We start from the raw sequence: 230686 nt of genomic DNA on the forward strand, positions 1-230686 counted from the left end.
CGTGTGCTGCCGGGTCGGCTCAGACGACCTGGTGGAGCCAGCGGACGGGGGCGCCCTCGCCCGCGTAGCGGAAGGGCTCCAGCTCGTCGTCCCACGGCTTGCCCAGCAGCTTCGCCAGCTCGGCCTCGAGTTCCGTCTCGCCCTTGTGGGCGCGGGCCAGGGCGGCGCGCAGCCGGTCCTCGGGGATCATGATGTCGCCGTGGATGCCGGTGACGGCGTGGAAGATGCCCAGGCCGGGCGTGCAGCTGTACCGCTCGCCCTCGGCTCCGGCGCACGGCTCCGAGGTCACCTCGAACCGCAGCATCTGCCAGCCGCGCAGCGCGGAGGCCAGCTTGGAGGCCGTGCCGGCCTTGCCCTGCCAGGACAGCTCGGAGCGCCAGGTGCCGGGCGCGGCGGGCTGCCGGATCCAGTCCAGGTTCACGCGGGCGCCGAGCACTCCGGCGACCGCCCACTCGACGTGCGGGCACAGCGCGCGTGGAGCGGAGTGCACGTACAGAACCCCACGTGTCGTCACCGAGAGGACCTCCCCAGAGCGGCGCGCTTGCCACGGACGGAACGGACGGATGCGGCTCCTGAGTTCCCGGGCAGCGGTCTGACGGCGTGTCGGGGGAGCCACGGAGCGAGGCTACCGTGCCGGAAGGCGCGGAGTGTGACGTACCGTCGGTCCCACGGCGGCGAAACGCCGCCATTCACCCGGTGGGACGCTTGTACGGGTCGGCAAGGTCACAACGGGGCGGCGACGGGAACTCCCGCACGTTCTCATGTCGAGGGGCACATCGGCACCTGTGCCCCCGTTCGCGCCGACCATGGGTACCGGCCCGTGACCTTCCGAAGGAGTGCTGGGCATGCCGACCTCCCGCCGTCCCCGGCCGCGGCGCGCCGTCGTCGTGGCCGCGCTCTGCGCCGCCCTGGCGGCGGTGTCCGGCTGCGGCGGCCAGGACGGCGCCGCGCCGCCTCCGTCGGCGGCGCCCCCGCCGTCCGCCTGGGACCGCTCGCCCGACTCGGTGGCCGCGGTCGGCGACTCGATCACCACGGGGTTCGACTCCTGCCAGGTCCTCTCGGACTGCCCCAGCGTGTCCTGGTCGACGGGGGACTCCCCCGAGGTGGACAGCCTGGCGTCCCGGCTGCTGGGCCGCTCGCGGACGGCCACGCGGACCTGGAACTACGCCGAGACCGGCGCCCGGGTGTCCGACCTGGAGGCCCAGATGCGGCAGGCGGCGGTCCGCCGGCCCGAGCTGGTGACGGTCCTGGTCGGCGCCAACGACGCCTGCCGCGGGTCGGTGCGGTCGATGACGCCGGTCGGCACGTTCCGCGAGGAGTTCGAGGCGGCGCTGCGGACGCTGCGTCAGCGGTCGCCCGATTCGCAGGTGTACGTGGCGTCGGTGCCCGACCTGAAGCGGTTGTGGGAGGTCGGCCAGGAGACGCCGATGGGCCGCGAAATCTGGAAACTGGGCATCTGCCCGACGATGCTGGGGGAAGCTGGGGCCATGGACCGCAAGGCCGTGGAGCGCCGGAAGAAGGTCAGGGACCGCGTGGAGGAGTACAACGAGGCGATGGCCGAGGTGTGCGCGGCGGACCGGCGGTGCCGGACGGACGGCGGGGCGGTGTACGCGTACCGGTTCGGTGTGCCGCAGCTCAGCCGGTGGGACCTGTTCCATCCCAGTGTGGACGGCCAGACGAAGCTGGCCGACATCGCCTACCGCGCGGTCACGGCCTAGGGTGGCGATCATGAGAAGCGAACTCTTCGGCGCCCTTCCCGACGGCGCCTCGGTACACCGGTGGACCCTGGAACGGGCCGGGGTGCGGGCGCGGGTCCTGTCGTACGGCGGCATCGTCCAGTCCGTGGAGACGCCGGACCGTGACGGGCGTACGGCCGACGTGGTGCTGGGCTTCGACGAGCTCGACGGGTACCTGAAGTTCACCGGCCCGTTCTACGGCGCGCTGATCGGCCGGTACGCCAACCGGATCGGCGGCGCCCGCTTCACCCTGGACGGCGTCGCGTACGAACTGCCCCGCAACGACGGGCGGAACTGCCTGCACGGCGGGGACGAGGGCTACGACAAGCGGATCTGGCAGGTCGAGCCGGACGGCGACCACGCGCTGCGGCTGTCGCGGGTGAGCCCGGCCGGTGAGGGGAACTTCCCGGGCCGCCTGGAGCTGTCCGCGGTGTACGCGCTGGAGGAGGACGGCTCGCTGTCGCTGACGTACGAGGCGGTGACGGACGCGCCGACGGTGGTGAACCTGACCAACCACAGCTACTGGAACCTGGCGGGCGCCGGTTCGGGCACGGCGCGGGGGCACCGGCTGCGGCTGGAGTCCTCCCGGTACACGCCGGTGGACGACGCCAACATCCCCGTCGGCGCTCCCGCGGAGGTCGCGGGCACCCGGTTCGACTTCCGGGACGAGGACGGGCGGCCCACCGGCGAGGGGTACGACCACAACTTCGTCCTCGACAAGGGCGTCACCGCTCAGGCCGTGCGGGTGGGCGAGATGTGGGAGGAGTCCACGGGGCGGGTCCTGACGGTGGCGACGACGGAGCCGGGGATCCAGGTGTACACCGGGGACTTCCTCCAGGGCCCGTTCGCCCCCGGGGACGGGGTCGCCCTGGAGACCCAGCACTACCCCGACTCCCCCAACCGCCCCGACTTCCCCTCCACGGTGCTGCGCCCTGGCGAGACGTTCCGCTCCCGCACGGTGTACGGCTTCGCCACGCGGTAGCCCTCCACCGCCCGGTCGGGCGGGGGACGCGCTCCTCGGGTGAGGGGCGCGCTCCGTCGGGCGGGGCACGCTCCTCGTCGGGCGGGGGACGCTCCTCGTCGGGTGGACGGCGCCCCCGTGGGGCGCGCCCTGTCAGGCGGTGGCGCGGTCCGTTCCCGTGGCCGTGCCGGCGCCCGTGGCCGTGTCCGTGGCCGTGTCCTCGTTGCCCCGCGTCTCCTCGCCGAGGAGGTCGCGGGCCAGCAGCGTCGCCCCGGCCACGACCCCCGGCATCAGCAGCACCGCCACGACCGGCACCAGGAACGCCACCGCCAGCGGCGTCCCGAACCCCCACACCAGCAGCTTCCGCGAGCGCAGCAGCTCCAGCCGCTTGCGCAGCTCGACGCCGCGCCGCTGCAGGGCGACCGCCGTCAGCTCCTCGGTGAGGAAGAACCCGGTGACGAAGAACCCGATCACCGGCACCACCGTCTGCCCCACCACGGGGATGAGCCCGAGGAGGAACAGCAGCAGGCCCCACAGGGCCGCCCGTATCACCACCCGCAGGCTGTCCCGGCCGGAGATCCACAGCTCGCGCAGCAGCGGCAGGTCGGAGACGGCCGCCGTGCCGTCGGGCGACACGTCGCGGTCGACCCGCTCGGAGAGGGCCTCGTAGAACGGCTGCCCTATCAGCAGGGTCATCGCCGTGAAGGTGAGCACCATCGCCAGCAGCGACAGCGCGTAGAGCAGCACGGTGAACACCGCGCGTACCGTGCTCGCCCAGCCGTCCGACCAGTCGTCGGCGAACGGGGTGGCCCAGGTGACCAGCTCGGGCCCCCAGACGAAGAGCGCGACGAGCACGCCCAGGTAGAGCACCAGGGTGATCAACCCGGGTATGAGGCCGAAGCCGTACTGCCTTCCGTGCCGGGCCACCCAGCGCTGACCCTTGAACAAGTAACCGAATCCGACCCCGAGATCACGCATGCCGGGAACTCTAGCGGTGCGTCCCGGCCGCCGAGCGGGCACCATGGAACCCATGCCCCACACACATGAACTTCCTGCGCAGAGCCGCGCCTGGCACCTGAGGAGCCGTCCGGTCGGCGAGCCGAAGCCCGACGACTTCGCCCTGGTCACCAGTGAGCTGCCCGAGCTGAAGGACGGCCGCGTCCTCGTCCGCAACCACTACTTCTCGGTCGATCCGTACATGAGGGGCAGGATGTCGGACGCCAAGTCCTACGTCGCCCCGTTCGAGCTGGACAAGCCCATGCAGGGCCATGCCGTGGGCGAGGTCGTCGCTTCGAACTCCCCCGATCTCCAGGTCGGCGACCACGTCGTGCACATGCTCGGCTGGCGCGACTACGCCTCGCTGGACGCGCGGCACGCCGTCAAGGTGGACCCCGACGCGGTGCCGCTCTCCGCCTACCTGGGCGTGCTGGGCATGCCCGGGCTGACCGCCTACGCGGGCCTGTTCCGGGTGGCGGCCTTCAAGGAGGGGGACTCCGTCTTCGTCTCGGGCGCCGCCGGCGCGGTCGGCTCCCAGGTGGGGCAGATGGCGAAGCTGAAGGGGGCCTCCCGGGTGATCGGCTCGGCCGGTTCCGCGGAGAAGGTCCGTCTGCTCACCGAGGAGTACGGCTTCGACGCGGCCTTCAACTACAAGGACGGCCCGGTGAGCAAGCAGCTCCGCGAGGCCGCGCCGGACGGCGTCGACGTGTACTTCGACAACGTGGGCGCCGACCACCTGGAGGCGGCGATCGGCTCGCTCAACCTGGGCGGCCGGATCGCGGTCTGCGGCATGATCGCCGTCTACAACGCGACCGAGCCGGTCCCGGGCCCGCGCAACCTGCCCCGGCTGATCCAGACCCGCGGCCGGATCGAGGGCTTCCTCGTCGGCGACCACGAGGACCTGCGCCCGGCGTTCACCGAGGAGGCCGGCGCGTGGATCCGCTCCGGTGACCTCAAGTACCGCGAGACGGTGACCGAGGGCATCGAGAACGGCGTGGACGCCTTCCTCGGCATGCTGCTGCGCGGTGACAACGTCGGCAAGGCGGTCGTCAAGGTCTGACGCCGCCCCGCCCGGCCACCTCCGCGGACGCCCGCTCCCGCCGGTCGCCCCGGTGCGGTGGCCTCCGGCAGGTCGCCGTCGCCGGGCGGTCGTCGCCTCCGGCCGGTCTCCGGTCAGGCGCACCACCACAGCACCCGCTTGCACGTCGGTGACGGCGTGGGGGTGGGTCCGGGCGAGGCGGAGGTGGCGGTGGGGACCGGCCGCGGCCGGTCCGGGCCGCGGGTGGAGGCGCTCGGCGGCTTCGCCGGGTCCTCGGCGGCCGGTGGCCCCTCCGGGGACGACGACGGTGACGGCGACGGGCTCTCCGTCGCCGTCGGGGAGGCCGACGCCGACGCGGACGCGGAGGCCGACGCCGTGCCCTCCCCGGGTGTGCCGCTCCGTTCCTCCAGCTCCGGCAGCGGGACGCGCTCGACCTCCGCCGACGGATCCCGGGCGGCCTCCGCCGCCGTCGGCGCGGAGGCGTCCTGGCCGCCGACGGCGGCCACGCCGAGGCCGAGGGCGCCGAGCAGGCAGGCCGCGATCAGGATCGCGCGCCCCGGCCCCCGGCGGCCGCCCCGGCGTGCCGAGGACCGGGAGGCGGCCGGTTGCCGCCCCCGCGGTGAGCGGAGTCCGGCACGGCGGCCCCCGGGGCTCCTGACATCCCCTCCGCGCCTGGTGTCCCCGGTGCCGGTCGGCCCCGCGCCGGACTCCTCCACCGCGGCCGTGACGTCCTCCGCCCCACCGGCCGGCACCTCACCGGCCGGCACCTCACCGGCGGGCATCTCACCGGCGACCGGCCCGGCGGGCTCGGCAGGATCGGCGGAAGCCTCCACGGCTTCGGCGTACTTGTGGAGTTCCCAGGCCGGCGTTCCGCAACCGGGGCAGTTGAACTGCAGGTTGAGATGCCGCCGGCACCGCGCGCAATAGTCCATGAGGACGGAAGGGTAGGTGCCGGACCGGTGACTTTCCGGGGGGCCGAAGTGAAGATCGTGTGCGGTGTCGGGGGTCGTCGGCGCGGCACGCGCGCCCGGCCGACAGCGCGCTACCGGCCGACTGCGCTGCGTGCGGACGCGCGCGGCGCGGGCCCGTCGGCCGGGGTCGTCGGGCGGCCCGCCGGCCGGGCCGCCGGCCGGAGGGTCAGGCCAACCAGCCGCGGGCGCGGGTGAGTTCGAGGACGCAGCCGCGGACCTGCCGGAGCTGCGCCGCCGTCAGCGTCGGCACCGCCTCGATCAGCGCCTCGGTGAGCTCCGCCCGGAACTCGCCCGCCGCCGTCCGCGACCCCGGGCCCGCCCCCAGGCCAGCCACCGGGCCCGCGCTCCGCGGAGCCGGCGCGAGCAGGCGGATCTCCGACCCCTTGGGTCCCTTCTCCCCCATCTCGAGCACGAACTCGACCTGGCATCCCTCCGCGTACAGGTACTTGTCGTCGAGCAGGTCGTTGGCGTGCATGAACACGTCCTCCCCGCCCTCGTCGGGCGCGATGAACCCGTACCCGCGCACCTCGTCGAAACGCAGCACCCTGCCCGTCACCAGCACCCCGGACCCACCCACCCCTTCATCGGTCGCCACAGCCGAGCGGTGCCCGAAGTTACCGGTGCGACGGGCGGTGCAGGGCCGCTTTCCCCGGGTCGCCCGCGAGACGGACGCCACATGCCCGCGACACCCCCCGCCATAACCCGCCATTCCATGACGAACCGGGCGCTAGGGGCACCCACCGGCCCACCCCGGACGCGGCCCCTGTGGAGAATGGGGCCCGCGCGTCGACGTGGCGCGGGAGTCGGCGGAGGTTCTGTTGGTGTTCACCAGGCGTACGTTCAGTGCTCTGGCCGGCACGGCCGTTCTGGGGCTGGCGCTGGCGGGCAGCGGCACGGCGGCCGCGCCGACGTCGTCCGCGTCGCGGAACGTGCCCACCGGCCGTCCGCCCGCCCCGCCGCGCGCGGACCGGCGCCCGCACTCGGTGCGCCACGACCGGTACTCGCTGATCGTCGACGGGCAGCGTCTGGTGCTGTGGTCCGGGGAGTTCCACGCGTTCCGGCTGCCCAGCCCCTCGCTGTGGCGGGACGCCCTGCAGAAGATCCGCGCCTCGGGGCACAACGCGGTGACCGTGCCGGTGGCGTGGAGCCACCACTCCCCCGCGCCGGGCCGCCACGACTTCACCGGCGTGCGCGACCTGGACCTGCTGCTGCGCACGGCCGCAGAGGAGCAGCTGTACGTGGTGCTGCGCCCCGGCCCGTTCCTCGGCGCCGACCTGGACGCGGGCGGGCTGCCGGGGTGGCTGGCCGGGACCGGGGGCGCGCCCCGCGCCGACGATCCGGCCTACCTGGAGCACGTCGACGCCTGGCTCACCGCCGTCGACCGGATCGCCCGCCGCCACCAGTACACCGAGGGCCGCGGCACGGTGCTGCTGTACCAGTTCACCGACGTCAGCGGCGCCGCCTCCGCCGCCTACCGGGAACACCTGTACGCCAAGGTGCGCGGGGACGGGATCGACGTGCCGGTGTTCCACCGGGAGCTGGCCCCCGCCTCCGAGCCGGACGACGCGGACCCGGCGGCCGTCCCGCCGGACCGCGGACTGTACTTCGGGTCGGCCGCCGCCGAGCGGTCGCGTCCGCGCACCGCCGAGGTGCTCGCCGAGTTCGCCACCGGGCAGCCGGTGCCGTGGGGCGGCGGCCGTTTCGGGCCGCGGGGCTTCGAGGCGGTCCGCCGCGAGTTCGACGCCGCCCACGTGCGCCGCACCTGCCTGACCGACATCGCCAACGGCCTCACCGTCCACAACACCCGGCTCGCGTTCGGCGGCACCAACTGGGGCTGGCAGGGCGGCCCTTCGACCATCACCTCCTACGACCTCGCCGCCGGGCACGACGAGGCCCGCAACCCCACCGCGAAGCTGGCCGCGACCCAGCAGATCGGGCACATGCTGCGCACCGTCCCCGACCTGGCGAAACTGAACCGCGCGGCGGACGTGCGGGCCGACGACGACCGCGTGCGGGTGTACCACCTCACCAACCCGGACACCGGCTCGCACACGTACGTGCTGCGCAACGACTCGGACGTCCGGGTGTCCACCGCGCTGCGGGTGGCCGGTTCCGACCTGCCGGTCAAGGTCACGCTGGAGCCGCGCGACGCCCGGCTGATCATGTCGCGGCTGCGGCTCGGCGAGCGGCTGCTGCGCCACTCCACGGCGCAGCCGATGCTCTTCCTCCCGGTGGGTTCCATGGACGTCGCCGTGTTCACCGGCACCCGTGAGGAGCTGGCCGAGGTGGTCCTGGAGTGCCCGGTGGGTCCGGTGACCACCCGGCTGGACCCGGAGCCGGCCTGGGCCCTCGACCGGGGCCTGCTGCGGGTGACCGCGCCGCTGGGCAGGGGCGGCCTGAGCCGGGTGCTGGTGGAGGGCGGCGGCAGCAGCCGCCCGCTGCTGCTGGTCTTCGCCGACGAGGACGACGCGGCGCGGCTGTGGCCGGTGGAGACCCGCAAGGGGAACTTCCTCGTCTACGGCCCGTCGCTGGTGCGCACCCTCACGCCGCACGAGGACGGCGTGGACCTCACCGGCGACGTGCGGGGGCTCACCGGCCTGGAGATCTGGGCGCCCGGCGGGATCGGCTCCGCCACCTGGAACGGCACCCGGGTGCGGACCACCGTCTCCCGGGCCAACGCCCTGGTGGCGACGGACCGGTTGAAGCCGCCGCCGGCCGTGGAACTGCCCGCGCTGACCGGCTGGACCAGCCGGGCCGGGGACCCGGAGGCCGACCCCCGGTTCGACGACGGCCGCTGGCGTTCCGCCGACCTGGAGGCCTCGTCCGGGACGACGCCGGTGCCCGAGGGGCAGCCGGTGCTCTTCGCGGACGACTACGGCTTCCACTACGGCGACCTGTGGTACCGGGGCAGGTTCGGCGACGCGCGCGGAGCGGTCTCGGTGCGGCTCTCCTACCGGGCGGGGCCGCAGGGCCTGGTGATGGCCTGGCTGGACGGCGAGCCGCTGGGCGTCCACCGGCGCCCCGACGACGCCGCCCCGGCCGGCACCGGCACCGGCCCGGACGGGGACACGGCGGGCACCGCCACCGCGGAGTTCGAGGTGCCCGAGCGGCTGCGCACCCGGGGCGCCCACGTGCTGTCGGTGCTGGTGCGGCCGATGGCCCGTGACGTCGGCAGCGGCTCGGCCGGCGCCTACAAGGCGGCGCGCGGACTGACCTCGGTGACCTTCGAGGGGGCGCGGCCCGAGGTGCGGTGGCGGCTCCAGGGCGCCAGGGCCGCGGACCCGGTGCGCGGGCCCCTCAACAACGGCGGCCTCCACGGCGAGCGGAAGGGCTGGCACCTGCCGGGCCCGGTGGACGGCAAGGGCTGGGAGCCCGCCGCGCTCCCCGAAACGGACGACCGGGCGGAGGACCGTGCGGAGGGCCTGCCGGACGCGCCGGAGCGGGCGCGGCAGGGCGTCACCTGGTACCGCACCGCCTTCTCCCTGGACGTGCCCGCCTCGGTGGACGCCTCGGTGGGGCTGGTGCTGGAGGACGACCCGGGGCGGGCCTACCGGACGCAGATCTTCCTCAACGGCTGGAACATGGGCCTGTATGTCAACGACACAGGGCCGCAGCACGTCTTCCCGCTGCCGAACGGGGTGCTGCGCACACGGGGTGAGAACACACTGGCGCTGGCCGTCCTGTCGGACGGCACCACACCGGCGGGCCTGGGCAAGGTGAGTCTGCGACTGCTGGGAGCGGCCGCGGGCGGCACCCCGGTGGACGACGTCGAGTCGCCGGGCCGGTGAACGCCGTGCCGCCCGCGAACGGCTCCGCCCCGGCCGGGCCCTTCACCCGGCTGCACTTCCAGCTGGTGCTGCTGCGCCGCATGGCCGACTTCAACCCGGAGCTGGTCGAGGAGGCCCGGCGGCGGCTGGGCGCCTCGGCCGCGGAGATGCGGGAGGCCAACCGGCGCTGGCAGGCCATGGTCCGCACGCCGCGCGGCCGGGGCGCGGCCGCCCGCTACGGCTCGGTGCTGGGCGTGCCGGAGCTGACCCGGCGGCGGGTGATCGGCGACCTGGAGTGCGAGGCGCGGCTGTGGCCGGTGCCGCTCTGGCCGGACCTGCGGTTCGAGATCCTGGTGGCTCCCACGGGCGCGGTCTGGAACGAGTGGCTGGTGCGCGCACCGGGCGACCCGGGCCCCGGACCGCGCACCTTGGACGACCTCACGCCCTGGTCCTGCACGGTCGACCAGGCGGCCCGCGCCTTCCCCGGGGCCCGGCCGCTGGAGGGCACCGCCCCGACCCGCTGGGGCCTCGCGCTGACCCTCCCGGACACGGACGGCGTCCGCGTCGAGTGCGTCGCCGAGTTCACCTGGGGGCTGCTCCAGCGCGTCGTGGTGACGGGGGCCTCCGCCGGGTAGGTTCCGGGGCGCCGCTGTCCCGTCCGCGCGAAGGAGCGCCCATGTCCGCCTCACCGCAGTCCCCGCCGCCACAGCCGACCCCGCTGCCGCAGTCGTCACCGCCGAAGTCCTCCGCCGCCTCCCGGACCCCGCTGCCGTTGTTCCCCCTCCTCCACGACCCCGCCCTGGCCCACCGCCCCGCGCTGGCCTTCGGCGGCGACGCGCTGACGTACGGGGACCTGGCGGGCGCGGCCGGAACGGTGGCCGCCCAGCTCCGCGGTCTGCCGGACCGGGGTGCGGGGCGCCGGGTGGCGGTGTGGGCGACGTCCGAGCTGGAGACCGCGGTGGCCGTTGTGGGGGCGCTGGCGGCGGGCGTGTGCGTGGTGCCGCTGAACCCGCGGTCGGGTGAGCGGGAGCTGGAGCACATCCTGTCCGACAGCGCCCCGGACGCGGTGCTGGCCGCCCCCCGGACCCGTCTCCCCGAGGCGACGGCGGGCCTGGAGCGTCTGGACGTCGACCCCTGGACCCGCACCGCCCTCGCGCCGGACACCGCCGGCCCCCTCGACGCGGCGCTGGTCGTCTACACCTCCGGCACGACCGGACCGCCCAAGGGCGCGGTGATCCCCCGCCGGGCGGTCGCCGCCACCCTGGACGCGGTGGCCGACGCCTGGGCCTGGACGGGCGACGACCTGCTGGTGCACGCCCTCCCGCTCTTCCATGTGCACGGCCTGGTGCTGGGGACGCTCGGTCCGCTGCGACGCGGCGGCTCGCTGCGTCACCTGGGCCGGTTCGACACGGTGGGGGTGGGCCGGGAACTGAACGCGGGCGCCACCATGCTGTTCGGGGTGCCGACGATGTACCACCGCATCGCCGAGGCCCTGCCCGCGGAACCGGAGCTGGCGAAGGGGCTGGCCGCCGCCCGGCTGCTGGTGTCGGGTTCGGCCGCCCTGCCGGTCCACGACCACGAGCGGATCCTGGCCGCCACCGGCCGCCGGGTGATCGAGCGGTACGGGATGACCGAGACGCTGATGAACACCAGCGTCCGCGCCGACGCCAGGTCCGGCCCGGCGGCCGCCGGGACGGTGGGGGTCCCGCTGCCCGGCGTGGAGCTGAGGCTGGTGGACGACGACGGCGCCGCGCTCCCGGCGCCGGACGGCGAGAGCGTCGGGGAGATCCAGGTCCGCGGCCCGAACCTCTTCACCGAGTACCTGAACCGCCCGGACGCCACCGCCGCCGCCTTCACCGCCGACGGCTGGTTCCGCACCGGCGACATGGCGGTGCGCGAGCCCGACGGATCGGTGCGGATCGTGGGCCGGCGGGCCACCGACCTGATCAAGAGCGGTGGCTACAAGATCGGCGCGGGCGAGATCGAGAACGCCCTGCTGGAACATCCCGCGGTGGCCGAGGCCGCCGTCACCGGGGCGCCCGACGAGGATCTGGGCGAACGGATCGTCGCCTGGATCGTCCCCGCCGACCCGCAGTCGCCACCGGCCTTCGAGGAGCTGACCGGCCATGTGGCGGACCGCCTGGCGCCCCACAAGCGCCCGCGGGAGGTCCGGCTGATCGACGCCCTGCCCCGCAACGACATGGGAAAGGTGATGAAGCGCGCGCTGGACGGAAGCGTGCACTGGACACCTGTTCTGCCGCTCCCTTGATCAGGTGATCCACGTTCATACGCCCGCGCGAACCACTTGTCGGAAGAAATGCTCACGGTGTGCCGACGGCGGGCTGCAGACCGGAGGTCGGCGCGTGTCCCGAACAAGCAATCATGTCCCGAGGAGTAGTACCCCATGAACGTCATCACCGACGCGCTCGCCTGCATCGCCCACTTCCTGGGCTGGCTGATCTGACGCCGTCCCGGCGAGGCGCCGGAAGCTGAACGCGCAGCGGCGCCGTCTCCCCGTCCCAGGGAGGCGGCGCCGCCGTCGTTCACGCGGGGTCCGTCCGGGTCACCTCACGCCGACGGCGCGGATGATCTCCTGGCGGACCGACCCCTCCTTGTCGTCGCGGACCTCGGCGCGCAGCGAGACGTGGTCCGTGCCGCGCGGCGCGGAGAGGGTGCCGCGCCAGGTGCCGCCGTCGCGGCGCAGGTCCACCTTCCGCCAGGTGGCGCCGTCGTCGTAGGAGACCTCCAGCTCACCGGACCTCAGCTTTCCGGTCCCGCTCGCGCCGCCGACGTACTCGCCGCTGATGGAGACCGGCACCCGCTGCCCCGCCCGGATGTCGCCGGACAGGTCGGTGGTGACGTGGAAGCCCAGGTTGAGCAGCGGCATCGTGACCTGTCCGTCCGTCGTCCCGGAACGGAAGGTCCACTCGCCGTGGCCCCGGGTGGACAGGTCCCACTTCTCCGGGTCGAGGGTGGTGTCGGTGACCAGCTTGAAGGTCTGCTCCTCGGCGGGGGCCTCCCACACGTTGAGGCCGCTGCCCTGGACGCGGCCCAGCAGGGTGCCGTCCTCGGCGTACGCCTCGGTCACCTGCGTCATGCCGGAGGCGTCGTTCCAGACGTCGCCGAATCCGGTGTGGTCGGGGCCGGAGTCGCCCCAGCCGGGGACGTTGAAGGCCATCGAGTCGCCCTCGCGGGTCTGGCCCCAGCCGAGGCCCTCGCCCATCCAGGGGTGCCAGACGGGGCGGAACCAGTTCCGCTCGTGCCGGTCGCCCGCCCGGTAGGTGACCAGACCGGAACGCTGCTCCAGCGCATCGTTGTTCATCATGGTCACCTCGTGCCAGGTCAGGCCCTTCTCGACGGTGACGTGGTCGGTGCGCCGGTGCGGGTAGGAGACCCGCTCGCGGAAGCCGACACCGACCGGGAAGGTGTCGGTGATCGAGTAGCGGAACTCGCTGCCTGCGTCGCTCGGCCGCGTCGCGTGGAACGCCACGTCCACCCGGCCGAGGTCGTCGCGGTCGGGGGCGTACACCAGGCTGCGGTCCGGGATCGCGCCCGGGTGGCCCTGGGTCAGGTCGTAGACGTACGGGGTGTTCGGCGTGCCCTCGGCCTTGACGGTGCCGCTCCTACGGAGCCGTTCGGCGTCGGCGGCGTTCAGGGAGGCGACGGGCAGCGGGGCCTCGGCGCCGGTGACGAGGTCGCCGGCCCACATGCTGAGCCGGCCGCGCCGGTCGTCGGTGACGAAGAGGATCTTCGCGCCGGCCTCGTGCGCGGCACGGGCGAGGGCGGGCAGGTCGGTGTCGTCGCCGATCGTGGCGAGGGCGGCCTTGCCCTTGACGGCCGCGGTGACCGGGCCGGTGCCGATGTCGGCCAGCCGCAGGCGCAGGTCTCCGTCGACGAGGGGCGCTCCGGCCTGGGGAACCGTCTCGCCGACGCCGCGCACCTGCAGCGCGGGCTCACCGAGCCGCCACCGGGTGCGGTACTCGAACGTCCCCTCGGTGACCTGGCGGGTCGGGGCGGCGTAGACGGTGTCGTAGCGGATCGGGATCTGGAGGGCCGCGACCGCCGAGAGGCCGTTGGCCTCACGGGCGAACTCCATGATCAGCTGCCGGGTCTCGGTGCGGTCGTCGACCTTCGCCTCGATCTCGCGCAGCTCGGTGCCGTCGAGGGTGATCTCCCGGTCACGGTCGAGGTCGATCTCGGGTGCGGCGAGCAGGCCGAGGCCCAGCGAGTCCGGGCCGTGCGCGCCGGTGACGTCGAGGAAGGTGTCGACGCTGTAGGTGCCCGGGGGCAGCCGCAGTTCGACCGTGCCGTCGTCGCCCGTGAAGGCGGGTTCGGCCCAGTTTCCGGCGGCCAGCTTCTGCACCGACAGGCCGGCGGCGGCCGGCTTGCCCTCGCGGTCCTTGACGTGGACGGTCAAGGAGTAGCGCTCCTCCTCCTTGACCAGGCCGAAGGCGGTGTGGGCGACGGGCTCACCGGCCGCGGAGGCCACGATCCGCCCGCTGGTGCTGCCCACCGGCGCGTCGGTGCCGTCGCCGGTCACCGTGGTGGAGGCGGTGCCGTGCGCGGGCACCGTCAGCCGGGTGTCGGCGAGGGTGGCGACGCCCGGGCCGCCCTCCACCGCGAGGTCGAGTTCGACATCGCGGTCGCCGGAGTTGGTGTAGGTGACGGTCTTCGTCGTCGGGGTGTTCTCCTCGTAGGGCCAGCTGTGGAAGCCGAGGTCCACGCTGCCGGTCGCGGTCACCGACGCGGCCACCACCGCCGGCACGTCGACCCGGCCGGCGCCGAGGGTGTAGGCGGAGGTGTCCAGCCGCTTCGAGGTGGACATCAGGGCGTTCTTGAGCTGTTCGCCCGTCCAGTCCGGGTTGCGCTGGGCCAGCAGCGCGGCCACCCCGGCGATGTGCGGGGTCGCCATCGAGGTGCCGCTGAGGGCGACGTAGTCGCCGGAGCCCTCGGAGAGGGTGGAGCGGGCCGCGAGGATGTCGACGCCGGGCGCCGCCAGGTCGGGCTTGAGCGCGTTGTCGCCGGACCGGGGGCCCGCGCTGGTGAAGTAGGCGGGCGCGTCCTCGTGGTCGACGGCGGCGACGGTCAGCGCGGCGTCGGCGGCGCCGGGCGAGCCTATGGACGAGGGGGTGCCGGTGTTCCCGGCGGCGATCACGAAGAGCGCCCCGGTCTCGCGGGAGAGGGTGTTGACGGCCTGTGCCATGGGGTCGGTGCCGTCGCTGGGCTCCTGGGACCCCAGGCTCATGGACACGATCTTCGCGCCGACGTCGCGTGCCGCCCACTCCATGCCGGCGATGATCTGCGACTCGCTGCCGGAGCCGGAGTCGTCGAGGACCTTGCCGACGGCCAGCGTGGCGTCGGGGGCGACGCCCTTCTCCTTGCCGTCGGAGGCGGCGCCGCTGCCGCCGACGGTGGAGGTCACATGGGTGCCGTGACCGTCGCGGTCGGCGACCTCCTGGCCCTCGATGAAGCTGCGGGACTGCGCGATTCGGCCCGTCAGGTCGGGGTGGGAGACGTCGACACCGGTGTCCAGCACGGCGACCGTGACGCCCTCGCCGGTCAGCCCGGCGTCCCAGGCGGCCCCCGTGCCGATCTGCGCGTTGCTCTCGGCCATCGTGGCCTCGACCCGCCCGTCCAGCCAGACACCGTCCACGCCCGCCTGGCGGGTGACGGCCTTCCAGAAGTCGCGGCCCTTTTCGGCGGTGACGGCCGCGCCCCGGACGCTGGGCAGCGACCGCTCGCGGTCGGCGCCCTCGGGGGTGGTGGTCCGGGCGCCCTTGCCGTACGTGACGATCAAGGGGAGTTCACCGGTCCTGGCGTCGGTGAGGCCCTGCTCGATCAGGCCGGTGACGTCGAAGAGCCGCCGGTCCAGGGTGCCGTCCCGCAGACGGGACTCGGCCTCCTCGGGGACGACCAGGACGTTGCCGTCCACCACGTCGGTGCGCACGGCGCCGGTGGCGCCCTCGGGGGCCTGCACCTCGACGGTCCTGCGCCCGCCGCCGAGTTCGGTGACGGTGACCTGGTGGCCCGTCACCAGGGTGACGGTGTGGGCGGCGGCGGACGCGGCGCGGGCCGCCGTGGGGGAACCGCCCGCGGGGAGCGGGGCGGCTCCGGCGGGCGTGACCGGTGCCAGCAGCGCGCAGGCGAGGCAGGCGGAGACCAGGCCGACGGTTCTGCGGGGGGAACGGGGACGTGCGAAATGGGGGCTCATCTACCCTCTCTTCGTCCAGCGTCCGCCGGGAGGTGACGGGCGCTTCCCGAAGATTCTTGGCAGGCTTATGTCACCGTCAGGTCAAGACCGGCGGGCGGGATTGCGCCGTGACGGGAACCCGCCTTCCGCGTGATGCCGCGTGATGCCGCGTGATGCCGCGTGGGCCGCCACCCGCGCACGACACGCCGTGCGCGGGTGGCCGGCCACCCGTTAGGACCGCACACGGCCGGGCGGTCCCAGCGGGCGCCGCGTGCCGCGGGCTCGCAGGATGCCTCAGAGGGGCGCCGGCCGGGCGTCGCCCACCGCATCCGGGAGGTTCCCCAAGTGACCGCCAACCTCGACCAGTTGCGCCGCTGCCACTTCGCCGTGGACCTCGGCGCCGCACGCACCCGCGTCTACGTCAAGGGGGCCGGTCTGGTCGTCGACCAGCCCTCGGTCGCCGCCGTGAACACCCGGACGGGCGCGCTGATCGCGGTCGGCGAGCTCGCGGAGCAGATGACCGGCCGCACGCCGTCCTACATCAAGACGGTCCGCCCCGTCTCCGGCGGCACGGTGATCGACATCGAGATGGCGCAGCGGATGCTGCGTCATCTGATCGGCGAGAAGACCCGGCGCGTCCTGCGCCGCAAGCCGCGGCTGCGGGCGGCGGCCTGCACCCCGCACGACGCGGGCCCGCTGGCCCGCCGCGCCACCGTGGAGACGCTGGTGGGGCTCGGCGCCCGCCGGGTGGAGCTGGTGGACACGCTGATCGCGGCCGCCGTGGGCTGCGGTCTGCCGGTGGAGCGCGCCGAGGCCACCATGATCATGGTGTGCGGGGCGGCGGCCACCCAGGTGGCGGTGCTGTCGCTGGGGTCGATCGTGACGGCGGAGCGGGTCGCTGTCGGCGGTGAGGCGGTGGACAACGCGATCGTCCAGCACCTGCGCCACCAGCACGAGCTGGTGCTGCCCAGCCAGTCGGTGCGCCCCCTCCAGCTCGCCCTGTCCGGCAACGGGCTCACCCCGCACGGCCCGGCCACCACCGAGATCCACGGCCGTGACGTGGCCACCGGTCTGGCCCGGTCGGTCCAGGTGGACACGGCGGCGGTGCGCAACGCGATCCAGACGCCGCTGACGGCGGTCCTGGACGGCATCGGCAAGGTGCTCCGCGACTGCCCGCCGGATCTGGTGGCCGACCTCGCCGACCGCGGCATCATGATGGTCGGCGGCACCGCCCTGCTGCCCGGCTTCGACCAGATGCTGCGCCAGGCGACGGGCATGCCGGTGCACATCGCGGAGCGGCCCGACGTCTGCGCCGTGCAGGGCATGGGCGCCATGCTGAACGGCAAGGTCGAGCCGATGGTCCTCAACCCGCTGGCCGGCTGACCCCGCCGGCCGGGCGGCCGGTCGGGCGGGCCACGGGGCCGGCAGCGGTCGAAGCCCCGGCCGCGGGCCGCCGGGTCCGGGCCACAGAACCGGCAGCGGTCCCCAGCCGGGCGGACCACAGAACCGGCAGCGATCCGGAGAACCGGCGCGGGCCGTCAGCCGGCCGCGGGCCGTCAGCCGGGCCACAGGACCGGAAGCGGTCCCCGGCCGGGCGGACCACAGAACCGGCAGCGATCCGGAGAACCGGTCGCGGGCCTCGAGCCGACCGCGGGCCGCCGGGTCCGGGCCACAGAACGGGAAGCGGTCCCCGGCCGGCCGGGCGGACCACAGGACCGGCAGCGGTCGGAGAACCGGCGCGGGCCGTCAAGCCGGCCGCAGGCCGTCAGCCGGGCCACAGGACCGGAAGCGGTCCCCGGCCGGCCGGGCAGGCCACAGGACCGGCAGCGGTCGGAGAACCGGTCGCGGGCCTCGAGCCGACCGCGGGCCGGCGGGTCCGGGCCACAGAGCCGGCGGCGGCCGGAGGGCCGGTCGCGGGCCGTCGGTCAGAGGGCCAGGTACACCCGGATCGTGGTGCCGTACCCGCCGGTGTGCGTGCGCACCAGGTCCGCCAGCAGGTTGACGGTGAGCAGGCCTCGTCCGCCGATCTGGTCACGCCCGGCGGGGCGGCGGCCGGCCAGCGGGTCGGTCAGGTGTCCGGCGTCGCGGACCTCGCAGACCAGCCGGCCCTCCTCGGACCACAGCCGTACGGTTCCCCGGCCCCCGCCGTGGACCACGCTGTTGGTGGTGAGCTCGGCCACGATCAGCGCGAAGTCGTCCAGCCGCTCCCCGGCCAGCCCCAGCTGGGCGGCCTCGGCGACGCTGCGGTGCCGGGCGGTGGGGAGGGTCCCGGCGTCGTAGTCGTACGCCAGGCGGATCCCGCCGGGAGCGGCCGGCAGGGGCTGGTTGTAGCGGGCGACCAGGCCGTCCGGGTCGTAGGCCGGGCTGTCGCTGTGCCGCCCGGCGCCGTCGATCACCACGGGGTGGGTGACGTAGGCGTCCGCGAGGGACCGCTCGTCGAGCCGTCCGGTGTCGTACGGGCAGAGGATGCTGACCGCGCGCCCGGTGAAGGCGTGGTTGATGAGCGCCTCGTGCTGGGCGCACGCCGGGTACTCGGTCTCCGAGCGGCCCGACCAGATCGGCTCGCCGATCAGGCGGACCCGCCCGGCGTCCGGGTGGGAGTCGGCGAAGGCGCGCAGCACGCCGGGGATGATGCGGCCGGGGTTGCGGCCGGCCTGCTGCATGTCGAGGAAACGTACCCGCGCGGCGTCCTCGCCCAGCCCGGCCTCGATCAGCTCCAGGTTGTACGACGGCACGGCGACGGCCACCGGCTCGCCCCGTTCCAGTCCCTCACGGACGAACGGGACGCAGCCGGCCAGGTACTCGTCGGTGTTCGCGTAGAACAGGGCCGGGTGCACGAACGGTTCGGTCACGGTACTCACGGCGTCGGCACCTCGATCCCCGGCAGGCCGGGCCAGTACATCTCCAGGACCCGGCTGAGGGTCCTCGGCGGGTCGTGCAGGACGATCCGGCGGCCGGTCTCCAGGCGGCGCGCGGCGGCGGCGAGCGCCTCGGCCCCCGCCACGTCCACGAAGGCGACCTCGGACAGCTCGAGCACGTACGCGCTCCGGCCGCCCTCGACCGCTTCGGCCAGGACGTCCGTCCACACGGCACGCGTGGCCAGGCCGACCTCGCCGGCCAGCGTCACCCCGCGCCCCTCGGGCAGGGGACGGACCGCGAGGTGCGGCGCCGCCGTCGCGGACGCCGGGGCCGGGGCCCCCGCCGCGGTCCTCTCCGGGCTCTGCACACCGCCTCCTGTTCGCCTGGTCCGGTGCGCCGTCCAGTATGCCTGGCCTGCGACGGCGTGCGCCGCGTGCCGGTGCCCGCCCGGCGAGACCTCCGCCACGCGTCAGGCGCCGCGACCACGGGTACCCGCCGGCTGAGACCCACAGGCGGTGGGCCACGTCACCACATGCCCTGATCACTCGAGGAGATCCCGATGAGCGAGATCAGCGACCAGTCGATCCCCATGTCCTCCCAGGCGGAGGGCGAACGCGAGCCCGAGCCCGGCGAGGCGGCGCCGGAGGTGCACCGCAACCCTCCGCACACCACGCCGTCGCAGGCCGAGGGCGAGGCCGACGACGAGTCCGACCGCCGGGGCTGACCCGGCCGTGGCGGGACGTGCGCGGATCCGCATCGCGAACAGCACCACCAGGACGTACGAGAAAGCCCCTGGACCGTTCCGGGGGCTTCGCCTCGCGGGGAGGACCGGCCGGCCAGGCCCTCGGACGCCGGCCGGCCAAGCCCTCAGACGCCGTCCGGCACCGGGGCGGCGGCCCGGAGCAGCCGCGCCTCGGTGACGGCACTGCGGGCGCCGACCGCCAGCCGCAGGACCAGCGCGCGGACCACGGCCGAGGCGCGGTGGGTCGGCATGAACCACTGCTGCTTCAGCCGCGCCAGGCGCTGGTGCCTGGTGACGAAGGGGCGCAGGCGGCCCTCCCACGCGGTCAGCGCGGCCGCCAGGTCGCCGGGGTGCTCCGCGAGGACTCGGCCGAGTTCCGCCCCGCCCGCCAGGGCGGCGGTGGTGCCCATGCCCGAGAACAGGTTCAGGCACCACGCCGCGTCGCCGGCGAGCACGACCCGTCCGGTGTGCCACCGGTCCATCCTCACCTGGTGCACCGAGTCGAACAGGCAGTCCGTCGTGCCGGCCAGCGCGTCCAGGACGTGGCGGACGGCGGGGTGGTCCATGTCGTCGAACACGGCACGCAGCCGCTCGGTGCGGTCCCCGGTGAACTGGGCGTCGATGTCCTTGGCGCGGTAGGTCAGCAGCGCGGTGGGCGCCCTGTCCGCCAGACCGAACACCCACACCGCCCGCCCGGCGCGGGCACTGATGACACTGTCCTGCGCACCGAACGACGGGGCCTGCCCGGGCAGCGGAAAAGCGCAGATCATCGCGTTCCACGTGGTCATGAAACGCTCGTCGGGGCCGAACGCGAGGCGCCGTACCGTGGAGCGCAGTCCGTCCGCGCCGACGACCAGGTCGAAGGACTCGCGGTGGCGGCGGCCGGCGGAGGCGTCCTCCAGCACCACCTCCACCGAGGTGTCGCCTTCGGCGATCTCCACCGGCGCGGTGGCGAAGCGGACCTCGACACCGTCCCCGCCGTCCGGCCGGATCCGCTGCCAGAGCGCGGCCTCGACGTCGCCCCGGACCATCGCGGTGGGGCGGCCCGGCAGGTCGAGCCAGCCCACCGCGGGCCTGCGGTGGCCCCTGCGGTTCAGTGCCCAGGTCGTTCCGCGCTCGGGGTCACGGGTGTGCAGGGTGTCCAGGCCGAGGTCCCGGGCCGCCCGCATGCCCTCGGGCATCAGGTTGACGAAGTAGCCGCCGGTGCGGCGCCCGGGCGCCCGTTCGACGATCACCGGTGTCCACCCGGCCCGCCGCAGCCCGATGGCCGCGGACATGCCCGCAATACCGAGGCCGACGATCAACGCCCGCTTCTGCATGACGCACTCCTTCGGTTCGCCCCGCCGCCCGCCGCCCGGAGGACGGGGGACAGCCGTGACAGGTGAGGGGGGAAGGCCGGGCCCAGGGCTCTCACGGCACGAGGACCAGGCGTTCGCCGGTCGTCTCGGACCACGCCCGCGTGACCCGGGCCAGCGGCACGGCACGGGCCCGGACGTCGATGGCGCCCTCGGTCACCGCCTTCGCCAGCTCGGGCAGTTCCTCGATGAAGTCACGCGGCGGGACCGAGCCGATGCCGCTGCCCACGATCCGCAGCCGGGCGGCGCGCAGCACCGCGGAGGGGACCGGGGCGGCCTCGCCCGCCATGGAGCCGATCTGGATCCAGGTCAGCGGGGCGGAGCGGTCGGCACGGGCGGTGAGCAGGGCGAGCATGGCGTCGGCGGCGGGAGCACCCCACACGAAGTCGAGGACGACGTCGACGTCGGCCGCGGCGGCGATCTCGTCGAAGGTGAGCGCGCGGTCCGCCCCGAGGCCGGGCAGCGTGCCGAGGCGGACGGTGTCGCGGCCGGCGGCGAGGACCTGCGCGGCGCCGAACCGCCTGGCGATCTGGACGGCCATGCGTCCGGCGTTGCCCGTGGCGCCGAGGACGAGGACGCGCTGCCCCTCGCGGAAGGTGACGCGGCGGCGCAGGGCGACCCAGGAGGACATGCCCGGGTTCATCGCGGCGGCGATCCGGACGGGGTCCACGTCGTCGGGCAGGACGACGCTGCGGCGCACGTCGATGACGGTGCGCTCGGCGAAGGTGCCGTGACGCGTGTCGTCCAGGACGGCGTAGCGCAGGTGACCGGAGGGGTCGCGCACCACGCCGTCGGCACCGGGCACCAGCGGGAGGACGCCGGCGGCGGAGTAGTGGCTGCCGTCCGCCTTGGCCCGGGTCAGGTGGTGCAGGCCCGCCGCGAGGACGTCCACGACCATCTCGTGCTCGCCCCGGGCGACGGGTTCGGGGTGCTCGGCGTAGACGGGCGGCGTTTCGTGAGCCGTGATGACAGCGGCATGCATGAGGGACCCCCACAGGTTGGTTGGTTTGCATTCCCAATCACTTATAGAGTTGTTGGGATTACAAACAATGTCAAGTAGGGTGGCGCGCATGGTTCCCGACGACTCCACGGACGTCCTGATCGACGGCCTGGTCCGCAGCGCCTACCAGGTCATGGGCGTGCTCACCCGGATCGGCGCCGAGCACGACCTGTCCCTCACCCAGCTGCGCGTGCTCGGCATCCTGCGCGACCGGCGCCCCCGCGTCAGCGACCTCGCGGCCTTCCTCGGCCTGGACAAGTCCACCCTGTCCGGCCTGATCAGCCGCGCCGAACAGCGCGGGCTGCTGACACGCGGCACCAGCCCGGAGGACAGGCGCGCCGTCGTCGTCGAGATCACCGACGCCGGCCGGGAGCTGACCCGGCTCATGTACGAGAAGGCGCAGGAGGCCCTCGAGCCGGCCACCGGCCGGCTCGAACCGGAGCAGCGCCTGCGGCTCGCGGAGCTGCTCGAGCCGCTCCTCACCCCTCCCCTGCCGGCGACCCCGCGCCCCGCCCGCCCGGCCCGCGGCACCTCCTGAGCGTCCGGGCTCCGCGGGCGCGGGGCGGCCGGGGCCTACCGGTGCCGCTCCCGGCACCACGCCGGGCGACCGGCCGGCAGGGCGGTCCCCTGGCGGACGGGGGGGCTGCCGGCATCGACGGCCAGGAGGGTGCGCCCGCGCCGGATCCCGACGGCTCGCCCGAGCCACTGCGCCCCCGCCCTCGAGGAGAGCGGGGCGCTTTCGCGGCAACCTGTCCCTGCGAGGCGAGGACTTCGCCGCGCTGCGTAACGGCGCCTACGTCGCGACCGTTACCAGCAGCGAGGACGAGCTGGACCTGGCGGGCCTGGACGACGTGTACCAGCGCACCCCCTCCGGAGAACACGTCACCCGCTACTCGACCACGGGGCACTACTGGTACCTGCTCAACCGGGGCAACGCCGTCAACTTCCTGCACGGAGCCTCGGTCGGCCCGTTCATCTTCCTCGTGCAGGCCGAGATCCTGGCGGGCCTCCGCATGCTCGCCCGCAGCGACCTGGCACCCGGCATGCACGAGGTGACCGCCGCCGGCCGCGGGCAGATCGCCGGCACCTGGCTCAACTACTTCAACCGATAGGAGCGACACCCATGCCGATCACGGCACAGCACGTGCAGCGCACCCTCGACGCCTACCTCGCGGCCCACCCGGACGACAAGGCCGGCCTCGCCGACCTCGCCAGCACGCTCGAGCAGGCCGGCGACGCCATCGCCTCCCGCGCCGAGTGGCGCGGGCACGTGACGGCCGGCGCGGTCCTGCTGCGCGAGGACGGCCGGGTCCTGCAGATCGAACACCGGGCGCTGCACCGCTGGCTCCTGCCCGGGGGGCACCTCGAGGACGAGGACGGCATCCTGATGGACGCCGCGCTGCGGGAACTCACGGAGGAGACCGGTATCCCCGCGGCGGACGTCACCCCCGGCTCGGCGGTGCCGGTCCACGTCGACGCCCACCCGATCCCCGAGAACCCCGGCAAGGGGGAGCCCGCGCACCAGCACTTCGACTTCCGGTTCCTGTTCCACCTGGAGACGGACGACGCCGTGGTGCTGCAGGAGGAGGAGGTCACCGGATACGCGTGGCGGACGCCGGACGACCTGCCGGAGCCCCTGCGCAGCCGCGTGATGGCGGCCGTCCCGGCCTGACCGCCACCGCCGGCGCCCCTCGCCCTCGCGGGCGAGGGTGGGCGTTCTGCTGTGCGGGGGCGCACGGACCGGGTTGCGGAGAGCCGTGCGCCCTGATCGCCGGCACTTCGGCCGAGCCTCGGCGGGCCGGCGGTCCCCGGAGACGGCGAAGGCCCCTCGACGATCGAGAGGCCTGTTCGCTTGCGCAGGGCGGAACGCGCCTGCGACGGTGGTGCTCCGTGGTGGGGCGGGTGGGACTCGAACCCACGGCCGGCGGATTATGAGTCCGCTGCTCTAACCGGCTGAGCTACCGCCCCTTCACGGCGCGTCGCGCACATATGTGCGCGCCGTCTGCCGCAGCATAGCCGCTCATACGATCTCCTGCCTCAGGTAGGTCCCCTGCATGACCATGACCAGCGATGGAGGGCCTGTCCGGAGGCGGCGGGACATGAAAAAGGACCCCGACGGGGCCCTCGTTCAGCATGCTCCCCCGACTGGACTCGAACCAGTAACCTGCCGGTTAACAGCCGGCTGCTCTGCCAATTGAGCTACGGAGGACCGAAGCTCCCCCGACTGGACTCGAACCAGTAACCTGCCGGTTAACAGCCGGCTGCTCTGCCAATTGAGCTACGGAGGAATGCCTCGCTGCATCGAACGCATCCGCCTGGGTATTCGCCAGAGGGCGCGCGCTCGCTGCGAGACATACATTAGCGCAAGCAGGGGGGTGCTCCGCCAATCGGTATCCCCTGCGACCGTTGCCGAAGCCGAAGGAAGGGTGGCCGACCATGCGTTACCGGCTCACATTCATGTCCGGAGTGGCCCTGGGTTACGTGCTCGGCGCGAAAGCCGGGCGGGAGCGATACGAACAGATCGTCGCCAGGGCCCGTCAGGTCACGCAGAACCCCGCGGTGCGCAACACCGCGGAGACGGCGGCCCAGCAGGGCCGGCAGGTGGCGGGCAAGGCCTACCACACGGTGAGCGACAAGATGCCGGACTCGGTGTCGCAGCGGGTGAAGTCCGTCCGCGGCAGCCGGGCCGGTTCGAACGGCGGCGGCACGGACGACTGGGGCACCGGCTCCGCCTGAGCCAGCCGCCCCACGACCTGATCGGCGACCCTCTCCACGGCCTGCTCGGCGACCCGCTCCGCGGCCTGCTCGGCGACCTGCTCCACGACCTCCTCGGTGACGGCGGTCCGCCGCCGCGGACCCGGACCGGGATCCGCGGGCGGACCGTCGGCACGGGCCCGCGCCGACGTGCGCGGGCCCGTGCCGTGTGCCGTCCCGCCGACGCCAGGGCCGCGGGCTTCACGGGTGGTGCACAATCACCCTCATGGGGATAGTCGCCGGCCTGGACAGTTCGTCCGATTCCACTCGCATCGTCGTCTGTGACGCGGAGACCGGTGCCGTGCTGAGGCAGGGCTACGCCCCGCATCCGCTCGAGCCGGCGCAGGGCGGGGGGCGTCCGTCGGACGTCGACCCGCAGGCCTGGCTGCGGTCCCTGGGCGAGGCGGCCGGCGGGGGCCTGCTGGAGGGCGTGCAGGCCATCGGCGTCTCCGCCCAGCGCAACGCCCTGGTGCCGCTGGACGGGCACGGGCAGGTCGTGCGGCCCGCGATGACCGGGGGCGACCGGCGGGCCCAGACCTCGGCCGCCGACCTGATCGACTCGTTCGGCGGCCGCGAGGCGTGGGCGCAGGCCGTCGGCCTGGTCCCGCAGGCCGCGCAGCCGGTGAGCAAGCTGCGCTGGCTGCGCCGCGGCGAGCCGGAGAACGCGGACCGCACGGCCTTCCTGATGCAGGCGCACGACTGGCTGGTCTGGCAGCTGCTGGGCCGCCCCGCCCGGCGCACCACCGACCGCGGCGGCGCCTCGGGCACCGGCTACTGGTCGGCCGCCACCGGTTCCTGGCGCCCGGACCTGGTCGAGCTGGCGCTCGGGCGGGGAGCGGCGCTGCCGGAGGTGATCGCCCCCTGGGAGGCGGCCGGCACCACCCCCGAGGGGCTGCTGATCTCGGCCGGCACCGGGGAGACCCAGGCCGCGGCGTTCGGTCTGGGCGTCGGCGTGGGCGACGCGGTCGTCTCGCTGGGCGTCTCCGGCTCGGTGATGGCCGTGCACCACGAGGCGGTGCGGGACGCGGGCGGCTCGGTGACGGCGCTGGCCGACGCGACCGGGATGCACCTGCCGGTGGTCTCCACGACCAACGCGGTGCGGGTGCTGCGGGCCACCGCGCGGATGCTGGACGTGGACGGCCCCGAGGCGCTGTCGGAGCTGGCGCTGAAGTCGACACCGGGGGCGCACGGGCTGGTGCTGCTGCCGTACCTGGAGGGCGAGCGGACCCCGCACCTGCCGCACACCGCGGGCACCCTGAGCGGGCTGCGGACGGAGTCCATGCGCCCGGAGCACCTGGCGCGGGCGGCGTTCGAGGGGATGCTGTGCTCGCTGGCGGACGCGCTGGACGTGCTGCGCGGGCGGGGGGTCGCCGTGCGGCGGGTGTTCCTGCTGGGGCAGGCGGCGGAGCTGCCGGCGGTGCGGGCGATCGCGCCCGCGCTGTTCGGGGCGCGGGTGGTGGTGCCGCAGCCGGCCGACTACGCGGCGTTCGGAGCGGCGCGGCAGGCCGCCTGGGCGCTCGGGGCGGCCCACGGCACGCTCGGCCCCCAGCGGCCGCCGGCCTGGCAGGGCGCGGTGGGCCAAATCCTCGAGCCGGGCGACGACCTCCCGGTCGGCAAGGCAGTGCGCCAGCAGTACGGCACGGTCCGCGAGCAGACCCATCCGGGCGCCTTCCCGGCCTGACGGGCCCGCGGGCACGCACCGCAGGCACGCGCCGCGCGCACGCCCCCGGGGCGGCGCCCCGCACCCCCACGGCTGAACCCTGACCCGGTTTTGGCCCGCGCTTGGCTCAATCGACTTGAGGTAACACCACCGGAGTGTCCGACGATAGGCGGCGTGGGGTCCGCACAGGCGGTCCCCTTCTCGTCGGCCTCTCGAAAGTATCGGCGTGCTCATACGACTTCTCAGGGCCCACCTGCGGCCCTACCGCACACATATCGCCGTCGTCGTGGTGCTGCAGTTGCTGCAGACCTGCGCGACCCTCTACCTGCCCACTCTCAACGCCGACATCATCGACGACGGCGTGGTGAAGGGCGACACGGGCTACATCCTGACGTTCGGCGCCCTGATGCTGGGGATCTCCCTGGCCCAGGTCCTCTGCAACATCGGCGCCGTCCACTTCGGCGCGCGGACCGCCGCCGCGCTGGGCCGTGACATGCGGGCCGCCGTGTTCGACCGGGTGCAGTCGTTCTCGGCCCGCGAGCTGGGCCGGTTCGGCGCGCCCTCGCTGATCACCCGGACCACCAACGACGTCCAGCAGATCCAGATGCTGGCGCTGATGACGTTCACCCTGATGGTGTCCGCGCCGATCATGGGCGTGGGCGGCGTGATCATGTCCCTGGGCCTGGACGTGCCGCTGTCCGGCGTGCTGCTGGCGGTGCTGCCAGTGATGGGGGTGGCGCTGGCCCTGATGATCCGCCTGCTGCGGCCGCTGTTCAGGACCATGCAGGAGCGGCTGGACTCGGTGAACCGGGTGCTGCGGGAACAGATCACCGGCAACCGGGTGATCCGCGCGTTCGTGCGGGACGAGTACGAACAGCGGCGGTTCCGCAAGGCCAACGAGGACCTGACCGAGGTCGCCCTCGGGACGGGCAACCTGATGGCGCTGATGTTCCCCGTCGTGATGACGGTGGTGAACCTGGCGTCGATCGCGGTGATCTGGTTCGGCGCGCACCGGATCGACTCGGGCTCCATGGGCATCGGCGACCTGACGGCGTTCCTGGCCTACCTGATGCAGACCGTCATGTCGGTGATGATGGCCACCTTCATGTTCATGATGGTCCCGCGCGCGGAGGTCTGCGCCGAGCGCATCCAGGAGGTCCTGGACACGGAGTCGAGCGTGGTGCCCCCGACGGCCGGGGTGAGCGAGCTGCGCGCGAGCGGCACGCTGGAGCTGCGCGGGGCCGGCTTCCGGTACCCGGGCGCCGAGGAGCCGGTGCTGAAGGGCATCGACCTGCTGGCCCGGCCGGGGGAGATCACGGCGGTGATCGGCTCGACCGGATCCGGCAAGTCGACGCTGCTGGGCCTGGTGCCCCGGCTGTTCGACACCACCGAGGGCGAGGTCCTGGTCGACGGGGTGGACGTCCGGGAGATCGACCCCCGGGTGCTGGCCCGCACGGTGTCCCTGGTCCCGCAGAAGCCGTACCTGTTCGCCGGGACGGTGGCGTCCAACCTGCGTTACGGCAACCCGGACGCCACCGACGAGGAGCTGTGGCACGCGCTGGAGGTGGCGCAGGCCGAGGAGTTCGTCCGGACCCTGGAGGGCGGCCTCGACGCCCCCGTCGCGCAGGGCGGCTCCAACGTCTCGGGCGGTCAGCGGCAGCGGCTGGCGATCGCGCGGACCCTGGTGCAGCGGCCGGAGATCTACCTCTTCGACGACTCCTTCTCGGCGCTGGACTACGCCACCGACGCCGCGCTGCGGGCGGCGCTCACGCGGGAGACCGCCGGGGCGACCGTGGTGATCGTGGCCCAGCGGGTCTCCACGATCAGGGACGCGGACCGCATCGTGGTGCTGGACGAGGGCCGGGTGGTCGGCGTGGGCCGGCACGCGGAACTGATGGCGGACAACGAGACCTACCGGGAGATCGTGCTCTCCCAGCTGACGGAAGCGGAGGCAGCCTGATGGCCGGGCCTGCGGGGCGGATGATGGCCGGGACCGGCCCGGACAACCGGTCGATGGACTTCAAGGGGTCGACCAAACGGCTGCTGGCGCAGTTCAAGCCCGAGCGGGCGGGCCTGTGGGTGATGCTCGCCTCGGTCGTGGTGAGCGTGGCGCTGACGGTGACCGGTCCGAAGATCCTGGGGCACGCGACCGACCTGGTCTTCTCGGGGATCGTCGGCCGCCGGATGCCGGCGGGCGCCTCCAAGGAGCAGGTGCTCGAGGCCATGCGGGCGCGCGGCGAGGACGGCGTCGCGGACATGCTGGGCGGGGTGGACTTCACGCCGGGCGAGGGCATCGACTTCGCGGCGGTGGGCCAGGTGCTGCTGCTGGCCCTCGGCATGTTCGTGGCGGCCGGTCTGCTGATGGCGGTGGCCACCCGGATGGTCAACCGCGCGGTGAACCGGACGATGTTCCGGATGCGCGAGGACGTGCAGACGAAGCTGTCGCGGCTGCCGCTGTCGTACTTCGACAAGCGGCAGCGCGGCGAGGTGCTGAGCCGGGCGACCAACGACATCGACAACCTGGGGCAGACGCTGCAGCAGTCGATGGGGCAGCTGGTCAACGCGATCCTGTCCATCGTGGGCGTGCTGGTGATGATGTTCTGGGTGTCCTGGCTGCTGGCGCTGGTGGCGCTGGTGACGGTGCCGCTGTCGTTCGTGGTGGCGACCAGGGTCGGCAAGCGGTCCCAGCCGCACTTCGTGGCGCAGTGGCGCACCACCGGGCAGCTCAACGCGCACATCGAGGAGATGTACACCGGGCACTCGCTGGTGAAGGTGTTCGGCCGGCAGGACGAGTCGGCGCGCACGTTCGCCGAGCACAACGAGGAGCTGTACCAGGCCGGCTTCAAGGCGCAGTTCATGAGCGGTGTCATGCAGCCGCTGATGATGTTCGTCTCCAACCTGAACTACGTCCTGGTGGCCGTGGTCGGCGGTCTGCGGGTGGCGTCGGGCTCGCTGTCGATCGGTGACGTGCAGGCGTTCATCCAGTACTCGCGGCAGTTCTCGATGCCGCTGACGCAGGTGGCGTCCATGGCCAACCTGGTGCAGTCGGGCGTCGCCTCCGCGGAGCGTGTGTTCGAGCTGCTGGACGCCGAGGAGCAGGAGGCGGACCCGATCCCGGGCGTGCGCCCGGAGGAGCTGCGCGGCCGGGTCGGGTTCGAGCGGGTGTCGTTCCGCTACGCCCCGGACAAGCCGCTGATCGAGGACCTGTCGCTGACGGTGGAACCGGGGCACACGGTGGCGATCGTCGGCCCGACCGGCGCCGGCAAGACCACGCTGGTGAACCTGCTGATGCGCTTCTACGAGGTCACCGGCGGCCGGATCACGCTGGATGGCGTGGACGTCGCCACCATGTCGCGCGACGAGCTGCGGTCCGCGATCGGCATGGTGCTCCAGGACACCTGGCTGTTCGGCGGGACCATCGCGGAGAACATCGCGTACGGCGCGCCCGGTGAGGTGACCCGCGGCGACGTGGAGGAGGCGGCGCGGGCCGCCCACGCGGACCGGTTCGTCAGGACCCTGCCGGACGGCTACGACACGGTGATCGACGGCGAGGGCGCGGGGGTGAGCGCGGGCGAGAAGCAGCTGATCACGATCGCCCGGGCCTTCCTCTCCGACCCGGTGATCCTGGTGCTGGACGAGGCGACCAGTTCCGTCGACACCCGCACCGAGGTGCTGATCCAGAAGGCGATGGCGAAGCTGGCGCACGGCCGGACCTCGTTCGTGATCGCCCACCGGCTCTCGACGATCCGGGACGCGGACACCATCCTGGTGATGGAGGACGGCGCGATCGTCGAACAGGGCCGCCACGCGCAGCTGCTGGCTGCGGACGGGGCCTACGCCCGCCTCTACCAGGCGCAGTTCGCCCAGGCGGTCGCCGAGGTGGAGTGACCCCGGCAACGGTTCGGCCCCACCCGCCTGGCGGGTGGGGCCGAACCGTTCGTCTCGAGTGGGCCGGAGGAGAACGCACCTCCCGCCACTTCTAAGGTATAGCGCAAGGGGGGCCTTGCGGCAAGGCCCCCCTCGTGCCACACAATCGCTGCTCCGCGCCGGTGTCCACGGGCGCGCGACCGCCACCTGCCACGGAGTCCCATGGTGAACCCCCCTGCCCTGCCCACCCGCGTCTTCGACCTGCCCGAGCGGCTGGCGGCCAAGGCCGACCCCCGGCTGATCGCCGGCGACGAGCGGCACTTCGCCGAGGTCGCGGCCACCCTGGAACGGGCGATCGCCGAGCTGTCCGGCCGGCTCGACGCCGAGCGGCGGGCGCCCGGCGGCGTGGGCCGGGAGGCGATGGAGCGGGACCTGGAGATCCACCGGCTCTCCGCCCGGCTGCGGGCGCTGCGCCGCTTCGGGCTCGACCTGTGCCTGGGCCGGATGGTGCCGGCCGGCGAGGAGGAGCCCGTCTACATCGGACGGCTGGGCCTCACCGACCCTTCGGGCCGCCGGCTGCTGATCGACTGGCGCTCCCCCGCCGCCGAGCCGTTCTTCGCGGCGACGCACGCCAGCCCGATGGGTCTGGCCGGCCGCCGCCGGTACCGGTGGTCCCGGGGCAGGATCAGCGACTACTGGGACGAGGTGTTCACCGCCGACGGCCTGGCGGAGCAGCACGCGGCGCTGGACGACCAGTCCGCCTTCATCGCCAGTCTCGGCGCCAACCGGTCCTCGCGGATGCGGGACGTGCTCGCCACCATCCAGGCCGACCAGGACGCCGTGATCCGCGCGGGGTCCCGGGGCGCGCTGGTGGTCGACGGCGGGCCGGGCACCGGCAAGACCGTCGTCGCCCTGCACCGGTCCGCGTACCTGCTGTACTCCGACCCGCGGCTCGGGCACCGCCGGGGCGGGGTGCTGTTCGTGGGCCCGCACCAGCCGTACCTGAACTACGTCGCCGACGTGCTGCCCAGCCTCGGTGAGGAGGGCGTGCGCACCTGCACCCTGCGCGACCTGGTCGCCGAGGGGGCGCGGGCGGTGCCCGAGCCGGACCCGGAGGCCGCCCGGCTGAAGTCGTCGGTGGAGATGGTGCGGGCGATCGAGAAGGCGGTGCGGTTCTACGAGTCGCCGCCCACCGAGGCGATGACGGTGACCACGCCCTGGGGCGAGGTGCCGCTGAGCGCCGCCGACTGGGCGGAGGCGTTCTCGGCGGCCGAGCCCGGCACCCCGCACAACGAGGCCCGCGAGCAGATCTGGGACGAGCTGGTCGCGATGCTCCAGGGCAGGATCAGGGCCGAGATCCCCGCCGTCCTGTTCCGCCGGGCGCTCGCGAACGACGCCGAGCTGACCGGGGCGCTGAGCGCGGCGTGGCCGATGATCGAGGCGGCCGACCTGGTCGGCGACCTGTGGACGGTCCCCGCCTACCTGCGGCTGTGCGCGCCCTGGCTGGGTCCTGACGAGGTGCGTCTGCTGCAGCGGAGGACGCCGGACGCGTGGACGGTCTGCGACCTGCCGCTGCTGGACGCCGCGCGCCAGCGGCTGGGCGATCCGCGTACCGCTGTGCGCAAGCGCCGCCACAAGGCCTCCGTCGCGGCCGAGCGGGAGCGGATGGCGGGGGTCATCGACAGCGTGGTGGCGGCCGACCCGGACGGCGAGGGCGCGGTGACCATGCTGGCCGGGGAGGACCTCAGGGAGAGCCTGGTCGACGACTCGGCGCTGCCGTCCCACGCCGGCGACCCGCTGGCCGGCCCGTTCGCCCACGTGGTGGTGGACGAGGCGCAGGAGCTGACCGACGCGGAGTGGCAGATGCTGCTGCTGCGCTGCCCGTCCCGCAGCTTCACCGTCGTAGGCGACCGTGCCCAGGCCCGGCACGGCTTCACCGAGTCCTGGCGGGAGCGGCTGCGGCGCGTCGGGCTGGACCGGGCGGAGATGGCGTCGCTGAGCATCAACTACCGCACGCCCGAGGAGGTCATGACGGAGGCGGAGCCGGTGATCCGGGCCGCGATCCCGGACGCCAACGTGCCCACGTCGGTCCGTGCCTCCGGCGTCCCGGTCCGGTACGGGCGGGTGGCGGAGCTGCGGGACGTCCTCGAGGAGTGGCTCACCGCGAACGAGGACGGGACCGCCTGCGTCATCGGGGACCCCGCCTTCCGGGAGACGCCCCGGGTCCGGTCGCTCACTCCCGAACTGGCGAAGGGGCTGGAGTTCGACCTGGTGGTGCTCGTCGAACCGGAGCGGTTCGGCGAGGGCGTCGCGGGCGCGGTGGACCGCTATGTCGCCATGACGCGGGCCACCCAGCGACTCGTCGTGCTGACGGGCCGGCCCGGCGGGCCGGCCGCGGGTCAGTCGAGGTAGCCGCGCAGCTGCTCGGCGAAGGTGTGGTCGCGCAGCTTGCTCAGCGTCTTGGACTCGATCTGCCGGATCCGCTCCCGGGTGACGCCGAAGAGCCGGCCGATCTCCTCGAGGGTGCGGGGCCGGCCGTCGACCAGCCCGTAGCGGAGCTGGACCACCCTGCGCTCCCGCTCGTTGAGGGTGGACAGCACCGCCTCCAGGTGCTGCCGCAGCAGGATGAACGACGCCGTCTCGACCGGGGAGACGGCGTCGCCGTCCTCGATGAGGTCGCCCAGGGCGACGTCCTCCTCCTCGCCGACCGGGGCGTGCAGGGAGACCGGTTCCTGCGCGAGCCGCAGCACCTCCCGGACCCGCTCGCCGGTCAGGTCGAGGTGGACGGCGACCTCCTCCGCGGTGGGTTCGCAGCCGCGCTCCTGGAGCATCCGGCGCTGCACCCGCACCACGCGGTTGATCAGTTCGACCACGTGGACCGGGACCCGGATGGTGCGGGCCTGGTCGGCGAGGGCGCGGGACATGGCCTGGCGGATCCACCAGGTGGCGTAGGTGGAGAACTTGTAGCCGCGGGCGTAGTCGAACTTCTCCACCGCGCGGATCAGGCCGAGGTTGCCCTCCTGGACCAGGTCCAGCATGGTCAGCCCGCGGCCGACGTACCGCTTGGCGACCGACACGACCAGCCGGAGGTTGGCCTCGATCAGGCGGCGCTTGGCGAGGCGGCCCATCACCACCAGCCGGTCCAGGTCGTGGGCGAGCCGGCTGTCCAGGTCCGGGGTGCGGCTCAGCTTCTCCTCCGCGAACAACCCCGCCTCCACCCGGCGGGCCAGCTCGACCTCCTCCGCGGCGCTGAGCAGCGGGATGCGGCCGATCTCACGGAGGTACTGCCGGAACAGGTCGGCCGAGGGCCCCGCCGCCTGCGCCCGGCGCCGCGCCGCGCCCGGCTCCTCCAGCTCGGCCGGCTCCACGGGCTCCACGGGCTCCAGCGCCTCCACCGGTTCCCCCGGCCCGACGGGCTCCGCGGGCTCCAGGGCCTCCACCGGTTCCACGGGTTCCGCGGCTTCCACCGGCCCCGCCGGCTCGTCGAACGGGGGGACCTGCGCGTCGGGGTGGTGTGCGGCACGGTCCTGCGGGGGCACCGCCGGCAGGACCGGCGCGCCGGTGTCGCCGAGGCCGCGCGAAGGTCCGGTGGTGTGGGTGAGGGTCTGGGTCTGCACGCGTGCGACCTCCAGGGGGAATCGCTGCTGGGCGGTGCGGCAGCGCTTGCGTCTGTGGGCGACTGCGGGGGCTGACGCCGGGCGGCTCGGCCGCGCCGTGGGTGCGGGCCGGGCGTGCTCCGGGTACTCGGCGCCGGACCCAGTGTGGCGTAGGACACACTCCCCTCACGAGGGTCGTGCGCCGACTTTCTGGGACCGGTGCGTGACGGCTTGATTACCCGCTGGGCGCAAAACTCATGTGCGCCCTAGGAAATCCCTCTGTAATGATCAGCTGATGTCCCGTTCTTCCTACGAAGCGCATCTGACCGTCCGGTGCGCGGGCGGCGCCGCACTGGACCGACTGCGTCGCTGGTCGACGGCGCGCGGCCTCAAGCTGACCCACGTCGTGCTGGCGCGCGGGCGTACGCCGTCCCAGCCGATGCTGACCCTGCGTGACGCCTCCTCCTTCGGCACCCAGTTGACGCGGGCGCGGGAGGTGGCCGCGGCACTGGAGGCGGACGGCTTCCCCGTGGTCCGGGTGAAGGTCGAGTCGGACCCCTGGGCACCGGAGGTACCGCGCGGATCCTGCGGCGGCGAGCGGCACTTCGAGCACCACGTGAAGCTGCGCCTGCCCGCCGGCGCCGACCTGCCGGAACTCGCCGCCCGCATCGCACCGCACGGCGCCCACCTCTCCTGGAACGCCCGCCGGGTCACCGGCGCCGGCCACCACGAGCGCTTCGTCACCCAGCGCTGCCGGGACGTGGACGCGGACGGCGCGGGGCGGGCGCTCGACGCGCTGCTGGGAACCCTGACAGGGCACGAAGTGCTGGATGTGGAGCGGGAGTTCGTGCTGTACGACAGCGACGCGTCGGTGGACGCGGGATGGCTCGATGACATCGGAGAGGGAGCCCCGGAATGAGCGCACCAGGCAATCCGTGGAAGAACCCGCGGTACCACGACCTGCCGAACACCCTGAGCTGGGTGGACGCGGACGGGGTGAGCCAGCAGCCGGTCTTCGACCCGGCGATGAAGCACCGCACCGACGCCTACCGGGCCTCCGAGCCCCGCTTCGAGCACGCCCGGCAGGGCGTGCGGTGGCGTGCCGCGCGGCGGCGGGCGCTGGACCTGGTGCTGGAGGCGGTGGCCGGGTCCGCGTGGTCCGAGGCGCTGGTGCTGCGCGGCAGCGCGCTGATGGCGCTCCGGTTCGGCGAGGAGGCCCGTGAGCCGGGTGACCTGGACTTCGTCGTGACGCCGCACACCCGGCGGATGGAGGACCCCGGCACGCCCCGGATGCTCGAGGAGATCGCCCGGGCCGCGCGGTCCCTGTCCGGATGGGAGGCCGCCTGCCCGGAGATCCACGCCCAGGGCGCGGTGACGGAGGACATCTGGACCTACGAGCGGGTACCGGGCCGCCGCATGGTGCTCCCGTGGTCGGCGCCCGAGGCGTCCGGCCTGCCCGGCGGCACGGTGCAACTGGACTTCGTCTTCAACGAGGAACTGCTCCAGGAGCCGGAGGCGGTGCCGCTGCCCAGCGGTGCCTCGGCACGGGCGGCGACGCTCGAACTGTCCCTGGCCTGGAAGGTGCTCTGGCTGCTCTCCGACCGCTACCCGCAGGGCAAGGACCTCTACGACGCCGTACTGCTGGCCGAACGCGTCCCGCTGTCACGGGAGTTGCTGCGGCCGGTGCTGGAGCGGTGCGAGGACTGGCCGTACCTGAGGAGCCTGGGACGGCTGACGCGCGCGCACCTGGCCGCGCAGCTGGCGGACGTCCAGTGGGCGGAGTTCGTCGTCGACCATCCGCGGTTCGAGGGCCGGCGGCAGGAGTACACGGACCGGCTGCTCGACGCGCTGGAGCCCACCCTGGGCCTGGAGTTGGCCTGAGGGGCGCCGGCAGCCCCCGGAGGGCGCGGCCGGGCCCTGCCTAGAGCGCGGCCGCGCCGCGCTCCCGCAGGGCCTGACCGTACTGCTGGAGGACCCACAACTCGTTCTGCACGGCGGCCAGTTGGGCAGGGTCACCCTGGTGGCCGAGGCGGGCCAGGCTGCTCTGGATCTCACTGATGCGGCGGTCCACCGCGCGGCGGCGGACCGCGACCAGCTGCTCCCCGGCATAGTTCTCGTCCACCGGGCGGCGGACCATGATCGCCTCGACGGCCAGCTCGGTGACCATGGACCGCACGGTGTCGTCGGGGGCGGCGTCGCGGACCCGGATCAGGTACTCCTGCGGATCCCGCGCGCCGGCCTCGGCGCCGCCCGCGTCCAGGACGGCCTGGCGGACCGCCGCGTAGGGCGGGGCGGTGAACTCGTCGACGCCGTACGCGTCGAACGCCGGGGCGACCAGCTCGGGCCGCTGCAGGGCGAGCTTGATCAGCTCGCGCTCGGTGGCGTGCACCGGGTTGCGGAGGTTGAGCGGGGCGCCGGAGGCCGCACGCGAGCCGGGGGCCGCGGGGGCGGCGCCCTGGTGGGCGGCGCCGGGGCCCTCCTGCGGGCGGCGCGGGGCGTTCTCCGGGCCCCGGCCGCCGCGGTCGCGGGCCCAGCGGGCGATCTGGGCGACCCGGCGCACCACGAACTGGGTGTCCAGGATGCCGAGCATGCCGGCGAGCTGCACCGCGACCTCGTGCTGTGCGCCCACGTTCTTGATCTTGGCGACGACCGGGGCGGCCTCGTCCAGCGCGGCGGCCCGCCCGGCGGGGGTGTCCAGGTCGTAGCGGGCGACGATCTGCCGCAGCGCGAACTCGAAGAGCGGGGTGCGGGGCTGGGCCAGCTCGGCGACGGCGTCGTCGCCCTTGGCCAGGCGCAGCTCGCAGGGGTCCATGCCGTCGGGCGCGATGGCGATGTAGGTCTCCGCAGCGAACTTCTGGTCGTCCTCGAAGGCGCGCAGGGCGGCCTTCTGGCCGGCCGAGTCGCCGTCGAAGGTGAAGATCACCCGGGAGGTGCCGTTGTCCATCAGCAGCCGGCGGAGGATCTTGATGTGGTCGCCGCCGAAGGCGGTGCCGCAGGTGGCTATGGCGGTGGTCACTCCGGCGAGGTGGCAGGCCATGACGTCGGTGTAGCCCTCGACGACCACGGCCCGGCTGCTCTTGGCGATGTCCTTCTTGGCGAGGTCGATGCCGTAGAGCACCTGCGACTTGCGGTAGACCGGGGTGTCGGGGGTGTTGAGGTACTTGGGCCCGTTGTCCGACTCGTAGAGCTTGCGGGCGCCGAAGCCGACCACCTCGCCGCCGATGTCGCGGATCGGCCACATCAGGCGGCCGCGGAACCGGTCGATGGGGCCGCGGCGGCCCTCCTGGGCGAGGCCGGAAGTGAGGATCTCCTTGTCGGTGAACCCCTTGCCGCGCAGGTAGCGGGTGAGGTGGTCCCAGCCCTGGGGGCTGTAGCCGACGTTGAAGTGCTCGGCGGCGGCCTGGTCGAAGCCGCGCTCGGCGAGGAAGGCGCGGCCGGTGTCCGCCTCCGGGGCGGTGGCCAGCTGCTCGGCGTAGAACTGGGCGGCGATGCGGTGCGCCTCGATCAGGCGGATGCGTTCGCCGCGCTGGTGGGAGGGGTTGTAGCCGCCCTCCTCGTAGCGGAGGGTGATCCCCGCCTGCGCGGCGAGGCGCTCGACGGCCTCGGAGAAGGTGAGGTGGTCGACCTTCATCACGAACGTGATGGTGTCGCCGCCCTCCTGGCAGCCGAAGCAGTGGAAGAGGCCCTTGGCCGGGCTGACCTGGAACGACGGGGACTTCTCGTCGTGGAACGGGCAGAGGCCCTTGAGGTTGCCGCCGCCGGCGTTCTTGAGCTGCAGGTACTCCGAGACGACGGAGTCGATCGGGACCGCGTCCCGTACCGCCTTCACGTCCTCGTCGTTGATCCTGCCGCCGCCTGCCACGTGCAAATTGTACGGGGGCGATCCGACGCCGCGGTTCCGCCGCCGCGGGGAGGGGACGCGCGCGGCGCCCCCTCCCCCGCGTCAGGCCAGCAGGGATTCCAGGGCGACCCGGGGGTCGGAGAGGGCCTCGGCGTCCACCGGGGCGGCGGCGCGGATGAGGTTCTGGATCGCCGGCGTGACGTCCCACACGTTGACGTTCATCCCGGCCAGCACCCGCCCGTCCTTCAGCCAGAAGGCGACGAACTCCCGCTTGCCCGCGTCGCCCCGGATCACGACCTCGTCGTAGGCGCCCGGCGGGGCCCACCCGGAGTACTCCATGCCCAGGTCGTACTGGTCGGAGAAGAAGTACGGCACCCGGTCGTAGACCACCTCGCGCCCCAGCATCGCGCGCGCCGCCGCCGGGCCGCCGTTGAGGGCGTTGGCCCAGTGCTCGACCCGCAGCCGCGTCCCGAACAGCGGGTGCGGGAACGCCGCCACGTCGCCGGCCGCGAAGACGTGCGGGTCGGAGGTCCGCAGGGAGGCGTCGACCGCGATGCCGCCGCCCTGCTCGCGCGGCACCAGCTCCAGCCCCGCCGCCTCGGCCAGCGCGGTCCGCGGGGCGGCCCCGATCGCGGCGAGCACCGCGTGCGCCGGGTGCTCCTCGCCGTCCTCGGTCCGCGCCGCCAGGACCAGGCCGTCCTGCCCGACGATCCCGGTGAGCCGCGCCCCGAACTGGAACCGCACCCCGTGCTCCCGGTGCAGCTCCGCGAAGACGTTGCCCAGCTCGGGCCCGAGCACGCCGTGCAGCGGCGTGGGGGCGGGCTCGACGACGGTGACCTCCGCCCCGTAGTGCCGCCCCGCCGCGGCGACCTCGAGGCCGATCCAGCCCGCGCCGGCGATCAGCAGGTGCCCGTTGTCCCGGCCGAGCGCGGCCAGCACGCCCTTCAGCCGCTCGGCGTGCGCGAACCGCCGCAGGTGGTGGACGCCCGTCAGGTCGGTCCCCGGCACGTCCAGGCGGCGCGGCTCGGCACCGGTGGCCAGCAGCAGCTTGTCGTAGTGGACGAAGGCGCCGTCGTCGCCGAGCCGCACGGTCCGCGCCGCGGTGTCGATCGCGTCCACGGTCTGCCCGAGGTGGAGCTCGACGTCGTGGGCGGCGTACCAGGCGGGTTCGTGGACGAGCGCGCTGTCGCGGTCCGCCGAGCCGAGCAGGTAGCCCTTGGACAGCGGGGGCCGCTCGTACGGGTGGTCGCGTTCGTCACTGATCACTATCACCCGCCCGCTGAAGCCCTCGGCGCGCAGCGTCTCCGCCGCCTTGGCGCCGGCCAGGCCTCCTCCGACGATGACGAACGTCTGGTCCGCGTCGACCACGGTGTGCCTCCTTCTCCGGGGGTGCCGGATGAGCGTCCCGCACGGAGGCTAGTGCGGAAAGAGAGCCTGCCGAAGAGGCCACGCGGTCCTTCGCCCGGCGGCGGGCGGACCTTTCGGCGGGGTGCGGCGGGCCGGACGGCCCTACACCTGCATGGTGAGCCGGGTGTGCAGCGCCCGGGCCGAGGCGTCGGTGAGGGAGGCGATCTGGTCGACGATCACCCGCTTGCGGGCCCGGTCGTCGCCGGCCGCGTCGAAGAGCGCCGCGAACTGCGGGTCCAGTCCCTCCGGCGCCCGCGCCGTGAGCGCCTCCGCGAGTTCCGCGACGACCACCCGCTGATCGGCCCGCAGCCGCTCCTGCTCCGCCCGCTGCATCACGTACAGGTCGGCGACCGCCTTGAGGACGGCGCACTCCATCCGGGTGGTCCGCGGCACCACGAGCTGCGCCTTGTACCGGGTCAGCCGCCCGTCGCCGTAGGCCGCGCGGGTCGCCGTCTCGGCCGCGGTGCAGAACCGTCCGATGAGCTGGCTGGTGGCGTCCTTCAGCCGCGCCTGGTCGACGGCGGTGCCGTCGTAGCCGTGCGGCCACCAGTCCTGTGCCTGGAGCCGGTCGAGCGCGGCGCCCAGCTCCTCCGGGTCGGTGTCGGCGGGCACGTACCGGGCGTCCAGGACCGCCACGGTGAAGATCTCCCGCCGGTCGGTGGCACTGTGCAGCCGGGAGGGCTGGATGTGGCCGGCGTGCAGCCCGTCCTCGACGTCGTGGACGGAGTAGGCGACGTCGTCGGCCCAGTCCATCACCTGCGCCTCGAAACAGACCCGGTCGCGGGCGGGGGCGTCGGCGCGCACCCAGTCGAAGATCCGCCGGTCCTCGTCGTAGACGCCGAACTTGCGGAAGGCGGGCCCGGCCGGGTGCCCGCCGCGCGCCCACGGGTACTTGGCGGCGGCGTCCAGCGCGGCCCGGCTGAGGTTGAGGCCGACGCTGGTCATCTCGCCGGTGGTGCGGTCGGTGACGAACCGCTTGGGCTCCAGGCGGGTGAGCAGCCGCAGCGACTGGGCGTTGCCCTCGAAACCGCCGCAGTCGGCGGCGAACTCGTCCAGCGCCTGCTCCCCGTTGTGCCCGAACGGGGGATGCCCGAGGTCGTGGGAGAGGCACGCGGCCTCCACCAGGTCGGGGTCGCAGCCGAGGGCGGCGCCCAGTTCCCGGCCGACCTGCGCGCACTCCAGCGAGTGGGTGAGCCGGGTGCGCGGGCTGGCGTCCCACACACGGACGGTGCCGGGGGTGACGACCTGGGTCTTCCCGGCGAGCCTGCGCAGCGCGGCGGAATGCAGCACCCGGGCGCGGTCGCGCTGGAAGGCCGTGCGTCCGGGGCGCTTGTCGGGTTCCGGGGCCCAGCGCTCGACGGCGGACTCGTCGTATCCGGCGGTCGGTTCGTTGCCTGCCATGCAACCGACAGTAAGGGGTGTCGGTGACCGCCGCCGCCCCGTGTGCCTACCCCGTGTGCCTACGCCGGGACCAGGGCGGGGCGCGCGGCGGGATCCGGGAGGCCGGCGGGTCCGGCCGCGGCCCCGTCGTAGCGGTGCAGGACGAGGCGGGCCATGTCGGGGTGGGCGCCGAGCGGGGCGGCGGCGATCCACGGGGCGGCCTCGGCGGTCTCGGTGTGGAAGCGGCCGGGGGCGGTGAAGTAGGAGGCGACGGCCACCTCGGTGCGGCCCCGGGCGGCCAGGGACCGAACGGCCTCGGCGACGGTGGGCGCGGCGGAGGCGTAGGCGGGGACCACGGGCACGCCGAGCCGGGCGGCCAGCGCCGCGGCGGTGCGGCGGATGTCGACGGCGCCGTCGGGGTCGCGGGAGCCGGAGGCGGCGAGCACCACGGCGCGCCGGGCCGACGGCTCGGCGGAGGCGGCGGCGGTCCCGGCGGGGGCCGCAGGCGCGGCGGGCGCCGCAGGCGCACCGGTCCCGGCGGGCGCGGCGGGCCAGCCGGCCTCGGTGAGCCGTTCGTGCAGGGCGCGCACCAGCAGCGGGTGCGGGCCCAGCGGGGGCGCGATCCGGATCCGGGGCGCGCCCACGGCGGCCACGGTGGCCGGGATGTCGTGCTTGACGTGGTACCCGCGGCTGAGCAGCAGCGGCACCAGGACGGCGGGCCGGCCGCCGAGGTCCCGCAGGGTGTCCGCCAGCAACGGCTCGTTCAGTTCCACGTGCCCGAGCCGCACGTCCAGGCCGGGCCGCCGGGAGCGCACCAGGCGGGCGAGCGCCCGCGCGGTCTCCAGGGCGCGGGGGTCGCGGCTGCCGTGCGGCACGAGCACGAGGGCGGGGTGCGAGGTCTCGGACATGGAACCGATCCTCCCCGAAGCAGGTTGCCGCCCGGTTGCGGGCCGGGATCCGCGATGTTTTCCCTCCCATCACAGCGGCCGCCGGACGGATGTGAGCGGCAAGCGGGAACCGGCCCCCGCCCTCCCCGCGTTGGAGGTGGCGTGGGGACATGGTGGGGAAACACGCCGCGCCTGCCGAGGCCGGCGCGACCGCCGCGTCTGCCGCGGACGACGGCGGGCCGCAGGCGGCTGGTGCGTGCGGTGGTGGCGCTCTGCGCGCTGGGGCTGCTGCCGTACGCCTGGGTGTACACGACGGCGGAGGGGCGGCTGCGGACGCCCGGCGAGGTGCCGGAGACCGGCGTGGCGGTGGTGTTCGGGGCCGGGCTGTGGGGCGGCGAGCCCTCCCCGTACCTGGCGCACCGGCTGGACACGGCGGCGGGGCTCTACGCGGACGGCCGGATACGGGCCGTGCTGGTCACCGGGGACAACAGCCGGGAGGAGTACGACGAGCCGGACGCGATGCGCGCCTATCTGGTGGAGCGGGGCGTGCCCGACGCCCGGATCGTCAGCGACTACGCGGGCTTCGACACCTGGGACTCGTGCGCGCGGGCGAAACGGATCTTCGGGGTGGACGAGGCGGTGCTGATCACCCAGGGCTTCCACGTGCGGCGGGCGGTGGCGCTGTGCGAGGAGGCGGGCATCACGTCGTACGGCGTGGCGGCGGCGGGCGACCGGCGCGACGGCGTCTGGTACTACGGCGCGGTGCGGGAGACCCTCGCGGCGGGCAAGGCGGCGCTCGACGCGCTGGTCGAACCGGACCCGATGTTCCTCGGGCCGCGGGAACCGGGCGTCGAGCAGGCCCTCACAGGGCCGTGAGGCGGTCCGGGAGGTCACCGTCCCGGCCGCGTAACCAGGCGCGATCGGCCGCGTAACACGCGCCGCTCACGCTGAGGCGTATGCAGAACACCGCCGCGCCCACGCCCACCCACTGCCCCTACTGCGCCCTGCAGTGCGGCATGAACCTGGCACCCGCCGAGGGGGGCGGCGTGGAGGTGCTGGAACGCGCCGACTTCCCGGTCAACCGGGGCGCCCTGTGCGGCAAGGGCCGCACGGCCCCGGCGGTGCTGGCCCGTGGCGCCCGGCTGACCGGGCCCCTGGTGCGCGGCGCCGACGGGGAGCTGGCCCCGGCGAGCTGGGAGGACGCCCTGGACCGGGTCGCCTCCGCCCTGGCCGGCACCCGCGCGCGGCACGGCGCGGACGCGGTGGGCGTCTTCGGCGGCGGCGGCCTCACCAACGAGAAGGCGTACACGCTGGGCAAGTTCGCCCGGGTGGCGCTCGGCACCTCGCAGATCGACTACAACGGGCGGTTCTGCATGTCGTCCGCGGCGGCCGCCGGCACCAGGGCGTTCGGGCTGGACCGGGGGCTGCCGTTCCCGCTGGAGGACATCCCGCGCACCGGGTGCGTGATCCTGGTCGGCTCCAACCCGGCCGAGACCATGCCGCCGTCGCTGCGCTACTTCACCGAACTCCGCGACAACGGCGGCACGCTGATCGTCATCGACCCGCGCCGCACCCGCACCGCCGAGCAGGCCGACCTGCACATCGCGCCCCGCCCGGGCACCGATCTCGCCCTGGCGCTGGGCCTGCTGCACCTGGTCGTCGCCGAGGGGCGGACCGACGAGGAGTACATCGCCGGGCGGACCACCGGCTGGGAGGAGGCCCGGGCCGCGGCGATGGCGCACTGGCCGGAGTACGTGGAGCGGATCACCGGTGTGCCGGTGCCCCAGCTCCGCGAGGCGGTGCGGATGTTCTGCGAGCCCGAGGCGGCGATGGTGCTCACCGCGCGCGGCCCCGAGCAGCAGTCCAAGGGGACCGACACGGTCGGCGCGTGGATCAACCTCTGCCTGGCCACCGGCCGCCCCGGCCGCCCGTACTCCGGCTACGGCTGCCTCACCGGCCAGGGCAACGGTCAGGGCGGGCGCGAGCACGGTCAGAAGGCGGACCAGCTGCCCGGCTACCGCAAGCTCGACGACCCGGAGGCGCGCCGCCACGTCGCCGAGGTGTGGGGCGTCGACCCGGACTCGCTGCCCGGCCCCGGCCGCAGCGCCTACGAACTCCTGGACGCCCTCGGCACCGACATCCGCGCGCTGCTGCTGATGGGGTCCAACCCGGTGGTCTCCGCGCCGCGCGCCGCGCACGTCGAGGACCGGATCCGCTCGCTGGACTTCCTCGCCGTGGCCGACGTGGTGCTCTCCGAGACGGCGGCGCTGGCCGACGTGGTGCTCCCGGTCACCCAGTGGGCCGAGGAGACCGGCACCACGACCAGCCTGGAGGGCCGGGTGCTGCTCCGGCGGCAGGCCCTCACCCCGCCCGAGGGGGTCCGCGGCGACCTGCACGTGATGCGTGAGCTGGCCGCCCGGCTCGGCGTCGAGAAGGGGTTCTCCGAGGACCCCGAGGAGGTCTTCGAGGAGCTGCGCCGGGCCAGCGCCGGCGGCCTCGCGGACTACTCCGGGATCACCTACCGGCGGCTGGCCGCGGAGAACGGCGTGTTCTGGCCCGCCCCGGAACCCGAGGAGGCGGGCGCCGCGCCGCACCCCGGCACGCCCCGGCTGTTCCTCGACCGGTTCGCCCACCCGGACGGCCGGGCCCGCTTCGTGCCGGTCGCCCACCGGGCGTCGGCGGAGGAGCCGGACGAGGAGTTCCCGCTGCTGCTCACCACCGGGCGGGTGGTCTCCCAGTACCAGTCCGGTGCGCAGACCCGCCGGGTCGCCGAGCTGAACGCGGCGGCGCCCGGGCCGTTCGTGGAGCTCCACCCGCGGCTGGCGGAGCGGCTCGGGGTGGCGGAGGGGGACCGGCTCGCGGTCGTGTCGCGGCGGGGGCGGGCGTACGCCCCGGCCCGCGTCACCGGCACGATCCGGCCGGACACCGTCTTCATGCCGTTCCACTGGTACGGCGAGGGCCGGGTCAACACCCTGACCAACCCGGCGCTGGACCCGGTCTCCCGGATGCCGGAGTTCAAGACCTGCGCGGTCCGCGTGGAACGCGCCGTGGACGAGGTCAGCGGGCGAACCAGTCCCCGCTCGTGACGATCCGTGCCTCGGCCCGCAGCCGGGCCGCCAGGCGCGGGGCGGCGAGGTAGACCCAGGCGGCGACCGGCGCCCCGTCGGCGGTGCGGGTGACCTCGCGGACGGCGCGGACGTAGAGGCTGGACGGGTCGCCCGGACGGTGGTCCTCGAGCTGGTCCAGCGCCGCCAGCACCTGTTCGTAGCCGTCCTCCCGCAGGGTCATCAGCTCGCCCCGCACGACGGTGGTCGCGGCGTCCGCGGCCGGGTCCTCGAGCGCGTACGGGTAGCCGGGTCCCTCGTGCAGGACCGCGCCCCGCAGGGTGGCGGGCTCCTCGGCGGTGGTGCGGCCCAGGAGGAAGTCGGGGTGGTAGAGCCCGCCGGGGCGCAGCGTGCCGTAGACGAAGACCGGGAGCCGCTCGGCCCGCCCGGTGCGCCCGGTCACCGCGCCGCTCCCGGGCCGGCGTGCCGCGTCCCCGGCCCCTCATCCGAGTCCTGCGCCTGCCCCCGCACCGGCGGCTGCGCCACGTCCCCCTGCGCGTCCGGCGCCGTCTCCTCCTCGATCCACCGCAGGTACGCCGCATCGCCCCTCACGAGGGGCGTGGCGATGATCTCGGGCGTCTCGTAGTCGTGCGCGGCGCGCAGACACGCTTCCAGGGCGTCGTACCGGGCGGCGGCAGTCTTGAACAGCACCTGCCACTCGGAAGCAGTCTCCACCTTTCCCTTCCAGCGGTACACCGAGGTCACCGGCCCGGTGATCTGCGCGCAGGCGGCGAGCCGTGCCTCCACGGCGCCGCTCGCCAGCGCCTGTGCCGTCTCCAGGGAGCCGGTGGTGGTGAGCACGGTGAGCCAGTCGGTCATGGTCGTCGTCCCTCCGCGTGGGTCCGCCGTGGGGACCGCCGTCGGGCCCCTCGTGGGGAGCGTCGTGCGTCCGGTGTCGTCACGCCGGTCGGGCCCATTGTCCGTCACCCGTTCGCCCGCCCGCCGCGGGCGCCCTCCCGGGTCCGAGGCCGCGGCCGTGAGCTGGGCGAACACCTCGGAGCGCGGGCGCGGAGCGTGCCTCCCCGGCGGCCGTTCGGCAAGCGCTCCGGGACGCCTGCCGGTTACCTCGTCAGTGCAGGGGCGCGGGAGTGGGCGGCACTCCCGCATCGCCGGGCGAGAGCGACGGGACTGCCGGACAACTCCGCTGTCCGTCGCCGGCCACCGCGCGCCCCTCCCCCTCCGGGGCGCGACGCCCCTCACTCCCCGGAGGGGCCGCCCGCCTCCCGCTCCCGGCGGGCGCGGCGGCCGGCGCCACCGGGACACCCCGTCGGCCGCGGCGGCCGGCGCCACCGGGGTGTCCGGGGCCGTCACGCCGTGGAAGACTCCGTGGACCAGCACCTTCCGCGGTCGGTCGCGGGCGAGGAACGGAGCGCAGCGGATGAGCGGGCGAGAGTTCGACCTGGTCCTGTTCGGCGCCACCGGCTTCGTGGGGGCGCTCACCGCCGAGTACCTGGCCCGGGCCGCCCCCGCAGGCACCCGTATCGCGGTGGCGGGCCGCTCGCCGGAGAAGCTGGACGTCCTCCTGCGGAGACTCGGCCACGGCGCCGCCGGATGGCGGACGATCGTCGTGGACGCGGGCAGTCCCGCCGCCCTGGCGGCGATGGCGGGGCGGACCACGGTCGTCGTCACCACGGTCGGCCCCTACGCCCGTTACGGCCTGCCCCTGGTGGAGGCCTGCGCCCGGGCCGGGACCCACTACGCCGACCTCACCGGGGAGCCGCTGTTCGTCCGCGACTGCGTCGACCGGTTCGACCGGATCGCCGCCGACTCCGGCGCGAGGATCGTCAACTCCTGCGGGTTCGACTCGGTCCCCTCCGACCTGAACGCCTACCTGCTCCACCGCAGGCTGGCCGAGGACGGAGCCGGCCGGATGACCGACACCACGCTCGTGGCGGCCCTCAAGGGCGGCATGAGCGGTGGCACCGTCGACTCCGGCATCACCCAGATGGCGGCCGTCGCCGCCGACCCTGCCCTGGCGCGGGTCGTCGCCGACCCCTACGCCCTCAGCCCCGACCGGGACCGCGAACCCGATCTCGGCGCTCAGCCGGACCACGCGCTGCGCCGGGCCGGCACCGTCGACCCCGGCCTGTCCGGTTGGGTGACCACCTTCATCATGGCGTCGCACAACACGAAGATCGTGCGCCGCAGCGCGGCCCTGCTCGACTGGGCCTACGGCCGCGACTTCCGCTACCGGGAGGTCATGTACGCCGGGAGGTCCCCGGTGGCGCCGGCCGTGGCGGCGGGGGTCGCCGGGGCGCTGGCGGCGTTGCAGGCGTGGGGGCCCGTCATCGCCCGCGGCCCGGGCCTGCGGATGCTGCGCCGCCTCGCCCCCGCGCCCGGGACCGGGCCGGACGAGAAGGCCCGCGCGAGCGGCCACTTCACGATGACCACCTTCACCCGCAGCACCACGGGGGCCCGCTACCGCGCCGTGTTCGCCGCACAGGGCGACCCCGGTTACCGGTCCACGGCGGTGATGCTCGGCGAGAGCGGGCTCGCGCTCGCCCTCGACGGAAAGCGGCTCCCCGGCGCCGCCGGCGTCCTCACCCCTGCCACCGCCATGGCCGACGCCCTCGGCGAGCGGCTCCGCGCGGCCGGTTTCACCCTCACCACCGCGCCGGCCGGCGCCTGAGTCCTGCGGCGGCCGGCGTCCGCCTCCCTCCGGCGGTCAGGCCAGCCACTGGTCGTAGGCCATCTTGACGACCAGCGCGAAGACCACGGTGAGCAGCACGCCGCGGACGAAGCCGCTGCCGCGCTTGAGGGCGGTGCGGGCGCCGAGGGTGCCGCCGATCAGGTTGAAGACGGCCATCACCGCGGCCAGCTGCCAGAAGACGGTGCCCTTCCACGCGAACATCGCCAGCGCGCCGGCGTTGGTGCAGCAGTTGACGATCTTCGCGGTGGCGGAGGCGCGGACCAGGTCCAGATGGAGGATCGCGGTGAGCGCGAGCACCAGGAAGGTGCCGGTGCCGGGCCCTATCAGGCCGTCGTAGAACCCGATGCCGACTCCGGCGAGACCGATGGCGGCCAGCACCCGCCGCCGGGAGACCGGCGCGGTGGAGGGCGCCTGGCCGAAGGCCGGCCGCAGGATCACGAACGCGCCGACGGCCAGCAGCACCACCATCACTATCGGCTTCAGCACCTCGGTACTGAGTCCGGCCGCCACCAGCGCGCCGCCGCTCGACCCGGCGAGGGCGGCGAGCCCGATCTTCACGGCGGTGCCGACGTCCACCGGGGTACGGCGCGCGTAGGTGATCGCGGCGCCGGTGGTCCCGACGATGGCGACGGCCTTGTTGGTCCCCAGCGCGTACTGCGCGGCGTGCGCCCCGCCGGCCGGGAGGCCGAGCAGCAGCGCGGGCAGCAGCAGGAGCCCGCCGCCTCCGACCACGGCGTCTATCCAGCCGGCGGCGAGGGCGGCGACGCAGAGCACGACGAGGACGGACAGCGGTATCTCGGGCATGATCGTCACCCTACGAAGGCGTCAGGTGTACCGTCCACGAACTTGAGTGGCTTCTGAGCTTGTGTCTTCTCCCGGTCCGGCCCGCCGCCGGCGTGGCAGCATGACGGGCGTGACGACCGCGGGGTGGATCGGGCCGGCGCACCACGAGGCCGAGGTGACGGCGCGCCGTGAGGCCGGGGTGGTGCTGCGGCGGCGGGCCGACGCCGATCTGCCCGGCTGCGTGCAGGTGCTGCGCGCGGTGCACGACCAGGACGGCTACCCGTCGAACTGGCCCGCGGACCCGGCGGCCTGGCTGACCCCGCCGTCCCCGCGGGCAGCCTGGGTGGCGGAGCGCGACGGCCTGATCGTGGGACACGTGGCCCTCGCACGTCCCGGCGAGGACGACGAGGCACCCGGCCGGTGGGGCGACACCGCCGGGGCCGGGGTGGTCAACCGCCTGTTCGTCTCCCCCGCCGCCCGGGGCCTCGGCCTGGGCGCGGCCCTGCTGGACCGCCTGACCGCGGAGGCCGCCGCCGCCGGGCTGCACCCGGTCCTCGACGTCCTCGCCACCGACACCGCCGCCGTCGCCCTCTACGAGCGCCTCGGCTGGCGGCACCTGGGCGACGCCACCCCGCGGTGGGCGGACCGGGCGGTGACCGTGCGCTGTTACGCGGCCCCGTCGTAGCCCGCGGCCCCGGGGCCGGGTCACCCCTCACCGTTCCGCCCCTTCCCGGTCAGCACGTCCGTGGCCGGGGTGAGGGTGGTGTGCGCGATGCCGCCCTCACCCGCGCGAGGTCTCGCGCCGCCGGGGCATCATGTCTCCATGTCGAACGCCCCGAGCCCCGCATGGGTACTGGTCGCCGCCCACCGGAACGTCAGCGGCGCGCCCCGTCCGCCGGCCGCCCTCCGGGCTTGACTGCGCGAGCGCGGCATCGACTGGATGCCGTTCGCCGGTGAGGAGATCCGCCTGGACCTCCTCCAGTGCGCCGGTCCAGACGGCGGCCGGCAGTGCGTGGTGGCGATCCGCGTCCACCCCGACGCCCTGCGCCGGCTGGGACTGCACCCCGAGCAGCCGACGGCCCGCGTCACCGGCCCCACCCCTCCGGCCTGGTGGCACGCGGAGGCGGAACGGCTCGCCTCGCGGCGGGAGATCTGAGGGGCGAACCACCGCCGTCCGCCCCATTGACGCGGTCATGCCTCCCCCGCATCATCGTGGGAGCGCTCCCACCCCTCGTGTCACACCACCGACCAGACACCGGGCGCCGTGCCGATGCCGCACGCGCCCGAGGAGGACACGTCATGCCGCTCGCACACCGCCTCGCCGACGCCCGGTTACGCCCGCCCCGGCCCTCCGGCGGCGGCCGCAGACGCCCGGCCGCCGCCCTGGCCTGCGCCCTGGCCACCGTGGCCGCGCTGGCCGCCGTCCCCCCGGCCCCGGCGGCCGCCGACCAGGCCGCCGAGGCGGCGACCGTCGAGGTCTCCGTCAACGCTGGCGCGGGCCTCGGCACGATCGACAAGGCGGCGTTCGGCGTGAACACCGCGATCTGGGACTCGCACATGAACGACCCCGAGGTGGCCGACCTCATGAGCGCGGCGGGCGTCGGGGTGATGCGCTACCCCGGCGGCTCCTACGGCGACATCTACCACTGGAAGGACCACACCGCCCCCGGCGGCTACGTGGCCCCGGGCACCAGCTTCGACGAGTTCATGGGCACCGTCCGCGCCACCGGCTCCCAGCCGATGATCATCGCGAACTACGGCACCGGCACCCCGCAGGAGGCCGCCGACTGGGTCCGCTACGCCAACGTCACCCGCGGTTACGGCGCCAAGTACTGGGAGATCGGCAACGAGATCTACGGCAACGGCCACTACGGCAGCGGCTGGGAGGCCGACGACCACCCGGACAAGAGCCCCCGGGAGTACGCGCGCAACGTCCTCGCCTACGCCGAGGCCATGAAGGCCGTCGACCCGACGATCAAGATCGGCGCCGTGCTGACCACCCCGGGCGACTGGCCCGACGGCATCACCGGCGAGGGTGACGCGGCCGACTGGAACCACACCGTGCTCTCCGCCGTCGCCGGCACCGTCGACTTCGCCGTCGTGCACTCCTACCCCGGCGGGGCCACCGCCGACGAGGCCCTGGACCGGGCCAACCGGCTGCCGGGGCAGCTGCGCGAGGTCCGCCGCCAGATCGACCGCTACGCCGGGGCGCGCTCCTCGAAGATCGGCATCGCCCTCACCGAGGTCAACTCCAACGTCCAGATGAACAGCCGCCCCAACGGCCTGTTCGCCGCGGACACCTACATGACGGCGCTGGAGAACGGCGTCTTCAACGTCGACTGGTGGAACACCCACAACGGCCCGGACAAGGTCCAGACGGTGGACGGCGACACCGACTTCAACGACTACGGCCTGCTCTCCAGCGGCGGCTGCGTCGGTGACGTCTGCCAGCCGGCCGTCAACACGCCGTTCCACCCCTACTTCGGCCTGAAGTCCCTCACCAAGCTCGGGCGTCCGGGCGACACCATGGTCGCCTCCTCGACCAGCGACGACCAGGTCTCCTCGCACGCCGTGCACCGCGCCGACGGCACCCTGAGCGTGATGCTGATCAACAAGGACCCGGACGCCACCCACACGGCGCGGATCGACTACGCCGGGTTCACCCCGACCACCCAGGCGCCGGTCGTCCACCGCTACGGCCGCGGCGACACCGACGTCACCCGGGTCACCGCGACCACCGGCGGCGTGCAGGAACTGCCGCCCTACTCGATCACCACGGTGACCGTCTCCCCGCACTCGGCGGCCGCCTCGGTCGGCGCGCCCGGCGCCCCGAAGGTCACCTCCGTGGACAGCTCCACCGCGACCGTGAGCTGGACCGCCCCCGCGAACGGCAAGGCGGTGCGCTACGAGGTCTACGAACGCCTGGGCACCAACGCCCAGTTGCTCGGCAGCTCGACCTCCACCTCGGCCACGCTGCACAACCTCCCGCCGGGCTCCGAGCACACCGTCAACGTCCTCGCCCGGGACGCCGACGGCCGGCTCTCCCGCCCGTCGGAGCCGCTGACCTTCGCCACCACCGCGCCGCGGGACAGCAGCTGCCTGGTCAACTACCGCGTGGACACCGGCTGGGGCAACGGCTTCGTCGCCACCGTCACGGTGTCCAACCTGGCCGACACCGCGATCAACGGCTGGACGCTGGACTTCGCCTGGCCCTCCTCCGGCCAGTCGGTCCAGAGCTCCTGGAACGCCAATGTGACCGGCTCGGGTACGCGCGTCCACGTGACCGACAACGGCCAGAACGCGCTGCTGGCCCCGAAGGGCGGCTCCACCGCCACGTTCGGGTTCGTCGGCGCCAACGACGGGGCCAACCCGACGCCGACGACGTTCACCCTCAACGGCACGGTCTGCCGCACCTCCTGACCGGCCTGCCCCGCCCCGGCGGGCCACGTCCGCCGGACCCCGCCCCCGGGCCGGGTCCGGCGGACGCCGCGCACCCGCCCGCGGTACCGGCGCCCCCGGCACCGCCGGTGTTCCGGCGAGGCTCTACGATCGGCGTCCGCCGGGGAAAGGGGCGGTCCGGGTCCGGGCCGATGATCAACGACGAGTGCGACGTCGACGCCGCCGCCCTGGAGGTCTTCGCCAACGCCCTTCCGGACCACCACCGGCGGACGATCCACGCGATCCGCGCCATTCTCTGCGAAGGTTTCGTCGCCACCGCCCTGGCGCCGGCCGAACGGGCCGGGGCCGCGCTGCGGTGGGAGGCACCGCGGGACGAGCGGGCACGGCTGCGGGCACAACTGCCCGCCGACTCCGCCGAGGTCGTCGCCTCTGCGGAGGACGAGGGACTGCGCGCGATGCGGGAAGCGGTCCGGTGGCTCGACGGACGGATGGGCCCGGTGACCGGCCGGTACGACGACTGACGCCCGACTCCCGCGCCGCCGGACGGACTTCGGCACGGACACCCATTGCCCTCGCCCCCGCTCTCGGCTTGGCTACCTCCTGAGGATGTCCGACGAACAGAGGGAACCGTGGACGCGACGGTAGTGGCTGTCAGCCGCAACGAGGAGTACAGCTTCACCAAGCCCAACCAGGAGAGCGTCACGCTGCTCGCCGGGCTCGGGGTGGAGGGGGACGTCCACGCGGGGGTGACCGTGAAGCACCGGTCACGCGTCGCCGCGGACCCCACCCAGCCGAACCTGCGGCAGGTGCACCTGATCCACTCCGAGCTCTTCGACGAGCTCGCGTCCGCCGGGTACATGGTGGCCCCCGGCGAACTCGGGGAGAACATCACCACCCAGGGCATCGACCTGCTCGGGCTGCCGACGGGCACCCTGCTGCGGCTCGGTGAGGAGGCGGTCGTCGAGGTGACCGGGCTGCGCAACCCCTGTCTGCAGATCGACGGCTTCCAGCGCGGGCTGCTGAGGCAGGTCGTGGGCCGCGACGAGGCGGGCGACGTGATCCGCAAGGCGGGCGTCATGAGCGTCGTCCGCACCGGCGGCGTCGTCCGCCCCGGGGACACCGTCACGGTCACCCTCCCGGCGGAACCCCACCGCCCGCTCGAGAAGGTCTGAGCCCGCTCCCGCCCGGCGGGGGGCCGGCGTGCGCCCGGGAGCTCCCGGGCGCACGCCGGCCGCGAGCTCAGTTGCGGTACCGGTAGAGGATCCGGCCCCGGGTCAGGTCGTACGCGCTGAGTTCCACGAGCACGCGGTCGAACGGGAGGATCCTGATGCGGTTCTTCCGGATCTTCCCGCTGATGTGCGCGAGCACGTGGTGCCCGTTCTGCAGTTCCACCCTGAAGGTGGCGTTGCGCAGGCACTCGGTGACGGTGCCCTCCATCTCCAGGCCGTTCGCTTGTCTCGCCAAGATGTCCCGCTTCCGGAATCGATGGGTCCCACGGGCCCGGTCGGCCCGTGTCCGTGCGTGGTCGGGGGCGGCCGCGCTCAGCGGCGCACCGGCTCCAGGCAGCCGGTCGCCCGGCGTGCTCCGGCGCTCCGGGCCGGCGCGCGGGCCGGTGCGTCGGAGTCGTCCACCTCGGCCCAGGCGTACGCGATCCCGTCCCGGTGCGGCCGTTCCGGCGCGTGGGCCGGCAGCGCCCGCCCGACGCCCTGCCGCCGCCGGTCCGGCCGGACGGCGTTCAGCCCCACCCCTGCCCGACGCCTTACCCGCGCTGCCCGGACCAGTCCGACGTACGCGCCGTCATCCTCCCGGACCGCCACCGCGTACGCCGACGGGTCCCCCAGCGTGTCGCCGGGCGGCCCGGCCGGCGGCCCGGGGGTGTGCGGGCCCATGGTGGCTCCGGCCTCGTCACGGATCGCGCGGTCCGGCGCCGCCCGCGGTATACCTTCGTCCGCCGCGCCGGCGGGCAGGACCTTCACCCCCGCCGGGGGCCGCGCCGAGCCGAGCCCGCTCACGCGGGGGTCGGTGGGGAGGTCGTACGCCCCCTCGCGGCGCCCGGCGGTGAAGCCGAACCGCTCCCGGCGCGCCGCCGTGTCGGGGTCGTCCTCGCCGACCAGGGGGTGCAGGTGGTCGTCCTCGCCGACCAGGGTGTGCAGCGGGGCGGGCAGGTCCGCCGGCATCGCGGCGGCGAGGGAGTCGAAGGCGGCGTCCGCCACCGCCTCCCACCGCGCCTGCGCGACCCGCGTGATCGTCACCGTTTCCTCCATGGTGTTCGCCTCTCAGAAGTGCCTGGTGGAAGAGGCGCTCCCGACGACACACCTGGGTCAGTCGCACACCGTGACGGAAGGAGGGAGCACCCACCTCGGAACAACGTTCACGGGTCTCACCTCCTCCGGCTACGTCACGGCCGGCCACAAGCCAACAGCGCGCCCGTCGCCCCGTCCACCGTATTTCCCTGAGCACGAGCGCCTACTCCCGGCCGAGTACGCCGACGGGTTGTCCGCCGCGCGCCGCGGCGCGAGGGTGTCCCCATGCGCCGACTCCTCCTGCTCGCCCCGCTGTTGCTGCTGACCGCCGGTTGCGGGCTGTTGGTGCCGTCCGCCGAGGACGAGGCGGCCGGCGCCGCGCGGGAGGCGGCCAGGGCGGCGGCCCTGCGGCTCGACAGCCAACGCCCGCGCACGGCGGAGGAGGTCGGGCGCTCCGCCTCCGGCATCGACGGGGTCGAGGTCCTGCGCCTGACCGGCACCTCCACCCACGACGGCGACGGCGTCGGCGTGGTCGTCCGCACGTCCGGTTCGGCAATGGAGGCGGGGCTCGCCCCCGAGGAGGTCACCGTGCTGCGCTGCTTCGCGCTGCGGGTGTCGCCCCGCGCCGGATGGGGCGCGGGAACCGAGGACCCTGAGGACGTGGACTGCCCGGACGGCCCTCCGCTCGCCTTCGCCCCGCCGCCCGAACCGCCCCGGCTGCCGTACGAGGAACTCCGCGCGGAGCTTCCCCGGGTGCCGGAGGGCGGCCGGGCGGACGAGGCCGAGGTGCGGCGGGCGCTCACCGCCCTGGATCTCGATCCGGCGATCCGCACGGAGGTGAAGGCGGACGGCGGCCGGGTCGGCGTCCTGCTGGCGGTGGAGGGCAACGGCTTCGACGCGCAGGACTGCCTCCTGGCCCGGGTGGCCCCCGGTGCCACCGAGGTGTGGTCACCGCCCCGGATGCAGCGGATGCCCGGTGAGGGTGGCTGCAGTGTCGGCTTCGCCCTGGACCCGCTCCCGGCACCGCACTGACGGCCGCCGACGGTGACGGGACCGCCGGGCCGGTCACCGACGCGGCCGGCCCCCGGCGGAAGGGACGGCCCCGCCCCGACGCGGCAGGCCCCCGGCGGAAGGGACGGTCCCACCCCGACGGCCCGCTGCCCGCGGTCAGTCGCCCAGGACCCGCACCGGTTCTCCCGCGAGCCACGCCTCGATGTCCTCGACCGCCTCGCGGTAGTACGTGCGGTAGTTGGCGCGCGACACGTACCCGAGGTGCGGGGTGGCCAGCAGACGCGGCGCGGTGCGCATCGGATGGTCGGCGGGGAGGGGCTCGGCGTCGAAGACGTCCACGGCGGCGCCGGCGATCCGACCCTCCCGCAGCGCGGCCAGCAGGGCGTCCTGGTCGACCAGTCCGGCGCGCGAGGTGTTCACCAGGTACGCGTCCGGCTTCAGCAGCGCCAGCTCGGCCGCGCCCACGATGTTCCGGGTGGTCTCCACCAGCACCAGGTGGAGGGTGACGAAGTCGGAGGTGCGCAGGAGTTCCTCCTTGGCGGGCACGAAGCCCACGCCCGCCGCCGCGGCCCGGTCCGCCGTCAGGTGCGGGCTCCAGGCGACGACGTCCATGCCGAACGCCTGCCCCACCGCCGCCACCTGCGTGCCGAGCTTGCCCAGGCCGACGACGCCCAGCCGCCTCCCGTGCAGGTCGGCGCCGACGGTGGACTGCCAGGGGCCGCCGGTGCGCAGCGCCTCGTTCTCCGTGACGAGGCCCCGCGCGAGCCCCAGCAGCAGCGCCCAGGTCAGCTCGACCGGTGGGTGGGACAGGCTGCCGGTGCCGCAGACCGTCACGCCTGCGCGCGCCGCGGCGGCGTGGTCGATCACGGAGTTGCGCATCCCGGAGGCGATCAGCAGCCGCAGCCGGGGCAGCCGGTCCAGGAGCGAGGCCGGGAACGCCACCCGTTCCCGCAGGGTGACCACGATGTCGAAGTCGGCGACGGCGGAGGCTAGTTCGTCCTCCGAGCCGAAGTGCTCGTGGAAGGGGACCACCTCGACCCGGTCCGCCAGGCGCTCCCAGTCGGCGGAGCCGAGGGCCGCGTCCTGGAAGTCGTCGAGCACCGCGCAGCGCAACCGCATGCCGTCGTCTCCCGGCTCTCTCATGGTCAGGTCCCCTCAGTCCCGCGCCGCCTCGCCGCCGTCCCCGTGTGCGGGACCGCCTGCCGTGTCCGAAGCCGCGTCCGCCGCCGATCCTGCCTCACCCGGCCGGCGGAGGGGGCGCAGCACGGCCATCCCCTCCTCGAGGGCGACCGCCATCGCGAAGTCGAACCGGTCCACCTCCAGGCACAGCCTCACGTCGTCGGGGTGGTTGCCCTCGCGCCGCCCGGCGCGCAGGTCGTCCGCGGCCGGGGAGGTCCGCGCGCGGTCCAGGTAGGGGCGGGGGTCGGCCCGGTCGCCGGCCAAGAGCCGTCGCAGGTACGCGGCGCAGGCCAGGTCCTCGGCGGCGCGGCCGTCCTCGCCGGTGGCCACGAAGGTCACCGGGCCGGCGCCGGCGTCCGCGAGGGCCCGGGCCGTCGCGCCGGCCACGGCGAAACTCGCGCACAGCGCGAGGTCCGCCTCGGCGACCGCCAGCGCACCGACGGTTCCCGCCGTGGTCTTCTGCACCACGGTGCGGCCGGTCAGCTCGGCCTCCCGGAGCAGGCCGGGCGAGTTGACCAGGTCGAACCCGCGGGCCGGCGCCCCGTCCTTGAGCGCGAGCCAGCCGGGGTGCCCCGCCTTGAGCTCGAGGGCCTCGTCCGCGTCGGCGGCGAGGACGATCCTGTCGGCGCCTCGGTGGAACGCCCACGCGGCGGTGGTGAACGCCCGCATCACGTCGATCACCACGGCCACCTTCTCGGTGCCGTCCACCCCGGGTATGCCGACCACACGTGAGTCCATGCCGGGATGCTCTCATCCCGCCGCACCGGTCGCCACGGTCCCTCACACCGCCCGCCCTCCCCCGCTGAGGGCAGCGTTCCCCGCGGGAAACGGGAGGGATGCGGTCGGGAAACACCCGCCCCGCACTCTTCCGGGTATGACGTCGCAACAGCGTGTGGTGGTGATCGGGGCCGGTCCCGCGGGGGTTCGCCTCGCCCGCCGGCTCGGGGAGCTGGGCGTGCCGGCGGTCCTGGTCGGCGAGGAGGGGCACCGGCCGTACAACAGGGTGCTGCTCGCCGAGGTGCTGGCCGGGCGGTACGCGCCGGAGGTCATCGAGCTGCCCGCCCCGGCCGGTCTGGTCCGGGCCCGGGTGGTGAAGATCGACCGGGACGCGCGGCGTCTGTACTGCGACGACGGCCAGGAGCTGACCTACGGCACCCTGGTGCTGGCCACCGGCTCCAACCCGGTGCTGCCGCCGCTGCGCGGACTGTTCGCCGTCGGCGACCACCGGCTGCCCCGCGGGGTGCACGCGTTCCGCACCATGGACGACTGCCTGGAGCTGTCGGCGGCGGTCCGCCCCGGCACCCGCGCGGTGGTGGTGGGCGGCGGGCTGCTCGGCGTGTCGGCGGCCCGGGCGCTGGCCGAGCGGGGCGCGCAGGTGGTGCTGGCGCAGCAGTCGGAGCGGCTGATGGAGCGGCAGCTCGACCCGGCCGCCTCCGCGCTGGTGCGCCGGCACCTGGAGGACCTGGGCGTCGAGGTCCACACCGAGCTGCGGGTGCGCGACGTCCGGGTGGTCGAGGGCAAGGTCCGGTCGGTCGAGATGGCCGACGGCTACGCCCTGGACGCCGACGTGGTGGTGCTGGCCTGCGGGGTCCGCCCCCGCACGGGCCTCGCGCAGGGCGCCGGACTCGACGTCCGCAAGGGTGTCGTCGTCGACGACGAGCTGCGCACCTCCGACCCGCACATCCGGGCCCTCGGCGACTGCGCCGAGCACGACGGCCAGGTCTACGGGCTGGCCACCCCCGCCCTGGAACAGGCGGAGGTCCTCGCCCTGTCCCTCGCGGGGGACGGCACCGCCCGCTACACCGGCACCCGGGCCCTCACCCGGCTGACGCTCTTCTCCGACCGCCCGTTCGACCTGGCGGCGTTCGGCGAGCTCACCCCGCTCCCGGGGGACGACGTGGTCCAGCTCGCCGACGCCACCCGCGGCACCTACCGCAAGGTCGTGGTCCGCGAGGACCGGCTGGTCGGCGGCGTCCTGGTCGGCGAACTGGGGACCGTCGGCGCGCTGGCGCGCGCCTGGGAGGGAGCAGAGCCGCTTCCCTCGGCCGGGTCCCCCCTGCTCCACCTGCTCACCAACGACGGAGGCTCCTGATGCCCATGCCCACCACGGACTCTTCCACGGTCTCTCCCTCGGTCACGGTCTCTCCCACGATCGTGCTCGTCGGCCACGGCATGGTCGGCCAGCGCTTCCTGGAGGCCCTGGCCGAGCGCGGGCTGACCTCCACGCACCGCGTCGTCGTACTCTGCGAGGAGCCCCGCCCGGCCTACGACCGGGTGCACCTCACCTCGTACTTCTCCGGCACCAGCGCCGACGAACTCTCCATGACAGACATGGAGTTCATCGAGAAGCACGGCATCGAGCTGCGCCTGGGCGACCCGGCCGAGTCCGTCGACCGCGAGGCCCGTACCGTCACCGCCCGCTCGGGGCTGACGGTCTCCTACGACACCCTCGTCCTGGCCACCGGCTCCTACCCGTTCGTCCCGCCGGTGCCCGGCAAGGACGCGGACGGCTGCTTCGTCTACCGGACCATCGAGGACCTGCTCGCCATCGAGGAGTGGGCGAAGGCCCGCGCCACCACCGGCGCGGTGGTCGGCGGCGGCCTGCTCGGCCTGGAGGCGGCGGGCGCCCTCAAGGGGCTCGGACTGGACGCCCACATCGTGGAGTTCGCGCCCCGGCTGATGCCGGTGCAGGTCGACGACGGCGGTGGCGCGGCCCTGCTGCGCACCATCGAGGAGATGGGCCTGACCGTGCACACCGGCGCGGGCACCCAGGAGGTGCTGACCGGCGAGGACGGCGCGGTCACCGGCATGAAGCTGTCCAACGGCTCCGAACTCGCCGTCGACATGGTGGTGTTCTCCGCCGGTGTCCGCCCCCGCGACCAGCTGGCCCGCGACTGCGGCCTGGAGGTCGGCGAGCGCGGCGGCATCGCGGTCGACGCGAGCTGCCGCACCGTCTCCGACGACCGGGTCTTCGCGATCGGCGAGTGCGCGCTCGCCGTCGACGGCCGGGTCTACGGCCTGGTCGCCCCCGGCTACGAGATGGCGCAGACCGCCGCGGCCACCATCGCCCGCGAGGAGGCGGAGTTCACCGGCGCGGACCTGTCCACCAAGCTGAAGCTGCTCGGCGTGGACGTGGCCTCCTTCGGCGACGCGCACGGCACGGCGGACGGGTGCCTGGACGTCGTCTACTCCGACTCCCGGGCCGGCCTGTACAAGAAGCTGGTCGTCGGCCGCGACGGCACCCTGCTGGGCGGCATCCTGGTCGGCGACGCCGAGGCGTACGGCACGCTGCGCGCCCTCACCGGGTCCGTCCCGCCCGTCTCGCCGGAGAGCCTGGTGCTGCCTGCGGGCGCGGCGGGCGGCGGCGCGCAGCTCGGTCCGTCCGCGCTGCCGGACGAGGCGATCATCTGTTCCTGCCACAACGTCACCAAGGGCGCGATCCGCGGCGCGGTCACCGACCACCAGTGCGTGACGGTGCCCGAGGTCAAGAAGTGCACCAAGGCCGGCACCGGCTGCGGTTCCTGCGTGAAGGTGCTGGGCCAGCTCGTCGAGGCGGAGCTGGAGGCGAGCGGCGTCGAGGTCGACAAGGGCCTGTGCGGCTGCTTCGGCCAGACCCGCGAGGAGCTGTACGAGATCGTCCTGGCGCTGCGGGTCACCTCCTACCGGGAGCTGCTGGACCGCCACGGCCGCGAGGAGGCCCGCGGCGGCGACGGCTGCGAGATCTGCAAGCCGTCCGTCGCCAACATGCTGGCCACCCTCGCCCCGGCGATCGGCGCGGACGCCCACGTCCTGGACGGCGAGCAGTCGTCCCTCCAGGACACCAACGACCACTTCCTCGCCAACCTCCAGAAGAACGGCTCCTACTCGGTCGTCCCGCGCATCCCCGGCGGTGAGATCGCCCCGGAGAAGCTGATCGTGATCGGCGAGATCGCCCGCGACTTCGGCCTCTACACGAAGATCACCGGCGGCCAGCGGATCGACATGTTCGGCGCCCGCGTCGAGCAGCTGCCGCGCATCTGGGCGCGGTTGGTGGACGCCGGCTTCGAGTCGGGCCACGCCTACGGCAAGTCGCTGCGGACCGTGAAGTCGTGCGTCGGCTCCACCTGGTGCCGCTACGGCGTGCAGGACTCGGTCCGCATGGCCATCGATCTGGAGCTGCGCTACCGGGGCCTGCGTTCGCCGCACAAGCTGAAGTCGGCGGTCTCCGGCTGCGCGCGGGAGTGCGCGGAGGCCCAGTCCAAGGACTTCGGCGTGATCGCCACCGCCAACGGCTGGAACCTCTACGTCGGCGGCAACGGCGGCGCCACCCCGCGCCACGCGGACCTGCTGGCGCAGGACCTCTCCGACGCTGAGCTGGTCCGCCTGATCGACCGGTTCCTGATGTTCTACATCCGCACCGCGGACCGTCTGGAGCGCACCTCGGTGTGGCTGGACCGGATCCCCGGCGGACTCGACCACGTCCGCGACGTCGTCGTCCACGACTCGCTGGGCATCTGCGACGACCTGGAGCGGCTGATGGCCGCGCACGTGGCCCACTACCGCGACGAGTGGGCGGCGGTGCTGGAGGACCCGGAGAAGCTGGAGCGCTTCGTCTCCTTCGTCAACGCCCCCGAGACCCCCGACCCGACGGTGGCGTTCGTTCCCGAACGCGGCCAGATCAAGCCGAACCTGCCGCTGCTCCAGATCGGCATCCGAGAGATGGAAGGGACCGCGACCCGATGACCACTGCCGTCGCCACCGCCGCCGCATCCACCCTGGTCGGCACGTTCGTCCAGCTGAGGGCCGGCGAGGACTGGCTGCCCGTCTGCCACCTGGACCGCCTGGTCCCCGGCCGCGGTGTGGCCGCCCTCCTCCCCGGCGGCCACCAGGTCGCCGTCTTCCTCGACCGCGCGGGCCGTCTCCACGCCGTCGACAACCGCGACCCGTTCACCGGCGCCGCCGTCCTCTCCCGCGGCCTCCTCGGCAGCCACCAGGGGCGGCCCTTCGTCGCCTCCCCCCTGCTGAAGCAGCGCTTCGACCTCGCCACCGGGCAGTGCCTGGACGACGAGACGGTCCGGCTCACCACGTACGAGGTCCGCGCCGCCTGACCGTCCACCGCTGAACGAGGCGGGCGCGTGCCCCAGGGACAGCCGCGCGCCCGCCTTCAGGTCAGATGGAGTGGAGCAGTCCTTCGCCGCCGAGCCCGGTGAGGGATTCCTGGGGGAAGCCGACGGCCGGGGCGGTGATCATCGTGCTGCCCTGGGCGGTGGGACCGTCGGCGGCCCCGGGGAGGACCCACACCGCTCCGGTGGAGTTGTTCTCCGATCCGGCGCTGACGAACAGTTCCGGCCTGCCGTCCTTGTCGATGTCGCCGACGGCCACGGTGGTGCCGAACATGTCGTCCGTCTCGCCGCCCCCGGGGACACCGGCGGTGTCCTGGTGGAAGGCGTAGGCGCCGCCGCCCAGGGCTCCGCCGCTGCGGCCGGGGATCACCGTGACCATTCCCGCGCGCGGGACGCCCGTGTCCTCGTACGGCGCGCCGACCACGATGTCCGCCATACCGTCGCCGTTCAGGTCGTCGACCGCGAGGGCGCCGCCGAAGGCGTCTCCCGTCTCGCTCGCCCCGGGCACGCCGGCGGTGTTCTGGGTCAGTTCCACCGGCTGGGCGTCCCTGGCGATGCCCGCGGGCGAGCCGTACCAGAGCAGTACCCGGCCGCCGGGCGCACCGTCGCCCGGGCCGTGGTCCGGCTCGTCCGGGTCTCCGACCACGAGATCGGCGAACCCGTCGCCGTCGACGTCCCCGGTGGCCGCGATCAGACCGTTGCCCGTCCGCTGTGCGCCGCCGATGACCGGGTCCGTGTACACCTCGCCGCCGCTGATGTCGTGCATCCGGACGGTGACGGCCACCTCGGACAGATGGCCGCTGTGGGCGAAGTCGCCCAGCGCGACGCTCCCGACCGAAGGGGTGTCGCGGTTCTCGTGGGCCGAGCCGTAGGTGCCCGTGCGGCTGAACGGCCCCCGGAAGCTCATCATCCCCCCGTACCCCGCGACCACCACCTCGGTCCTCTCACCGGGGCCGGTGCCGGCCGCCGCCAGGTCGAGGCCGTAGTAACCGGCCGTGGTCGCCGGCAGGTCGGTTCCGGACGTCAGGCCCGACGCGCCGCCCCACAGCACCGTCACCAGGCCGGCGTCCTCGCCCCGGGTGGTGTCCTCGTACGGCGCGGACACCACCAGGTCGGCGTAGCCGTCGCGGTTCAGGTCCGCCGTCGCGGTGGCGCTGCCGAAGCCGTCGTTGAACTCCGCCGCGCCCGGGACGCCCGCGGAGTTCTGCGTGACGGTCGCCCGCCGGGACGTCGACAGCCCCGCCGCCGCTCCGTAGAGGACGACCACGGCACCGGCGCCCTCCTCGCCGGCCACGGTCGCCCCCGGCGCGGGCAGTACGGCGTCCGCGTAACCGTCACCGTTGAAGTCGCCGGGCACCGCGCCGTGGACAGCCGCGGCAGGTGTCACCGACAGCAGCGAGGCACCCAGGACGGCGGCGCCCAGGAGCGCCCCCGTCCGCCGGCCTCCGCGCGGGCGGCTCGTGTTGCTCATGAATCGGATCCCCTCCCCCTGGACGCACCTGGCGTGCGTCACGGCCGGTGCATCGTACGAGGACGTCCGGACGGCAGGACCTGGCGCCCCCGGGGAGCGACCGGCTCAGGGCGTGAGCGCGTCGTACCGCACGCCCGTCAGGCGTTCGGACTCCGTCCACAGGCGGGCCGAGGTGCGGTCGTCGCGGGTCCAGGGGGCGCGCCAGGACGGGGCGGGGGCGCCCCACATGAGGAGGGACGGGCCGGTGAAGGAGTCGGGGCGCACGCCGGGGGCGGTGGCGGCGTGGAGGGTGGGGAGGGCACCCGCCTCGGCGGACTGGGCGACGGCGCGGTCGGCGAGCCGCAGCAGCCGCCCGAGGGTGTGCCGCCCCTCCATGGCGGGGCCGGCGGCGGTGAGGTTGGTGGCGGAGTAGCCGGGGTGCGCGGCGGCTGCGGTCACGTCGGCGCCGGCCGCGGCGAGGCGGCGGGCCAGCTCGTGCGTGAAGAGCAGGTTGGCGGTCTTGGAGCGGGCGTAGGCGGTCCAGCGGTGGTAGCCGCGCTCGGCGTTGAGATCGCGGGCGTCGATGTTGGCCAGCGCGTGGAGGAAGCTGGAGACGGTGACCACGCGGGCCCCGGGGGTGGCGAGGAGCCGGGGCAGCAGCAGGCCGGTGAGGGCGAAGTGGCCGAGGTGGTTGACGCCGAACTGCGTCTCGAAGCCGTCGGCGGTGGTGCGGTGCGGCAGCGCCATCACGCCGGCGTTGTTGACCAGGAGGTCGAGCCGCTCGTGCGGAAGATCTTCGGCGAACGCGCGCACCGAGGCGAGGTCCGCCAGGTCCAGCCGGGCCACGCCGACGCGCGCGGCGGGGACCACGGCCTCGATCCCGTCGGCCGCCTCGCGCCCCTTGGCCACGTCGCGGCAGGCCAGCACCACCTCGGCGCCACGGCGTGCCAGCTCCAGGGCGGTGACCAGTCCCAGCCCGCCGTTGGCTCCGGTGACGACGGCGACACGGCCGGTCTGGTCGGGGATCTGCGACGCGGTCCAGCGGGCCATCGGGGGGCGCCTCTCTTCAGGGGTGGTTCCGGGCGCCCACCGTAAGCGCTGCGCGCCCCGCACAGCTGGTCGGCACCCGCAACCTGGCTACCAGTACCGAGCACTGCACGCCCAAGGTCCGCCGGTCGGCTGCCTCTCCCGATCTTCGACCAGCATGGACGATTCCCACACCGGTTCCGCCAGCGCACCCGGAGTAGGAACCCCTTGACGTGATCACCAATCCCTGCGCTGCATCGGCGACGGTCCGCCTCGGTGTCGTCCGCACTCATACTGGAAACAGTGCGTAGAGGGGCAGCGACCGCGCCTCTTGAGGTCGACCGGGGCGTCATCCTGCGCACAGGCTTGTGCTTCACATACTCATGCCCGGCTGCGCGGGACGTAGGCGACTCTGTCCGAGGTGGCGGACGTGGTTGCACCACCTTGCTTCCGAGGGTCTCCAGGCTTTCTCCGTGCTCACCGCGGACCGGGGCCAATGGGCCGCCGTGGCTCATCCACGGTGGTCCTCCTCTCCTCGAACCACCCAACAGTCTCCCCCTCGTCATGGGCCTCCCAGGCGGCACAGCGTTTCTTCGGTTTGACTGCCACGAGTGCATCCCCTTGCACCAGAACCCAATTCCGCCGCGGAACTCGGTGGACGGTACAAGGGAGAGCTACCATGTCGCCGGGGCGGGCCCTCGGAATCGCACTGTGATCACTTGCGTGCGCCCCGACGGGATGACTCTTCAACCTCGGACAGCAAAAGCCGAGGCGAGCGTGGTACGACCAACCTCGCTCAGGGTCAGGGGGGAAGAATCTGTGGAATACGACCTTGCACCGCCGAAAGCGGTCGGCATGGTGGCGTCGCTGAGCTCGCTCGGCTATTCGCTGCCGGACGCCGTGGCCGACCTGGTGGACAACAGCGTGTCAGCCGACGCCGGCACCATCGACGTGGAGTTCACCTGGGAGGGATCCGACTCCTGGGTGGCCATCGTCGACGACGGTAGGGGTATGTCCGAAACCGGGCTCGTGACAGCCATGACCGTGGCGGCACGCTGGTCGGCGACGGACCGGAGCAGAACCGATTTGGGCCGCTACGGCGTGGGGCTCAAGTCGGCATCCTTCTCCCAGTGCCGATTGCTGACCGTCTGCACCGCCGAGGGCGGAGGCCGCTGGCACACCCGGACCTGGGACTTGGACGTGGTCGAGCAGACCGGCGAGTGGCGGCTCCTGCACGAGCCGTCGGCCGAGGCCAAGGGCATCCTGGAGCGCCTCACGGCCAACCGTCTGCACGGCACCGTCGTGCTGTGGCAGCGGCTGAACGGATACCGCGAGGTCTTCGCCGCGGACGGCAAAACCCAACAGGGCTTCTACGAGGAAATCCCGAAGGTCAGCAACCACCTGGGGCTCGTGTTCGCCCGCTTCCTCACAGGCTCCACCGCTGTGCACCTGCGTGTGGCCGGTGACCCGGTGCAGCCCTGGGATCCATTCCTGTCCGCCCATCCCTCGGTCCGGCGCCTGCCCGACGAAAAGCTTCCTCTGGACGGCCACTGGGTGCGGGTGCGACCGTATGTGCTGCCCGGCCTTCAACGGCTCACCCCGCAGGAGGCCGATGTCGCAGGTGGACCCAAGGGCTGGCTGCGGCAGCAGGGTTTCTACGTGTACCGCCGGGACCGGCTCATTCTCTCGGGCAGTTGGCTCAGCATTCGCGGGCTGCGGCGCGAGGAGAAGTACAACCTCGCCCGGATTGCGATCGACATCCCCGCGGAGACGGACAGCCAATGGCAGGTCGACGTGCGCAAGGCGACCGTCGTACCGCCGGTCTCGCTGCGCCGACACCTCGCCCGCATCGCGCGCTCCGCGCGGACCGAGGCCGCCACGACGGTGAAACACAAGGGGCGCATCACGGCACGTCGGCGGTCGGGCGACCTGCAGTTCGCGTGGCATGTCAGCCGCGAGGACGACACGGTGAACTGCCGGATCAACCGCAACCATCCTTTGGTGCAGGGAGTCCTCCAGTCGGGAGGGGGTGAACCGGCCGACGTGCGGGCGCTGCTTCGACTGCTGGAGGAGACGGTTCCTGTCTCGGCACTTCGGGTGCTGCACGAGCCGGACACGGCGGACGACCCTGAGCCCTTCGGCGGAGCTGTGAAGGCGACCACAGAAGCTGTCGAGGTGGCTGAGCGCATGCTCCAGGTTCTGCTCTCCCAAGGGCGATCCAGACTTGACGCCTTGCGGCTCATCCGCTCCACTCAGCCCTTCGACCAACTCGAAGGCTTCTGGACGGACTGAATTTGTCGGTATTCAACCTGCCGACCTTGGACCGGACTTCATCATTGGAGACATCTGTGGACACCGGCGTTCGCGATGACATGGCCTACGCGCTGAAGGTCGCGGTCTCTCTGCTTCCGGAGGACCGCCAGGCCACCTCGGACGAGGTGGCCACCGCCGTCACGACAGCAGTCATGATCGCTGCGGTCAACAAGGTGACCGTCGAGGCCGACGACTTGCGCAAGCTCCTTGAGGCTCGGACGAACGTCTTTCAGGAAGCCTCTGCCGCCATCGAGGACAATGCCGGTCACATCCCGTGGCTCCCCGACGCGAAGAACGACCGCCCTTGGAAGTTCTGGCAGCGGTACGAGCGCTACCTGACCTGGGTCCGCAACATGCCCGTGCAGGTCGTGCGCAGCATCGACCGCACGACCGACGAAGTCCTCGGAGCGCTCGAGGACCCGCACCGCCTGGGGAAGTGGCGGCGCACCGGGCTGGTGATCGGACAGGTCCAATCCGGCAAGACCGGTCAGTTCATCGGGCTCGCCGCCAAGGCGGCCGACGCCGGCTACCGCCTCGTCGTCGTCTTCGCCGGTATCCACAACGACCTCCGGGCGCAGACGCAGCTCCGGATGGACGAAGGACTTCTGGGCTTCGACACGCAATTCCAGTTGCGGTCCGACCAGGAAGGCGCCAACCGCTACATCGGTGTGGGCACCCTCTCGGGCGAGGAGCGGCTCCCGGTCGCCTCCCTGACCAGCAGCGATGAGAAGGGGGATTTCGACCGGAAGACAGCCTCCAAGGCGAACCTTCCGATCGGTCACTTCCCCATCGTCCTCGTTGTCAAGAAGCACCCGAAGATCATTGATCACCTGCGGAAGTGGGTCACCGAGAACCACGGTGTCGAGGACCCGCAAACCGGCCGGAAGGTGGTCCGGGACATTCCGCTCTTCGTCATCGACGACGAGGCGGACAACGCATCGATCAACACGGCCGAGATCGACGCCGATCCGACGAAGATCAACGCCTGTATCCGGGAGCTGTTGAACAGCTTCGATCGCTCCGCATACGTGGGCTACACAGCGACGCCGTACGCCAACATCTACATAGATCCTGATGCGGACGGCGGTGCCCTCGGCAACGACCTGTTCCCTGAAAGCTTCATCCGGGCGCTGCCCTCCCCCTCCAATTACCTCGGGCCCGAGCGAGTGTTCGGCCTGACGGCCTACCGCGAGGAGGAGAAGGACATCGAGCCGCTGCCGCTGGTGCGGTACGCGGAGGACACCGCGGCGTGGATCCCTACCCGGCACAGGTCCGACTTCGTGCCGACCGCGAACCTCCCGGAAACATTGATCACCGCCGTGCGGTCCTTCGTGCTCACCTGCGCCGCCCGCCGGGCTCGCGGGCAGCTCACGGACCACAACTCGATGCTGGTCCACGTCACCCGTTTCACCGCCGTACAGCACCATGTGCAGAACCAGATCGACGACTACGTGCGGATGATGCGGCACTGCCTGCAGGACCGCTACGGATCGTCGTCGGCACAGCTCAGAAAGGAACTCCAGGCTCTCTGGGAGGACGACTACGTCTCAACGACGCAGGCCTTCCCAGCCGACGAAGCACCCCGGGTTTCCTGGGACGCGGTCGAGGCACAACTCCTGCCCTCCCTGCAGAAGATCCAGGTCAAGGCCATCAACGGGGTCGCCAAGGACGCTCTCGACTACTACACGAGCCGTAGAACCGGCCTGTATGTCATCGCTGTCGGCGGCCAGAAGCTGTCACGGGGTCTGACGCTCGAGGGTCTTTCGATCAGCTACTACCTGCGGTTCGCGCGTACGTACGACACCCTGCTGCAGATGGGCCGGTGGTTCGGCTACCGCCCGGGCTACGAGGACCTGTGCCGCCTCTACACGACGACCGATCTTCAGTTGGCCTACCAAGAGATCACCGCCGCCACGGACGAATTGCGGCGTGAGATCGAGGAGATGTCCGTCCTCGGCCTCACTCCCCGACAGTTCGGTCTGAAGGTCCGCACGTCCTCCCTCGGCCTCACCATCACCGCGGCCAACAAGATGCGGCAGGGCACCCGGGTCCGGCTCAGCTACTCCGGAGAACTCTCCGAGACAACCACTTTCCCGCTGCTCGGAGGCATCCCGGAAAGCAACTTCCGAACGCTGCAGAAATTCACGGATGCCCTGCTCCAGCATTCACAGCCCGAGAACGACAACGGAAGTCTCGTCTGGTCGGACGTCCCTCCGGAGACCGTGGCGGCCGGCTTCTTCGACGCCTACAAGGCGGACCGGAACGTGCACCGGATTCGTCCGGACGCACTGGCCGGGTACATCCGCCACCATGCCCAGTTCGGAGAGTTGAGCAGGTGGACGGTCCGGGTGGTGTCCGCACGGACCGAGTCGTCACCAGTTGAGATCGCGGGACGCGCGGTCAGTCCGGTGGTACGCAACGCCCCCGATGGTGCATCACAGACCGCCGAGCGGCACGTGATCAAGCGTGTCCTGAACCCGAGGGATGAGGGACTCGATCTGGACGGTGACCAGTGGGACACAGCTCTCGAGCGGACCCGGGCTCTCGCCGAACAGAGGAACGAGACCAAACGCAACGGGGAGCCGCGCAACCCCGCGCTGCCCTCCAGCTGGCAGATCCGGAGGGTGCGCCGCCTCGACCAGCCCCTCCTCCTGCTGTACACCATCCGGCCTCCGGAGAACGCGGAGCTGGGTGTTCCGCTGGTCGGCTTCGCCGCCAGCTTCCCCCATTCCGACATCGACAGCGCCAAGGAATATGTGGTCAACCCGACCTGGTTCGATCAGGTCGACTTCGACGAGACGGACGAGGGGGACGAGTGATCGACGAAGACCTCTGGCAGAAGCTGGAGATCCCTCCACAGGGCAAGGGCCGGTCCACAAGACGCCTGCACCCGGAGTCGCCCCATGACATCCACGTCGGGGTGACGCACCCGGGACGCCAGCGGATGCTGCTGGTGCGCGCCGGCGCGCGGGCGGCCGACCGGGCACGTCGTCTGCTCACCGACCTGAGGGAGACGCGCGGGCTTGCCCTGTCGTGCAGCTCGGTGTCGGACCGCGAGTTCGAGCTGCAGATCTCCCTCACCGCGGGTGATCTTCGTGAGGTGTTTACTCCGCTCGCCGAGGACATTGCGGCCACGGCCGCGGACGCCACGGCCGAGACCGTCCTCGAGAGGACGGTCAGCCGCTTCGCTCGCTGGCAGGAACTGATGCGCAGCGTTGCGGCCACGGGCATGGGAAAGGAGGCCCGGCTGGGACTCTACGGCGAACTCCACTTCCTCCGCCATCACCTGCTGCAGGCAATACCCGCCGATGACGCGGTCCTCTCGTGGACCGGGCCGGAGGGCACGAACCAAGACTTCCAGCTCCCGGCCGAGGTTGCTGTCGAGGTCAAAGCGACGGCGGCGAAGAACCCCACCACGGTGCGCATCACCAACGAGCGTCAGCTGGACGACCGCGGGACGCGACGCCTCGTCCTGGCAAGGCTGGCTCTGGACGAGCGCCGCGGAGGCTTCGGAGCAAGCCTCAACGCCGTGGTCGACGACATTCGCGCGGCGCTGAACATCTCTTCCGTAGCCGCCAAGTTCGAGACGCGACTGGCCTGGGTGGGCTATCTCCCGCATCAGCGAGACCTGTACGACGAACCGCGGTACACCGTGCGCCGCATGGACCTGTGGAAGGTCGGGGACGGGTTCCCCCGCATTGTGGAGACCGGTCTGCCAGAAGGGGTCGGCAACTGCTCCTACGAGATCAGCGTCAACGCACTTGAAAATCACCGCACGACGACCGACGAGGTCATCCGAATGATCAGAGGTACCGATGGCTGAGGCGTCCCTTGCCGACTACGCCCGCAATCTCACGAGCGAGATCCAGAGCAGGGCGGAGGCAGACAACGACTCCATTCCGAAGACGTTCACACGCTACGTCCTCGAGATTCTGGAGGAGGGCGGATTCGTCGCGAACACCACCGTCGCCTATCATGACGAACTCGGCGTGATGATCTTCGGCTACGGCTACAGCGATGACGGCACGGTCCTCGACCTCTACACCACGGATTTCAGTCTCGCTCCGACCGTCGACAAGCTCAACAAGGCAACCATCGAGCGGCAGTACAAGCGGCTCCTCGGCTTCCTCCGCAAGGCCGCCAACATCCAGGGGAACTTCGACCCGACGACGGATATCCATCAGCTGTGCGAGGGGGTCGGCAAGGCGCTCACGGAGGCCGGCCGCATCCGACTCTTCCTGTTCGCCAACTACGAGTCCAGCGCACGCAGCATGCCGGAGACCCAGTCCTTCGACGGGCTGCCGGTTGAGCAGCACCTGTGGGACGTCGGCCGACTTTACCGGCACGAGAATTCCGGTACCGGCGGCGAGCCGATCGTCGTCGACTTCGACCCGCCGCTTCCATGTCTCTCCGTGGAAAGCGGCGGATCCGACCTGTCGGTGACCCTCGCGGTGATTCCCGGCCAGCAACTGGCCGAGTTGTACGAGGAGCACCGGACCAGGCTGCTGGAACTCAACGTGCGGGCGTTCCTGCAGGCTCGCGGCAAGGTCAACGGCGGTATCCGCAAGACGCTGCTGGAGGAGCCCGACCTCTTCCTGGCCTACAACAACGGCGTGACCGCGACCGCCTTGGAGGCGGACTTCGCGCGGGACGCCGAGGGCAACCGCACAGCAATCCGCAGATTGAGCGGCCTGCAGATCGTCAACGGAGGCCAGACCACAGCGACCCTGCACCATGTCCGTTATCGGGACAAGGGCGACCTCGCCGATGTGAGCGTGCAGATGAAGCTGACCCTCGTGCCCGAGGAGAAGCTCATGGACATGGTGCCGCTCATCTCGAAATACTCGAACACACAGAACAAGGTCACCGAGGTCGACTTCTCGTCGAACGACAAGTTCCATGTCGACTTCGAGCGGGTCAGCCGCAGCCTCTGGGCGCCCGCCGCCGACGGCTCCGGGCAGGACACCCGGTGGTGGTACGAGCGTGCCCGCGGATCCTACGCCGTCGAGGAGGCGAAGCACGTCACGCCGGCGGCCAAGCGGAAGTTCCGCGCCGCCAACCCCACCGGGAAACGGTTCACCAAGGCGGACCTCGCCAAGTGGGTCAACCTGTGGAACGGCCTGCCCTACTGGGTGGCTCGCGGCGCACAGAAGAACTTCACCGAGTTCCGCATGCACATCAAGGACACACCCCCGGTCGTCGACGCGGACTACTGCCGCCGGGTGATCGCCATGGGCATCCTCTTCAAGGAGGTCGACAAGCTCGCGAAGGCCCACGGCGCGGGCAGCCAGAAGGCCGTCGTCACGACCTACACGGTGGCCCGGCTGTGCGAGGCGACGGGCCGGCGGATCGACCTCGATCGCATCTGGCGCGAGCAGCGAGTGAGTCCCGCCGTCATCCTGGCTGCCAACGATCTCTGCCCGCGGGTGATGAAGGCAGTGATTCAGGAAGGTCGCCTCGCCACGGAGTGGGGCAAGAAGGAACAGTGCTGGCAGGACGTCCAAGGCATCAGTTGGGAGGTGCCGACCACACTGGCTGCGGAACTCCTCCCACAGCCGGTGGACTTCGCGGTCGACACCTCCGAGCAGGAGCAGGAGCGACTCAGCGAGCTCACGGACATTGCGCCCGCCGAGTGGCACGCCTTGGCCGACTGGGCACGCGAGACGCTGCGCCTGGAGCTGAAGGAACAGCAGACGGCGATGGCTGTAGCCACCAAACTGGCGAGCGGGGCACCGATCATCCCCCACCAGGTGAGGCAGGCCCTGGCGGTTTACGACAAGGCCGTCGAACTCGGTTTCAGTCCGGCGACTCAGTTGTACAGCTGACACCACAGGGGCCCCCGCTCAGCGGTGGGCCCCTGCTCAGGTGAGGTGGGACGACAAACATCCCTCGTGATCGTCCTCTTCTTGGCGGTCACACAGGTAGTTGTGGCGTAACTCCTGCGGGTGAGCAAGCCGAACCTTGTCGCACCCAGGCGCGCGTTCGGTCAGTCCACGCGATCTCCGTCGAGACAGGAGCTGTAGAGGTCGTCGAGTTCAGGCTTGCCGACACAGTGCTTCCGCAGCGGGCACGCGAAGCAGTTCGGCGTCTGTGCCGCACAGTAGTCCTTGCCAATCACGCGGAGTGCCGCCATGCGCAGAGAAGCGTTGGTTCCCGCGCCGACGAGCCGCACCAGGCTGACTCGCCCGTCGGTGAGTTTGTTCGTTCGGTCGCTGTCGCTTCCGCTCACGCGCGCCCCGACGCGGAGAGCGGACTGGGTCACCAGCAGCAGATCCTGCTCCCCGAGGAGCAGGGTGTAAAAGGCTTCCTCAGCCGGCTTGAACCTAAGACGCTCCGGAAGCTCGTTCTTGCGGGCCTCCGACCATGCTCCCTTGTCATCCACCAGTGGCTGAAGCCTTCCGAGCTTCTCCTTGGCTGCTTTCGTCGGCGCTTGCTGCAGAAGGCTGTCGAACAACGACCGAGTGAGCGTCTTCCGTGGCCGCTTCTCGCTCGGCCTGACAACCGCCATGAGGGCACTCGTCTCGGTGCTCTTCAGTCGGCTACCCGAGAGCACAGCCATGACCGCGGCCTGGAGGGGACCCATCTCCGGGCCGGGGTACTCGTACCAGCGGCGGCCACTGCGGGCTTCCTCCGCCCACACGCTCAACTCTTCGCGCACTTGGCGCCAATGCGGGTTCAGCCCCGAAGCCCGCACCGCTCCGTCGACGGGAGCGACCGCTCGCGCCGCTGCCCTGCCGAGCAGTGGCGGGACCGCATTGCCGATCTGCCTGAACGCATCACTGCGCGTTCCGGCGAAACGGAACCTGTCCGGGAATGTCTGAATGCGTGCCGCTTCACGGACGGTCAGTGTGCGATTGTCTTCCGGATGGATGTACCAGTAACCGTCCTTGGCGATGTGCGCAGTAATGGAGCGGCTTCGTTCCTGCCAGTCGAGCCGCTTGTACTTGTCCGTGAAGTTATCGGCACGGTAACGCTGCAGCTCTTTGGGAATCTGCGAATAGAGCGTCTTGGAAGTCATTCCGGCGAAGATCTGTAGATCATCCTCACGCACCCTACGAGTCATGTGATCGTGGATGACCCCGGCAGGTGCCTGCTCCCGCATCTTCTCCAGGAACGGCGACAACTCCTCGGGCTCCGCGTAAGGGAGCTCCCTTTCACCCACTCTCTCGCGCGCCTCGACCTCGAAGCGGGGAAGGTCGAAGATCGCCTCCCGGAGCGGAACGAACCCGTCATGGCGAGGCTCCCATTCGAACCGCTCAATGTCGTTCCGGGCCAGCAGTATCAGACGCTTGCGGTGCTGCGGAACGCCGTAGTGCCAGGCATCCACAAGACGCACCTGCGTCGCATAGCCGAGGTCTTCCAGCTTCTCCTCGATGATCCGCACAACTGCGAAGTCGTCGCCGAGCCCCATGTCGGGCACGTTCTCCATGAGCACGACCCGCGGGCGCACCCGGGTGACGACGTCCAGATAGGCCTGCCACAACTGCTTGCGATGGTCGTGCGGGTCACGCCCGTGGTTGCGGACCAAGTCCCGGATCTTGCTGCGGCCGGCGCGGCTGAAGGGCTGGCAGGGCGGCCCTCCGGCGACCAGGTCCACGTCAGCGCTTGAGAGGAGCTCGATCAGATGATCCCTGACCTCTGGGTCGCCGAGGTCCATGCCCAAGCTGAGTCCGGGGAAGTTGTGTGCGTGAGTCTCCAGGGCCCGCTCATCGAAGTCGATACCGGCAGCCATGGTCCAGCCGGCGTCCTGGATGCCGAGACTGAGACCGCCAGCGCCGGTGAACAGGTCCACGGCCAGTCGCTCGCCCTTGTGTCGATCAAGCCACTCGGCGAAGTTCTCTTCACTGCAGTGGTCCGGGTGAGGGGGTAGCTGAAGGTAGTCAGACCGCTCCAGGGGAACCCCATACGTCCCCTTAGTCACTTCGCAACCCTCCACACCCGCGAGACCGATGAGCGCTCGGGCAGCACAGAAGGCCGCTCACGCCAAGGGCCCCCGAGCGAAAACGGCACAGTATGGCACACGTAACTCATCGGCCTCAATAACAGATCCACACGGATAGAGGGACCTGTGTGGTCGCCCCCTCCAGCGCGATCCGCGCCGACGATCTCCAGGCCACGGAGTCTACGCGACTTCTCTCCGAGATCCGGCGGGACCCGCTTCCTCGCCACCGTCCAGGCGCCATGGAGTCCTGGCCAGGTCTTTGATGCCTCGGGTCGAGCATGCCGGCATTCGTTCCGCAGACCCGGCCCCGGCAGGGCCTCTACTCCGCACGGTATCCGTGCGTATGCCAGCCGTGAACGAGCGTGGGCTGCTGACGGCGACCAGGGCTTTCCTACAGCGAACCGCCCTCAGGAACCGAAGACGCGTGGATCGCCATCCATTCCGTTGTTGGGTGCACCTTGCGCACGACCGAACCGGCGTCTATTTCGAGGTGCAACGCCCTGCGGCACAGTGCGCTCACCGAGGACAGTTGCTCCGTCTCACTGTACGCACCCTTGGCATTTTCGTGGATCTCCCGTTCGACGGTCGCGCTGGCGCACACGGCAAGCTTCGCGCGCTCCTGCGCTGCTTCACCGCGGCCATACGAACCGTTGGAGCGGAGACGCCGATCTTCTGAGCGGGGGCTGTACCACCGCCCTCGACGGCATCCGTGGGCCCCTATCGGCATCCTCGTGGTCCGGCCAACCGTGGGCTCCCCAGGCTTGACATCCCGCCCGTCCGGCGGTGGAGCCACCGACCGCGTTGCTGGAAAAGCACTTCAAATCCCGCTGTAGCCCTTGTGACCGCCGGACAGTGAATACCCTTCGCCTCTCCCTGAAAAGCTGGAGCACTGATCAAGCATTCGGCCCCGGCCCGGGGGACTGCTGCGTCACGCGGGTACTGGGGTCCGCGAGCCGGTCGGCGGAGGGGACGGGGAGCCGTCACGCCTCAGACATGATCTGTTCACGACTAGTTGAGCGGCCGGTCCGGCAGGTGCTCCTACGCTCCCCTGCGGCACGAGGAAGACCCCCGGCCGCCGTCCGGCGGCCGGGCAGCGTACCCCTCACCCCTGGAGTGCACGTGGAACGTCGCAACCTCCTGCGCGCCGCCGTCCTCGGCGGCACGGCCGCCGCCTTCGGCGGGACCCTGTGGCGCGGCGCGGCCTACGCCGCCCCCGCGCAGCCCGGCACCGGCCCGTACGGCGCGCTCGGCGCCGCGGACGCGAACGGCATCCGGCTGCCCTCCGGCTTCACCAGCCGGGTGATCGCCCGCTCGCGGCAGAAGGTCTCCGGCACCGGCTACACCTGGCACGACGCGCCCGACGGCGGCGCCTGCTACGCGGACGGCAGCGGGTGGATCTACGTCTCCAACTCGGAGATCAGCTCGACCGGCGGCGCGGGCGCGGTGAGGTTCGACTCCTCCGGCGCCATCACGGGGGCGTACCGGATCCTGTCCAACACCAACGTCAACTGCGCGGGCGGCAAGACCCCGTGGAACACCTGGCTCTCCTGCGAGGAGGTCGACCGCGGCTACGTCTACGAGACCGACCCGTGGGGTGTGAAGGCCGCGGTGCGGCGGGACGCGATGGGCCGGTTCAAGCACGAGGCGGCGGCCTGCGACCCGCAGCGGGGCGTGATCTACCTGACCGAGGATGTGACCGACGGCGCGTTCTACCGGTTCCGGCCGACCACGTGGGGCGACCTGTCCTCCGGCACGCTGGAGGTGATGGTGGGCTCCTCCGCCACCAGCGGCTCGGTCACCTGGGCGCGGGTGCCGGACCCGACGGGGGCGACGGCCACGCGCAACCAGGTCTCCGGCACGAAGCGGTTCAACGGCGGGGAGGGCTGCCACTACGCGAACGGGACGTGCTGGTTCACCACCAAGGGCGACAACCGGGTCTGGGCTTACGACGCGGCCGCGCAGAGCATCTCGCTGGCCTACGACGACTCGCTCGTGACCTCCGGAACGGCGCCGCTGACGGGCGTGGACAACGTCACCGGCACGGCCTCCGGTGACCTGTACGTCGCCGAGGACGGCGGCAATCTGGAGATCTGCGTGATCACCCCGCAGGGTGTGGTCGCGCCGTTCCTGCGGGTCGGCGGCCAGTCCGCCTCGGAGATCACCGGTCCCGCCTTCTCCCCCGACGGCCGCCGCCTCTACTTCTCCAGCCAGCGCGGCACGTCCGGCAGTTCTTCCGGCGGCATCACCTACGAGGTCACGGGCCCCTTCCGCGCCTGACGCCCCCCTGCCGGGCCGCACGCCGGGCCGCAAGCCGGGCCGCATGCCGGGAGCGGGGCGGCCCTTGCGGGGCGGGCCCTGCCAGGGGCGGCCCGTGCCGGGCGGGGCGGGCCCCTGTCAGGGCGGCGGGCCACCCCGCCCCGCGGACGAACAGGGAGGCGGCACCCCCGCACATGGGGTGCCGCCTCCGTCGTGCCCGGGGCCGTGGTGGGCCGGCCGGACGAGGGTCACGGAACGTGACCGGCTCCGGCCCCGGAGCGGACCGGTCCGGCGGGGCCAGGCACTGCCCCGCCGGACCGGAAGCCGAACGACCGCCGCGTCAGCGGAAGTCGCTGCCCTCGGACTCCGTCGCCGCCCGGCCCGCCTCGAGCCGCGCCACCGGGATGCGGAACGGCGAGCAGGAGACGTAGTCGAGACCGACCTCGTGGAAGAAGTGGACGGAGTCCGGGTCGCCGCCGTGCTCACCGCAGACGCCGAGCTTGATGCCGGGCCGGGTGGCCCGCCCGCGCTCCACGCCCATGCGCACCAGCTCGCCCACGCCGTCCCGGTCGATCGTCTCGAACGGGCTGACGCCGAAGATGCCCTTCTCCAGGTACTGGGAGAAGAAGGAGGCCTCGACGTCGTCGCGGCTGAAGCCCCAGGTGGTCTGGGTCAGGTCATTGGTGCCGAAGGAGAAGAACTCCGCGGCCTCGGCGATCTGACCGGCGGTCACCGCGGCGCGCGGCAGCTCGATCATGGTGCCGATGGCGATGTCGAGCGTGGCGCCGGAGGTCTCCTGGACCTCGCGGATGACCTGCTCGGCCTCCTCGCGGACGATCTCCAGCTCCTGGACGGTGCCCACCAGCGGGATCATGATCTCCGCGTGCGGGTCGCCGCCGGCCGCCTTGCGCCGGGCCGCCGCCTCGGCGATGGCGCGGACCTGCATGGTGAACAGGCCGGGGATGACCAGGCCGAGGCGCACGCCGCGCAGGCCGAGCATCGGGTTCTGCTCGTGCAGGCGCTGCACGCAGTGCAGCAGGCGCTGCGACTCGGAGACGTCCTCGCCCCTGGCCTCGGCGACGGCGACCTTCACCGACAGCTCGGTGAGGTCGGGCAGGAACTCGTGCAGCGGCGGGTCGATCAGGCGGACGGTGACCGGGAGGCCGTCCATCGCCTCGAAGAGCTCGACGAAGTCGCCCTTCTGCAGCGGCAGGAGCTGCGCGAGGGCCTCCTCCTGCTCCTCCTTGTTCTCGGCGAGGATCAGCCGCTCGACCAGCTCGCGGCGGTCACCGAGGAACATGTGCTCGGTGCGGCACAGGCCGATGCCCTGGGCGCCGAAGCGGCGGGCGCGGGCGGCGTCCTCGGCGTTGTCGGCGTTGGCGCGGACCTTGAGGCGGCGCTCGCCGTCGGCGAAGGCCATGACCCGGTGGACGGCCTTGACCAGCTCGTCGGCGTCCTCGGCGGCCGGGTCGGCCTTGCCCTCGAAGTACTCGACGACCGGCGACGGTACGACGGGCACCTCGCCGAGGTAGACCTTGCCGGTGGAGCCGTCGATGGAGATCACGTCGCCCTCGGCGACCACGCCGCCGCCGGGCACGGCCATCGTGCGCGCCTTGACGTCGACCTCGAGCTCCTCGGCGCCGCAGACGCAGGTCTTGCCCATGCCGCGGGCGACCACGGCGGCGTGCGAGGTCTTGCCGCCGCGGGAGGTCAGGATGCCCTCGGCGGCGATCATGCCGTCGAGGTCGTCGGGGTTGGTCTCACGGCGGACCAGGATGACCTTCTCGCCGCGGGCGGCCCACTCGACGGCGGCCTTCGAGGAGAAGACGGCCCTGCCGACGGCCGCGCCCGGGGAGGCGGCGATGCCCTTGCCGGCCTGCTCCACCTTCGCGTCGGCGTCGAAGCGGGGGAACATCAGCTGGGCGAGCTGCGCGCCGGTGACCCGCTGGAGGGCCTCGGCCTCGTCGATCAGGCCCTGGTCGACGAGCTGGGTGGCGATGCGGAAGGCGGCGCCGGCGGTGCGCTTGCCGACGCGGGTCTGCAGCATCCAGAGCGTGCCGCGCTCAACGGTGAACTCGATGTCGCAGAGATCCCGGTAGTGGTTCTCCAGCGTCTCCATGATCTCCATGAGCTGGTCGTACGACGTCTTGTCGATCGACTCGAGCTCGGCGAGCGGCACGGTGTTGCGGATGCCGGCGACGACGTCCTCGCCCTGCGCGTTCTGCAGGTAGTCGCCGTACACGCCCTGGTGGCCGGAGGCGGGGTCCCGGGTGAAGGCGACACCGGTGCCGGAGTCGTCGCCGAGGTTGCCGAAGACCATGGAGCAGACGTTGACCGCGGTGCCGAGGTCGCCGGGGATGCGCTCCTGACGGCGGTAGAGCTTGGCGCGGTCGGTGTTCCAGGAGTCGAAGACCGCCTTGACGGCGAGGTCCATCTGCTCGCGCGGGTCCTGCGGGAAGTCGCGTCCGGCCTCGGCCGTGACGATCTCCTTGAAGCGGGCGACGAGCTTCCTCAGGTCGGCCGCGTCCAGGTCGGTGTCGACGCGGACGCCCTTGGCCTCCTTGGCCTCCTCGAGGGCCTCCTCGAAGAGGTCGCCCTCCACGCCGAGGACCGTCTTGCCGAACATCTGGATGAGGCGGCGGTAGGAGTCCCAGGCGAACCGCTCGTTTCCGGCCTGCTGGGCGAGGCCCTCGACGGAGGCGTCGGAGAGGCCGATGTTGAGGACCGTGTCCATCATGCCCGGCATGGAGAACTTGGCGCCGGAGCGGACCGAGACCAGGAGAGGGTTGTCGGCCTGGCCGAGCTTCTTGCCCATCCGGCGCTCCAGCGCGTCGAGGTGCGCACTCACCTCGTCACGCAGTGCCACCGGCTCCCGGCCGCTCTCCAGGTAGACCTTGCAGGCCTCCGTGGTGATGGTGAACCCGGGAGGCACCGGAAGACCCAGGTTGGTCATTTCCGCGAGGTTCGCGCCCTTGCCACCGAGGAGGTCCTTGAGGTCCTTGTTCCCCTCGGTGAAGTCGTACACGAACTTCACCTTCTCAACGCTTCCACCCGCCTGGTGGACCTCGCTGCGGTCTTTGTTTACCAACACGGTTCTCGACTCCTCGAGGACGCGATGACTGCCCTGACGGCGAGGAACATACCCAGATCCAGGGCTTATGGGTACGTGCGCCTTCGAAGTCGTCGGCCGTGGAGGGGGTCCGACCGATGATCACCAAGTCAAGACTTGGCAAGCTTTGGACGCATGATGTGTTCACTACTTGAACGCACCCCGCCAGGAAGAGCGGGGTAGCTGCTCAGATGAGCAGGGTTATAGCTCGTCTGAATTTGACCGATGAACGATCATCCGATGGCACCGAGTGCCACGGCTTGATGAAGTGCAGTCATCGTCAAATTGCTCATCTGAGCGGTTCGCCTATCAGGGGTGGCGAGAATCACGCCCCGAGGAGGTGCCGGATGTCACCATGCGGACGCCCGGCGCACCTCCTGCCCGGCCTGCACACTTGGAGAACCCTTCACTCTCCGCCCTCCCGTACTCGGCGGCCCCGCACGCCGGTCCGGACGGGGTCGAGGCGGAGAATTCCGGCCAGATCTCGGACGATCTTGCACGCTCACCCCGGCGGTCGTGAGGGCGCCGTCACCCCGCGCAGTGCGCCGCGTCTCACAGCGGGCCCGCACCGGACGCGTCGCCGCAGGTCAGCCCCTTCGGCGAGGCCGGCGACGGGCGTGGTGCCGCCGCGGATGGAGACGCGGACCCTTGTCTTTTGCGAAATGCCGATTACATGATGGTTTCGCGTGCTTAATAGACGTACCTCCCGGCAGACCTGACGGCATGTGTGGTCCCCGTCACGTCTGCCCTTCGATTTCATCTCGTTGGAGAGAAGCCCGGTGGACACCCCTGCAGCCCGTGCCGACGTCGGTCACACCCGGCGGACGGAGCCCACGGAACCCCCCGCGGAGCCTGCGGATCCCGTCCACCTACCGCCCTCGGCCACCCCGGACCCCGCGGCGGCCGAGGCGACCGGGACCGCCGGGGCCCTCGCGGCCGCCGAGACCCTCACGGGCGCGGCCCTGCCCTTCGACCCGTCCTCGCTCGCCGGCTCCCTGGGCGCCCGGGCCCGCCTGGTGCTGGAGGACAACTGGCAGGGATCCTCGACGGTGCCCTCGCGCTCCCTCTACCCGCACCAGTGGTCGTGGGACTCGGCGTTCGTCGCGATCGGCCTGCGCCACCTCTCCCCGCTGCGCGCGCAGACCGAGCTGCGGACGCTCTTCTCCGCCCAGTGGGACGACGGCCGGATCCCGCACATCGTCTTCAACCCCGCGGTGCCGCACGACGCCTACTTCCCCAGCCCTGACTTCTGGCGTTCCACCACGGCCGGCCGGCCCTCCGGCGCGCCGACGGTGCTCCAGACCTCGGGCATCGTCCAGCCTCCGGTGCACGCGCTGGCCGTGTGGCTGACGCACCGCGCGGATCCGGGTCTGTCCCGGACCAACGGCTTCCTGCGCCGCGCCTACCCGAAGCTGGTGTCCTGGCACAACTACCTGCTGCGCCACCGTGACCTGGGCGGCGGCGGCCTGGTCAGCGTGGTCCACCCCTGGGAGCAGGGGATGGACAACAGCCCCTGCTGGGACCCGCCGCTCTCCCGGGTGGCGCCGGCCCCGGCGGGCACCTTCACCCGTGCGGACCTGGCGCACGGCGCTCCCGAGGAGCGGCCCACGGACCTGGACTACGGCCGCTACGTGAAGCTGGCCATGGACTACCGGGACCGCGGGTACGTCGACGGCCTCGGCGGGTTCGCCGTGGAGGACCCGGCGTTCAACGCGCTGCTGATCGCCTCCGAGCACGCCCTGGGCCTGATCGAGACGGAACTCGGCATCCGTTCCACCGCGCGTCACGCCCGCGCCGCCCGGCTCACCCGCGCCCTGGTCGACCGGCTGTGGGACAAGCGGCACGGCGTCTTCCTGTGCCGCGACGTCCTCACCGGCGAGCTGATCGAGGAGCACGGGGTGGCGGGCCTGATCCCCCTGATCCTGCCCACGCTGGACGAGGAGACGGCCGGCGCGCTGGTCGACACGCTCCGCGGCCCCCGGTTCGGCCTCGGCGTCTCCACCCGGCTCGTGCCCAGCTACGACCTGACCGGCGCCTGTTTCGACCCGCACCGGTACTGGCGCGGCCCGGCCTGGTTCAACGTCGGCTGGCTGATGGAGCGCGGGCTGCGGCTGCACGGCCACGACGAACTCGCCGCCGGGCTGCGCGCGTCCCTGGTCGAGGCGGCGGGGTCCTCCGACTTCGCCGAGTACGTCGACCCGTACACCGGCGAGGCGTGCGGCGCCCGGGAGTTCTCCTGGACGGCCGCGCTCACACTGGACCTCCTGCACCGCTCGGAGGAGGCGTTCCACGACGTCGCGCGCGCCATCCGCGGTGCGGCGGCCGGCGCCGCACCGCGCTGACGGCGCCGCACCGCCCCATGCGTGCGGGGGAGTTCACGAGATTTCGTGAACTCCCCCTCACGCATGGGGCGTTCATCCCGTTCCGGAAGCCGGGGAACCGGAACCGTCCGCACTCTTGACGTACCCGCCGACGCCTGGCTTGGATGGCGTGCGCACGCCACTGGGAGCGCTCCCAGTTTCTCCCTCGCACCTCTCACCCCGTCCCCCACACGATTGCGAGAGTCCGACCGTGCGTTCCACTCCGAAGGCCAGACGCCTTCTCGCCGCGGCGGCCGCGGCCGCCGCCCTCGCCGGCCTGTGCGTCACCCCGGCGTCCGCGCAGACCGCGCCCGCGGCGTCCACCGGTACGCGCGCCCCGGCCGCCGCCGGGTCCACCGGGCACACGCTGACCCCGGGTACCAAGTTCTACATAGAAGGCGACAGCAAGGCCTTCGCGCAGGCCCTCACCGACCGCAGGGCGGGGGACACGGCCAACGCGAAGCTGATGGACGCGATGGCCTCGTACCCGGTCGCGCAGTGGTTCACCGGCTCCACCACGCTCCAGCAGACGACCGACGCGATGGGCCTGCTCCAGGCCAAGGCCGCGCCGCAGCAGCGGGTGCCGGTCACCGTGGCCTACAACGTGCCGGGCCGCGACTGCTCGCAGTACTCCGCGGGCGGCGCGTCCAACAGCGCGGAGTACGCCGCCTGGGTCGACGCCCTGGCCAAGGGCATCGGCGACCGCAGGACCGTGGTCCTGCTCGAGCCCGACGGGCTCGCCCTCTCCCCCACGTTCTGCGGCGGGACCGCCGAGCAGCAGACCACCCGGCTCGAGGAGATCAACGACGCGGTGGACCGGCTGGGCCGGCAGCCCGGCACAGCCGTCTACCTGGACGCCGGTCACAGCTCCTGGCACGCCGTCGGCGAGATCGCCCAGCTGCTCATCGACGGAGGGGTGGCCCGGGCGCAGGGCTTCTTCCTCAACGTCTCGAACTACCGCACCGACAGCGAGCTGATCCGCTACGGCACCCAGATCTCGAAGTGCGTCTGGTACCTCCAGAACACCGAGGGCGCCGCGCCGGGCGACTGCGCCAACCAGTGGTGGCCGGCCGCCGACGCGGACAGCTGGTACGCCTCACACGTGCCCGCCGACGCGCAGCTGACCCACTTCGTGATCGACACCAGCCGCAACGGCAAGGGCCCGTGGACGCCGACCGTGTCGTACCCGGACGCCCAGGACTGGTGCAACCCGCCCGGCCGCGGCCTCGGTGTGCGCCCGACCAGCCAGACCGGCGTCCCGCTGCTCGACGCCTACCTGTGGGTCAAGGTCCCCGGCGAGTCCGACGGCAGCTGCACCCGCGGCACCGCGGGCCCCGAGGACCCCGAGTACGGCGTCGTCGACCCGGCCGCCGGCGCCTGGTGGGCCGACCAGGCGCACGGCCTGGCGGCCAGGGCCGTCCCGGCGCTGACCTTCAACACGAACTGGTAGACCGCACGCGCCGCACGCACCGCACGCGCCGCGCACGCACCACGCGCCGCGCACCACGCGCCACGCGCACGCCACGACGGCCGCGCCCCGCCCCGGGGCGCGGCCGTCGCCGTCGTCAGCCGCCGGAGGTCTCCAGCTCCGCGTCGGCGGTGACGCCCGCGCAGTCGTAAGGGTCGTCGAGCCAGCCGTCCGGGAGGGCGACCCGGTTGTTGCCCGAGGTGCGGCCGCGCGGGCCGTCGGCGCCGGTGGGCCAGGGCTGGTCGAGGTCCAGCTCGTCCAGCCCGGCGCGCAGGTCCGCCAGGGTCGAGGTCACGGCGAGGCGCTTGCGCATCTCGGAGCCGACCGCGAAGCCCTTGAGGTACCAGGCGACGTGCTTGCGGAAGTCGATGACGCCGCGCGCCTCGTCGCCGATCCACTCGCCGAGCAGGGTGGCGTGCCGGACCATCGCGTCGGCGACCTCGCCCAGGGTGGGGGCGACCCGTTCCCCGCGGCCCTCGAAGGCGGCGACCAGGTCGGCGAAGAGCCACGGGCGGCCCAGGCAGCCGCGGCCGACGACGACGCCGTCGCAGCCGGTCTCGCGGACCATCCGCAGGGCGTCCTCGGCGCACCAGATGTCGCCGTTGCCCAGCACCGGGATCTCCGGCACATGCTCCTTGAGCCGCGCGATCGCCTCCCAGTCCGCGGTGCCGCCGTAGTGCTGGGCGGTGGTCCGGCCGTGCAGCGCGATGGCGGTGACGCCTTCCTCGACGGCGATCCGGCCGGCGTCGAGGTAGGTGAGGTGGTCGTCGTCGATGCCCTTGCGCATCTTCATGGTGACCGGCAGCGCGCCCGCCTCGCGGACGGCCTCACGCAGGATGGAGCGCAGCAGGTTCCGCTTGTACGGCAGCGCGGAGCCGCCGCCCTTGCGGGTGACCTTGGGCACCGGGCAGCCGAAGTTGAGGTCGATGTGGTCGGCGAGGTCCTCGTCGACGATCATGCGGACCGCCTTGCCGACGGTGACCGGGTCCACGCCGTACAGCTGGATCGACCGCGGCTTCTCGCTCGCGTCGAAGTGGATCAGCTGCATGGTCTTCTCGTTGCGTTCGACCAGCGCCCGGGTGGTGATCATCTCGCTGACGAACAGGCCCTTGCCGCCGCTGAACTCCCGGCACAGGGTCCGGAAGGGCGCGTTGGTGATACCGGCCATGGGCGCGAGCACCACCGGCGGCTGGACGGTGTGCGGGCCGATCTGCAGAGGCGTGACGGGCGTGGGCATTGCCCCATTGTCCCTCACCGCGGGAGTGGGGTGGGCGGGCCCGGTCGGGGTGCCGCCTCGGGGTTGCGGGTCGCCGCCCGAGGGATCCTTTAGTTAGGCACACTATTGGCAATAGCATGCACCCGTGAACGCCGCCTCCGAGCTCAGCCCACGCCGCAAGTTCCTCGTCCTCGCCATCTGCTGCATGAGCCTGCTGCTGGTCAGCCTGGACATCACGGTCCTCAACGTGGCGCTGCCCGCGATGGGCCGGGAGCTGGGCGGCGGCGTCTCCGGGATGCAGTGGGCCCTCGACGCGTACACGCTCGTTCTCGCGGCGCTGCTGATGGTCGCCGGCTCCACCGCCGACCGTCTGGGCCGCAGACGGGTCTTCATGACCGGCCTGGTCGTCTTCTCCCTGGGCTCCCTGCTGTGCTCGCTGGCGCCGAGCCAGGAAGCGCTGGTCGCGTTCCGTGTGGTGCAGGCGGTCGGCGGGTCGATGCTCAACCCGGTGGCCATGTCGATCATCACCAACACCTTCACCGAGCCCGCCGAGCGCGCCCGCGCCATCGGTGTCTGGGGCGCGGTGGTGGGGCTGTCGATGGCCTCCGGACCGCTGGTGGGAGGGCTCCTGGTGGGCTCGGTCGGCTGGCGCGCGGTCTTCTGGATCAACCTCCCGGTCGGCCTGGCCGCCCTGCTGCTCACCCTCCGCTTCGTCCCCGAGTCCCGGGCACCGCGGGCCCGCCGCTTCGACCCCGTGGGGCAGCTGCTGGTGGCCGTCCTCTTCGGCTCGCTGACCTACGCGATCATCGAGGCCCCGCACGCGCCTGCCGCTCGGGTCGTTCCGGTCGCCTGCGTCGCGGCGGCCGCCCTGATCGGCCTGCTGTGGCACGAGCCCCGGCGCGCGGAACCGCTGATCGACCTGCGCTTCTTCCGGTCCGCGCCGTTCAGCGGGGCCACCGTGATCGCGGTCTGCGCGTTCTCCGCGCTGAGCGGCTTCCTGTTCCTCTCCACGCTCCACCTCCAGGAGGTCCGGGGCCTCGACCCCCTGCACGCGGGGCTGTGGATGCTGCCCATGGCGGTGCCGACCTTCGTCCTCGCCCCGCTCGCCGGCCGCATCGTCGCCGACCGGGGACCGCGGGTCCCGCTGCTGGTCGCGGGGACCGCGATGGCCGCGGCGGGGATCGTGTTCGCCGGCTTCCCGGGGGCGGGCGACGCCGCCCTGGTGACCGGCTACGCGCTCTTCGGCGTGGGCTTCGGCATGGTGAACGCGCCGATCACCAACACCGCCGTCTCCGGCATGCCCCGCGCCCAGGCCGGGGTGGCGGCGGCGGTGGCCTCCACCAGCCGGCAGCTCGGGGCGACCCTGGGCGTCGCGGTGACCGGCGCCGTCCTGGCACACGGCCTGGGCCCCTCCTCGCAGGCGCAGACCCAGGCGCAGGCCACGGCCATGGCCTCCCGGCCCGCCTGGTGGATCGTCGCCGGCTGCGGACTGGCCGTCCTGGCCGTGGGCGCCCTCACCACCGGCCGCCGCGCCGAGGCCACCGCCGCCCGCACGGCCGACCTGCTGGACCACGACAAGGTCGCAGCCTGACCCGTGCGGGGCCGCGGCCCGCGGGCACGACTCCCCCGTGTTCCCGGTCGGACGAGGGCGCCTTCGGCAACGACCAAACCCGGGCCCGGGGCGCCGCCGGACCCGGCTGGGCCGTCGGCGACGCAGCACGTGCGGCGACGCGGCACCTGCACGCCCCGTTCGCTCAGGCCGGGCGCTCGGCCATGACGACCAGGCCCGGCCCGCTGAACTCGTCCGCCGGGAGCCGCAGTTCGGCGACGGGACGCAGTCCGGCCCGCTCGATGAGGCCCACGAACCGTTCCGGCCGCCATTGGTGCGTCGTCCAGCGGACGGGCACACCTCCGTAGGCCTCCGTGCGCACCGCGTCCTGGTCGCCGACGTGCGTCCCGGCGATGAGGTGTCCGCCCGGCTTCAGGGCCCGGGCGAACAGGGCGAGGACCTGAGGAAGGACGCCGCGCGGGAGGTTGAACAGCGACCACCATCCGAGGACGCCGCCGAGGGACGCCTCTTCGAGGGCGAGGTCGGTGGCGGAGGCGACCTCGAAGCGGCAGTGCGGATACAGACGGCGCGCGTTCTCGATCATGCGGGGCGAGAGATCGACCCCCGACACGTCGAGTCCTCGTTCGGCGAGGTAGGCGGTCACCGTTCCGGGCCCGCAGCCGACGTCCAGGACGGGCCCGAGGCCGCCCACGGTGTCGGCGAAGGCGTCGATCGACGCCTTGAGCCAGGGATGACGACGGATGTCGCCCATTCCCGTCGTCGCCACCATCTCGGCGTAGTTGTCGGCCACCCGGTCGTAGGACTCACGGACCACGTCGAGATCGGCCGGTCGGTCGATTTGGTGTGCACCCATCAGCCCACGATAGAGGGAAGGCGGTGGATGGGGCCCTCCACCGCGGAGAGCGGGAGGGCGGTGCCGCCGCGGCGGGCGCGGACGATCTCCGCGGCGATGGACACCGCCGTCTCCTCGGGGGTGACGGCGCCCAGGTCGAGGCCGATCGGCGAGGCCAGTCGGCGCATTCCGGCCTCGTCCACGCCCGCCTCCCGCAGCCGTGCGGCGCGCTCGGCGTGGGTGCGGCGGCTGCCCATCACGCCGATGTACGCGGCGGGGGTCCGGACCGCCTCGACCAGCAGCGGGACATCGAACCGGGGGTCGTGGGTGAGCACGCAGATCACCGTCCGCGCGTCCACCTCGGTGGCCGCCAGGTACTCCGAGGGCCAGGCCCGCACCACCTCGTCGGCCATCGGGAAGCGTTCCGGCGTGGCGAAGACCGGGCGGGCGTCGCAGACCGTGACCCGGTAGCCGAGGAAGGCGCCCATCCGCGCGGTGGCCGCCGCGTGGTCGATCGCGCCGAACACCAGCATCCTCGGCGGGGGCGTGAAGCTCTGGGTGAAGACGGTCACCTCCTCGCGCCGCCGCTCGCCGAGCGCCCCGTACCGCCGCAGGGCGTCGCCGCCCTGGGCGAGGAGCGCCCGCGCGTCCTGCGCCACCGCCCGGGCCAGCTCGGGGGCGCCGCGCCACGCGCCGTCGCCGCCGTGGTGGGTCACGGCCCCGTCCGGCCACGCCGCCAGCTGCGCGCCGACCACGGCCGGGCCGCCTCGCCGCGCTGCGCCGTCACCGCCCTCGCCCGCGAAGGCCGCCGCGTCGACCACCGTCGCCGCGTCCAGCACCGTCGCCGTGTCCACCACCGTCGCCAGGGCAACCGCCTCGCCGCGGTCCGCCGCCTCCAGCACGTCCAGCAGCGCGGCGCGCTCGGTCCCGCCCCGGTAGGCGCGGACCAGCACCCGCAGCGTGCCACCGCAGGTCAGGCCCACCGCGAAGGCGTCCTCGTCCCCCACCCCGAACTCGTGGACCTGCGGGTGCCCGTCCTCCAGCACCGCAAGGCAGGCCTCGTACACCGCGCCCTCCACGCAGCCGCCCGACAGACTTCCGGCGACCGTCCGGTCCTCGCCGACGGCCATGGCCGCCCCGGGCCGCCGCGGCGCGCTGCCGCGGGCCTCCACCAGCAGGGCCACCGCGAAGTCGGTCCCGGCCTCGTGCCAGCGGCGCAGCGGGGTCAGCAGGTCGGTCATGAGAGCGTTTTAACACTTAAAGACTTTCGAAGACACCCCTTGTGGCCTCGCCCGCGAGGGTGTTAGACATCTTCGCATTCGAATGTTCAGGCATTAGATAACTCTCTGTATGCGGTGCTGCACCCACCGGTCGCCGCGTCGCTGGAGGTCCCTGCCCCATGCTCCTGCTCCCCTCAGGTCTGGTCGCGCCCAGCCAGCGCACCATCGCCCCCTTCGCCCTGCACCGCCCCGGCTCGGTCGCCGAGGCGGTGACGGCGGGCGCCCTGCCCGGCGCGGTCTACGCGCAGGGCTGCAGCGACCTGTTCGCGCAGTTCCGCGAGGGTCTGCGCTGCGAAAGCCTGGTCGCCCTGGACCGCGTCGACGGCCTCACCGAGGTGGCCGCGCGCGACGGCGCCCTGCTGATCGGTTCCGGCGTCGCCCACCACGACGGCGCGCACCACGCCCAGGTCCGCGCCGCGCTGCCGTCCTTCGCCGCCGCCTGGGGCCGGATCGCCAACCACCGGATCCGGCAGCGCGCCACCATCGGCGGCAACCTGATGGCCCGGCGCACCCGCTACGAGATGTCGGTCATGCTCCAGGCCCTCGGCGCCCGCCTGCTGTTCCACACCCCCGAGGGACCCCTGGAGCTGGACGCGGCGGCCCTGTGGGACCGGCCGGAGCCGCACGGCGCCCTGCTGACCTCGGTCGTGGTGCCGGACACCGGGGGCGTGTGGTTCGGCTACGAGCGGTCGATGCGCCCGCTGGCCACCGCCGCCGTGGCGGTGCGCGGCGACGAGGTGACGCTGACCGTGGGCTCGGAGTACACCCGCCCGCACACCGTCCGCCTGGCGCTGGGCGAGGACCCGGCGCGGGCCGCCGCCGCGCTGCCGGACACCGTGGGCGACGCCGCGGCGAGCGCCGAGTACCGCCGCCACCTCGCCGGGGTGCTGCTGCGCCGGCTGCTGGACGCCCGTACCGACGAACTGAAGGAGGCCATGTGAGCGCCGACCGGGCCGCCGCCCACCGGATCACCGTCGATGTCGAGGTCGACGGCCGCCGCCGCCGCGAGGAGGTCCCCGCGAACACGGTGCTGCTGGACCTGCTGCGCGACCGGATGGGCAACACCGGGGTCAAGGCCTCCTGCGAGCGGGGCGTCTGCGGGGCGTGCACCACGCTGATCGACGGCGTGCCCACGGCCTCCTGCAGCGTCTTCGCCTTCAGCGTGGACGGCTGCTCGGTGGAGACCGTCGCCGGGCAGGCCGAGGCGGGCGAGCCGGGGCCCGTACAGCGGGCGTTCGCCGAGTGCGGCGGCTTCCAGTGCGGTTACTGCACGCCCGGCATGGTGATGCTGACGACCGCGCTGCTGCGCGAGCATCCCGAGCCCACCGAGGAACAGGTCCGCGAGTGGATCTCCTCCAACATCTGCCGGTGCACCGGCTACCGGATGATCATCGACTCGGTCCACCGGGCCGCCGAGCTGATACGGGAGGAAGCGTGACCGCCAGGCCCAGCGCCTTCGGCTCCACCGCGCCCCGCAAGGACGCGAAGCTCAAGGTCACCGGCGCCGCCCGGTACACCGCCGACGTCACCCTGCCCGGCATGCTCCACGCGAAGGTGCTGCGCAGCCCGCACGCCCACGCGCGGCTGGTGACCGTGGACGCCCGCCGGGCGCGCGAGGTGCCCGGGGTGCACGCGGTGCTCACCCGGGACGACCTGGGCGGGCTCGACGCCGTCTTCGGGTACTTCATCAAGGACCAGCCGATCGTCGCCACCGACCGGGTGCGCCACGTCGGCGACCCGGTCGCGGCGGTGGCCGCGGAGAGCGAGGCGGCGGCGCTGGAGGCGCTGGCGCTGATCGACGTCGAGTACGAGGTGCTGGACGCCGTCCCGGACGTCGACGCGGCCCTGGCCGAGGGCGCCGCGGAGCTGTTCCCCGGCGACAAGCCGCGCGGCGTCGTGCCCCCGTACGGCGCCGGCGCCTCCGCCGAGCTGTGGCCGCGGCCCAACGTCTGCTACGAGTTCCGCTACGAGACCGGGTCCGAGGACGTCTGGGAGCGCTGCGACCACGTCTTCGAGGACACCTTCGTCTTCTCCCGGATGAACCACTTCCACCTGGAGCCCTTCGTCACCGTCGCCGACGCGCGCGGCGACCGGATCGAGGTGTGGTCCTCCACCCAGAACCCGTTCCCGCTGCGCAAGGAGATCGCCCGGGTGTTCCGGGTGGAGGAGTCCTCGGTGCGGGTCAACGTGCCGTTCGTGGGGGGCGGTTTCGGCGCCAAGCACAACTGCAAGACCGAGCCGGTGGCGATCCTGCTGTCGAAGCTGACCGGGCGGCCGGTGCGCCACTGCCTGACCACCGAGGAGGGCTTCCTCACCCTCAGCCAGCACGCCGCGGTGCTGCGGGTGCGCACCGGCCTGCTGGCCGACGGCACGTTCCTCGCCCGGGAGAGCGAGGTGCTGCTCGACGCGGGTGCCTACACCGACGGCAGCCCGCTGGTCGCCGAGAAGGCCGGCTACCGCATACCCGGCCCCTACCGCTGGGAGCACGTCCGCTCCTCCTGTGCCTGCGTGATGACGTCGACGACGCCGGCCGGGCCGTTCCGCGGCTTCGGCGCGACCCAGGCGACCTGGGCGAGCGAGAGCCAGATCGACATGATCGCCCGGCGGCTCGGCATGGACCCCTACGACCTGCGGGTGAAGAACCTCAGGGCACTGGGCGAGCCGTTCATGCCGGGCGAGAGCGGCATCGACAGCGACCTGGTCGAGGGACTGGACCTGGTCGCCGCCGAACTCGGCTACCACGGACGCGGATCCGCGCCGAACCGCGGCATGGGACTGGCCATCGGCTTCAAGGACGGCGGCGGCGTCAACAAGCCCGCGCAGGCCCGGGTCAAGGTCAACGCCACCGGGCAGGTCTTCGTCTCCACCGGCGCGGTGGAGATCGGCCAGGGCATCTCCACGGCGCTCTGCCTGGTCGCCGCCGAGGTGCTCGGAGTGCCGCCGGAGCGGGTCTCTTACGCGCCGGTCTCCACCGACACCTCGCCCTTCGACCAGGGCACCAACGCCTCCTCCGGCATGACGGTCATGGGCCGCGCGGTGCAGCTCGCCGCCGAGCAGGCCCGCGACCGCGTCCTGGAGTTCGCCGCCGGGCACCTGGGCTGCGAGCCGGCCGACCTCGAACTCGCCGACTGGGGCGTGCGGCTGAAGGAGACGGTCCACCCGCTCCCGCCCATGGTCGCCGCCGTCTTCGGCGGCACCGGCTACGAGTTCAGCGGCGACGGCTTCTTCAAGGCGCCCAACTCCCACGAGGCCCCGCTGGAGGCGCCGTGCGTCTTCTGGGAGATCGGCTGGGCGGGCGCCGAGGTGGAGGTCGATCCGGAGACCGGCGCGGTGACGGTGCTGAAGCTGGTCGCCAGCGGTGACGTGGGGCGGGCGGCGAACAAGCTGGTGGTGCGCGGCCAGGAGGAGGGCGCCGCGCTGATGGGCTACGGGCAGGCGCTGTTCGAGGAGATGCGGTACGAGGACGGCGTCCTGGTCAACGGGGAGGCGCTCGACTACCGGGTGCCGATGGCCGAGGACCTGCCCGCCTCGTTCGTCTCCGTCTCCCAGGAACAGGGCCACGGGCCGGGCCCGTTCGGCTCCAAGGGGGCCGGCGAGGGCACGATGGTGCCGATCGCCGCCGCGATAGCGAACGCCGTGCAGGACGCCACCGGAGCCCGGGTCACCACCCTGCCGCTGACCCCGGAGCGGGTCTTCCGCGCGCTGCGGGAGGCCACCTCTCCGGCCGTCTGACCCGCCGCCCACCTGGGCCGCGCTTCCTGGAGACCGCCCCCGTCCCGGACCCGTCACCGGGCCGGGGGCGGCTCCGGGCTGCCCGCGCGACGGCGGTCGGGCGGCTCCCGGAAGCGGCTTCGGCGCGTTGCGATTTCCTTCGAGTTAATTCAGGCCCAAATCATTGACCCCTTAGATAACCGGTTCTAGGGTCGCCGCATCCCTGCAGAAACTCCCGCTTGTTCGCGGAAGGATTCCCATGACGACCGTGGCCACGAAAGAAGCGGTGGGCTCCGGCTCCATCGCCGCGAGACTCGAACGGCTGCCGCACTCGCGCTGGCACGTCAAGGTCCGCTTCCTGATCGGTGCCGTCACCTTCTTCGAGGCGTTCGACCAGCTGCTCGCCGCCTCCGCCCTGCCCGTCCTGACCGAGCACTGGAACCTGAGCACCGCCCAGGCCACCTTCGCGGTCACGGCCGCCTCCGTGGGCATGCTGCTGGGCGCGTTCGGCGCGGGCTGGCTCGGCGACCGGATCGGCCGGGTGCGCACGGTCGCCCTGGGCGTGCTGGTCACCGGTCTCGCCAGCATCGCGGTGGCGGCGTCCGCCAACATCGAGATGTTCGCGCTGTTCCGCTTCGTCCAGGGCATCGGCATCGGCGGCGTGGTGCCGATCGCGGCCACCTACATCAACGAGATCGCCCGCTCGGACAGCCGCGGCAAGCTGGTCCTGCTCTACGAGCTGATCTTCCCGGCCGGCCTCTCCGCGGCCTCCCTGACCGCCGTCTGGGTCGTGCCCAACCTCGGCTGGCAGGCGATGTTCCTGATCGGCGGCCTGCCGGTGCTGCTCGCCCTGGTGCTGGTCCGCAAGGTGCCGGAGTCGCCGCGCTGGCTGGCCTCCCAGGGGCGCCTGGAGGAGGCCGAGCGGGTCATCTCCAGGATCGAGGAGGAGATCACCGCCTCGACCCGCGAGCCGCTGCCCGAGCCCTCCCTGGAGATCCCGGCCGAGGAGTCCCGGGGCCGCCTGCGGGAGATCTTCCAGGGCCGCTACCTGCGCCGCACCGCCGTCCTGTCGACGATGTGGTTCGTCGCCTACTACGTCAACCACGGCATCTCCACCTGGCTGCCGTCGCTGTACACCAAGCAGTTCGGCCTGGACCTCACCACGGCGCTGGTCTACTCGCTGATCAGCAACGCCACGGGCCTGATCGGCACGCTGATCGCCGCCCTGGTGGTCGACCGCATCGGCCGCAAGCCGCTGCTGCTCGCCGCGCTGATCGGCACCACGGCCGCGCTGGCCGCGCTCGCGGTGGCCGGCGCCACCTCCAGCGGCCAGGTCGCGCTGTTCGCCTCCTGCACCACCTTCTTCATCTTCGTGATCAACGCCTCGCTGTACCTGTACTCGCCGGAGCTGTACCCGACGCGCAACCGCGCCAAGGGCGCGGCGTTCGGCGGCGTCTGGAACCGCCTGGGCGTGATCCTCGGCCCCATCACGGTCGGCGCGATCCTCGCCTCCGGGGCGGATCTGAGTGTGATCTTCATCCAGCTCGCGGTCGTCGCCGCGGTGGGCGCGATCGTCGCCTGCTTCGCGGTGGAGACCAAGGGCAGGACCCTGGAGGAGCTCAACTCCTGATGCGGCCCAGGGCCGCGCCGAAGGGCCGGACGTCCCGTTCCACGGGACGTCCGGCCCTTCGTGCACCCCGGGCGTACCCTGCGAGTCCGTTAAGGGAGTAGTTTTTCACCGGTGAGAAATACGGGGAGGAGACAGCTGTGACCGGCAGGGTTCAGGGCACGGGTGCGGACGCCGTGTCGCGCGTCATCGAGGAGTGGCACCGCGAGCGGCCGGATCTCGACCCGTCGCCCATCGAGGTGCTGGGGCGGCTGCACCGCTCGTTCCTGCTGTACCAGACGCAGACCAGCAGGCCGGTCGCCGCGGCGGGGCTGTCCCTGGCCGGTTTCGACGTCCTCGCCGCCCTGCGGCGCTCCGGCGAGCCCTACCGTCTGACCGCCGGTGAGCTGGCCGCCGCCAGCCTGGTCTCCTCGGCCGGCGTCACGCTCCGTCTGGACCGGCTGGAGGGCGAGGGCCTGCTCGTCCGCGAACGCGACGCCAAGGACCGCCGCGTCGTCCACTGCCGCCTCACCCCGGCGGGCCTGCACCTGATCGACCGCCTCTTCGCCGAGCACCTCGACAACGAGCGGCGCATGCTCGCGGCCCTCAAGCCCAAGGAGCGCACCCAGCTGGCGTCCCTCCTGGAGAAGCTGGAACGGTCCCTGTCGGACGCCCAGGAGCAGTGAGCGGCGCGCCCGCGGCGTAACGCGTGGCCGTAGGGCCCGGCGTACACATGGCCGTGCGGCCCGGCACCGCCGGCGCGCTCATGGCCCGAGGGCCCGGCCTCGGCAGCGCAGTCGGCCGTAGAACTCGGCGTACACATGGCCGTGCGGCCCGGCACCGGCGGCGCGCTCATGGCCCGAGGGCCCGGCCTCGGCAGCGCAGTCGGCCGTAGAACTCGGCGTACACATGGCTGTGCGGCCCGGCGCAGGCAGCGCGCTCATGCCCCCAGGTTCCGGCGTGGGCAGCGCAGTCCGACCGTAGGGCCCGGCGAACACATGGCCGTGCGCCCCCGGCGCAGGCAGCGCGCTCATGCCCCAAGGCCCGGCACCGGCGGCGTGCTCGAGGCCCCAGGCCCGGCACCGGCAGTGCCGTTCGGCCCCAGGGCCCCGCACCGGCAGTGCCGTTCGGCCCCAGCGCCCGGCGTAGGCGGCGCGGTCCGGCCGTAGGGCCTGGCGCCGGTGTCACCGGTGCTCCGGAGACCGAACGGCCCCCGAGGCCGCGCGGGCGGCTTCGGGGGCTCGGTGCGGCTCGCACGCGGACGGTCAGCCCGTCGTGAGGGCCTGGGCCTGGCGGGTGGCGTCGCTGCGGTAGAGGCGGCGGATGCGGACCACGCCGAGGTCGTGCTGGTAGAGGTTCTCGCCCACGTCGCCGTCGGCCGGCATGCCCTCCAGCATGACGCGGTCCTGCTCCAGCACCTCGTGGTGGCGCTCCTCCAGCGTCATCCGGTACAGGAAGCGCCAGGAGTCGCGCTCCCAGCCCTGGACCTTGCGGGTGCGCCAGTGGAAGACCGCGCACTCGGTGTCGGTGACCGGCACGACCATGCCGACGATGCCGAAGGCGCCGCCCGGCCCGGCGTAGGGCTGGTAGGGGATCTCCAGGTCGACCCAGTCGACGCCGGTGCGGCCGAACTCGACCCAGTCGAAGTTCACGCCCACCTGGTCGGTCTTCTCGAAGAAGAAGCCGCGCCCGGTCTCCCGGATGCGGAAGCGGGCCGACTTGGCGCCGCCCGCCATGGAGTGGGAGTGGCCGTGCAGGAAGGCCCCGTGCATGGGGTCGAGCACGTTGTCGATGTAGAAGCGCCAGGGGGCGCCCCACTCGGCGTAGTTGAGGAAGTGTGCGGTGTCCGGGTCGCCCAGCCGGTCGGGCAGGACCAGCTCCGGCGGCTCGGGGTGCTGCTCGTCGCCCCAGTAGGCGAAGATCGCGCCGCAGTGCTCCTGCACCGGCAGCGAGCGCACCAGCTGCTTCCCCTCCAGGTTGCAGCCGGGCAGGCCGGGCACCGAGACGACGGTGCCGGTGCCGTCGACCTGGACGCCGTGGTAGAGGCAGGCGACCCGGTCGCCGAGGTGCTGGCCGAGGGAGAGCGGGGCGCTACGGTGCGGGCAGCGGTCGGCGATCATGTGCAGCTCGCCGGAGGGGCGGCGGAACAGCAGCCAGGGCTCGTTCCAGCGCGTCACGCGCTTCATGGAGCCGGCCGCGACCTGGTCGGAGGGCAGGACCGGGTACCACTGGTTGCGCAGACCGGTCGCGTGGATCCGCTCGGCCAGCTCCTCGACGGCGGGGTTCGCGCCCGTCGTGGTCGTCGTCACGGGGGTCGTCATGGTCGTCGTCACGCTCCCAGTCGCTTCATCTCGGCCCGGAACGACTCCTCGGTCCAGGCGTTGCCGTCCGGCGGGTACACGCTGCTGCGGTTGAGGCCCGCGACGACGTCGGCGAGGTCGTGGCCGTGCCGGGCGTAGACCTCTTCGAGGGCGCCGGCGAGCTTGCGCTCGTAGTCGGTGGGTTCGTGGGTGCGGGTCTGGTGCACCACCACGTAACGGCTCATGTTCTTCTCCGGTGAGGAAGGGGCGTCAGAGGTCGAGGACCAGGCGGGCGGAGGCGCAGCGCGAGACGCAGATCATCATCGAGGCGCCCGCGGCCTGTTCGTCGGAACTGAGCAGCATGTCCCGGTGGTCGGGCGTGCCGTCGAGGACGCGGGTCTCGCAGGTGCCGCAGATGCCGTCGCGGCAGGAGGTCTCCACGGCGACGCCGGCGTTCTCCAGGGCGTCGACGATGGACTCCTCGGGCCCGACGGTGACGGTGGCGCCGGAGCGGGCGCACTCGACCTCGAAGGTCTTCTCGCCGCCCTCCGGCGCGGGCGCCTTCACCGCGGCGAACCGCTCGACGCGCAGCCTGTCGCGCAGGCCGCGCTCCTCGCAGGCCGCCTCGATCGCGGCGAGCAGCGGCTCGGGGCCGCAGCAGTACACGAGGGCGTCCGGGTCGGCCTCGGCCTCGGCGAGGATGGCGGGCAGGTCGAGGTGGCCCTTCTCGTCCTGCGGGTGGACGACCACCGGGCCGCCCAGCGCGAGGAGTTCGGCCCCGAAGGCCATGGAGGAACGCGTCCGGCCGCCGTGCCACAGCTTCCAGCTCCGGCCGCGCGCGGTGGCCTCGCGGGCCTGGGCGAGGATCGGGGTGATGCCGATGCCTCCGGCCACGAAGAGGTAGGACGGGGCGTCGTCCAGCGCGAAGTGGTTGCGCGGGCCCTTGACGGTGACCGTCTGTCCGGGGCGCAGCTTGGTGTGCACGTGGGAAGAACCGCCGCGCGACGAGGGCTCCTTCAGCACACCGATCCGGTAGCGGCCGGTGTCGGCGGGGTCGCCGCACAGGCTGTACTGGCGGATCAGGCCGCCGAGGTGGACGTCGATGTGCGCGCCGGGGGTCCAGGCCGGCAGGGGCTTGCCCTCCGGGTGGACCAGGTCGACCGACAGGACATCGTCGGCCTCCCAGGTGGTCCGGTGCACGAGAAGGTCGATCCGCGTCTCCTGCGTCGTGTCGCTCACGGCCGTCCTCCTTCTACTGGTTCTGGCCGGGGATGGAGACCGGCGGGGTGAACGGGTTCTTCATCGGGCCGAGGGCGGTGAGGTCGACCTCGACCAGGGTGGGGCCGTCGCTGTCGACGGCTTCCTTGATGACGGGTCCGGCGTCGGCCTCGGAGGCGATCCGGGCGTAGGGCAGTCCGGCGGCGCGGGCCAGCAGCGCGAAGTCGGGGGTGGCGAGGTCGACGCCGGAGCGGCGGTCGAAGTGCGCGTCCTGCATGTTGCGGAGCACGCCGTAGCCGCCGTCGTTGAAGACGACCAGGGTGAGGCGGGGCCGCTCCTGGGCGAGGGTGAGGAGTTCGCCGAGGTGGACGGCGAGGCCGCCGTCGCCGGCGATGACGACGGTGGGCCGCTCGGGGTGGGCGAGGGCGGCGCCGATGCCCATGCCGAGGCCCTGGCCGATGCCGCCGCCGCGCGGGAAGACGTTGTCGCGCGGGTCGTGGATCGGCAGCAGGCGGTTGCCCCAGCTGGAGGAGGGGATGGTGACGTCGCGGGCGATCACGGCGCGGCGCGGCAGGGCGGCGGTGAGCGCGTCGAGGATCGCGGCCTGCGGGCCGATGCCGTCGCGGAGCGCGGCGCGGGCCTGCTCGCGGGCCTCGCGGACGCGTTCGCCCCAGCTGGGCTCGGTGGCCGCGCCGCGGGCGATGATCCGCTCGGTCAGGGCGGTGAGCACGGTGGCCGCGTCGCCGGTCAGGGCGTGCGTGGCGGGGTACACGCGGCCCGGCGCGGCCGGGTCGATGTCGATCTGGACGTGCGCGGCGGGGAGCTCCAGCCGGTAGTCGGCGGTCTCGTTGGAGCGGAAGTGGGTGCCGACGCTGAGCATGACGTCGGCCTCGGCGAGCAGGGCTCGGCCGGTGGGGCCGGAGGCGAAGTTCCCGACGACGCGCACATCGTCCTCGGGCACGGCTCCGCGGCCGGAGTTGGAGGTCAGCAGACCGGCCCCCAACGCGTCCAGCAGCGCGGAGAGTTCGGCCCCCGCACGGGCCACGCCTCCTCCGGCCCACACCAGCGGTCGACGCGCGCCGGCCAGCAGGGCGGCGGCGTCGAGTTCGGCGGCGGACGGCTCCGTGGCCACCGGGTTCCCGGGGGTCTCGGAGAGGGTGCCGTCCAGGGCCGCCGGGTCCTGGGGCGCGAACTGCAGGTCGATGGGCCACTCGACGCTGGCGGGGCCGCCGGGGACGGCGAGCGCGGCGGCCGCGGCCTCGCGCAGGATCCGGGCGGCGTCGGCGGCGTCGGTGACGGTCGCGGCGTACTTCGAGACCGCGGTCAGCATGCCGAGCTGGTCCTTGGTCTCGTGGATGAAGCCGCGGCCCTGGCCGAGGTACTCGCTGTCGATCTGGCCGGTGATGTGCAGCACCGAGGTGCCCGCGGAGAGGGCCTCGATCAGCGAGCCGGCGGCGTTCCCGGCGCCGGTGCCGGTGGAGGTGAGCGCGCAGCCGAGGGTGCCGCGGGCGCGGCCGTAGGCGTCGGCGGCGTTGACGGCGCTCGCCTCGTGCCGCACGGGCACGAAGCGCAGGTCGCGGTCGACGGCCTCGACCAGCGGCAGGTTGTGCACGCTGACGATGCCGAAGACGGTGTCGACGCCGAGCGCGCGGAGCGTGGCGACCAGCAGGTCGCCGCCGTTGGGCGTGGTCATGGGTGGGGCTCCTGGGGCTGGTGGGGCGCGGGGGGGCTCAGGCGGCGTGGCTGATGCCGCCGCAGACGTCGACGCTGATGCCGGTGATGTAGGAGGCGCGCGGGGAGAGCAGGCCGGTGACGGCGTAGGCGACCTCCTCGGCGCGGCCGAGGCGGCCCAGCGCGATGCCCCGGTCGGCGGCGAGGGCGGCCTGCCACTCGTCGTAGCTCCGGTCGGTCTCCGCGGCCCGGTACCGCCGCTCCCACTGGCCGGTGTCGATGAGGCCGAGGCAGACGGAGTTGACCCGGACGCCGTCGGCGGCGAGCTCCCGGGAGAGCGACTTGGAGAGGTTGAGGATGCCGGCCCGGGCGGCGCTGGTGGTGATCAGGCGGGGCGAGGGCTCCTTGGCGAGCACCGCGTTGATGTTGACGACGGCGGCCGCGTCGGAGCGCCTCAGCAGCGGCAGCGCCGCCTTGAGGGGATTGAGCACACCGTCGAACTTCAGCTCGAGCTCATCGCGCCAGTCCTCGGTGGTGCACTCGGCGAACGGCTTCATCCGGGACTGCCCGGCGTTGTTGACCAGCCCGTCCAGCCCGCCGAACCGCTCCCGCACGCCATCCACCATGCGGGTCACGGCCTCGGCGTCCCGGACGTCGCAGACGGCGGTGTGCAGCCGCTCGTGCGGGCCGATCCGCTCCAGGGCCTCGGCGCGACGGCCGCAGGTGGCGACCTGGGCACCCTCGTCGAGCAGCATCCGGACGGTGGCGAGGCCGACGCCTGAGCTGCCGCCGGTGACCAGCACCGTGCGGCCGGTGAGTCCGAGATCCATCGTGCTGTCTCCTGGAGGGGATCAGGGGGCGTGGGGGTCGGTGCACCGGGGGGCGGTGCGCCGGGGTCAGTGCATCGTGAAGCCGCCGTTGACGGCGACGGTCTGGCCGGTGAGGTAGCGGGACTCCTCGGAGAGGAGGAAGGCGATGAGTCCGGTGAGGTCGTCCGGCTGCTGGGGGCGGGAGATGGCCCGGTTGAGCCGGTAGAGCGCGTGCCGTTCCTCGGGTATCCGCTCGGAGGACTCGCTCTCGGTGAGCCCGGGGGCGACGGCGTTGACGGTGATCCCGTGGTCGCCGGTCTCGCGGGCCATCGCCCGGGTGAGGGCGATCAGTGCGCCCTTGGAGGCGATGTAGTGGGCGAGGCGCGGGGATCCGTAGAGGGCGGCGTCCGAGGCGACGTTGACGATGCGTCCGGCGCCGTTCGCGAAGATCAGCGGGAGCAGCGCCTTGGCGACCAGCCAGGGGCCGCGGGCGTTGACCGTCATGATGCGGTCGAAGTCCTCGACCTCGATCTCGTGGAAGTACCGCCCGCCCACGGCGTCCGCCAGGCCCGCGTTGTTGACCAGGCCGTACAGCGTGCCGCCCGTCAGCTCACCGACGGCGGCGGCCATCTCCGCCACCGACGCCGGATCCCCGACGTCGCAGCGGACGAAGTCGGCCGCCAGGCCCTCGCCGCGGAGTTCGGCGACCGCCTTCTCGCCCCACTCCTCGCGGAGTTCGGCGACGACGACGTGGAATCCGTCGGCGCCGGCCCGGCGGGCCGTGGCCAGTCCGAGGCCACGGCCGGCGCCGGTGACGACGACGGTGCGCCGCTCAGTCACGGGTGACGCCGTACAGCGGCGAGTACTCCGGGTAGGTCGGCACCTGCGGCTTCTGCGTGCCGATGATCACGCAGAACAGCGCGTCGGTGTCGCCCTCGTTCTTCAGCGAGCGGGTCACGCCGGCCGGGACGACGATCATGTCGCGGTAGCCGAGCGTGCGGTACTCGACCTCGTCGGCGCCGCGGTGGATGCCGACGCGGACCTGGCCCTCCAGGACGAAGAACGCCTCCTCCACGTCGTGGTGGGTGTGCGCCGGGCCCTCGCCGCCCGGGGGCAGCAGCATGTTGGAGAAGGTGAAGCCGCCGGACGGGATAATCCGGGAGTCGTCCTCGTGGTTGCCGGTGGCGCCGGAGCCGACGTAGCGGATCTGGGCGCGGCGGTACTGCGGGCCGGCCTTCTCCTGGAAGGAGAGGGTGCCCCAGTCGGGCTCGCGGGAGTCCTTGCTCGCGATGAGCTGGTCGGTGTACTTGGCGAGGTCCCCGCCGTTGTCGTACTCGGTGGTGGTGAGAGGCATGACTGCTCCTGTTCGCGGTGTTCCGTAGGGGAGGTGGTGGTCAGTCGGACTCGGGGAGCCGCGCGGCGATCCGCAGATGGGCACGGACCCAGTCGTTGAAGGCGGCGGGCTGCTCCTGGTTGGCCAGGTGGCCGGCGCCGGTCATGATCACGAAGACGCCCCGCCGCATCGCGCCGGCGATGACCTGGCTCTCCTCGATGCCGGTGATCCGGTCGTCCTCACCGCACAGCACCAGGGCGGGCGCGGTGATGCTCTCCAGCTCCCCGGTGAGGTTGGTGGCGGCCATGGACTCGGCGGCGTGGGCGTAGCCGGGCAGGCGGATGGCGTCGGCCATGATGTCGACGGCCCTGCGCACCTGCTCGGGCGTGGCCTGCGGGGAGAGCAGGCGAGGGGCGCGCTGTTCGGCGAAGGCCCGAGGGCCTGCCTCGGCGAGCTGTCCGCCGCGGGCCCGCATGGCGGCGGCCTTCTCCTGGTCGGCGCCGGAGCCCCGGGTGGAGTCGGCGATCACCAGGCTGGCGACCAGCTCCGGGTGGCGCACGGCGAGCCGCATGGCGATCACGCCGCCCCAGGAGACGCCGACCACATGGGCGCTGCCGCCGCGTTCGGCGATCAGCCGGGCCGCGGTGTCCGCGTAGTCGTCGAGGGTCAGCGGGCCTTCGGGGTCGGGGGACCTGCCGTAGCCCGGGGCGTCCCAGGCGACCACCCGGGCCACCGGGGCGAGGCCGTCGAGCTGGGCGGCGAAGGAGGCGGAGGAGGAGCCGATGCCGTGCAGGCACAGCACCAGCGGTCCGTCCTCGCCGGCCTCCTCGACGTGCACCGGCGTCCGCGTCGTCGCTGTCCGGGTCACAGGATCTGTCCCTTCCGTCCGGTGAGGGCGCCGATGCCGCGCAGCACCGCGTGCGGGACGACCTGGCTGGTGGCGGGGTTGGCGGGGTCGGGGGCGTGGTTGACCTCGAAGCGGTAGTGCCCGTGCGGGCCGGACGCCTCGACGACGTGCCGGGTCAGGGTGGCCGCCGGGTCGGCGACCACGCGGACCTCGACCTTGTCCGGGTCGCCCACCGCGAGGGCCACCGAGGCGGCCACATTGGTGGAGCGGGGGAACCTGACCGGGACCTCGCGGGCGGTGGCGCACATGACCTCCACCGGCCCGGTGGCGCCGCGCATCCGAGCCAGCAACTCCTCGTCCATCCACGGCTGTTCGAGGGTGCCCGGCAGTTTGGTCGTGGTGAGCCGGACCTCGGTCAGCTCACCGAGGCCGCGCACCGCCTGGAGCAGATCGAGGCCGCCGACCGCGCCGCCGGTGAAGTAGACCCGGCCCGGACCCGTCGCGTGCAGCTGCGCCGCGAGGGCGTCGTCGGTGAGCGCCCCGGTGGACGCCACCAGCAGGTCGGTGCCGGAGGCGAGGATGCGGACGCCCCACTCGCGGACGAAGCCCTGTCCTGCCGCCTCGACGATCAGGTCGCAGGCCTCCAGCGCCTCGGCGATCGGGCACTGCGGGGCGGCGGCGTCCGGCCGGGGCCGGTTGTCGATCACGCGGGTCAGCTCGGCCCCCGGCACCTCGCCGGCGGCCAGCGCGGTGCCGACCACCCGGCCGATGGCGCCCCAGCCGACCACGCCGATCCGCAGCGGCGGGGCCGCGGCGGCGACGGCCGCGGCGGCGCTCACGCGGTCACCCCGGGGGTCTTGTGCGCGACCTGGTCCACGACGGCGTCGACCGGCGCGCCCAGCGGCCCGGGGTCGGGCGTGCCCGCCATGTGGCAGCGGATCTCCTTGCTGGGCGGCCCTGCGGTGCCCCACAGGTCGGACAGCTCGGGCACCCGGCGCCACACCTTGGCGATCCACCGGTCCTCGACGATCTGCGCGACCTCGGAGGTGTACTCGCAGACCAGCCCGGACGGGTCGGTGAAGTAGGAGAAGGTGTTGTCGCCCGGTCCGTGGCGGCCCGGTCCCCACTTCGGGGTGATGCCGTGGTGCCGCAGCCGGCCCAGGCCCCGCATGAAGTGGTCGACGGAGTCCATCTCGTAGGCGACGTGGTTGAGGGAGGTCCACTCGGCCTGGTTGAACGCGATGCAGTGGTGGTCGGCGTTGACCCGCAGGAACGCCATCTGGTGCTCGGACCAGTCGGAGACCCGCATGCCCAGCACGTCGCAGTAGAAGGCGACGGCGGCGTCGATGTCGGTGGTGTTGAGGACGGTGTGGGTGACGCCGATCGGCACCGCCGCCTGCCGGCCGCGCTCCGGGACCGCCTCGACCAGGGCGCTGATCTCGATCAGCCGCCCCTCCGGGTCGGTGAACCGCACGCCGTACCCGCCGCCGGCCTGCTCCAGCGGGCCGGGGCCGTACACCGGGACGATGGAGCGGGCCAGCAGCCGCCGGGCCGCCTCGTCGACCTCCTCGCGGGAGCCGACGGCGAACGCGATGCGGCCGAGGCCCACCCGGTCGGCGCGGGACAGACGCAGCACGTGGTGCTCCTCGCCGGTGCCGCGCAACCAGGCGGCGTCGCGGTCGGCGTCGACCGTCTCCAGGCCCCAGACCTCGGAGTAGAAGTCGGCGGACTCGGTGAGCGTCGGGACGAAGAGCTCCACGGCGCGCAGCTTGCGCAGCCGGGCGACGGGGGGCCGCTGGAGGGCCGTCTCGGACATGCCGTCTCTCCTGATCGTCGAACGGGGCGGTACGGGTGGTGCGGGCGGTACGGGCCGGAAGGTGAAGCCAGGGGCCTGAGGCCGGGGTGAAGCCGGGGCCGGGAGGCCGTGGGCTAGGAGGCCCAGGGCAGCGGGGCGGGATCGGTGCCGAGGTAGAGCGACTTCTGCCGCTGGTAGCCGCGCAGCCAGTCGCGGCCCTTCTCGCTGCCGAGCCCGCTCTCCTTCCACCCGGTGAAGGGGGTGCTGGAGCTGAACTGCTTGTACGTGTTGATCCAGACCGTGCCGGCCTCGATCCGCTGGGCGAGGCGCCAGGCGCGGGCCAGGTCGCGGGTCCAGATGCCGCAGGCCAGCCCGTAGACGGTGGAGTTGGCCTGGCGGACCAGGTCCTCCTCGTCGTCGAACGGGAGGCAGACCAGCACCGGCCCGAAGATCTCCTCCTGGCACGTCCGGGCGTCGGCGGGCAGGCCGTCGAGCACGGTGGGCAGGTAGTACGCCCCCTCCGTGTACTGCTCGCCCTCCGGTACGGCACCGCCGCACAGCACCCGGGCGCCCTCCTCGCGGGCCAGGTCCACGTAGGCGGCGACCTGGTCGCGGTGTCTGTGGTGCACCATCGGCGCGACCTGGGTGGCCGCGTCGGTGCCCGGCCCCACCCGCAACTTCCGGGTCCGCTCCACCAGTTCGCCGACGAACTCGTCGTAGATCGCCCGCGCCACGAAGAGCCGCGAACCGGCGATGCAGGACTGGCCGCTGGACGAGAAGATCCCGTACATCACGCCCGCCAGGGCCTGTTCGACGTCGGCGTCCTCCAGGACCACGGTGGGCGACTTGCCGCCGAGTTCCAGCGAGACGGGTATCAGCTTCTCCGCCGCGGCGTGCGCCACCGTGCGGCCGGTGTTCGTCCCGCCGGTGAAGGTGACCTTGCCGACCAGCGGGTGCTTCACTATCGCGTCGCCCACCACGCTGCCACGGCCGGGCAGCACCGACACCAGCCCCTCGGGCAGCCCGCTGTCGGTGATCAGCCGGCCCAGGGCCAGCGAGGTCAGCGGCGTCCAGTCGGCGGGCTTGAGCAGCACGCCGTTGCCGGCCGCGAGAGCGGGGGCGATCTTCTGCGCGTCGGAGGCGATCGGCGAGTTCCACGGGGCGATCGCGCCGACCACGCCGATGGGCTCGTGGGTGGTGACGGTGACGTAGGCACCGCGGGAGGGGGTGAGGGCGTCCTCCGCCGTCTCCAGCAGGGCGGCCGCGTACCGGAAGGTGCCGGCGGCGCTGGCCGCGAGGGCGCGGGTCTCGGTGCGGGTCTTGCCGGTGTCGGCGGTCTGGATCGCCGAGAGCCGGTCCGCGTTCGCGTCGATCAGCTCCGCGATCCGGTGCAGGTACCGCGCCCGCAGGTGCGGGGCGAGGTCCCGCCAGGCGGGGTCCGCGGCGGCCCGGGAGGCACCCCGGGCCGCCGCGTCCACGTCCTCGGGGGAGGCGCCGTGCAGCGTGGTCAGCAGCCGGCCGGTCGCGGGGTCGACCACCTCGGTCGGCGCGCCCGATCCGGTCCGCCAGCGCCCGGCGATCAGCGCTTCGTCCGGCGGCAGAACCGTCTCGGTCATGGCTTCTCCTCCTGGGCGTCGGCCGCGCGCGACCAGGCCTTTCAGCGCCTGATCACTTGGTGCTGAAAAGCTAACCCCTTAAATATCTCGGCGCAAGGGTCCGAGGGAGTGAATCGCCCCCGCGGGGGCGCCGGACACGCCGAGGCCCGGCCGGGGGCGCACTGCCCCGGCCGGGCCTCAGGTGGTGGTCGTCAGGTCGTGGGACGACCGTGGGTCACTGGGTGAGCGACGCCTCCAGGTGGAACGGGTTGTGCAGCAGCGGGCTGGTGCGGCGGGACTCGACCACGATCTCCCACACGCCGGCCTTGGGGTTGGTGAAGGTGCGGGTGCCCGGGTCGCAGACGCTGCTGTCGGAGAAGTTGCTGTAGCAGTTGAGCGAGCCGCTGCCCGCACGCTCACCGCTGACGCCCTCGGGGGTGTAGGCCCAGAAGCGCGTGTGGCTGCCGTCGGCGAGGCCCGAGAGGTTCACGGTCAGCGACTTGGTTCCGGCGGGGACGGCCACCGTGTAGCGGACGGCCTCGTTGCGGTCGGTCGTGCCGTCGGTGGACCAGGTGGTGCCGGCGGTCAGCTCGGCCGCGGCCTCGACGACCAGCAGGGTGGCCTGCTCCAGGCCCCGGACGTCCTCGTTGTCGATGTTCAGGACGGCGCTGTGGACGCCCTGCGTGGCCGGCTTCGCGGTCACCTGGACGACCGTCGGGACGTCCTTCTCGAGGACGACGCGCCGGGGCGCCGAGAAGGTGTCGTCGTCGCCCTTGAGGCCCAGCTCGAAGGTCTGGGCGCCGTCCTTGCCGCCGGTGCGGGTCAGGGTGACGTCGTAGGTGCGGGACTCGCCGACGCCCTGGCCGCCGCTGCCGGGGGCGCAGCTGTTGAAGAGGCCGGTGCCGGTGTTCGGGGTGGCCAGCTTGCCGGAGAGCACGGTGCAGACCGGGGCGGAGACGGTGACCTGCTCACCGGTGTCGACACCCTTGGAGAGGAACTTCCACGCCTGCTCGACGTCGAAGAGGCCGTGGCCCTGGGCGACGGCGTCGACCTTGTTGTTGTAGTCGGCGGTGGTGTAGATCGCCTTGCGCAGCTCGGCCGGGGTGGCGCTGACACCGCGCTGCTTGGCGGCGGACAGCAGCAGCGCCGCCGCGCCGGTGGCCTGCGGGGCCGCCATGGAGGTGCCGTTCATGTGACCGTAGCCGCTCGGCAGGGTGTAGCCGGTCTCGGCGACCGAGGCGCTGGGCATCCAGCGGGGCGTGGTGGAGACGGCCGAGCCCGGGGCGGTGATGTCCGGCTTCAGACCGCCGTCCTCACGCGGGCCGCGCGAGGAGAACGGGAACACGCCGTCCTTGAAGTCCACCTCGGAGCCGTAGTTGGACCACCAGGTCTCACGGGTCACCGAGGCACCGACGCTGACCACCTTGTCGGCGATGTTCGGGTCGCCGACGGTGTTGGTCCCGGCGCCGGAGTTGCCCGCCGAGATGAACATCTGGACGCCGGTCTCGTCGATCAGGCGGTTGTACAGCAGCGCCTGGGCGCTCTGACCGTCGTTGAGGGCCGGGCTGGAGCCGATCGACATGTTGATGACGTCGACGCCGTACTTGGTGGCGAGGTCGATCATGCCGTCGTTGAGTGCGGCGCTGGAGCAGCCGTTCGCGTGGCAGGCCCGCATGGAGACCAGCTTGGCGCCGGGCGCCTGGCCGTCCATCCGGCCGCCGAACATGCCGTTCGCGGCGGTGATGCCGGCGACGTGGGTGCCGTGGTCGACGTCGAGCGCGTTGATGTTGACGCCGGAGAAGGTCTCGCTGAACTTCTTGAACTCGACCGTGAACGGCTGGCGTTCGTCCTGCGGGGTGGCAGGGTCGTCGGTGCCCATGTAGGCGATCTCGTGGTCGACGTTGTACGCCCTGATCAGCTCGTCGTCCGAGAAGACGTGGTCCAGGTCGGTGTCGATCCATATCGCGCCGTCCGAGGCGCGGGCGGCCACACCCAGCCGTACGCCGTTCAGCGTGGGGTCGGCGAAGCTGGTCTTCGTGAGCAGGCGCGGCGCCAGGTACAGCTCGCCCTCGGAGGCCGGGAGGGTCCAGGTGATGCCGTTCTTCTCCACGGTGGGTCCGGTCACCTTGTTGGCGGCGGAGAGCAGCGACCACGACCGGTCCATGAGCAGGTCGATGAGGTTGGTCGGGTTGGTCGCGGTCACCGTGTCGACCAGCTTGCGCTCACCGGTGGTGGTCTTCGCCAGCGCGGGGTGTGTGGGGTCGACGCCGGTGTCCATGATGCCGATGGTCACGCCCCGCCCGTCGAAGGAGGGGTTCTTCTCCTTGAAGCGGACCGATCCGGTGTCCCGGGTGGGCATGTAGGGGTTGTCGTCACCCGTCCTCGCCGACGGAACGGCGGGGAGCTTCCCCTTGGGGCCCTGGGCCTTCGTGGCCGCCCCGGCGGCGCTCTCCCCCGCGCTCGTGTCGTCCAGCTTCAGCAGCTCGTCCACGTCCGCACGCAGGACGTCGCCGAGCGCCACGGCCGCCTCGACCGCCGCGAACGGCACGTTGGCCTTGACGTAGCCGATCTCCGCGTCGGTCCGGGTGACGTCCGCGCCGAGCTCGGTGAGCGCCTGGCGGACCTCCTCCGTGCGCCCGTCCTTGACCGCCAGCATCAGCGTCACGTAGTCGGGGACCGCGCGCTCCGCCCCGGCGGGGAGGCTGCGCGCCCGGGACTGCTGCGCGTACTTGGCGACGAGCGAGCGGTCGTGGCTGCCGAGCTTGTCGGCGGCGGCCGTCGCGGCCGGGGCGGGGTCCGCCTGGGCCGGTATCGCGGTCAGCGACATGCTGCCGGCCGCGACCACCGCGGCGAGCGCCGCCATGGTTCTCACGGACGGCTTCGTACGGTGACTTCTGGGGCTGTTCATCGGCGTCCTATCCAAGAAGGCGTGTCGAACAGCGACACCGTTTCATCAGCCCAGGTGGCCGAAACAGCCCTCCCAGCTGTCGGTTTAGTGCCGTGTCGCAAAGGCGACAACGCCTGGTCAGACCCACTCCCGCCGCGCGGCCTGCCAGCCCAGCTGCACCCGGCTCTGCGCGTTGGCGAGGGCCAGCAGGCGCCGGACCCGCCGCTGGACGGTGCGCAGACTGACGTTCTGCTGGGAGGCGATGGCCTGGTCGGTGTACCCGGCGAGGAGCAGCGAGAGGAGGTACCGGTCCTCGGCGGCCAGCGGGCCCTCGGCCTCGGCCAGCGCGGTCGGCACCGGGACCGCGGACTCCCAGCACCGCTGGAAGATCCAGCCGAGGGCGTCGACCATGGCGCGGTTGCGCACCAGCAGGGCCGTGACCTCGTCCTGTCCGGACTGGTCCGGCACGACGATGGCGATCCTGTCGTCGACCAGGACGAGTTTGAGCGGCACCTCCACCGCGACGCGCATCTCCTCGCCGAGTTCGGCCCACTCCTTGAGCAGCAGCGGCGCGTCCGGGCCGTCGGTGTCCAGGAGGTCCCGCTGGTACACGACCCGGTACCGCACACCGGCCCGCAGGGCGTCCTGCTGGCCGGCGTTGTCGTCGGCGGGCACGGCGACGGCCGGCGCCCGGACCAGGCTGCGGACCTCGTGCTGCGCCTCGTGCAGCAGGTGGTTGTACCGCTCGGCGAGCGGCTCCGCGCCCTCGATCACCTCGATCGGCTCGGCGGGTTCGTACCCGGCCTCCCTGCGGTAGCGCGCCGTCAGCTCGGTGATGGCGTGCCGCGCCCGGCGCGCGTCGTCCATGCGGTGCAGCATCAGCAGGTTGAGGTTGACGTCCGGCGGAGCCGCCCGCAGACCGGACCGGCTGCCGGACAGCCGTGTCACCAGGCCCTTGGCCTCCAGCCCGGTGAGAGCGGCCTCGACATCCGGCACGCCCAGTCCGGTCCGGCCGGCGAGTTCCCGCACGTCCTTGGCGGACCGGCTGACGAGCTCGACGTACACCTGCTCCTCGGTCGGTTCGACACCGAGACCTTCCAGCATCTCTCACCCTCCGGCGCGCGACAGCGGTACGGGCGTGCCACGCAGACCCCCCGTCGTGCGGGGGTTGTCGGATGTGCGTCCGTGGCTGGTGGCTGTGCTGATCTTGGGGGCCGTCCCGGCCCCGGTCAACGGCCGTGCCGTGGAGCGAGACACCGGGACCTCGGGCCGCCCACCCGCACACGGCCCCGCGCCGTCCCGTGGCCACGGGACGGCGCGGGGCCGGACCACGGTTTCGGCGGACGTGCGGGCAAGCATGTGGTCAGTGGCCGAAGGCCTCCTTCAGCCACCACGCGCCCTCCGTGGAGGCCGTCTTGGCGTCGATGACCAGCGGACGCCCACCCGGCTCCGCCAGCCATGCCTTGAGCGGGCCGAGGTCCTCCGGTGTGCGGACGGTGAGCGCCTCGCAGCCGTATCCGCGGGCGATGGCGGCGATGTCGGTGTCGGGGAAGGTGACCGTGGACAGGTCGGGCTCCTCCGGGCCGAAGTGGTGGACCTCCGCCCCGTACATGGAGTCGTTGTAGACCACCACCAGCATCGGCAGCCCCAGCCGGACCACCGTCTCCAGCTCCGAGATGCCCATCAGGAAGCCGCCGTCGCCGCATGCCGCGACCGGCAGCCTGCCGGGCTGGGCGAGGGCCGCGCCGATCGCCGTCGACAGGCCGAGGCCCACGGACTGAAACGCCTGGGTGAAGCAGAAGCCGTAGTGGTCGGGGACGTCCAGGTACATGCTCGGGTAGCCGAGGAAGTTGCCCGAATCGACGGAGACGACCCGCTCGGCGGGCAGCAGCCTGTCCAGCTCGACGGTGAGGGTGCGCGGGTCGATGGTCCCGCCGCCGGCTCCCGACCCGGTGGACTCGTCCTGGTAGGGGACCTGCTTCCAGGAGCCCTCCGCGGCGATGCGGGCGGCGGTCGCCGGGGTGCGGTAGCCGGTCGCCCGCTCCTCGCCGAGGGCGGCGAGGGTGTCGAGGGTGTCGGCCGCCGTCTCGGCCACCGAGCCCCACAGGCCGAGGTCCACCGGCCGGACGCGGCCTATCGCGGTCCGTTCCAGGTCCACCTGGACCACGGTCGCGTCGTCGGCGATCAGCCGCCCGTGCCGCATGGTCCACATGTTGAGGGCGCAGCCCCAGCCGACGATCAGGTCGGCCCCGGCGATGAGTTCGGCGGCCAGCGGGGTGGAGAAACCGCCGGAGACGTCGATGCTCCACTCCTGGTCGTGGAAGAGGCCCCGGGCCACCGCGGAGGTGGCCAGCAGCGCCCCGGACCTCTCGGCCAGCGCGATCAGCGCCTCCCGTCCGCCGGAGGTGCGGGCGCCCCGGCCGGCGACGAAGACCGGGCGGCGGGCGGAGCGCAGCAGCCGGGCGAACGCGGCGACGTCGGCCGCGGCGGGGCGCGGCTCGCCCACCGCGGGCCGCGCCACCGCCCGGGCGCCCTCGGGCAGCGGCTCGTCCTGGACGTCGATCGGCACGTTGAGGACCACGGTGCGGCGCTCGCGCGCGCACAGTTCGTAGGCCCGCGTGACGTCGTCGAGCGCGGTGCGCGGTGAGCGCACCCGCAGCGCGACCGCGCCGAGCGCCTCGGCCATGGCCTGCTGGTCGATGAAGAAGTTGGACGTCGGCTCGGGCGCCTCGGCGGTGACCACGAGCAGCGGGGTGCGGCTCTTGGCGGCCTCCCCGATCCCGGTGAGGGCGTTGGTGTAGCCGCAGCCCTGGTGCAGGGAGAGGACGGCGACCTCGTCGCTCATCCGGGAGTAGGCGTCGGCCATCACCGAGGCGCCGCCCTCGTTGCGGGCGGCGACGAAGCGTGCGCCGGCCCGCACCAGGGCGTCGGTGAAGTGGAAGTTGCCGCTGCCGACCACGCCGAACACCGTGCGCACGCCGAGGTCGTGCAGGGTGCGGCCGATGGCTTCGCGTACCAGCATGGTCAGTTCTCTCCGATCGGGGAAGCGGTGGCCGCGGACGCGTCCCGGTCGCCGCCGACGAGGGCGAGCACTGGAGCCGAGCCGGCGGCCCGGGTCGCGAGGCCCCGCGGAACCCCGCCGTGCCGTGCGCGACGGGGCCCCGCGGAGGCGTCCGGTCAGACGGTGCGGAACGCGCCCGCCCTGACGCCCGCGACGAAGGCGGCGAAGGAGGCGGCGGGGAGCGCCAGGACCGGACCGGCCGGGTTCTTGGAGTCCCGGACCGGAACGACGCCGCGGGAGGGGACGAGGTTCACGGCGACCTCGACGCACTGGCCACCGTTGTCGCTGTAGGAGGACGTGACCCAACGAGGGGATTCGGTCGTCACGAGATGCCCTTTCGTAGCTGGCTGATCAAGGCGACGGATTCCGCCTGGGACAGCGCTTCGGCCTGTAGCTGATGGTAGGCCGTCAGCACGGGCAGCACCGAGGTGCTTTCCCGCTCCAGGTGGCCCCGTTGGGCGGACTCCGCGTAGGACATGAGCGCTCTGTCCGCAAGCGTGAGGATCGTGATCGGCAGATTGAACGGCCGCCGGTGCCCCATCGTGAACTCCGCGATCTGGAGCACCGTGTTGGGGAGCTCCGCGAAGGCCAGCAGGTGGTCGAACTGCGCGGCCATGACCGTCGGGTCACCGATGGGCCGCCGGATGCAGCTCTCGTCCAGCACCACGAACACCAGCGGCCGGGACCTCCTGTCGAGGGCGCCCTGCCGCTCGGCGACGAGGGTCACCCGCTCGTCCGCCTGCTCGGGGCTGATGGCTCCCCGCGCGACCGCGCTCTCGGCGAGCACCGTCGCGTACTCCCGCGTCTGCAACAGCCCGGGGATCACGCCGACTTCGTACAACCGGATTTCCACGGCCCGGCCCTCGTAGGCGACGAACTCGGGGAAACCCTCCAGCAGGCTCCCGTGCCGGAGTTCCCGCGAGAGCCGCTCGAACGTCTCGGCACTGTCCGTTATCCCGAAGGCCCGGTCGGCACTGCGCGAAAAGCGCAAGGTTGGAAGCTTGCGACCGGTTTCCACGGACGAGATGTGCGTGCTGGAGTACTCCATCCGCGCCGCCAGGTCCTCCTGCTTCCAGCCGCGCGCCTCGCGCACCGTCCGCAGACGTGCGCCGAAGGCCGCGGCCGGGGAGCTCTCGGGGTTCAGCTCCTTGCGGTTCAAGGGCGTGCCACCAACCTTCCGTCCCCTTTCGCAAAGTTGAGAGGGGGCCGACTCTAGGCCACGCTGGGCCACCCTGGTAGTCGCTCCGTCACGGAGAGGAGTTGCCGTGGTCGCTGACCAGAAGTCACCTCACGTGCGGGAACGTCGTGAGGAAGCCGAGTCGCCCGTCCTCCTGACCCCCCGCCGAATCAGCCGCGCGAGTGACGACGGGGCACGCTCCGTCGATCTGGTGCTCCCCCGCGAGGGACGGTCCGTCGCGCTCGCCAGACGGTTCGCCGTGGACCGCGTCCGCGAGGAGATCCCGGACCCCCCGGACGAACTCGTCGACGCCGTCCGCCTGGTCACGTCCGAACTGACCACCAACGGCATCAAGTACGGCGCACGCGACGACGACCTGATCGGCGTGACCGTGCAGGTCACCCCGGACCGGGTGCGCGTCGAGGTCCACGACCCCAACCGCCGGCGCCCCCGTCTGCGCGGTGCGGCGGACCGGAGGCGACGCAACCACGGCAACGGCCTGCACATCGTCTCCGCCCTGGCGCACGGCCGCTGGGGGGTGGGCCCGAGGCCGTTCGGCAAGTACGTGTGGGCGGAGATCCCGCGTGACCGGTGACACCGGTCACGCCCGCGCGGCGGGCGAAGGCGTGGAACTCGCCTCGAGGGGGCCGTGCGAGGCGCGGACGCGGGAAGGACCTCGGTATGACGAACTCTTCCGTGCAGATCAAGGCCGTGATCGTCGACGCGGCCGACCCGGAGCGGCTCGCCGGGTTCTGGGCCGGGGTCCTCGGCAGGCAGGTGGCGGGCCGCACCGGCCCCTACGTGTGGCTGGACCGCGAGGCCGACCTCGTCGTGGGCTTCCAGCAGACCTCCGAGCCCAGGCCGCCGGGCAAGAACCGCGTGCACCTGGACGTCTCCTGCCCCGATCCGGTCACCGAGCAGCGGCGGATCGAGGGACTGGGCGGGCGCAGGCTGCACGCGTACGACGACGGCGGCTTCCTCGTGATGGCGGATCCCGAGGGCAACGAGTTCTGCGTCATCCCGGACGGCCCCGACGGCTCCGTCGGACTCGACGAGCGGGGACGCGCGCACTACCTGGACCACCGGCCGGACCGACGAGCGGACAGGAAAGATCACCACTGACGGACCGTCGGCGATACCGTGGGCGAATGTCTGATCGACACGACGGCGGCGCCGGGCAGGTCGCGGAAGCCTGGCGGAAGGTCACCGGCTGGCTCGCCGAGCACGCTCCCCTCTCCCACGCCTCGCTCCTGCCACCCGCCACGGAGGAGGAGATCGCCGCGGCCGACTCCTGCCTGAGGGAGTACGTGGGGCACGGACTGCCCCCGGAACTCGTGGCGCTGTGGCGGCTGTGCGGCGGCGTGGAGCACGTGGGGATCGAGGCCGACGAGGAGGGCGAGGTCGGCTCCGGGAGGTTCCTGCCGGGCGGGGTGCTGTACACCCCCACCCAGGCGGTGAGCGGACGGCTCCCCCTGACCGGTGAGCGGGACCACTGGCGCGGGGCCCAGGTGGTCCCGTGGCTGACGACGGACGAGGCCGGGCCCGAGAGCGGCGAGTACGTGGGCGCGGAGGGCGTCGGCCACTGGTCGATGCCCGAAATGGAACTCCGCCGGTACCAGCCGTCGTTGGCCGCGTACCTGGAGGCGGTCCACCGCACCCTGACGGAAGGGCCGGCCGACCTGATGGGCCCGGACGTGCCCGGTGTCGTCTGGGGCTGCCTGATCTGGGACGACCCCGCGTACCCCCTCCTGGACGAGGCCCTCCCGCACTGGACCCCCGTCCACGGAACGCCCGTCCACGGAACCCCCGTCCACGGAACCGCCGTCCACGAAGCGCCCGTCCACGGGGCCCCCCGGTGAGGCGGGCGTGGGCGGCGCTGGGACGGACGCGGCGGCTGCTCGTGACCGCCGCCGCGGTGCTCGCCGTCGCCGCGGCGGTCGCCACGCAGGCGCTGAACCACAGCACGAGCGCGAATCCCGCGGACCGGCGCGGGACCGTCGAGCGGGTGGATCCGGGACCGGGCCCGTCACCGTCCTGCTCCTGGGCGCACGAGGCGGGGCCGGACGCCACGGCGGACGCCAGGCCCGGCGACGGCGAGTTCAGGGCCGTGCCCGCCGACTCCCTGTGTTCCGCCGCGGAGCCCCGCGCGCGGGGGGAGGCCGGGTGACCGGCGCCGTCCGGCTCGCCGGCACCGGGTTCGGACCACCACACCGCCCGCGCGGGGCGGGGAAGGAGAGCACGCATGGACCGGCAGGCACGGGTGGAGGCCGCGTGGCGGCGTTACGAGGACTGGCTGAGCAGGCACGCGCCGCTCTCGTACGGCCTCCTGCGCGAGCCGGCGACGCCTGAGCAGCTGGAGCGGGCCGAGCAGGCCACGGGCATCGTGATGCCGCCGGAACTCAGGGCGCTCTACCTGATCCACGACGGCGTGCGGGGCGCCGACCTGGAGGAGTTCGGCGAGCAGCCGTTCGCGCCGGAAGGCGAGGGCGATCCCTGGCACCGGAAGGCGAACGCGGTCGACTTCATGCCCAACGGCCAGGCGTGGCTTCCGCTCGACCACCTGGTCGACGCGCACGGCGGGCCGCTCGCGGATGCCACCGGCCTGGATCCCGTGTCCTGCCTGCCCGTCACCGCGAGCGCGAGGTACACGATGACGGAGGGCCTGTACCTCGACCCGGCGACGGGATCGCTGGGCACCTGGGCGGACGCCCAGGAGCCGGCGCCGGTGGGGGCGGACCTCGCCGAATGGCTGGAGGAGGGCGTCGCCGCCCTGGCCGAGGGGCGCCCCGACCGCTTCCTCGGGATGCGTCCCTACCTGTCCCCCACCGGTGACGGCCTGACCTGGTTCGACCCCGACCCGATGTACGAGCAGGACGGCTGGCGGCCCGTGACGCGCTGACCGCCGTCCCCCCGACAGGCCGGCCCCCGGACCCGTGCGGGTCCGAGGGCCGGTTCCCCTGGCGCGGTCGAAGGGTCAGGGGGTCACTTCAGGACGTCACGTCAGGGCGTCACGGGCGCTGGGCGCACGTGATCACGTCGGCGGTGGCGTCACAGTCCTGGAACCCGTCGATGTCCACCCAGTAGGTGTCCGTGTCGAGCAGCCGGAAGGTCGACGCGAACGACCCGAAGCGGGCCATCGACTGGGAGTTGACGTTCAGCGACATCGAGGACCGGCCGCAGGTCTCGTCCCAGGTCGGCGCCGCGTACCGCTCGTCGTCGTACAGCCGGTAGGTTCCGTCGGCCAGCTTCTTCTCGTAGGTCTGGACGCAGTCACGTCCCTGCGTCGCGTCCGAGACGGGCTTGGGGTTCTTGCCGCCCTCGGCCGTGGGCATGCCGGCCGACTGGTACGTCGCGTTGAAGGAGTACTCGTCGCAGGAGCGCCGGTCCTTGTTCGAGCTCGAGAGTCCCGGGTGGAGCGCCGTGTCGGCGCGGTACACCATCCGGTTCGCCGCCGCTCCGTAGCAGACCCGGTACCGGTTCGCGTTCTCGCTGCGCCCGGCCTTGTTGGCGCCCGCCGCGTTCCGGGTCTTGCTCGGCATGTACTGCAGCGGGGTCACCGGCGTCTGCCCGAAGAACTCGGGGGCCAGGCGGTTCTGGATCAGCCAGGCGTGCGCCGCGGCCGAGGGGAACTTCTTCGCGTTCATCGAGTAGCCCGGGCTGTACTCCTTGATGACGCAGCCGCCGGACCCGTACACCGTGTCGCAGCGCGCGGGGATGGCCGCCGGGGAGGTGCCGTGGTTGTCGGTCACCACCATGTTCGGGGTGTCGGTGCTGAGGATCCCCTGGATGATCTGCGGGATGTCCCGGGACAGGTCCTTGTCCTTGGCGCCGGAGGCGTTGGCCACGCTGCCGTCCCAGGTCGTCTCGGCGTTGCCCTGGGCGATGTGGGTGTCCGCGCCGGACGTCCACGTGGGGCTGCGGTCGGTCTCCCAGTCGAAGCCCGTGTCGTTGTCGGCGCAGCCGCCGTTGCCGCAGGTGGCCAGGATGCTGAACGCCAGGGCCTTGGGCGAGGCCGGCCACTGGTCCGTGATCCCGCTGGGCAGCGGCGTCATCTGGAGCCAGTGCTTGATCGTGTTGCCCTTCGGGTCGAGCTTGAACTGCCACATCAGCTCGAAGTCCTGGTAGTAGTCCTTCTTGCCGTTGTTGCCCTTGACGTTCCACGAGAACAGCAGGCACGCCTCGCTGCGGCGGATGAAGGACTTCTGGGCGGTGAGGGTGGTGTCGCACCAGGAGCTGTCGAGGAGGGGGCCGGTGTATCCGGCGGCCGCCGTCGGGGACGCGTCCCGCGTGCCCGTCCGGTCGGCGCCCTGACGCTCGCGGGCCTTCTGCGCCTTGATCGCCTCCGCCGCCCTGGCGGTGCGCTGCTTCAGCGGTGTGACGGTGATGGTGGCGTCGCCGGCCTCGGTGGTCCGCTGCTTGCCGGAGAGCAGGGCGGGGGCGTCCTGCTGGACGGCGCCCGAGCTCGTCAGGGTCTCCCAGCCGTCCCAGCCGAACGCCGGGTAGGGGTTGTTCCAGTCGGCCGGGTCGACCGCGGCCGGGTCGGGCTCGTTGAGCGTGATGTCGACCTTGTGGCTCCGGGTCGCGGGCGCCGTTCCGGCGATGAACCCGTACCCGTTGGTGGCGCCGACGTTGTCCGCGCGGTCCACGGCCTGGGTCTCGACCTGGTGCGCGCCGTCGGTGGTGGGCGTCACCGCGAACGTTCCCGACGTGCCGGTCGGTGTGGTCGCGGTGTTCACCGTCTGCCAGGTGCCGCGTCCCGGGGCCCCCGCGTCCGGGTCGGCGTCCTCGCCGTCCACCCGGTACCGGAGCCGGTTGGCGTCGGCGGCCGCGGCCGCCGTCCACGTGCCGGACTGGCCGCTGCCGCCGCCGTAGCTCCCCTCGGGGTACTGGGCGGAGGTCACCGGGGACGGCTCGTCGGGCGCGGTGGTGTCGACGACGAACTGCGTCCAGGGGGACCAGTTCAGGTTGTAGTGGGTGCCGTCGTAGGCGTTGGTGCGGAACTTGTAGGTCTTGCCGTCCTTGAGCTGGCCGGCCGGGACGGTGACGGTGACCGGCTTGCCCTGCTCACCGGCCTCGGAGACCAGCAGGCCCTCACCGGCGGGCGTGGTGATGGGCGTGTCGGTGGCGGCGTCGTACACCTGGAAGGTGCCGCTCACGGTGTCGCCGTCGGCGTCGGTGAAGGTGTCCCGCAGGGTGGGCGTGGTGGTGTTGACCGCCCACACCCCGGCATAGGACTTGAAGGGGGCGCCCGCCTGGCGGTCGGCGCCGTCCGAGGGCCGGTAGTTGTAGGTGACGGACAGCTTCGGCTGGTTCGTGGTCGCGTTGCCGGAGTTGACCCGCTTCCACGCCTTGGTGTCGTCGGTGGCCGCCCGCAGGCCCATGTGGCCGCGGGTCACCTTGGCCGACGCCCAGGACTGGACGAGGGTGTCGACGTCGGCGTTGATCCAGCCGTCGGGCTGGGTGGCGGTGCAGTCGGGGTTGCCCCGGGTCTGCGTGGAGGAGTGGTACTGCTGCTTCCAGGTGGGCTGGCTGGTCCACCGCGAGGACGTCGAGGAGGCGGTGGTGTCCCAGACGGTCCAGCTCTGGCTGGAGCAGTCGGTGTTGCCGGAGTGGAAGTTGTACAGCGCCAGGTTGGTGTCGACGATCAGCGCGTCCTGGATCGGTGTGGTGTTCCAGGTGATGAAGGAGCGCGCGGTCCGGGGCGTGCCGTCGGCGTTGGTGGTGCCGGGGTTGCCCATGTCGAGTTCGACGTCGTTGGACCAGTCGACGGTCTCGCCCTGCTGCACGTAGGTGTCGAAGGTGGCGGCCAGGGCCGAGGTGGAGGGGTCGACGGTGACCGGGTAGCGGGTCTTCGGGTCGTTCAGGAAGTCCGCGGAGGGCGTGACGACGAGGTCGATCCGGCCCTCGCCCTTGTCGACGACCTTCATGCCGACCCGGGTCCGACGGTCGTGCTTGCCGGACGTCTCGTCGACGGAGGCGTCCCACATGACCGGTGCGGGCATGGTGGCCCGCGCGACGCCCGTCGCGGCGTCGGTGAAGGTGACGGACCCGTCGTCGTTCGCCTGCGCCCTCAGGCCCTTGGCCTTGACCGGCAGCGTGTAGGAGTAGGCGCCGTCCGGCCGTTCCCGGATCTCGACGAACTGCTCGAAGCCGGTCCGGGTGGCCTCGACGACCAGGTCGGCGCCGGGCACCGCGTCGGCGTAGCGGGCGGTGGTGCCGTCGAGTTCCGGCTCGGGCAGGCCGCCCTTCCACTGGAGGGTGACGCTCTCGTCGCCGGAGCCGAGGGTGACCAGGTCCCGCGCGGTGGCCTTCTGCGCCGCGGCGAGCGAGCCGGGTGCGGCGCCGCCCTTGCCGGCCAGGCGCAGGCCGGCGGGGTGTTCCTTCGCCTTCACCGATCCGTCGGCTGCCTTGGTCAGGGTGGCGTCGACGGTGCGCCACGTGCCGCCCCGCCGGACCCGCTCGGGTCCGGGCGTCATCTCGGTGGTCAGCGTGCCGTCGGGGTTGGCGACGGTGATCGAGTCGGCGGTGGTCTCGTCGGTGGCGGTGACCTTCTCGCCGGTCCTCCTGGCCTCCAGGAGCGCCCACGCCTTCGAGCCCTCGGCGTGGGACGCGGCCCACGCCAGGTCGTCCTCGAGGATCTGCGCCTCGGACGGCTGGGTGAGCCGGGTGGAGGAGGGCGGATCGTCGGGGAGGGGGGCCGCGGCGGCCTGCCCGGTCAGTGCGATGCCGGCTTCGGCGGTCAGCACCAGCGCGGTGGCCGCGGCCAGCCGCGTGAGGCGTCTGCTGCGGTGGGGGCGTCTCGATGCGGTCGGTTGTGCGGAGGGATACACGGGTGTGCCCAGTCCTTCCTTGCCATGACCTGAACTCCAGTGCGAATGCGCACCGGTGGACGACCCTAGGAAGGAAGATCATTTGGGCTGTAGGTGCTTTCCGGACAGCCGCGGCCGGGTGAGGGCGCGGCGACCGGGCGCCGGGGCGGGCCGGGGAGGGCGGGACCGCAAACGTAAGTAGAGTCACACCCTCCGCTTGATGCGCTGCGACCGGTTCAGGCCGTCCCGGGGATCACGCTTCGTGGCCGGGCGGAGGGTGCCCCCGACGGCTGCGACGGCCGGCGGGGGCGGAGCGCGGCTTCCCCGCGGAGGTTCCGCGGAGGCGGGACACGGCCGCCGCGCGGTTCCGGATCACCCGCCGCGCGCTCACCGTGCGTGGCGGTCCCGGCGGGGGCCGCCGAACCGGCGTGGCCGATCCCGGCGGGTGTCCCCCGGCACTGGGCACGCCCGGCCGTCCGGTCGGGCTTCCTCCCGTGGCCGAAACTTTCGGGGACGACGGGCGGAGAAACGACGTGCGGCGGGCGACGGGACGGCGCGGGCGGCGGGCGGCGGGGCGGCACGGGCGGCGCACAGGGCAGGCCCCCAGCCCGCCCGGCCGGCCGGGGCACGGCACCTCGGCCTACGCGGACGGGCCCCGGTCCTCCCCTGCGGAAGGGGAGGACCGGGGCCCGGTGCGCGGGAAGGGAAGCGGTCAGCAGCCGATCAGGCGCGAGGCGAGGTAGCCCTCGATCTGGTCGAGGGAGACCCGCTCCTGCTTCATGGTGTCGCGCTCACGCACGGTCACCGCGTTGTCCTCCAGGGTGTCGAAGTCGACGGTGACGCAGAACGGCGTGCCGATCTCGTCCTGGCGGCGGTAGCGGCGGCCGATGGCGCCGGCGTCGTCGAACTCGATGTTCCAGTGCTGGCGCAGCGCCTGGGCGAGGCCCTTCGCCTTGGGCGAGAGCTCCGGGTTGCGGGAGAGCGGGAGCACGGCGACCTTGACCGGCGCGATGCGCGGGTCGAGGCGCAGCACGACGCGCTTCTCCATCTTGCCCTTGGCGTTGGGCGCCTCGTCCTCGACGTAGGCGTCGAGGAGGAAGGCCAGCAGGGTGCGGCCGACACCGGCCGCGGGCTCGATGACGTACGGGGTGTACCGCTCGTCGTTCTCCTGGTCGTAGTACTGGAGGTCCTGACCGGAGGCCTTGCCGTGGGCGTTGAGGTCGTAGTCGGTGCGGTTGGCGACACCCTCGAGCTCGCCCCACTCGCTGCCGCCGAACTGGAAGCGGTACTCGATGTCGGCGGTGCGCTTGGAGTAGTGGGAGAGCTTCTCCTGCGGGTGCTCGAACCAGCGCATGTTCTCCTCACGCAGGCCCAGGCCGGTGTACCAGTTCCAGCGCTGCTCCATCCAGTACTCCTGCCACTTCTCGTCCTCGCCCGGCTTGACGAAGAACTCCATCTCCATCTGCTCGAACTCGCGGGTGCGGAAGATGAAGTTGCCGGGCGTGATCTCGTTGCGGAAGGACTTGCCCATCTGGGCGATGCCGAACGGCGGCTTGCGGCGCGCGGCGGTCTTCACCTGGGCGAAGTTGGTGAAGATGCCCTGGGCCGTCTCGGGGCGCAGGTAGGCGACCGAACCGCTGTCCTGGGTCGGGCCGAGGTGGGTGGAGAGCATGCCGGAGAACTGCTTGGGCTCGGTGAACTGGCCCTTGACGCCGCAGTTGGGGCAGTTGATGTCGGCCAGGCCGTTCTCGGGGGCGCGGCCCTTCTTCTCCTCGTAGGCCTCCTCCAGGTGGTCGGCGCGGAAGCGCTTGTGACAGGAGGTGCACTCGGTGAGCGGGTCCGAGAAGGTGGCGACGTGACCGGAGGCGACCCAGACCTCGGGGGCGAGGATCACGGAGGAGTCGATGCCGACGACGTCCTCACGGGAGGTCACCATGTAGCGCCACCACTGGCGCTTGATGTTCTCCTTGAGCTCGACACCCAGGTGCCCGTAGTCCCAGGCGGCCTTCTGACCGCCGTAGATCTCACTGCAGGGGAATACGAAGCCACGGCGCTTGCTCAGGCTGACGATGGTGTCGATCTTGTCGGCGGCCACGGTGCTCTCTTCATTACGACGACGGGCGGCGAGCGGCCGGCCGGCGACTGCCGCACCGGCCCCTCGGAGCATTGCTTCACAGCGAATGCCTCAGGTTACCGGCGGGGACTGCCCCCCGATCAAATCGGTCCCGCCACCAGGCCGCACGAGGCTGTGCGACACACCCCATCCGGCCCCTTCGCGTAGCTTTGACCTCCGTTGTTGACAACGGTTTCCATATTAGTTGAAAATGAGAGTCATGAACGTCCGACGACTCATACCGACGACCGCCGCCGCCACCGCCACGGTGCTCGGCGCCATCGCCCTCACCGCCTGCTCCGGCGGAGAGACGGCCACCGCCAAGAACACCGAGAAGTTCGATGTCGTCGCGTCGTTCTACCCGATGGCCTTCCTCGCCGAGCAGATCGGCGGGAAGAACGTCAACGTCACGACCCTCGTCGAGCCCGGCCAGGAGCCGCACGACCTGGAGATCACCGCCCGGCAGACCGCCGCGCTCACCGAGGCGGACGCGATCCTCTACCTGCAGGGCCTTCAGCCCGCCGTCGACGAGGCCGTCGCCCAGACCGAGGGCCCGGAGCGGATAGACGCCGCCACCCTCACCGAGCTGGAGGAGCACGGCGCCGAGGTCGACGGGGAGCACGCCGACGAGCACGCGGACGAGCACGCCGACGAGCACGAGGGCCACGACCACGGCCACGACCACGCGGCCGGTGCCAAGGACCCGCACATCTGGCTGGACCCGGACAAGTACGCCGAGGTCGCCGAGGGCGTCTCCAAGGCCTTCCAGAAGGCCGACCCGGCCCACGCGGCCGACTACCGGGCCAACACCGAGGACCTGGTGAACCGCCTCGACGCGCTGGACCAGAAGTTCGAGGACGGCCTGAAGGACCGGAAGACCGACGTCTTCCTCACCAACCACTCCGCCTTCGGATACCTCGCCGAGGCCTACGGCCTGATCGAGGAGTCCGTCACCGGCCTCGACCCCGAGTCCGAGCCCAGCGGCGCCCGCGTCAAGGAGCTCCAGCACATCGCGGAGGAGGACGGCGTCACCACCGTCTTCTACGAGACCCTGGTCAGTGACAGCACCGCGAAGACCCTCGCCGCGGACACCGGTCTGCGGACCGACGTGCTCGACCCGCTGGAGGGCGTCACCGACAAGTCGCGCGGCGACGACTACTTCCAGGTCATGGAGTCCAACCTCACGGCGCTGCGGAAGGCGCTGGGAGCCAAGTGAGCCGGCAGGAACCCCACCCTCAGGAGGGCGCCGTGGACGAGCCCGTCATATCCCTGCGCACGGTCCGCGCCGAGCTGGGCGCGAAGCCCGTCCTGCGCGGCATCGACCTGACCGTGCGGCACGGCGAGGTCGTCGCGCTGCTCGGCGCCAACGGCTCCGGCAAGTCGACCACGGTGCGCGCGATCATCGGCCAGGTGCCGGTGGTCTCCGGCGAGATCGACCTGTTCGGCGTGGACCGCCGCCGGTTCCGGCAGTGGTCGCGCGTCGGCTACGTCCCGCAGCGCACCACCGCCGCGGGTGGCGTCCCGGCCACGGTCACCGAGGTGGTCGCCTCGGGGCGGCTCTCCCGGGCCCGCTTCGGCCTGCTCCGCAAGGTCGACCACGTGGCGGTGCGGCACGCCTTGGAGCTGGTCGGCCTCGCCGACCGCGCCAAGGACCCGGTGGACGCCCTCTCCGGCGGCCAGCACCAGCGGGTGCTGATCGCCCGCGCGCTCGCCTCCGAGCCCGAGCTGCTGATCATGGACGAGCCGATGGCGGGCGTCGACCTGGCCAGCCAGGAGGTCCTCGCGGACACCCTGCGCGAGCAGGTCTCCCGCGGCGTCACCGTGCTGCTCGTGCTGCACGAGCTGGGCCCGCTGGAGCCGCTGATCGACCGCGCGGTGGTGCTGCGCGACGGCTGCGTCCTGCACGACGGCCCGCCGCCGAAGGCCCTCGGCCAGCACGCGCTGCCCGGCCACGACCACGTCCACCCGCACGACGACGCGGACGCCGACCACCTCCGTACGGGACTGCTGAGCTGATGGACCTCCTGAACTACGCCTTCATGCAGCGGGCGCTCCTCGCGGCCGTCCTGGTCGGCCTGACCGCGCCCGCCGTCGGCATCTACCTGGTGCAGCGCCGCCAGGCCCTGATGGGCGACGGCATCGGCCACGTCGCCATGACCGGTGTCGGCCTCGGCTTCCTGCTGAACTCCTCGCCGGTCTGGGTCGCCACCCTCGTCGCCGTCGCCGGCTCGGTGCTGATGGAGCTGATCCGCTGGTACGGCAAGGCCCGCGGCGACATCGCGCTGGCCATGCTCTTCTACGGCGGCATGGCGGGCGGCGTGCTGCTCACCGCCCTCGCCCCCGGCGGCACCAACGCCGGCCTGACCACCTACCTGTTCGGCTCGCTCTCCACGGTGAGTTCCTCCGACGTCACCGCGATCTGCGTGCTCGCCGCGCTGGTGCTGCTGGTCACCGTGGGGCTGCGCCGCCAGCTCTTCGCGGTCAGCCAGGACGAGGAGTTCGCGCGGGTCACCGGGCTGCCGGTGCGGGCGCTGAACCTGCTGGTCGCGGTCACCGCGGCGGTCACCGTCACGGTCGCCATGCGGGTCGTCGGCCTGCTGCTGGTGTCCGCGCTGATGGTGGTGCCGGTCGCCGCCGCGCAGCAGCTGGCGCGGAGCTTCGCCGCGACCTTCGCGATCGCGGTGGCGCTGGGCGTCGCCGCCACGCTGGGCGGCACGACCGTCTCGTACTACAACGACGTGCCGCCGGGCGCGACCATCGTGCTGCTGACCATCGGCGCGTTCGTGCTGCTCACGGCGCTGGCAACGCCCCTGGCCAGGCGGCGGGCGGCGGCCGACGCGCGGCGCGCGCGGGACGTGCGGACACCGGTCCCCCAGGACGAGGCCGAGTACGACCTCACGACGTCCGAAGGTCCCGCCGGTCGGCACGGACCCTGACCGCGCACCGCCGGGCTGGCACAATGGCCCGGCGACCCACGAATGTGAGGAGGCAACGGTGACGCCGACCGCCGGATCGCCCGTACGGGGCCGTTCCACCCGACAGCGCGCGGCCGTGGCACAGGCCCTGGACGAGGTCAACGGATTCCGCAGCGCACAGGAGCTCCACGACCTGCTCCGTCACCGCGGCGACTCCGTGGGCCTCACCACCGTCTACCGGACGCTGCAGTCCCTCGCCGACGCGGGGGAGGTGGACGTCCTGCGCACCTCCGAGGGCGAGTCCGTCTACCGCCGCTGCTCCAGCGAGGAGCACCACCACCACCTGGTCTGCCGCGGCTGCGGCAAGGCCGTCGAGGTCGAGGGCCCCGCCGTCGAGCGGTGGGCCGACGCGATCGCCGCCGAACACGGCTTCGTCGACGTCGACCACACCGTCGAGATCTTCGGCACCTGCGCCGCCTGCGCGGCAGCCGGCTGACGGTCCTCTCCCCGGGTAACGACAAGCCGAAGCTCCGCCGCGTCACGGCACCTCGCAGGTGCCCGACACGACGGAGCTTCGGCTTGTCCAGCTCCGCCCTCATCGAGCGGATTCACGGGACTGTCCACGAAGCGCACGCCATGCCGAGATGGACCCGCACTTCGTCGTCCTGCAGCGTTCGAACCCTCACGATGACGCTGTTGTCGCAATCACCGATCCGGTTGCTGTAGCTTCCGCCCTCCATGTCCTCCTCTTCGGGGAGGGTCTGCCATTCCCTCTCCTCGCCTTCGAACGTGCCGCCGAACAGGGCGAGGTCCGCTAGGCCGGAATCAGGCTCCGCCCGTCGCTACACCCGTCTTACATGCGCGGACCGCTCTCCCCCGCAGCCTCACCCGCGTCGGGACCACACCCGAAGCAGGCCAGGGCGGCCAGAACCGACACGAGGCAACCCGCCAAGAATCTTGGTCCGTCGGACGTCACGGTCACCGACCTGAACCCTCCATCCCCTTCAGACGCGCTGCAGATGCTGGTCGAGAAGAGTGCGCAGGCGGTCCAGGGAGATCTGGTCGGGGGCGCCGCGCTTCGCGATCCAGCCGCCCCGTATCCCGGCGCGCTGCGGACCGCGCAGGACGAAGAGACGGTCGGTCTCGACGTAGCTGCCGAAGGCGCCCCACGCCAGGTGGGCGTCCATGGTGGCCGTCGCGGTGCGTACGCCGTCCTCGTCGACCGTCACCCGGCACGGCACCAGCTGGTCGCCGACGGCCCTGGCCTGCCGACGCGCCGACGCGCCGACAGGACGTACACCCAGGGCAGCACCAGCGCTTCCAGCAGCAACAGCGAACCGAAGGCCCCGAAGGCGGTCGACCCCGTGACGGCCGCGCCGGCCACCGCAGCGACGCCCAGGACCCCGAGCACGACCCAGACCGCGGGCCTGCTGACGAGGCCGGCCATACCTCGCTGCTTGCGCGAGAGCACCTTCACCGTCTCCCGGAGATCCTCCACCGTGCTCTCGTACTCGAAGACCACGGCCCCCGGCACCACGTCCTGGCTCACGGCCCACCCCTCTTCCTCACCGGTCAAAGAGCCTGATCGTAGCCACAGCGGAAGGAGGGACCCCGGACGGATGTCACGCCCCCGGGCGGGAGGCCTCCGTGGCCGGCAACCGCCCGCCGGACACCGCGCGCCGTTGACAGCCCAGGACGCCCCGGCCAACACTGCCGAGGAGCCGCCCCGCCGATCGGGGCCGCCGCCCTTCTCCTCGGCCGCGTCGGGCCCGCGGGAGCATGCCGCGCCGCCGGACCTCCGCGGTCGCCCCCCACCGAAGGAGTACTCGTGCACCTGGACCGGACACCCGACCGGAACGTCCCCCACTTATCCGGCCCCAGCCGCAGAAGCGTCCTGGCCCGGGCCGCCGGCGTGGCGCTCGCCGCCGGCCCGGGCTCGCTGCTGCTGCCCGGCACCGCGCACGCGCAGACCGTCACGACGCCGCAGAGCGGCACGCACGACGGCCACTACTACCAGTTCTGGACCGACGGCACCGGAACGGTCGCCATGACGCTCGGCGCCGCCGGCCGGTACACCGTCAACTGGACGGGCTGCGGAAACTTCGTGGCGGGCAAGGGCTGGGCCACCGGCGGCCGCAGGACCGTCCAGTGGTCGGGCGCCTTCGCCCCCTCCGGCAACGGCTACCTGTCCGTCTACGGCTGGGCACGGAACCCGCTCGTCGAGTACTACATCGTCGACGGCTACGGCTCCTACCGGCCCACCCACCCCGACCACCGGGGCACGCTCACCAGCGACGGCCAGGTCTACGACATCTACCGCACGGTGCGGTACCCCAGTGGCGGCACCCAGATCCTGCAGCAGTACTGGAGCGTCAACCGGGGCAGGCGCACCCAGGGCGGCACCGTCACCACCGGCAACCACTTCGACGCGTGGTCACGCGCCGGGATGACCCTGGCCGGCTTCGAGTTCATGATCGTCGCGACCGAGGGTTACCAGAGCAGCGGGCGGTCCGACATCCTCGTCGGCTGACGGCCCGGCGGGGTGGTCCGGCCGGGGTCAGGCCCCGGCCGGGCCGCCCCGCATCGCGGACTCCATGGCGAGGAGCTGCTCGTTGGGGACGGCCCCGCCGAAGCGGCGGTCGCGCTGCGCGTACTCCAGGCAGGCGCGCCACAGGTCTCGGCGGTCGAAGTCGGGCCACAGGACGTCCTGGAAGACCATCTCCGCGTAGGCGGACTGCCACAGCAGGTAGTTGGAGGTCCGCTGCTCGCCGCTGGGGCGCAGGAAGAGGTCGACGTCCGGCATGTCCGGGTAGTACAGGTACTTCGCGAAGGTCTTCTCGTTGACCTTGGACGGGTCGAGCCGGCCGGCCTTCACGTCCTCGGCGAGCGCCTGCGCCGCGTCGGCGATCTCCGCGCGGCCGCCGTAGTTCATGCAGAAGTACAGGGTCAGCTTGTCGTTGCCCTTGGTCTGCTCCTGGGCGATCTGCAGCTCCTTGGCGACCGAGCGCCACAGCTTCGGCATGCGGCCGACCCAGCGGACCCGGATGCCGAGGGCGTCGAGCTGGTCACGGGTCTTGCGGATGAAGTCGCGGTTGAAGTTCATCAGGAAGCGCACCTCGTCGGGCGAGCGCTTCCAGTTCTCCGTGGAGAAGGCGTACAGCGACACCGAGCCGACGCCCACCTCGATGGCGCCCTGGAGGACGTCGAGGACCCGCTCCGCGCCCACCTTGTGACCCTCGGTGCGCGGCAGGCCGCGGTCCTTGGCCCAGCGGCCGTTGCCGTCCATGACGATCGCCACGTGCCCGGGCACCAGCTCGGACGGCAGCTTCGGCGCGCGCGCCCCCGACGGGTGCGGCTCCGGCGCCGTGTACTCGCGGCGCTGCCGCCCCAGGAATCCGCCTACGGCCATGGTGTTCCAGCTCCTCGTCCTCGTGCCTGCCCTGCGGTGTCGCGTGGTGCGGTGCCTACTGTTCCACGAACCGGAGCGACCGCAGACCGCGCTCCAGGTGCCAGTGCAGGTAGGCGGCGACCAGCCCGCTGCCCTCGCGGACGTGCCGGGGCTCGGCGGCGTCCGCGGTCTCCCAGTCTCCCGTGAGCAGTGCGCCCAGCAGCGCCAGGGTGGGGGCGGACGGCACCACGCTGCCCGGCATCCGGCAGTCCACGCAGACCGAGCCGCCGCCGGCGACCGAGAAGAACCGGTTGGGCCCGGGCATACCGCACCGCGCGCAGTCGCCGAAGCTGGGCGCGTAGCCGTTGACGGCGAGCGAGCGCAGCAGGAACGCGTCGAGGACCAGGTGCGGGGCGTGCTCGCCGCGGGCGAGCGTGCGCAGGGCGCCGACCAGCAGCAGGTACTGCTGCACGGCCTGCTCGCCCTCCTGCTCGGTGAACCGCTCGGCGGTCTCCAGCATGGCGGTCCCGGCGGTGTACCGGTCGTAGTCCGTCACGATCGTCCCGCCGTACGCGGCGATGGTCTCGCTCTGCGTGCACAGCGGCAGGGTGCGGCCGACCAGCTCGCTGCCGCGTGCGAAGAACTGCACGTCGACGTGGGAGAACGGCTCCAGCCGCGCGCCGAACTTCGACTTGGTGCGCCGTACCCCTCGGGCGACCGCGCGCACCCGGCCGTGGCCGCGGGTCAGCAGCGTGATGATCCGGTCCGCCTCGCCGAGCTTCTGGGTGCGCAGGACGACGCCGTCGTCCCGGAAGAGACTCATGGCCCCATTCTCCCGCACCCGCCACGGTGCCCCTCAGGGCCCCGCTCGGCGGCCCGGCGGGCGGCCCCGGCGGGCGGCCCCGGCGGGCGGACCTGGCGGGCGGACCGCGGTGCCTAGACGTCGACCATCCAGGCGCCGTCCTCCTCGTCGTCGACCCGGGTCTCCAGGTCCCGCAGGTTCATCCCGGCCTCCCACAGCTCGCGGAACCGCCGCAGCCGCTGCTCGACGTGGCCGGGGCGGGCGATCAGCCGGGTCTTGACGTTGACGTCGCGCAGGTCCTGCTCGATCTCGAAGGAGACGCCCTCGTCGTAGAGGATGAAGTCGCTGGTGGTGCCCCGCTGGAGGTGCGGCGGGAGTTCCTGCATGACCGCCGCGCGCAGCTCGATGCCGAGCAGCTCCTGCTCCTCGCAGAGCCGCAGCAGCTTGTCGTCGAGCATCTCCGCGGACTCCAGGAGGAACAGCCGCTGCACGACGACGCCCCGCTCGATGGCCTCGCGCTGGGCCTGGAGGTAGCGGGAGGCGGGCTCGCTGTTCCAGAACTCACGGTCCACCGAGGTGCTGGTGGCGAAGATGGACCGCTCGGTGGAGTGGGTGAGGGAGAGCATCCAGTCGTGGTTCTCCCCCGCGCACTCGGCGGTGAGGTTGTTGAGGTCGGCCATGTGCCGCACCACCCGCTCCAGCTCGGCGCGGGCGAAGGTCTGCAGGATGTCCGGCCCGGTGGTGAGCACCTCGGCGATGGAGCGCCGGGTCTGCTCGGGGATGGAGTCGGAGGTGACCCGCTCCACGCGGTGGGCGGCGACGGCCTCCACGGGGCCGCCGGGCTGCGGGGAGGGCGCCGCGGCGCGCTGGTCCGCCGCCCCCTTCAGGTCCGCGGAGTGCCGCTCCAGGCTCTCCCGGACGGCGGTGACAGTGCCGTCCAGCACCGCCCGGGTCTCGCCGGCCTGCCGGGCCTGGTCCGCGAGCTGCCGGGACAGTCCGGCGAGGTGCTGGACGACCAGTGCCGCGGCGCCGCACAGGACGGCGAGCACGATCCGCAGCAGCGGCCCGTCGCCGACGTCGAAGGCCGCGGTGACGGCGAGGACCAGCGCCGCCAGGGCCAGGCCGATGCCGGCCCTCCGCAGCCGCAGCGGCGTCCCGGCCGCGCGCCCGGCCGCGCCGCTGGTCCCGTCGGGCCGCGGCGACTGCGGTGCCGCCGACGGCTGCGACTGCGGCTGCGACTGCGACGACTGGGACTGCGGCGACTGCGGTGACTGTGTGGAGCTCATCTCGCTTCTCCCCCCGTTGGGATGTCCGTGATGTCCGGCTGGGCCGGCGGTTCCGGCTGGGCGTGCCGACGGCGTCTGCTCAGGGAGCCATCACCGCCTCCTGGTGCAGCGCGGGGACGGCGTGGAGGGCGAGCTGGTCGCGGATCCGCCGGACCAGGACCTGCCACTGGCGGTTGAAGCCGGGCCGCTCCTCCAGCGCGTCCCAGAGGGCGGCGAGCGACGGTTCGAGGCGGGCCCGGGGCATCCACAGGTGCAGCAGGTGGTCGACGGCCGGCCGCAGCGCCCGCACCACGGCGGTGCCGTCGGCCGAGCCCAGCCGGCTGCCGTCGAGGAGGCGGACGACCGTGGTGAGCAGCCAGTCGTGCAGGGCGAGGTCCTCGCAGAGGCCGGCCACCTCGGCGGGGTCCGCGCCGGGCGGGACGCGCAGCCTGAGGGTGCGCAGCTCGTCCTCGGCCAGGGTGAGCCGCTCGATGGAGGGGCCCGGCGCACCGGGCGCGGCGGGCAGCGCGGTCCACCGCAGCCGGGTGGGCCGCGACTTGAAGGGCGGATGCTGGTCGAGCAGCGGGTGGCGCAGCAGCACGGTGAGCAGGCCGTCGGCGATCAGCCCGACGTCGAGTTCGCCGCGCCGCGCCCCGGCCAGCACGCCCTCGGCGACGGCCTCGCGGGGCAGCCGGCCGAACGGCTCGAGCGTCCCTGGCCGGACCAGGTAGTGCCCCCAGGGGCGGCGGTGGTCGGGGCCGCGGGCGGTGAGGCCGAGCCGGGCGGAGGTCTGGAGCACCCGGCCCTCGGTGAGCGTGCCCCGCACGGCGACCGCGCCGACGGCGCGGACCTTGGCGCCGGTGGCGCTGGGCAGCGGGCAGTCGACGCCGGTGAGGGTGTCCGGGGAGCGGGCGTAGAGGTTGGGGCGTTCGGAGACCAGGACCCGTTCGTCGGCGCGCAGCCGCAGCAGCTGGGCCGCGGCGCGGATGTCGAGGGCCTGGTGCGCGGGAAGCAGGCAGGTGCGGACCTCGCCGCAGAGCAGCACGGCGCCCTCGCCGTCGTTCTCCCCCGCGTTCATGCCACCACCCCCCTGGTGTTCCTGCCCCGGCCCCCGTGCCATGTCACTGTCCCGCGTAGAAGACGTAGGAGATCCGGTCGGCCACGGAGGCGGGGACGGCGACGCCCTCCCCCGCGGACCGCGCGGCGACCTGCTGGAGCGCCCCGGGGTCGACCTCGGTCTGGTCGAGGATCACCCGGACCGCGTGCTCCACCGGCAGGAACCGGTTGGGCAGCACCGAGCAGGTGCGGTAGGCGGCGAACGGGGCGGCCCGGGACCGGAGCTGGAGCAGCGGCGGCATCTCGTCCCAGTCGTCCGGGAAGGGCCCTTCGTGCGGCCGCGGTGTCAGCACCGCCTCGCCCTCGTTGCGCAGCAGGCCGAGCCGGGCGAGCTGCCAGACGGCGGCGAGGAAGGGGCAGGACCACAGTTTCCGGCCGCCGGGGCGTTCGCTCCACAGCTCGACGTCGAGGAAGACGGAGTGCTGGCGGGCCGCGGTCTCCCGGGGCGCCTGCCAGGGGATCGCCTTCTTCATCGCCTGCGGCGTGCGGGCGACGGGGCTGCGTTCGCCGTTGGCGAGCCAGCCGGTCTGCCCGGCGGGCGGGCGGGCCCCGTAGGCGCCGGGCGGCGGCGCCTCCACCAGACGCCCGGCGACCGCCTCGGCGACCGGCGCTCCCTCGGCCTCGGCGCAGCCGGACTCGCGGGCCAGGTAGTCGATGTCCAGCCCGGCCCGCTCGGCCTCGGCGAGCAGTATCGGCACCAGTTCGCGGGGGGTGGAGAAACGGGTGAAGTAGTCGTCGATCAGGAAGCAGGTGGAGATCCGGGGCCGCTTGCCGGTCTCGGCGCGGGCGGTCTCGCGCACCGCCTCGGCCCAGTGGACGACCTGGGCGAAGTGACGGCGCAGCCGCTCGGGTCCGGCCTCGAAGTCCTCCATGTAGAGGTGGCCGAGTTCGAGCGAGAGGTGGGAGAGCGGGACCGCCTGGGTGCGGGGTTCGGCGGTGGTCTCGCGGAACACGGCTTCCGTCATGGCCGCCCCCAGTAGGCGTCGTCGGTGAGGCGGCGGGCGATCTCCTCGATCGCCTCGAGCGTCTCCTTGTTGGCGATCTGCTTGGAAAGCACGTCCTCCTCGGTGATCAGCTGTTCGCGCCACTGGAGGATGGGCTCCAGCGGCACGATGCCGAGGACGACGCTGTCGCCGATGCGGTTGTCGGAGGCCAGGCGGCGCAGGGCCTCGTCGCAGGCCTGCATCCAGGCGGCCTGCGCGGGCGTCACCTGCGACCACAGGGGCGACTCGGGGTCGGGCACGGCGGCCCGTACGAAGCGGATGTGGCCGCGCAGTTCGTCCTTGTCGTGGCCGTGTCCGGCGCCGCACTCGAGGATGCCGAAGTCCTTGTGGACCAGGCCGGCCGCGGCGATGACGTGCTGGCGGGTCCAGCGGTGGAAGACCAGCCAGCGGAAGGGGACGTGGCGCATCCGGGGGTGCGCGGTGGCCGCCAGGACCATGTCCATGGCGTAGCTGCGGCCGGCGCTGAGGTCGACGACGATCAGGTCGAACTCGGTGTTGAGCCGCAGCAGCAGGTCGACGCAGCGCTCCAGGGTGTCCTCGTCGGTGGCGAACTCGCCGCCGCTGATGTTGCCCGGGAAGAGCACCATGCGGCCCGCCTGGTTGGGCCGGTTGCGCAGCACGGGGTGCTCGGTCTGCCGCCACACGTCGATCTTGGCGGGTTCGTTGGTCTCGCCCTCCAGGTAGGAGTGGAGGCCGTTCTCCTGGATGCCGCGGATCGCGCCGGGCACGTCGAAGACGGCGGCGGCGGTGGGAGAGCCGAAGTCGAAGTCCACGTAGGCCACGTGGTCGCCGAGCAGGGCGCGCTGGTAGGCCAGATTGGCACTGGTCACCGAACGGCCGGTGCCTCCTTTGTCGGAGGCGGCGAAGACGAGCACGGCTCACACCTCCTGGGCGGCGGCGTCCCTGGCCTGGGACAGGGTGTCGAGTTCACGGAGCACGGGCAGGGAGAGCGCGAAGGCGGTGGCGGGTTGCTGCTCGACCAGCTCCCGGGCCCGTTCGAGACGGGCCTCGATGGAGCGCATGGCCCGGCCGCGTCCGCCGTCGTCGGTGGGTGCGGCCTCCAGCTGCTCCTTGCCGAACAGGTGGGTGGCCTCGCTGAGCAGGTGGCGGGCGAGGTCGGCGAGGTCGGCGCTGCGGATCGGGTCCTGGTGGTAGAGCTGGCGGGCGGCGACCAGGCATTCGGTGACGCGCTCGGTGACCGACCAGGAGAGCCGGGAGGGGATCCCCTGGAGCTCCGGGTAGGCGCCCTTGATGTCGTCCCAGAGGCCGGTGCCGTCGCCGTCCTCGATCCGGCGGGCCCACAGGTGCTCGAAGATCTGCTCGGCGAGCCGCAGCAGCCGGTCCTGGCTGGTGAGGTTGCGGGAGAGCTCGGCGAGCTGGATGGTCCGCTTGAGGAGGTGGGCGGAGAAGTCGGTCATCCGCCACAGCAGCGGCGGCTGTCCGTTCTTGCCCGCCCCGGAGAGCGGCAGGGTGGCGCCGGGGCTGTGCAGGTGGACGTAGGGGTCGTCGAAGGTGAGCCGGCTGGTGACGCGGCCGCGTTCGGCGAGCCGCTCCATGATGGCGACGGTGCGGGTGAGGTCGTCGTCGGTGGCGCGGCGGCGTACCAGGTCGTGCACGAGGATGGCGGCGACGGTGAGCGAGTAGTACTCGGACTCCAGCTGGAGGCCGGTGGTGCGCCAGGGCAGGTCCTCCAGGGGCCAGCGGGCCTCACCGAAGCGGGCGATGCGGGACCAGTACTGCTGGCTGATCTCCCACCGCAGGCGCAGCGCCTCGGCGAGCTTCTGCTGGTCGGAGTCGAGCAGGCCCAGGGTGAGGGTGCGCTCGGAGAAGAGGTCCTGGATACCGTCGAGGGCGATGACGGTGAAGTACACGTAGGGCAGGTTGTCGGCGACGCCGGGCGGCTGGCTGACCGGCGGCTCGGCCAGGTCGGTGATCTCGGGGGCGTCGCGGACGATGCTCCAGGCCCAGCCGCACTCGAAGAGCTGGTTGTCGTCCCGCAGCATCTCCTCGACGTCGATGCCGAGGATGAGGCTCTCGCCGATGGTCGCCCGCAGCGCCTTGAACCGGCGGGAGAACTGCTGGATCACCGCGCGGTCGGACTGGCGGCCCTGGCCGATCAGCTGGACCAGCCGCTTGCCCTGGTCGGACTCGGGCTCGAAGACGTTGACGCTGAACGACCGCAGCAAGCTGACCATGGCGGCGGTCAGCCGGGCGCGGGTAGCCTCTCTGAGGTCCTCCACCGCCTGGCGCACGTCGCTGCGGGCGGTGGTGTCCTCGTAGACCTTGAGGAAGCCGAGCGCGGCGAGGCAGAGCGTGATGGACATGGAGTACGAGTCCACGACGCCCCACTGCCGCTGTTCGGGGGTGACCTGGTCCTCGGACCTCCGGGGCCGGAAGTAGTGCCCGCCGGCGAAGGTGGGCTCCCCGTCGGGCCCGGTGTGCTTCTGCATGAACTCGCTGAGCACGGTCACGATGTTGGCCGGAATCTCCAGCCGGGTGCCGACCTGTTCCAGCGCCCGCAGGACGTCCCGTTCGGTGGTGTCGGGCTGGTCGAGGCGGAAGGCGGGGATCTCCGTCGCGGGATAGAGCAGGCACAGCAGCCGCTCGGCGTCCGCGACGGAGCTGACTCCGCCGAGCTCCCCCCAGGTGAACTTGCCCCCGTCCTGGAAGGAGTGCCGGCCGATGGCCCGCCAGATGTCCAGCAGGTGCTGGCGCGGTTTGATCTGCATTCCCCGTACCCCTCACAACAGATCAACCGGGCGGCCTCCCGCCCGGCTCGTTCAGTCGGACCTGCGGAAGCCGAGGGCCAGCAGCATGCCCTCGTGGCCGTCGCGCAGGGTGAAGTCCAGCTCGTGGTAGGTGACCTTCTGCGCCAGCGGGTCCAGCGCCCTGGCGACCTCCGGCTGGTCGACCTTGTACGCCGGGAACTCGTAGGAGCCCACCTCGTAGCCCTCGGACTGGAGCATGAAGGCCGCGGCGAACGGCGCGCCCGGCTCGAGGACCCCCAGGAAGCGGTCGACCGCCGCCAGGAACTCCTCACGGGAGCTGGACATGGACTCCGCGACGAAGAACATCGCGCCCACGCCCCAGCGTTCGGCGCTGCCGCCGAGCTCCAGCAGGTCGCCGGGGCGGGGGTCGGCCGCCTTGCCGAACCGCTCGCGCCGCTCGGCGTGCACCGCCTTGTACTCGGGGTACGCGGCCAGTTCGTCCCAGAAGGCCTCCCAGGCGGTGTCGAAGCCGCCCTCCTCGAGGTCCGCCTGCCTGCGCAGGTAGTCGAGGTTCTTGGGGCCCTTCTCCAGCAGCGTGATGTCCGAGCACCAGGGCAGCATGCACAGCGCCGGGTAGAGGTTGGCGCCCGCGCCCACGTCGACCCCCTTCACCGGCCCGTGGAGACCTCCGCCGAAATGGTCGATCAAATGCTTGCCGACCAGGCGGACGATCTGCTTGTCGACGTCAAGTGGGGTGGCATAGTTCCGCTTCACATAATCATCTGGGCAGAACTGGTCCCATGGTGCTTCAGAATTGAGGGCCATTTCTAGAAAATACCAACGCCAGCTGCCCTCCGAACCCCCAACGCCAGGCCAACATAGCAAAGTCGGCCCCAGTCCACGCACCGTGGCCCCTCCATCAACACGCTTGCATGGAACGGGACTTGATGGGAAGGCTTTCCACACCCCCACCGGCTCCGGCCGGCCGCCCGCGCACTGGATTCACTCGAAGGTGGTGCGCCCGCATGACCGCTTACACGGAGGCCCTTCCCTCCGCCCCGCCGGAGCTGGTCCTCCGACGCGCGGAGGAATCGGATCTTCCCGAACTGCGCCGTCTGGACCATGAGATCTTCGGCCAGTTCGCCTACCCGCCCTTTCTCCTCCGCCAGCTCTTCGATCTCTACCAGCGGCACTTCCTGGTGCTGGACGACGGCTCCGGCCTGCTGCACGGCTATGTGCTGGCCGGGACCGACGCGCTGAGCCAGGACTGCTGGATCCTGGGCCTCTGCGTCACCCGGGACCGCCGGGGGCGCGGGCTGGGCCGGGACCTGATGCGCGAGATCCTGCTGCTGCTGCGCGACGCCGGGATCGGCGTCGTCCGGCTGACCGTGGAACCGGCCAACAGCGCGGCCATCCTGCTCTACCGCTCCCTCGACTTCACCTGCGAGGAACCCGACGGCGGGATGCGTCCGGACTACTTCGGGCCCGGCCAGGACCGTCTGGTGATGCGGCTGGACCTCAGTCCCGCCGGGCCGGCGCGCTGAACCGCCGGACGTAGCGCCGCTGCCACGGCGTCTCCACCGCGTGCGGGTGGTAGTGGCGGCGGACCCAGGCCACCGCCTCGGCGGGCGCCACCCCGTCGAGGACGGCCAGACAGGCCAGCGCGGTCCCGGTGCGTCCGCGCCCGCCGCCGCAGGCGACCTCCACCCGGCGGTCCGCGGCCAGTTCCCACACCTCCGCCAGCGCCGACCGGGCCTCCTCCCGGTCGGCCGGCAGCCGGAAGTCCGGCCACCTCAGCAGCCGGGCCTCCCAGGGCACCTCGGGTGCGCGGCGGGCCTGCAGGTACAGCCCGAACTCCGGCACGGGCCCCGGCGGCAGCGCGTCCCGCAGCCCCCGTCCCCGGACCAGCCGCCCGGACGGCAGCCGCACCACCCCCGGGCCGTCCCCGGGCCAGCCCTCCTGCCGCTCCGGCATCTCCCGCATCCCCCGCCGCTCCGGCATCCCCTGTCGCTCCGGTCCGTCCGGTCGTTCCGGCCTCTCCGTCATGCCTTCATCGAACCCGTCCCGCGCACCCGGGGCAACCTGATCGGACGGGAGTGCGGTCAGGAGGGGTGAGGAGGTCTTCGATGCAGACCGAACTGGAGGACCGGTTCCAGGAGTTCGTCCAGGCCCGCTGGCCCCGTCTGGTGCGGACCGCGTACCTGCTGACCGGTGACCGGCACCTGGCCGAGGACCTGACGCAGACCGCGCTCGCCAAGGCGTACCGCTCCTGGCGGCGGGTGCTGCGCGCCGACAGCCCGGAGGCGTACGTCCGGCGGATCCTGGTCAGCTGCAACAGCGACCGGTTCCGCAAACGCCGCGTACCGGAGGCGCTGACCGCGTCGGTACCCGAGCGGGCGGGCCGGGACGAGGGCGAACGGGTGGACACCCGCGGCACGTTGCTGGCCGCGCTGGCCGCGCTGCCGGCCCGCCAGCGGGCGGTGATCGTCCTGCGCTACTGGGAGGACCTGTCGGAGAGCGAGACGGCCGCGACGCTGGGCTGCTCGGTGGGCACGGTGAAGAGCCAGGCCGCCAGGGGCCTGGCGAAACTGCGCGCCGCACCGGGACTGGCCCAGGCGCTGGACGGCACGGCCACGACGACGACCCCGCCCCTGGGGGCGGGACACGGAGGGGGAGGACGATGAACGAGGACGAGACGCGCGGCGGTCACGCGACGGCGCGGGAGGACGCCCTGCGCACGCTGCTGGCCGAGGACGCCGCGGCGCTGACCCCGGCCCCGGCGCCCTACGAGAGGATCCGCCGCCGCGGCCGGGCCGCGCGGCGTCGCCGGACGGCCGGACTGGGCGCCGCGCTGGCCGTGCTGGCGGTGGCGCCCCTGGGTGCGTACGCGCTGACCGCCCCCGCCGCCGCCCCGCTGGACCGGGCGGCTCCCGACACCGCGGTGGCGGGGCCCGGAGCGGCCCCGGAGCGCCCGGCGGGACCGGCCCGCCCGGCGACCGAGGGGCAGCTGCTCGACGGGATCACCTACGAGCAGGCATCCAGGGGGCTGCGGGAGTGCCTGGCCGGCGACCGCCTCTGGAACGACGACCCGGCGAAGGGCCGCCCGGCCCCGGACGGGCAGCGGGCCCCCTCCGGCGCCGTCACCGGGGAGCAGGACCCGCCTCCCGCCGAGGACTTCCGGCTCCTGCTCGCGATGCGGGCGACCGGGGACTCCAACGCCGCGGGCGACGGCTTCTTCGTCGTCGCCGTGGACGGCCAGGCCCGGCCGGACCGGGCCGACCGGCTCATCTGCACGCTCAAGAACGGCCAGGTGCCCGGGGTCAACCGGAGCAGCGGCGACATCGCTCCTCCCGACGCCGGACCCGTGGTCCCGGACGCCAACGCGGGCCGGCTCCACAGCCAGTCGGTGCTGAACCGGGGGGACTGGCGGCTGCCGTTCCGGTGGGGATCCGTCGGCACGGTGGAGCCCTCGGTCGCGCGGGTCACCGTCGAGTACGGCGGCGAGGCCGAGGAGGCCGTGCTGGACGGCGGCTGGTTCGTGGCCGCGGGCGAACTCGACCGGCAGGTCACCCTGTCACCGCGCGTCAAGGGCTACGACGCCGCGGGGAAGCTGGTCTACGACTCCGACCGGGACCGCTCCTACCAGCGCACCCTGCCGTAGCCGCCCGGGCGCCGCGCGCCCTGCCGTAGCGCCGCCCGGGCGCCGGGGGCCTCAGGACGGTGTGCGGGCGGCGGACTCCAGCAGCCGCGAGACGTCCTCGCCGGGCAGGGTGAGGGCCGCGCCCACCATGGCGAGCGCCTCGCGCTCGGCGGGGCGGTAGGGGCCGTCCGCGAGGGCGACGCGGGCGGCTTGGAGGAGAATCGATTCACGCCCGGCCGGCGCGAGGTGCGGGGCCAGCGGGGCCAGGGTCTCGTGCAGTTCCAGGGCGATCCCGGTCTCGCAGGGCCGGCCCAGGCAGCGCGAGGCGGACTCCTCGTCGATCACCCGGACCAGCAGGGCGAGCTGGTCGGCGGTGCAGTCGTCGCTGCCCGCGGCCCGCGCGCCCTCGGCGGCCGCCTCCAGGGCCGTGCGGGAACCCGTCCCGCCGGCCGCCAGCACCGCCAGGGCCACCGTGTGCACGGCGTCCCGCAGCATGGCGGAGAACCGGGCGGTGGTGGGGTGGTCCAGGACCTCGGCGCCGAACCTGCCGCCGCAGGCGGCGCACTCGACGACCGGCCCGGTCTCGCCCCGGTCGAGCAGCGGGACGCCGAGCACGGTGAGACGTACCTGTCCGCGCATCCGCTGGTAGTTGCGGTCACCGCCGCATCCGGGGCAGAAGAACTCGCCCTCCCCGGCCTCCGTCCAGGTGGTGCGCAGCCCCGTCATCCGCGGCCCGCGCCCGGGGCGCCGCCTGCCGTCCCGTCCGCTCCCTGGCAGCACGTCGCACCTCCGTACGGGTAGCCGCGGCCACGTCGCCGCACTCGGCGTGATGTTAGCCACATCACTGAGGCCCCGTCAGTACCCCGGACGGGACCTTTCCGTGATCATCCGGGGTCAAGTGGCCGGAAATGGCCGGGGCCGCACGCCGGTGTACGACGTGCGGGCCCCGAAACCGCCGGTGCGGATGATCAGCGGGCCGAGCGGTTGACGGCGGAGACGACCGCCTTCAGCGACGCGCGCGTCGTGTTGGGGTCGATTCCGATGCCCCACAGGACCTTGTCGCCGACGGCGCACTCGATGTACGAGGCGGCCTGCGCGGAGGCGCCCTCGCTCATCGTGTGCTCCTGGTAGTCCAGCAGGCGGACGTCGACGCCGATGCCCTGCAGCGCGTCGAAGAAGGCCGAGATCGGACCGTTGCCGGTACCGGTCAGCACCGTCGGCTCGCCGTCGACCGTGCAGCGCACGGTGAGGGTGTCGACGCCGTCCTGGTCGGTGGTGGACTGGCCGGTCTCGACCTGGATGCGGCCCCACGGGTTCTCGGGGTTCGGCAGGTACTCGTCCTGGAAGATCTCCCAGATGTTCTTCGGCGTGACCTCGCCGCCGTCGGCGTCGGTCTTGGCCTGGATGATCTTCGAGAACTCGATCTGCATCCGGCGCGGCAGGTCCAGCTTGTGGTCGTTCTTCAGGACGTAGGCCACGCCGCCCTTGCCGGACTGGGAGTTGACCCGGATGACGGCCTCGTAGGAGCGGCCGACGTCCTTGGGGTCGATCGGCAGGTACGGGACCGCCCACTCCAGGTCGTCCACCGTGACGCCCTTGGCCGCGGCGTCGGCCTCCATGGCGTCGAAGCCCTTCTTGATGGCGTCCTGGTGGGAGCCGGAGAAGGACGTGTAGACCAGGTCGCCCACGTACGGGTGGCGCGGGTGGACCTCCATCTGGTTGCAGTACTCCCAGGTGCGGCGGATCTCGTCGATGTCCGAGAAGTCGATCTGCGGGTCGACGCCCTGCGAGAACAGGTTCATGCCCAGGGTGACCAGGTCGACGTTGCCGGTGCGCTCGCCCTGGCCGAACAGGCAGCCCTCGACGCGGTCCGCGCCGGCCATGACCGCCAGTTCGGCGGCGGCGACGGCGGTGCCGCGGTCGTTGTGCGGGTGCGCGGACAGGCAGACGTACTCACGGCGGGACAGGTTGCGGTGCATCCACTCGAACCGGTCCGCGTGCGTGGACGGCGTCGAACGCTCCACGGTGGCGGGCAGGTTGAGGATGATCTCGCGGTCCGGCCCGGGCTGCCAGACGTCCATCACGCTCTCGCAGACCTCCAGCGCGAAGTCCAGCTCGGTGTCGGTGAAGATCTCCGGGCTGTACTGGTAGCCGAACGCGGTCTCGTCGCCCAGCAGCTTGTCGGCGTACTCCATCACCAGGCGGGTGCCGTCGACGGCGATCTGCCTGATGTCGTCCCTGGAGCCGCGGAAGACGACCCGGCGGAAGACCGGAGCGGTGGCGTTGTACAGGTGGACCGTGGCCCGGCGGGCGCCCTTCAGGGACTCCACGGTGCGCTCGATCAGGTCCTCGCGGGCCTGGGTCAGCACCGAGATGGTGACGTCCTCGGGGATGGCGCCCTCGTCCTCGACGATCGAGCGGACGAAGTCGAAGTCCGTCTGGCCCGAGGCGGGGAAGCCCACCTCGATCTCCTTGTAGCCCAGCCGGACCAGCAGGTCGAACATGGCGCGCTTGCGCACCGGGGACATCGGGTCGATCAGGGCCTGGTTGCCGTCGCGCAGGTCGGTGGAGAGCCAGCGGGGGGCGACGGTGACGCGCTGGTCGGGCCAGGTGCGGTCGGGGATGTCGACCTGCTCGTAACGGCCGTACTTGCCGATCGGCATCGAGGAGGGCTTCTGGCGGTTCACCATGGCGGTTTCGGCTCCTTGGGTGTCCGGTGGACGAAGAGGTCCTGGAGGACGGCCGACTGTCGGCAGCAACGCCGGACACCGCGGGGAGGGGGTCGGCCTGACGACTTACAGACCCTCGCCGCGGCAGCTAAGGAGGAGCAGCCCGTACCGCATGATGTGCCGCAGCCTAGCCGAGCCACGCCACGATGCGTGGACGTGTATCAGTATGCGGGACCCAGGAGATCAAACGGGCAAAAGGTGCCCGAGACCACAAGGGAAGCGACAACTTCGGGCATCGTCGGCGATGTTGGATCACTTACCGTCACAACTAGTGACTTTCCCCTCACTCAAAGCGACCATGGGGAGGTATGAGCACAAACCGGGTCTTCTGCACGATCATCCCCCCGCACATCCTCGACACCCTCTCCCGGAACACCGACGAGCTCCTCTCCGGGCCCGCCCGCCGCACCCGGGAGCGCGACTCCCTGGAGCGCACCCGCCGCCGCCTGAACGCGGTGGCCGGCGCCCGGATCCTCGCCCGCCCGGAGGCCGCCGAGGACGGCAAGCCGCACCGCACCATCTACGACGCGCAGCAGCGCGAGACCCTCCCCGGGAAGAAGGTCCGCACCGAGGGCCAGGAGCCCGGCCAGGACGCCAGCGTGAACCGCGCGTACGCGGGGCTGGGCGCCACCTTCGACCTGTTCCTGAAGGTGTACGGCCGCGACTCCATCGACGGCAGCGGCCTGCCGCTGGACGCCACGGTCCACTACGGCGAGGAGTACGACAACGCGTTCTGGAACGGCGAGCAGATGGTCTTCGGGGACGGCGACGGCGAGGTCTTCCTGGACTTCACCATCCCCGTCGACGTGATCGGCCACGAACTCACCCACGGCGTCACCCAGTACACCGCCAACCTCGAGTACTACGGCCAGTCCGGCGCGCTCAACGAGTCGGTCTCCGACGTGTTCGGTTCCCTGATCAAGCAGTACACCAAGGGCGAGACGGCCGCGGAGGCGGACTGGCTGATCGGTGCCGGGCTGCTCGCGCCGCGGGTCACCGGCAAGGCGCTGCGCTCCATGAAGGAGCCCGGCAGCGCGTACGACGACGACGTCCTCGGCAAGGACCCGCAGCCGGGGTCCATGGACGACTACGTGGACACCCGCCAGGACAACGGCGGGGTGCACATCAACTCCGGCATCCCCAACCGGGCGTTCCACCTGGCCGCCACGGCGTTGGGCGGGCACGCCTGGGAGAAGGCGGGGCAGGTCTGGTACGACGTGCTCACCTCCGGCGACCTCAAGGCGGACGCGGAGTTCGCCGACTTCGCGCGGCTCACGCTGAAGGCGGCGGTGACGCGGTTCGGGGAGGGCGCGGAGGCCCAGGCGGTCGAGAAGGCGTGGCAGGAGGTGGGCGTCCTCAGCCGCGAGGCGTGACCCGCTCGTCCCTCTTGCGCGGCGAGCGCGGCCCGGCGGGGCGGGGCCGCGGGGCCCGGCAGCGGGCTGCGGGCAGCGGGCCCGGCAGGGCGGGCAGGGCGGGCAGGGCTGCCGAGGTGGTCCGGCGCTCGCCCGGGCGGGCCTCTCCGTCCAGGGCCATGCTCCGGCTGCCGGCTCCGGCCGCGGAGCGGGCGGGGCCGGCAAGCGGCGTCCGGCTGTCGAGGGTCCGGCGCCCGCTCGGGCATGTCTCCCCGACCGGGCGGGCGCGGCCGGCGGGGCGGCGCCGAGAAAGGGCGGCGGCGGCCGCGCCGAGTGGTGACGTCGGCCGGACAGGGGCGCGGCAGGGGGCTCGATGCGTTAGACAGGTGCCATGCGTATTGAGGTGACGCGGTCGGGCGGGTTCGCGGGGGTGGTACGCCGCGCGGTGGTGGACACGGCGGAGCTGCCGGACGCCGAGCGGTGGCAGGCCCTCGCGGAGGAGGCCCTCGCGGACGGGGCGGGGCCGTCCCAGGCGGACTCCCCCGTCCGGGACGGCTTCCGTTACGAGATCACGGTCGGCGACCGGGTCGTGGAGACGGGCGAACGCGACCTGACCCCCGCGCAACGCGAGCTCACCGCCCGCGTCCTGCGCGAGGGCGCCCGGGGCTAGCCGGGCGGTCAGGCGGTCAGGCGGTCAGGCGGTCAGGGTCTCGCGGACCGTTCCGTCGGGGCCCGCGACGAGGACGGGCGTGCCCGCGCCGCCGAGGTCGCGGACGGCGGCGACGTCCTCCGCGGGGAGGGCGGTGTCGGTCACGACCGCCGCCGCCTCCAGGGACCGCGCGCCGGAGGCCACGGCCATCGCCACCGCGGTCCGCAGCGCGCTGAGGTTCAGCGACTCCAGGCCGACGGTCCCGGCGACATACGTCCGCCCCGTCTCGTCACGCACGGCGGCCCCCTCGGGCACGCCGTTGCGGGCCCGCGCGGAGCGGGCCAGGGTCACGATCTTGCGGTCCTCGGGGTCGAGGTCGAGCGCGCTGCTGTCGGTCATGGTCCCGAGCATACGAACCCGTGGCGCCGCATCCGGCGTCGGCCCGGCCCACGCCCGGCGCGGTGGGCCCGGCCCCGGCCCGGCCGTAGGCCCGGCGTCATGCCCGGCGTCGGTCCCCGGCGCCGGGCCCGGTGGCCCGGCGGGTCACGGCCGGTCCAGCCGCAGCCGCTCGGCGCGCGGAAGGCCCGCGACCACCAGGTCGTAGGAGTCCTCGACCAGTTCGCGGAGCATCGTGTCCGGGAGTTCGCCGTCCACGGTCACCGTGTTCCAGTGCCGCTTGTTCATGTGCCACCCGGGCACGATCCGCCCCTCGTGCTCGCGCCGCAGACGGAGCGCGTCGTCCGGGTCGCACTTCAGATTGACCTTCAGGGGACGGGCGTCCAGCGCCGTGAGCGCGAAGAGCTTGCCGCCCACCTTGAACACGGACGTCTCCGGCCCGAACGGGTGGTCCTCCACCGCCCCGTTGAAGGAGAGGCAGAGGGCGCGCAGCTCCTGAGGGGTCATCAGCCCGTCCGTTCCCCGTCCTCGGAGGGCTCCCGCTGCCGGACCGGCTCCACCAGCACCGTGACGATCTTGTTCCGGCGGCCCGCCGCCGACTCGGCGGTCAGCTTCAGCCGGCGGCCGTCGGGGAGTTCCACCTCCGAGGCGGCCCCGGCGATCGGGACCCGCCCCAGCGCCTTGGCGAGCAGGCCGCCCACCGTCTCGACGTCCTCGTCGTCGTACTCCTCGACGCCGTAGAGGGCGCCCAGGTCGCTGATGTCGAGGCGGGCGGTGACCCGGTGGCAGCCGTCGTCCAGCTCCTCCACCGGGGGCAGCTCCCGGTCGTACTCGTCGGTGATCTCGCCGACGATCTCCTCGAGGATGTCCTCGATGGTGACGATGCCGGCCGTGCCGCCGTACTCGTCGATGACCACCGCGACGTGGTTGCGGTCGCGCTGCATCTCCCGCAGCAGGTCGCCCGCGTTCTTGGTGTCCGGCACGAACGCCGCCGGCCGCATCACCGTGGTGACCAGCTCGCTCTCCGCCTCCCGGCTGATGTGCGTGCGGCGGGCCAGGTCCTTGAGGTAGACGACGCCGATGACGTCGTCCTCGCTCTCCCCGGTGACCGGGATCCGGGAGAAGCCGGAGCGCAGGGCCAGGGTGAGGGCCTGCCGGATCGTCTTGAACCGTTCGATGACGACGAGGTCGGTGCGCGGCACCATCACCTCGCGCACCAGGGTGTCGCCCAGCTCGAAGACCGAGTGCACCATGCGGCGCTCGTCGTCCTCGATCAGCGACTCCTTCTCGGCGAGGTCGACCATGGCGCGCAGTTCGGCCTCGGAGGCGAACGGGCCGCGCCGGAAGCCCTTGCCGGGGGTGAGCGCGTTGCCGAGGAGGATCAGCAGGGACGGGACCGGCCCCATGATCCGGGCCAGCGGCAGCAGCACGTACGCGGCGGCCGTGGAGGTGTTCAGCGGGTGCTGCCGGCCGATGGTGCGCGGCGAGACGCCGACGGCCACGTAGGAGACGAGCACCATGACCGCGATGGCGGTCAGCAGCGCCTGCCAGGTCTCGGCGAAGTGGTCGAGGCAGGCGTGGGTGACCAGGGCCGCCGCGGCCATCTCGCAGGCGACGCGGACCAGCAGCGCCACGTTGAGGTAGCGGGTGGGGTCGGCCGCCACCTGGGCCAGCTTGGCGCTGCCCCGGCGGCCGGTGCGTATGGCCTCCTCGGCCCGGAAGCTCGACACCCGCGCGAGGCCGGCCTCCGCGCAGGCGGCCAGCCAGGCGAGGACCAGCAGGGCGACGACGCCCAGGATCAGCTGGACGCTCATGAGACGGTGGGTGCCGGGGACGGGCCGGTGAGGCCCTTCTCCGCCCGCCAGCCGTCGACGATGGCGGCCTGGAGGCCGAACATCTCGGCCTTCTCGTCGGCCTCCTCGTGGTCGTAGCCGAGCAGGTGGAGGACGCCGTGGACGGTGAGCAGCTGGAGCTCCTCGTCCATGGAGTGCCCGGTCGGCGCCTCCTTGCCCTGCTTCTCGGCGACCTCGGGGCAGAGCACGATGTCGCCGAGGAGCCCCTGCGGGGGCTCCTCGTCGTCCTTGGACGGCGGGCGCAGCTCGTCCATCGGGAAGGACATCACGTCGGTGGGACCAGGCAGGTCCATCCACTGGATGTGCAGCTGCTCCATGGCGTCGGCGTCCACCACGATCACCGACAGCTCGGCGAGGGGGTGGATGCGCATCCGCGCGAGGGCGTAGCGGGCGATGTCGAGGACCGACTCCTCGTCGATCCCGGTGCCCGATTCGTTGTTGACGTCGATCGCCATGGTGCCGCTCGGTCTACTTCCCCTTGTGCCCGGACCGGCCGCGGCCGCCCTTGTGGGAGCCGTTCTCGGTGCCGTGCGTGCTGTCGTACTTCTCGTAGGCATCGACGATACGTCCGACGAGCTTGTGCCGGACGACGTCCTGGGACGACAGCCGGGAGAAGTGGACGTCCTCGACGCCGTCCAGGATGTGCTGCACCTGGCGCAGACCCGACTTGGTGCCGTCCGGGAGGTCGACCTGGGTCACGTCACCGGTGATCACGATCTTGGAGTCGAAGCCGAGACGGGTCAGGAACATCTTCATCTGTTCGGGCGAGGTGTTCTGGGCCTCGTCCAGGATGATGAAGGCGTCGTTGAGCGTCCGGCCGCGCATGTAGGCGAGCGGCGCGACCTCGATCGTCCCGGCCGCCATCAGACGGGGGATCGAGTCGGGGTCGAGCATGTCGTGCAGCGCGTCGTACAGCGGGCGCAGGTACGGGTCGATCTTCTCGTAGAGCGTTCCGGGCAGGAAGCCGAGCCGCTCGCCGGCCTCGACCGCCGGGCGGGTCAGAATGATCCGGGTGACCTGCTTGGACTGCAGGGCCTGCACTGCCTTCGCCATCGCGAGGTACGTCTTGCCCGTACCGGCCGGTCCGATGCCGAAGACGACGGTGTGCTTGTCGATGGCGTCGACGTAGCGCTTCTGGTTGAGCGTCTTCGGGCGGATGGTGCGGCCGCGGGAGGACAGGATGTTCTGCGTCAGCACCTGCGCCGGCGTCTCCTGGCCCTGTCCGTTGCCGCTTGTGCCCGCCTTCAGCATGGCGATCGAACGTTCCACCGCGTCCTCCGTCATCGGTTGCCCGGTGCGGAGCACCAGCATCATCTCTGCGAACAGCCGCTGGATGAGGGCCACGTCCGCCGGCTCGCCCACCGCGCTGATCTCGTTGCCCCGGACATGGATGTCGGCCCCGGGGAAGGCCGTCTCGATCACGCGCAGCAGGGAGTCGCCGGACCCCAGCACCGTCACCATCGGGTGCTTCGCGGGGACGGTGATCTGCGCTCGTGCGGGTCCCTCGGCGGGACCTGGGGCATGGGGTGTCTGCGTCATGGGCCGGCTCGTAGGCCTGCACATCCTCCTCGCTGGGGTTCGCCCGCCACAGGGGGCCTTCCGTTCCCCAGGGTACGACGGGTCACGGTCAACACCCCAGGGCTTTTGCCGCCGCCGGGCCGGTGCCCGGCAGGGGTGACGGGCGGTGCGGCGGACGGTTCGTCGGGCACGGCGGGGGCACGGCGCGGGCGGGTCAGCCGGAGCGGCGGAAGCCGATGGTCGGGACGGCGCGGCGGCGCGGCCACGGGGCGGTGTCCCGGCGCAGCGGCTCGGGGACGAGTGCGTCCAGGAACGCGTACCGGCGCAGGCCCACCGGGTCCTGGCCCTCCAGCGACTGCACCGTCCGCCACCAGGCGGCGACCTCGGCCCATCCGGGGGCCGACAGCGAGCCGCCGAAGTCCTGCACGGAGAGCGCGGCGGTCAGTCCGGCGAACGCCAGCCGGTCCGCGAGCGGCCAGCCCGCCAGCGTGCCGGTGACGAACCCGGCCACGAACACGTCGCCCGCCCCGGTCGGGTCCAGCGCCTCCACCGCGATGGCGGGCACCTCCGCCGCCTCGCCGGTCCGCCCGTCCACCCCGTAGGCGCCCTCCGCGCCGAGGGTCACCACCGCCACCGGGACGTGCTCGGTGAGGGCGTGGGCGGCGCGGCGCGGGCAGTCGGTGCGGGTGTAGCGCATCGCCTCGGCGGCGTTGGGGAGGAACGCCTCGCAGTGGGCCAGGTCCGGCAGGGCGGCCAGGTCCCAGGCGCCGGTGTCGTCCCAGCCGACGTCGCCGAAGATCAGCGCCCCCGCCCCGGCGGCGTGCGCCACCCACGGTTCACGGCGGCCGGGCATCAGCGAGGCGACGGCGGCCCGGGAGCGCGGCGGGAGGGCGGGCGCCGGCTGTTCCTCCTCGGGGGGCTCGTGGCCGTGGGACACCATGGTGCGCTCGCCCTCGTAGGCCATGGAGACGGTCACCGGGGAGTGCCAGCCGGGCACCGTGCGGGACGGGGAGAGGTCGATGTGCTCGCCCTGCTCCAGGGCGTCCCAGCAGTACTCGCCGTAGTGGTCGTCGCCGAAGGAGGCGGCGAGCGAGGTGCGCAGGCCGAGGCGGGCCAGGGCGGTGGCCATGTTGGCGACGCCGCCGGGGCTGGAGCCCATGCCGCGGGCCCAGGACTCGGTGCCGCGGACGGGGGCGGTGTCGAGGCCGGTGAAGATGATGTCCAGGAACACGGTCCCGGTCAGGAACACGTCGCAGGGCGGCTCGTCCGGGGCGCGCAGGGCGGCCAGGGGGTCGACCTGGGGACTGCTCCGGAGATCTGCCGGGGCTGCCTGGGTCCGGGCGGGGTCGTCGTGCGACGTGGGCGCTGTCACGGGCGGAGCTTTCTTGCCGGTGGTGCGGTATTCAGCCAGTCTGCCCCAGCCCGTGCCTCGCTACGCGGGCACACGCCCCCCGGCCCGGAAGGGCCCGGCACGGCGGGGCCCGCCCGTCAGGCGACCCCGCGGATCCGGTGGACGAGCAGGGCCCCGGCCAGGGCGAGGAGGCCGGAGACGAGGAAGAGCGAGGTGTAGCCGCCGAGGTGGGTGACCAGGGGCGCGGCCACGGCGGGCGCGAGCACCTGGGGCAGCGAGTTGGCGACGTTGATCACGCCGAGGTCCTTGCCCCGGGCGGCGGCGTCCGGCAGCACCTCCGTCATCAGCGCGAAGTCCACGGAGGTGAAGACGCCGAAGCCGATCCCCAGCAGCGCCGCGGCGACGATCGCGGCGGGCCAGGTCTGCCACCCGGCCAGCATCAGCGTGGCCGCCCCCATCAGCACCCCCGACCACAGGACGTACGGCTTGCGGCGGGCACTCCGGTCGGACCGGACGCCGCTGACGACCACCGTGGCCAGCAGCAGGGCGGCGTTGACCACGGTGAGCACGAAGACGCCCTGCTCCGGGTCGGGGTGCCCGACCCGGTCGCGCAGGAAGTAGAGCAGGTAGAGCAGGACCAGCGCGTTGGACAGGTTGATCAGGAAGCGGGTCAGCCAGGCCCAGCCCAGGTCCGGGTGACGCCGCGGGTCGAACCCCAGACCCGCGAGGAACCGCCGGGCGCTCACGGGGGCCGGCCGGGCGGCGGCGTCCGGCGGCGGCTCGCGGTGCAGCAGGAAGGGGACCACGCCCAGCAGGCTGAGCACGGCGCAGGCGGCGTACCCGGCCCCGATGCCGCCCGCGGCGGCGGCGAGCCCGGTGCCGACGACCACGCCCACGATCTGCACGCCGCCCAGCCAGCCGCCGACCGTGCCCCGCTGGAGCCGCGGCACTCGGTCCGGGACCGCCGCGGTGACGGCGGCGAACGAGGCGTTCAGGGTGAGCTGGACCAGGCACCAGCCGAGCACCATCGTCCACGGCCCGGAGGCCCGGCCGAGCAGCAGCAGGAACACCGCGCCGGTGACCGAGCCCGCCAGGATCCACGGGCGGCGCCTGCCCCACCGGGACGTGGTCCGGTCGGAGAGCGCGCCGAAGACGGGGCTCGCGACCGCCGCCACCACGGCGCCGGCGCCGGTCACCCAGGCCAGCATCGTCTCCTTGGACATGCCGCCGCCGGTGGCGAACAGGGCGGTCTGGGAGGCCAGCAGGATCTGCATGGGGCCGTACCAGCCGACCCAGACGGCCCCGTTGGCCAGCGACAGCGAGGTGGTCCAGCCGCCGCCGACCCGCTCGGCCGGCTCTGCCGGGGGGCCGCCGGACGGGCTGGGCGGACCGGGCGGGTCGGGTGGACCGGGCAGCGGGTCCGCCCCGGGCGCCGTCGTCACGGCTGGGCCCGCAGCACGTCGCGCAGCCAGGCGTACGAGGCCTTGGGGGTGCGGGTGCGCTCCGGGGAGTCGAAGTCGACGTGGACCAGGCCGAAGCGCTGCTCGTAGCCCTCGTTCCACTCGTAGTTGTCCAGCAGCGACCAGACGAACCAGCCGCGCACGTCCACACCCTCCTCGATCGCCCGGTGCAGGGCGCGCAGGTGGGAGTCGAGGAAGGCGATGCGGTCCTGGTCGTCGAGGCCCGGGTAGGAGCAGCCGTTCTCGGTGATCACCACCGGCGGGAGGCGGTCGCCGTAGCGCCCGCGCAGCCCGGTGAGGGTCTCCGTCAGGCCCTCGGGGACCACCGGCCAGCCGAAGTGGGTCTTCGGGCGGCCCTCGATCTCGTGCAGCGAGAAGGGGATCCCGGCCGGCACGTCGAGGGTGCCGTAGGCGCTGTTCTCACCGGTGGGGGCGCCGACCAGGGAGGGCGCGTAGTAGTTGACCCCGTAGAAGTCGAGCCGCTCGGAGACGGTCTCCAGGTCGGCGTCGACGTCGCCCGGCATCAGCTCGGCCAGGCCGTCCGGGTAGCGGCCCAGCAGGAGCGGGTCGGAGAACGTCCGGTTCATCAGCACGTCGTAGAACTCGGCCGCCGCCACGTCCTCCTCGCGTGCGGAGAGCGGCCAGGTGGGGCTGTGCGAGGCGGCGATGCCGACGTCCGTGGCGCCCGCCGCGCGCAGGGCGCGGACCGCGAGGCCGTGGGCGAGAAGCTGGTGGTGGGCGGCGGGCAGCGCGTCGAACATCAGGGTCCGGCCGGGGGCGTGGACGCCGAGGGCGTGGCCGAGGATCGTGTGCTCGGCGGGCTCGTTCAGGGTGATCCAGGTGCTCACCCGGTCGCCGAGCCGGGCGGCCACCCGCTCCACGTGGTCGGCGAACCGGGCGGCGGTGTCCCGCTCCAGCCAGTCCAGGCCGGCCGGGAGCTCCCAGTGGAAGAGGGTCGGTACGGGGCGGACGCCGGCGGCGAGGAGGTCGTCCACCAGACGCTCGTAGTACTCGAGCCCGCCGGGGGAGCCGGCGCGGGGCCAGGAGACGGAGAAGCGGTAGGCGTTCACGCCGAGACCGGCGAGGAGGGCGACGTCCTCGCGGTGGCGGTGGAAGCTGTCGCAGGCCACGGCGGCCGTGGATCCGTCGCGGATCGCGCCGGGGCGCGCCTCGAAGACGTCCCACACGGACTGCCCGCGCAGGTGGGCGGCGCCCTCGATCTGGTGGGCGGAGGTGGACGCGCCCCAGAGGAAGCCGGGCGGGAACGACGGGAGCGGGTCGACTGCCATGGGCGGATCCTCCTCACTCGGCGGCGAGAAGGTCAACACCCTTGCGAGCACCGGGATCCGGCCCCCTCCCGAGGGTCCGCGGTCACTGCCGGGCCGCGGTGTCGGGGTCGATGCCGTGGGCGCGCGCCGGCATCGACGCGGTGACGGACCCCCGGGCGGCGAGGCCGTCGCGGACGCCGTCGCGGTGGGCATCGTGGTGGGGCATCGTGGTGGGCGCCGTGCCGCGGGCCGGCCGCGACGGTCCCGGGCGGGTCGGCCCCGTCCGGAGCGCCTTCCGGCGGGCGGGTGTGTGGGGCGGGTCACTCGGGCGGGAGGCCCACGGGGCGGCCGTCGGTACATGAGGGTCGCCGGATCGGAGAGAATGGGCCCCATGAGCGTTCGTACACAGTCACCGCAGCCGTCCGAGGACCTCCACCGGGCCGGCTTCGCCTGCTTCGTGGGCCGCCCCAACGCGGGCAAGTCCACCCTCACGAACGCTCTGGTGGGCCAGAAGGTGGCGATCACCTCCAACCGCCCGCAGACCACCCGGCACACCGTGCGCGGCATCGTGCACCGCCCGGACGCCCAGCTGATCCTGGTGGACACCCCCGGCCTGCACAAGCCGCGCACGCTGCTCGGCGAGCGGCTCAACGACGTGGTGCGCACCACCTGGGCCGAGGTCGACGTGATCGGCTTCTGCCTGCCCGCCGACCAGAAGATCGGCCCGGGCGACCGGTTCATCGCCAAGGAACTGGCGGCCATCAAGAAGGCCCCGAAGGTGGCGATCGTCACCAAGACCGACCTGGTGGACTCCAAGCAGCTCGCCGAGCAGCTGATCGCGGTGGACCAGCTCGGCAAGGAGCTGGGCTTCGCCTGGGCGGAGATCGTCCCGGTCTCGGCGACCGCCGGGAAGCAGGTGGACCTCCTCGCCGACCTGCTGATCCCCCTCCTGCCCGAGGGTCCCGCGCTCTACCCGGAGGGCGACCTCACCGACGAGCCGGAGCAGGTGATGATCGCGGAGCTGATCCGCGAGGCCGCTCTGGAGGGCGTGCGCGACGAACTGCCGCACTCCATCGCCGTCGTCGTGGAGGAGATGCTGCCGCGCGAGGACCGGCCGGCCGACAAGCCGCTGCTGGACATCCACGCCAACCTGTACATCGAGCGCACCAGCCAGAAGGGCATCGTCATCGGCCCCAAGGGCAAGCGCCTGAAGGACGTCGGGATCAAGTCCCGCAAGCAGATCGAGGCGCTGCTGGGCACCCCGGTCTTCCTGGACCTGCACGTGAAGGTCGCCAAGGACTGGCAGCGCGACCCCAAGCAGCTGCGCAAGCTCGGCTTCTGAGCCGGCGGGCGCGCACGCCACGGCCCCGGTACCGCGTGCGGTACCGGGGCCGTGGCGTGTCGCGGGGGCGTGGCCGCGTCGCGGGGCCGTGGCGTGTCGCGGGTCCGCTCAGCGGGGGAACTCGTACGCCTCGACCTCGGCGAGGTAGCGGGCGCGCCGTTCCTCGTCGTCCTCCAGGAAGGAGGCGAGGAAGGAGTTGCGGGCGAGTTCGCGCAGCCGGTCCTCGCCGAGCCCGAGGTGGTCACGGACGGCGTCGAAGTTGTCGTCGGCGTAGCCGCCGAAGTAGGCCGGGTCGTCGGAGTTGACCGTGCACATCAGCCCGGCGTCCAGCATCGCCGGCAGCGGGTGCTCCTCCAGCGCCTCGACGGCCCGCAGCCGCACGTTGGAGAGCGGGCACAGGGTCAGCGGGATCCGCTCCCGGACCAGCCGTTCCACCAGTGCCGCATCCTCCATGCACCGCAGGCCGTGGTCCACCCGCTCGACGCCCAGCACGTCCAGCGCCTCGGTGATGTAGGCGGCGGGGCCCTCCTCACCGGCGTGGGCGACGCGGCGCAGGCCGAGGGCGGCGGCGGCCTCGTAGACCTCGCGGAACTTCACCGGCGGGTGGCCCACCTCGGCGGAGTCCAGGCCGATGCCGGTGATCCGGTCCAGGTACGGCCGGGCGAGCTCCAGGGTCTCCATCGCCGACGCGGCGGACTCGTCGCGCAGGAAGCACATGATCAGCCGGGTGGAGACGCCGTGGGTCTCCTCGCTCCTGGACAGCGCGCGCCACAGGCCGTCCACCACGGCACCCATGCCCACGCCCCGGGAGAGGTGGGCCTGCGGGTCGAAGAAGATCTCCGCGTGCCGCACGCCCTGGGCGGCGGCGCGGCGCAGGTAGGCGTCGGCGAGGTCCTCGAAGTCCCGCTCGGTGCGCAGCACCGCCATGCAGGCGTAGTACAGGTCGAGGAAGGACTGCAGGTCGTCGAAGGCCTGGGCGGCGCGCAGGTCGTCCACCGACGCGTACGGCAGGGTCACGCCGTTGCGCTCGGCGAGCGCGAAGGCGAGCTCCGGCTCCAGGGTCCCTTCGATGTGAAGGTGAAGTTCGGCTTTGGGGATGGACATCCGTGAATGATACGGGCAAGGGCATGCGATCGCCTTGCTCGTGGGGCTGCCGGGGCGGCACCCGCCGCCGGGCCGCCGGTCGGTCCGCCAGTCGGACCGCCAGTCGGACCGCCGGCCGGACCGCTCACACCCGCTTGGGGACCGGAATCCGCTGGAGGTCGCGGGCCACCGTCAGTTCACCCTCGAAGCCGGCCGCGCGGGCCTGGCGTTCGAACTCCTCTGGGTCGGAGTAGCGCTGGCTGAAGTGGGTGAGCACCAGGTGGCGCACGCCCGCGTCACGGGCGACGCGGGCCGCCTGGCCGGCCGTGAGGTGGCCGTGGTCCTCGGCGAGGGCGACGTCCTCGTCGAGGAAGGTGGACTCGATGGTCAGCAGGTCGCAGCCCTCGGCGAGGCGGTGGACGCCGTCGCAGAGGCGGGTGTCCATGACGAACGCGAACCGCTGCCCGCGCCGCACCTCGCTGACCTGGTCCAGGGTGACGCCGTTCAGCTCGCCCTCGCGCTGGAGGCGGCCGACGTCGGGGCCCCCGATGCCGTGGGCGGCGAGCCGCTCGGGGAGCATCCGGCGGCCGTCGGGCTCCACCAGCCGGTAGCCGTAGGACTCGACGGGGTGGGAGAGCCGGTGGGCCTCCAGCGTGTACCCGGCGGTCTCGGCGACGGGCCCGTCGGCGTCGACCGGCGCCTCGGTCAGCTCGACCGTCTCGCGGTAGGCGGTGGCGTACCGCAGCCGGTCGAAGAAGCGCTGCCCTGAGCGCGGGTAGTGGGCGGTGACCGGGTGCGGGACCTGGTCGAGGTTGATCCGCTGGATGACTCCGGCCAGCCCGAGGGAGTGGTCGCCGTGGAAGTGGGTGACGCAGAGCCGGTTCAGGTCGTGCGCGGCGACCCCGGCGCGCAGCATCTGCCGCTGGGTTCCCTCGCCGGGGTCGAACAGGATGCCCTCGCCGTCCCACCGCAGCAGGTAGCCGTTGTGGTTGCGGTGCCGGGTCGGGACCTGGCTGGCGGTACCGAGGACCACCAGTTCACGCACGGACACGCTCGCCGTCCCCTGGCCGGGTCAGCCGGGGGGCCACTGGAGGCCGCGTCCGCCGAGCACGTGGGCGTGCGCGTGGAACACGGTCTGGCCCGCGCCGGAGCCGGTGTTGAAGACGAGGCGGTAGCTGTCCAGGTGCTCCTCCTCGGCGACGGCCCGGCTCTCGCGCAGCACGTCGGCGGCGAGCTCCGGGGCCTCGGCGGCGAGGGTGGCGGCGTCGGCGTGGTGCGCCTTGGGGATGACGAGGACGTGCGTGGGCGCCTGCGGGTTTATGTCCCGGAAGGCCACCGTGGTGTCGGTCTCGCGGACGACGGTGGCGGGGATCTGTCCCGCGACGATCTTGCAGAACAGGCAGTCGTCCTGCGGCTCCCCTGCCATGGGCCCTCCTCGTTGGTGCCGTACGTGGCGCCGTGATCGCTCACGCGCTGTCATCGTAGCGTCCCGGACCGACGGCGCCGTGGGGGGCGGGCGCGGCCCCGCGCGGGGCCGGGGCCACGCCGCTCCCCCGTGTCGTCACAGCGACGGCGGCGTCTTCGCCGGGGTGCGGGCCAGCGACTCCAGCGCGATCCGGACCGCCTCGTCGAGCTGCGGGTCGCGTCCGGCGGCGTGGTCCTGCGGCGCGCACACCACCTCGACGTCCGGGTCCACGCCGTAATTCTCGACACCCCAGCCGGGCCCGTCGAACCAGAACGCGTACTTGGGCTGCGTCACCCGCGTCCCGTCGACCAGCTGGTACCGGTTGTCGATGCCGACGACCCCGCCCCAGGTCCGGGTGCCGACCACGGGCCCGATCCCCAGCGCCTTGATCGCCGCGTTGACGATGTCGCCGTCCGATCCGGAGAACTCGTTCGCCACCGCGACCACGGGTCCCCGGGGCGCGTCCTGCGGGTAGCTGATCGGCCGGATGCCGCGCCCGACGTCCCAGCCGACGATCCGCCGCGCCAGCTTCTCGACGATCAGCTGGGAGGTGTGCCCGCCCCGGTTCTCCCGGACGTCGACGACCAGTCCCTCCCGGGCGACCTCGACGACCAGGTCACGGTGGAGCTGCGCCCAGCCGGCGCCCATCATGTCGGGGACGTGCAGGTAGCCGAGGCGGCCGCCGCTCAGCTCGTGGACGTGGGCGCGCCGGCCGGCGACCCAGTCGTGGTAGCGCAGCGCCTCCTCGTCGTCGGTCGGCACGACCACGGTGTGCCGCGGCTCGCCGCCGTCCGCCGGGGCGACGGTGAGTTCGACCGGCTTGCCCGCGGTGCCGACCAGCAGCGGCCAGGGCCCCCGCACCGGGTCGACGGGCCGCCCGCCGACGGCGGTGACCGCGTCGCCGGGCCGGACCGCGACGCCGGGCGCGGCCAGCGGGGAGCGCGCCCTGGGGTCGGAGGTCTCCGAGGGCAGGACGCGGTCGACGCGCCAGGCGCCGTCCTCGTGCCGCGAGACGTCCGCGCCGAGCAGCCCCTGCCGCTCGTCGCCGCCGTGGCCGGCGGGGGTGACGTAGGCGTGCGAGGTGCCGAGTTCGCCCTGCACCTCCCACAGCAGGTCGACCAGGTCGTCGTGGGTGGCGAGGCGGCCGAGGACGGGGCGGTAGCGGTCGAGGACGGCCTGCCAGTCGACGCCGCCGAGGTCGGCGCGCCAGAAGTTGTCCCGCATCAGGCGGCCGGCCTCGTCGAACATCTGCCGCCACTCGGCGGCGGGGTCGACCAGCTGGTGGATCCTGCCGAGGTCCACGGCGACCTCGTCGTCGCCGGAGGCCCGCCGGTCACCGGGGACCACCTTCAGCCGTCCGCCGCTCCACAGCGCCAGCCGCTTGCCGTCGCCGCTGACCGCGTAGGAGTCGACGTCGTCGCCGAGGGTCTCCAGCCGCAGCTGGGCCAGGTCGTAGCGCTCCAGCTCGCTCTTGGGCCCGGACTCGTCCGGGGTGGCGCGCGAGGCGCCGAGCACGCCCTCGACGGGGTGGCGCAGCCAGAGCACGCCGTCCTTGGCGGTGCGCAGCGCGCCGTAGCGGGCGGCCTCCACCGGGAAGGGCACGATCCGGTCGGCGAGGCCCTCCGGGTCGATCCGGGTGGCCGGGGTGCCCTCGCTCTCCGGCGTCTCGTCCTTGTCGGGGGCGTCCACCGGACGCCCGTGCCGCTGGGGCCCGAAGGGCGACGGCGTGACGGCGGCCAGGGTCATCAGGTAGGGGCGGTTGGTGCCGACGAAGGCCATGTCGAAGGCGTGCTCGTCGTAGACCGGGTCGAAGGCGCGCGCCGACAGGAAGGCGAGGTGCTTGCCGTCCGGGGTGAAGGCGGGCGAGAAGTCCTTGAACCGCAGCGGGGTCGCCTCGACCACCGAGAGGTCGGCGGTGTGGGCGAGCTTGAGCTGGGCCAGGTCGCCGACGCCCGGGTGGGACCAGGCCAGCCAGGCGGAGTCGGGCGAGAAGACCAGCCCGGAGCAGTGGCCGTTCTCGCTGCGGTCGACCTCGCGGACCTCGCCGCCGTCCCGCTCGACCAGCAGCACCCGCCCGTCGTGGGAGGCGACGGCGAACCGCCCGCCGTCCGGCGCCACGGTGAGGCCGAGCGCCCGGCCGAGCCGGCCGGCGGCGATCCTGCGCGGGCCGCCGCCCGGGGCGGGGCCGGTGGCGGGCGCGAACTCCAGGGCGTCCTCGCCCTCGGCGTCGGTGACCCAGACCGCCCACTCCTCGCCGTCCACCCGGAAGGCGCGGGCCAGCCGGTTGCGCACGCCCGGCTCGGCGGCCAGGGCGCGGGCCGGGCCGGAGCGGTGGGTGATCCAGTGGACGGCGCCGCGCACGGTCACGGCGCTGCCGCGGGCGCTGTGGTCGGGCGAGAACCCGGAGAGCCAGCGCGAGGGGGTGACCGGGTAGGGCTGGAGGTCGGTGCGCTGGCCGCCGAGCCGGATCTCCGGGCGGCGCGGCTCGGCGCCGTCCAGGTCGTCCAGCAGCAGGAGTTCACCGGCCGAGACGTACACGACGCGGGTGCCGTCGGTGGCGGCGTGCCGCGCGTAGAAGACGTCGTCGCCGACCGGGGTGTGGCGGCGCAGGTCCGAGCCGTCGGCGAGGGAGGAGTAGAGGGCGCCGGTGCCCTCGTGGTCGGAGAGGAACGCCACGCGCTCCCCCACCCACAGCGGGCACTCGATGTTCCCGTCGAGGTCCTCGTGGAGGCGGGCGAACTCGCCGGGGGTCTCCTCGGACCCGATCCACAGCTTGCCCGCGGTGCCGCCCCGGTACCGCTTCCACCAGGCGGCCTCGCGGCCCATCGGGGCGGAGAGCAGCACGGTGCGCGGGCCGAACGCCACGTCGCCGACCGGGCCGAAGGGCAAGGTCTCGGCGGGCCCGCCGTCGAGCGGCACGGCGCGGGCCCAGGAGCGCCGCAGGGTGGCCTGGCCGTGGGCGGAGGTCACCAGGACCCGTCCGTCGGGGGTCCAGCCGCGGACCTTGGTGGTGGGCGCGCCCCAGTGGGTCAGGCGCCGGGAGGGGCCGCCGTCCACGGGAGCCACGTGCGCCTCGGGGGCGCCGTCCCGGGTCGAGGTCCAGGCGACGTGGGTGCCGTCCGGGGAGATCCGCGGGTGGTCGACCGGCGTGTTGTCGGCGCTGACCCGCCAGGCTCGACCGCCGTCGAGCGGGGCGACCCAGACGTCGTCCTCGGCGGTGAAGGCGATCAGGTCGCCGTGCAGGTGCGGGAAGCGGAGGTATGCGGGAGCGAGCGTCGAGGCAGACTCTGTCACCCGGTCAGACTAAGCAGCCCGGGCCCTCCCCCAACAGGGTTTTCGCCCGACCCGGCGTCCCGTGCGATCACTTCGCGCCGCCGGGTCCGGCCTCACCCGGCCTGGCCGGCCTTCCGGCGGTCGGGCGGGCGGGCCGGCCGGCTGTGGGCGGCGCCGGCGGGCGGTGGCCGGCGGGCGGTGGCCTGTGCGGGCGGACGGGCCGGTGGGCGGCGTAGGTCAGGACCAGCGGCCCGTGCGGCCCAGCAGCAGCGCGGTGGCGGCGGTGCCCGCCGTGGACGTCCGCAGCACGCTGCGCCCCAGCCGGTACGCCTTGGCCCCGGCCGCCGCGAACTGCTCCAGCTCCTGCGGCGAGACCCCGCCCTCCGGCCCGACGACCAGCACGATCTCCCCCCGCGCGGGCAGTTCGGCGGTGGCCAGCGCCTCGCTGGGGTGGTCCCGGTCCTCGTGCAGCACGACGGCGAGGTCCGCGCGCGCCAGCAGCTCGGCGACCTGCTTGCCGCTCGCGAGCTCGGCGACCTCGGGGAAACGCGTACGGCGGGACTGCTTGCCCGCCTCCCGCGCGGTCGCCCGCCACTTGCCCAGCGCCTTCTGCCCGCGCTCGCCCCTCCACTGGGTGATGCACCGCGCCGCGGACCAGGGCACGATCGCGTCCACCCCGGTCTCGGTCATGGTCTCCACGGCCACTTCCCCCCGGTCGCCCTTGGGGAGCGCCTGCACCACGGTGATCCGGGGGCTCGGCACGGGCTCCTCGCGCACCGCCGTGAGCCCGCCGACGACCAGCCGGTCCTTGCCCTCGGCGGCCTCGACCACGCCCTCGCTCCAGCGCCCCCGGCCGTCCGTGAGCACCACCGCCTCGCCCGGCTGGAGCCGCTTCACCGACACGGCGTGCCGGCCCTCGGGGCCCTCCAGGAGGAACGTGGGCGCGTCGAGGACGAGTTCGTCGACGACGAAGACGGGGGCGGTCACTGCGCCTCCAGGTGCGGTGGAACGGGCGGTGTGCGGCGGAACGGGGTTGCGACGGGACGCGCGGCGACGGGACGCGCGCGGTGTTACGGGGACGCGGCGCGACGGGGACGCGCGGGAGCCGCCGCGGACCGGGACGCGTCCACGGCGGCTCCCCCAGGCGTCTCAGCGCCCGTTGAAGGCGTCCTTCAGCCGCGAGAACAGGCCCTGCTGACCCGGCTGGAACTGCCCCGTGGGCCGCTCCTCGCCGCGCAGCTTGGCCAGCTCGCGCAGCACCCGCTCCTGCTCCGGGTCGAGCTTGGTCGGCGTCATCACCTCGACGTGGACGATGAGGTCGCCCCGCCCGCCGCCGCGCAGGTGGGTGACACCGCGGCCGTGCAGCGGGATCGACTGCCCGGACTGGGTGCCCGGCCGGATGTCGACCTCCTCGTGCCCGTCGAGCGTCTCCAGCGGCACCTTGGTGCCGAGCGCCGCCGCGGTCATCGGGATCGTCACCGTGCAGTGCAGGTCGTCCCCGCGCCGCTGGAACGTCTCGTGCGGAAGCTCGTGGATCTCGACGTAGAGGTCGCCGGCGGGTCCGCCGCCGGGGCCTACCTCGCCCTCGCCGGCCAGCTGGATGCGGGTGCCGTTGTCGACACCGGCCGGGATCTTCACGGTCAGCGTCCGGCGCGAGCGGACCCGCCCGTCGCCCGCGCACTCGGGGCACGGGTTGGGCACGACCGTGCCGAAGCCCTGGCACTGGGGGCAGGGCCGGGAGGTCATGACCTGGCCGAGGAAGGACCGCGTCACCTGGGACACCTCGCCGCGGCCGCGGCACATGTCACAGGTCTGCGCGGAGGTTCCGGGGGCCGCGCCCTCGCCGTGACAGGTCTTGCAGACCACGGCGGTGTCGACCTGGAGTTCCTTGGTGGTCCCGAAGGCCGCCTCGTTGAGCTCGACGTCCAGCCGGATCATGGCGTCCTGGCCGCGGCGGGTCCGCGAGCGCGGTCCGCGCTGCGAGGCCGTGCCGAAGAAGGCGTCCATGATGTCGGAGAAGTTGCCGAAGCCGCCGGCCCCGAAGCCGCCCGCACCCGCGCCGGCGCCGCCGGCCTGGGAGAGCGGGTCGCCGCCGAGGTCGTAGACCTGCTTCTTCTGCGGGTCCGAGAGCACCTCGTAGGCGGCGTTGATCTCCTTGAACCGCTCCTGCGTCTTCGGATCGGGATTGACGTCCGGGTGCAGCTCGCGCGCGAGCCTCCGGAACGCCTTCTTGATCTCGTCCTGGGACGCGTCGCGGCGCACGCCGAGTACGGCGTAGTAGTCCGTGGCCACTTACGACTCCGCCAGGATCTGTCCGACGTACCGTGCCACTGCGCGTACTGCTCCCATCGTTCCCGGGTAATCCATGCGGGTCGGTCCGACCACGCCGAGCTTGGCGACTGCCTCGCCGCCCGAACCGTAGCCCACCGACACGACGGACGTGGAGTTGAGCCCCTCGTACTCGTTCTCGTGACCGATACGTACGGTCATGGCCGAATCCTGCGCCTCCCCGAGGAGCTTGAGGAGCACGACCTGCTCCTCGAGCGCCTCCAGGACGGGCTGGATGGTGAGGGGGAAATCATGTGTGAAGCGGGTCAGGTTGGCGGTGCCGCCGATCATCAGCCGCTCCTCGGTCCGCTCGACCAGCGTCTCCAGCAGGGTGGAGAGCACCGAGGCGACCGTGCCGCGGTCCTCCGCCTCGAAGGCCTCCGGCAGGTCCTGCACCAGCAGCGGCACGTCGGTGAACCGGCGTCCGGTGACCCGGCTGTTGAGCCGGGCCCGCAGGTCGGCGAGGGTGTTCTCGCCGATCGGGGCGGGGCAGTCGACCATGCGCTGCTCGACCCGGCCGGTGTCGGTGATCAGCACCAGCATCACCCGGGCCGGCGCCAGCGCCAGTAGCTCCACGTGCCGCACCGCCGAACGCGTGAGCGACGGATATTGGACGACGGCGACCTGCCGGGTCAGCTGCGCCAGCAGGCGCACCGTGCGGGCCACCACGTCGTCGAGGTCGACGGCGCCGTCCAGGAAGTTCTGGATGGCCCGCCGCTCGGGCTGGGTCATCGGCTTGACGTCGGCCAGCCGGTCGACGAAGAGCCGGTACCCCTTGTCGGTGGGGATCCGCCCCGCGCTGGTGTGCGGCTGGGCGATGTAGCCCTCCTCCTCCAGCGCGGACATGTCGTTGCGCACCGTCGCGGGGGACACGCCGAGGTTGTGCCGCTCGGTGAGGGCCTTGGAGCCCACCGGCTCCTCGGTCCCGACGTAGTCCTGGACGATGGCGCGCAACACCTGCAGCCTGCGTTCACTCAGCATCGCGCACACCTCCGGATGTCGGCTCGGCCTCACCGCTTCTGCCCCTTGCGTCGACTGGCACTCGACCTGGGCGAGTGCCAGTCATTCGCAAGCCAGTGTACGGCCGGGGGGTACGGCGCGGGCAAGGGCGGTCGCCGCGCGGTCCCGATAGCGTCGCCCCATGAGCGTGACGTGGGAAGCCCCCGGCGGATGGGAAAACCTCGGCTGGGAGCCGCTGGCCCCCGGCGTGGGGCGGCTGCGGCTGCCGGTGTGGGACTGCACGGTGGGTCTGGTGGCGGGGCCCGAGGGGGCACTGCTGGTGGACGCGGGGTCGAGTGTGGCCGAAGGCACACGGATCCGCCAGGAGGCCGAGGAGCTGCTGAACGCCGGGGCGCCGTCGGCGGGAGCGGCGGGAGGGACCGGAACGGCGGGAGCGGCGGGAGGGACCGGAGCCGAGAGGCGTGTCACACATGTGGCGCTCACCCATCCCCACTTCGACCATGTGCTGGGCGCCTGTGTGTTCGCCGGCGCGGAGACGTTCGCGGCGGTGGGCTCCGGCGCGCTGCTCACCTCCGGCGAGGGACGGGACGCGCTGCGGGCCGACGCGGTGGCCGAGGGGCTGGCCGCGGACGTGGCGGAGAGCGCGGTGGAGCTGCTGACCGCGCCCCGGCACGAGGTGCACGACGACCACGTGGTGGACCTCGGTGGCGGCGTCCGGCCGGTGCTGGCCAACGTGGGGCCGGGCCACACCGCGCACGACCTGGCGGTGCTGGTGCCGGGGCCGCGTCCGGTGGTGTTCTGCGGCGACCTGGTGGAGGAGTCCGGCGAACCGCAGGCCGGGCCGGACGCGGTCGCCTCCCGCTGGACCGCCGCGCTCACCCGGCTGCTGGAGCTGGGCGGCGAGGACGCGCTCTACGTGCCGGGGCACGGGGCGGTGGTGGACGCCGCCTTCGTGCGGCGGCAGCGCGAGGAGCTGTCACGGAGGTTCGGCACCGCCTGGTGAGCCGGCGAAGGCGTGTCGTGTAGGCACGCCGTGCGGTTTTCCCTATCGTCGGTCGAATGCGCCCGTACTCGCCCGATCTCACGCCACCGTGGAAGAAGCCGAAGCCGGTGCCCGAGGTCCCGGCGGAGCCCGGCCTGGTCGTGGAGGACCCCGCCACCGGGTTCTGCGGCGCCGTCATGGGCTGCGAGGCCGGCACGGTCACCCTGGAGGACCGGCACGGCAGGCACCGCGTCTTCCCGCTGGCGCCGGCCGCCTTCCTGCTGGAGGGCCGCCCGGTGACCCTGGTCCGCGCCGGCGCGGCCCCGAGGCGTCCCTCACGCACCGCCTCCGGCTCCGTCGCCGTCCCCGGCGCGCGGGCCCGGGTCGCCCGCGCGGGGCGGATCTACGTGGAGGGCCGGCACGACGCCGAGCTGGTCGAGAAGGTCTGGGGCGACGACCTGCGGATCGAGGGCGTGGTCGTGGAGTACCTGGAGGGCGTGGACGACCTGCCCGGGGTGGTGGAGGAGTTCGCCCCGGGCCCCGACGCGCGCCTGGGCGTCCTGGTCGACCACCTGGTGCCCGGCTCCAAGGAGTGGCGCATCGCCGAGGCGGTCACCAGCGAGCACGCGCTGGTCGTCGGCCACCCCTACGTCGACGTCTGGCAGGCGGTGAAGCCCTCCGCCCTCGGCATCGACGCCTGGCCCGTGATCCCCCGCGGCCAGAACTGGAAGACCGGCGTCTGCCGCGCCCTCGGCTGGCCCGGCAACACCGGCGCCGCCTGGCGCCACGTCCTCTCCCGCGTCCGCGACTGGAAGGACCTGGAGCCGGAGCTCCTGCGGTGCGTGGAGGAACTCATCGATTTCGTGACGGCCACGAGTGAGGCCTGACGCCCTGGTACGCCCCGAAGGAGCCGGTGTCGAGCTCGATCCCCAGGGGCCCCACCGGCAGCGGGTCGCCGAACTTGGTCATCCGCTGGACCTGGTAGTCGGCGTCCTCACCCCGCCCGACGGGCTCGGTGTACAGCACGCAGTGCGCCATGACCGGGTCGATGATCAGGTACGCCGGAACGCCGCCCGCCGCGTAGATCAGGCGTTTGACGCCGTAATCGCGGTCGACACTCGTCCTGGACACCACCTCGACGACCAGGGTGATCAGCCGGGACGGCAGCAGCCGGCCTGACTCCGGTCCTCGGCCCGCCTCGAGCACCACCAGGTCGGGCACCGGCTCACTGGCCTCACCGGTGACGGTGACGTCCTGGGTCTGCAAGCGTTCCCAGCGGGTGCGCGGGATCTGGTCCTGCACCTCCGTGACGATCCGGTTGTGCACCAGATCGGGGCCGGCCATCATCACGATGTCCCCCCGCAGAAGCTCCGCCTTGGCGCCTTCCGGCGGTTCGAAGTCCGCGAAGAAGTCGGCCATCCCTCGCTCGTCCACAGCGGTCATCTCCGTGAGCCTCCCGATCCGCCGCGTCGTGCACTGTCGGCGGCAGCCTACGAACAGCCTAGGGACCGCGGGACGGAACCGCACGGAGTCACTCGCACGAGTGGTGGAGCCGCTCAGTCCACCAGGTCCCGCACCACGGCGTCGGCCAGCAGCCGGCCGCGCAGGGTCAGCGCGGCGCGGCCCGCGGCGAAGGGGCCGGGGTCCAGCAGGCCGTCGGCGAGTGCCCGGTCCGCCGCGGCGCGGCCGGCCGGGCGCAGGAGGTCCAGGGGGACCCCGTCCACCAGCCGCAGTTCCAGCAGGATCCGCTCGACGCGCCGGTCCTCGGCGGACAGCAGCTCGCGCCCGGCGCCCGGGGAGCGCCCCTCGGCGAGGGCGGCCCCGTAGGCGCCGGGATGCTTCACGTTCCACCACCGCACGCCACCGACGTGGCTGTGCGCCCCCGGTCCGGCGCCCCACCAGTCGGCGCCCCGCCAGTACAGCTCGTTGTGCAGGCAGCGGGCGGCCTCGGAGGTCGCCCAGTTGGAGACCTCGTACCAGTCGAACCCGGCCGCCGACAGCGTCTCCTCGGCGATCAGGTACCGGTCGGCGTGGACGTCGTCGTCGGTCATCGGGACCTCGCCGCGGCGGATCCGCCGGGCCAGGCCGGTGCCCTCCTCGACGATCAGCGCGTACGCCGACACGTGGTCCGGTCCGGCGCCGAGCGCGGCGTCCAGGGAGGCCCGCCAGTCGTCGTCGGACTCCCCGGGGGTGCCGTAGATCAGGTCCAGGTTGACGTGGTCGAAGCCGGCCGCGCGGGCCTCCGCGACGCACTCCTCGGGGCGGCCGGGGGTGTGGGTGCGGTCCAGGACCTGGAGCACGTGGCGCCGGGCGGACTGCATGCCGAAGGAGATCCGGTTGTAGCCGCCCTCGCGCAGCTCGGCCAGGTAGGCGGGGTCAACGGACTCCGGGTTGGCCTCGGTGGTGACCTCCGCGTCCTCGGCCAGGCCGAACTCCTGGCGGACGGCGTCCAGCATCCGCACCAGGTCACCGGCGGCGAGCAGCGTGGGGGTGCCGCCGCCGACGAAGACGGTGCGCACGGGGCGGGGGTCGTCGCCGAGCACCTTGCGGGCCAGGCGGACCTCCTCGGTGAGGGTGTCCGCGTAGTTGTCGCGGGAGGCGAGCACGCCGCCGCTGCCGCGCAGCTCGGTGGCGGTGTAGGTGTTGAAGTCGCAGTACCCGCAGCGGGTCGCGCAGTACGGGACGTGCAGGTAGAACCCGAGGGGGCGCTCGTGGGCGCCCGCCAGGGCGGAGGCCGGCAGCGTGCCGTCGGCGGGGACGGGTTCGCCGTCGGGGAGAGCGGAAGGCATGGGGTCCATTGTCCCCCACCGCCGGCGAAGCCCGGGAGGGCCGGAGGCCGGGGCGCCCCGGGCGCCGGGACGGCCGGGCGCCGGGACGGCCGGGCGCCGGGGTGGCCGGGCAGCGGCGACCGGCGGCCGGGAAGACCGAACGCCCCGGCCTCCGGACCGCCTGGGGAAGGCGGCGCGGGGGCCGGGGCGCTGAAAAGGTGTGCTGGGTCCGTACCCGCGTGGCGAACGCAGGCCGCGTACGAACCCTTGATGCCGGTCGGGAGCGGATGAGAGAGGGCCCGCTCTGGGTCCTTCCAGCGATTGTTCAGTCGTTCAGATCAGAGAACGAACCGAGGGTGGTTCAGCCCTGGAGGCCGACGACCTTGGAAGCAAGCGCCGACTTCTTGTTGGCGGCCTGGTTCTTGTGGATGACGCCCTTGGAGACGGCCTTGTCCAGCTGACGCGCGGCGGCGCGCTGGTACTCGGTCGCCTTCTCGAGGTCACCCGCGGCAGCGGCCTCGCGAGCCTTGCGGATCGCGGTCTTCAGAGAGGACTTGACGGCCTTGTTGCGCAGCCGGGCCTTCTCGTTGGTCTTGTTCCGCTTGATCTGGGACTTGATGTTCGCCACGAATGAGCCTTTTCAGGTTCTTGGCACACGAGGGCGAGGCCTCGCGGGCCGTGTGATTTTCTTGGGTGAGCCTCCGCACGCAAGGGCATGGAGACACAGCGGCCCAGGCTACCAGTCGCCCCGACAGCGGCCCAAACCCGTCACAGGCCCCGCGCCATGGGAGCATGGAGGCTACGTACTGATCCGACCCGAGGCATAAGGCGCCTCAAGAGACAGGACCCTGCGTGCCCGCGACCCCTAACAATGTGCCCGAGCCGAGCCGTACCGACCCGGCTCTGATCCGCAACTTCTGCATCATCGCGCACATCGACCACGGCAAGTCCACGCTCGCCGACCGGATGCTCCAGCTGACCGGTGTGGTCGAGCAGCGGCAGATGCGCGCCCAGTACCTCGACCGCATGGACATCGAGCGCGAGCGCGGCATCACGATCAAGTCCCAGGCGGTGCGTCTGCCGTGGGCCCCCAGGACCGGGGGCGACCAGAGCCCGACGCACATCCTGAACATGATCGACACCCCCGGGCACGTCGACTTCACCTACGAGGTGTCCCGGTCCCTCGCGGCCTGCGAGGGCACCGTCCTGCTCGTCGACGCCGCCCAGGGCATCGAGGCCCAGACCCTCGCCAACCTCTACCTGGCGATGGAGAACGACCTCACGATCATCCCGGTCCTCAACAAGATCGACCTGCCGGCCGCGCAGCCCGAGAAGTTCTCCGAGGAGCTCGCCAACCTGATCGGCTGCGACCCCTCCGACGTGCTGAAGGTCTCGGCGAAGACCGGCCTGGGCGTGGAGGACCTGCTGGACCGGGTCGTGGAGCGGATCCCCGCCCCGGTCGGCGTCAAGGACGCCCCCGCCCGCGCGATGATCTTCGACTCGGTCTACGACTCCTACCGCGGCGTGGTCACCTACGTCCGTGTGATCGACGGCCAGCTCAACAAGCGCGAGCGCATCCGGATGATGTCGACCGGCGCCACCCACGAGCTGCTGGAGATCGGCACCAACTCGCCGGAGATGCTGCCGGCCGACGGTCTGGGCGTCGGCGAGGTGGGCTACCTGATCACCGGCGTGAAGGACGTCCGCCAGTCGAAGGTCGGTGACACGGTCACCACCCTGAACAAGGGCGCGACCGAGGCGCTGGGCGGTTACAAGGACCCCAAGCCGATGGTGTTCTCGGGCCTGTACCCGCTGGACGGCTCGGACTACCCGCTGCTGCGCGACGCGCTGGACAAGCTCCAGCTCAACGACGCGGCGCTGGTCTACGAGCCGGAGACGTCCGCGGCCCTCGGCTTCGGCTTCCGCGTCGGCTTCCTCGGCCTGCTCCACCTGGACGTGATCCGCGAGCGCCTGGAGCGCGAGTTCGGCCTCGACCTGATCGCCACCGCCCCCAACGTGGTCTACCGCGTGGTCATGGAGGACGGCAGCGAGCACGTCGTCACCAACCCGAGCGAGTTCCCCGAGGGCAAGATCAACGACGTGTACGAGCCGGTCGTGCGGGCCACGATCCTCGCGCCGTCGGAGTTCATCGGCGCGATCATGGAGCTCTGCCAGACCCGTCGCGGCACGCTGCTCGGCATGGACTACCTCTCCGAGGACCGCGTGGAGATCCGCTACACGCTGCCGCTCGCGGAGATCGTCTTCGACTTCTTCGACCAGCTGAAGTCCAAGACCCGCGGCTACGCCTCGCTGGACTACGAGCCCACCGGCGAGCAGACGTCCAGCCTGGTCAAGGTGGACATCCTGCTGCACGGCGACAAGGTGGACGCCTTCTCGGCGATCACCCACAAGGACGCGGCGTACGCCTACGGCGTGCGGCTGGTGGCCAAGCTGCGCGAGCTCATCCCCCGGCAGGCCTTCGAGGTGCCGATCCAGGCCGCCGTCGGCTCCCGGGTGATCGCCCGCGAGACCATCCGCGCCATCCGCAAGGACGTCCTCGCCAAGTGCTACGGCGGTGACATCTCCCGGAAGCGGAAGCTGCTGGAGAAGCAGAAGGAGGGCAAGAAGCGGATGAAGATGGTGGGTTCCGTGGAGGTTCCCCAGGAGGCCTTCATCGCGGTGCTCTCCAGCGACGACAGCGCGTCGTCCGGCAAGGGCAAGAAGTAGGCGCGGGTCCGGCCGGGCGGCCGGGCCGCAACCGCCACCGGAAGGGGCCCGTCGCGTGATCGCGGCGGGCCCCTTCCGCGTCGGGTGACCGGGGGCACAGCGGGAACTGGGGAAATGCCTGCCCGTAGCCTCTTACATACCGTCGGGTCGGCCCTTACCCTGATGCCTGCTCGTTCAGTTACTCGCGAGTTAACACAGGGACGCGCGAGGGAATTAAGCCGCAAACCAGCCAGCCGCACCAGCAGCCGTCAGTAGTGGCCGAGCCGGCCGCACGCACTGCCGCGGGCCCCGGAGGATGTCGTGAGCGACACACAGACCCTGATCGATAACCGTCCGCCGAGTGTGGCGAACCTGTTCCTGGAGCGAGTGGAGGCCACACCGGAGGCGGAGGCGTACCGCCATCCGGTGCCGTCCTCCTCCGGGCAGGGCCCCGACGAGTGGAGGTCCCTCACCTGGCGGCAGGCCGCGGACCGTGTCTTCGGCATCGCGGCGGGCCTGGTCTCCCTGGGCGTCGCCCCGGAGGAGCGGGTGGCGCTGGCCGCCGCGACCCGGGTCGAGTGGATCCTCGCCGACCTCGGCATCCTCTGCGCGGGCGCCGCGACGACCACGGTCTACCCGTCGACCAACGCCGACGAGTCGGCCTTCATCCTCTCCGACTCCGACAGCAAGGTGCTGATCGCCGAGGACGCCACGCAGGTCGCCAAGGCGCTGGAGAAGAAGGCCGAGCTGCCCTCCCTCACCCACATCGTGGTGATCGACCCGGAGGGTGTGGAGACCGGTGACACGGTCCTGACGCTGACGGAACTGGAGCGGCGCGGCGCGGCGCTGCTGGAGAAGTCCCCCGAGGTGATCAAGGAGCGCGTCTCCGCGATCACCAAGGACCAGCTGGCCACCCTGATCTACACCTCCGGCACCACCGGCCGCCCCAAGGGCGTACGCCTGCCGCACGACTGCTGGGCGTACATGGCGAAGGCGATCTCCGCCACCGGCCTGGTCACCACGGAGGACGTGCAGTACCTGTGGCTGCCGCTGGCCCACGTCTTCGGCAAGGTGCTGCTCTCCAGCCAGGTGGAGACCGGGCACGTCACCGCCGTGGACGGGCGGGTCGACAAGATCATCGAGAACCTGCCGGTGGTGCGGCCGACGTACATGGCGGCCGTCCCGCGCATCTTCGAGAAGGTCTACAACGGGGTCGCGGCCAAGGCCCGCGCGGGCGGCGGCGCCAAGTACAAGATCTTCCAGTGGGCGGCCGGCGTGGCCCGCGAGTACGGCAAGGTCACCCAGGAGAACTACCGCCGCACGGGCAACGCCACCGCGCCGTTCGGGCTCTCCCTCAAGCACGAGCTCGCCGACCTGCTGGTCTACAAGAAGATCCGCGAGGCGTTCGGCGGCAACCTGCGCGCCTGCGTCTCCGGCTCCGCGGCCCTGGCCCCGGAGATCGGCTACTTCTTCTCCGGCGCCGGCGTGCACATTCTGGAGGGCTACGGCCTCACCGAGTCCTCGGCCGCCTCCTTCGTGAACCCGGGCGAGGCCTACCGCACCGGCACGGTCGGCAAGCCGCTGCCCGGCACCGAGGTCCGGATCGCCGACGACGGCGAGATCCTGCTGCGCGGCCCCGGCATCATGCAGGGCTACCACAACCTGCCGGACAAGACCGCCGAGGTCCTGGAGGAGGACGGCTGGTTCCACACCGGCGACATCGGCGAACTCTCCACCGACGGGTACCTGCGGATCACCGACCGCAAGAAGGACCTGATCAAGACCTCCGGCGGCAAGTACGTCGCCCCGGCCGAGGTCGAGGGCCAGTTCAAGGCGATCTGCCCCTACGTCTCCAACATCCTGGTGCACGGCGCCTCGCGGAACTTCTGCACGGCGCTGATCGCCCTGGAGGAGGCCGCCCTGATGGGCTGGGCCGCGGAGAACGGGCTGGCCGGCAAGTCCTACGCGGAGGTCGTCGCCCACCCGGAGACGGTCACCATGGTGGACGGCTACGTGCAGCGGCTCAACGAGGGCCTCCAGCGCTGGCAGACCATCAAGAAGTTCCGGCTCCTGCCGCGCGACCTGGACGTCGAGCACGGCGAGATCACCCCGAGCCTCAAGCTGAAGCGGCCGGTGGTCGAGCGGGAGTACGCCCACCTCATCGAGGAGATGTACGCGGGCTCGCGCGAGGCGTGAGACGTCGGCGGCGGCGACCAGGGGGGAACGTTCCCCCCTGGTCGCCGCCGTTCGTCCTCCGCGTCAGCCCCGGCCGCGCGAGCGGGCGGCGCGGGCGATGGTGACGACCGCCTTCTCCAGGGCGTACTCGGGGTCGTCGCCGGCGCCCTTGACCGCGCCGTCCGCCTCGGCGACGGCGCGGAGGGCGACCGAGACGCCGTCCTCGCTCCAGCCGCGCATCTGCTGACGCACCCGGTCGATCTTCCACGGCGGCATGCCCAGCTCGCGCGCCAGGTCGGCCGGACGGCCGCCGCGCGCCGAGAGCAGCTTCCCGATGGCCCGGACGCCCTGGGCCAGCGCGCTGGTGATCAGCACCGGAGCGACCCCCGTGGACAACGACCACCGCAGCGCCTCCAGCGCCTCGGCGGCCCGGCCCTCGACGGCCCGGTCGGCCACGGTGAAGCTGGAGGCCTCGGCCCGGCCCGTGTAGTAGCGGCCCACGACCTCCTCGTCGACGGTGCCGTCGACGTCGGCGACCAACTGGGAGACGGCGGAGGCCAGCTCCCGCAGGTCGCTGCCGAGCGCGTCGACCAGCGCCTGGCACGCCTCGGGGGTGGCGGACCGCCCGGCGGTACGGAACTCGCCGCGGACGAAGGCGAGCCGGTCGGCCGGCTTGGTCATCTTCGGGCAGGCGACCTCACGGGCCCCGGCCTTGCGGGCCGCGTCCAGCAGGCCCTTGCCCTTGGCGCCGCCCGCGTGGACCAGCACCAGGGTGATCTCCTCGGCGGGAGAGGAGAGGTACGCCTTGACGTCCTTGACGGTGTCCGCGGAGAGGTCCTGCGCGTTGCGGACGACCACGACCTTGCGCTCGGCGAAGAGCGAGGGGCTGGTCAGCTCGGCGAGGGTGCCCGGCTGCAGCTGATCCGGCGTGAGGTCGCGTACGTCGGTGTCCGCGTCGGCGGACCGGGCGGCGGCGATCACCTCCCGCACGGCGCGGTCGAGGAGCAGGTCCTCCTGGCCCACGGCCAGGGTGACCGGCGCGAGAAGATCGTCGTGAGCTGATTTCCTGGCCATCCGCCCCAGCATCCCACGCGCCGCCGACAGCCCGGCCGGCCGGCCGTCAGGGCTCCTCGCGCCAGCCGTCCCACTCGGCGGCGAACTCGTCGAGGGCCGCCGGGTCCAGCGCCTCGTCCTCGTCGGCCAGCAGGACCAGCCACTGGGCGTCCTCGGCGTCGTCCTCCCCGGCGAGCGCGTCCCGCACGACGCCCGGTTCCTCGTCCACGCCGAAGCGCTCCGCGAGCGCCTCGGCGGCCTCCTCCGCGGCCTCGCGATCGGGCAGCACCAGCACGTGTCTCACATCGTTCACGCGCATATTTTGCGACATACACCGAGGCTCGCGGACCCCGCCCCCGCCACGGGTCACCCGGGGCCCGCCGTGACGACCCCGAGCGAGCCGCGCGCCCCGGTGACCGCCACCGCCCCGTCCCGGTCGGTGCGCCGTACCTCCGCTCCCCGGGCCCGCAGCGCCGCGACCGTGGAGGGCGCCGGGTGGCCGTAGACGTTGTCGTGACCGCAGCTGATCACGGCCAGCCGGGGCGCGAGACGGCGCGTCAGCTCCGCGTCCTGGTGCGCGGAGCCGTGGTGCGCGACCTTCAGGACGTCGACGGGGCCGAGCCGGTCGAGGAGGGGTGAGGCGGCGAGGGCCCGCTGTCCCGGCGGTTCCAGGTCTCCGAGCAGCAGCAGCCGCAGCCCCGCGGTCCGCACCAGCAGCGCGACGCTGGCGTCGTTCGGGCTGAGCGCCGCGATGCCGGCGGCCTCCGGCCACAGCACCCGCCACCGCAGCCCGTCGCCCACCCGCCGTTCCTGTCCCGCGACGGCCCGGGTCACCGGGACGCGGGCCGCGGCGGCGGTCCGGTGGACGAAGGCCGCCTGGTCGACGGGGTCCGCGTGCCCGGTCGCGGCGATCTCCGCCACCGAGCGCCCCCGCAGCACGCCCGGGAGCCCGGCCACGTGGTCGGCGTGGAAGTGGGTCAGCACCACCAGCGGGACCCGCCGCACGCCGAGCGTCCGCAGGCACCGGTCCACCGGTTCGGGCTCCGGCCCGGTGTCGATCACCACCGCGGAGCCGGGGCCGGCGTCGAGGACCAGCGCGTCGCCCTGCCCGACGTCGCAGACGACCATCCGCCAGTGCGGCGGCGGCCAGCCGGTGATCAGCCGGGTCACCTGGGGAGGCCGCAGCACCGCGACCGCCAGCAGCAGCCCGAGGCCCGCGCACAGCAGCGGCCGTCCGGGCAGCCGCCGCAGGACGGGCAGCACGGCCAGGGTGGTCACGGCGAGCAGCGCGGCCCCGCCCCATCCCTCGGGCCAGTCCACCCCGGCCCCCGGCAGCCCCGCCCCGGCCCGCGCCACGTCCACCACCCAGCCGGCGGGCCATCCCGCGCAGCGGGCCAGCACCTCGGCCACGGGTATCGCCAGGGGCGCGGTGAGCAGTGCCGCGAAGCCGAGGACGGTGGCGGGGGCGATCGCGAACTCGGTGAGCAGGTTGCAGGGGATCGCGACCAGGCTGACCCGCCCGGAGAACACCACCACCACGGGCGCGCACACCGCCTGCGCCGCGGCGGCCGCGCCGAGCGCCTCGGCGAGGCGGGGCGGCACCCGCCGGCGGCGCAGCGCCTCGCTCCAGCGCGGGGCGAGCAGCAGCAGTGAACCGGTGGCCAGCACGGAGAGCAGGAAGCCCGGGCTGCGGGCGAGCCACGGGTCGTACAGCACGAGCAGCAGCACGGCGGCGGCCAGTGCGGGCACCATCGCCCGCCGCCGCCCGGTCGCCAGCGCGAGCAGCACCACCGTGCCGCAGGCGGCGGCCCGCAGCACGCTGGGGTCCGGCCGGCAGACGACGACGAAGCCGAGGGTGAGCGCGCCGCCGAGGAGGGCGGTGGTCCGCAGCGTCAGGCCCAGGCGTGGCGCGAGTCCGCGCCGCTCGGCGCGCTGGGCGAGGCCGGGCGGGCCCAGCAGCAGGGCCAGCAGGATCGTCAGGTTGCTCCCGCTGACGGCGAGGATGTGGGCGAGGTCGGTCTCCTGGAAGGCGTGGTCGAGCTCCGGGGTGATGCGTGAGGTGTCGCCGACCACCAGGCCCGGCAGCAGCGCCCGGGCGTCCGGTTCCAGTCCGTCGGTGGCCTCCCGCAGCCCGGCGCGCAGCCGCCCGGCGGTCCGCTGGGCCCCGGTGGGGCCGGCGACCACGCGCGGGGCACGGCCGCCCCGCGACTTCAGCACCGCCGCGAAGCGGTCACCGCCCGAGCGGGCCGGCGCCAGACGGCCCGTGACGGCGAGCCGGGTGGACGGCAGCAGGGCGAGCCAGCGGGCCCGCGCCTCGCCGGGGTCGGCCAGCAGCAGCACCGGGGTGCGGAGGGTGGTCTCCCCCGCCGGTCCGTCCAGGCGGCGGATCTCGGCGTCGACGAGGACGGTGGGCGTCATGGGCCGGTTGCCGGTCACCCGGGGGCGGGCGAGCCGGGGGTCGGAGGTGAGCCGCACCTCCGCCGTGACGACGGCCTCGCGGGCGGCGAGCGCGGGCACGGGGCCGCTGCGCAGCTGCGCGCCGTGCAGTCCGGCGGAGGCGGCGGCCCCCGCGGCGCAGAGCAGCACCGCGGCCACGGTGGTCCGCGGCCCGGCCCGGGTCGCCGACGCCCGCAGGCCCCCGCGGGCGCGCAGCAGGACCAGCGCGGCCACCAGGCCGGCCACCGCCACCGCGCCGCCCACCGCGGGCGGCGCGGGCAGGGTGACGGCGGCGGTCCCCCACGCGGCGACCGCGGGCCCGGCCAGCCGGAGGTCGACCGGGCCCTCCTGCCGCGGATGCGCGGCACCCCGCGGACCGGCCGCAGCGTGTGCGGCAGCCCGCCCGAGCGGCCCCACCGCTGTTCCCCCCGCCCCGCCACCGCCGGGGCGGTCGCTCCCGGGGGCGGCGGGGAGGTCGCCCCTGGTGTCGGCCAGGTGATCGGCATCGGGGCCGGGCGCGTGGCTCGATCCGCGGTCGGTGGGGTGGGCGGGGTGGGCGGACTCACAGTCGGCCGAGCAAGCGGCTGACCCGCAGCCGGCCAAACACTCGGCCCCAAGGTCGGTGGGGCGGCCGGTCCCGGGGCCGGGCGGGCGGCCCGCCTCAAGGTCGGCCGAGCGGACAGTCCCACGATCGCCCGGGCGATCGGCCCCGAGATCGATGGGGCGGCCCGTCCCCGGGTCAGCAGGGCAGGCGCCGCCGCGAACGCCCCGACACTCGATCCCAAGGTCGGCAGGGCAGGCGCCCCTGCGGGTGCGCGAACCGTCGGCCCCGGGCCCACCCGGGCAGTCGGCCCCCAGCCAGCCCGGGCAGTCGGCACCGGAGCCGGCCGGGTGGGCGGGCCCGAGGCCGGGCGGGTGGGAGGCGCGGGGTGTCATGGCCGGACCAGGTCGCGCAGGTCGGCGAAGCGCCGGTCGCCGATGCCGTTGACCTCGCGCAGCTCCTCCACCGTGCGGAACCCGCCGGTGCGGGTGCGGTGGTCGACGATGTGCTGGGCCAGCACCGGGCCCACTCCGGGCAGCGTGTCGAGCTGCTCCACGGTGGCGGTGTTCAGCGCCACCGGTGCGGCGGGCCCCGGGGCGGAACCGGCGGCACCGGCGGCACCGCCCGGCGCGGCGGGCGGGGGCGGGGCTCCCGGTGGCGGGTCGACGCCCACCAGGAGCTGCTCGCCGTCGACCAGGAAGCGGGCCCGGTTGAGGCCTGCGGTGTCCGCTCCCGGCCGCACCCCGCCGGCGGCGCGCAACGCGTCCGCGACGCGGGACCCGGGCGGCAGGGCGTGCACCCCGGGGTCGCGCACCTTGCCGCCGACGTCCACCACGATCGGCGGCGCGGCGGTGGTGTGCCCGGCTCCGGCAGGGCGGGGCCGGAAGGGACTCGGCACCGCCCCTTGGACGTTCTTCGGCGCGGCGACCGGAGTGGGCCGCGCGGCCAGGTGGTGCTGGAGCGCGAGGGCGACGGCCAGGGCGAGCAGCGCCGCCAGCGCGACGACACCACGCCGGTGCAGCGCGCAGGCCGCCTGCAGCCACGGCGGAAGCCGGTCCCGCAGGGCCTCCGCCCAGCCGTCCCCGCCCCGCGCCGGTCCGGACGGGGCGGCGGTGTCCTCCCTCACCTCCACCGGTGGGGACGGCGAGGGCGGGACGCCACGGGGCGGCGTCGCGAACAGGGCCGCCGCACGGTCACGGGTGGCGTCGGCGGCGTCGGAAGGTCTCCGGTGCCGCCCCCGGCCGGAACCGCCGGGCAAAGCGGCCGCGCGGCCCTGCGCCGTCGGCACGGTGCCGGGCGCTCCCCCCGGCTCTCCGCGCGGGCCCCCGGAGTCGCCCGTGAGCAGCGGCACGGTGGGCGGTGCCACGCCGGACGCCCGCAGGTGCACGGTACGAGGTGCCCGCCGGGCCGGCACGCCGGAGGCCTCGTGCGCGGGCGCCGCCCGCCACACCGCACCCCGCCCTGCCCCGGACCCGGCGTGAAGCCCCGCCCCCGGCCCCGGCTGAGGCACCCCGCGAGGCCCCGCGCGTCCCCCGGTGCCGTCCGGCGGGAGCGGTGGCGGCGCCCCCGGTGGCGCCCCCGGCGCCCGTGGAGGCGGCGGCCCGGTGCGCGGCCCCGCCGGAGGGCCCGCGGGGCGCACCGCGGGAGCCGCCGCGTGAGGTGTCCGGCGAGGTGCGTCGGCTGCCGCGTGGGACGGCGCGCCGAACGTCGTCGTCGAAGCCGTACGGGATGCCGTACGGGATGCCGTACGGGATGCCGTCCGAGATGCCGCACGTGCCGCCGCACGCGATGCCGTGTGAAGTGGGGTTCCCGTTGCCATGGGCCCAGGATCCGCCGATACCGCACACCGCGATGATCAAGGCCGAAACCTGTGGACAACCGCCCCCGTTGTGGACAACCGCGTCACCGCGCGGAGATCACCACCGCCAGCAGCCCCGGCCCGGTGTGCGCCCCGATCACCGCTCCCACCTCGCTGACGTGCAGGTCGGCGAGGTTCGGCACCCTGGCGCGGAGCCGGTCCGCGAGGGCCAGCGCGCGCTCGGGGGCGGCCAGGTGATGGACCGCCATGTCGACCTGGGCCGCGCCGGCCCGCTCGGCGGCGATCTCCTCGAGCCGGCCGATGGCCCGGGACGCCGTGCGCACCTTCTCCAGCGGCTCGATCCGCCCGTCGGCCAGCTGCAGCAGCGGCTTCACGGCCAGCGCCGACCCGAAGAAGGCCTGCGCCGCGCCGATCCGCCCGCCGCGCCGCAGGTACTCCAGGGTGTCCACGTAGAGGAAGGCGGAGGTCCCGGCGGCCCGCTTCTCCGCGGCCGCGACCACCTCGTCCACGCCGCCGCCCGCCTCGGCCGTCTCGGCCGCCGCCAGCGCGCAGAACCCGAGGGCCATCGCCACCATCCCGGTGTCCACGACCCGTACCGGCACCGGCGCCTGCCGGGCGGCCAGCACGGCGGCGTCGTAGGTGCCGGAGAACTCGGCGGACAGGTGCAGGGAGACGATCGCCGAGACGCCCGTCTGCGCGATCCGCCGATAGGTTTCCGCGAAGACCTCCGGGCCGGGCCGCGAGGTGGTGACGGGCAGCTTCCTGCGCAGCGCCTCGGCGAGGGAGCGGGCGGAGATCTCGGTGCCCTCCTCCAGCGCCCGGTCGCCGAGGACCACGGTCAGCGGGACGGAGGTGATGCCGTGCCGGGCCGTCGTCCGGGGCGGCAGGTAGGCCGTGGAATCGGTGACGATCGCGACATGGCGGGACATGGACTGGAGGTTACCTGCCGTACTCGCCGCCCGGCATGCCACCCCGGTGACGCGGGGGTAACCGCCCCGGAGCCTTCGCCTCCGCTCCGGCGCCGCGTCAGGTCAGGTGGTGCTCTCGGGCCGGGCCTGCCGGTCCAGCTTCTCCCACGGGTTGGGCGTCCGGGGCCGCGACGGGTTCAGCGCGGCACGGTCCTCACGCGGGGCCTTCTGACGGGGGGCCTCCTGCTCCGTCCCCCGGCCGCGGGAGGTCTCGGGCGCCGGCTGCTGCGGCGTCTCCTCGACCCGGTCCCAGTGCCGCAGGGCGCCGGCCTCGACGTCGATCTGGGCGCTCAGCGACTCCAGGTCGTCCTCGGCGAAGCGGCGCGCGCGGTCCCGGGCGGCCCAGCGCAGGGAGTCGGCGGAGCTGACGATCTGCTCGGTGCGCTCACGCAGGCCGGGCAGCCGCTCGGCGAGGGTGGCGCGGTCGGGTTCGGACTCCAGCCGCTTGAGGTCGCCGTCCAGCTCACGGCCGTGCGCGCCGAGCCGCTCGAAGAGGCCGAGGGACTCCTTGAGCGAGCCGTCGTCGGCCGAGCCCGCCTCCAGGGCCTGCTGGGTGGCCCGCATCGAGGTGCGCAGCTTCAGCCGCAGCTCGGCGAGCTCGCCGACGGGGCCGGGCTGGGCCAGCGAGCGGGCGCGCAGCGTCGTGTCCTCGACCGAGCGCCGGGCCTGGGTGATGGTGCGGTCCACGCCGCGCCTGGCGGCGCCGACGGCCTTGACCGTGCCCCAGGCGGCCAGCGAGACCAGCAGCAAGAAGATCACCGCGAATACGGCAATGACCACATCCACCGCAGTTCCTCCTTCGCGCGCAGCCACCCGGTGCGGGAATCGGTCCCCCCACCACTCTCCCACGGTAAACGCCGGGGGCGGGTCCGGAGTTCCACGGAACCCCGGACCCGCCCCTGATCGTTCCCCGGTTCCGCAGGCCCTGCGTCCCCTAGGGGGCGGTTTCCCACCCGGACGGCGTTCACGCCACGGGGAGACGGCGTTCACGCGACGGGGCCCGCGGGCCCGGCCGACCGTGCCGTCCCGTCCCCCCGGGCCCGCCCGCGCGTCCGCCCTCGCCCGCGCGGGCCTCGCCCGCGCGGGCCTCGCCCGCGCGGGCCTCGTCGGCACATGCGTCCTGGTCAGGCCGGGACGATGTTCACCAGCTTCGGCGCCCGGACGATCACCTTGCGGACCCCGGCCCCGCCCAGCGCGGCGACGACCTTCTCGTCGGCCAGCGCGATCTTCTCCAGCTCCTCCTCCGAGACGGACGGCGGAACCTCCAGACGCGCCTTGACCTTGCCCTTGATCTGCACGACACAGGTCACCGTCTCGTCGACCAGGTAGGCCGCGTCGGCGACCGGGAAGTCCTGGTGGACGACCGACTCGGTGTGGCCCAGGCGGCGCCACAGCTCCTCGGCGAAGTGCGGGGCCAGCGGGGCGACCATCAGGACCAGCGGCTCGGCCACCGAGCGCGCCACCGCGCCGCCGGCCTTGGTCAGGTGGTTGTTCAGCTCGGTGATCTTGGCGATGGCGGTGTTGAACCGCATGCCCTCCAGGTCCTGGCGGACGCCGTCGACCGCCTTGTTCAGGGCCCGCAGGGTGTCGTCGTCGACGGCGTGCCCGGCGTCCTCGACCACGGTGACCTCGCCGGTCGCCTCGTCGACGATGTTGCGCCACAGCCGCTGCAGCAGGCGGTACTGGCCGATCACCGCGCGGGTGTCCCACGGGCGGGAGACGTCCAGCGGGCCCATCGCCATCTCGTACAGGCGCAGGGTGTCGGCGCCGTACTCGGCGCAGATCTCGTCGGGGGTGACGGCGTTCTTCAGGGACTTGCCCATCTTGCCCAGCACCCGGGAGACCTGCTCGCCCTGGTACCAGTAGGCGCCGTCGCGCTCCTCCACCTCGGCGGCCGGCACGGCGATGCCCCGGCTGTCGCGGTAGACGAAGGCCTGGATCATGCCCTGGTTGAACAGCTTGTGGAACGGCTCGGGCGAGGAGATGTGCCCCAGGTCGAACAGGATCTTGGACCAGAACCGCGCGTACAGCAGGTGCAGCACCGCGTGCTCGGCGCCGCCCACGTACAGGTCGACACCGCCGTGCGGCATGCCCTCGCGCGGGCCCATCCAGTACTGCTCAATCGCCGGGTCGACCAGCTTCTCGTCGTTGTGCGGGTCCAGGTAGCGCAGCTCGTACCAGCAGGAGCCCGCCCAGTTGGGCATGGTGTTGGTCTCGCGGCGGTACTTCTTCGGCCCGTCGCCCAGGTCCAGGGTGACGTTCACCCAGTCCTCGTTGCGCGACAGCGGGGTCTCCGGCTGGGTGTCCGCGTCGTCCGGGTCGAAGGTGCGCGGCGAGTAGTCCTCGACCTCCGGCAGCTCCAGCGGCAGCATCGACTCGGGCAGCGGGTGCGCCACGCCGTCCTCGTCGTAGACGATCGGGAACGGCTCGCCCCAGTACCGCTGGCGGCTGAACAGCCAGTCGCGCAGGCGGTAGTTGACGGTGCCCTCGCCGATGCCCCGGCCGGCCAGCCAGGCGGTGATGCGGGCCTTCGCCTCGACGACGCCCAGGCCGTCCAGGGAGATGTCCTCGCCCGCCGAGTTGATCAGCTTCGCGTCGTAGGAGGCGAAGGCGCCGTCCCAGTCGGCCGGGTCGGTGGACCGGCCGTCGGTGGGCTCGACCACGCAGCGCATGGGCAGCTCGAAGGCGCGGGCGAAGGCGAAGTCACGGCTGTCGTGGGCGGGCACGGCCATGATCGCGCCGGTGCCGTAGCCCATCAGCACGTAGTCCGCGATGAAGACCGGGATCTTCTCCCCGTTGACCGGGTTGGTCGCGAAGACACCGGTGAAGACGCCGGTCTTGTCCTTGGCCTCGGCCTGACGCTCCACGTCGGACTTGGACGCCGCCTGCGCGCGGTAGGAGGCGACCGCCTCCGCCGGGGTGGTGTGACCGCCGGTCCACGCCTCGCGGGTGCCCTCCGGCCAGGCGGTGGGGGTGAACTTCTCCACCAGCGGGTGCTCCGGCGCCAGCACCATGTAGGTGGCGCCGAACAGGGTGTCCTGGCGGGTGGTGAAGACGGTGACGGCGGCCGCTTCGCCGTCGGCGTCGACGGGGAAGTCGACGCGGGCGCCCTCGGAGCGGCCGATCCAGTTGCGCTGCTGCAGCTTGATCGCCTCGGGCCAGTCCAGCCCGTCCAGGTCGTCCAGCAGGCGGTCCGCGTAGGCGGTGATCCGCATGTTCCACTGACGCAGCCTGGCCTTGAAGACCGGGAAGTTGCCGCGCTCGGAACGGCCGTCGGCGGTGACCTCCTCGTTGGCCAGCACGGTGCCCAGGCCGGGGCACCAGTTGACCGGCGCGTCCGAGGCGTAGGCCAGGCGGTACTCGCTCAGCAGGTCGGCGCGCTCGACGGCGGACAGGTCGGCCCAGGCACGGCCGCCGGGCACCTCGCGCTCACCGCTCTCGAACCGGGCGACCAGCTCGGCGATCGGGCGGGCCTTGCCGGCCTCGGGGTCGTACCAGGAGTTGAAGATCTGCAGGAAGATCCACTGGGTCCACCGGTAGTACTCCGGGTCGATCGTGGCGAACGACCGGCGCTTGTCGTGACCCAGGCCCAGGCGGCGCAGCTGCGCCTTCATGTTGGCCATGTTGGCCTCGGTGGAGACCCGCGGGTGGGTGCCGGTCTGCACGGCGAACTGCTCGGCCGGCAGGCCGAAGGCGTCGAAGCCCAGGGTGTGCAGGACGTTGTGCCCGGTCATCCGCTGGTGGCGGGCGTAGACGTCGGTGGCGATGTAGCCCAGCGGGTGGCCGACGTGCAGGCCCGCACCCGACGGGTACGGGAACATGTCCATGATGAACTTCTTGGGGCGGGCGGCGACCTCGGGGTCGCCCGCCAGGTCGCCGGACGGGTTCGGGGCCTCGTAGGTCCCTTCGGCGTCCCAGAAGTCCTGCCAGCGTGCCTCGATCTCGGCCGCCAGGGCGGCCGTGTAGCGGTGCGGCGCGACCTCCGCCGACTCGGCGGCGGTGGCGGGGTTCGTCTCGCTCATGATCCTCAAAGCTCCATCGATCGACGTCGTCTCTGCCGTGGGTGCCCCCACCTGCTCGAGCGGAGCCGAGAGCTCGGGGGAGGGCCCGGAAATGAAAAAACCCCTCGCACAGGAGGGGGCGCCGCGCCGATGCCGGCCACGGTTCTCGTGGTGGCCGGGACTGATCAGCGCGGCTCGCTAAGCAGAAGGCGTACGGCACGCATGGCGTCAGGGTACCGCAGCCCTTCGAAGCGCCGCGAGGCAGTTCGAACGGCGGGACACGCAGAAGGCGGGCCATCCTTTTGGATGACCCGCCTTCTCGACTGTGGAGCTAAGGAGAATTGAACTCCTGACCTCCTGCATGCCATGCAGGCGCTCTACCAACTGAGCTATAGCCCCTTGCGGTGTGTCGTCCGGGCTTCCCTCTGCGGTTCCCCCCGGCGACACAGAGAACATTACATGACCCTGGGGGGCGGACACCAAATCGTTTCCGCTCTGTCCGGATTCGCCCGGAAAGTAAGGCGGCTCAGGCGGTTTCGAACGAGTAGAAGCGCTTGAGGGTGCAGAGCTCGTCGAGCAGCCTGCCGTAGATCGGCTCGCCCTCGAGCTCGCGGTAGGTCTCGATGGGGTCGCCTTTTATGATCAGCGCCCTGGCGCACTCCTCGCACCAGTACTGGTACTCCTCGTTGACCGGCTCCATGTCCCGCACGATCGGCGTGCCGCTGCCGCACCAGTCGCACTTCCTGCGGTGTGCCCCCACGCGCCACTCCCTCCCGTCGGGCCGCGGTCCCCTTCCGGCCGTCCGATTCTGCCATGTGAGCCGGCGGCGGCACCGGGACGACGCCGGTGCCCGCCGCCCCGATACCAGGCTGATACGAAAAGATCCCGTCCTGCCGGACGGGATCCCTTCCCTGCCGTACGCCCTCCTAGTCGCCTCCTGCACTCCGGCGGCTCGGCGCGGCGCGGCTCGGCCCGGCACGGCTCGGCGCGGCTCCGGCGAGGTGACGGCAAAGCGAAGATCCCGCCCGGTCTTTCGACCGGACGGGATCTTCCGATTGTGGAGCTAAGGAGAATTGAACTCCTGACCTCCTGCATGCCATGCAGGCGCTCTACCAACTGAGCTATAGCCCCTTGCCGTTCGCATCCCGCTCGGCGGGGCGAACGAGTAGAACTCTAGCCTGTGACCAGCCGAAAAGTGAAATCGGCCGGTCCCGGGCCCCCGCGGGGCCCGGGAGAGCCGTCAGGTGTCGTCGCCGAGCACCGGCTCCGGCAGGGAGCCCGCGTTGTGCTCCAGCAGACGCCAGCCGCGGGCGCCCTGGCCGAGGACGGACCAGCAGCAGTTGGACAGTCCGCCCAGGCCCTCCCACAGGTGGGCGTCCAGGCCCAGCAGCCGGCCGATGGTGGTGCGGATCGTGCCGCCGTGGCTGACCACGACCAGGGTGCCGTCCACGGGGAGCTTCTCGGCGTGCCGCAGCACCACCGGGGCCGCGCGGTCGGCGACCTCCGTCTCCAGCTCGCCGCCGCCGCGGCGGACCGGCTCACCCTGCTTCCACGCCATGTACTCGTCGCCGTGCCGGGCGAGGATCTCGTCGTGGGTGAGGCCCTGCCAGACACCGGCGAAGGTCTCCCGCAGGCCCTCCTCCCGGGCGACCTCCAGGCCGGTGAGCGCGGCCAGCTCGGAGGCGGTGTCGGCGGCGCGCCGCAGGTCGGAGGCGACGATCGCGTCCGGCGCCAGCCGGGCGAGCAGCTTGGCGGCCCGCTTGGCCTGGGCGCGGCCGGTGTCGGTGAGGTCGACGTCCGTGGTGCCCTGGAAGCGGCGCTCCACGTTCCACGAGGTCTGGCCGTGCCGCCACAGGATCACGCGGCGGCCGCGGCCGGCGTTCTTCGCGGCGGCTCCCGCGGCAGCCGTCACCAGACCTCACCGTCCGGCAGCCCGGCCTCCTCCTGCGCGGCCTGCGTCCGGGCGTGCTCCGCGGCCTTGCCACGGGTCGCCCTGGCCTCTTCCGGCAGGTCCAGCTCGGGGCAGTCCTTCCACAGACGCTCCAGGGCGTAGAAGACGCGCTCCTCGCTGTGCTGGACGTGGACGACGATGTCGACGTAGTCGAGCAGGATCCAGCGGGCGTCCCGGTCGCCCTCGCGGCGCACCGGCTTGGCTCCGAGCTCCTTCTGCAGCCGCTCCTCGATCTCGTCGACGATCGACTTGACCTGACGGTCGTTGGGCGCGGAGGCGAGCAGGAAGGCATCCGTGATCGACAGCACGTCGCTGACGTCGTAGGCGATGATGTCGTGCGCGAGCTTGTCGGCCGCGGCCTGAGCGGCGGTGGTGATGAGCTCGATGGATCGGTCGGTGGCGGTCACTGCCTGGCTTTCCGTCGTCGGACTTCTTCCCGTCCAGGGTCTCACGGACCGCCGGGACCGCCCCACGGAATACCGCGAGGCCATGGCCACACCGCCGGAGCCGCACGGGCCGGGCCGGGAGCGGCCGGAGCCGGTCCCGCGGCGGCGGGACCGGCTCCGTGCGTGCGCGGGTGCGCGGGTGTGCGCGGCGGGTCAGGCGCCCGGCTCGTAGTCCTGGCCGAGCACCACCGTGACGTCCGCGTTGGAGGCGGTGGCGCCCTTGGTGACGGCCGACTCCGGCAGGCCCAGGGTGCGGGCCACCTCGATCGCCTCGTCCTTGGCGCCCGCGTCGGCGTACCGCACCTCGGAGGTGGCGGCCGCGTCCGCGCTGCCGGCGGCGACGTAGGTGTAGCCGCCGTTGACCAGCGCCACCCGGGCGAGGTCGGCGATCGGCTGCTCCTTGGCGTCGGTCTTGCCGCCGGTGGCGTTGCGCAGGCTGACGCGCACGCCGCCGCCGTCCTCGCCGGGGCTCTTGGCCTGGCCGCCGAGGATCTTCTCGACGATCTCCTGGCTGGCCTTCTCGCCGAGGGTGCCGTCGCCCTCCACGGGCAGCAGCGTGCTGCGGTAGTCGCCGCCCTTGGCGTGGTCGGCGAGGCCGGCGAGGAAGTGGCCGAGGTCCTCGTCGGTCAGCGGCGGCTCGATGATCTGGCCGAGCTGCTGCACGGTGACCGTGGCGCCCTGCTCGTCGGAGGAGAGCTTGCGCAGCACGCCCCGCATGACCTGGCCGAACCGCTCCAGCTGCGCGCTCTGCGCCTCGCTGGGGCCCCGGTAGGTGGCGTAGGCCGCGGCCATCTTGCCGCTGAGGGTCTGCTGCTCGCCCTGGTGGACCAGCGGGGCGGCGCCCTCGTCCTCGGCCTTGGGGTCGGGGACGTCGGTGTCGGTGTCGACCTCGATGTGGCCGACGATGTCGACCAGGTTCTGCAGGAACGGGGTGTCCAGCCGCCAGGTGCCCTCGATCCGGGTGCCGAGGACGGTGTCCAGGGAATCCCGGGTGCCGGACGATCCGTCGTCACCGACGGACTGCCCGAGGGTGGTGGCGTTGCCGTCCTGGTCGATGAGGGCCAGCGAGTTGGGCAGCAGCACGGCGCTGCCCTCCTCGGTGGTGGCGTTGTCCACCAGCAGCAGGGTCGAGGTGTCCGAGCCCTTGGTGGGGTGCAGGTGGACGACGATCACGTCGCGCTTCTGGGCGCCCGAGGCGGTCTCGGAACCCTGTGCGCCGTCCGACGAGGACAGGAAGGGCAGCTTGCCCGCGTACCAGAGGTAGCCGCCGCCGGCCACCACGACCAGGGCGAGGACGACGAGGACGGCCGTCATCCGGGCGCGGGCCCGGCGCTTGGCCTCCTCGCGGCGCTCGGTGCGGTTCTCGGTGAACTGGAGCCAGTCGATGACGTCCTCGGACTCGCCGTCCTGCTCCTCGACGAAGGCGAACTGCTCGGTGTCGTACCCCGGACCGGCGTCCCGGCGCGGCGCCTGCCCGGGGCCGCCCTGCTGCGGGATCCGGGCGGACTGCTCGGCCGCGGCCGGCCGGCCCACGGGCATGCCCTGGCCGCCGTAGGGCTGCCCGCCCGGGCCCTGGCCGGGCGCGGGCCGCCGGGGAGGCTGCTGCGGGGAAGGCTGCTGCGGGGGCTGCCCGGGACGGCCCTGGGGCGGGCCGCCGTGGTGACCGCCGTACGGCGGACCGGCGGGCCCTCCCGCGGGGGGCACGGGGGCCTGCTGCCCGGTGCCCGGGCCGCCCGCGCCGTAGGGGTCGTAGCCGGTGGCGGGCGGCTGCTGCGGCCCGCCACCGGCCGGCGGCTGCTGCGGCCCTCGGCCGGACGCGTAGGGGTCGTAGCCGTACCCCTGCGACTGCGGCGCCGGGCCGCCCTGGGGCGGCCGGCCCTGGCCGCCGTGCTGCGGGGCGGGATAGCCCTGCGGCCCGGGCTGGCGCGGCGCCTGCCGGTACACGGGCTGCCCGTACTCGTCGTAGCCGACCAGTTCGTACTGGCCGTCCGCCTGTCCCGCGTGTCCCGCGTCGTATCGGTCGTTCACCGGTGCCCCTCTCGGCTCACTCGCCGCGGTACAGCTGACGCTTGTCGATGTAGCGCACGACTCCGTCCGGCACCAGATACCAGACGGGGGCCCCCTTGGCGACTCGCGCACGGCAGTCCGTGGACGAGATGGCGAGCGCCGGCACCTCGACGAGCGAGACACCGCCTTCGGGCAGCCCTGGGTCGTGCAGTATGTGTCCCGGCCGCGTCACGCCGATGAAGTGCGCGAGGGAGAACAGCTCGTCCGCGTCCCGCCAGGTGAGGATCTGGGCGAGCGCGTCCGCGCCGGTGATGAAGAAGAGGTCCGTGTCCGGGTTGAGCGCGCGCAGGTCGCGCAGCGTGTCCGTGGTGTAGGTCGGACCGCCGCGGTCGATGTCGATGCGGCTCACCGAGAACTGCGGGTTCTCGGCGGTGGCGATGACCGTCATCAGGTAGCGGTCCTCGGCCGGGGTGACCGTCCGGTGGCTCTTCTGCCAGGGCCGGCCGGTGGGCACGAACACGACCTCGTCGAGTGCGAACGCCGCGGCGACCTCACTGGCCGCCACCAGGTGTCCGTGATGGATCGGGTCGAACGTCCCGCCCATCACCCCGAGGCGGCGTCTTCCCTTGTCGGCCGGGCCGGCGGCCGGGACGCCTCCCGGACCGGCGGGCATGTCCTGCTCTCCCATGCGTGCAGACCCTACCGGCCCGGTCCCGGAAGCTTGACCTCGACCTTCCCCACCTGGGGATTTGCGGCGGGATCACCCGTTCCGGGTCACCGGTCGCGGTTGAAGCCGACGGTGATGAAGAGCAGCAGCATGAGGATCACGAAGGCGCCGATGCCCGGCAGCAGGGGGTTGAGGTTCATGTGGTGACCGTGCTCGCCGCCCTCGGCGGCGAGGGTGACCAACTGCGCGGCGCTCTGCTCAAAGCTCATCTTCGGCTGGACCAATCCGTATGGGCTGGATAAGGACGTCGGCTCATCGTATGCGCCGGTCGGTCACGGGAACCATCGGCCCCGCCCGCTCGTCCTCCCCACAGCAGCACCGGCCGGGCGGCCGGGGGCGGACGAGGGCGACACGGGCGGGGGACCTGATGCCGGGCGAGGACGACACGCAGCGCGACGAGCGGGCCGCGGCGCGCTCCCGGAGGCGGTTCCCGGGGCTCTCGTCCCGGGCCTACGAGCACCCGGCGGACCGGTCGGCCCTGGTCGCGCTGCGCAAGCTCAGCGGTTTCGACACCGTCTTCAAGGCCCTCAGCGGGCTGGTCCCCGAGCGGAGCCTGCGCCTGCTCTTCCTGTCGGACTCCGTCCGGGTGGGCGAGGAGCAGTTCCCCCACCTGCACGACATGCTGCGGGACGCCTGCTACATCCTCGACATGCCGAAGGTCCCGGCGATGTACGTCTCGCAGGACCCGAAGCCGGGCGCGATGTGCGTGGGCCTGGACGAGCCGGTGATCGTGCTGACCACCGGCCTGGTGGAGCTGCTGGACGAGGAGGAGATGCGCGCCGTCGTCGGCCACGAGGCGGGACACGCCCTCTCCGGCCACGCGGTCTACCGCACGGTGCTGCTCTTCCTCACCACCCTGGCGGTCCGGATCTCCTGGATCCCCCTGGGCAACGTCGCGGTGATGGCGATCGTGACGGCGCTGCGCGAGTGGTTCCGCAAGTCCGAGCTCTCCGCCGACCGGGCCGGCCTGCTGGTCGGCCAGGACGTCCAGGCGTCGATGCGCGGCCTGATGAAGCTGGCCGGCGGCAACCACCTGCACGAGATGAACGTGGACGCGTTCCTCCGCCAGGCGGAGGAGTACGAGGCCGGCGGCGACCTGCGCGACTCGGTGCTGAAGATCCTGAACGTGCTGCCGCGCTCCCACCCGTTCACCACGGTCCGGGCGGCCGAGCTCCGGCGGTGGGCGTCCTCCCGGGACTTCCAGCGGCTGATGGACGGGCACTACCCGCGGCGTGAGGACGACAAGGAGGCCTCGGTGACGGACGCGTTCCGTGAGTCGGCGGCCAGCTACGCGGACACGGTCCGCACCTCGGCCGATCCGCTGTTCAAGCTGGTCGGGGGCGCCACCGACCGCATACGCCGGGGTTTCAACGGCAGCACCGACAACGCCGGCAGCGGAAGCTCGGGCGGTACCGGGGCCTGACGGCGCCGGAGCCCGGCGCCGGGCGGGGTCAGAGCCTGGGCATCGCGGCCGGGGAGAGTGTCCCGCACAGGCCCGTCGGGCTCGCCGCGCGGTACGGGTCGGTGCCGGGCGGCGGCGCGTCGTCGGCGCGCTGCCCGGCCAGCAGCGGGCGCAGCACCTGGTCGGGGTCGCCGGTGCAGGACAGTGGTCCGGCCTGCACCGAGGCGGACACCACCTGCACCTGCCGCAGCCGCAGGTTGTCCGGGTCGAAGCGCATCCGCACCTCGCGCCGCACGGTGAACAGCGAGACGCGGTCCCGCTTCCCGTCGGCCTTGTCGGCCTTGTCTGCCGTGTCTGCCGTGTCGGCCTTGTCGTCCCCGGCCCCGGCCCGCTCGCCGGCCCCGGTGAGGGCGTAGACGAAGACGTGGTCGGCGACGACCTCCAGGGTGGTCGTGTTCCGTTCGACGACCTTGAGCGTCCCGCGCGCCCGGACCTCCGGGTCGGCGAGCCGGACCCGCGTGGGGTCGAAGCGGACCAGCCAGCCCAGCGGCGCGGAGGCGTCGGCCGCGGCGTCGCTCCCGCCCGCGTCACCGCCCGTGGTCTCGCCCATGCTGCGGTCGAACTGGTCGAACTGGTCGGGGTCGAGCAGCACCCGCACCGGGCGCGTGGCGTCGCCCATCAGCACCTTCGGGTCGAGCGAGGAGCCGACCACGTAGTCCCGGGCGGCGGCGAGCGCGGCGATGACCTGGCCGTCGGAGAAGTGCTCGGTGCGCCGGGCCGGTGGCATCGTGACGGCCTTCTCGCCGGTCTCGAAGCCGCGCGCCGGGCTCGCCTCGTAGAGCCGCTCGGCCTCGGCCGCTCCGGGGACGGGCACCCTGGGGGCGAGCGGGACGACGGTGACCCGTACCGGCTCGGTGTCCCGGTGGGCGGCGGGCGGCGGGTGCGGCGAGCGCATGCCGAGGTAGACGGCGGTCACGAAGGCGATGGTGACGAGGAGGGCCAGCACCAGCGCCTGGCGGGAGAGCCGGTGGATTCCGCTGGGCCGGGGCCGCACCGGCGGGGCGTGGTCGGTGAGACGTTCCTGCGCGCTGTATTCCTGGAGGCGGGCAGCCTTGACGAACGATTCGTCGAAGACGACGGATCGGTACTCGTCCTCGCTGCCTCCCGCGGCCCCGTCCGGTGTGCCGTCGGGTGGCTCTCCGGGCCCGCCCATACTTTCAGAGTGGGTTCTGCCGCCTCACGGTAAACGCCCCCGTCCGAGCCATCTGCGGGCCGGTGACGGCCCGGCGCGGGGCCGTCAGGGCGCGGGTGCGGAGGCGCGCGGTACGGCCGGTGCGGGCGGCCTGGAGTACTCGGCGGAGGCCGACGGGCCGACCGCGGTGTCCGGGGCGGGAGCGGGCGTGGGGCGGGTGGAGACGGGCGGCGGGACCTGTCCGGTCTGCCCCGCGGCGCCCCGCTGGACGGCCGTGAAGGCGAGCGCGACCATCCCCATCCCCATCACCAGGGCGAGCACCCAGGCGACCGGCCGGTGCCACCGGCCGGGCCGCACGGAACCGCCCGGACGGCCGAACAGCCCCGGCGCGAAGTCGGCGGCGGCGTCGCCCCCGCGCGGGCCCGGACCGCTCGGGTCCTGTCCGGTGCGGGCGACGTGGCCGGCCGGGTGGCCGCCGGGGTCGCCCGGGCGCGTCGGGTCCCCGGCGAGGTGGCCGTGCGTGAGGGGGTCGTGGGCGAGGCCGAGGTCGTCGGGGCGGGGCGCCTCGTCGTGCCGGTCGTCCTCGGGCCGGGGACCGCCGGCCCGGGCCCGGCGCGCGGCCTCCGCCTCGGAGGCCTCCGCGCGCGCCTGGGCGGCCGCCACCAGCCGCTCCACGGCGGTCGGCTCGTGGACCGGGGCCGCCCGTACGAAGTCCTCGTCGAAGACCACGGGGGCGAACTCGTCGTCCGGCGTCCCGCGGTTCTGGTCGTCGTCAGGCCCTCCGCCGTCAGGGAACGGCGTGCCCCCCACGTCCTCCGCCACGGCACCAGAGTAGACGTGCCGGGTCAATTTGGGCAGAGCGTACGGAAATTCGGCGAAGGGCCGGTGCCGGTCCGCGCGCCGCGCGCGGGTCAGAGGCCACGGGTCAGGGGTCGCAGGCCACGGGTCAGGGGCGGACGTGCCCGTCGCCGGTGACGATGTACTTCGTGCTGGTCAGCTCCGGGAGGCCCATCGGGCCGCGGGCGTGCAGCTTCTGGGTGGAGATGCCGATCTCCGCGCCGAAGCCGAACTGGCCGCCGTCGGTGAACCGGGTGGAGGCGTTCACCGCGACCGTGGTGGAGTCCACCAGCTGGGTGAAGCGGCGGGCGGCCTGCTGGGAGGTGGTGACGATCGCCTCGGTGTGGCCGGAGCTCCAGCGGCGGATGTGGGCGACGGCCGCGTCCAGCGAGTCGACGACGGCGGCGGCGATGTCGTAGGACAGGTACTCGGTCTCCCAGTCCTCCTCGGTCGCCTCGACCACGGTGGCCTTGGTGTCCGCGGCCAGCTCCAGCACCCGCCCGTCGCCGTGCACGGTGACCCCGGCGCCGGCCAGAGCCTCGAGGGCGCGCGGGAGGAAGGCGTCGGCGATGTCGCGGTGGACCAGCAGGGTCTCGGCGGCGTTGCAGACGCTGACCCGGTGGGCCTTGGAGTTGAGCAGGATCTCCACCGCCGTGTCGAGGTCCGCGTCGGCGTCGACGTAGACGTGGCAGTTGCCGGTCCCGGTCTCGATCACCGGGACGGTGGACTGCTCGACGACGGTGCGGATCAGCGAGGCGCCGCCGCGCGGGATGAGCACGTCGACCAGGCCGCGGGCGCGCATCAGCTCGTGCACCGACTCGCGGCCCTCGCCCGGCACCAGCTGCACCGCGTCGGCCGGCAGTCCGGCGCCCGCCACCGCGTCGCGCAGGACGGCCACCAGGGCGGTGTTGGAGGAGTAGGCGGAGGACGAGCCGCGCAGCAGCACCGCGTTGCCCGACTTCAGGCAGAGCGCGGCGGCGTCGACCGTCACGTTGGGGCGGGCCTCGTAGATGATGCCGACCACGCCGAGCGGTACCCGGACCTGGCGCAGGTCGATGCCGTTGGGCAGCGTGGAGCCGCGGACGACCTCGCCGACCGGGTCCGGCAGCGCGGCGACGTCGCGCACGTCGGAGGCGATGGCGCGGATCCGCTCCGGGGTGAGGGTCAGCCGGTCGATCACGGACTCGGCGGTGCCGGCCTCGCGGGCGCGGGCCACGTCCTTCGCGTTGGCCTCGACGACCTCCTCGACGCGGGCCTCGAGGGCGTCCGCCACCGCGTGGAGGGCGGCGTCCTTGCGCGAGCGCGGGAGCGGGGCCAGGTCGGCGGCGGCGGTGCGGGCGCGGCGGGCCACGTCCGTGACGGTGGGCTCCGTCGGCTCCGTGGCGGCTGCGGTCGTCGTCGTGAGCGTGCTCATACCGCGAAGGGTAGCGCCGCGGAGCCCGGTGCCGACGGGCGTTCCACCTGCCGGGCGGCTCCGCCCCTCAGAACGGGTGGACGCCCATCCGGGTGGCCGGCGGCGGGCCCTGTCCGGCGGCCACGCGCTGGTGGTAGGTCTCCCGGTCGACGACCTCCAGTCCGACGATCTCCCACCGCGGCAGGTTGGCCGTACGCCGGTGCTCGCCCCACAGCCGCAGTGCCACCGCGGCCGCGTCGTGGAGGTCGCGGGCCTCCTCCCAGTAGCGGATCTCCGCGTGGTCGGTGGCGTACCGGCTGGTCAGCAGGAAGGGGTGGTCGTGGGCCAGCTGTTCCAGCGCCCGCCGGACCTCGGGCAGCGGGACCTCCGCGCCGGAGACGGAGAGGGTGACGTGCCACAGGCGCGGCAGGTCCTCGGGGACGGGCGGCCCGCCCTGGAACCGGTCGTCGGGCGAGACGCTGGTGAGGCCGCGCCGGGCCGCCGCTCCCCCGCCGGCCGGGCGGGGCGCCGCCGTTCCCGGGCGCACTCGTCTCACAACGGCCTCCTTCACACGGCGCTCACGGTGGTCGCCCGGCGTCTGCCACGGCGTCTGCCCGACACCAGTGCAGCAGGCGACGGCGCTCCGTGGGGCCGTTTTACGGAACGTCCCCCGCCGGACCCCGGCCACGACGGGGGCCACGACGGGGGTCGTGACGGCCGGAATCCGGCACCGTCCCGGCGCCGCAGCAGCTCAGCGCCGCAGCAGCACCAGGTCGTCCCTGTGTACGACCTCTCGTTCGTAGGCGGGGCCCAGCTCGCGTGCCAGTTCCCTGGTCGACCGGCCGATCAGGAGGGGGATCTCCCGTGCGTCGAAGTTCACCAGGCCGCGCGCCACGGCGTGCCCCTCGACGTCCCTCAGCTCCACCGGGTCGCCGGCCTGGAACTCGCCCTCGACCCCGGCGATGCCCGCGGGCAGCAGTGACGTCCGCCGCTCCACCACTGCCCGCACGGCGCCGTCGTCGAGGGTCAGCGCGCCCTGCGGGGCGGAGGCGTGCTGGAGCCACAGCAGGCGGTCGGCGGACCGGCTGCCGGTGGCGTGGAAGTAGGTGCCGGTGTCGCGGCCCCTCAGCGCGTCGGCGGCCCGGCTGGCGCTGGTGAGGACCACCGGGATGCCGGCCTCGGCGGCGATGCGGGCGGCCTCCACCTTGGTGACCATCCCGCCGGTGCCCACACCGGCCTTGCCGGCGCTGCCGATCTCCACGCCCTCCAGGTCCTCGGGTCCCCGGATCTCGTCCAGCCGGGACGTCCCGGGGCGCGACGGATCACCGTCGTACAGGCCGTCGACGTCGGAGAGGAGCACCAGCAGGTCGGCGTGGACCAGGTGGGCCACGAGCGCCGCCAGCCGGTCGTTGTCCCCGAAGCGGATCTCGTCCGTCGCCACCGTGTCGTTCTCGTTGACGACCGGTACGGCCCCCATGGCGAGCAGCTTGTCGAGCGTCCGGGCCGCGTTGCGGTGGTGGGCACGCCGGCTGGTGTCGTCGGCCGTCAGCAGCACCTGGCCGACCCGCACGCCGTACCGCGCGAAGGACGCGGTGTAGCGCGCCACCAGCAGTCCCTGCCCCACGCTGGCGGCCGCCTGCTGCCGGGCCAGGTCCCTGGGGCGGCGCCGCAGTCCGAGCGGCGCGAGCCCCGCGGCGATGGCTCCGGAGGACACCAGGACGACGTCCCGCGCACCGCCGTCCCGGGCCGCCGCAAGGACGTCGACCAGGGCGTCGACACGGTCGGCGTCCAGACCGCCGTCGGCCGTGGTCAAGGAGGAGGACCCCACCTTGACGACGATCCTGCGCGCCGCGGTCACGTTCTCCCTTGCCCCTGTCACCTTGCCGTCGTCCCCTCACCTGTTCTCGGCTGCCCGCCCGGCAATCTACGCGACCCGGGCGGACCGATGCGCGTGCGTTCCGCTCCCCGGGCACTCCCGGGTCGTTCCCGGGTCACCCGCACGCGCCCGGGTTCCGGCCGCGGTGGCTCCACGGCGTGTCGTCGGAGCGTCCACGCGCGTTGTACCTGAGTCACGCACACACCACGTTCGCGCAGTCCATTGGAGTGACGCAGTGCTCACACCCGTCCCCCGTCGGCAGACCGCCGTGAGAGGCGTGATCATCGCCGTGTCGGCGGTGTCGTTCGTCCTGTCGGCCGTCGCGGCCGTCGTTCCGAACGTGCCCGCGATGATCGCCACCACCGTCGTCTCCCTTGCCGTCGAGGGGGTCCTGTACCGCTGGCAGCGGGGGATGGTCTCGGCCTTCGCCAAGACGCACGCCGACGTCACGGTCCGTCATCTGCTGTGCGACATACTGATCGTCGTCGCACTGGTCCGGGCGCACGGCCAGCGGCAGGAGACCGACCTGGCCGCGCCCCTGCTGGCCCTGCTGGGCTTCTACGCACTGCACTTCCTGATCCAGGCCGTCTCGGTGGTGGTCCGCCGCGCGCGCACCCTGCCGGTGCTCACCCGGAACATCGACGCCTCCGCCCTGCGGCTGACCGCCGCCCCGCCGGCGCTGCTGCTGCGCCGCGCCGGGCACCGGCTGCTGCTCTTCGGACTGCCGGCCACCGCGGGCCTGCTGACCGCCCTCGCGACCGGGGACGCGCTGTGGGGCGTCGCGGGCGCCGGGGTGTCCGTCGCCCTGGCGCTGGGCGGGCTGGCCGTTCTGGGCAGCCACCTGCTGCCGGGCCGCCGCCCGCCCTCCGAGGAGGCGGTGCTGAAGTGGTTCGACTCCTGGCTGGCCGAGTACCGGCCGACCATCGGCATGTACTTCTCCGGCGGTGCCGCCTCCGCCTACCAGGCCAACATGTGGCTGCAGCCGCTGGCCAGGCTGGACGGGCGTCCGCTGATCGTGCTGCGCGAGCGCTTCATGATGCAGAAGATCGCGGCCACCGACGTCCCGGTCGTCTGTCTGCCGCAGGTCCATCACCTGATGCGGCTGGAGCACTCCACCCTTCAGGCGCTGATCCACCCGTCGAACTCGGGCAAGACCTCGCAGGTGCTGCGCATCCCGACGATCAAGCACGCCTTCGTCAACCACGGCGAGAGCGACAAGCTGTCCTCCTGCAACCCCTACGCCAAGGCGTACGACGAGGTGTGGGTGGCCGGTCCCGAGGCCCGCGAGCGGTACGCGCTGGCGGACATCGGTGTCGACGACCGGGACGTCGTGGAGATCGGCCGTCCGCAGCTGGACGCCGTCGCCGCCCACCGGGGCGCCCCCGAGGGCGAGTACACCGAGGTGCTGTACGCCCCCACCTGGGAGGGCTGGGACGGCAACCCGGGCAACACGTCGGTGATCGCGGCCGGTGAGAACCTGGTACGGGCGCTGCTCGCCGACCCCGGGGTCCGCCTGGTCTACAAGCCGCACCCGCTCACCGGTTCGGTCGACCCGCGGGCCGGCGCCGCCGACCGGCGCATCCGCGAGCTGATCGTGGCCGCCTGCCGGGAGCGCGCCGGTGGCCCTCGTCCGGGTCCGCGGTCCGCCGCCGAGCTGGCCCGGCGCACGGCGGAGCTGGACCGGCTGACCACCTCCGTCTTCCGGGACGCGTCGGACGCCATGGAGCGGATGATGCTCCAGGGCGCCCCGGAGCCGGGCCGTGCCGCCGCGGTCACCGCGGCGACGGCCGCGTGGGTCGAGGCCTACTGGGCGGCCCTGCCGGAGGGGGAGCACCAGATCGTCACGGAGGCCCGCCCCGACGTCCCGGCCTGCTTCAACCGGGCGGACCTGCTGATCAGTGACGTGTCCAGCGTCATCTCGGACTTCATGGCGAGCGGCAAGCCGTACGCGGTGGCCAACACCTCGGGGCTGACCGAGGCCGCGTTCCGCGAGGCCTTCCCGACGGTGCGGGCGGCGACGGTGCTGACGCCGGACGCGGCGGGTGTGCCGGACCTGCTGGAGCGGGTGCGCAAGCCGGAGCTGGATGACCTGCGTGAGGCGCGGGCCGAGCTGAAACTGCGCCTGCTGGGGCCCTCGGAACCGTCGTCGCAGGTTCGGTTCAACGACGCGATGCGGGCGCTGTGCGAGGAGGCGCTGCGGCGCCGGACGACCGGGCAGGAGGGCCGCATCCCCGGGCCGCGGGCGGCGGTCGTCCCGGGGGAGCCCGAGCTGACCAAGGGCTGAGCCCCACGGCGCGCCCCGCGGGGCGCCCGCGGCGCGCACCCCGTGGGGCGCGCCGTGGCGGCCAGGAACGACGTGTGCCCGTTCGTGTCCCCTCCAGGGGGACACGAACGGGCACACGTCGTGGGGTGCGGGCCGTCACCGCCGAGTGGTGGAGCGGCATCCGTCGGATGAGGCCCCGGGCCTCAGTGGGCCGCGGCCTCCGAGGGGGTCTCGGCACGGGCCTGTCCGAGGCTGCGGGCCTCGGCCTTGAGGGCCAGCGCGGCGATCGCCGCGTTGAAACGTTCGAGGGACGACGGCTCGTCGGCGCCGAGCAGGTACTCCTTCAGCTCGACCCGCGCGGCCGCCAGCGTGTCCGCCTCGGGGTCCCGGACCGCCGCCAGCAGCCGGTCCATCTCGGTGGCCTCGTTGGAGAGGATCACCGCCGCGCGCACCGCCGTGTTCTGCCGGACGAACTCCTCGGCCCCCAGCCCCGCGGAGTCCGTCACCGCGTACGGCTTGCCGCTGGCGATGAAGTCGGAGACCACGCTGGAGATGTCGGAGACCATCGCGTCGGAGACGTTGAAGCAGTCGTACAGCCGCGGCTCGGCCCCGGTGATCACCCGGTGCTCCCAGACCGGGAACGACCGCCAGTAGGCGTCGTTCCACTCCTCGCGCAGTCGGGCGATCTCCTCGTAGACCGTGAGGTCGGGAGCGCCGTCGCGGGCCGCCTCCGCCTCGTCCTCCTTCTCCACACCACCGGTCAGCTCGGTGAGCCGGGCCTCTATGCGCGCCAGCTCCGCCCCCGCCGTCTCCAGCGCCGCCTCGTCCCCGCGGAACTGCGGGTCCAGCGCGCGCTCGGCGGCCGCCTTCTCGATCAGCGCGACGATCCGCTCGTGCGCCAGCCGGGCCTGGGTGCTGCGGGTTCCGGTGAAGGGGTGCGGCTTGTACAGCACCCGCACCGGCTCGTCGGCGGCCAGCAGCCGGCGGACGATGTTCTCGCCGGCCGACATGAGCGAGGTGTTGCCCGGGTTGTCGTCCCAGCCTTCCCAGGTGGGCGCGTAGAGCACGGTCGGGACGATGACCCCCTGCCGGCGGCCGGTCCGGATCGGCGCCAGCTGCGGGCGTCCGACCTCCACCACGTCCTCGTCGCGCACCCCGACGTCGGCCACGGCGTACCGGTCGCGCCCGGCCTTGCCGGCCGTCCACACCTCGTCGTACACCTTGCTGTACGGGTTCACGCTGGCGATCTTGTCGCTGTCGCCGTGGCCGATGAAGACGTGCTTCATGGTGGGCACGCGCAGCAGGTGGATGTTCTTGCCGACGTTCGCCGCGTAGAGCGCGACCCGCACCGTGGACAGGTCCAGGTTCATCAGGTGGACGCCGCCCGGTACGCAGATCACGGGAACGGTGGTGGGCGCGAGCCGTTCCATCACGGACCGCTCCCGCAGGATGATCAGCGGACGGGTGTCCAGCCGCTCCATCGTCTCCAGCCACATGTTGACCTGGTACGCCGACTCCTTGGCGCCGGAGAAGTACAGGACCGTCTCCGGCTTGTAGGCGCTCAGCCAGTTCTGGACCGCGGTCAGCACGGCCCGCGGGGCGGGGGCACGGCGCGGACCGACCAGGTACGGCACCATGAGCAGCGTGTAGACGACGCCCAGGCCGAGGGCGGCCACTATGCCGATGCCGCCCCACATGCCGTCGCCGAGGAAGGCCGAGACCAGGCCGCCGACGAACACCGGCAGGTCGAGGTGGAGCATCTTCTCGCCGGAGCGGTGCAGCAGCAGACGCGGCGGCGCGCCCGGCAGCCTGAGGTCGGACGCCAGGGTGATGTTGCGGGTGGCCACCGGCAGGGTGCGGCGGAGCCTGACCATCTTCACCAGCGCGCCGTGGACCGCCTGGAGCCCGTAGAAGGCGATGAAGCAGGCCACCAGCGCGTAGAAGAACACGCCGTAGGCGAGCCCCAGCCGGGCCAGGAGCAGCACCAGGATGAGCTGGCGGACCAGGAAGCGGATGGCCAGTCCGGCGCGCACCACACTCAGACGATTCACCAGATAGCTGTTCCGGTGATGGAGGTAGTGGTCTGCGCCGTAAGTGACGGCTGCGGCAACCGCGAACGCGACGATGTTCGGCAGTAGCGCGGCGATCATCAAAGCGGGAAAGCCCACCACGATGAGGGCGACCGCGGCGACCAGTTCCCCCACGCTGCCCACACGGGCAGTGCGTACGAGTGTGGATATCACGTGTGAACCTGCTCCAGGAGAGGTGCCGGCATGGTGCGTGAACAGCCTTGAGCGCATAACTCCGACAGTCCGGAAAACACCGTGCACATTTTCCGTGTAGTGCTTATTTCGAAATATTAGGCCGTTCACGCATTCGGAGCGGCCTAAATGATTTCTGGTAATTGCGCCCGATTATGCCACGCCGTCGTGCCGGTCCAGGACGCTCGCGAGCGCCTGGTCGAAGCCCGACGCCTGCCCCGCGGCGGCCGTCGGATCCTGCTGCCGCACGTCGATGACGTGCCCCGTGAGGTCGGAGAGCAGCACGTCGAGCGAGGTGCGCGCCACGGCCTCGGAGGAGAGCAGCGATCCCGCGGGCTCCTGACCGAACGCCTTGGTGCGCATGGGGGTGGCCGTCCGCTCGGGATTGATGCAGTTTACCCGCACGCCGTCGACGGCCCATTCGTCGGCCAGCGCCTGAGTGAGGTTCACCACGGCCGCCTTGGTGGAGGAGTACAGGCTGTAGTCGGACCGGCCCCGGGTGTAGCTGCTGGAGGTGTAGAGCAGCAACTGCCCCTTGGTCGCGGCCAGGTACTTGTACGCCGAGCGGGCGATCTGCACCGGGGCCAGGTAGTTGACCTGGAGGGCCTCCATGATGGTCGCGTCGTCCGTCTCGGCCAGCTTGCCGATGCGCAGCACGCCGGCCGTGTTGACCACGTAGTCGATCCGGCCGCTGTCGGCGTGCGCCTTGCTGAGCGCGGCCTCGACGTCCTCGGCCCGCTCCACGTGGGTTCCGGTCGTGGACCGGCCCAGCGCGTACACGGTGGCCCCGTAGCTCTCGGCGAGTTCGGCGACGTCCTTGCCGATGCCGTACGAACCGCCGAAGACCACCATGGTCCTGCCCGCGAGCAGTTCCCGGTAGGCCTCCTCGCCGCTGGGCGCGGGAGCCGCCGTGGAGGCGAGCTGGTAGAGCTTGTCGGCGAGGAAGACGTCGACCGGCTGAGTGACCTTCATGTTGTACTCGTCACCCGCGACCACGTGGATCGGCACGTCCGGCAGGTACTTCAGGACCACCGAACAGTCGTCCGTGGCCTGGAAGTTGGGGTCCTCGGCGGCGACCTCGTACGCCCGGCGGATGGTCGAGAGCTTGAACGCCTGGGGCGTCTGCCCACGCCGCAGCCGCGAGCGGTCGGGGATCTCGGTGATGAACTCGCCGTCCTCGCCGTGGGTCCGCGTGACGATGATGGTGTCGGCGGAGGGGATGGCGACGTCGACCGCCTGGTAGCGGTCCAGCGCGCGGACGCAGTCGTCGATGACCCGACGGCTGATCAGCGGCCGCACCGCGTCGTGGAAGAGGACGTTGAGGTCCTCGCCCTCGGCCAGCCCCTCACCGAGCGCCTCGACGGCTCGACGGGTGGTCTCGCTGCGGGTGGACCCGCCCTCGATGACCCGCTTCACCTTGGTCAGCCCCGCGCGCTCCACGATCCGCTCGATGTCCGCCACGTACCCGGGCGTCATCAGGACGATGACGTCGTCGATGGACTCGGCCTGCTCGAACGTGGTCAGCGTGTGCTCGATGACCGCCTTGCCGGCGATCTTGATGAGCTGCTTGGGGATCTGCAGCCCCACCCGCTGCCCGGTACCTCCGGCAAGGATCACGGCGGTCGTACGACTAGCGGTTATGTGCTGGGACACGAGCAATCCTACCTTGGGCATCAGCGGGCGTTTCCGAGGGCCGAAGCCCCTCCCAACTTGGTACCACATTGCGGGCCGCGGCCCGCTGTCCGGGAGCGCGGTTTTAGATCACATGGCGCGTACGGCGAACAAAGACCATCCGTTCTACCCTCTTGCGCCGTCCGTCCCCCCGCCGGGTTCCGACCGAATGTCGGCAGCGGCACCGGTTGTGAGGTATGGGCTTTTCACGGAGTCACGGCGGGGACCCCGTGAAAAGCCTGTGCGGAAACTCGGAAAACGCAAGGCGACCCGCAATGCCGGGATCGGCCTAGAAAGGCTCGAAGTCCTCGAACTCCTGAGCGGCGTCGTCGCGCTCGGCCTGCCGGTCGCGGCGGCGCTGGGCGGCGGGGCGGGGCGCCTCGAACCGGTGGTCCTCGCCACGGCGGCCGAGCATCTCGGCACCAGCGGTGACCGTCGGCTCCCAGTCGAAGACCACCGCGTTGTCCTCGGGGCCGATGGCGACGCCGTCGCCGACGCGGGCGCCCGCCTTCATCAGCTCCGACTCGACGCCGAGGCGGTTGAGGCGGTCGGCCAGGAAGCCCACGGCCTCGTCGTTGTTGAAGTCGGTCTGCCGCACCCAGCGCTCCGGCTTCTCGCCGCGCACCCGGAACAGGCCGTCCTCCTCCTGGGTGACGGTGAACCCGGCGTCGTCGACGGCCTTGGGCCGGATGACGATGCGGGTCGCCTCGTCCTTGGGCTTGCGGGCGCGGTGGCCGGCGACCAGTTCGGCCAGGGCGAAGGAGAGCTCCTTGAGGCCCGTGCGGGCCACCGCGGACACCTCGAAGACGCGGTAGCCGCGCGCCTCCAGGTCGGGGCGGACCATCTCGGCGAGGTCGCGGCCGTCCGGCACGTCGATCTTGTTGAGGACGACCAGCCGGGGGCGCTTCTCGAGGCCGCCGCCGTAGTTCCTCAGCTCCTCCTCGATGACGTCGAGGTCGGAGACCGGGTCGCGGTCGGACTCCAGGGTGGCGGTGTCCAGGACGTGCACCAGCACGCTGCAGCGCTCGACGTGGCGCAGGAACTCCAGGCCCAGTCCCTTGCCCTGGCTGGCGCCGGGGATCAGACCGGGCACGTCGGCGACGGTGTAGACCGTCGCGCCGGCCGTGACCACGCCCAGGTTGGGGACCAGGGTGGTGAACGGGTAGTCGGCGATCTTCGGCTTGGCGGCGCTCATCACCGAGATCAGCGAGGACTTGCCGGCGCTCGGGTAGCCGACCAGCGCCACGTCGGCGACGGTCTTGAGCTCCAGCACGATGTCCCCGGCGTCGCCCGGCTCGCCCAGCAGCGCGAAGCCGGGGGCCTTGCGGCGGGCCGAAGCCAGCGCCGCGTTGCCGAGGCCGCCGCGGCCGCCCTGGGCGGCGACGAAGGAGGTGCCCTCGCCGACCAGGTCCGCCAGCACGTTGCCCTGCTTGTCGAGCACGACGGTGCCGTCCGGGACGGCCAGGACCAGGTCCTCGCCCTCCTTGCCGGAGCGGTTGCCGCCCTCGCCGGGCTTGCCGTTGGTGGCCTTGCGGTGCGGGGAGTGGTGGTACTCGAGCAGCGTCGTCACCGACTGGTCGACGGTGAGGATCACGTCGCCGCCGCGGCCGCCGTTGCCGCCGTCCGGGCCGCCCAGGGGCTTGAACTTCTCCCGGTGCACGGAGGCACAGCCGTGGCCCCCGTTACCCGCGGCGACATGCAGTTCGACGCGGTCCACGAAGGTGGTCATGGTCAGGTGCCTCCAGTACGCGTAAGTCTTGGGTCGTGCTCAGGTCTTGCCGTGCGCGCCTCGTCCGGTGCGCACGTTCACACAACACGCGAAAGGCGGACCCACTTCCCAGCAGGGAAGTGAGGTCCGCCTCGCGAATGAGTTCGGTCAGCCTGCTCAGGCGACCGGAACGATGTTCACGACCTTGCGGCCACGGTGGGTGCCGAACTGCACCGCACCGGCCTCGAGGGCGAACAGCGTGTCGTCGCCGCCGCGGCCGACGCCCGCACCCGGGTGGAAGTGGGTGCCGCGCTGGCGGACCAGGATCTCACCGGCGTTGACGGTCTGACCGCCGAAGCGCTTCACACCGAGCCGCTGAGCGTTGGAGTCGCGACCGTTCCGGGTGGACGATGCGCCCTTCTTGTGTGCCATGTCTCCTCAGTCCCTTACTTCGCAGCCGCGGGAATCGACGTGACCTTGATCGCCGTGTACTGCTGGCGGTGGCCCTGCCGACGACGGTAGCCCGTCTTGTTCTTGTAGCGCAGAATGTCGATCTTCTGGCCCTTGTGGTGGTCCACGACCTCGGCCTGGACCTTGATGCCGTCCAGGACCCACGGGTCGCTGGTCACGGAGTCGCCGTCGACAACGAGCAGGGTCGAGAGCTCGACCGTGTCGCCAACCTTGGCGGTGGAAATCTTGTCAACCTCGACGATGTCACCGACAGCAACCTTGTGCTGGCGGCCACCGCTGCGCACGATGGCGTACACGCGGATCTCACTCTCTCGCTCGGAAACGGCACCCCCGCAGTCCAGCCTCCCTGTGACAAGGGACCGGCCTCTCCCGGGGCGCGGCACGAAGCCTGCGGCCGGCCGGGAGGAATGAGGTTTACGGGGATGTGGCGTGCCTATGGACACACCGAGGGTCAAGGTTACGGGGACCCGGGCAGGAGGGTCAAACCGGGGCCCGCGGGGTCAGGAGTGGTGGCGCCGCCAGCCCTCCCAGGCCGACCGGATCATGTCGTCCAGGTCGTGGCGCGCGCTCCAGCCCAGCTCCTCCTTGATCCGGTCCGCGGACGCCACCACGCGCGCCGGGTCGCCGGGTCGCCGCGGGGCGACCTCGGGCGCCACGTGTTCGTTGCCGGTGACCTTGAGGATGCGGTCCACCACCTCGCGCACCGAGCTGCCCTCGCCGCGGCCGATGTTGAGGACCAGCGCGGTCCCCTCCCCGGCCTCCGCCAGGCGCCGCGCGGCCGCCAGGTGGGCGGACGCAATGTCCTCGACGTGGATGAAGTCCCGCACGCAGGTGCCGTCGGGGGTGGGGTAGTCGTCGCCGAAGACCAGCGGGGCGGCGCCGGACTCCAGGCGTTCGAAGACCATGGGCACCAGGTTGGTGGCCCCGGCGTCGGCCAGCTCCGGGCCGGCCGCTCCGGCCACGTTGAAGTAGCGCAGGGACGCCGACCGGATGCCGTGGGCCCGGGAGGCGGCGCCGATCAGCCACTCGCCGGCCAGCTTGGTCTCGCCGTAGGGGTTGATGGGGGCACAGGGGGTGTCCTCGGTGACCAGGTCCACGTCCGGCATCCCGTAGACGGCCGCGGAGGAGGAGAAGACGAGGGCTCCGGCGCCGGCGGCCGTCATGGCCTCCAGCAGCGTCTGGAGACCGGTGACGTTCTCCCGGTAGTAGTGGAGCGGCCGCCGCACCGACTCCCCCACCTGCTTCTTGCCGGCGATGTGCACCACGCCCGTGACGCCGTGCTCGCGCATCGTCCGCTCCAGCAGCGGGCCGTCGAGGACGCTGCCGACCACCAGCGGCACGCCGGAGGGCACCCGGTCCGCGCTGCCGGTGGACAGGTCGTCGAACACGACGACGCGCTCCCCGGCCTCGGCCATGACGCGCACCACATGGGCTCCGATGTATCCGGCACCGCCCGTGACCAGCCAGTTCATCTCGTACCTCCCGGGTCGTGGACCGTCCAGACTCCCCCATCGGCCCGGCGGACGCGAACCGGACCCTGGGCTCCGCGGACTCGCGGGCCGCTCGTCCGACAGGTTGAATAGGGGAATGTCCTGATTCTCCCTCGTCGTCCCCGGCCCGCAAGACCTCCCCAGGACATGGTGAGACCGCCCCGTTCCCGCGCTCCGACGGAGGTGCCTGCCGGTGTCCGCCCCGCACGACAGCACAGAGCACGACGGCACGCGGCGCGCGGGCCCCCGGCACGAAGGCCCACGGCGCGGCGAAGGACCACGGCGGGAAGGACCACCGCGCGAAGGACCACGGCCCGAAGGACCACTGCAGGAGCGCGCGCTGCGGGAGGACCCGCGGGGCGGTGCCGCGCCCGACATCAGCGTCGTCGTCATCGTCTACAACGACGAGCGGCGCCTGCCGGCCGCCGTGCGGTCCGTCCTCGGGCAGACGCTGCGCAACGTCGAGGTGGTCATCGCCGACGACCACTCCACCGACGGCTCCTTCGAGGTCGCCCGCCGGCTGGAGGCGGAGTCCGACCGGGTGCGGGCCATCCGGCTGCCGGAGAACAGCGGAGGCTGCGGGGAGCCCCGCAACCAGGGCGTCGCGGTGGCCCGCGGCCGCTACGTGATGTTCCTGGACAGCGACGACACCCTCGAGCCCAACGCCTGCCGGAACATGCTGGAGGCCGCCGAGAGCACCGGCGCCGACCTGGTCTCCGGCCTCTGCCTGCGGGTGCACGTCGACAGCCGGTGGGGCACGACGTCGAAGTGGTACCCGTGGTTGTACCGGCGCACCCGGACCCTCGAGTCGATCGCCGAACTCCCGGACCTGCTGGTCTTCGACACCCTGTCGACCAACAAGTGCTACCGCCGCGCGTGGCTCGTCGAGCGCGGGCTTACCTTCCCCCGCGGCATCCACTACGAGGACCTGCTCTTCTCGGCCCGCGCGTACCTGGCCGCCTCCCGCATCACCCTGATCCCCGACACGGTCTACCACTGGAACGTCGTGCGGAAGGCCGAGGCCAAGTCGATCAGCAACCGGCGGCACGAGATCAACAACTTCGCCGACCGGCTGGAGATCCACCGCCGGATCGACCGCATCCTGGCCGCCGGGGGCCACGACGCGCTGAAACTGCACAAGGACCGCAAGTTCCTCAAGCACGACCTCGTCCTCTACCTGCGCGAGCTCCCCTTCCTCGACGACGACTACCGGCGCCGCTTCGCCGGGATGGCGAACGGCTACCTCCGGGAGTTCCCCGAGGAGGCGTACGAGGAGCTGTCGCCCGTCCACCGGCTGTGCGCCTACCTCCTGCTGCGCGAGGACTGGGAGCACCTCATGCAGGCCGTCGACACCCTGATCAACAAGGACAAGGTGTCCAGTCCGCTGGCCGAGCGGGACGGCCGCGTGTACTGGTGCGAGGAGCACCTCGACGACCCGCTGGGCCGCGCCGTCCTCGACGTCACCGGCCTCGGGTACCACCAGCGGCCGCTCTCCCGGCTCTTCCTGCGCAACGCGGTCACCGGCTACGCCGGGTCGCCCGGGGGCGTCACCCTGTCGGGCGCCGTGGTCAATCCCCTGGGGGCGATCCGCCCCGGCGCCCGGCTCACGGCGGAGCTGGAGTTCAGGGCGCGCCGCCGGAGCCTGCGGTCCTTCCGGTTCCCGGTGCGCACGGTGCGCCACGCGGGACCGTCGGTCGTCTGGGAGGCCACCGTGCCGCTGGCCCGGAAGCTGCGGCCGGTGGGCGTCCTCGACGACGTCTGGGACGTGCGGATGCACCTCACCGTGGACGGCGAGCGCACCACCAGCCGGCTCACCGTCGGCGGGACGGACCTCGAGGGGCCGGGCGCCGACGCGGTCCGGGTGCGGCCGGTACTCAGCCGGCTGGCGGCCGACCGGCTCGAGCCGCGCGCCTCCTCCCACGGCCATCTGGCGTTCCACCTGGTCCAGCGCGGCGCGCTCTCCCGGCGCGCCGTCGGCGTGCTGCGGCACCACCTCGAGAGCCCGCCGACCCGCCTCACCAAGAAGGCCCTGCGCACGGCCCTCGCGCTGCGCAAGGAGCTGGTCTCCGGACGCCGCAAGATCGAGGCGTACCACCGGATGATCCGCCTGCTGCCCGTCCGCAGGGGCACGGTCGTCTTCGAGAGCCACCTCGGCAGGCAGTACAGCGACAGCCCACGAGCCGTCCACGAGGAGCTGCGCCGCCGGAACATCCCCGTGCGGGCCGTCTGGTCGTACGCCGGGGCCGTCCCGACGGGCTTCCCCGAGGACGCCGAGCTGGTGCGCCGCTGGTCCTGGCGGTACATCGCGGAACTGGCGCGGGCGGAGTTCTGGATCGACAACCAGGGGTTCCCGCTGAAGCTGGCGAAGCGCCCGGAGACCACCTACATCCAGACCTGGCACGGCTCCGCGCTGAAGCGGATGGGGTTCGACACGCCGCAGATGCGGGTCCTGCCGGAGCGGGAGCGTCTCGCCTACCAGCGGGCCGTCGACCGCTTCGACCACTTCGTGGTCCGCGGCCGGCACGACGAGCTCACCCTCGCCCGGGCCTACCGGATCCCGCCGGAGAAGCTGCTGCGCACCGGCTACCCGCGCAACGACGCCCTGGTGCGGGCACGGGAGTCGGGTGTGCCCGATCCGGCGGCCGAGGAGCTGGCGGAGCGGCTGGGCGTCCGCCGGGACCTGCCGGTGGTGCTGTACGCGCCCACCTTCCGCGCCCGGGAGGGCGGCGGGGTCGAGGACTTCGCCTTCCCCTTCGACATCGACGAGTTCGCCGGCCGGTTCGGCGACGAGCTCACGCTGCTGGTCCGCACCCACTACCTCAACGGCGTCACGCTGCCCCCGTCGGTGGCCGGCCGCGTGGTCGACGTGAGCGGGGAGCCGGACATCACCCCCGTCCTGCTGCTGGCGGACGTGCTCGTCACCGACTACTCGTCGGTGATGTTCGACTACGCGCTCCTGCAGCGGCCGATGGTGTTCTTCACCTACGACTGGGACGACTACGTCCACAACGGCCGGGGCACCTACTTCGACCTGTCGGAGGAGGCCCCCGGCCCCGTCGTGCACACGGCGGAGGAACTGTTCGAGGCCCTCTCGGACCTGGACCGGCTCGACGGCCACAAGGCGCGGCTGAAGGAGTTCACGACCCGGTACGGCGAGTACGACCAGGGCGACGCCGCCGCGCGGATCGTCGACCGCTTCTTCGGCGCCCGGGGTGGTGACCGGTGACCCGGCCCGACGGCGGCGGCGGCCGTACCGCGCGCGACATCGTCCTCGTGGGAAACGAGGTCGACGAACTGGGCGGCGTGGGCCGCTGGCAGATCCTCATGGCGCGGCTGTTCGCCGCACGCGGTCACCGGGTGACGGTGGTGGGCGTCGCACCGGCCGACTCGCCGTTCGGCCTCGGCGAGGACCCGCCCTTCCGGACCCTCACCCTCCACGACACGCGTCCGGCCGGGCGCCGCCCGGTCCGCGGGCTGCGGGAGCGGGTCGACCCGGTGGCCCGCCACCGGGAGGCGGTGCGCGAACGCGGGAGGCGTGAGGCGGCCGAACGGCTGTCGGCCGTCCTCCGCGCGGCCCGGCCCGGCGCCGTGGTCATCGTCACGCAGGTGTGGGCCATGGAGTGGGTCGCCCTGGCGGACACCGCGGGCCACACCGTGATCGGCATGAGCCACGAGTCGTTCAGGACCTCGCGTGCCTCCTCCCGCTTCGCGCGCGTCAAGCGGTACTACAAGGACGTCGACCGGCTGCTGGTGCTCACCCGTGAGGACGCCGACCTGTGGATCGGGGAGGGCCTCAACCATGTGGGATTCCTGCCGAACCCGGTCCCCCTGGAGCCGGGCGCCCCCTCCCCCCGCACCGCGAAGGTGGTCGCCTGCGTCGGCCGCCTCGGCCACGAGAAGGGCGTCGACCTGCTGCTCGACACCTGGGCCGAGGTCTCCCCACGGCACCCGGGGTGGCTCCTGCGCGTCCACGGCTCCGGGCCGGACGAGGCGGCGCTGCGGCGGCGGTGCACCGAGCTGGGCCTGGACGGCTCGGTGGAGTGGGCGGGACGGACCGAGGACGTCGCGGGCGCGCTGCGCCGGTCGTCGGTGTTCGTGCTGTCCTCCCGCGGCGAGGGGTTCCCGCTGTCCCTGCTGGAGGCGATGTCCTGCGCCGTGCCCTGTGTCGCCTTCGACTGCGCGCCCGGCGTGCGGGAGATCGTCCGTCACGAGGAGGACGGCCTGCTGGCCCGCCCCGGTGACACCGCGGAACTGGCCCGCCACCTCGGCCGCCTGCTGGAGGACGCCGATCTGCGCAACCGGATGGGCGACCGGGCGTACCGCAACGTCCGGCGGTTCGCCCCGGAGACCGTCATCGACCGGTGGGAGAACCTCTTCGCCCTCCTCGACCGCTGACCTCCACCGGCCGGCACCGCCGTCTCCGGACCGGACCCGACTCCGGCCGGGCCCGCGCGCCCCCGGACCTGCGGGACCCGGACGAAACCCGCGCCTCCCCGACCGGGCCCCCGGCCTCCGGACGACCCCGCCCGGACGGCAAGCGGTCCAAGGCGGGCGCGCGACCCCTGCGCTCCACCCCGGCCGCCCACGCCTCGCGGGGTCCCCCGAACCTGCAAGCCCCGGACAAAACCCCGCCTCCCCGACCGGGCCCCCGGCCTCCGGACGACCCCGCCCGGACGGCAAGCGGTCCAAGGCGGGCGGGCAACCCCCGTGCTCCACCCCGGCCGCCCACGCCTCGCGGGGTCCCCCGAACCTGCAAGCCCCGAACGAAACCCCGCCTCCCCGACCGGGCCCCCGGGCTCCGGGCGACCCCGCCCGGACGGCGAGCGGCCCAAGGCGGGCGGGCGACCCTCGCGCTCCACCCCGGCCGCCCACGCCTCGCGGGGTCCGCGACACGGTCAGGTGGCTCGGCGTGCGCCGCGCCCTTCACCCGCTTCGTCCGCCGTCTCCCGGCACACGCCACCTCCCCCGGACCGGGCGCTCGCCTCAGGGACGGCCCTCGCGGCCCCGGGCCGGACCCCCGGGCTCGGCACGGCGGCCCCGCATCCCCGTCCGGCCCCCAGGCTCAGGACGACACCCCGCAGCTCAGGGGCCGGGCGCTCGCCCAGGCGAGCCCTCCTGGCCCCGTACCGAGCATGCCGGGCCCCGGGCTCGGCTCCGCACCCCGCATCCCTGACCGGGCTCGAGGTCAGGACTACACCCCGCGCAGGAGCCCTCGCGGCCCCGGGCCCCTGGGCTCAGGACGGTCCCCGCGGCCCCGGACCGGGCCACAGGCTCCGGGCAGGACCCCCGTTTGCCCCGGACCCGCCCGCGGGGTCCGGACGGGGCTCCTGGGTGGGACGAGCCGCCCCGCACCTGCCCCTTCGGGCGGGACGCGTCACCCGGACCGGACAACGAGCCGGGTGGCCCGCCACCCCGAGACAAGCCCGTGAGCCACACCCTCCCACCCCGGGCGGGGTCCTCTCCCCGGGCGAGGCGCCCGGACGAGAAGGAGCCCGCCGGTTCCGGTCCCCTTCGGGGGGCCGGAACCGGCGGGCTCCTCGGCGGGCGGTGCCGCTCGGTCAGTCCTCCGTGGTGGCGGTGACCGAGGACGGCGCCTGCTGCTCGGCGGCAGCGGTCTTCTTCGCCGTCTTCTTGGCGGCGGCCTTCTTCGTCGTGGCCTTCTTGGCCGTCGACTTGGCAGCCGTCGCCTTCTTGGCGGCGGTCTTCTTCGCCGGGGCCGCCTTCTTGGCCGCCGTCTTCTTGACCGCGGCCTTCTTGGCCGTCTTGCGAGCCGGCTTGGCCTCGACCTGAGCGGCCTCAGCAGGCTCTGCGGCACCGGCGGCCTCGGCGGCCTCCGGGCTGTCCGGGCCGGCGGCCGGCAGGACCACCACGGCGGCCTCGGCCGGGGCCGTCGGCGCCGTCGCCTTGCGGACCGCGCGGCGACGCGGACGCGCCGGGGGCGCGGCCTCGGCCACCGGTTCGGCAGCCGGCTCGGCCACGGGCTCCGCTGCCGGCTCCGCGGCGGCGGGCTCCGTCTCGGCGGCGGGCGCCGGCTCCACCACGGTCACCGCCGCCTCCTCGGCGGCCGCGGGGGCACCGGCGGGCGCCGAGACCCGGCGGGTGGCACGGCGGCGGCCCCGCTTGGGCGCCTCCTCCGCGACCGGCTCGCCCGCCTCGGCGGTCTCGGCGGTCGCGGAGGGGACCACCGGGTCCTCCACGGCGACCGGCTCGGCCTGCGCCTCGGCGACGGACTCCGCCACCACCGGACGCGCGGCCTCCTCGGCGGCCGTCACCTCCTGCGCGGTCGGCGCGGCCTGCTCGGCGGCAGCGGCACGGGCGTCCTCGGCGGCCTGCTCGGCCCGGCGTCGGCTACGCGCCTGCGCCTTGGTCTCCCGCGGCTCCCTGACCTCGAACGCCTCGCCGTCCTCACCGCGCGGCGCACCGGCCGGGGCGGTGGCGCGGCGACCGGTGCGACGGCGTCCACGGCGACCGGCCGCGGCCTCCGCCTCGGCGACGCTGCTGTACAGCTCCTCGTCGGCCGCGAAGTCCGGGGCGGGCAGCGCGATCGGCTCCTCCGTGGACTCCGTGACGGTGGACGCCTCGCGCTCGAGCTCGGCCTCCTCCTCGGCGGACGGCGCCTCGGCGACCAGGGCGGACGGCTCGTGCTCGTGGGGCTGCTCCTGCTGCCCGTCCCGCGCACCGCCGCGCTTCTTCTTCTTGCCACCGCCGCCGGCGAAGGCCGGCTGGTCCAGGTGCACTACCAGACCGCGGCCGTTGCAGTGGACGCAGGTCTCGGAGAAGGACTCCAGCAGGCCCTGGCCGACCCGCTTGCGGGTCATCTGGACCAGGCCGAGCGAGGTGACCTCGGCGACCTGGTGCTTGGTCCGGTCCCGGCCCAGGCACTCCAGCAGACGCCGCAGCACGAGGTCCCGGTTGGACTCCAGCACCATGTCGATGAAGTCGATGACGATGATGCCGCCGAGGTCACGCAGCCGCAGCTGGCGGACGATCTCCTCGGCCGCCTCCAGGTTGTTGCGGGTGACGGTCTCCTCGAGGTTGCCGCCCTGACCGGTGAACTTGCCGGTGTTGACGTCGACGACGATCATCGCCTCGGTCCGGTCGATCACCAGCGAGCCACCGCTGGGCAGCCAGACCTTGCGGTCCAGCGCTTTGGCGAGCTGCTCGTCGATCCGGTACGTGGCGAACACGTCGACCTCGGAGGTCCACCGCTGGAGGCGGTCCGCCAGGTCCGGCGCGACGCCCGCGACGTAGCCGTGGATGGTGCGCCAGGCCTCGTCACCGCTGACGACGACCTTGGTGAAGTCCTCGTTGAAGATGTCGCGGACGACCCGGACCGTCATGTCCGGCTCACCGTAGAGCAGCGTCGGCGCGTTGCCCTTCTTCGCCTTCTGCTGGATCTCCTCCCACTGCGCCTGCAGACGCTCGACGTCGCGGCGCAGCTCGTCCTCGCTGGCGCCCTCGGCGGCGGTGCGCACGATGACGCCGGCGTCCTCGGGAACGATCTTCTTGAGGATGGTCTTCAGCCGGGCGCGCTCGGTGTCGGGCAGCTTGCGGCTGATGCCGGTCATCGACCCCTCGGGGACGTAGACCAGGTAGCGGCCGGGCAGCGAGACCTGGCTGGTCAGGCGGGCGCCCTTGTGGCCGATCGGGTCCTTGGTGACCTGGACCAGGACGGACTGGCCGGACTTCAGCGCGGTCTCGATGCGGCGCGGCCCGTGGGCCATGCCGAGCGCCTCGAAGTTGACCTCGCCGGCGTAGAGCACCGCGTTGCGGCCCTTGCCGATGTCGATGAAGGCGGCCTCCATCGACGGCAGGACGTTCTGCACCTTGCCGAGGTAGACGTTGCCGACGTAGGAGGTCGACTGCTCCTTGTTGACGTAGTGCTCGACGAGGATGTTGTCCTCGAGCACGCCGATCTGGGTGCGGTCGCCGTGCTGGCGGACCACCATCACGCGCTCGACGGCCTCACGGCGGGCCAGGAACTCGGCCTCGGTGATGATCGGCACGCGGCGGCGGCCCTGCTCGCGGCCCTCGCGGCGGCGCTGCTTCTTGGCCTCCAGACGGGTGGAGCCCTTGATGGACTGCACCTCGTCGGCGGCGTCGCCGGAGCGCTCCTCCTTCTTGCGGGGCTCGCGGACCTTGACGACGGTGCGCTCCGGGTCGTCCTGCGACGACTCGGCCTCGCCGGCCGTGTCACCGGCGCGGCGACGGCGACGACGGCGACGGCGGGAGCTGCTGGAGCCGCCGGACTGCTCGCGGCCCTCCTCGGCCTCGCGCGCGTCCTCGTCGGTGTCCTCGGCCTCCTCGGCGTCGGAGACGTCCTCGGCGATCTGCTCCGCGGTGTCCTCGGCGTCCTGCTCCGCCTGCTCGGCGGCGGTCTCCTCGGCCTCTGCCTCATCGGCGGACTCGACGTCGCCGGCCTCGCCGCGACGGCGACGGCGGCCGCCCCTGCGGCGACGACGGCGGGAGCCGGTCTCCTCGAAGTCGCCCTGGTCGGCGCGGTCGCCCTGGTCCGCCTCGTCGGCGGCCTCGTCGGCGGCCTCGGCCTCGGGCTCCGCGGCCCGCGCCTGCTCGGTCACCGCGGGAGCGTTCTCCTCACCACCGCGGCGGCGGCGGTTGCGGCGACGGGGACCGGTCTGCTCCTCGTCCTCCTCCACGGCGGCGGGCGCCTCCGGCTCGGTGACCCGGGCGGCCTCCTGCGCGGCCTCGTAGGCGGCGCGCTCGGGCGTCTGGAACATCGGCTCGGTGAAGACCGGGGCCTGGAACACCGGGGCCGCGGCACGGCCCGGGCGGCGCGGGGCCTCGGCCTCGGCGGCGCGCGGCGAGGTGAAACCGCCGGCGGGGCGGCGCACGGCGCGGCGGCGCGGACGACGGCCCTCGGCCTCGCCCTCGGCCACCGGCTCCGCGGCGGCCTTGGACTCGGCGGCCTTCGTCTCGGCGGCCTCGCTCTCGGCGGCGGCCGCCTCGGCGCGCTGCGCCTCGGCGCGGGCCAGGTCCTCGGCGGACGGGGCGGCGGCCGGGCGGGTGGCACGGCGGCGGGTACGGCGCGGCGCGGCGGAGGGTTCCTCCACGGCGGCGGCCTCCGCGGCCTGGTCGGCCTCGGCGGCCGGCTTCGAGGCGGCGGGCGCCTCGGGGGCGGCGGTCTCGGGGGCCGTGACCACCTCGGCGGCCTCGGGCGCGCCGGCGGGGGCAGAGGCGCGGCGGACGGCACGGCGGCGGCGCGGGGCCGGGGCGGCCTCCTCCACGGCGGGCGCCTCGTCCTCGGTGACGGCCTCGGGCTCGACCTCGGCCTCGGCCTCGGCAGGGGCCTCCTCGACGGCGGCGTCCTCCTCCTTCGCCGCGGCGGCCTGCGCCTCGGCGGCGGCCTGCTCGGCGGCGGTGGGCGCGGCGGCCGGGCGGACGGCACGGCGGCGGGTACGGCGCGGCGCGGCGGGGGCCTCGTCGGCGGCAGGCACGTCGGCCTCGGCCGTGGCAGGGGTTCCGGCGGCCGGGGTCTCGGCGGCGGGGGCTTCGGCGGCCGGGGTCCCGGCGGCCTCGGGCGCGCCGGCGGGGGCCGAGGCGCGGCGGACGGCACGGCGGCGGCGCGGGGCCGGGGCGGCCTCCTCCACGGCGGGCGTCCCGGCCTCGGCGGCGGGCGCCGGGGCGGACCCCTCGGCCGCGGCCGGGGTGTCGGCGGTGGTGGTGTCGGTGGTGGTGTCGGCGGCGGCCCCGGTGGCTTCCGCGGCTCCGGCGGGCGGTCCCGCCGGCCGGGACGCGGCCCTGCGCCGACGACGCGGCGGCAGGGTGTCGCTGGGGCTGTCGTTCTGGTCGGAACCCTCGTTGGTGGGTTCGGTCGGTCCGAGCATGCGGGCGTATCTCCCGTCAGGCTCCCGGGCGCCGCGCCTGGTCCGGCGGGTGCCGGTGACGTCCGCGGCTCGCGCTGTGCGCGTCGCCGCCGTCCGGGGCGAGGGCGCCGCACGGGAGCACTACTAGTCCTGTCTCGCCGGTTCCGTACGCCGTGTTGCGTACGGCCTGGCGAAAGTCTTGTGGTGTCGTGCGCGCTGCCCGGCCCAGGTGGCTCCCGAGTTCCAGGGCGGCGCTACGGCGTTCGTCCCTACGCGGGACCTTCCGGCGCCGGCGCCTGCGCGGCGGCAGAGGAATCTGCCTCGCGGTCGGGCGCGAGCGGGTCGGTCACCGTGCCGGTCTCTTCGTCGAAGAGCCCCTGCGCCAGCCTGGTCACCGCTGCGGGGACCGGCGGCGCCAGGTCAGCCACCACACGGAGGCCGGACAGGACGTCGTCGGGTCGCACGGCAGGCGTCACGTGCCGAACAACCAGGCGCAGTATCGCACAGGGGTGGTCACCGGGCCCATCTTCGCCACCGGCTGCCCGGGCTTCCAGGCTGACGACGGCGCTGCGGGCGTCGAAGGTGCGGACACCGTTCTTGGTCATGCGTTGTACTTCGACGGTCTCGGCCTTCTCGAAGGCCTCGACCGCGCGGGCCGCGTCCTCGGGGGCCACGCCGTCCAGGCGGAGCTCCCACACGGACGCCGTGAGCCGGTCGGCGAGGCCGGACGTGCGGGCCTGCACCGCGTCGATCACGTCGAGCCCGTCGGGCAGCGACTCGTCGAGCAGCTCACGCAGCTTCTGCGGGTCACGCGACTCGGTGAGCGCGATCTCCAGGTACTCCGCCTCACTGCCCGTGCCGGTGGGTGCGGCATTGGCGTACGACACCTTCGGATGCGGCGTGAACCCCGCCGAGTAGGCCATGGGTACGTCGGCGCGGCGCAGCGCGCGCTCGAAGGCGCGCTGGAAGTCGCGGTGGCTGGTGAACCGGAGGCGGCCGCGCTTGGTGTAACGCAGTCGGATGCGCTGCACCGCGGGTGCCGGCGGCGGGCCTTCGGGCTGTCGCTTGCCCAGTGCTCTAATCCTTCGTGAGTGCGGTCGTACTGCTACCAAGAGTACGCGCTTCCGGGCCCGTGGGTTCCCGCCGGTCCTCGACGGCCGGCCGGGCCAGGCCCTCGCGGGGGCTCCCGAAGAGGGCGGTCCGCACCTCCCGGCGTACCTCACGGACCGTCACGCGGGCGGTGACCAGCGCGTTCCCGAGCGCACGGCCGGCCTCACGCGCCGCACGGCCCAGCGGGCGCAGCAGCACGTCACGGACGAGGCGTCCGGCCGGTGCGAACACCGCCCGCCAGGCCCATCGGACCGGCTCGACGAAGATCCACCGCAGCAGCGTCGCCAGGCCCCGTCCGACGGCGAGGGAGATCCGTCCGGCGATCCGCCAGGCGTGTCCGAGCGCGTCCGCCACCTCGCGCAGGACCACGGCGAGCACCCGGCCCACGGCGGTGAGCGGCGCCACCACCAGATGTCGCAGCAGCCAGGCCGCCCCCGCGACGACGCCCCTCACGACCCAGGCGGTCAGGTGGCCCAGCGGAGTGAGCACCCACCGGTACAGCGCGACCGCCGGGACGAAGAGCAGCCACCGCGCCAGCCAGGCGACCGCCGTGCCCAGGGCGACGCCGACGGCGCGCACCCCGGCCCACACCATGCGCCCCAGCCACGACACCCCGCGCCCCAGCCACCGGGCGCCGCGTCCCAGCGGGGCGAGCACGGAGCGGTACAGCCATCGCAGGCCGTCCAGGCACCGGTGGCCGAGCCACCGCAGGGCGTGCCCCATCGGCGTAAGCACCCAGCGGTACAGCGCGACGGCCGGCGCCGCCACCAGCCACCGCAGGAGCCACCCCACCACGGCGGCGATCCCCCGCGCGGTCCCCCGCACCAGCCACCACACGCCGCGCGCCGTCAGGGCGAGGCCGCGGCCGAGCGGCGCGAGCACCCAGCGGTACAGCGCCCGTGCCGGCGTCAGCACCAGCACGCGGCCCAGCCAGGCGGCGGCCCGCACGGAGCCGCGCCACACCGGGCCCAGGACCGAGGCCCAGGCGAGGCGCCCGGCCGCCGCGACCAGGTCCCACAGCATCCGCAGCGGCAGCACCACGACCAGCGCGACGACACGCACCGGTATCCGCACCGCCACGACCAGGCAGCCCTCGTCCCGGCGCTCCGGGACGCGTTCCGTCTTCGTCTCCACGTCCTCTGAGACGCGCGCGGGGCGCCGGAGGATGCGGACGGTGACGAAACCGGTACGCACGACGCCGCCGCCGGTTCCGTGCGGGAACCGGCGGCGGCGCCGGGCGGACGTGCGGGGGGTCAGTGGCTGTGACCGCCCGGGGCGCCGGCGGGCTGCTTGACCGACAGCGGGAGCAGCTTCTTGCCGGTGGGGCCGATCTGGATGGAGGTGTCCATCGCGGGGCAGACGCCGCAGTCGAAGCAGGGCGTCCAGCGGCAGTCCTCGACCTCGGTCTCGTCGAGGGCGTCCTGCCAGTCCTCCCAGAGCCAGTCCTTGTCGAGACCGGAGTCCAGGTGGTCCCAGGGCAGGACCTCCTCGTAGGAGCGCTCGCGGGTGGTGTACCAGTCGACGTCCACGCCGTGCGGGGCGAGGGCCTTGTCGGCGCAGGCCATCCAGCGGTCGTAGGAGAAGTGCTCGCGCCAGCCGTCGAAGCGGCCGCCGTCCTCGTAGACGGCGCGGATGACGTCGCCGATGCGGCGGTCGCCGCGGGAGAGCAGTCCCTCGACGATGCCGGGCTTGCCGTCGTGGTAGCGGAAGCCGATGGAGCGGCCGTACTTCTTGTCGCCGCGGATCTTGTCGCGCAGCTTCTCCAGGCGGGCGTCGGTCTCCTCCGCGGAGAGCTGCGGGGCCCACTGGAACGGCGTGTGCGGCTTGGGCACGAAGCCGCCGATGGAGACCGTGCAGCGGATGTCGTTGGAGCCGGAGACCTCGCGGCCCTTGGCGATCACCCGGGTCGCCATGTCGGCGATCTGCAGCACGTCGTCGTCGGTCTCGGTGGGCAGGCCGCACATGAAGTACAGCTTCACCTGGCGCCAGCCGTTGCCGTACGCGGTGGAGACGGTGCGGATGAGGTCGTCCTCGGAGACCATCTTGTTGATGACCTTGCGGATGCGCTCGCTGCCGCCCTCGGGGGCGAAGGTGAGGCCGGAGCGGCGGCCGTTGCGGGTCAGCTCGTTGGCCAGGTCGATGTTGAAGGCGTCGACGCGGGTGGAGGGCAGCGAGAGGCCGATCTTGTCCTCGGTGTACCGGTCGGCGAGGCCCTTGGCGATGTCGCCGATCTCGGAGTGGTCGGCGGAGGAGAGCGAGAGCAGGCCGACCTCCTCGAAGCCGGTCGCCTTGAGGCCCTTCTCGACCATCTCGCCGATGCCGGTGATGGAGCGCTCGCGCACCGGGCGGGTGATCATGCCGGCCTGGCAGAAGCGGCAGCCGCGGGTGCAGCCGCGGAAGATCTCCACCGACATCCGCTCGTGCACCGTCTCGGCGAGCGGGACCAGCGGCTGCTTGGGGTAGGGCCACTCGTCCAGGTCCATCACGGTGTGCTTGGACACCCGCCACGGCACGCCGGAGCGGTTGGGGACGACGCGGGCGATCCGGCCGTCGGGCAGGTACTCGACGTCGTAGAAGCGCGGGATGTAGACGGCGCCGGTCTTCGCCAGGCGCAGCAGCACCTCGTCGCGGCCACCGGGGCGGCCCTCGGCCTTCCAGGCGCGGACGATCTCCGTCATGTCGAGCACGGCCTGCTCGCCGTCGCCGACGATCGCGGCGTCGATGAAGTCGGCGATCGGCTCGGGATTGAACGCGGCGTGGCCGCCGGCCAGGACGATCGGGTCGTCGAGGCCGCGGTCCTTGGACTCCAGCGGGACGCCGGCCAGGTCGAGCGCGGTCAGCATGTTGGTGTAGCCGAGCTCGGTGGAGAAGGAGAGGCCGAACACGTCGAACGCGCCGAGCGGGCGGTGGCTGTCGACGGTGAACTGCGGGACGCCGTGCTCCCGCATCAGCGCCTCCATGTCGGGCCAGACGCTGTAGGTGCGCTCGGCGAGGACGCCCTCACACTCGTTCAGAACCTCGTACAGGATCTGCACGCCCTGGTTGGGCAGACCGACCTCGTACGCGTCCGGGTACATGAGCGCCCAGCGGACGTCGCACGAGTCCCAGGGCTTGACGGTGGAGTTGAGCTCGCCGCCCACGTACTGGATCGGCTTCTGCACATGCGGGAGCAGAGCTTCGAGCTGCGGGAAGACCGATTCGGACATCCTTGAACCTTCATGAGCGGATCGGGGATCCTCCCCTGCCGCCGGCCTGCCGGCGACCGGCCGTCCACCGGGCGCGGACGGCTTCGGGGGAGGGTGACTCTCAAGCGTACCCGCAGTCGGTCGCCCCTCCGTTCACCCCTTCGGACGAAGCCGGGGGCCGACGTCCGCCCACCGGGCGGGCAGCGCCGTCTCGGTCAGGGCGGCCGCCTTCTCCTCCCGCCCGTAGAGCACGCCCCAGGTGAACTGGGACTCCCCGGCCTTTCCGGCGTCCTGGGCCAGGGAGCGCAGGGCCTGGCGGGCCATGACGCTGTCCTGGTGCTCGCCGAGCGGGCGCTGGAGGGACTTGGCGTCGTCGGCCAGCCGCCGGGCCTTCTTCCCGAGGGCGGGGCGGGCGGCCTCGGCGGCGTACCGGGTGCGCTTGGCCTTCTTGCGCGCCTCGTGCAGGGCGGTGTCGCGCTCGGGGCCGGACTCGAGCGCGATCGCCCGCTCGACCCGGCGGGCCAGCCTGTCCGACTCCTTCCTCAGCGCCTTGGCCAGTGCCTTCTCCGGCTTCCGGCGTGCGGCCTTGCGCAGCGGCGGGTCGGCGAGGACGGCGTCGAGGGTGTTCAGCAGGTCGAGGTAGCGGCGGCTGTCCAGGGCGGCGGCGACGCGGGGCCGGGTCCGTCCGCGGCGGGTGCCGGACCACAGGCTCAGCCGGTCGCGGACCGGGCCGGCGACCAGGGGTGCGGGCAGGGCGTCCAAGGCGCCGTCGAGGCGCTCGTCGAGGACCTCCTGGTCGCGGTCGACGCCGAGCTCACGGGTGAGCCACTGCAGTTCGGCGGCGAGCGGGGCGACGGCCTCGCGGTCCAGCAGCGGGCGGTAGGCGCGCAGGGCGGAGCGCATGCGGCGGGTGGCGACGCGCATGTCGTGCACGGCCTCGGGCAGGTCGCGGCGGACGGCCGGGTCCAGGGCGACCAGCCGGTCCCGCTGGTCGCGGAGGTAGGCGAGGACGTGGTCCCCGGCCGTGACGGGCTTCTTCCGGCGGGGCGCCGGCCCGCCGGAGCCGTCGGGCTCCGTCTCGGCCAGGGCGCGGGCCAGCTTGGACGGGGCGTCGGAGCGGTGGACGCCGGCCCGGCGGAAGCGCTTCTCCACCAGGTCGAGGAGGGCGGGGTCGGCGCCCTCGGCGAGCTCCACCTCGATCTCCGTCCACTGGGCCTCACCGCGGCCGCCGGCCAGGCGTTCGGCGTGGACGGAGTCGGCGCTCGCCTCGGCGAGCAGCCGGCCCCGCGCGTCCCTCAGCTCACGCACGTCCCGCACCGAACGGAGCCGGACCACGGGGACGACCTCTGCGCCACGGGTACGGGAGCGGATCAGCCGGAGCAGTTCGGCCGGCGGCTCGTCGGTGAGCGGGGCGGCGATCTCGTCGCGGGCGTCCGGGCCGACGGGGAGCTTGAGGTGCCAGCCGGGGGTCGAGCCGCCGGTGCGGCGGCGCAGGGTGACGGAGGAGGCGGCGAGGCGGAGGTCGGGCGTGTCGTGGTAGACGGCGTCCAGCTCCATCACGCCCTGGTCCACGACGGCGGCGATGCCGCCCACGTTCGTCAGGTCCGGCAGCCCGCTGTCCCGGGACTCGAATTTCCGCTCGATCTCACGTGTGGTGTCCGCCATACGCCCGAGGCTAACCGGGCCGCTCCCCCGCTGCCGGTGATTCGGCCGTGGGGTCGGCGTGCTCGGGCCCGGCCGTGGCGCGGCCGGACCCGAGCGGCGGTCAAGCCTCGGGCGTGGTCTTCACACCCTTGCACTCGGGGGTGCTGTCCGCCGTGCCGGGCTTGGCCGCGCTGCGCGCGGCGGTGAAGCGGCCGAGGTAGGCGGCGTACGCGTCCGCGTCGTCCACCTTGAGGAGCGCCTCGTCGTTCTTGGTCAGCGCGGGACCGGTGTAGTTGTGGCTGCCGGTCCACATCACCTTGCGCCCGGTCCTGTCGGAGTACATGCCCTCGATGAGCAGGAACTTCGAGTGGATGATCTGGCGGGGGGTGGCGTCCGAGCCGGCCGTCGCCTCGTCGCCGTCGTCGTCCCAGCTGAAGCACCGCAGCGTGGGGCCACCGGTCGCGTGCAGCGCCTCCCAGGTGCCGGCCGAGCCGGTGGATTCCACGCTGTCCATCTCGGTGTACACGATGTCCACCACGCAGCCCGCCTTCTTCATGGCGACCAGCTTGGTGGCGACCGCCTGCCGGGTGAACTTGTACATGCCCACCCGGATCGTGGAGTGCTTGGTGGTGCCGTTCTCGGTGTACGTGCAGGTGACGTTGTCGAGGACGCCGGTGACCGTGTCACCGGGGCGGGCGTCGTCGGCCGGGCGCGGGAAGAAGTAGTACGCGTAGGGCGAGTAGGGGGTGGGCGTGAGGTAGTTCCACGTCGCCGGGTCCTGCGCCACCAGCTTGCCGAAGTACTGGCTGTAGGCGAGGTACACGCCGCGGTCGTTGCCGATGACCATGGCGTCGTTCCAGTACCTCGAGTAGCTGGACGGGCTGAGGTTGGACGACGACTGGACGACCGCCGAGTAGCCGCCGCTGCCGTCGGAGTCGTAGATCAGGAACTTGTTGTGATTGATCGACGGGACCACGGTGGAGTTGCAGGAACGGCCCTCGCCGCACAGCGCGACGAACGACTTCGCCGAGGTGTTGTCCCCCAGTTCCTCCAACAGCAGCGGGTACGTGCGGCCGTCGTCGTGCACCGACGTGATCTCGCTGCTGTCCATCACTATCTGGACGTTGACGCCCCGCGCGTGCGCGTCGACGAACGCCTGCGCCAGTTCCTCGTCCCAGAAGTGGTAGATGGCCAGCTTCAGGTATCCGCCCGGCTGGGCGCCCTCTATGAGGTTGAGGAACTGGGTCCGTATCGCGGTCCGCTCGGCGGCGGTGCCCGAGGGCGTGTTGAAGACCGGGCCCGTGGTGACGGCCTGGGCCGGCGCCGGCGCCGTCACGTGCAGCGCGGAGGCCACCAGGGTGGCGGACAGGGCCGTGACGACGCGTCGGGGCCGGGGGGATCGGGCTGAGTTCATGGGTGCTCCCCAGTTCGCGGAGTCCCTTTCGAGCTGTGGGCAACACAAGTGACCGATGTCGCTTCACAAGAGCCAAGCTCCCATTTACCGGCCTCGTCGGCATGTCGACCGACATGCCCATGACGTCATGAGGCGCACGGTTGGAGAGGCCCGGTGGCCCTCTTCTCCCTCACGGTCCATGAGCCACCGCTCGGTGAACCGACCTTCGCACACCCCGCGGATGAGGACGGTCCGGCTGCACCGCGATCGAACTGATGCCCCAGGGAACGCATGAGATCCGACCGGTCCGCCGAAGCCGTCCCAGGCGCCGCGGACCGGTCAGGGAGTCACGTCCGCCGGTCGGTCACGCCGACACCGGCCGCTGGAGCCGGATGGACTGGAGGAGTCCGATGGCGATCCAGACCGCGAACATGGACGAGCCGCCGTAGGAGACGAACGGCAGCGGCAGGCCCGCCACCGGCATGATGCCGAGCGCCATCCCGATGTTCTCGAACGCCTGGAACGCGAACCAGGCGATGATCCCCGCGGCGACGATCGTGCCGTACAGCTCGGTCGTCTCGCGCGCGATCCGGCAGGCGCGCCACAGGATCACGCCGAGCAGCAGCAGTATGGCCGCGCCGCCCACGAAGCCGAGTTCCTCGCCGGCCACGGTGAAGACGAAGTCGGTCTGCTGCTCCGGCACGAACTGGCCGGTGGTCTGGGAGCCCTGGAAGAGTCCCGCGCCGGTGAGGCCGCCGGAGCCGATGGCGATGCGGGCCTGGTTGGTGTTGTAGCCGACGCCCGCCGGGTCCAGTTCGGGGTTGGCGAAGGCGGCGAAGCGGTTGATCTGGTACTCGTCCAGCACGCCGAGCTGCCAGACCGCGATCGCCCCGACGGCACCCGCGCCGATCAGCCCGAGCACCCACCTGTTGGACGCCCCGGAGGCCAACAGCACGCCCAGCACGATGATGACCATGACCATGACCGACCCGAGGTCGGGCATCAGCATCACGATCAGCATGGGCAGCACCGCCAGGCCGAGCGCCTGGAGCACCGTGCGGTGGTCGGGGTGCTCGCGGTCGCCGGCGTCGACCCGGGCGGCGAGCAGCATCGCCATCCCGAGGATGATGGTGACCTTGACGAACTCGGACGGCTGGAGCGAGAAACCGCCGCCGATCTTGATCCAGGCATGGGCGCCGTTGATGGTGGCGCCCAGCGGTGTGAGCACCAGCAGGATCAGCACCACCGACAACCCGTACAGGACCGGCACCGCGCCGCGCAGGGTGCGGTGGCCGAGCCAGACCACGCCGATCATCAGCGCGATGCCGATGCCGGTGTTCATCAGGTGCCGGATGAGGAAGTAGTGGGGCTCGCCCTGGTTGAGCTCGGTCCGGTTGCGGGTGGCCGAGTAGACGAGCACCGTGCCGATCAGCGACAGCGCGAGGGCCGACAGCAGGATCGGCCAGTCCAGCCGCCGGGCCGCGGAGTCACGGGCGACCAGGCGGGCCCAGGTGGACCGTTCGGGACCGTACCCGGAGACGGAGAAGCCGTTCACGCCGCTCATGAGGACCTGCTTCCCGGCCGGCCGTGGCGGCGTCCGGCGCCCTGGTTCCGTCCGGTCCGGGCGGCCCGGGCCGCGGTCCGTTCGGCGCGGGCGGCACCGGCAGCACCGTCGGCACAGTCGGCCCGTTCCCCGCGGGCGGACCGGGCGGACCGGGCGCACCCGGCCGTACGGGCCCGCGCCCCGGTTCCGGGCGGCGGCCCTCCCGCCCGCCGCCGCGCCCGGCGGCGGGTCGCCCGGTTGCCGGCGGCGGCCCGGTCGACCGTGCCGGCGGGCTGCTCCGGCGGCGCGCCGTCGTCGGGGCCGGTGGCCGCGCCGTCGTCGGGCTCAGTGGCCCCGCCGTCCGGCGGGGCCTGGCCCGGGTCGCCTCCCGCGACGCCGGCCTGCCCGCCCGTGACGCCTGCCTCGGCGGCTGCCTCGGCGGCCTCCTTCAGCGCCTTCATCGGGTCCTCGTCGATCTTCGGGCTGTCCACGGTGCCGTCGGGGCGGATCTTCGGAAGCTTCTTCTGCGGCTCGGGCAGCAGCGCCTTCTTCCTGTCGATCGAGCCGTCCGGCTGGACGCCGTACATCGCGTCGTAGATCTTGCGCACGGCCGGGCCGGAGGCGCCGGAGCCCGTACCACCCTGGGAGATCGTCATGACGACCGCGTAGTCCTTGGTGTACGTGGCGAACCAGGAGGTGGTCTGCTTGCCGTAGACCTCCGCGGTACCGGTCTTGGCGTGCATCGGGATCTTGTCCTGCGGCCAGCCGCCGAACCGCCAGGCCGCGGTACCCCGGGTGGCCACGCCCTCGAGGGCCGCGTCCATCTCCTTGAGGGTCGCCTTGCCGACCGGGAGCTTGCCGTTGCGCTTCGGCTCGATCTCCTCGACCGTCTTGCCGTCCGGGCTGATCACGGCCTTGCCGACGGTGGGGGCGTACATGGTGCCGCCGTTGGAGATGGCGCCGTAGATGGCCGCCATCTGGATCGGCGTCACCAGTGTGTCGCCCTGCCCGATGGAGTAGTTGACCGAGTCACCGGCGCGCAGCTCGTTGCCGCCGTGGCAGTTCTCCCACTCGATCTGCTCGACGTAGCCGCCGTCCTTCTTGCCGTGCTTGCACCAGTAGTCCTTGTTGGCCTCCCAGTAGTCCTGCTTCCACTCGCGGTCCGGGATGCGGCCCGAGACCTCGTTGGGCAGGTCGATACCGGTCTCCTTGCCGAGGCCGAACTGGTGGGCGGCCTCGTAGAAGTAGTCGTTGGTCTTCTTCTTCGGCTTGGTGCCGCCGTCCTTCTTCCACTCCTCGTGCGCGAGGCGGTAGTAGACGGTGTCGCAGGAGACCTCGAGCGCCCGGCCCAGGTTGATCATGCCGTGGTTGGCGGACTCGAAGTTCTTGAAGACCTGGCCGCCGATGGAGTAGTCGCTGGAGCACTGGTAGTTGCCGTTGAACGGGTACCCGGCCTTCACGGCGCCCGCGGTGGTGACCACCTTGAAGATGGAGCCGGGGGCCGCCTGGCCCTGGATGGCGCGGTTGAGCAGCGGGTAGTTCGACTTCTTGCCGGTCATCTTGGCGTAGTCCTTGGCGGAGATGCCGCCGACCCAGGCGTTGGGGTCGTAGGCCGGGTTGGAGGCCATGGCGACCACCCGGCCGGTCCTGGCCTCCATGACGACGACGGCTCCGGCGTCGGCCTTGTACTTCTCGTTGGTGTTGCGGTCCCACTCCTGGCGGGCCACCTTCATGGCCTCCTCCAGTTCGTACTCCGCGACCCGCTGCACCCGGGCGTCGATGCTGGTGACCAGGTGGGAACCGGGCACGCCGGCGTCCGCCTCGGCCTCGCCGAGCACCCGGCCGAGCTTGTCCACCTCGTACCGGGTGACGCCGGCCTTGCCTCGCAGCTCCTTGTCGTACTGGCGCTCCAGGCCGGAGCGCCCGATCTGGTCGGAGCGCAGATAGGGCGAGTCGGTGTCCTGGGCCTTCTGGATCTCCTCGTCGGTGACGGGCGACAGGTAGCCGAGGACCTGGGCGGTGTTGGCGCCGCCGGGGCCCGGGTAGCGGCGGACCGAGGCGGGTTCGGCGATGATGCCGGGGAAGTCCTCGGACCGCTCGCGGATCTGGAGCGCCTGACGGGCCGTCGCCTCGTCGGTGATGGGGATCGGCTGGTAGGGCGAACCGTTCCAGCAGGGCTGGGGGGTCTCGGAGTCGCACAGCCGGACCTTCTCCGTGACCTCCTTCGGCTTCATGCCGAGGACGCCGGCGAGCTTGGTGAGGACGGCCTCGCCGTCGTCGTCCATCTTCATCAGCTCGGTCCGGGAGGCGGAGACGACCAGCCGGTTCTCGTTGTCGGCGATGGGCACGCCGCGGGCGTCAAGGATCTCGCCGCGGGTGGCCGGCTGGACGACCTGCTGGACGTGGTTCCCGCTGGCCTCGGCCGCGTACTCGGCGCCGTTGCGCACCTGGAGGTACCACAGGCGGCCGCCGAGGGTGGCGAGCAGGGAGAGGACCAGGATCTGCAGGACGACCAGGCGGATCTGGACACGGGGGCTGCGGCCCGTCTCAGGGATGTTGCTCATCGGCGCAGCTCATTCGTCGAGGGGTGGCGTCGAGGGGTGGCGCTCGGGCAGGAGCGGCGGTCGGGCGACGGGAGGGCCTTGCTCACAGCCGCTTGACCCCCTTCAGGCGGGTGCCGAGGCCCATCCGGCCGGCGCCGCGGCGGGCGCGGCCGAGGCCGGGCGTGCCGGAGACGAGCCAGCCGGACGTGGACGGGGCCCCGCCGGCCGAGGAGCTGTCGGCGAGCGGGTCGTTCTCCGCGCGGCGCGCCAGCGCCATCACGCCGGGCACCACGAACGGGGTGAGCAGCAGGTCGTAGAGGGCCGCGGTGAAGGCCAGCGAGCCGAGGCCCACGTCCCGGGCGGCGGTGTCACCGACCAGCGCGCCGACGCCCGCGTAGAGCATCGTCGAGCCGACGGCGGCGGCGACCACCACGGCCATCGGGCCGACCGCGGTACGCAGCCGGCCGTGTTCGGGCCGGGCCAGGCCGACCAGGTAGCCGACGACGCAGAGCACCAGCGCGTACCGCCCGGCGGCGTGGTCGGCGGGCGGGGCGAGGTCCGCGAGCAGACCGGCCGTGAAGCCGACCAGGGCGCCGCCGGTGTGCCCGTAGACCAGGGCGAGGCCGAGCACCGTGAGCAGCAGCAGGTCGGGGACGGCCCCCGGCAGCTGAAGCCTGGCGAGGACGCTCACCTGGATCACCAGGGCGACCACCACCAGCGTGCCCGAGAGCAGGATCCGGTTGAGTTTCATGGGTGGGTCCCCCCAGTTCCTTACTGCTCGTCCTGTTCCTGCTGCGGCTGTTGTCCGTCCTGCTGGGCGCCGTCCTGCGCCGCCGCCTCACCGTCCGGCGCGGCCTCACCGTCCTGCGCCGCCGCCTGGCCGTCCTCGCCCGCCTGGCCGTCCCCGGCCTGCGGGTCCTGCGCGCCGGGCGTGACGGTGACCGTCACCGTGGGGACGGGCGTCGGCTTCGGCTTGGGCGGCAGCACGCTGTCCCGCGGGTCCTTGCCGGGGCCCTGGACGACGATGCCGACGATGTCCAGCTGGGTGAAGCTGACGAACGGCTTGACGTAGACCGTACGCGTGAGGTCGCCGCCCGCCGGGTCGACCCGCTGGACGACGCCGACCGGGACGCCCGGCACGAACGGCTTGTCCCCCTGCGAGCCGAAGGTGACCATCCGGTCGCCCTTCTCCACCTTCGCCTTGCCGTTGAGCAGTTGGACGCGCAGCGGCCGGTCGCCCTGGCCGGAGGCGAAGCCGAGCTCGTCGCTGTCCTCCATCCGGGTGCCGACGGTGAAGTCGGGGTCGCTGGCCAGCAGCACCGTCGCCGTCTCGGGGCCGACGGTGGTGACCCGGCCGACCAGGCCGTCGCCGTTGAGCACCGTCATGTCGCGGCTGATGCCGTCGTTGGCGCCGACGTCCAGGGTGACCGTCCAGGAGAAGCCCTGGGCGGCGCCGATGCCGACCACCTGGGCGCCCTTGATCTTGTACTGGCCGGCGCCGGCCGTGGCCAGCATCTTCTCGAACTGGCGGAGTCTGCTGCGGTCGCGGGAGTCGCTGCCGAGTTCCGCCTTGAGGGCGGCGTTCTCCTGCTCCAGTTCGGTGAGCCGGTCGTGGCGCTCGCCGGAGTCGCGGACGGCCGCGACGGCGTTGCCGATCGGATCGACCGCGGAGGCGACGCCGTTCTCGATCGGGCCGAAGACGGCGGCCGCGGCATGCCGGGCGCCGTCGACGGGTGAGTCCTTCCCGCCTCTGATGTCCACCGTGATCAGCGCGAACGCGATCGCGACCAGCAGCACCAGGAGCAGCCGGCTCTCTCGTGTGTCCCTCACGTGCGGCGGCCGTGCCTTCCTTGTCGGAATGGTCTTACGGACTTGCTGTGCCGACGGGCGGCGATGTGCGGACGGGCGGATCCGCGGGAGAAACGCCCGGGCCGGACACCGGGGTTCCGGGTCCGGCCGGAGATCCGCCGTACGGGTGCGCCCCGTACGGCGGACGGGTGACTGTTCGTCACTCGACCGGCGGTACCCGGTCAGCGACGCGGCTGGGCGTCCAGCACCTGCTGGAGCGCCTCGAACTCCTCGACGCACTTGCCGGAGCCGAGCGCCACGCTGTCCAGCGGGTCCTCGGCGATGTGGATCGGCATGCCGGTCTCCCGGCGGAGCCGCTCGTCCAGGCCGCGGAGCAGGGCGCCGCCGCCGGTGAGGACGATCCCACGGTCCATCACGTCGCCCGACAGCTCGGGCGGGCACTTGTCCAGCGTGGTCTTCACGGCGTCGACGATCGCGTTGACCGGTTCCTCGATCGCCTTGCGGACCTCCGCGGCGGAGATGACCACGGTCTTCGGCAGGCCGGAGACCAGGTCGCGGCCGCGGATCTCGGTGTGCTCGTCCGCGTCCAGGTCGTACGCGGAGCCGATCGAGATCTTGATCTGCTCGGCCGTCCGCTCGCCGAGGAGCAGCGAGTACTCCTTCTTGACGTGCTGGATGATCGCGTTGTCCAGCTCGTCGCCGGCGACCCGGATCGACTGGGCGGTCACGATGCCGCCGAGGGAGATCACCGCGACCTCCGTGGTGCCGCCGCCGATGTCCACCACCATGTTGCCGGTGGCCTCGTGGACCGGCAGGCCGGAGCCGATGGCGGCCGCCATGGGCTCCTCGATGATGTGCACCTGGCGTGCGCCGGCCTGCGTCGACGCCTCGATGACGGCGCGGCGCTCCACCCCGGTGATCCCGGACGGCACGCACACCACGACCCGCGGCCGCGCGAGGTAGCGGCGCTTGTGGATCTTCAGGATGAAGTACCGCAGCATCCGCTCGGTGATCTCGAAGTCGGCGATCACACCGTCCTTCAGCGGACGCACCGCCACGATGTTGCCGGGGGTGCGGCCGATCATCTTCTTCGCCTCGGCCCCGACCGCGAGGATGCCGCCGGTGTTGGTGTTGATCGCGACGACCGACGGCTCGTTGAGTACGATCCCGCGACCCCTCACGTACACCAGCGTGTTGGCGGTCCCGAGGTCGACAGCCATGTCACGGCCGATGAACGACATTGAGTTCCCCATCAGGATTCGTCTGGCCGTCCCACGTTGAGCGTGGAGCCGCTTGCGGTGGGGACGGCAAGGGTGGGTGCTGTGACGTGAAGGCTTGCAAGGGCTACATCGTAGTCTCGCCCGCCAGGACACTGCGCGAGGGTCTCCGCCATTCTCAGCAGATGGCGGCGCTGTACGCCTGTGGTGACGTGCCATCGGAGGGAAAGGTTCCCCCAAGAGGGTCCGACATCCCCGGAGCGCTGCGGAAGGGGGGTGCTCAGCCGCGGCCGGGGAAGAAGATCTTGATCTCGCGCTCGGCGGACTCCTCGGAATCCGAGGCGTGGATGAGGTTCTCGCGGGTGATGACGCCGAAGTCGCCGCGGATGGAACCGGGCTGGGCCTCGATCGGGTCCGTGGGGCCGGCCAGGCGGCGGACGCCCTCGATCACGCGCTCGCCCTCGACGATCAGCGAGACGACGGGGCCGGAGGCCATGAACTCGATCAAGGGCTCGTAGAAGGGGCGCCCGACGTGTTCCTGATAGTGGTGCTCGAGAGTGCTTCGGTCGAGGGTCCGCAACTCCAGCGCAGTGATCCTCCAGTCCGCCTTCCGCTCGATTCGGCCGATGATCTCACCGACCAACGAGCGGCGGACAGCGTCCGGCTTCAGCAGGACGAGCGTGCGCTGGGTCATGGTATGCGGCTCCTTGCAGGCCAAAGGGGCAGATGGCCTGAGGGTACCGGGTCGTTCGGGAGAGGTGACGCCCGGACCGGCCGAGGAGCCCCGCGAAGCGGGGAGCACGATCCGCAGTACGGTGAGCGGAAGGGAAAGCCAGGGCCGTCTCCGCCGGTGCGGAGAGGTCCGGGGCGTCATGACGAGCAACGATCGTCAGGGCGGTCGGTTGTACCGGCCGACCGGATCAGGCGGCCGGAGCCGAGGCTCGGGCGGCCTTGGCGGCGTCGATCACGCGGCCGTAGTGGACCGACGCCCACCACAGCGCAGCGAAGAGGAGGCCCAGCCCCCACATCATCGGGACCACGAATCCGGAAGCGATCAGCGCCACCTGGAAAACCCAGCCCAGGGCCACCCCGCCCGGCCGGGTGATCACTCCGCAGAGCAGCACCGACACCAGCATGCCGATCCCGCACACCGTCCACACCGTGGACATGGCCAGGTCCGGGTCCTTCATGGCGACCAGCCCGGCGAAGCCGATGACGAAGAACTCGCCGATGAGCGTCGAAGCACAGAGGGTACGCACGGAGATCGTCAGCCCTTCCCGAGGAGCAGCCGGGCCTCGCCGACCGTGATGACAGAACCGGTGACCAGGACGCCGCCGCCGGCGAACTCGCCCTCTTCCTCGGCGAGCGTGATCGCCGCCTCCAGCGCGTCCGGCAGCCGCGGCTCGACCTGGACCCGCTCCTCGCCGAACACCTCGACGGCGATCGCGGCCAGCTCGTCCGCGTTCATCGCCCGGTGACTGGAGTTCTGGGTGACCACGATCTCCGCGAAGATCGGCTCGAACGCCTCCAGCAGCCCGCGCACGTTCTTGTCGCCGCTCGCGCCGACCACGCCGATCAGGCGGCTGAAGTCGAACGCCTCCCTGATCGCCTCGGCGGTGACCCGCGCGCCGGCCGGGTTGTGGGCGGCGTCCAGGACCACGGTGGGCGAGCTCCGCACGACCTCCATGCGGCCCGGCGAGGAGACCGAGGCGAAGGCCCGGCGCACCGTCTCGACGTCCAGCGGGCCGGAGCGGGCTCCGCCGACGCCGAAGAACGCCTCGACGGCCGCCAGCGCGACCGCCGCGTTGTGCGCCTGGTGGGCGCCGTGCAGCGGGAGGTAGACCTCCTCGTACTCGCCGCCGAGGCCGCGCAGGGTCAGCATCTGGCCGCCGACCGCGACCTGCCGGGAGAGCACGCCGAACTCCAGGCCCTCGCGGGCCACCGTGGCGTTCTTCCTCACGGACGTCTTGAGCACGACCTGCGCCGCGTCCACCGGCTGCTGGGCGAGGACCACGGTGGCGTCGTCCTTGATGATCCCCGCCTTCTCGGTGGCGATCTCGCCCGTCGTGGAACCGAGACGGTCGGTGTGGTCCAGGTCGATGGGGGTGATCACGGCGACGTCGGCGTCGATGACGTTGGTGGCGTCCCAGGCGCCGCCCATGCCGACCTCGACCACGGCCACGTCGACCGGCGCGTCGGCGAACGCCGCGTACGCCATGCCGGTGAGGACCTCGAAGAAGGAGAGCCGGTACTCCTGCTGGGCGTCGACCATGTCGACGTACGGCTGGACGTCCCGGTAGGTCTCGATGAACCGCTCGGCGCTGACCGGGTGGCCGTCCAGGCTGATCCGCTCGGTGACGGACTGCACGTGGGGGCTGGTGTACCGGCCGGTGCGCAGGTCGAAGGCGCCGAGCAGGGCCTCGATCATGCGGGCGGTGGAGGTCTTGCCGTTGGTGCCCGTGATGTGGATCGACGGGTAGGAGCGCTGCGGGTCGCCGAGGACGTCCATCAGCGCGGCGATGCGGCTGACGGAGGGCTCCAGCTTGGTCTCGCCCCAGCGGGTGGCCAGCTCCTGCTCCACCTCGCGGAGCGCCTTGTCGACCTCCGGGTCCTCGGGCCGGGCGGGCACGTCGGCGCTGGGCGGGCCGCCCTGGGTGCGCAGGGTGCGGCTGCCGGCCTCGATCACGGCGAGATCGGGATCGCGGTCGGTCTCCTCCGCGATGATCTCTTCGAAGGCGTCCAGCGGGTCGGGGCGCTCACTGCTGTCGTCCGGGGGGAGGTCGCTCACGCGCCCAGTCTACGTTCCGGGTACGACACGGTTCGTCCCCGGGCACCGGCCGGCTCAGCCCAGCCACGCCCTCAGCCGCAGCCGCCCCCACAGGTGCGCGGCGGCGAACGACAGCGCGGCGCAGACCGCCGCGGTCCCGGCGAGCGCCGCCACGGCGGCCCAGCCCCGGCCCGCCCGCGCCGCCACCGCCCCGGCCAGCGGCGCGACGAACGCCAGGTGGACCAGATAGGCCCCGAACGAGGCGTCCGACAGCCGCCGCACCGGCCCCCGCCACCGCTGCGGAACCCGCACCCCGCGGAACGCGGCGAGGACGGCGAGGGTCAGCGCCGCCACGGGGGGCGCGGCGTAGGCGGCGGGGAACCGGTGGCCGAGCTGGTACGCGCCGACCGCCGCGACGCCCCCCGCCACGGCCACCGCCCACGGCCACCGGGGCCCGGGCCGCCGTGTCCCGCCCAGCAGCGCGGCCCCGGCGAGCGCGTAGACCAGCGGGTACAGCGACAGCGCCCAGGCCCAGCGCGGCAGGTCCAGCCCGGTGACCTCGCCCGCGTCGCCGCGCAGCGCCGTCCCGAGCGCGCACACGCCGAGCAGCGCCAGGGTCCACCGGGGGACGGCCGCCCGCCGCACCAGCAGCACCGCCGCGCCGAGCACCAGCATCAGCGGGACGTACACGTACAGGTACCAGAGGTGGAACGCCGGTTCGACCGACCCGAGGACGGCTCCGGCGGCATCCTCCGCACCGCCCCGCCACGCCACGTACAGCACCGTCCACACCGCCATGGGCCGCACGATCCGGTCCGCCCGCCGCAGCAGCTGCCGCTCCCCGCGCACCGGCGACGCCACCAGCGCCGCCCAGCCCGCCATGGCGAAGAACGCCGGCACGGCGAACCGGGTGAGCGAGTCGGCGGCGACGCCGGCGGCGCGGTGGCCTGCGTCCACGAAGACGGCGGCGGTGTGGCAGAGGACGACGGCGGCGGTGCAGACGACCCGCAGCAGGTCGACGTCGTCCCGCCGCCCGGGCGCGTCCTGATGCCCCGGTGCGGCGGGCGGGACGGTGGAGGTGGCGGTCATGCCCCGCAGTGAACAGCCACCCGGTTACCGGAGACCGGCCACGACATGAACGCGGCGGGCCGCCCCTGGAGAGGGACGGCCCGCCGGACGGGTGCCTCGCGCGGTCAGGCGGAGGGCAGCTTCGCCAGCTGCTCCGTGATCCGCGCGATGTCCTCCTCGGCCTTGGCGAGGCGGGCCCGGATCTTCGCCACGACCGGCTCCGGAGCCTTGCCGAGGAAGGCCTCGTTGCCCAGCTTGCCGTTGGCCTGCGCCTTCTCCTTCTCGGCGGCCGCCAGGTCCTTCGACAGCCGCTTGCGCTCGGCCGCGAAGTCGATCGCGCCGGACAGGTCCAGCTCGACCGTGGCGCCGGCCACCGGCAGGCTGGCGGTGGCGGAGAAGCCCTCGCCCTCCGGCTGGAGGCGCAGCAGCTGGCGGATGGCCGGCTCGTGCGCGGCGAGCGGCGTGCCGGCCAGGGTCAGGCGGGCCGGGACGCGCTGGCCCGGCTGGAGGCCCTGGTCGCTGCGGAAGCGGCGGACCTCGGTGATCACCGACTGGAGGGTGGCGATCTCCTGCTCGGCGGCCGCGTCGCGGAAGCCGCTGTCGCCCGGCCACTCGGCGACGACGACGGACTCGCCGCCGGTGAGCGTGGTCCACAGCGTCTCGGTGACGAACGGCATGATCGGGTGGAGCAGCCGCAGCGTGACGTCCAGGACCTCGCCGAGGACGCGCTTGCTCGCCTCGGCCGCCGGGCCGCCCGCCATGAAGGTGGTCTTGGACAGCTCGACGTACCAGTCGAAGACCTCGTCCCACGCGAAGTGGTAGAGCGCCTCGGAGAGCTTGGCGAACTGGTAGTCCTCGTAGAACGTGTCGACCTCGGCGACAACCGAGTTGAGCCGGGAGAGGATCCAGCGGTCGGTCGCCGACAGCTCGGCGGCGTCCGGCAGCGGGCCCTCGACGGTGGCGCCGTTCATCAGGGCGAACCGGGTGGCGTTCCAGATCTTGTTGGCGAAGTTCCGCGCCGCCTGGACCCAGTCCTCGCCGATCGGGACGTCGACGCCCGGGTTGGCGCCGCGCGCCAGGGTGAAGCGGAGCGCGTCGGAGCCGTACTTGTCCATCCAGTCCAGCGGGTTGACGACGTTCCCGAAGGACTTGGACATCTTCTTGCCGTTCTGGTCACGGACCATGCCGTGCAGCGCGATGGTGTGGAACGGCGGGGTGCCGTCCATCGCGTAGATGCCGAACATCATCATCCGGGCGACCCAGAAGAAGAGGATGTCGTAGCCGGTGACCAGGACGGAGTTCGGGTAGAACTTCGCGAGGCTCTCGGTCCGCTCGGGCCAG

Annotated in this window: 183 protein-coding genes, 5 tRNA genes and 2 pseudogenes (1 of these 190 cut by a window edge); 67 read left to right on the plus strand and 123 right to left on the minus strand. The window is 73.1% G+C overall.

What is annotated here, in order from left to right; all coding sequences use genetic code 11:
• Positions 1–19: 19 nt before the first annotated feature.
• Positions 20–514: a DUF3145 domain-containing protein gene (locus GBN72_RS19155; RefSeq protein ID WP_151773060.1), complete on the minus strand. Its 495-nt coding sequence runs from the start codon at positions 512–514 to the stop codon at positions 20–22.
• Between the two features lie 331 nt (positions 515–845).
• On the opposite strand from GBN72_RS19155, the gene GBN72_RS19160 reads away from it, so the two are divergent.
• Together GBN72_RS19160 and GBN72_RS19165 are read left to right on the plus strand one after the other, a co-directional pair.
• Positions 846–1718: an SGNH/GDSL hydrolase family protein gene (locus GBN72_RS19160; RefSeq protein WP_151773061.1), complete on the plus strand. Its 873-nt coding sequence runs from the start codon at positions 846–848 to the stop codon at positions 1716–1718.
• A 10-nt stretch (positions 1719–1728) separates the two neighbouring features.
• Positions 1729–2718 (plus strand): aldose epimerase family protein, encoded by a 990-nt coding sequence (locus tag GBN72_RS19165; protein WP_151773062.1) that lies wholly within the window; start codon positions 1729–1731, stop codon positions 2716–2718.
• Positions 2719–2850: 132 nt separating this feature from the next.
• Here GBN72_RS19165 and GBN72_RS19170 read toward each other — a convergent pair whose 3' ends face one another.
• On the minus strand, positions 2851–3675 hold the full coding sequence (locus GBN72_RS19170) for an EI24 domain-containing protein (protein WP_151773063.1): 825 nt from the start codon (positions 3673–3675) through the stop codon (positions 2851–2853).
• Between the two features lie 52 nt (positions 3676–3727).
• On the opposite strand from GBN72_RS19170, the gene GBN72_RS19175 reads away from it, so the two are divergent.
• Positions 3728–4753, plus strand: a complete 1026-nt coding sequence (locus GBN72_RS19175; protein ID WP_151773064.1) for an NADP-dependent oxidoreductase — start codon at positions 3728–3730, stop codon at positions 4751–4753.
• 113 nt (positions 4754–4866) lie between these two features.
• Here the strand turns inward: GBN72_RS19175 and GBN72_RS19180 are convergent, their stop codons facing one another.
• Both GBN72_RS19180 and GBN72_RS19185 read right to left on the minus strand, forming a co-directional pair.
• Entirely contained in the window at positions 4867–5664 is a 798-nt protein-coding gene (locus GBN72_RS19180) for an SCO2400 family protein (protein ID WP_151773065.1), read from the minus strand.
• A 205-nt stretch (positions 5665–5869) separates the two neighbouring features.
• Entirely contained in the window at positions 5870–6265 is a 396-nt protein-coding gene (locus tag GBN72_RS19185; RefSeq protein WP_151773323.1) for a cold-shock protein, read from the minus strand.
• A gap of 256 nt (positions 6266–6521) precedes the next feature.
• On the opposite strand from GBN72_RS19185, the gene GBN72_RS19190 reads away from it, so the two are divergent.
• The 3 genes from GBN72_RS19190 to GBN72_RS19200 are packed head-to-tail and all read left to right on the plus strand — an operon-like array spanning position 6522 to position 11739.
• Complete coding sequence (locus GBN72_RS19190; RefSeq protein WP_151773066.1) at positions 6522–9491, plus strand: beta-galactosidase; 2970 nt, start codon at positions 6522–6524, stop codon at positions 9489–9491.
• 5 nt (positions 9492–9496) lie between these two features.
• On the plus strand, positions 9497–10105 hold the full coding sequence (locus tag GBN72_RS19195) for a hypothetical protein (protein ID WP_151773067.1): 609 nt from the start codon (positions 9497–9499) through the stop codon (positions 10103–10105).
• A 41-nt stretch (positions 10106–10146) separates the two neighbouring features.
• On the plus strand, positions 10147–11739 hold the full coding sequence (locus GBN72_RS19200; protein ID WP_151773068.1) for an acyl-CoA synthetase: 1593 nt from the start codon (positions 10147–10149) through the stop codon (positions 11737–11739).
• A gap of 294 nt (positions 11740–12033) precedes the next feature.
• Here the strand turns inward: GBN72_RS19200 and GBN72_RS19205 are convergent, their stop codons facing one another.
• A complete protein-coding gene (locus GBN72_RS19205; RefSeq protein ID WP_151773069.1) occupies positions 12034–15681 on the minus strand; it encodes a S8 family serine peptidase in 3648 nt (1215 codons plus the stop codon).
• 324 nt (positions 15682–16005) lie between these two features.
• On the opposite strand from GBN72_RS19205, the gene GBN72_RS19210 reads away from it, so the two are divergent.
• Positions 16006–17043, plus strand: a complete 1038-nt coding sequence (locus GBN72_RS19210; RefSeq protein WP_151773070.1) for a rod shape-determining protein — start codon at positions 16006–16008, stop codon at positions 17041–17043.
• Between the two features lie 542 nt (positions 17044–17585).
• Here GBN72_RS19210 and GBN72_RS19215 read toward each other — a convergent pair.
• Positions 17586–18521, minus strand: a complete 936-nt coding sequence (locus GBN72_RS19215) for an anti-sigma factor RsbA family regulatory protein (protein WP_151773071.1) — start codon at positions 18519–18521, stop codon at positions 17586–17588.
• Positions 18518–18886: an STAS domain-containing protein gene (locus GBN72_RS19220; protein WP_151773072.1), complete on the minus strand. Its 369-nt coding sequence runs from the start codon at positions 18884–18886 to the stop codon at positions 18518–18520. Before GBN72_RS19220 ends, GBN72_RS19215 begins: the two co-directional genes overlap by 4 nt.
• A 192-nt stretch (positions 18887–19078) precedes the next feature.
• On the opposite strand from GBN72_RS19220, the gene GBN72_RS34175 reads away from it, so the two are divergent.
• Positions 19079–19243 carry a hypothetical protein gene (locus GBN72_RS34175; RefSeq protein WP_164540727.1) on the plus strand — a complete coding sequence of 55 codons (165 nt, stop codon included), beginning with the start codon at positions 19079–19081 and terminating at the stop codon, positions 19241–19243.
• A gap of 143 nt (positions 19244–19386) precedes the next feature.
• Here GBN72_RS34175 and GBN72_RS19225 read toward each other — a convergent pair whose 3' ends face one another.
• Together GBN72_RS19225 and GBN72_RS19230 are read right to left on the minus strand one after the other, a co-directional pair.
• Complete coding sequence (locus tag GBN72_RS19225) at positions 19387–20580, minus strand: FAD-dependent monooxygenase (protein ID WP_151773073.1); 1194 nt, start codon at positions 20578–20580, stop codon at positions 19387–19389.
• 91 nt (positions 20581–20671) lie between these two features.
• Complete coding sequence (locus tag GBN72_RS19230; protein ID WP_151773074.1) at positions 20672–21598, minus strand: quinone oxidoreductase family protein; 927 nt, start codon at positions 21596–21598, stop codon at positions 20672–20674.
• Between the two features lie 88 nt (positions 21599–21686).
• Between GBN72_RS19230 and GBN72_RS19235 the strand changes: the two genes are divergently transcribed.
• The 3 genes and pseudogenes from GBN72_RS19235 (at position 21687) to GBN72_RS19245 (ending at position 23288) form a co-directional block, all read left to right on the plus strand.
• Positions 21687–22154, plus strand: coding sequence for a MarR family winged helix-turn-helix transcriptional regulator (locus tag GBN72_RS19235; RefSeq protein ID WP_151773075.1), 468 nt, complete (start codon positions 21687–21689; stop codon positions 22152–22154).
• 205 nt (positions 22155–22359) lie between these two features.
• Positions 22360–22728 (plus strand): annotated as a pseudogene (locus tag GBN72_RS19240) (Rossmann-fold NAD(P)-binding domain-containing protein); the annotation flags it as partial.
• Between the two features lie 11 nt (positions 22729–22739).
• Positions 22740–23288, plus strand: coding sequence for an NUDIX hydrolase (locus GBN72_RS19245; RefSeq protein WP_151773076.1), 549 nt, complete (start codon positions 22740–22742; stop codon positions 23286–23288).
• 219 nt (positions 23289–23507) lie between these two features.
• On the opposite strand, the gene GBN72_RS19250 is transcribed toward GBN72_RS19245, so the two are convergent.
• From GBN72_RS19250 to GBN72_RS19260, 3 genes are all read right to left on the minus strand, one after another.
• Positions 23508–23584: transfer RNA gene (locus GBN72_RS19250), tRNA-Ile, on the minus strand.
• Positions 23585–23752: 168 nt separating this feature from the next.
• A tRNA-Asn gene (locus GBN72_RS19255) sits at positions 23753–23825 on the minus strand.
• A 6-nt stretch (positions 23826–23831) separates the two neighbouring features.
• Positions 23832–23904: transfer RNA gene (locus tag GBN72_RS19260), tRNA-Asn, on the minus strand.
• Positions 23905–24052: 148 nt separating this feature from the next.
• On the opposite strand from GBN72_RS19260, the gene GBN72_RS19265 reads away from it, so the two are divergent.
• The 5 genes from GBN72_RS19265 to helR all read left to right on the plus strand — a co-directional run bounded on the left by GBN72_RS19265 (position 24053) and on the right by helR (position 32309).
• On the plus strand, positions 24053–24352 hold the full coding sequence (locus GBN72_RS19265; protein WP_151773077.1) for a YtxH domain-containing protein: 300 nt from the start codon (positions 24053–24055) through the stop codon (positions 24350–24352).
• Positions 24353–24596: 244 nt separating this feature from the next.
• Positions 24597–26051, plus strand: a complete 1455-nt coding sequence (locus tag GBN72_RS19270; RefSeq protein ID WP_151773078.1) for an FGGY family carbohydrate kinase — start codon at positions 24597–24599, stop codon at positions 26049–26051.
• Between the two features lie 205 nt (positions 26052–26256).
• Positions 26257–27990, plus strand: coding sequence for an ABC transporter ATP-binding protein (locus GBN72_RS19275; RefSeq protein ID WP_151773079.1), 1734 nt, complete (start codon positions 26257–26259; stop codon positions 27988–27990).
• A complete protein-coding gene (locus tag GBN72_RS19280) occupies positions 27990–29918 on the plus strand; it encodes an ABC transporter ATP-binding protein (protein ID WP_151773080.1) in 1929 nt (642 codons plus the stop codon). Before GBN72_RS19275 ends, GBN72_RS19280 begins: the two co-directional genes overlap by 1 nt.
• Before the next feature lie 201 nt (positions 29919–30119).
• A complete protein-coding gene (gene helR, locus GBN72_RS19285) occupies positions 30120–32309 on the plus strand; it encodes an RNA polymerase recycling motor ATPase HelR (RefSeq protein ID WP_151773081.1) in 2190 nt (729 codons plus the stop codon).
• On the opposite strand, the gene GBN72_RS19290 is transcribed toward helR, so the two are convergent.
• Positions 32297–33514 (minus strand): RNA polymerase sigma factor, encoded by a 1218-nt coding sequence (locus GBN72_RS19290; RefSeq protein ID WP_151773082.1) that lies wholly within the window; start codon positions 33512–33514, stop codon positions 32297–32299. The two genes, helR and GBN72_RS19290, sit on opposite strands and share 13 nt — an antisense overlap.
• Positions 33515–33788: 274 nt before the next feature.
• Here GBN72_RS19290 and GBN72_RS19295 point away from each other — a divergent pair, with 274 nt between their 5' ends.
• The gene (locus tag GBN72_RS19295; RefSeq protein WP_151773083.1) at positions 33789–34412 is read left to right on the plus strand and encodes a hypothetical protein; all 624 of its coding nucleotides are present in this window, start codon (positions 33789–33791) and stop codon (positions 34410–34412) included.
• On the plus strand, positions 34409–35374 hold the full coding sequence (locus tag GBN72_RS19300) for a nucleotidyl transferase AbiEii/AbiGii toxin family protein (protein WP_151773084.1): 966 nt from the start codon (positions 34409–34411) through the stop codon (positions 35372–35374). Before GBN72_RS19295 ends, GBN72_RS19300 begins: the two co-directional genes overlap by 4 nt.
• 40 nt (positions 35375–35414) lie before the next feature.
• Here GBN72_RS19300 and dnaG read toward each other — a convergent pair whose 3' ends face one another.
• The 4 genes from dnaG to GBN72_RS19320 form a co-directional block, all read right to left on the minus strand.
• Positions 35415–37355, minus strand: coding sequence for a DNA primase (gene dnaG / locus GBN72_RS19305; RefSeq protein ID WP_151773085.1), 1941 nt, complete (start codon positions 37353–37355; stop codon positions 35415–35417).
• Between the two features lie 81 nt (positions 37356–37436).
• Positions 37437–38702 (minus strand): NAD(P)/FAD-dependent oxidoreductase, encoded by a 1266-nt coding sequence (locus tag GBN72_RS19310; protein ID WP_151773086.1) that lies wholly within the window; start codon positions 38700–38702, stop codon positions 37437–37439.
• Positions 38703–38843: 141 nt separating this feature from the next.
• Positions 38844–40142, minus strand: coding sequence for a deoxyguanosinetriphosphate triphosphohydrolase (locus GBN72_RS19315; protein ID WP_151773087.1), 1299 nt, complete (start codon positions 40140–40142; stop codon positions 38844–38846).
• 59 nt (positions 40143–40201) lie between these two features.
• A complete protein-coding gene (locus GBN72_RS19320; protein WP_151773088.1) occupies positions 40202–41029 on the minus strand; it encodes a sirohydrochlorin chelatase in 828 nt (275 codons plus the stop codon).
• Between the two features lie 171 nt (positions 41030–41200).
• Here GBN72_RS19320 and GBN72_RS19325 point away from each other — a divergent pair, with 171 nt between their 5' ends.
• Together GBN72_RS19325 and GBN72_RS19330 are read left to right on the plus strand one after the other, a co-directional pair.
• The gene (locus GBN72_RS19325) at positions 41201–41884 is read left to right on the plus strand and encodes a SanA/YdcF family protein (RefSeq protein ID WP_246212681.1); all 684 of its coding nucleotides are present in this window, start codon (positions 41201–41203) and stop codon (positions 41882–41884) included.
• Positions 41885–41964: 80 nt separating this feature from the next.
• Complete coding sequence (locus GBN72_RS19330) at positions 41965–44094, plus strand: molybdopterin oxidoreductase family protein (protein ID WP_151773090.1); 2130 nt, start codon at positions 41965–41967, stop codon at positions 44092–44094.
• On the opposite strand, the gene GBN72_RS19335 is transcribed toward GBN72_RS19330, so the two are convergent.
• The gene (locus tag GBN72_RS19335; RefSeq protein WP_151773091.1) at positions 44066–44515 is read right to left on the minus strand and encodes a gamma-glutamylcyclotransferase family protein; all 450 of its coding nucleotides are present in this window, start codon (positions 44513–44515) and stop codon (positions 44066–44068) included. The two genes, GBN72_RS19330 and GBN72_RS19335, sit on opposite strands and share 29 nt — an antisense overlap.
• Positions 44516–44607: 92 nt before the next feature.
• Positions 44608–44931, minus strand: a pseudogene (gene cutA, locus GBN72_RS19340) (divalent-cation tolerance protein CutA); the annotation flags it as partial.
• 559 nt (positions 44932–45490) lie between these two features.
• On the opposite strand from cutA, the gene GBN72_RS19345 reads away from it, so the two are divergent.
• Positions 45491–46741 carry a saccharopine dehydrogenase family protein gene (locus GBN72_RS19345; RefSeq protein WP_151773093.1) on the plus strand — a complete coding sequence of 417 codons (1251 nt, stop codon included), beginning with the start codon at positions 45491–45493 and terminating at the stop codon, positions 46739–46741.
• Positions 46742–46777: 36 nt separating this feature from the next.
• Here GBN72_RS19345 and GBN72_RS19350 read toward each other — a convergent pair whose 3' ends face one another.
• On the minus strand, positions 46778–47566 hold the full coding sequence (locus GBN72_RS19350) for a sulfite exporter TauE/SafE family protein (protein ID WP_151773094.1): 789 nt from the start codon (positions 47564–47566) through the stop codon (positions 46778–46780).
• Positions 47567–47666: 100 nt separating this feature from the next.
• Between GBN72_RS19350 and GBN72_RS19355 the strand changes: the two genes are divergently transcribed.
• The 5 genes from GBN72_RS19355 to GBN72_RS19375 all read left to right on the plus strand — a co-directional run bounded on the left by GBN72_RS19355 (position 47667) and on the right by GBN72_RS19375 (position 52116).
• A complete protein-coding gene (locus GBN72_RS19355; protein ID WP_151773095.1) occupies positions 47667–48230 on the plus strand; it encodes a GNAT family N-acetyltransferase in 564 nt (187 codons plus the stop codon).
• Positions 48231–48485: 255 nt separating this feature from the next.
• The gene (locus tag GBN72_RS19360; RefSeq protein ID WP_151773096.1) at positions 48486–48701 is read left to right on the plus strand and encodes a hypothetical protein; all 216 of its coding nucleotides are present in this window, start codon (positions 48486–48488) and stop codon (positions 48699–48701) included.
• A gap of 143 nt (positions 48702–48844) precedes the next feature.
• Positions 48845–50965, plus strand: a complete 2121-nt coding sequence (locus tag GBN72_RS19365; RefSeq protein WP_151773097.1) for a cellulose binding domain-containing protein — start codon at positions 48845–48847, stop codon at positions 50963–50965.
• Between the two features lie 107 nt (positions 50966–51072).
• Positions 51073–51465: a DUF6086 family protein gene (locus GBN72_RS19370; protein WP_281371845.1), complete on the plus strand. Its 393-nt coding sequence runs from the start codon at positions 51073–51075 to the stop codon at positions 51463–51465.
• Positions 51466–51573: 108 nt separating this feature from the next.
• Positions 51574–52116, plus strand: coding sequence for an MOSC domain-containing protein (locus tag GBN72_RS19375; RefSeq protein WP_151773099.1), 543 nt, complete (start codon positions 51574–51576; stop codon positions 52114–52116).
• Between the two features lie 67 nt (positions 52117–52183).
• On the opposite strand, the gene infA is transcribed toward GBN72_RS19375, so the two are convergent.
• Positions 52184–52381: a translation initiation factor IF-1 gene (gene infA, locus GBN72_RS19380; RefSeq protein ID WP_151773324.1), complete on the minus strand. Its 198-nt coding sequence runs from the start codon at positions 52379–52381 to the stop codon at positions 52184–52186.
• Between the two features lie 104 nt (positions 52382–52485).
• A complete protein-coding gene (locus tag GBN72_RS19385) occupies positions 52486–53196 on the minus strand; it encodes a GNAT family N-acetyltransferase (protein ID WP_246212639.1) in 711 nt (236 codons plus the stop codon).
• A 276-nt stretch (positions 53197–53472) separates the two neighbouring features.
• Between GBN72_RS19385 and GBN72_RS19390 the strand changes: the two genes are divergently transcribed.
• The gene (locus GBN72_RS19390) at positions 53473–54219 is read left to right on the plus strand and encodes a translation initiation factor IF-2 (RefSeq protein WP_151773101.1); all 747 of its coding nucleotides are present in this window, start codon (positions 53473–53475) and stop codon (positions 54217–54219) included.
• A gap of 135 nt (positions 54220–54354) precedes the next feature.
• Here GBN72_RS19390 and GBN72_RS19395 read toward each other — a convergent pair whose 3' ends face one another.
• Together GBN72_RS19395 and GBN72_RS19400 are read right to left on the minus strand one after the other, a co-directional pair.
• Complete coding sequence (locus tag GBN72_RS19395; protein ID WP_151773325.1) at positions 54355–55317, minus strand: D-2-hydroxyacid dehydrogenase family protein; 963 nt, start codon at positions 55315–55317, stop codon at positions 54355–54357.
• Positions 55318–55353: 36 nt separating this feature from the next.
• A complete protein-coding gene (locus GBN72_RS19400) occupies positions 55354–56115 on the minus strand; it encodes a 2-phosphosulfolactate phosphatase (protein ID WP_164540732.1) in 762 nt (253 codons plus the stop codon).
• Positions 56116–56251: 136 nt separating this feature from the next.
• Between GBN72_RS19400 and GBN72_RS19405 the strand changes: the two genes are divergently transcribed.
• Genes GBN72_RS19405 through nirD form a run of 3 tightly spaced genes read left to right on the plus strand, consistent with a single transcriptional unit; the run spans position 56252 to position 60464 of the window.
• Positions 56252–57469, plus strand: coding sequence for an NAD(P)/FAD-dependent oxidoreductase (locus GBN72_RS19405; protein WP_151773102.1), 1218 nt, complete (start codon positions 56252–56254; stop codon positions 57467–57469).
• Complete coding sequence (gene nirB / locus GBN72_RS19410; protein WP_439959781.1) at positions 57469–60099, plus strand: nitrite reductase large subunit NirB; 2631 nt, start codon at positions 57469–57471, stop codon at positions 60097–60099. The genes GBN72_RS19405 and nirB overlap by 1 nt, the downstream gene beginning before the upstream one ends.
• Positions 60096–60464, plus strand: a complete 369-nt coding sequence (gene nirD / locus GBN72_RS19415) for a nitrite reductase small subunit NirD (protein ID WP_151773103.1) — start codon at positions 60096–60098, stop codon at positions 60462–60464. The genes nirB and nirD overlap by 4 nt, the downstream gene beginning before the upstream one ends.
• 61 nt (positions 60465–60525) lie before the next feature.
• Here the strand turns inward: nirD and GBN72_RS19420 are convergent, their stop codons facing one another.
• A complete protein-coding gene (locus tag GBN72_RS19420; RefSeq protein ID WP_151773104.1) occupies positions 60526–61950 on the minus strand; it encodes an FG-GAP-like repeat-containing protein in 1425 nt (474 codons plus the stop codon).
• A 105-nt stretch (positions 61951–62055) separates the two neighbouring features.
• A complete protein-coding gene (locus GBN72_RS19425) occupies positions 62056–62979 on the minus strand; it encodes an oxidoreductase (RefSeq protein WP_151773105.1) in 924 nt (307 codons plus the stop codon).
• Positions 62980–63774: 795 nt separating this feature from the next.
• Here GBN72_RS19425 and GBN72_RS19430 point away from each other — a divergent pair.
• Genes GBN72_RS19430 through GBN72_RS19445 form a run of 4 tightly spaced genes read left to right on the plus strand, consistent with a single transcriptional unit; the run spans position 63775 to position 71093 of the window.
• A complete protein-coding gene (locus GBN72_RS19430; protein WP_151773106.1) occupies positions 63775–65247 on the plus strand; it encodes an ATP-binding protein in 1473 nt (490 codons plus the stop codon).
• Between the two features lie 56 nt (positions 65248–65303).
• Positions 65304–68087, plus strand: a complete 2784-nt coding sequence (locus GBN72_RS19435; RefSeq protein ID WP_246212641.1) for a Z1 domain-containing protein — start codon at positions 65304–65306, stop codon at positions 68085–68087.
• Positions 68084–69091: a PD-(D/E)XK motif protein gene (locus GBN72_RS19440; protein ID WP_151773107.1), complete on the plus strand. Its 1008-nt coding sequence runs from the start codon at positions 68084–68086 to the stop codon at positions 69089–69091. The genes GBN72_RS19435 and GBN72_RS19440 overlap by 4 nt, the downstream gene beginning before the upstream one ends.
• A complete protein-coding gene (locus GBN72_RS19445; RefSeq protein ID WP_151773108.1) occupies positions 69084–71093 on the plus strand; it encodes an AIPR family protein in 2010 nt (669 codons plus the stop codon). The genes GBN72_RS19440 and GBN72_RS19445 overlap by 8 nt, the downstream gene beginning before the upstream one ends.
• Positions 71094–71254: 161 nt before the next feature.
• Here the strand turns inward: GBN72_RS19445 and GBN72_RS19450 are convergent, their stop codons facing one another.
• The gene (locus tag GBN72_RS19450) at positions 71255–73060 is read right to left on the minus strand and encodes a DNA cytosine methyltransferase (RefSeq protein WP_246212643.1); all 1806 of its coding nucleotides are present in this window, start codon (positions 73058–73060) and stop codon (positions 71255–71257) included.
• A gap of 1269 nt (positions 73061–74329) precedes the next feature.
• Here GBN72_RS19450 and GBN72_RS19455 point away from each other — a divergent pair.
• Positions 74330–75487, plus strand: a complete 1158-nt coding sequence (locus tag GBN72_RS19455) for an alkaline phosphatase PhoX (protein WP_151773110.1) — start codon at positions 74330–74332, stop codon at positions 75485–75487.
• A gap of 319 nt (positions 75488–75806) precedes the next feature.
• Here GBN72_RS19455 and ppdK read toward each other — a convergent pair whose 3' ends face one another.
• Complete coding sequence (ppdK, locus tag GBN72_RS19460; protein ID WP_439959782.1) at positions 75807–78557, minus strand: pyruvate, phosphate dikinase; 2751 nt, start codon at positions 78555–78557, stop codon at positions 75807–75809.
• Positions 78558–79537: 980 nt separating this feature from the next.
• On the opposite strand from ppdK, the gene GBN72_RS19465 reads away from it, so the two are divergent.
• On the plus strand, positions 79538–80917 hold the full coding sequence (locus GBN72_RS19465) for an MGH1-like glycoside hydrolase domain-containing protein (RefSeq protein WP_151773329.1): 1380 nt from the start codon (positions 79538–79540) through the stop codon (positions 80915–80917).
• A gap of 229 nt (positions 80918–81146) precedes the next feature.
• A complete protein-coding gene (locus GBN72_RS19470) occupies positions 81147–82385 on the plus strand; it encodes a glycoside hydrolase family 6 protein (RefSeq protein ID WP_151773112.1) in 1239 nt (412 codons plus the stop codon).
• A gap of 115 nt (positions 82386–82500) precedes the next feature.
• On the opposite strand, the gene dusB is transcribed toward GBN72_RS19470, so the two are convergent.
• On the minus strand, positions 82501–83640 hold the full coding sequence (gene dusB / locus GBN72_RS19475; RefSeq protein ID WP_151773113.1) for a tRNA dihydrouridine synthase DusB: 1140 nt from the start codon (positions 83638–83640) through the stop codon (positions 82501–82503).
• Positions 83641–83824: 184 nt separating this feature from the next.
• Between dusB and GBN72_RS19480 the strand changes: the two genes are divergently transcribed.
• The gene (locus GBN72_RS19480) at positions 83825–85210 is read left to right on the plus strand and encodes an MFS transporter (protein WP_151773330.1); all 1386 of its coding nucleotides are present in this window, start codon (positions 83825–83827) and stop codon (positions 85208–85210) included.
• Positions 85211–85373: 163 nt separating this feature from the next.
• Here GBN72_RS19480 and GBN72_RS19485 read toward each other — a convergent pair whose 3' ends face one another.
• Both GBN72_RS19485 and GBN72_RS19490 read right to left on the minus strand, forming a co-directional pair.
• Entirely contained in the window at positions 85374–86042 is a 669-nt protein-coding gene (locus GBN72_RS19485; protein ID WP_151773114.1) for a class I SAM-dependent methyltransferase, read from the minus strand.
• On the minus strand, positions 86042–87262 hold the full coding sequence (locus GBN72_RS19490; RefSeq protein WP_151773115.1) for an XdhC family protein: 1221 nt from the start codon (positions 87260–87262) through the stop codon (positions 86042–86044). Before GBN72_RS19490 ends, GBN72_RS19485 begins: the two co-directional genes overlap by 1 nt.
• Before the next feature lie 158 nt (positions 87263–87420).
• Between GBN72_RS19490 and GBN72_RS19495 the strand changes: the two genes are divergently transcribed.
• From GBN72_RS19495 to GBN72_RS19515, 5 genes are all read left to right on the plus strand, one after another.
• Positions 87421–88242, plus strand: coding sequence for an FAD binding domain-containing protein (locus GBN72_RS19495; protein WP_151773116.1), 822 nt, complete (start codon positions 87421–87423; stop codon positions 88240–88242).
• Positions 88239–88739 carry a (2Fe-2S)-binding protein gene (locus GBN72_RS19500; protein ID WP_151773117.1) on the plus strand — a complete coding sequence of 167 codons (501 nt, stop codon included), beginning with the start codon at positions 88239–88241 and terminating at the stop codon, positions 88737–88739. Before GBN72_RS19495 ends, GBN72_RS19500 begins: the two co-directional genes overlap by 4 nt.
• Positions 88736–91033 carry a xanthine dehydrogenase family protein molybdopterin-binding subunit gene (locus tag GBN72_RS19505; protein ID WP_151773118.1) on the plus strand — a complete coding sequence of 766 codons (2298 nt, stop codon included), beginning with the start codon at positions 88736–88738 and terminating at the stop codon, positions 91031–91033. Before GBN72_RS19500 ends, GBN72_RS19505 begins: the two co-directional genes overlap by 4 nt.
• Positions 91034–91271: 238 nt before the next feature.
• Positions 91272–92642 carry an MFS transporter gene (locus GBN72_RS19510; RefSeq protein WP_151773119.1) on the plus strand — a complete coding sequence of 457 codons (1371 nt, stop codon included), beginning with the start codon at positions 91272–91274 and terminating at the stop codon, positions 92640–92642.
• Positions 92643–92779: 137 nt separating this feature from the next.
• Positions 92780–93304: a MarR family winged helix-turn-helix transcriptional regulator gene (locus GBN72_RS19515; RefSeq protein ID WP_151773120.1), complete on the plus strand. Its 525-nt coding sequence runs from the start codon at positions 92780–92782 to the stop codon at positions 93302–93304.
• A 579-nt stretch (positions 93305–93883) separates the two neighbouring features.
• Here GBN72_RS19515 and GBN72_RS19520 read toward each other — a convergent pair.
• The 16 genes from GBN72_RS19520 to GBN72_RS19595 all read right to left on the minus strand — a co-directional run bounded on the left by GBN72_RS19520 (position 93884) and on the right by GBN72_RS19595 (position 111293).
• Complete coding sequence (locus GBN72_RS19520; RefSeq protein WP_151773121.1) at positions 93884–94939, minus strand: Rieske 2Fe-2S domain-containing protein; 1056 nt, start codon at positions 94937–94939, stop codon at positions 93884–93886.
• Between the two features lie 8 nt (positions 94940–94947).
• On the minus strand, positions 94948–95163 hold the full coding sequence (locus GBN72_RS19525) for a recombinase-like helix-turn-helix domain-containing protein (RefSeq protein ID WP_151773122.1): 216 nt from the start codon (positions 95161–95163) through the stop codon (positions 94948–94950).
• A gap of 25 nt (positions 95164–95188) precedes the next feature.
• Complete coding sequence (locus GBN72_RS19530) at positions 95189–96157, minus strand: PDR/VanB family oxidoreductase (RefSeq protein WP_151773123.1); 969 nt, start codon at positions 96155–96157, stop codon at positions 95189–95191.
• Between the two features lie 13 nt (positions 96158–96170).
• Positions 96171–97829 carry a thiamine pyrophosphate-binding protein gene (locus GBN72_RS19535; RefSeq protein WP_151773124.1) on the minus strand — a complete coding sequence of 553 codons (1659 nt, stop codon included), beginning with the start codon at positions 97827–97829 and terminating at the stop codon, positions 96171–96173.
• A gap of 37 nt (positions 97830–97866) precedes the next feature.
• Positions 97867–98637, minus strand: a complete 771-nt coding sequence (locus GBN72_RS19540) for an SDR family oxidoreductase (RefSeq protein ID WP_151773125.1) — start codon at positions 98635–98637, stop codon at positions 97867–97869.
• Positions 98638–98703: 66 nt separating this feature from the next.
• Positions 98704–99456 (minus strand): 3-oxoacyl-ACP reductase family protein, encoded by a 753-nt coding sequence (locus GBN72_RS19545; RefSeq protein WP_151773126.1) that lies wholly within the window; start codon positions 99454–99456, stop codon positions 98704–98706.
• Positions 99449–99970: a cupin domain-containing protein gene (locus GBN72_RS19550; RefSeq protein ID WP_151773127.1), complete on the minus strand. Its 522-nt coding sequence runs from the start codon at positions 99968–99970 to the stop codon at positions 99449–99451. The genes GBN72_RS19545 and GBN72_RS19550 overlap by 8 nt, the downstream gene beginning before the upstream one ends.
• A gap of 40 nt (positions 99971–100010) precedes the next feature.
• Entirely contained in the window at positions 100011–100817 is an 807-nt protein-coding gene (locus GBN72_RS19555; RefSeq protein WP_246212645.1) for an alpha/beta fold hydrolase, read from the minus strand.
• Entirely contained in the window at positions 100814–101635 is an 822-nt protein-coding gene (locus GBN72_RS19560) for an aspartate dehydrogenase domain-containing protein (RefSeq protein ID WP_246212647.1), read from the minus strand. The genes GBN72_RS19555 and GBN72_RS19560 overlap by 4 nt, the downstream gene beginning before the upstream one ends.
• A complete protein-coding gene (locus GBN72_RS19565; protein WP_151773128.1) occupies positions 101632–102612 on the minus strand; it encodes a VOC family protein in 981 nt (326 codons plus the stop codon). The genes GBN72_RS19560 and GBN72_RS19565 overlap by 4 nt, the downstream gene beginning before the upstream one ends.
• Before the next feature lie 113 nt (positions 102613–102725).
• A complete protein-coding gene (locus GBN72_RS19570; RefSeq protein WP_151773129.1) occupies positions 102726–104207 on the minus strand; it encodes an aldehyde dehydrogenase in 1482 nt (493 codons plus the stop codon).
• Positions 104208–104421: 214 nt separating this feature from the next.
• Entirely contained in the window at positions 104422–107049 is a 2628-nt protein-coding gene (locus tag GBN72_RS19575; protein ID WP_246212685.1) for a S8 family serine peptidase, read from the minus strand.
• Between the two features lie 162 nt (positions 107050–107211).
• Positions 107212–108177 carry a helix-turn-helix domain-containing protein gene (locus GBN72_RS19580; RefSeq protein ID WP_151773131.1) on the minus strand — a complete coding sequence of 322 codons (966 nt, stop codon included), beginning with the start codon at positions 108175–108177 and terminating at the stop codon, positions 107212–107214.
• A gap of 259 nt (positions 108178–108436) precedes the next feature.
• Positions 108437–110095: a thiamine pyrophosphate-binding protein gene (locus GBN72_RS19585; protein WP_151773132.1), complete on the minus strand. Its 1659-nt coding sequence runs from the start codon at positions 110093–110095 to the stop codon at positions 108437–108439.
• Positions 110096–110250: 155 nt separating this feature from the next.
• Entirely contained in the window at positions 110251–110460 is a 210-nt protein-coding gene (locus GBN72_RS19590; protein WP_151773133.1) for a DUF397 domain-containing protein, read from the minus strand.
• Positions 110457–111293, minus strand: a complete 837-nt coding sequence (locus GBN72_RS19595; RefSeq protein WP_151773134.1) for a helix-turn-helix domain-containing protein — start codon at positions 111291–111293, stop codon at positions 110457–110459. The genes GBN72_RS19590 and GBN72_RS19595 overlap by 4 nt, the downstream gene beginning before the upstream one ends.
• A 106-nt stretch (positions 111294–111399) precedes the next feature.
• On the opposite strand from GBN72_RS19595, the gene GBN72_RS19600 reads away from it, so the two are divergent.
• The 5 genes from GBN72_RS19600 to GBN72_RS34185 all read left to right on the plus strand — a co-directional run bounded on the left by GBN72_RS19600 (position 111400) and on the right by GBN72_RS34185 (position 114210).
• On the plus strand, positions 111400–111906 hold the full coding sequence (locus tag GBN72_RS19600; protein ID WP_246212649.1) for an ATP-binding protein: 507 nt from the start codon (positions 111400–111402) through the stop codon (positions 111904–111906).
• A gap of 86 nt (positions 111907–111992) precedes the next feature.
• Positions 111993–112433, plus strand: a complete 441-nt coding sequence (locus tag GBN72_RS19605; protein ID WP_151773135.1) for a VOC family protein — start codon at positions 111993–111995, stop codon at positions 112431–112433.
• 26 nt (positions 112434–112459) lie between these two features.
• The gene (locus tag GBN72_RS19610; protein ID WP_246212651.1) at positions 112460–113170 is read left to right on the plus strand and encodes an SMI1/KNR4 family protein; all 711 of its coding nucleotides are present in this window, start codon (positions 112460–112462) and stop codon (positions 113168–113170) included.
• A complete protein-coding gene (locus GBN72_RS34180) occupies positions 113167–113478 on the plus strand; it encodes a hypothetical protein (protein ID WP_164540734.1) in 312 nt (103 codons plus the stop codon). Before GBN72_RS19610 ends, GBN72_RS34180 begins: the two co-directional genes overlap by 4 nt.
• A 75-nt stretch (positions 113479–113553) precedes the next feature.
• Positions 113554–114210: an SMI1/KNR4 family protein gene (locus tag GBN72_RS34185; protein WP_164540736.1), complete on the plus strand. Its 657-nt coding sequence runs from the start codon at positions 113554–113556 to the stop codon at positions 114208–114210.
• 109 nt (positions 114211–114319) lie between these two features.
• Here the strand turns inward: GBN72_RS34185 and GBN72_RS19625 are convergent, their stop codons facing one another.
• Positions 114320–117934 carry a DNRLRE domain-containing protein gene (locus tag GBN72_RS19625; RefSeq protein WP_174887167.1) on the minus strand — a complete coding sequence of 1205 codons (3615 nt, stop codon included), beginning with the start codon at positions 117932–117934 and terminating at the stop codon, positions 114320–114322.
• Positions 117935–118832: 898 nt separating this feature from the next.
• Positions 118833–120215 (minus strand): glycine--tRNA ligase, encoded by a 1383-nt coding sequence (locus GBN72_RS19630; protein ID WP_151773137.1) that lies wholly within the window; start codon positions 120213–120215, stop codon positions 118833–118835.
• A 238-nt stretch (positions 120216–120453) separates the two neighbouring features.
• Here GBN72_RS19630 and GBN72_RS19635 point away from each other — a divergent pair, with 238 nt between their 5' ends.
• Genes GBN72_RS19635 through GBN72_RS19650 form a run of 4 tightly spaced genes read left to right on the plus strand, consistent with a single transcriptional unit; the run spans position 120454 to position 123644 of the window.
• On the plus strand, positions 120454–121449 hold the full coding sequence (locus GBN72_RS19635) for a metal ABC transporter substrate-binding protein (protein WP_151773138.1): 996 nt from the start codon (positions 120454–120456) through the stop codon (positions 121447–121449).
• Positions 121450–121481: 32 nt separating this feature from the next.
• Positions 121482–122249, plus strand: a complete 768-nt coding sequence (locus tag GBN72_RS19640) for a metal ABC transporter ATP-binding protein (protein WP_151773139.1) — start codon at positions 121482–121484, stop codon at positions 122247–122249.
• Positions 122249–123169 carry a metal ABC transporter permease gene (locus GBN72_RS19645; RefSeq protein WP_151773140.1) on the plus strand — a complete coding sequence of 307 codons (921 nt, stop codon included), beginning with the start codon at positions 122249–122251 and terminating at the stop codon, positions 123167–123169. The genes GBN72_RS19640 and GBN72_RS19645 overlap by 1 nt, the downstream gene beginning before the upstream one ends.
• Positions 123170–123227: 58 nt before the next feature.
• Positions 123228–123644, plus strand: coding sequence for a Fur family transcriptional regulator (locus GBN72_RS19650; protein WP_151773141.1), 417 nt, complete (start codon positions 123228–123230; stop codon positions 123642–123644).
• Positions 123645–124152: 508 nt separating this feature from the next.
• Here GBN72_RS19650 and GBN72_RS19655 read toward each other — a convergent pair.
• Complete coding sequence (locus tag GBN72_RS19655) at positions 124153–124377, minus strand: YcxB family protein (RefSeq protein WP_151773142.1); 225 nt, start codon at positions 124375–124377, stop codon at positions 124153–124155.
• Positions 124374–124724: a hypothetical protein gene (locus GBN72_RS19660; RefSeq protein ID WP_151773143.1), complete on the minus strand. Its 351-nt coding sequence runs from the start codon at positions 124722–124724 to the stop codon at positions 124374–124376. Before GBN72_RS19660 ends, GBN72_RS19655 begins: the two co-directional genes overlap by 4 nt.
• A 252-nt stretch (positions 124725–124976) precedes the next feature.
• Here GBN72_RS19660 and GBN72_RS19665 point away from each other — a divergent pair, with 252 nt between their 5' ends.
• Entirely contained in the window at positions 124977–125678 is a 702-nt protein-coding gene (locus GBN72_RS19665; protein WP_246212656.1) for a glycoside hydrolase family 11 protein, read from the plus strand.
• A 27-nt stretch (positions 125679–125705) separates the two neighbouring features.
• Here GBN72_RS19665 and GBN72_RS19670 read toward each other — a convergent pair whose 3' ends face one another.
• From GBN72_RS19670 to GBN72_RS19705, 8 genes are all read right to left on the minus strand, one after another.
• Complete coding sequence (locus GBN72_RS19670) at positions 125706–126557, minus strand: isoprenyl transferase (protein WP_151773144.1); 852 nt, start codon at positions 126555–126557, stop codon at positions 125706–125708.
• Between the two features lie 55 nt (positions 126558–126612).
• A complete protein-coding gene (recO, locus tag GBN72_RS19675) occupies positions 126613–127359 on the minus strand; it encodes a DNA repair protein RecO (RefSeq protein ID WP_151773145.1) in 747 nt (248 codons plus the stop codon).
• 113 nt (positions 127360–127472) lie between these two features.
• Positions 127473–128624 (minus strand): hypothetical protein, encoded by a 1152-nt coding sequence (locus GBN72_RS19680; protein ID WP_151773146.1) that lies wholly within the window; start codon positions 128622–128624, stop codon positions 127473–127475.
• A gap of 79 nt (positions 128625–128703) precedes the next feature.
• A complete protein-coding gene (locus GBN72_RS19685) occupies positions 128704–129681 on the minus strand; it encodes an SCO2521 family protein (protein ID WP_151773147.1) in 978 nt (325 codons plus the stop codon).
• A 43-nt stretch (positions 129682–129724) separates the two neighbouring features.
• Positions 129725–130684: an SCO2522 family protein gene (locus tag GBN72_RS19690; RefSeq protein WP_151773148.1), complete on the minus strand. Its 960-nt coding sequence runs from the start codon at positions 130682–130684 to the stop codon at positions 129725–129727.
• Entirely contained in the window at positions 130681–131598 is a 918-nt protein-coding gene (locus tag GBN72_RS19695) for an SCO2523 family variant P-loop protein (RefSeq protein WP_151773149.1), read from the minus strand. The genes GBN72_RS19690 and GBN72_RS19695 overlap by 4 nt, the downstream gene beginning before the upstream one ends.
• Before the next feature lie 3 nt (positions 131599–131601).
• Positions 131602–133452: an SCO2524 family protein gene (locus tag GBN72_RS19700; RefSeq protein ID WP_151773150.1), complete on the minus strand. Its 1851-nt coding sequence runs from the start codon at positions 133450–133452 to the stop codon at positions 131602–131604.
• Between the two features lie 51 nt (positions 133453–133503).
• Positions 133504–134256 carry an SCO2525 family SAM-dependent methyltransferase gene (locus GBN72_RS19705; RefSeq protein WP_151773151.1) on the minus strand — a complete coding sequence of 251 codons (753 nt, stop codon included), beginning with the start codon at positions 134254–134256 and terminating at the stop codon, positions 133504–133506.
• Between the two features lie 200 nt (positions 134257–134456).
• Between GBN72_RS19705 and GBN72_RS19710 the strand changes: the two genes are divergently transcribed.
• Complete coding sequence (locus tag GBN72_RS19710) at positions 134457–134975, plus strand: GNAT family N-acetyltransferase (protein WP_151773152.1); 519 nt, start codon at positions 134457–134459, stop codon at positions 134973–134975.
• Here GBN72_RS19710 and GBN72_RS19715 read toward each other — a convergent pair.
• Positions 134950–135405 (minus strand): protein-tyrosine phosphatase family protein, encoded by a 456-nt coding sequence (locus GBN72_RS19715; RefSeq protein WP_151773336.1) that lies wholly within the window; start codon positions 135403–135405, stop codon positions 134950–134952. The two genes, GBN72_RS19710 and GBN72_RS19715, sit on opposite strands and share 26 nt — an antisense overlap.
• A gap of 152 nt (positions 135406–135557) precedes the next feature.
• Here GBN72_RS19715 and GBN72_RS19720 point away from each other — a divergent pair, with 152 nt between their 5' ends.
• Together GBN72_RS19720 and GBN72_RS19725 are read left to right on the plus strand one after the other, a co-directional pair.
• A complete protein-coding gene (locus GBN72_RS19720) occupies positions 135558–136115 on the plus strand; it encodes a SigE family RNA polymerase sigma factor (protein WP_151773153.1) in 558 nt (185 codons plus the stop codon).
• A complete protein-coding gene (locus tag GBN72_RS19725) occupies positions 136112–137092 on the plus strand; it encodes a hypothetical protein (protein ID WP_151773154.1) in 981 nt (326 codons plus the stop codon). The genes GBN72_RS19720 and GBN72_RS19725 overlap by 4 nt, the downstream gene beginning before the upstream one ends.
• 51 nt (positions 137093–137143) lie before the next feature.
• Here GBN72_RS19725 and GBN72_RS19730 read toward each other — a convergent pair whose 3' ends face one another.
• Positions 137144–137851: a TerB family tellurite resistance protein gene (locus GBN72_RS19730; protein WP_151773155.1), complete on the minus strand. Its 708-nt coding sequence runs from the start codon at positions 137849–137851 to the stop codon at positions 137144–137146.
• A 188-nt stretch (positions 137852–138039) separates the two neighbouring features.
• The gene (gene leuA, locus GBN72_RS19735; RefSeq protein WP_151773156.1) at positions 138040–139761 is read right to left on the minus strand and encodes a 2-isopropylmalate synthase; all 1722 of its coding nucleotides are present in this window, start codon (positions 139759–139761) and stop codon (positions 138040–138042) included.
• A gap of 347 nt (positions 139762–140108) precedes the next feature.
• Here leuA and GBN72_RS19740 point away from each other — a divergent pair, with 347 nt between their 5' ends.
• Together GBN72_RS19740 and GBN72_RS19745 are read left to right on the plus strand one after the other, a co-directional pair.
• On the plus strand, positions 140109–141173 hold the full coding sequence (locus GBN72_RS19740; protein ID WP_151773157.1) for a M4 family metallopeptidase: 1065 nt from the start codon (positions 140109–140111) through the stop codon (positions 141171–141173).
• 370 nt (positions 141174–141543) lie between these two features.
• Positions 141544–141822, plus strand: coding sequence for a protealysin inhibitor emfourin (locus tag GBN72_RS19745; RefSeq protein ID WP_151773158.1), 279 nt, complete (start codon positions 141544–141546; stop codon positions 141820–141822).
• Positions 141823–141846: 24 nt separating this feature from the next.
• Here the strand turns inward: GBN72_RS19745 and GBN72_RS19750 are convergent, their stop codons facing one another.
• The 9 genes from GBN72_RS19750 to GBN72_RS35905 all read right to left on the minus strand — a co-directional run bounded on the left by GBN72_RS19750 (position 141847) and on the right by GBN72_RS35905 (position 149873).
• On the minus strand, positions 141847–142200 hold the full coding sequence (locus tag GBN72_RS19750; protein ID WP_151773159.1) for a cytidine deaminase-like protein: 354 nt from the start codon (positions 142198–142200) through the stop codon (positions 141847–141849).
• Positions 142201–142344: 144 nt separating this feature from the next.
• The gene (locus GBN72_RS19755; RefSeq protein WP_151773160.1) at positions 142345–142704 is read right to left on the minus strand and encodes an MmcQ/YjbR family DNA-binding protein; all 360 of its coding nucleotides are present in this window, start codon (positions 142702–142704) and stop codon (positions 142345–142347) included.
• Positions 142704–144011: a hemolysin family protein gene (locus GBN72_RS19760; RefSeq protein ID WP_151773161.1), complete on the minus strand. Its 1308-nt coding sequence runs from the start codon at positions 144009–144011 to the stop codon at positions 142704–142706. Before GBN72_RS19760 ends, GBN72_RS19755 begins: the two co-directional genes overlap by 1 nt.
• A complete protein-coding gene (gene ybeY / locus GBN72_RS19765; protein ID WP_151773162.1) occupies positions 144008–144505 on the minus strand; it encodes an rRNA maturation RNase YbeY in 498 nt (165 codons plus the stop codon). Before ybeY ends, GBN72_RS19760 begins: the two co-directional genes overlap by 4 nt.
• Before the next feature lie 13 nt (positions 144506–144518).
• Positions 144519–145589, minus strand: a complete 1071-nt coding sequence (locus GBN72_RS19770; RefSeq protein ID WP_151773163.1) for a PhoH family protein — start codon at positions 145587–145589, stop codon at positions 144519–144521.
• 193 nt (positions 145590–145782) lie between these two features.
• Entirely contained in the window at positions 145783–146856 is a 1074-nt protein-coding gene (locus tag GBN72_RS19775) for a carbohydrate kinase family protein (protein ID WP_246212687.1), read from the minus strand.
• A 200-nt stretch (positions 146857–147056) separates the two neighbouring features.
• Positions 147057–148334, minus strand: coding sequence for an MFS transporter (locus GBN72_RS19780; protein ID WP_246212689.1), 1278 nt, complete (start codon positions 148332–148334; stop codon positions 147057–147059).
• Between the two features lie 23 nt (positions 148335–148357).
• Entirely contained in the window at positions 148358–149668 is a 1311-nt protein-coding gene (locus tag GBN72_RS19785; protein WP_151773165.1) for a family 1 glycosylhydrolase, read from the minus strand.
• A gap of 82 nt (positions 149669–149750) precedes the next feature.
• A complete protein-coding gene (locus GBN72_RS35905; RefSeq protein WP_281371848.1) occupies positions 149751–149873 on the minus strand; it encodes a hypothetical protein in 123 nt (40 codons plus the stop codon).
• A gap of 165 nt (positions 149874–150038) precedes the next feature.
• On the opposite strand from GBN72_RS35905, the gene era reads away from it, so the two are divergent.
• Positions 150039–150989: a GTPase Era gene (era, locus tag GBN72_RS19795; protein ID WP_164540740.1), complete on the plus strand. Its 951-nt coding sequence runs from the start codon at positions 150039–150041 to the stop codon at positions 150987–150989.
• 108 nt (positions 150990–151097) lie between these two features.
• On the opposite strand, the gene GBN72_RS19800 is transcribed toward era, so the two are convergent.
• The 7 genes from GBN72_RS19800 to hrcA all read right to left on the minus strand — a co-directional run bounded on the left by GBN72_RS19800 (position 151098) and on the right by hrcA (position 160119).
• The gene (locus GBN72_RS19800) at positions 151098–152093 is read right to left on the minus strand and encodes an adenosine deaminase (protein WP_151773167.1); all 996 of its coding nucleotides are present in this window, start codon (positions 152091–152093) and stop codon (positions 151098–151100) included.
• A 124-nt stretch (positions 152094–152217) separates the two neighbouring features.
• Positions 152218–153123, minus strand: a complete 906-nt coding sequence (locus GBN72_RS19805; RefSeq protein ID WP_151773168.1) for a ribonuclease Z — start codon at positions 153121–153123, stop codon at positions 152218–152220.
• Positions 153124–153144: 21 nt separating this feature from the next.
• On the minus strand, positions 153145–153498 hold the full coding sequence (locus GBN72_RS19810; RefSeq protein ID WP_151773169.1) for a histidine triad nucleotide-binding protein: 354 nt from the start codon (positions 153496–153498) through the stop codon (positions 153145–153147).
• Between the two features lie 135 nt (positions 153499–153633).
• A complete protein-coding gene (locus GBN72_RS19815; protein WP_151773170.1) occupies positions 153634–156831 on the minus strand; it encodes a S41 family peptidase in 3198 nt (1065 codons plus the stop codon).
• A gap of 216 nt (positions 156832–157047) precedes the next feature.
• Entirely contained in the window at positions 157048–157797 is a 750-nt protein-coding gene (locus tag GBN72_RS19820) for a 16S rRNA (uracil(1498)-N(3))-methyltransferase (protein WP_151773171.1), read from the minus strand.
• 162 nt (positions 157798–157959) lie between these two features.
• Positions 157960–159102, minus strand: a complete 1143-nt coding sequence (gene dnaJ / locus GBN72_RS19825) for a molecular chaperone DnaJ (protein ID WP_151773172.1) — start codon at positions 159100–159102, stop codon at positions 157960–157962.
• Positions 159103–160119, minus strand: coding sequence for a heat-inducible transcriptional repressor HrcA (gene hrcA / locus GBN72_RS19830; RefSeq protein ID WP_151773173.1), 1017 nt, complete (start codon positions 160117–160119; stop codon positions 159103–159105).
• Between the two features lie 160 nt (positions 160120–160279).
• Between hrcA and GBN72_RS19835 the strand changes: the two genes are divergently transcribed.
• Together GBN72_RS19835 and GBN72_RS19840 are read left to right on the plus strand one after the other, a co-directional pair.
• Positions 160280–161101, plus strand: coding sequence for an MBL fold metallo-hydrolase (locus tag GBN72_RS19835; RefSeq protein WP_151773174.1), 822 nt, complete (start codon positions 160280–160282; stop codon positions 161099–161101).
• A 56-nt stretch (positions 161102–161157) separates the two neighbouring features.
• The gene (locus GBN72_RS19840; RefSeq protein WP_151773175.1) at positions 161158–161967 is read left to right on the plus strand and encodes a DUF3097 domain-containing protein; all 810 of its coding nucleotides are present in this window, start codon (positions 161158–161160) and stop codon (positions 161965–161967) included.
• Here GBN72_RS19840 and GBN72_RS19845 read toward each other — a convergent pair.
• From GBN72_RS19845 to rpsT, 3 genes are all read right to left on the minus strand, one after another.
• Entirely contained in the window at positions 161933–162523 is a 591-nt protein-coding gene (locus GBN72_RS19845; protein WP_151773176.1) for a Uma2 family endonuclease, read from the minus strand. The two genes, GBN72_RS19840 and GBN72_RS19845, sit on opposite strands and share 35 nt — an antisense overlap.
• A gap of 113 nt (positions 162524–162636) precedes the next feature.
• Positions 162637–163869 (minus strand): radical SAM family heme chaperone HemW, encoded by a 1233-nt coding sequence (gene hemW / locus GBN72_RS19850; protein ID WP_151773177.1) that lies wholly within the window; start codon positions 163867–163869, stop codon positions 162637–162639.
• A gap of 340 nt (positions 163870–164209) precedes the next feature.
• The gene (rpsT, locus tag GBN72_RS19855; protein ID WP_151773178.1) at positions 164210–164476 is read right to left on the minus strand and encodes a 30S ribosomal protein S20; all 267 of its coding nucleotides are present in this window, start codon (positions 164474–164476) and stop codon (positions 164210–164212) included.
• A 224-nt stretch (positions 164477–164700) separates the two neighbouring features.
• On the opposite strand from rpsT, the gene lepA reads away from it, so the two are divergent.
• Positions 164701–166575: a translation elongation factor 4 gene (gene lepA / locus GBN72_RS19860; RefSeq protein ID WP_151773179.1), complete on the plus strand. Its 1875-nt coding sequence runs from the start codon at positions 164701–164703 to the stop codon at positions 166573–166575.
• 300 nt (positions 166576–166875) lie between these two features.
• The gene (locus GBN72_RS19865; RefSeq protein WP_151773180.1) at positions 166876–168750 is read left to right on the plus strand and encodes an AMP-dependent synthetase/ligase; all 1875 of its coding nucleotides are present in this window, start codon (positions 166876–166878) and stop codon (positions 168748–168750) included.
• Positions 168751–168813: 63 nt separating this feature from the next.
• On the opposite strand, the gene holA is transcribed toward GBN72_RS19865, so the two are convergent.
• From holA to GBN72_RS34190, 15 genes are all read right to left on the minus strand, one after another.
• Complete coding sequence (holA, locus tag GBN72_RS19870; RefSeq protein WP_218042063.1) at positions 168814–169803, minus strand: DNA polymerase III subunit delta; 990 nt, start codon at positions 169801–169803, stop codon at positions 168814–168816.
• A 46-nt stretch (positions 169804–169849) separates the two neighbouring features.
• Positions 169850–170095 (minus strand): hypothetical protein, encoded by a 246-nt coding sequence (locus tag GBN72_RS19875; protein WP_151773182.1) that lies wholly within the window; start codon positions 170093–170095, stop codon positions 169850–169852.
• A gap of 53 nt (positions 170096–170148) precedes the next feature.
• Positions 170149–172635: a ComEC/Rec2 family competence protein gene (locus GBN72_RS19880; protein ID WP_246212658.1), complete on the minus strand. Its 2487-nt coding sequence runs from the start codon at positions 172633–172635 to the stop codon at positions 170149–170151.
• Positions 172636–173150: 515 nt separating this feature from the next.
• Positions 173151–174110 (minus strand): ComEA family DNA-binding protein, encoded by a 960-nt coding sequence (locus GBN72_RS35410; RefSeq protein WP_439959786.1) that lies wholly within the window; start codon positions 174108–174110, stop codon positions 173151–173153.
• A gap of 551 nt (positions 174111–174661) precedes the next feature.
• Complete coding sequence (locus GBN72_RS19895; protein WP_151773185.1) at positions 174662–175507, minus strand: DegV family protein; 846 nt, start codon at positions 175505–175507, stop codon at positions 174662–174664.
• A 102-nt stretch (positions 175508–175609) separates the two neighbouring features.
• A complete protein-coding gene (locus GBN72_RS19900) occupies positions 175610–176332 on the minus strand; it encodes a hypothetical protein (RefSeq protein ID WP_151773186.1) in 723 nt (240 codons plus the stop codon).
• A gap of 338 nt (positions 176333–176670) precedes the next feature.
• Positions 176671–179568 (minus strand): leucine--tRNA ligase, encoded by a 2898-nt coding sequence (gene leuS, locus GBN72_RS19905; RefSeq protein ID WP_151773187.1) that lies wholly within the window; start codon positions 179566–179568, stop codon positions 176671–176673.
• Between the two features lie 305 nt (positions 179569–179873).
• Positions 179874–179946, minus strand: a tRNA-Ala gene (locus tag GBN72_RS19915).
• A gap of 127 nt (positions 179947–180073) precedes the next feature.
• On the minus strand, positions 180074–180307 hold the full coding sequence (locus GBN72_RS19920; protein ID WP_108955357.1) for a hypothetical protein: 234 nt from the start codon (positions 180305–180307) through the stop codon (positions 180074–180076).
• A 298-nt stretch (positions 180308–180605) separates the two neighbouring features.
• Positions 180606–180678: transfer RNA gene (locus tag GBN72_RS19925), tRNA-Ala, on the minus strand.
• 109 nt (positions 180679–180787) lie between these two features.
• The gene (locus GBN72_RS19930; RefSeq protein ID WP_151773188.1) at positions 180788–181459 is read right to left on the minus strand and encodes a histidine phosphatase family protein; all 672 of its coding nucleotides are present in this window, start codon (positions 181457–181459) and stop codon (positions 180788–180790) included.
• Positions 181456–181905 (minus strand): ribosome silencing factor, encoded by a 450-nt coding sequence (gene rsfS, locus GBN72_RS19935; protein WP_151773189.1) that lies wholly within the window; start codon positions 181903–181905, stop codon positions 181456–181458. Before rsfS ends, GBN72_RS19930 begins: the two co-directional genes overlap by 4 nt.
• A gap of 192 nt (positions 181906–182097) precedes the next feature.
• Complete coding sequence (locus GBN72_RS19940) at positions 182098–183972, minus strand: LCP family protein (RefSeq protein WP_151773190.1); 1875 nt, start codon at positions 183970–183972, stop codon at positions 182098–182100.
• Between the two features lie 16 nt (positions 183973–183988).
• Entirely contained in the window at positions 183989–184639 is a 651-nt protein-coding gene (gene nadD, locus GBN72_RS19945) for a nicotinate-nucleotide adenylyltransferase (protein ID WP_151773191.1), read from the minus strand.
• 86 nt (positions 184640–184725) lie between these two features.
• Positions 184726–184887 (minus strand): hypothetical protein, encoded by a 162-nt coding sequence (locus GBN72_RS34190; protein ID WP_164540743.1) that lies wholly within the window; start codon positions 184885–184887, stop codon positions 184726–184728.
• Between the two features lie 158 nt (positions 184888–185045).
• Between GBN72_RS34190 and GBN72_RS19950 the strand changes: the two genes are divergently transcribed.
• The gene (locus GBN72_RS19950; protein ID WP_151773192.1) at positions 185046–186101 is read left to right on the plus strand and encodes a M48 family metallopeptidase; all 1056 of its coding nucleotides are present in this window, start codon (positions 185046–185048) and stop codon (positions 186099–186101) included.
• Between the two features lie 28 nt (positions 186102–186129).
• On the opposite strand, the gene GBN72_RS19955 is transcribed toward GBN72_RS19950, so the two are convergent.
• The 5 genes from GBN72_RS19955 to proB all read right to left on the minus strand — a co-directional run bounded on the left by GBN72_RS19955 (position 186130) and on the right by proB (position 191360).
• Positions 186130–187293, minus strand: coding sequence for an SCO2583 family membrane protein (locus GBN72_RS19955; protein ID WP_151773193.1), 1164 nt, complete (start codon positions 187291–187293; stop codon positions 186130–186132).
• A gap of 84 nt (positions 187294–187377) precedes the next feature.
• Positions 187378–188094: an SCO2584 family spore wall biosynthesis protein gene (locus GBN72_RS19960; protein ID WP_151773194.1), complete on the minus strand. Its 717-nt coding sequence runs from the start codon at positions 188092–188094 to the stop codon at positions 187378–187380.
• Positions 188095–188218: 124 nt separating this feature from the next.
• Positions 188219–189523 carry a glutamate-5-semialdehyde dehydrogenase gene (locus GBN72_RS19965; RefSeq protein ID WP_151773195.1) on the minus strand — a complete coding sequence of 435 codons (1305 nt, stop codon included), beginning with the start codon at positions 189521–189523 and terminating at the stop codon, positions 188219–188221.
• A 67-nt stretch (positions 189524–189590) separates the two neighbouring features.
• Positions 189591–190058 (minus strand): DUF8830 family protein, encoded by a 468-nt coding sequence (locus GBN72_RS19970; RefSeq protein ID WP_151773196.1) that lies wholly within the window; start codon positions 190056–190058, stop codon positions 189591–189593.
• Positions 190059–190253: 195 nt separating this feature from the next.
• Positions 190254–191360 carry a glutamate 5-kinase gene (gene proB / locus GBN72_RS19975; protein ID WP_151773197.1) on the minus strand — a complete coding sequence of 369 codons (1107 nt, stop codon included), beginning with the start codon at positions 191358–191360 and terminating at the stop codon, positions 190254–190256.
• Between the two features lie 286 nt (positions 191361–191646).
• On the opposite strand from proB, the gene GBN72_RS19980 reads away from it, so the two are divergent.
• Positions 191647–193662, plus strand: coding sequence for a CDP-glycerol glycerophosphotransferase family protein (locus tag GBN72_RS19980; RefSeq protein ID WP_246212693.1), 2016 nt, complete (start codon positions 191647–191649; stop codon positions 193660–193662).
• A gap of 182 nt (positions 193663–193844) precedes the next feature.
• Here GBN72_RS19980 and GBN72_RS19985 read toward each other — a convergent pair whose 3' ends face one another.
• From GBN72_RS19985 to galE, 6 genes are all read right to left on the minus strand, one after another.
• Positions 193845–195854 carry a hypothetical protein gene (locus GBN72_RS19985; protein WP_246212660.1) on the minus strand — a complete coding sequence of 670 codons (2010 nt, stop codon included), beginning with the start codon at positions 195852–195854 and terminating at the stop codon, positions 193845–193847.
• A 201-nt stretch (positions 195855–196055) separates the two neighbouring features.
• A complete protein-coding gene (locus tag GBN72_RS19990; RefSeq protein WP_151773199.1) occupies positions 196056–197555 on the minus strand; it encodes a bifunctional cytidylyltransferase/SDR family oxidoreductase in 1500 nt (499 codons plus the stop codon).
• Positions 197556–197862: 307 nt separating this feature from the next.
• Complete coding sequence (gene obgE, locus GBN72_RS19995) at positions 197863–199302, minus strand: GTPase ObgE (RefSeq protein ID WP_151773200.1); 1440 nt, start codon at positions 199300–199302, stop codon at positions 197863–197865.
• A gap of 156 nt (positions 199303–199458) precedes the next feature.
• Positions 199459–199713 carry a 50S ribosomal protein L27 gene (gene rpmA / locus GBN72_RS20000; protein WP_108955339.1) on the minus strand — a complete coding sequence of 85 codons (255 nt, stop codon included), beginning with the start codon at positions 199711–199713 and terminating at the stop codon, positions 199459–199461.
• A 14-nt stretch (positions 199714–199727) separates the two neighbouring features.
• On the minus strand, positions 199728–200048 hold the full coding sequence (rplU, locus tag GBN72_RS20005) for a 50S ribosomal protein L21 (RefSeq protein ID WP_151773201.1): 321 nt from the start codon (positions 200046–200048) through the stop codon (positions 199728–199730).
• Between the two features lie 204 nt (positions 200049–200252).
• Positions 200253–201224 carry a UDP-glucose 4-epimerase GalE gene (galE, locus tag GBN72_RS20010; RefSeq protein WP_151773202.1) on the minus strand — a complete coding sequence of 324 codons (972 nt, stop codon included), beginning with the start codon at positions 201222–201224 and terminating at the stop codon, positions 200253–200255.
• Positions 201225–201582: 358 nt separating this feature from the next.
• Here galE and GBN72_RS20015 point away from each other — a divergent pair, with 358 nt between their 5' ends.
• Complete coding sequence (locus GBN72_RS20015) at positions 201583–204468, plus strand: bifunctional glycosyltransferase/CDP-glycerol:glycerophosphate glycerophosphotransferase (RefSeq protein WP_151773338.1); 2886 nt, start codon at positions 201583–201585, stop codon at positions 204466–204468.
• Complete coding sequence (locus GBN72_RS20020; protein ID WP_151773203.1) at positions 204465–205637, plus strand: glycosyltransferase family 4 protein; 1173 nt, start codon at positions 204465–204467, stop codon at positions 205635–205637. The genes GBN72_RS20015 and GBN72_RS20020 overlap by 4 nt, the downstream gene beginning before the upstream one ends.
• A 1163-nt stretch (positions 205638–206800) precedes the next feature.
• On the opposite strand, the gene GBN72_RS20025 is transcribed toward GBN72_RS20020, so the two are convergent.
• The 16 genes from GBN72_RS20025 to GBN72_RS20100 form a co-directional block, all read right to left on the minus strand.
• Complete coding sequence (locus GBN72_RS20025) at positions 206801–211087, minus strand: Rne/Rng family ribonuclease (protein ID WP_151773204.1); 4287 nt, start codon at positions 211085–211087, stop codon at positions 206801–206803.
• 248 nt (positions 211088–211335) lie between these two features.
• The gene (locus GBN72_RS20030) at positions 211336–212097 is read right to left on the minus strand and encodes a TIGR03936 family radical SAM-associated protein (RefSeq protein ID WP_151773205.1); all 762 of its coding nucleotides are present in this window, start codon (positions 212095–212097) and stop codon (positions 211336–211338) included.
• 46 nt (positions 212098–212143) lie between these two features.
• Entirely contained in the window at positions 212144–213310 is a 1167-nt protein-coding gene (locus GBN72_RS20035) for a hypothetical protein (RefSeq protein WP_151773206.1), read from the minus strand.
• 119 nt (positions 213311–213429) lie between these two features.
• Positions 213430–215382, minus strand: coding sequence for a TIGR03960 family B12-binding radical SAM protein (locus GBN72_RS20040; protein WP_151773207.1), 1953 nt, complete (start codon positions 215380–215382; stop codon positions 213430–213432).
• A gap of 132 nt (positions 215383–215514) precedes the next feature.
• Positions 215515–217026: a CYTH and CHAD domain-containing protein gene (locus tag GBN72_RS20045; RefSeq protein WP_151773208.1), complete on the minus strand. Its 1512-nt coding sequence runs from the start codon at positions 217024–217026 to the stop codon at positions 215515–215517.
• 100 nt (positions 217027–217126) lie between these two features.
• The gene (locus tag GBN72_RS20050) at positions 217127–218419 is read right to left on the minus strand and encodes a phospholipase D-like domain-containing protein (RefSeq protein WP_151773209.1); all 1293 of its coding nucleotides are present in this window, start codon (positions 218417–218419) and stop codon (positions 217127–217129) included.
• Between the two features lie 343 nt (positions 218420–218762).
• Entirely contained in the window at positions 218763–219962 is a 1200-nt protein-coding gene (gene rodA, locus GBN72_RS20055) for a rod shape-determining protein RodA (RefSeq protein WP_151773210.1), read from the minus strand.
• Positions 219959–222505, minus strand: a complete 2547-nt coding sequence (gene mrdA, locus GBN72_RS20060; RefSeq protein WP_151773211.1) for a penicillin-binding protein 2 — start codon at positions 222503–222505, stop codon at positions 219959–219961. Before mrdA ends, rodA begins: the two co-directional genes overlap by 4 nt.
• 82 nt (positions 222506–222587) lie before the next feature.
• A complete protein-coding gene (mreD, locus tag GBN72_RS20065; RefSeq protein WP_151773212.1) occupies positions 222588–223235 on the minus strand; it encodes a rod shape-determining protein MreD in 648 nt (215 codons plus the stop codon).
• A gap of 20 nt (positions 223236–223255) precedes the next feature.
• The gene (mreC, locus tag GBN72_RS20070) at positions 223256–224314 is read right to left on the minus strand and encodes a rod shape-determining protein MreC (protein WP_151773213.1); all 1059 of its coding nucleotides are present in this window, start codon (positions 224312–224314) and stop codon (positions 223256–223258) included.
• 200 nt (positions 224315–224514) lie between these two features.
• Positions 224515–225534 carry a rod shape-determining protein gene (locus GBN72_RS20075; protein WP_151773339.1) on the minus strand — a complete coding sequence of 340 codons (1020 nt, stop codon included), beginning with the start codon at positions 225532–225534 and terminating at the stop codon, positions 224515–224517.
• Between the two features lie 256 nt (positions 225535–225790).
• Positions 225791–226204, minus strand: coding sequence for a nucleoside-diphosphate kinase (gene ndk, locus GBN72_RS20080; RefSeq protein WP_151773214.1), 414 nt, complete (start codon positions 226202–226204; stop codon positions 225791–225793).
• A gap of 226 nt (positions 226205–226430) precedes the next feature.
• The gene (locus tag GBN72_RS20085; protein ID WP_151773215.1) at positions 226431–226769 is read right to left on the minus strand and encodes a DUF4233 domain-containing protein; all 339 of its coding nucleotides are present in this window, start codon (positions 226767–226769) and stop codon (positions 226431–226433) included.
• An 8-nt stretch (positions 226770–226777) separates the two neighbouring features.
• Positions 226778–228298 carry a bifunctional tetrahydrofolate synthase/dihydrofolate synthase gene (gene folC, locus GBN72_RS20090; protein WP_151773216.1) on the minus strand — a complete coding sequence of 507 codons (1521 nt, stop codon included), beginning with the start codon at positions 228296–228298 and terminating at the stop codon, positions 226778–226780.
• Between the two features lie 54 nt (positions 228299–228352).
• On the minus strand, positions 228353–229366 hold the full coding sequence (locus tag GBN72_RS20095; protein ID WP_151773217.1) for an acyltransferase family protein: 1014 nt from the start codon (positions 229364–229366) through the stop codon (positions 228353–228355).
• A 104-nt stretch (positions 229367–229470) separates the two neighbouring features.
• On the minus strand, positions 229471–230686 hold the 3' end of the coding sequence (locus GBN72_RS20100) for a valine--tRNA ligase (protein WP_151773218.1). The gene runs 1406 nt beyond the window's last position; 1216 of the gene's 2622 nt are visible here — the last part of the coding sequence; its start codon lies beyond the right edge, outside the window — the gene reads right to left on this strand; it ends in the stop codon at positions 229471–229473.

Source organism: Streptomyces abyssomicinicus (assembly GCF_008974245.1).
Lineage (GTDB): Bacteria > Actinomycetota > Actinomycetes > Streptomycetales > Streptomycetaceae > Streptomyces > Streptomyces abyssomicinicus.

Excerpts from the sequence above, each read along its gene's own strand:
- GBN72_RS19160 (WP_151773061.1), top strand. The coding sequence starts at position 846 with ATGCCGACCTCCCGCCGTCCCCGGCCGCGGCGCGCCGTCGTCGTGGCC.
- GBN72_RS19165 (WP_151773062.1), top strand. The coding sequence starts at position 1,729 with ATGAGAAGCGAACTCTTCGGCGCCCTTCCCGACGGCGCCTCGGTACAC.
- GBN72_RS19170 (WP_151773063.1), bottom strand. The coding sequence starts at position 3,675 with ATGCGTGATCTCGGGGTCGGATTCGGTTACTTGTTCAAGGGTCAGCGC.
- GBN72_RS19175 (WP_151773064.1), top strand. The coding sequence starts at position 3,728 with ATGCCCCACACACATGAACTTCCTGCGCAGAGCCGCGCCTGGCACCTG.
- GBN72_RS19180 (WP_151773065.1), bottom strand. The coding sequence starts at position 5,664 with ATGGACTATTGCGCGCGGTGCCGGCGGCATCTCAACCTGCAGTTCAAC.
- GBN72_RS19200 (WP_151773068.1), top strand. The coding sequence starts at position 10,147 with ATGTCCGCCTCACCGCAGTCCCCGCCGCCACAGCCGACCCCGCTGCCG.
- GBN72_RS19205 (WP_151773069.1), bottom strand. The coding sequence starts at position 15,681 with ATGAGCCCCCATTTCGCACGTCCCCGTTCCCCCCGCAGAACCGTCGGC.
- GBN72_RS34175 (WP_164540727.1), top strand. The coding sequence starts at position 19,079 with ATGAGCGAGATCAGCGACCAGTCGATCCCCATGTCCTCCCAGGCGGAG.
- GBN72_RS19225 (WP_151773073.1), bottom strand. The coding sequence starts at position 20,580 with ATGCAGAAGCGGGCGTTGATCGTCGGCCTCGGTATTGCGGGCATGTCC.
- GBN72_RS19230 (WP_151773074.1), bottom strand. The coding sequence starts at position 21,598 with ATGCATGCCGCTGTCATCACGGCTCACGAAACGCCGCCCGTCTACGCC.
- GBN72_RS19235 (WP_151773075.1), top strand. The coding sequence starts at position 21,687 with ATGGTTCCCGACGACTCCACGGACGTCCTGATCGACGGCCTGGTCCGC.
- GBN72_RS19245 (WP_151773076.1), top strand. The coding sequence starts at position 22,740 with ATGCCGATCACGGCACAGCACGTGCAGCGCACCCTCGACGCCTACCTC.
- GBN72_RS19265 (WP_151773077.1), top strand. The coding sequence starts at position 24,053 with ATGCGTTACCGGCTCACATTCATGTCCGGAGTGGCCCTGGGTTACGTG.
- GBN72_RS19270 (WP_151773078.1), top strand. The coding sequence starts at position 24,597 with ATGGGGATAGTCGCCGGCCTGGACAGTTCGTCCGATTCCACTCGCATC.
- GBN72_RS19280 (WP_151773080.1), top strand. The coding sequence starts at position 27,990 with ATGGCCGGGCCTGCGGGGCGGATGATGGCCGGGACCGGCCCGGACAAC.
- helR (WP_151773081.1), top strand. The coding sequence starts at position 30,120 with ATGGTGAACCCCCCTGCCCTGCCCACCCGCGTCTTCGACCTGCCCGAG.
- GBN72_RS19295 (WP_151773083.1), top strand. The coding sequence starts at position 33,789 with ATGTCCCGTTCTTCCTACGAAGCGCATCTGACCGTCCGGTGCGCGGGC.
- GBN72_RS19300 (WP_151773084.1), top strand. The coding sequence starts at position 34,409 with ATGAGCGCACCAGGCAATCCGTGGAAGAACCCGCGGTACCACGACCTG.
- GBN72_RS19315 (WP_151773087.1), bottom strand. The coding sequence starts at position 40,142 with ATGGCAGGCAACGAACCGACCGCCGGATACGACGAGTCCGCCGTCGAG.
- GBN72_RS19320 (WP_151773088.1), bottom strand. The coding sequence starts at position 41,029 with ATGTCCGAGACCTCGCACCCCGCCCTCGTGCTCGTGCCGCACGGCAGC.
- GBN72_RS19330 (WP_151773090.1), top strand. The coding sequence starts at position 41,965 with ATGCAGAACACCGCCGCGCCCACGCCCACCCACTGCCCCTACTGCGCC.
- GBN72_RS19345 (WP_151773093.1), top strand. The coding sequence starts at position 45,491 with ATGAGCGGGCGAGAGTTCGACCTGGTCCTGTTCGGCGCCACCGGCTTC.
- GBN72_RS19350 (WP_151773094.1), bottom strand. The coding sequence starts at position 47,566 with ATGCCCGAGATACCGCTGTCCGTCCTCGTCGTGCTCTGCGTCGCCGCC.
- GBN72_RS19355 (WP_151773095.1), top strand. The coding sequence starts at position 47,667 with ATGACGGGCGTGACGACCGCGGGGTGGATCGGGCCGGCGCACCACGAG.
- GBN72_RS19360 (WP_151773096.1), top strand. The coding sequence starts at position 48,486 with ATGCCGTTCGCCGGTGAGGAGATCCGCCTGGACCTCCTCCAGTGCGCC.
- GBN72_RS19365 (WP_151773097.1), top strand. The coding sequence starts at position 48,845 with ATGCCGCTCGCACACCGCCTCGCCGACGCCCGGTTACGCCCGCCCCGG.
- infA (WP_151773324.1), bottom strand. The coding sequence starts at position 52,381 with ATGGAGGGCACCGTCACCGAGTGCCTGCGCAACGCCACCTTCAGGGTG.
- GBN72_RS19390 (WP_151773101.1), top strand. The coding sequence starts at position 53,473 with ATGCGCCGACTCCTCCTGCTCGCCCCGCTGTTGCTGCTGACCGCCGGT.
- GBN72_RS19395 (WP_151773325.1), bottom strand. The coding sequence starts at position 55,317 with ATGCGGTTGCGCTGCGCGGTGCTCGACGACTTCCAGGACGCGGCCCTC.
- GBN72_RS19400 (WP_164540732.1), bottom strand. The coding sequence starts at position 56,115 with ATGGACTCACGTGTGGTCGGCATACCCGGGGTGGACGGCACCGAGAAG.
- GBN72_RS19405 (WP_151773102.1), top strand. The coding sequence starts at position 56,252 with ATGACGTCGCAACAGCGTGTGGTGGTGATCGGGGCCGGTCCCGCGGGG.
- nirB (WP_439959781.1), top strand. The coding sequence starts at position 57,469 with ATGCCCATGCCCACCACGGACTCTTCCACGGTCTCTCCCTCGGTCACG.
- nirD (WP_151773103.1), top strand. The coding sequence starts at position 60,096 with ATGACCACTGCCGTCGCCACCGCCGCCGCATCCACCCTGGTCGGCACG.
- GBN72_RS19420 (WP_151773104.1), bottom strand. The coding sequence starts at position 61,950 with ATGAGCAACACGAGCCGCCCGCGCGGAGGCCGGCGGACGGGGGCGCTC.
- GBN72_RS19425 (WP_151773105.1), bottom strand. The coding sequence starts at position 62,979 with ATGGCCCGCTGGACCGCGTCGCAGATCCCCGACCAGACCGGCCGTGTC.
- GBN72_RS19445 (WP_151773108.1), top strand. The coding sequence starts at position 69,084 with ATGGCTGAGGCGTCCCTTGCCGACTACGCCCGCAATCTCACGAGCGAG.
- dusB (WP_151773113.1), bottom strand. The coding sequence starts at position 83,640 with ATGCCCACGCCCGTCACGCCTCTGCAGATCGGCCCGCACACCGTCCAG.
- GBN72_RS19480 (WP_151773330.1), top strand. The coding sequence starts at position 83,825 with ATGAGCCTGCTGCTGGTCAGCCTGGACATCACGGTCCTCAACGTGGCG.
- GBN72_RS19485 (WP_151773114.1), bottom strand. The coding sequence starts at position 86,042 with ATGGGTGCACACCAAATCGACCGACCGGCCGATCTCGACGTGGTCCGT.
- GBN72_RS19490 (WP_151773115.1), bottom strand. The coding sequence starts at position 87,262 with ATGACCGACCTGCTGACCCCGCTGCGCCGCTGGCACGAGGCCGGGACC.
- GBN72_RS19495 (WP_151773116.1), top strand. The coding sequence starts at position 87,421 with ATGCTCCTGCTCCCCTCAGGTCTGGTCGCGCCCAGCCAGCGCACCATC.
- GBN72_RS19510 (WP_151773119.1), top strand. The coding sequence starts at position 91,272 with ATGACGACCGTGGCCACGAAAGAAGCGGTGGGCTCCGGCTCCATCGCC.
- GBN72_RS19520 (WP_151773121.1), bottom strand. The coding sequence starts at position 94,939 with ATGACGACCCCCGTGACGACGACCACGACGGGCGCGAACCCCGCCGTC.
- GBN72_RS19525 (WP_151773122.1), bottom strand. The coding sequence starts at position 95,163 with ATGAGCCGTTACGTGGTGGTGCACCAGACCCGCACCCACGAACCCACC.
- GBN72_RS19535 (WP_151773124.1), bottom strand. The coding sequence starts at position 97,829 with ATGACCACGCCCAACGGCGGCGACCTGCTGGTCGCCACGCTCCGCGCG.
- GBN72_RS19540 (WP_151773125.1), bottom strand. The coding sequence starts at position 98,637 with ATGGATCTCGGACTCACCGGCCGCACGGTGCTGGTCACCGGCGGCAGC.
- GBN72_RS19550 (WP_151773127.1), bottom strand. The coding sequence starts at position 99,970 with ATGCCTCTCACCACCACCGAGTACGACAACGGCGGGGACCTCGCCAAG.
- GBN72_RS19565 (WP_151773128.1), bottom strand. The coding sequence starts at position 102,612 with ATGTCCGAGACGGCCCTCCAGCGGCCCCCCGTCGCCCGGCTGCGCAAG.
- GBN72_RS19570 (WP_151773129.1), bottom strand. The coding sequence starts at position 104,207 with ATGACCGAGACGGTTCTGCCGCCGGACGAAGCGCTGATCGCCGGGCGC.
- GBN72_RS19575 (WP_246212685.1), bottom strand. The coding sequence starts at position 107,049 with ATGGCGGCGCTCGCCGCGGTGGTCGCGGCCGGCAGCATGTCGCTGACC.
- GBN72_RS19580 (WP_151773131.1), bottom strand. The coding sequence starts at position 108,177 with ATGCTGGAAGGTCTCGGTGTCGAACCGACCGAGGAGCAGGTGTACGTC.
- GBN72_RS19585 (WP_151773132.1), bottom strand. The coding sequence starts at position 110,095 with ATGCTGGTACGCGAAGCCATCGGCCGCACCCTGCACGACCTCGGCGTG.
- GBN72_RS19605 (WP_151773135.1), top strand. The coding sequence starts at position 111,993 with ATGACGAACTCTTCCGTGCAGATCAAGGCCGTGATCGTCGACGCGGCC.
- GBN72_RS19610 (WP_246212651.1), top strand. The coding sequence starts at position 112,460 with ATGTCTGATCGACACGACGGCGGCGCCGGGCAGGTCGCGGAAGCCTGG.
- GBN72_RS34185 (WP_164540736.1), top strand. The coding sequence starts at position 113,554 with ATGGACCGGCAGGCACGGGTGGAGGCCGCGTGGCGGCGTTACGAGGAC.
- GBN72_RS19635 (WP_151773138.1), top strand. The coding sequence starts at position 120,454 with ATGAACGTCCGACGACTCATACCGACGACCGCCGCCGCCACCGCCACG.
- GBN72_RS19645 (WP_151773140.1), top strand. The coding sequence starts at position 122,249 with ATGGACCTCCTGAACTACGCCTTCATGCAGCGGGCGCTCCTCGCGGCC.
- GBN72_RS19670 (WP_151773144.1), bottom strand. The coding sequence starts at position 126,557 with ATGGCCGTAGGCGGATTCCTGGGGCGGCAGCGCCGCGAGTACACGGCG.
- recO (WP_151773145.1), bottom strand. The coding sequence starts at position 127,359 with ATGAGTCTCTTCCGGGACGACGGCGTCGTCCTGCGCACCCAGAAGCTC.
- GBN72_RS19680 (WP_151773146.1), bottom strand. The coding sequence starts at position 128,624 with ATGAGCTCCACACAGTCACCGCAGTCGCCGCAGTCCCAGTCGTCGCAG.
- GBN72_RS19685 (WP_151773147.1), bottom strand. The coding sequence starts at position 129,681 with ATGAACGCGGGGGAGAACGACGGCGAGGGCGCCGTGCTGCTCTGCGGC.
- GBN72_RS19690 (WP_151773148.1), bottom strand. The coding sequence starts at position 130,684 with ATGACGGAAGCCGTGTTCCGCGAGACCACCGCCGAACCCCGCACCCAG.
- GBN72_RS19700 (WP_151773150.1), bottom strand. The coding sequence starts at position 133,452 with ATGCAGATCAAACCGCGCCAGCACCTGCTGGACATCTGGCGGGCCATC.
- GBN72_RS19705 (WP_151773151.1), bottom strand. The coding sequence starts at position 134,256 with ATGGCCCTCAATTCTGAAGCACCATGGGACCAGTTCTGCCCAGATGAT.
- GBN72_RS19710 (WP_151773152.1), top strand. The coding sequence starts at position 134,457 with ATGACCGCTTACACGGAGGCCCTTCCCTCCGCCCCGCCGGAGCTGGTC.
- GBN72_RS19715 (WP_151773336.1), bottom strand. The coding sequence starts at position 135,405 with ATGCCGGAGCGGCAGGAGGGCTGGCCCGGGGACGGCCCGGGGGTGGTG.
- GBN72_RS19720 (WP_151773153.1), top strand. The coding sequence starts at position 135,558 with ATGCAGACCGAACTGGAGGACCGGTTCCAGGAGTTCGTCCAGGCCCGC.
- GBN72_RS19725 (WP_151773154.1), top strand. The coding sequence starts at position 136,112 with ATGAACGAGGACGAGACGCGCGGCGGTCACGCGACGGCGCGGGAGGAC.
- leuA (WP_151773156.1), bottom strand. The coding sequence starts at position 139,761 with ATGGTGAACCGCCAGAAGCCCTCCTCGATGCCGATCGGCAAGTACGGC.
- GBN72_RS19740 (WP_151773157.1), top strand. The coding sequence starts at position 140,109 with ATGAGCACAAACCGGGTCTTCTGCACGATCATCCCCCCGCACATCCTC.
- GBN72_RS19745 (WP_151773158.1), top strand. The coding sequence starts at position 141,544 with ATGCGTATTGAGGTGACGCGGTCGGGCGGGTTCGCGGGGGTGGTACGC.
- GBN72_RS19750 (WP_151773159.1), bottom strand. The coding sequence starts at position 142,200 with ATGACCGACAGCAGCGCGCTCGACCTCGACCCCGAGGACCGCAAGATC.
- GBN72_RS19755 (WP_151773160.1), bottom strand. The coding sequence starts at position 142,704 with ATGACCCCTCAGGAGCTGCGCGCCCTCTGCCTCTCCTTCAACGGGGCG.
- GBN72_RS19760 (WP_151773161.1), bottom strand. The coding sequence starts at position 144,011 with ATGAGCGTCCAGCTGATCCTGGGCGTCGTCGCCCTGCTGGTCCTCGCC.
- ybeY (WP_151773162.1), bottom strand. The coding sequence starts at position 144,505 with ATGGCGATCGACGTCAACAACGAATCGGGCACCGGGATCGACGAGGAG.
- GBN72_RS19770 (WP_151773163.1), bottom strand. The coding sequence starts at position 145,589 with ATGACGCAGACACCCCATGCCCCAGGTCCCGCCGAGGGACCCGCACGA.
- GBN72_RS19785 (WP_151773165.1), bottom strand. The coding sequence starts at position 149,668 with ATGGCAGTCGACCCGCTCCCGTCGTTCCCGCCCGGCTTCCTCTGGGGC.
- GBN72_RS35905 (WP_281371848.1), bottom strand. The coding sequence starts at position 149,873 with ATGCCCCACCACGATGCCCACCGCGACGGCGTCCGCGACGGCCTCGCC.
- era (WP_164540740.1), top strand. The coding sequence starts at position 150,039 with ATGAGCGTTCGTACACAGTCACCGCAGCCGTCCGAGGACCTCCACCGG.
- GBN72_RS19800 (WP_151773167.1), bottom strand. The coding sequence starts at position 152,093 with ATGTCCATCCCCAAAGCCGAACTTCACCTTCACATCGAAGGGACCCTG.
- GBN72_RS19810 (WP_151773169.1), bottom strand. The coding sequence starts at position 153,498 with ATGGCAGGGGAGCCGCAGGACGACTGCCTGTTCTGCAAGATCGTCGCG.
- hrcA (WP_151773173.1), bottom strand. The coding sequence starts at position 160,119 with ATGCTGAGTGAACGCAGGCTGCAGGTGTTGCGCGCCATCGTCCAGGAC.
- GBN72_RS19835 (WP_151773174.1), top strand. The coding sequence starts at position 160,280 with ATGAGCGTGACGTGGGAAGCCCCCGGCGGATGGGAAAACCTCGGCTGG.
- GBN72_RS19840 (WP_151773175.1), top strand. The coding sequence starts at position 161,158 with ATGCGCCCGTACTCGCCCGATCTCACGCCACCGTGGAAGAAGCCGAAG.
- GBN72_RS19845 (WP_151773176.1), bottom strand. The coding sequence starts at position 162,523 with ATGACCGCTGTGGACGAGCGAGGGATGGCCGACTTCTTCGCGGACTTC.
- hemW (WP_151773177.1), bottom strand. The coding sequence starts at position 163,869 with ATGCCTTCCGCTCTCCCCGACGGCGAACCCGTCCCCGCCGACGGCACG.
- holA (WP_218042063.1), bottom strand. The coding sequence starts at position 169,803 with ATGGCCAGGAAATCAGCTCACGACGATCTTCTCGCGCCGGTCACCCTG.
- GBN72_RS19895 (WP_151773185.1), bottom strand. The coding sequence starts at position 175,507 with ATGTCCCGCCATGTCGCGATCGTCACCGATTCCACGGCCTACCTGCCG.
- leuS (WP_151773187.1), bottom strand. The coding sequence starts at position 179,568 with ATGAGCGAGACGAACCCCGCCACCGCCGCCGAGTCGGCGGAGGTCGCG.
- nadD (WP_151773191.1), bottom strand. The coding sequence starts at position 184,639 with ATGGGAGAGCAGGACATGCCCGCCGGTCCGGGAGGCGTCCCGGCCGCC.
- GBN72_RS34190 (WP_164540743.1), bottom strand. The coding sequence starts at position 184,887 with ATGAGCTTTGAGCAGAGCGCCGCGCAGTTGGTCACCCTCGCCGCCGAG.
- GBN72_RS19950 (WP_151773192.1), top strand. The coding sequence starts at position 185,046 with ATGCCGGGCGAGGACGACACGCAGCGCGACGAGCGGGCCGCGGCGCGC.
- GBN72_RS19955 (WP_151773193.1), bottom strand. The coding sequence starts at position 187,293 with ATGGGCGGGCCCGGAGAGCCACCCGACGGCACACCGGACGGGGCCGCG.
- GBN72_RS19965 (WP_151773195.1), bottom strand. The coding sequence starts at position 189,523 with ATGAGCACGCTCACGACGACGACCGCAGCCGCCACGGAGCCGACGGAG.
- obgE (WP_151773200.1), bottom strand. The coding sequence starts at position 199,302 with ATGACCACCTTCGTGGACCGCGTCGAACTGCATGTCGCCGCGGGTAAC.
- rpmA (WP_108955339.1), bottom strand. The coding sequence starts at position 199,713 with ATGGCACACAAGAAGGGCGCATCGTCCACCCGGAACGGTCGCGACTCC.
- galE (WP_151773202.1), bottom strand. The coding sequence starts at position 201,224 with ATGAACTGGCTGGTCACGGGCGGTGCCGGATACATCGGAGCCCATGTG.
- GBN72_RS20025 (WP_151773204.1), bottom strand. The coding sequence starts at position 211,087 with ATGCTCGGACCGACCGAACCCACCAACGAGGGTTCCGACCAGAACGAC.
- GBN72_RS20040 (WP_151773207.1), bottom strand. The coding sequence starts at position 215,382 with ATGTCCGAATCGGTCTTCCCGCAGCTCGAAGCTCTGCTCCCGCATGTG.
- GBN72_RS20045 (WP_151773208.1), bottom strand. The coding sequence starts at position 217,026 with ATGGCGGACACCACACGTGAGATCGAGCGGAAATTCGAGTCCCGGGAC.
- GBN72_RS20050 (WP_151773209.1), bottom strand. The coding sequence starts at position 218,419 with ATGAACTCAGCCCGATCCCCCCGGCCCCGACGCGTCGTCACGGCCCTG.
- rodA (WP_151773210.1), bottom strand. The coding sequence starts at position 219,962 with ATGAGCGGCGTGAACGGCTTCTCCGTCTCCGGGTACGGTCCCGAACGG.
- mrdA (WP_151773211.1), bottom strand. The coding sequence starts at position 222,505 with ATGAGCAACATCCCTGAGACGGGCCGCAGCCCCCGTGTCCAGATCCGC.
- mreD (WP_151773212.1), bottom strand. The coding sequence starts at position 223,235 with ATGAAACTCAACCGGATCCTGCTCTCGGGCACGCTGGTGGTGGTCGCC.
- GBN72_RS20075 (WP_151773339.1), bottom strand. The coding sequence starts at position 225,534 with ATGTCGTTCATCGGCCGTGACATGGCTGTCGACCTCGGGACCGCCAAC.
- ndk (WP_151773214.1), bottom strand. The coding sequence starts at position 226,204 with ATGACCCAGCGCACGCTCGTCCTGCTGAAGCCGGACGCTGTCCGCCGC.
- GBN72_RS20095 (WP_151773217.1), bottom strand. The coding sequence starts at position 229,366 with ATGACCGCCACCTCCACCGTCCCGCCCGCCGCACCGGGGCATCAGGAC.